We start from the raw sequence: 229553 nt of genomic DNA on the forward strand, positions 1-229553 counted from the left end.
TTTCGCCAACCCGTCGATCTACTCCAAGTTCGGCTCCCGGGTCTACCACGACGTCACGGACAACCCGACGGGTTCCGGGCTCGCGGTCGCGCGCGTCGACTTCGCCAACAGCTTCGACGCGTCGGGGGGCCTGCTGACCTCGGTCCGCAGCCTCGGCAAGGACAGCTCGCTGTCCGCGGTGAAGGGGTACGACGACGTCACCGGCGTGGGAACGCCCGCAAGCGGTTACGTGGAGTCGTACCGCAAGCGCTGAAACAAGGCGTGAAGCGCTGACCCCGGGCGTGAAGCGCCGAAACAGAGCGTGAAGCGCTGAAGCGGGGCGTACCGGTGGGTGGCGTGAGGTGGACGACATCTCACGCCACCCCATCGCGTCGCTCTGACGATTACACTGGCCCCGTGCCTCAACTTCGTCTCGCCCTGAACCAGATCGACTCGCGCGTCGGCGACCTCGTCGGCAACACCGAAACGATCCTCCGCTGGACCCGGCACTCGGCCGAGCAGGGAGCGCATCTCGTGGCGTTCCCGGAGATGGCGCTGACCGGGTATCCCGTCGAGGACCTCGCCCTGCGCTCCTCCTTCGTCGAGGCCTCCCGCACGGCCCTGCGCACGCTCGCCGCGCGCCTCGCCGACGAGGGCTTCGGCGAGCTGCCGGTGGTCGTCGGCTATCTCGACCGGTCCGAGAGCGGTCGGTCGAGGTTCGGCCGGCCGGCCGGCTCCCCGCGCAACGCGGGCGCGGTGCTGCACCGCGGCGAGGTGGTCCTGTCCTACGCCAAGCACCACCTGCCCAACTACGGCGTCTTCGACGAGTTCCGCTACTTCGTGCCGGGCGACACCATGCCGGTGCTGCGCGTCCACGGCGTCGACGTGGCCCTCGCCATCTGCGAGGACCTCTGGCAGGACGGCGGCCGGGTGCCGGCGGCGCGTTCGGCGGAGGCGGGCCTGCTGCTCTCCATCAACGCCTCACCCTACGAGCGCGACAAGGACGACACCCGTCTGGAGCTGGTCCGCAAGCGGGCCCAGGAGGCGGGCTGCACCACCGCCTACCTCGCGATGATGGGCGGGCAGGACGAGCTGGTCTTCGACGGCGACTCGATCGTCGTCGACAAGGACGGCGAGGTGATCGCGCGGGCGCCGCAGTTCTCGGAGGGCTGCGTGGTCCTGGACCTCGACCTGCCCGCGGCCTCGGCCGACGCGCCCACGGGCGTCGTGGACGACGGTCTGCGCATCGACCGGGTCGTGCTGTCGGAGGACCCGCTCGCCGCGTACGAGCCGGAGCTCTCCGGCGGGTATGCGGAGCGGCTGGACGACGCCGAGGAGGTCTACTCGGCGCTGGTCGTGGGCCTGCGGGCGTACGTCGCGAAGAACGGCTTCACCTCGGTGCTGATCGGGCTGTCGGGCGGTATCGACTCGGCGCTCGTCGCGGCGCTCGCGTGTGACGCGGTGGGCGCGCAGCACGTGTACGGGGTGTCGATGCCGTCGAAGTACTCCTCCGAGCACTCGAAGGGCGACGCGGCGGAGCTGGCGCGCCGCACGGGCCTGAACTTCCGCACGGTGCCGATCGAGCCGATGTTCGACGCGTACATGTCGTCGACGGAGCTGACCGGCCTGGCGGAGGAGAACCTCCAGTCCCGTCTGCGCGGCACGCTTCTGATGGCCATCTCCAACCAGGAGGGCCACATCGTGCTGGCCCCCGGCAACAAGTCGGAGCTGGCGGTCGGCTACTCGACGCTGTACGGCGACTCGGTCGGCGCGTACGGCCCGATCAAGGACGTCTACAAGACGTGGATCTTCCGCCTGGCGGAGTGGCGCAACCGTGCCGCGGCGGAACGGGGCCAGACCCCGCCGATCCCCGAGAACTCGATCACCAAGCCGCCGAGCGCGGAGCTGCGCCCCGGCCAGGTCGACACGGACTCCCTCCCGGACTACCCCGTCCTGGACGCGATCCTCGAGCTGTACGTCGACCGGGACCAGGGCGCGGACGCGATCGTCGCGGCGGGCTACGACCGTGAGCTGGTCGTGAAGACCCTGCGCATGGTCGACACGGCCGAGTACAAGCGACGCCAGTACCCGCCGGGCACGAAGATCTCGGCAAAGGGCTTCGGCAAGGACCGCCGCCTCCCGATCACAAACGGCTGGCGCGAGTCGGTCTGACACCGCCGTCCTGGCCCACCCGCCCACCCGCCCGCCCGACTCGGCGGGCCGGTGGGCCGGTGGGCCGGGGCGCCACCCCGCCACTGGTGCCTCGACCTCCGGAGGCGGGCCGGAGCAGAGCCTCGCGGTCCTGGTCAGGCGAGGTCCGTCAGGTCCTCCGCGAACACCTGTGAGAGAGGCTGCGGTCCCACGTACTGCTGGCAGTTGCACTGGCCGGCCTCGTACCGCAGCGGTTTCTTGTTCTCGTCCCAGGCCGTCGGCACCTCGACGCGCTCATGGCACCGGCCCTGCTTGTCGTGCTTGGCGAGATGGTGCGTGCATCCGCACACCGCCTCCGGCGGCCTGCCGGCTGCTTCGATGGCCAAACGTTCCTGTTTCGCCGCCTCCAGCAACTGCAACTTGCGCTCATGCCGGTTGCGCAGCGCGGTGCGGACGTTGTCAGCCGCCCACGCGAAGCCACCCGTCCAGAAGACGATAAGAACCCACCAGAACCAGTCCACGAGTTGCCCCTTCCCCCTGTGCCGCTGCGGGCCACGATAGACGGCTCACCCGAAGTGCCGTCACCTTGTCGACATCCGGGAAGTCGTCGCCGTGCGCCTGTCCGATCACAGCCCCCACGAGCTGGACCGGTCCGGTCCCTGGAGCCACATAGCAGGCCGCTTCGATGCCCTGCCCTTGGCCGTAGGGGTGCGCGACGTGCCCCGTCCTGAGCCAGCCGAGGCGTTCGTACAGGCGCATGGCGGCTGCGTCCTTGACCATCACGTCCAGAACCAGGCGGCGGTCATGGCTCAGTCCGTAGCCCATGGCCGTCCGGACCAGTCGCTCGCCCACGGCGCGCCCGCCTGCGTCTCGCACGACGAAGAGACGGGCCAGCACGCCGATGCGCTGCTCGTCGTCCCCGCTCTGTTCGACCCAGAGCGACACTGCGCCCTCACCACGCGGCCTCATCACCGCGACACGGCCGACGATCCTCCGCCCCGCCTGCGCGACCCAGGAGGCCAGTACGTCCTGCGACCGAAGCCATTCCTCAGGGCGGGCCACACCCTCCACCGGGTATCCGTCGGTCGCGTGCACGTCCGTCAGCGCCGCTGCGGTGCCGAGGAGATCCGTGTCCTCGAAGCGGCGAATGCCGATGCCTTCCGTGCTGGGCTCCTGGCGGGCTCGGTTCAGGTTGATCGAGACCGTCGTGCTGGACATCGGCAAGACGATCAACCGGGCTGATCATTACTGGGCCTACTGGCTGGGCAACTCCAGAACGTCTTCCGCCGCGTCGATTACCAAGTGCCAGGGATACTCCTTCGGCTTCCCCTGGCCGGGTTGGTTGGGTACGAAGCCTCCCTCGCCGTACAGGACCCTCACACCCATCTCGCGCAACTCACCGACGCTGCGCTCGAACTGCCGGTGCTGTACGTACGCGGCGTTCACGCACGGCATCGTCACCATGGGAATGCCCTTTCCGATGCCCTCGGCTACCACCCCCACCACGAACTCGCGAGTGAGGCCGAGCGCCCACGCGTTGATCGTGTTGAAGGTGGCCGGCGCGACCGCGATGACGTCCGCCTTCGGCCATACGTCCGGCTCGCCTGGCGTCTTGTACTCGCTGCGGACCGGGTGGCCCGTCAGCTGCTCCAGATCGACGCGCTGTGCGTCCAGCCAGCGCGCGGCGGTCGGCGTGAGACCGAGGCATACGTCCCAGCCTCGGACCTGCGCGTCTTCAATGACGTTCGCGATGTCGAAGACCGGGGGTGCTGCAGAGCCGAACAGGTAGAGCACACGGGAAGTTGTCACCATGCGTCCATCCGATCACACGCAACAGTCCCCGTACTCAGGAAGGAGTTGGGGACGAAAAGGGCAACTGGGCGATCGGGCGCGGGTACCGTTCGAGATGGCTGCTCAGAACGGAGACCAGCATGCCCTCACTGGACGACAATCACACGGGCGCCCGAATCCGGGAACAGCGCAGACTGGCCAGGCTCACTCAGCGCCGCTTCGCCGACCTCCTGCCGTACTCCTACAGCCTGCTCAACCAGGTGGAGTGCGGGGCACGACCGGCCACGGCCGACTTCGTCGCGGCCTGCGCGAAAGCGCTCAACGTCGACGTGACGGTTCTGACAGGGCAGCCGTACGTGACCGAACTGCAGCGCGACCGGCTCGCCGAGCTGGTGCGGCCCATCCGGGAATCCCTGGATCTGTACGACCTCGGAGCCAACCCCGACCTGACCGCCCGGCCGGCGCACCGCCTCGTCTCCGGGGCCGACCACATGTGTGCCCAGGTCCGTGCCACACACCTGCGGAGTGCGGCGCGCGAACTGCCCGGACTCATCGCAGAACTGACGCACACTGCCTGGGCAACGCCATCCACCGAACTGTGGCAGGCCCTCGCCTCCACCTACCGCACAGCGCACGACATCAGTGTGAAGCTCGGCTACTACGACCTGGCTGCGGTGGCCCTGGACCGGATGGACTGGGCTGCACAGCGGGCCTCCGACGCGTGTCTCGCCGCCGTACGCCAGTACATGCGGGCCCTGGTCTACTTCCGCGAGGGGGAGTACCGGATCGGACAGCGCCTCATTACCGCAGGGCACTCAGTGGTATTGCAGGTGGAAGAGACCCGAGAGACCCTTGCCGTCACCGGACAGCTTCATCTCGGTGGTTCCGTCATCGCCGCGCGTGCCGAAGACGTCACGCGCGTCGGCCACCACATCACCGAAGCGCGTCGCATCGCCAAGCGGATCGGGGACGCCTCGGACGTCCACTGGCTCAGCTTCGGACCCGCCAACGTGGCCCTGCACAAGATGTCCGCGGCGGTTGAGATGCGCCAGTTCGACGACGCGCTGAAGCAGGCCAGGAAGATGAAACTGCCGACCCAACTGGCGACATCCCGTCGCGCCCACTTCCTCGTCGACCAGGCACGCGCCGAGATGGAGACCGGGCACACCGAGTCGGCCCTGAAGTCGCTGGTCGAGGCCCGCCGACTGGCTCCCGAACAGACCCGGTACCACCCTGCCGCCCGTGACACGATCACCGGTCTCGTACACATGTCGCGGAGGACTCCCGAGACGCTCAACCACATGGCGGCCTGGGTCGGCCTTTAGTCGACGCTCACAACGCTCACGTATCTGTGAGCGTTGAGGCCGTTCCACAGCGTCACGCTGTACTCACACCTCGTCAACGACGATGCGGGGACAGCGTGATGAACACAGATCGCTTCCGAACAGGCACGACCTCAGCGGTCTCGCCGTCGCACCGCCAACGGCCAGTGGGCCTGGTTCCCCGACCACATCACCGCACCGATCACCGCCGCCCTTGCCGATCAGCTCCAACACTGTGGAGAACCCGTATGACCGCCGACCCCGCCGAACTCCGCCACGTCCTGGCCACCTCCCTTGGTGTGACCGACCCCGTGTGGCGGGCCGCTGTCGAAGCCGTTCCCCGCGAACTCTTCCTCGGCGACTGCCTGTTCCGGCCGTCCGGCTCCCGGTGGGAGCCCGTGCACCGCGACCGGGTCGGCGAAGACGCTTGGCTGCGCCTCGTCTACCAGGACACCACCTGGGTGACCCAGGTCGACGGGGTCGGCGCCGCCGACGCCCCTGGCCCTCTCAGCGGCCGTCCCACCTCGTCGAGCACACTGCCCTCCCTGATCGTGCGCATGCTCGATCTCGGAGGTGTCCGCGAGGGCGAGAAGGTGCTGGAGATCGGCACCGGAACCGGCTATTCCACCGCCGTCCTGTGTCACCGTCTCGGCGACGGGAACGTGTACTCCGTCGAGTACGACCCCCGGCTCGCCGCCCTCGCGGCCGACCACATCCATGCGGCGGGATACCTCCCGACCCTGGTCACCGGAGACGGCCTCGCCGGGTACAGGGAGGCGGCCGACTACGACGCGATCGTCGCCACGTGCGCCGTCCGGCACATTCCGCCCGCCTGGCTCCACCAGGTCCGTTCCGGCGGAACCATCACCACGACGATCAGCGGATGGATGCTCGCCTCCGGCCTCATCCGCCTCACCGTCCACGACGACGGCACCGCCACGGGCCGGTTCGCCGGAGACCGGATCGGATACATGCTCGCCCGGCCTCACGAACGGCCGCCCCGCCCCGTCTACTTCCCGCATCAGGGCCAGACCTCTGCCACCCGCCTGGACCCGGGACTCCTGAACGACTGGACGGCACAGTTCGTCGCCCAACTCGCCGCGCCCTCCGCCGAACTCATGGCGACGAGCGACGGAGTGATCCTCGTGGACGTCGCCACCGGCTCACAGGCGTGGACAGAGCGCGTCGGCGACGGCTGGCGCGTTCACCAGCACGGCCCACTTCGGCTGTGGAACGCCGTGGAGGACGCGATCGCCGTCTGGCAGGCCGCAGGATCACCTCCGCAGTCCGACTTCGGCATGACCGTGGACATCGACGGCACCCAGCGCGTCTGGGCCGGGAATCCCTGTGGGCCCTCTTGGCGACTGCCGGTCTGAGGCGCGCCGTTCGAAGTACCGCGTGCGTCGCGGAGCCCGACGTCAGTGACGGTCCCCCGCCCGCGCCGCCTCCGCCGCCCGCGGCACATGGGTCGCGATGACCCGTTCCCGGCCGGTGGGGCCGGCGAAAGCCCTGCGGCGGTCGACGACGTACGCGACGCCCGCCACCCCCAGTCCGAGTGCCGCCAGGGCCGCGCCCGCCGTCGCCGGGGACGTCGTGCCGAGGCCTGCTGCCAGGGCCAGGCCGCCGAGCCAGGCGCCGCCGGCGTTGGCGAGGTTGAAGGCCGCCTGGTTGGCGGAGGAGGCCAGGGACGGGGCCGAGTTCGCCTTCTCCATGACCATCAGGTTGAGCGGGGTGCCCGCGACGAAGGCCGCGACGCCGAGGAGGACGACCGCCAGGGCGCCGCTCCACTGTGCGCGCATCAACAGCGGGAAGAACGCCAGGACGACCGCGAGGGACGTCAGGCCTCCGAACAGGGTGCGCCGCATCGCGTGGTCGGCGAGGCGGCCGCCCAGCAGGTTGCCGATGGTCGCGCCGACGCCGAACAGCGCCAGCAGCAGCGTCACGCTGGAGTCGGCGTAGCCGGCGGCGTCGGTGAGCATCGGGGTGATGTAGCTGTACGCGGAGAAGAGGGCGCCGAAGCCCGCGACGGTCGTCCCCAGTGCCAGCCAGACCGGCAGCGACCGCAGTGCCGCGAGTTCGCCGCGCAGGCCGGTGGCGGGCGTCGCTCCGGGCGTGGTCCGCGGGATGAGGAGCGCGAGCGACGCGATCGCGGCGAGGCCGATCACGCTCACGCCGAGGAAGGTGGCGCGCCAGCCCAGCTGTTGGCCCATCAGCGTGGCCACCGGCACGCCCACGATGTTGGCGACCGTCAGGCCGAGGAACATCAGCGACACCGAGCGGGCCTTGCGCTCCGGCGCGACCATGCTCGTGGCGACGACCGCGCCGACGCCGAAGAAGGCGCCGTGCGGGAGTCCGCTGAGGAAGCGGGCGGCGAGGAGGGAGTCGTAGCCCGGGGCGAGGGCGGACAGCGCGTTGCCCGCGATGAACAGGGCCATCAGCGCCATCAGGACCGTCCGGCGGGGCATCCGGGCCGTCACGGCGGCGAGCAGCGGCGCGCCGATGACGACGCCGAGCGCGTACGCCGAGACGAGGTGTCCGGCCGTCGGGATCGAGACGTGCAGGTCGGCCGCGACGTCGGGCAGCAGGCCCATCATCACGAACTCGGTGGTGCCGATGCCGAAGGCACCCACGGCCAGGGCGAGCAGGGCCAGGGGCATGGAGGAGTCGCCTTTCAGGAAGGGGGGTTCCGTTCATCATACGTTTCGTATGTTCAGTTACGGAACAAAGCCTTCCCGGCCCGCTATTCCCCCGGCGTTCCAAGGGATGACCCGCTGGTTAAGACGTGGTGACCTTCACCCGCGCCGCCACCGGAAGGTGGTCGCTGCCCGTGCGGGGCAGGGTCCACGACGTGACCGGGTCCACGTCCTTCACCATGATCTGGTCGATCCGCGCCATCGGGAACGACGCCGGCCAGCTGAAGCCGAAGCCGCTGCCCGCCGCGCCCTGCGTGGAGCGCATCTGGGAGGTCACCGCGTTGAGGGAGCGGTCGTTCATGGTGCCGTTGAGGTCGCCGAGCAGGATCACCCGGGGCAGCGGCTCGTCGGCGATCGCCTCGCCCAGCGCGTCGGCGCTCTTGTCGCGCTGCCGGGCGGTGAACCCGGCCTGCAGCTTCACCCGCACCGAGGGAAGGTGGGCGACATAGACGGCGACCTGTCCCTGCGGCGTCGCGACCGTCGCCCGCATCGCGCGCGTCCAGCCCAGCTTGATGTCGACGGGCTTCACGGCGCTCAGCGGGTACTTGCTCCACAGGCCGACCGTGCCCTGCACCGAGTGGTACTTGTACGTCGCCGCCAGCGCCTTCTCGTACACCGGCGCCGCCGAGTCGGTCAGCTCCTCCAGGGCCAGCACGTCCGCCTCGGACTCGGCCACGTCACGGGCGGTGCCGGAGGGGTCGGGGTTGTCGGCGTTGACGTTGTGGGTGGCGACGGTGAGGTCGCCGCCGCCGCCGGTCTTGTCGCCGAGCAGCCCGCCGAAGAGGTTCAGCCAGACCACGGCCGGCAGGACGACGGCGATCAACGCGGTCGCCGACCTGCGCACCAGCGCGAGCACCAGCAGCACCGGGACGAAGACGCCGATCCAGGGCAGGAACGTCTCGGTGAGGCTGCCGAGGTTGCCGTAGCGGTTGGGGATGCGCGAGTGCACCAGCATCACCAGGGAGAACGCCAGCGCGAACCCGGTGAGCACCAGGCCGCGCCGCCAGATGCGCGGGTCGCCGCGCCAGCCGCCGAAGGCCCGGCCGAGCAGAGTGCCGATCAGGCGCCGGATGCGGGCTCCCCGAGGCTCGGGTCCCGAGCCGCCGTTGTCGTCCGTCTCCGTCATGTACGCCTGCTGCGCCATACCGTCGCCTCACTGCCTGCCGTGCACACCGTCCGTCCCCCGGGTACGACCCTAGGGGATGATCGGGTTCGTTCTCGCCGTCCCGTGACGGCCGTACGGGCACGAGGACGAACGGGCCGCTCTCACGGGTTCCGGTCCCGCGCGGCCCGGGCCGGTCTGTGACGAAACGTGCACATGGGGCCGGACGGGCCCAGGCCCCGCCTTCAGCCCTACGCCGCCGGGGAACTGACGGGGCGTAGCCCCGCCAGCAGTGTGTCGACGATGCGTTCCGGGAGGTCGTCGGGGAGTTCGGCGTCCGGGCGCAGCACCGCGCGGACCAGCATGGGGCCGACGACGAGGTCGTTCACCAGCTCCGGGTCCAGGTCGGCGCGGAGTTCGCCGTTCTCCTGGCCCCGGCGCAGGACCTCGATGCCCATCCTGCGCCGGGGTGCTATGACGGAATTGTGGTACTCCGCCCAGATCTTGGGGCTGCTCTTCATCTGGGCGTGGACGTTGTACAGGATCGCCGAGGAGCGGTTGGCGAGGCCGCGCCGGCGCAGCCCTTCCAGCAGCACGATCAGGTCGTCGCGCATGGAGGTGCCCGGAAGTATCTCGGGGTCCGCGGGTTCGACGGCGCGCAGGACGTCGACGAAGAGCTCCTCCTTGCCGCTCCAGCGGCGGTAGATGGTGGCCTTGCCGACGCCGGCGGTTCGGGCGATGCGCTCGATGGAGATCTCCGCGAGCGGGACGCCCTCCTCCAGCAGCTTCATCGTCCCCTCGATGATGGCCCGTTCCACGGCCTCGCTCCGGGGCCGCCCCCGAACCGGCTGCTCCGCGGTTCCGCTGTCGGTTCCGCTCTCGGCGAGGCTCACGTCCACTGATCCCTTCCTCAGGTCCTTTCGTCGTACCGGGGCATTGTCGCCCGGTCTACGACTTCGTCCGGACCAACTCCCCCTCCTCCGTGTCCTCCTGCGCGGGCTTCGCCCGGCCCGGCAGGAACAGGCCCACCACGACCGCGCCGAGGAAGGCCACCGCCGCCCCGCACAGCGCGGTGATGTGCATGGCGTGCAGGAACGCGTCGTTGGCGGGGCCGATCAGGTCCTGGCCGCGCCCGCCGAGCTTGGCGGCGACCCCCAGCGTCGCCTCGATGGACTCGCCCGCCGTCTCGCGCAGGCCCGCCGGCAGCGAACCGAGGCTGTCCTCGATGCCGCCCCGGTACGACGTCGAGAGGACCGATCCGAGGACGGCGATGCCGAGCGCGCCGCCGATCTGGCGGAAGGTGTTGCTGAGCGCGGAGGCGGAGCCTGCCTTCTCCCGGGGCAGGGACTGCATGATGACGACACTGGTGGGGGTCATCACATGGGCCATTCCGGCGCCCATGCAGAAGAAGACGACCTCCAGCAGCCAGATCGGCGTGTCCGCGTCCAGCGTGGCGAACGCGCCCAGGGTCGCCGTGAGGACCAGCATGGCCCCCGTGGTCGTGGCCCTGATCCCTATGCGGTCCACGACCAGCCGGGCGCGCGGCGCGAAGATCAGTTGGGCGGCGGCCAGCGGGAGCAGCAGCAGACCCGACTGCAGCGGCGAGTAGCCGCGCACGCTCTGGGTGTAGAAGACCGAGAAGAAGGTCACTCCCATCAGCGCGAAGAAGACCAGCATGATGACGGTCATCGCGGCCGAGAACACCTTGTTCTTGAAGTAGCTGACGTCGATCGACGGATGGTCGCTGCGCTTCTCGAACACGATGAACGCGGCGAGGACGGCGAGGCCCGCGCCTATGGTCGACAGCACGGTCGCATCGGTGAAGTCGGCGAGCTCGCCGCCCTTGATGATGCCGTACACGAGCAGGACGAGGCCCACGACGGACAGGACCACGCCCACGGGGTCGATCCGGCCGGGGTTCGGGTCGCGCGAGTCGGGCACCAGCCACAGCATGAGGCCGAACGCGAGCAGCACGATCGGCACGTTGATGAGGAAGACCGAGCCCCACCAGAAGTGGTCCAGCAGGAGACCTCCGGTGATCGGCCCTATGGCGATGGCCAGACCGACCCCGCCGGCCCAGATGCCGATGGCCTTGGGCTGCTCCTCGCGCTCGAAGATGTTCATCAGGACGGCGAGGGTGGCGGGCATCACGAAGGCGGCGCCGAGGGCCATCAGCGCGCGGAAGGCGATGAGCTGGGCGGGCGAGCCGGACTCGGCGGCGAGCGCGGAGCCGATGCCGAAGACGGCGAGCCCGCCGAGCAGGACCCTCTTGCGGCCGATCCGGTCGCCGAGCAGACCGGCGGAGAACAGCAGTCCCGCGAAGACGAGCGTGTAGGCGTTGATCGCCCACTCCAGCTCGCTCTGGGTGGCGCCGAGCCCGGTCGGGGCGGGCGTCGAGATCGTCTTGATCGCCACGTTCAGGATCGAGTTGTCCAGGACCACGATCAACAGGCTCAGCATCAGCACGCCGAGGATCGCCCAGCGACGCCGGTGCACCGCTTCCGGTATCCGCGGCGCGGTGGGGACGGCAGGAGTAGTCATGCCGTCGAGCCTAGGACCTTTCCGATACGAGACCGTCTCGTATCGATTTTCTTACCGTGTTTCTTACTGAGGCCTTACCCACAGGGGGCGCTCTGGCCCTCCCTGGCACGAGGTGCCACCATGGGAGGCGGTCCGGGGACGCCGTGAGGGCGCCTCGAGATGACGTTAGGAGCCGTTGCAATGACGCAGCTTTCGGCTGCCCAGACTGCACAGCAGAAGACCTCCGACGGCAGCAAGGCGCTGTACGGGGGCAAGGGCACACGCCGTATCACCGTCCGCGACATCGGCCTCGCCAAGGAGCGCGGCGAGAAGTGGCCCATGCTCACCGCCTACGACGCGATGACCGCGTCCGTCTTCGACGAGGCCGGCATCCCGGTGATGCTGGTGGGCGACTCGGCGGGCAACTGCCACCTCGGGTACGAGACGACCGTGCCCGTCACCCTCGACGAGATGACCATGCTGTCGGCGGCGGTCGTGCGCGGCACGCAGCGCGCGCTGATCGTCGGCGACCTGCCCTTCGGCTCCTACCAGGAGGGTCCGGTGCAGGCGCTGCGCTCGGCGACCCGCTTGGTGAAGGAGGCCGGGGTCGGCGCCGTGAAGCTGGAGGGCGGCGAGCGCTCGCACCGCCAGATCGAGCTCCTCGTCGAGTCCGGCATCCCGGTCATGGCGCACATCGGCCTGACCCCGCAGTCCGTGAACGCGATGGGCTACCGGGTGCAGGGGCGCGGCGAGGAGGCCGCCCAGCAGCTGCTGCGGGACGCGAAGGCCGTGCAGGACGCGGGCGCGTTCGCGGTGGTCCTGGAGCTGGTTCCGGCGGAGCTGGCGGCCGAGGTCACGCGGGTGCTGCACATCCCGACGGTCGGCATCGGCGCCGGTCCCGAGACGGACGCGCAGGTGCTGGTGTGGACCGACATGCTGGGGCTGACCGGCGGCCGGGTCCCGAAGTTCGTGAAGCAGTACGCCAACCTGCGTGAGGTCATGGGCGACGCGGCGAAGGCGTTCGCACAGGACGTCGTCGGCGGAACGTTCCCGCAGGAGGAGCACTCCGTCCACTAGCACTCCGTCCGCCAGGGCCGACTCCGCACCAGGCAGCCCGCCGACCGTCCCCCGTCGGCGGGCTGCTGCGTGCCCGGGCTCACGGTTGTAGGCGGGCTGTCGGCGGCCTGTCGGCGGTTTGTCGGTGGGGGCTGGCACTGTTCCCTGCATGACGCGAATCGACAAGAACCCCAGTGGCGCGGGAAGCGCTGTGACCGTTCGGGGGTTGGTCAAGCACTACGGCGAGACCAAGGCACTGGACGGCGTCGACCTCGAGGTACGGGAGGGGACCGTCATGGGGGTGCTCGGGCCGAACGGCGCCGGGAAGACCACCCTCGTACGGATCCTGTCCACCCTGCTCGCTCCCGACAGCGGGCACGCCACCGTCGTCGGCTACGACGTGGTGCGCCAGCCCCGGCAGCTGCGCCGGGTGATCGGGCTCACCGGGCAGTACGCCTCCGTGGACGAGAAGCTCCCCGGCTGGGAGAACCTCTACATGATCGGGCGGCTGCTCGACCTGTCCCGCAAGGACGCCCGGGCCCGTGCCGACGAACTGCTGGAGCGGTTCTCGCTGACGGAGGCCGCCAGGCGGCCGGCGAGCACGTACTCCGGCGGCATGCGGCGCCGGCTCGACCTCGCCGCGTCGATGATCGGGCGGCCGCAGGTGCTGTTCCTCGACGAGCCGACCACCGGTCTCGACCCGCGCACCCGCAACGAGGTGTGGGACGAGGTCAAGGCGATGGTCGGGGAGGGCGTCACCGTGCTGCTGACCACCCAGTACATGGAGGAGGCCGAGCAGCTCGCCTCCGAGCTGACCGTCGTCGACCGGGGCAAGGTCATCGCGGGCGGCGGCATCGAGGAGCTGAAGGCCCGGGTCGGCGGCCGGACGCTGCGGATACGGCCCGCCGACCCGCTCCAGCTGCGGCCGTTGGCCGGCTGGCTCGACGGCCTCGGCATCACCGGGCTCGCCACCACCGTCGTGGACGCCGACCGCGGGTCACTGCTGGTTCCGGTGCTGAGCGACGAGCAGCTGACCGCGGTGGTCGGCGCGGTCACCGCGCGCGGCATCACCCTGTCCTCCCTCACCACCGAACTGCCCAGCCTGGACGAGGTGTTCCTGTCCCTCACCGGCCACCGCGCCAGTGCCCCGCAGGACGCCCAGCCCACCGACGCCCGCGAGGAGGTCGCCGTATGAGCTCCCACCCGTCGCCCACCGCCACCCTGGACGAGACGCTTCGCGCCGCCCCTACGAATACCGTCGACATCAGCACGGCCACCGACGCGCGGATCCCGTTGCGCAGCCATGCCCGGCACACCGGGGCGCTGATCCGGCGCAACCTGCTGTGGATCCGGCAGGACCCGGAGTCGATGTTCGACGCCATCCTGTTCCCGGTGATCTTCACCCTGCTGTTCGTGTACGTCTTCGGCGGCTCCATCGGCCAGTCGCTGGGCGGCGGACAGGAGGCGTATGTGCAGTACGTCGTGCCCGGGCTGCTGGCCATGATGGGGATGAACATGTCCCAGGGCGTCGGCACCGGCTTCAACACCGACTTCAACTCCGGGGTCATGGACCGCTTCCGGTCCCTGCCGATCGGGCGCGGCTCGGTGCTCATCGCCAAGATCGTGGTGGAGCTGATGCGGATGCTCCTCGCGTGCGCGATCCTCCTGATCGTGGGCGTGCTGGTGGGCTTCGACATCACCAGCTGGCCGGGGCTGTTCGGCGCCGTGGGTCTGGCGACGGTGTTCGGCTCGGCGCTGATGTGGGTGTTCCTCACCCTCGGCGTGATGATGAAGAGCGCCCAGTCGGTGCAGGCGATGGGCTTCCTGGTGCTGATGCCGCTGCAGTTCGGCTCGTCGATCTTCGCGCCGACCCAGTCCATGCCGGGCTGGCTGCAGAACTTCACCGACTACAACCCGCTGTCCTCGCTCGCCGACGCCGCGCGCGGAATGATGGTGGGCGGCCCCGTCGCGCACGGCCTGTGGGTGACGCTGGCCTGGTCGGTGGGCCTGACGGCGCTGATGGCGCCGATCGCCATCCACAAGTTCCGCACCAAGAACTAGGACAGACCTGTCCCGGTCGGCTGTGGTTCGTCACACCAGGTCGGCTGTGGTTCGTCACACCAGGGCGGTGGCCTCCTCGTAGGAGAGGCCGCCGCCCTCGGCGTATGCGGCCTCGAAAGCCGTGCCGTCGAGGGCGGCGCGGGTGCGGGTCATGGCGAGGTCGCGTGCCTCGCGCTCCCAGCGGGGGGGCACGTGGCGCGACGGCACCAGGGCGTCGGCGGCGCCCAGACAGCGGGCGGCGGCTGCGGCTCGGCTGCCGCCGTCGACGCTGCTGAGCGCGATCGCCGCGATGCAGAGGTAGACGGAGCGCATCTGCGGGGCGATGGCCGCGGACAGCGGTTCCGTGGCCCGCCGCAGGGCGGTGCGGATGTCGGTCAGGGCCTGCTCGGGCCGGCCGTCGACGGCGTTCAGCCAGGCCTCCGCGCCCAGCAGGAAGGCGTCGAAGACGGCGAAGTGCCCGAAGTCGAACCCCGCGCGCAGCCGCTGGAGTTGTTCGCGGGCCTCGGGGCGGCGGCCGGCGGCGGCGAGCCAGCCGGCGAAGAAGAGCCGGGCGGCGGGGATGGCCTCACTGCCGACCTGCTCGGGGCCTTCGATCACCTCGCGCAGCAGGCGCTCGCCTTGCTCCTCGTCCCCCGCCTCCAGCAGCACACTGCCCAGTCGGGCGCGCAGGACCGCCAACTGGGCGCGGGCGCCGAGCCGTTCGGCGTGCTCCATGGCGTCCTCGTAGTCGGCGGCGGCCCGGTGGTAGGTGCCCAGCCGCTCATGGGCCTCGGCGCGGGCGGAGAGCGCCTCGGCGGTGCCCCAGGCGTCGCGCAGGCGCCGGAAGATCTCCAGCGCCTCGTCGGCGTCCCGGAAGGCGTCGTCGGCCGACTCGGAGCGGTTGGCGAGGATGTTGGCGCGCATCTGCAGACAGGAGGCGAGCTCCCACTCGTAGCCGGGCGTGCGGCGGCAGGTGTCGACGTTGGCGTCGACGGTGGTTTGGATGCGGTCCAGGTCGCCGGTCATCAGCACGGCGAAGAACCAGAGCAGGCCGGGCACCCGGCAGGTCTGCGGGAGGCCGGGCTCGTAGGCGTCGGCGATCAGCCGCAGCTTGGCCTGCGCGGCCGGGGCCTGCCAGGCCTCCATCTCGGTGTCCATGCAGGCCAGATGGGCCAGGTGGACACCGCGCCGGGCCTCCATGAGGATCTCGCCGGTCAGCGGGGGCGGGGTGTCGGTGCAGGGCTTCCACACCGGGGCGGCCCGGCGCAGGGGTTCGGCGAACGGGTCGGGGCCGAGGGCCATGACCTCGGCGCACCAGGTGCGGGCCTCGATGCGCAGGTCGCGCATCTGCCAGTACCAGGCGAGGGACAGGACCAGGCTGAGCGCCTCCTGCTCGTCCCGTGCGTCGACGGCGCGGCGCAGCGCGATGCGCAGGTTCTCGTACTCCAGCTGGAAGCGGTCGACGGCGGCGCGCTGGCCCGGACCGCGCAGCAACGGCTCGGTGGTGCGGGCGAGTTCGCGGTAGTACGTCAGGTGCGCGCGTTCGGCGAGGGCCCGCGCGCCCGACTCGTCCAGCCGCTCGGCCGCGTACTCGGCGACGGTCTCCAGCAGCCGGTAGCGCATGTCACCGCCGGGGGCGGGGGCGGCGACGACGAGCGACTTGTCGACGAGGGAGGCGAGGGAGTCGAGCGGGTCGCGCGCGGCGGGGCCGCACACCGCCTCGACGGCGGCGAGGTCGCAGCCGCGGGCGAAGACCGACAGCCGGGCCAGGACGTCGCGTTCACCGTCGTCGAGCAGGTCCCAGGACCAGTCGACGACGGCCCGCAGGGTCTGCTGGCGGGGCAGGACGGTACGGCTGCCGGAGGTGAGCAGCCGGAAGCGGTCGTCGAGCCGGTCGGCGATCTGACGGGGCGTCAACATCCGGAGCCGGGCGGCGGCGAGCTCGACGGCGAGGGGCAGCCCGTCGAGGCGCCGGCAGATCTCGGCGCACGCTTCGGGGTCGTCCTCGGTGCGGAAACCGGGGCGGGCCGCCGCGCCCCGGTCGGCGAGCAGCCGCAGCGCGACCGGCTCCGGCAGCGGATCCAGCGGGCGCAGCACCTCCCCGGGCACGCCGAGGGGCTCACGGCTGGTGGCCAGCACCGTCACCTGCGGGCAGCGCGCCAGCAGCTCCTCGACGAGCCGGGCGGCGGCCTCGACCACGTGCTCGCAGTTGTCCAGGACGATCAGCATCCGCCGCCGGGCGCAGTGCTCGACCAGGCGCTCCACGGGGTCGTCGTGGCGCTCCGCGGCGGCCCGCATCTCCTCGGCGCCGGCGCCGTACAGCACGGTCTCGCGGGCGCCCACGGCGGTGAGGACGGCCTGCGGCACGGCGTCCGGGTCGGCGACGGGCGCGAGCTCCGCCAGCCAGACGCCGTCGTGCGCGCCGGGCCGTTCCGCGTCCCGTACGGCCTCGGCGGCCTCCTGCGACAGCCGCGTCTTGCCGGCCCCGCCAGGCCCGAGCAGCGTGACGAGCCGCGCGCTCGCGAGGTCCCCCCGGATGGCCGCGATGTCGTCCTCCCGGCCGACGAAGGAGGTGAGGCGGGCCCGGAGGTTGCCGGGGGCCGTCGCCGCGGACGCCTCCCCCAGACCTCCCGGACCTCCCAGGCCTCCCCGACCTCCCGGACCTCCCGGACCTCCCAGGCCTCCCGAACCTCCCGGACCTCCCAGGCCTCCCAGGCCTCCCGGACCTCCCGGACCTCCCAGATCTCCCGGACCTCCCGCACCTGCCGCACGTCCCGCACATCCCGGGCCTCCCGCACCTCCCGGGCCTCCCAGGCCTCCCAGGCCTCCCGGACCTCCCAGATCTCCCGGACCTCCCGCACCTGCCGCACGTCCCGCACATCCCGGGCCTCCCGCACCTCCCGGGCCTCCCAGGCCTCCCGGGCCTCCCCAACTTCCCGGAACTCCCGGCTCGTCCGGGTTGAGCAACTCCGCGTGCAGGGTGCGCAGTTCGGGGCCGGGGTCGGCGCCGAGGCGGTCGGCCAGCAGTCGGCGGACGTCGTCGTAGGCGGCCAGCGCCTGGGCGGTGCGGCCGGCCTCGCGCAGGGCGCGCAGCCGCAGGGCCTGGAGCGGCTCGTCCAGGGGGTGGGCGTCGCACAGGGCGGTCAGTTCGGGCAGCGACTGCTCGGCGTGGCCGAGGGCGATCGCGGCGGTGTGCCGGGCCCGTACCGCGTCGAGGCGGCGGGCCTCCCAGCGGGCCGCCTCGGCGGCCCGGTCGGGCAGGTCGGCGAGGGCCGGGCCCTGCCACAGGGCGAGGGCGTCGTCGAGGAGGGCGGCCGCCTTGGCGGGGTCGCCGTCGGTGAGGGAGCGGGCGCCGTCGACGATCAGCCGCTCGAACCGGTGCAGGTCGACGTCGTCGGGGGCGGCGGCCAGCCGGTAGCCGCCCTCGGCGGACTCGATCGCGCCCGCCCCGAGGGTCCGGCGCAGCCGCCCGACCAGCGCCTGGAGCGCGCCCGGCGCGTCGGCGGGCGGATCCTGCGCCCACACCTCCTCCGTCAGCAGCCCCGCGGGAACGCTGCGCCCGGCCCGCAACGCCAGCACGGTGAGCAGAGCACGCAGCCGCGCCCCGCCGACGGCGACGGGGGTGCCGTCCGGACGAAGTGCCTGGGTGGTGCCGAGGATGCGATAGCGCACGGGGCTCATTCTCTCCGCTGGGTTCGGGGACGGTCACGGGGTTCGGCCGGGGTGGCGTGGCGACTCGGTCCACCCTCCTAGGAACCGGTCGCCGCCCGCGAGACGTTTTCTCTGTGCGCCCCGGCCGGGTACGGTCGGGCAGTTCCACACGTGCGTACGAGCTCAGGGGGCCCCATGACCACCGCCACCAGCCGCAGCAGCAGCGAGCGGCGGATCAGTCCCGTCTTCCTCGGGATCCTCGCTGTGACGGCGGTCACTGGGTGGGCGACCTGGACGGGGTTCGCCGAGCAGCCGGGCGTGGCGGTGTTCCTGTTCGTCACGGCGGCCTGGATCGTGTCGCTGTGTCTGCACGAGTACGCACACGCCCGTACCGCACTGCACTCAGGAGACATCACCGTGGGAGCCAAGGGCTACTTGAGCCTGAACCCTCTCGCCTACACGCACGCCCTGCTCAGCATCGTGCTGCCGGTGATCTTCGTGATCATGGGCGGGATCGGTCTGCCGGGCGGCGCGGTCTTCATCGAGCGGGGGCGGATCCGGGGGCGCTGGCGGCACAGTCTGATCTCGGCGGCCGGTCCGCTGACGAACGTGCTGTTCGCGGTGGTGTGCACGGCGCCGTTCTGGCTGGACGCGCTGGACGGCGTGCCGAGCGACTTCCGGTTCGCGCTCGGGTTCCTCGCGATGCTCCAGGTGACGGCCGCGCTCCTGAACTTCCTGCCGGTGCCGGGTCTGGACGGCTACGGGATCATCGAGCCCTGGCTGTCGTACAACGTCAAGCGGCAGGTGGAGCCGTTCGCGCCGTTCGGTCTGCTGTTCGTGTTCGTGCTGCTGTGGGTGCCGGCGGTGAACCGGGAGTTCTTCGACATGATCGACGCGATGCTGCGCGGCCTGGGGATCAGCGACCTGGACACGTACTGCGGTCAGTCGCTGTACCGCTTCTGGGAGGGCACGGACGGGTTCTGCTCGGTCAGCCGGTGACGTCGGCCCCGGCGGCCTTGCGCGCCTTGTCCCGCTTCACGTAGTACCAGGTCATGTTGGACGACAGGCCCGCGAGCAGCACCCACACGATGCCCAGGAAGCTGGCCTGGACGAAGGAGACGACCGCCGCGGCCACGGCGAGGACGCAGACGACGAGGGTGTAGAGGGCGAGGCGGGGCATGTCGGTCGGCTCCTGTCGGGGGACACTGCGGGCTGCTGCGACCAGTGTCCCCCATGCGCTCACACGTCGGTGACGCGCAGCCCCGCGTGGGCCTTGTAGCGGCGGTTGACGGAGATCAGGTTGGCGACCAGGGACTCCACCTGGTGGGCGTTGCGCAGCCGCCCCGCGAAGACGCCGCGCATGCCGGGGATCCGGCCGGCCAGCGCCTGCACGATCTCGACGTCGGCCCGCTCCTCGCCCAGCACCATCACGTCGGTGTCGATCTCGTCGATCGCCGGGTCCTGGAGGAGGACCGCCGAGAGGTGGTGGAAGGCGGCGGCGACGCGGGAGTCCGGCAGCAGGGCGGCGGCCTGCTCGGCGGCGCTGCCCTCCTCCGGCTTCAGCGCGAAGGCGCCCTTCTTGTCGAAGCCGAGCGGGTTGACGCAGTCCACGACGAGCTTTCCGGCCAGCTCCTCGCGCAGGGACTCCAGGGTCTTGCCGTGGCCGTCCCACGGCACGGCGACGATCACGATGTCGCTGCGGCGCGCGGTCTCGGCGTTGTCGGCGCCCTCGACGCCGTGTCCGAGCTCGTCGGCGGCGGCCTGGGCGCGGTCGGCGGCACGGGAGCCGATGATCACCTTCTGGCCGGCCTTGGCGAGCCGGTAGGCGAGGCCCTTGCCCTGCGGGCCGGTCCCGCCGAGCACGCCGACGACCAGTCCGGAGACGTCGGGGAGGTCCCACGGGTCCTTGGCGGGGGCCTTCGCCGGGGCGTCCGCGGGGGCGTTGTGTGCACTGTCGGTAGAGGTCATGGGCCGACTTTACGTGGGCGGGTCGGGCGCCCTTTCGCCGCGCCGGGTGAAGGAAGGGCGAACCGTGCGCCGCCGGTGGCCGATTGGGGCAGGATGCGGCCGCATGGACGCCGTACGGGTCGCGCTGCTGCGTGAGGTGCTCGCCGGGACCGAGTGGCTGGGGGCCACCCGGAGGTTCGGGGCGGTGCTGCGGGGGTCGGTGGTGTCGCACGGGGGCGGGCTGCTGCTGGTGGGGACGGCGGCGTACGAGCCCTGGCATCTCGCGGCGCACCTGGTGGACGAGGCGGCCTGGTCCGGTACGCCGGAGCTCGCGCCGACGCTCGTACGGCATGACGCACGCCCCTCGGACCCGGCGCACCTCGCGGTGGGCCTGGGCCGGATCGAGGCGGCCCGGCGGGGCGAGACGCTGCTGGTGGCGTCGCCTTCGGGTGACGCACCGCTGCTCGAACGCGTGGCGGACGCCCGCCGGGCCGGCGTCACGATCCTCGCCCTCGGCCCCGGCGAGGGGGACCTGACGACCCTGGCCCACGAGACGCTGCCCGTGCCGGACGGCTCCGAGCTGGACCTCGACACCGTGCAACACCTGGTGAGCGCGGCCGCCGGCGAAACGTTGCCGCCGACGAGAAGGCGCCGTCGCCTCGCCGACCGCCTCTCCCACCTCGCCGAGCGTCTGACGGCGCCACCGCCGCCCCCTTGGTGACCTTCGTCCCCGCCTGGGGCCGTGACGCCGGGTGGCTGGTTCCCTCGGTGGGGTCGAAAAGGAGTTGCCGCTCTCTTCGGCGGCCGCCGACCATGGCCCCTCGTGACCGCCGACGACTCCCCCGCCGCTGCTGCTCCGCCTCCCTCCGGGTTTCGCGCGCTGCTTCCCGATCTCGCGCCCTGGCGGGCCTCGCGGGATTTCCGGCGGCTGTGGGTGTCGGGGACGGTGTCCAACTTCGGGAGCTTCCTCACCTTCGTCGCACTGCCGGTGCAGTTGAAGGAGCTGACCGGGTCGGCCGCGGCCGTCGGGGCGATCGGGGCCGTGGAGCTGCTGCCGCTCCTGGTGTTCGGGCTGTACGGCGGGGCGCTCGCGGACGCCTGGGACAAGCGGAAGCTGATCGTGTGGACGGAGGCCGGGCAGGGCCTGCTCAGCGCGGTGCTGCTGGTGAACGCGCTGCTGCCGGGGCCCGCCGTCTGGCCGCTGTATCTCGTCGCCGCGCTGTCCTCCGCCCTGGCCTGCGTCCAGCGGCCCGCGCTGGACTCGCTGTGGCCGCGGATCGTCGCCCACGAGGACCTGCCGGCGGCGGCCTCGCTGAACTCCCTGCGGTGGACCGTGGGCGGGGTCGCGGGACCGGCCCTCGCCGGCATCGTCGTGGCGTACGCGGGCCTCGGCTGGGCCTACGCCGCCGACCTGCTCACCTTCGTCGTCTCCGTGGCCCTCGTCGTCCGCATCGCCGCCTCACCGGCAGCGCACGAGGCCGCCAAGCCCTCTCTGCGGGCCATCGCCGAGGGCGCCCGGTACGCCTGGGGCCGCAAGGAGCTCCTCGGCACGTACGCCGTCGACCTCGCCGCGATGTTCCTCGCCATGCCGCTGGCCGTCCTGCCGTTCCTCGCGGACGAGCTGGACGCCGAGTGGTCGCTCGGCCATGGGGGTCCCCCCAGGCCCTTAAGGCACTGGGGGAGTACGCGTCCGTTCCGGCCGGGGCGCTGCTGGTGAGCCTCACCAGCGGCTGGACCTCGCGGGTGCACCGGCACGGGCGGATGGTCGTGCTGTCGGCCGCGCTGTGGGGCCTGGCGATCGCGGGCGCGGGGCTCGTGGGCGACGTGTGGCTCGTGCTGCTGTTCCTGACCCTGGCCGGCGGCTTCGACATGGTCAGCGGGATCTTCCGCGGGGTGATGTGGAACCAGACGATCCCGGACGAGCTGCGCGGGCGGCTCGCCGGGATCGAGTTGCTGTCCTACTCGGTGGGCCCGACGGTCGGCCAGGTGCGCAGCGGCGGCTTCGCGGCCTGGCTGGGGGTGCGGACGTCCGTCTGGTCGGGCGGGGTGCTGTGCGCCGGCGCGGTGGGCCTGCTCGCGCTCTGCCTGCCGGGGCTGATGACGTACGACGTCCGCACCAACGAGCACGCGGCGCGGCTGCGCGAGAAACGGACGGCGGCCGCGCCGGTCGTGGACGGGTAGATCGTCGACGGGTGAGTGGTGGACAGACGGGTGAGTGGTGGACAGGTGAAGTCGCGGACGCGTGAGTCGCGGACGGGTGATCAGTCGTCGTCCGTGGCGCCGCCGCCCGTCGGGGCGTCGTGCCACTTGGGGTCGTTCTCCCACTGGAGGTTGCGCTCGCGGGCGGTCTCCATGGCGTGCTCGGCCTCCGCGCGGGTGGCGTACGGGCCGAAACGGTCCTTGCCCGGGCAGTCCGGCCCCTCCTCGACCTTCTTGTGCTCCAGGCAGTAGTACCACTCACCCGGCTTGCCGACGGTCCGCTTCTTGAACAGGGGCATGACGGCTCCTCTCGCCACCGACATGTTCCCCCATGGCCGCTCGTTAGACTCACTGCCATGTCTGGCCAGTCGCTGCTCGTTCCAGGGGTGCTGTCCCCCACCCGTTCCGTGCCGGGAAACATCCGTCGCCCCGAGTACGTCGGCAAGCCCGCGCCGACGCCGTACACCGGGCCGGAGGTGCAGACGCCCGAGACGATCGAGGCGATGCGCCGGGCCGGCCGGATCGCCGCGCAGGCGATGGCGGAGGCCGCGAAGCTGATCTCGCCGGGGGTCAGCACCGACGAGCTCGACAAGGTCGCGCACGAGTACATGTGCGACCACGGCGCCTACCCGTCGACCCTGGGCTACCGCGGTTTCCCCAAGTCCCTGTGCACCAGCGTCAACGAGGTCATCTGCCACGGCATCCCGGACTCGACGGTGCTGCGCGACGGCGACATCGTCAACCTGGACGTGACCGCGTACATCGGCGGCGTGCACGGCGACAACAACGCCACGTACCTGGTGGGGGACGTGGACGAGGAGTCGCGGCTGCTGGTGGAGCGGACCCGGGAGTCCCTGGAGCGGGCGATCAAGGCGGTCCGGCCGGGCCGGCAGATCAACATCATCGGCCGGGTCATCGAGTCGTACGCCAAGCGCTTCGGCTACGGCGTGGTCCGTGACTTCACGGGGCACGGCATCAACTCGTCCTTCCACTCCGGGCTGATCATCCCGCACTACGACAGCCCGCACGCGACGACCGTCATCCAGCCCGGGATGACCTTCACGATCGAGCCGATGCTGACGCTCGGCACCCACGACTACGACATGTGGGACGACGGCTGGACCGTGGTGACCAAGGACCGCAGGCGAACGGCCCAGTTCGAGCACACGCTGGCGGTGACGGAGACGGGCGCGGAGATTCTGACCCTGCCCTGATCGTCGTACCGGAGAAAGCCCGCCCTGCCGGGGCGGGCTTTCTCCGGTAGACTTTTACCGACAGAGTGTCGGCAAGTCGCCGGCCGGGAGGCGCCATGGACTCCTTCTCCACCGTCATCCGCACCGCGTCCCACGAGCAGCACGTGGCGGCGGAGACCTCGACGTTCATGAGCGATCTCCTCGGCGGCAGGCTCGGCGTCGACGCCTACACGCGCTACACCGAACAGCTCTGGTTCGTGTACGAGGCGCTGGAGGCGGGGGCCGAGCGGCTGGCGTCGGATCCGCTGGCCGGGCCCTTCATCCGGCCGGAGCTGTTCCGGCTCGCCTCACTGGAGCGGGACCTGGCGCACCTGCGGGGCGCCGGGTGGCGGACGGGTCTGTCGGCCCTGCCGGCGACCGAGGCGTACGCGGCTCGGGTGCGGGAGTGCGCCGAGCGGTGGCCGGGCGGGTACGTCGCCCACCACTACACGCGCTACCTGGGCGACCTCTCCGGCGGGCAGATCATCCGCGACAAGGCGGAGCGCACCTGGGGCTTCGAGCGCAAGGGCGACGGCGTCCGCTTCTACGTCTTCGAGGGGATCGGCAACCCGGCGGCGTTCAAACGGGGTTACCGCAGGCTGCTGGACGGGGTGCACGCGGACGACCTGGAGAAGCAGCGGATCGTGAGCGAGTGCAAGCGTGCCTTCGGGCTGAACACGGCGGTCTTCCGGGCCCTGGGCGAGGAGTTCCCGCTCTCGGCGTGAGCCGGCTGCGCGGGCGGACGGGCCGGGCCCCTTCGCTCCGCGGCGAGGGGGCCCGGTGCCGGGGTCAGAAGATGTGGCAGTGCTTGCCCGCCCAGAAGATGTCGGACGAGGACGTGTCGATCGCGCCGATGTACGGGCTGCAGACGCCCTTGTCCTCGTCGAAGTAGTGCTGGTGACGGGAACCCTCGTCGGACTGGTGGTAACCGCGCCCCTCGTCGGACTGGTGGTAACCGCGCCCCTCGTCGGACTGGTGGTAACCGCGGCCCTCGTCGGACTGGTGGTAACCGGCGTCCTCGTCGGCGGCGGCGGTCGTCGCACCGGCGGCGGCGAGGGCGATGCCCAGGACGGTTGCGGCCAGAACTGAACGGATACGCATGGCGTTCCTCTCGCGGGACTGAGTGGTCACGCCCCAAGGTCCCCGATCACCCCCGCCGATCCCCGCCGATCCCCGCCCGCACACGCCCAGACCACCCGTACGGCCGCCCAGAAGACCGCAAACGCCCGCAATCGGTCGTAGGGTTCAGCGCTCCAGGAAGACCCGGCCGCCGATCTCCACCCATCCGTAGGGCTGTGGGGCCGTCAGAATCTGCGAGCCCGCGCCCTGGGTGATGTTCAGGGCGCGGCCGAGGCGCTCGGTGAGCAGGAGCGCCGCCGCGCCCGTCGCCTCGTCCTCGTCGATGCCGTCGTCGCGGCCGGGGAAGCCGCGGGCGCGGATGCGTCCGGCGGGCTCGTCCTCCCAGGCCCAGGCGTATGTCCACTCCCCCGGCGGCGGTACGGGCAGGTCGTCGACCTCGGCGGCGGTGGCGTACTGACGGAGCGTGCGCGGCGGGGCCCACTCCGCGCGCGCCTCGATCCAGGTGAACTCCCCGTCCAGGCGGGTGCCGACGACGCCGGCCGGGGTGACGAGCTCGGGCACGTCGAGCAGCCAGGCGACGCCCACGCACGGGTAGCCGGCGAAGGGCAGGCGCACGGTGGGCGTGTAGATGTCGATGACCCCGCGCTCGGGGTCGTCGACGAACACCGTCTCGCTGAAGCCGAGTTTGGCGGCGAGGTCCTGGCGGTCCTCGCGGTCCGGCAGCACCGAGCCTTCGCGGACCACGCCCAGTTCGTTGCCGTAGCCGCCGTTCGGCGCACAGAAGACGCGGAGCACGTCGTAATCAGTCACCGGGGAATTGAAGCACTCGTCACGCCAAGCGGAATCTTTGAATCTCCTTTGACCTTCCCTTGGGATCCAGTTTGAGCCACCGTGATCGAGTCGTTCCCTTACAGCGTCTATGAGAGGTGAATCACGGCACGGGCGGGTATTACGCAGGTAAGCCTTGGATAAGTTAGGCGAGGCTCACCAATCCTGTGAGTCGCGTCACGTGAATATTCAGCCATCGCTGGGAGCCCGAATGCGAGCCGCCAGACTGTCCGTCGTCACCGCCGTCACCGCCGTGACCGCACTGACCGCCGTCACCGGGTGCACCTCGAAGAGCGACGCGAAAGACGGCGACCGTGTCATCAACGTGACCGCCACCGACTCCAAGTGCGAGACCTCCAAGAAGGAGATCTCCGCCGGCCACGTCGAACTCGCCATCGAGAACAAGGGCTCCAAGGTCACCGAGGTCTACATCCTCTTCCCGGACGACCGGGTCGTCAGCGAGCGCGAGAACATCGGCCCCGGCACCAAGCAGCGGGTCACCGCCGAGGTGAAGGCCGGCGCCTACCGGATCGCCTGCAAGCCCGGCATGAAGGGCGACGGCATCCGCCAGGACCTCAAGGTCACCGGCGGCGGCGCCGCGGGCGCCCAGCGCGACCCCCGCCTGGACAAGGCCGTCGCCGCCTACCGCTCCTACGCGCAGACCCAGGCCGACGAGACGCTGCCCAAGGTCGCGACCTTCGTCGCGGCCGTCAAGGCCGGGAACATCGAGGCCGCGAAGAAGGCCTACGCCCCCTCCCGCATCGGCTGGGAGCGCACCGAGCCGGTCGCCGAGTCCTTCGGCGACATCGACCCGCTGGTCGACACCCGCGCGGACGGCCTGGAGGCCGGCCAGAAGTGGACCGGCTGGCACCGCCTGGAGAAGTCCCTCTGGCAGGACAAGAAGCTCACCGCCGAGGACAAGACCCTCGCCGACCAGCTCGTCACCGACCTGACGGACTGGAAGCAGCGGGTCGGCAAGGCCGTGATCACCCCGACCTCCATGGCCAACGGCGCGAAGGAGCTCCTCGACGAGGTCGCCACCGGCAAGGTCACCGGCGAGGAGGAGACCTACTCGCACACCGACCTGGTCGACTTCAAGGCCAACGTCGAGGGCGCGCAGCAGGCGTACGAGCTGCTGAAGCCGGTCGCCCAGGAGAACGACGCCGCCCTGGTCACCGAGCTGGACAAGCAGTTCGCCGCGCTGAACGCGCTGCTGGACAAGTACCGCCCGAACACGACCTCGTACGACTTCACCTCGTACGACAAGGTCGGCGCCGCCGACCGCAAGGCGCTCTCGGACGCGGTGAACGCGCTCGCCGAGCCGCTGTCCAAGCTCGCCGCCGCCGTGGCGAAGTGACCGGGGGGACCACGGACATGTCGGAGAACCACAGCAGCAGTCCGTCCCGACGGTCGCTGATCGGCTGGGGCGGGGCCGGGCTCGCGCTCGGCGCCGCCACGGCCGGCGGCGCGGTCGCGATGACCCGCACCGGCAACGACGTCGACCCCGCGGCCGCCGACACCGGCGCCGCCGTCGACTTCCACGGCACCTACCAGGCGGGCATCGCCACGCCCGTCCAGGACCGGCTGCACTTCGCCGCGTTCGACGTGACGACCACGGACCGCGCCGAGTTCGTCCAGCTGCTGAAGGACTGGACGGAGGCGGCCCGCCGGATGACGGCCGGGCAGGCCGTCGGGGAGGGCGCGTTCGGCGGTCTCCCCGAGGCGCCCCCGGACGACACCGGCGAGGCCCTGGGCCTCAAGCCGTCCCGGCTGACCCTGACGGTGGGTTTCGGGCCGTCGCTGTTCAAGAAGTTCGACCTCGCGGACGCCCGCCCCGCCGCCCTCGTCGACCTGCCCCAGTTCGCCGGGGACGCGCTCGACGCGGCTCGCAGCAACGGCGACCTGTGCGTGCAGGCCTGCGCGGACGACCCGCAGGTCGCCGTGCACGCGATCCGCAACCTGGCCCGCATCGGCATGGGCAAGGTCGTCATCCGCTGGTCGCAGCTCGGCTTCGGCAAGACGTCGTCCACGACGCCCGACGCGCAGACCCCGCGCAACCTGATGGGCTTCAAGGACGGCACCCGCAACATCGCGGGCACCGAGACGGACCGGCTGAAGAAGTTCGTGTGGGTCGGTGAGAAGGACGGCCCGCAGTGGATGGTCGGCGGCTCGTACCTCGTCGCCCGGCGCATCCGCATGCACATCGAGACCTGGGACCGCACCCCCCTGCAGGAGCAGGAGGACATCTTCGGCCGCGACAAGGGCGAGGGCGCTCCCGTCGGCAAGGCGAAGGAGCGCGACGAGCCGTTCCTGAAGGCGATGAAGCCGGACGCGCACGTGCGGCTCGCGCACCCCGACTCCAACCACGGGACGACGATCCTGCGCCGCGGCTACTCCTTCACCGACGGCACCGACGGGCTGGGACGGCTGGAGGCGGGCCTGTTCTTCCTCGCCTACCAGCGTGACGTGCGCGAGGGGTTCATCCGCGTCCAGCGCAACCTCGCCACCGATGCGCTCAACGAGTACATCCAGCACGTGGGTTCGGCCGTCTTCGCCGTCCCGCCGGGCGTCCGCGACAAGGACGACTGGTGGGGCCGGACGCTGTTCTCCAAGGAGGCGTAGCCCGTGTTCTCCAACTACCTGATCGGACTGCGCGAGGGCCTGGAGGCCAGCCTCGTCGTCTGCATCCTCATCGCCTACCTGGTGAAGACGGACCGCCGGGACGCGCTGAAGCCCGTGTGGACCGGCATCGCCATCGCGGTCGCCATCGCGCTGGCCTTCGGCTGCGTCCTCGAATTCGGCTCCCAGGAGCTGACGTTCAAGGCGCAGGAGGCGCTCGGCGGCTCCCTGTCGATCGTCGCGGTGGCGCTGGTGACGTGGATGGTGTTCTGGATGCGGCGCACCGCCCGGCACCTGAAGTCCGAACTGCACGGCAAGCTGGACGCGGCCCTCGCGATGGGCACCGGCGCGCTGGTCGCCACCGCGTTCCTCGCGGTCGGCCGGGAGGGCCTGGAGACGGCCCTGTTCGTGTGGACGTCCGTCCACGCGGCCGGCGACGGCACCCCGCGCCCCCTCATCGGCGCGGCCCTGGGCCTGGCGACGGCCGTCCTGCTGGGCTGGCTGTTCTACCGCGGGGCGCTCAGGATCAACCTCGCGAAGTTCTTCACCTGGACGGGCGGCATGCTCGTCGTCGTGGCCGCGGGCGTGCTGGCGTACGGCTTCCACGACCTCCAGGAGGCCGACTGGGTCCCGGGGTTGACGGACAAGGCGTTCGACATCAGCGACACGATCCCGCCGGACAGCTGGTACGGCACGCTGCTGAAGGGCGTGTTCAACTTCCAGCCCGATCCGACGGTCCTCCAGGTCACGGTGTGGCTGCTGTACCTGATCCCGACGCTCGCGCTGTTCCTCGCCCCGGTAGGGTTCGCCTCCGGGAAGGGGAAGGTGAAGTCACCTGATGACCAGGGAACGCAGCCTGACGAGCGGGGCTCGAGGGACTCGAAGGCTCCGCAGGCGTGACCGGTACGCACTCATAGCGGCCTCGCTCACGGCCGTCTCGCTCACGGCGAGCGGCTGTGTGGTGGTCCACGGGGAGCGCGAGGTGCTCCCCGCGGCCACGAAGGCGGAGGCCGTCAAGGCGGTCGAGCAGTTCACGACCGCGTACAACAAGGCGGACAAGGCGTACGACAGTTCCCTGGACGCCGAGTACACCGCCGGCGCCCTCGGGATCATCGACGCGGCGCGACTGAAGGCGGGGCACGTCAACAGCCCGGACGGCAACCCGCAGCACACGCCGCTGGTGTTGTCGGACGTGAAGTACACGATCGTCGAGAAGGCGGGCTGGCCGCGCTGGTTCATCGCCGACGCGAAGGGCAGCAAGGGCGGCAACGCGCGCTGGCTGATGGTGTTCACCCGGGGCGAGATGTCGGAGCCCTGGCAGGCGACGTATCTGACGCTGGTGGAGCCGGGCTCGGTACCGAAGTTCGAGACGGACGGGGACGGGGTCGCCGAGGCCGTGCCGGCGGACACCGCACGACTGGCGCTCCCGCCCGAGGACCTGAGCCGGGACTACGCGGCCTATTTGCAGAGCGGCAAGGGCTCCTTCGCGAACGGCGCGTACACGAACGCGATGCGCGACACGCGCGCGAAGAACGCCATCAAGCCGGGGCTCGTCACGCAGTACATCGACCAGCAGCTGACCGAGGGCGACTACGCGCCGCTGGCGGTGCGCACGGCGGACGGCGGGGCGCTGGTGTTCTTCACCACGCACCACTACATGAAGCAGACGGCCGCGGCGGGGGCGGCGGTGCCCGTCGCGAACAGGAACGTGCAGGCGTTGACGACCGGGGAGGTGAAGCAGTCGCTGACCATGGAGTTCGTCGCCAGCGGGGTTGCTTTGGACCCGGCGAAGGGGAAGGTGTCGGTGCTCAGCCGGTTGGAGGGGCTGACCGGAGCGAAGGGTGAGTGAGCCGCCCTAAAGACGAGTCGGCCAAGCCGCCGTCGGATCGTCCTGGCCTGCGTGCCTTGCGCAGGCGTCCGTCAGGGCTTCCAGGAGGGTCAGGGGGTCGGGGAGAGGGTGCTCGGGGCCGCGCAGCCAGTGGACCGAGCGGGCGTCGTCGCCGGTGAGACGGGCGGGGGGCACGAGGACGTAGGAGCCCCGGCAGTGCCAGCGCAGGCCGGGGTGTTCGTCCATGGTCTCGGGGCGGCAGTCCAGCTCGCAGGGCCACCACTCGTCCTCGTCCTCGGGGGTGCCGCGGGTGAGGGTGAAGAAGAGCATGCGGCCGTCGTCGCTCTCGGCGACCGGGCCGACCTCCGTGCCGGAGGCGAGCAGCCGCTGAAGGGCCTGCGCGCCCGCCTCCAGGGGCACGTCGAGGACGTCGTGCGTCATGCCGGTGGCGGTGATGAAGTTGGCCTGCGGCTGGTGGCGGGCCCAACGCTCGATCTGGGCGCGGTCGGTGGTGGACTGCGTCTGCCAGGCGAAGGACACCGGATGCCGGGCGGGGGTCGGGCAGCCGACCCGGTCACAGGAGCATCCGTAGCCGGGGGCCGGGTGGGCGGCGGGCGCGAGGGGAAGTCCCGCTTCGGCGGCGGCGAGCAGCAGGGCCTCACGGCCGCCTTCGTCGGCGGCCTCGGTCGGGCCGCTTCCGCGCAGCCGACGAGAGAGTTTGCCCCACAAACCGGTCCGGCCGTCGAACTCCGCGCTCATCTGTCCCCTCGCCTCGCTGGTGCGGACAGCATGCCTCATGCCCCCGCCATCCTGCGCATCGGGGGTGCGGAGTCGTGTATCGGGGCAGGTGGGACGCACCGGGTCATCGCGGCGCGAGGCCGTGCAGGGCGTAGTCGACGAGGGTGTCGGTGTACTCGTAGGTGATCGGGCCGGTGTGCTGCAGCCAGCGTTGGGCGAGCGGGGAGACGAAGAACTCCAGGGCGATGCGCGGGTCGAGGTCGGCGCGGACCTGCCCGGCCTCCTGCGCGGAGCGCAGCCGGTCGACGTACAGCTGGAGGGACGGCTCCAGGAGCTTGGCCGTGAACTCGCGGCCGACCGCCGCGTTGACCACGCCCTCGGCGGCCAGCGCCCGGGAGGGCGCCTCGAACCTGGGGTCCGTCAACTGGTCGACGGTGGCCCGCAGGACGCCCTTGAGGTCCGCGGCGAGATCGCCGGTGTCGGGGATGACGTACGGCTCGTGCTCCGCTGCGCCCGCGTCCCGCGCCGCCTGTTCGCTGAGGTCGAGGAACGCCTCCAGCAGGACGTCGGCCTTCGACCCCCACCACCGGTAGATGGTCTGCTTGCCGACGCCCGCGCGGGCGGCGATGCCCTCGATCGTGGTCTTCGGGTAGCCGACCTCCACGACGAGGGCGAGGGCCGCGTCGTAGATGGCACGCCGGGACCGCTCGCTGCGGCGGGTGGTGTCGGGGACCGGCTTTCCGGACTGGGTGACCATGAACCGACGGTACCGCCGACCCCACCGAGCGGGAGCGGGGCCTCGGCGGGCGCCGGGTCCTGAGGGACGGCCCTTAGGCGTTCTCTCCCGGGTAGCGCACGCCGATCCGTTCCCGGACGGCGTCCAGGGTGCGCATGACGGCGAGGCTGCCGTCGAGGGGGACGAGGGGGGACTCCGTCTCTCCGGCCCGCAGGGCGCGCATGACCTCGCGGGCCTCGTGGCGGAACGTCGTGCGGGGGCCGTCGGCCGGGTCGGCGACGAACTCCTCGGGGTCGCGGCCGGCGCGGTGCAGGACGAGGCGGTCGGGGTGGAAGAAGCCGGCCGGGATGTCGATGCGGCCGCGGGAGCCGGTCACGGAGGCGGTGGTGCCGGTGCCGCCGGTGACGGAGCAGTGCAGGGCGGCGAGCGCGCCGGAGTCCCAGGACAGCGCGAGCACGGTCTGCAGGTCGACGCCCTCGGCGGACAGGACGGACTGGGCGGCGATGCCCGACGGTTCGCCGAGCAGGAGCTGGGCGAAGGAGACCGGGTAGACGCCGAGGTCGAGGAGGGCGCCGCCGCCCTGGGCGGGGTCGCGCAGCCGGTGCGAGGGCGGGAAGGGGCCTTCGAGTCCGAAGTCGGCCTGCACGGTGCGGACTTCGCCGATCGCGCCGTCGTCGACGAGGGCCTTGAGCCGGCGGATGACCGGGTTGCAGTACATCCACATGGCTTCCATCAGGAAACGCCCGTTGTCGCGGGCCAGCGCGACGAGTTCCTCGGCCTCGCGGACGTTCAGCGTGAACGCCTTCTCGCACAGGACGTTGCGTCCGGCCTCCAGACAGAGGCCCGCGGCGGCGCGGTGCGCGGCGTGCGGGGTGGCGACGTAGACGACGTCGATGTCCTCGTCGACGGCGAGCAGGGACCAGTCGCCGTAGGCGCGGGGTATGCCGAACCGTTCGGCGAACGCCTTCGCGGAGGCCTCGGTGCGCGAGGCGACCGCGACGACCTCCGCGTCGGGCAGGTCGATCAGGTCCGCCGTGAAGGCGCCCGCTATCCCGCCGGTCGCCAGGATTCCCCACCGCACCGTGTCCGTCGTCATACCCCGCCCGCCCTTGTGCCGTCCCAGCAGTCCGTTCGAGCTGAGAGCATAGGTGGCGGAGATGTCGGAGAGGGAGGGGCGGCCGTATGCCGGAGGGTGGGGCGATACCGGAGGCGTCGCGGGCGGCCGTCGCGAGCAGGAGCACCGAGAAGGGCAGCGGCACGGACACGGCGCCGCTGCGCGCGCGCCGTCGGGCCGGGCTGCTCGTCACGCTCGTCCTGGGCGGTCTGACCGCCACTCCCCCGCTGTCGATGGACATGTACCTTCCGGCCCTGCCGGAGGTCACCCGTTCCCTGCACGCGCCCGCGGCGACCGTGCAGCTCACGCTGACCGCGTGCCTGGCCGGGATGGCGCTGGGGCAGCTCGTGGTCGGCCCGATGAGCGACCGGTGGGGGCGCAGACGCCCGCTGCTCGCCGGACTCGCCGTCTACGTGGTGGCCACCGCCCTGTGCGCCGTGGCCCCGACCGTCGAGATGCTGGTCGCGTTCCGGCTGCTCCAGGGACTCGCGGGCGCGGCGGGGATCGTGATCGCGCGGGCCGTCGTACGCGACCTGTACGACGGCGTGGCGATGGCCCGGTTCTTCTCCACCCTGATGCTGATCTCCGGGGTCGCCCCGGTGGTGGCGCCGCTGATCGGCGCGCAGATCCTGCGGGCGACGGACTGGCGGGGCGTGTTCGTGCTCCTGACGGCGGTGGGGCTGCTGCTGGCGGGGGTGGTGTGGACGAGGCTCCCGGAGACCCTGGACACCGCCGACCGGCATGCGGGCGGCGTCGGCGAGGCCCTGCGCTCGATGCGCCGGCTCCTGTCCGACCTGCAGTTCACCGGCTACATGCTCACGGGCGGCTTCGCCTTCGCCGCGCTGTTCGCGTACATCTCGGCGTCCCCGTTCGTGGTCCAGGAGATCTACGGCGCCTCGACGCAGACGTTCGGTCTGCTGTTCGCCGTGAACTCGGTCGGACTGGTGGTCGTCGGGCAGATCAACGGCAAGGTGCTGGTGGGCCGGGTCCGGCTGGACCGGGTGCTGGCCGCCGGGCTGACGGTGGTCGCGCTGGCCGCCGCCGTGCTGCTGCTGCTGACGACGGGCGTGTTCGGGCAGGTCGGGCTGGCTCCGGTGGCCGCCGCGCTGTTCGTGCTGATGTCCGCGATGGGCGTGACCCTGCCCAACGCCCAGACGCTCGCCCTGCTGCGCGTGCGGCACTCCGCCGGTTCCGCCTCCGCGCTCCTCGGCACGTCGTCCTTCCTCATCGGCGCGGTCGCCTCGCCGCTCGTCGGGATCGCCGGCGAGCACACGGCCGTCCCGATGGCCGTCGTCCAGTTGGCCGCCGCGGTGGTGGCCCTGGCCTGCTTCGTGGTTATGTGCCGTCCCTGGACTGACACAGGGGCGGAAGGAGCGGGGAGCTGAGCGCACCGAAACTGCGCGTCGACACACCGGAACGGGCCGGGCTCGACCCCGAGGAGACGCGGCTCCTCGTCCGCGACGTCGTGGACCTCACCACCGGCGACCGGCCCTGGGCCGCGGGCGCCGTCGTGGTCGCCGGGCGGGGACCGGTGATCGCCGTCGAGGAGGCGGCGGGCTGGGCGGTGCGGTACTCGGCGTACGACCCGGCGGCGGACGCGGGCGTGGAGCTCCCGCCGCGGGCTCAGGTCCCGATGACCGTGGACACCCCGTTCGACCTGGCCTCCCTCACCAAGCTGTGCACGGCGGTCGCCGCGGTGCAGCAGATCGAGCGCGGCACCCTCGGCATCGACGCCCGGATCGGCGCCTACCTGCCCGACTTCCACGCGGCCGCCGCCCACGACATCACCGTCCGCCAACTCCTCACCCACACCTCCGGCCTGCGCCCCGAGCTGCCGCTGTACGACTGCGCGGACGACACGGAGCGGCTGGCACGGCTGCGGGCGGAGGCGCCGATCGGCGAACCGGGCGCGTACCTGTACTCCGACCTGAACATGCTGCTGCTCCAGCAGCTCCTGGAACGCCTGACCGGCCGCCCGCTCGACGTCCTCGTGCACGAGGGGATCACCCGCCCCCTGGGGATGACGTCGACCGGTTTCGGCCCCTGCCCCGGTGCGGCGGCGACCGAGGACCAGCGGCGGCCGTGGGCCAGGGTGGACCGGGGGATGCTGCGGGGCGTGGTGCACGACGAGAACGCGTGGGCGCTGGGCGGGGTGGCCGGTCACGCGGGCCTGTTCTCGACCGGCCGGGACCTGGCCGTGTTCTGCCGGACCCTGCTGGCGGGCGGCTCCTACGGCCCCGCCCGCATCCTCGGCCCCGACTTCGTGGAACTCCTGCTGACCCCGCCGGGGCTGGGCTTCGCGGTGGACCAGCCGTGGTTCATGGGGGAACTCGCCGGCGAGGGCGCGGCGGGCCACACGGGCTTCACAGGCACATCGCTGGTCCTGGACCCGGCGACTGACACGTTCGTGGTCCTGCTGGCGAACACGGTCCACCCGGTACGCAGGACCCCGGACAGCGGCCCGCGGGCATTGCTGGGAACGCGCATGGCGATGGCGGTGCGCTAAGCCCGCCCGTCCGGCAAGTCAGCCCGTCCGCAATCCAGCCCGTCCGCAAGTCAGCCAGTCCGCAAGTCAGCCCGTTGGGGGTCCCCCCTCTGGGGGAGTTTGAGGACGAGGCCCTTTCGGGGCCGAAGCGGGGGCCTGGGGGCGGCAGCCCCCAGCGAGGGCGACACCCACGCCGGGTGCCTCATAATCGCCAGGTGAACGTCTCCGTATCCGCCGCCGAAACTCTCCGTACCGCCCTCGGAGACCTCCTCGACGGGCTGCCGCCCAAGCAGGCCGCGCAGGCCGTCGAACGGCTCATCGCCAACTACCGGGGCGCCACCCCTACGGACGCGCCCATCCTGCGCGACCGCGCGGACGTGGCCGCCTACGCCGCGTACCGGATGCCGGCGACCTTCGAGGCGGTGTGCTCGGCACTGGAGGCGTTCGCGGAGGCGGCGCCGGAGTGGACGCCGGGCAGTCATGTGGACGTGGGCGGCGGGACGGGCGCGGCGACCTGGGCGGTGAACGCGACCTGGGAGGGCGAGCGCCCGGTGACCGTCCTGGACTGGGCCGAGCCCGCCCTGGCCCTCGGCCGCGAGGTGGCCGCCGCGAACCCGGCGCTGCGCGACGTCCGCTGGCAGCGCGCCCGCATCGGCTCGACGCTCACCCTGGACCCCACGGACCTCGTCACCGTCTCCTACGTCCTCAACGAGCTGGCCGCGCCCGACCGTGCCGCCCTCGTGGACGCCGCCGCGTCGGCCGCGCAGGCCGTGGTGGTCGTCGAGCCGGGCACGCCGGACGGCTACGCCCGGATGATCGAGGCCCGTGACCGGCTGATCGGCGCCGGTTTCCACGTCGCCGCGCCCTGCCCGCACAGCGCGGCCTGCCCGATCGTTCCCGGCACGGACTGGTGCCACTTCTCGGCGCGGGTCAGCCGCTCCTCCCTGCACCGGCAGGTCAAGGGCGGCTCGCTGCCCTACGAGGACGAGAAGTTCAGCTACGTCGCGGCCGCCCGCTTCCCCGTGTCGCCCGCCCCCGCCCGGGTGGTCCGGCGACCGCAGATCCGCAAGGGCCAGGTGCTCCTCGACCTGTGCGAGGCCGAGGAGCAGCTGAGCCGTACGACGGTGACGAAGAAACACGGCGAGCTGTACCGGGCGGCCCGTGACGCGGACTGGGGCGACGCCTGGCCGCCGGTCCGGTAGGGCTGTTTCAGCGGCTCACGCCGGCTTGAGGCCCTGGTCGCCGACCTCGGTGACGAAGGACGCGGCCGTGGTCAGCGGGGCGCCCTGCCGGGTGACGTACGGGACGGTCTTGAAGTCGGCGCGGGCGAGGTCGCGGCCGAGGGAGACGGTCGCGTAGCCGCGCAGGCCGTTGTAGAACTTCAGGTGCGGGTTGGCGGCCATGAGGGCAGCCCAGTTGGCGGGCTTCGCCGAGCCGTTGCCGCCGCTGGAGATCGACGAGGTGACGATCTCGGTGCCGAGCGTCTTGGACGTCTGGTCGGCGAAGTCCCGCTTGATGTCGAAGCCGTAGTGCACGTGGACGTCGCCGGTGAGGACCATCAGGTTCTCGACGCCGGCGGTCTGCGCGCCGGCCAGGATCCGGGTCCGGGAGGCCGGGTAGCCGTCCCAGGAGTCCATGGAGACCTGGGAGGGCGAGGCGGTGGAGTTGTGCCGCTGGGCGAAGGTGACCTGCTGCGGGACCACGTTCCACAGGGCGTGCGAGCGTCGCCAGCCGTCGAGCAGCCACCGCTCCTGGGCGTCGCCGGTGAGGGTGCGGGCCGGGTTCTCGGACTCGGGTCCGGGGACCTGCCAGCCGTCGCCGTAGGCCTGGTCGGAGCGGTACTGGCGGGTGTCGAGGACGTCGAACTGCGCGAGCCGGCCCCAGTGCAGGCGGCGGTAGAGCCTGAGGTCGGGGCCGTCGGGGAGCTGGGGGCGGCGCAGCGGCTGGTTCTCCCAGTAGGCGCGGTAGGCGGCGGCCCGGCGGATGAGGAACTCCTCGGGCGGGTCGTCGTTCTCCGAGACCGAGCCCGCGTAGTTGTTCTCGGTCTCGTGGTCGTCCCAGGTGACGACGAACGGGTGGGCGGCGTGTGCGGCCAGCAGGTCGGGGTCGGACTTGTACAGCGCGTACTTGAGGCGGTAGTCGTCCAGCGTCACCATCTCGTGGCCGTAGACGGCGGGCACGGTCCCGGCCGGGTAGGCGCGGGCGCCGCCGACCCCGCTGACGGCGTACTCGTAGAGGTAGTCGCCGAGGTGCAGGACGACGTCCACGTCGTCCTCGGCAAGGTGCTTGTACGCGGTGTAGTAACCCTGGTCGTACCGCTGGCAGGAGACCACGCCGAGGGTGAGGGCGGCGGCCTCGGCGCCGGGGGCGGGGGCGGTGCGGGTGCGGCCGGTGCGGCTGATCCAGGCGCCCGCCTTGAAGCGGTAGTAGTACTGGCGGTCGGGGTCGAGGCCGTCGACCTGGACGTGCACGCTGTGGCCGAACTCCGGGTGGGCGAGCGTGGCGCCGCGCCGCACGGTCCGGCGGAAGGCCGCGTCACGGGACAGCTCCCAGCGGACGGTGACGCGCCGGGCGGGCAGTCCGCCGTCCGCCTGGTACGGGGCGGGTGCGAGGCGGGTCCACAGCAGGACCGAGCCGGGCAGCGGGTCGCCGGAGGCGACGCCGAGGGTGAAGGGGTCGGCGGTGAGCCGCGCGGGGTCGAGTTCGGCGGCCGCCGCGGCGCCGGCGGCGGGCAGGTTCACCGTGAAAGCGAGCGCGGCGGCGGCCGCGGCGCCGGTGAGGAAGCGACGGCGGCCCAAGTGACGTGCGGTGGCGCGGAGTTCGGGGGTGTGCGGGGACTGGCGTGCTGCGGGTGTCATTCCGGTCCTCCCCTGGAAAATGGCTGCACCAGGCATTGGAGTGGCCGGGGACGACCCACGGGAGTCATCGGATTGGCACGTACACAACAGTCGGATGGCGGACGCATGAGTTCCGCATGCCGGATCCGAGGGCGCGGACACAGGCGGCGGTGCGGGGCGGGCGGGGGCGCGGGCTGTCGTACGCTGCGGCCCCATGAACGCCAAGGAAAGTGCTGAACGAGCAGCCTTCGAGGGGAAGATCGCGGTCGTCACGGGCGCCGGTTCCGGCATCGGGCGCGCGGTGGCCGTGGAACTGCTGCGCGCGGGCTGGTCGGTGACGCTGGCGGGCCGGCGCACCGAGACCCTGGAGGCGACGGCCGCGCTGGCGCCCGAGGGCGCCAGTCTCGTCGTACGGACGGACGTCTCACGCCCTGACGACGTGACGGCCCTCTTCGCCGCCGTGCGCAAGCGGTTCGGGCGGCTGGACCTGCTGTTCAACAACGCGGGCACGTTCGGGCCGGGCGGCGTGCCCTTCGAGGACCTTCCGTACGACGCCTGGCGGCACGTCGTCGACACCAACCTCAACGGGGCGTTCCTGTGCGCGCAGGGCGCGTACCGGCAGATGAAGGAGCAGCACCCGCGAGGCGGACGCATCATCAACAACGGCTCCGTCTCCGCGCACACGCCCCGCCCGCACTCGGCGCCCTACACGGCGACCAAGCACGCCCTCACCGGCCTGACGAAGTCCCTCTCCCTGGACGGGCGGGCGTACGACATCGCGGTCGGCCAGATCGACATCGGCAACGCCGCGACCGACATGACGGCGCGGATGCAGACGGGTGCGTTGCAGGCCAACGGCGAGGTCGCGCCGGAACCGGTGATGGACGTCCTGGACGTGGCACGCACGGTGCGGCACATGGCGGAGCTGCCGCTGGAGGCGAACGTGCAGTTCGCGACGGTACTGGCGACGGCGATGCCGTATGTGGGCCGGGGCTGACTGCTCACAAACGGAATTTGGATGTCCGCCCCATTGCGGCCGGTCGCGGAGATATGCTCAACTCTCCTGCACAAGAAATTCACACTTGGGGCACGAAAGTTCCGCAAGGAGCGACCGTAAGCCATACCGAGGGGGGAAGGGCAGCCGTCCCACGTCCCCGCGTGGGGGTGGGCCTCGCTGGGACCGCGAGGTACGCACCGGGGCCGTGGGACGGCTGCCGCACCATCACTTCTCGGAAGCCTGCGCACAAGTCTCCGCAGACGGCGCCTCACGGGCGCGACGGGCGCGGCGCCTGCGCAGCGCGTACGCCCCGCCCGCCGCCAGCGCCACCACTCCCGCGGCGCCGCCGAGCACGCCCCAGCCGCCCGGGCCGCCCGCTCCGCCGTCCGCCGAGGAGCCCCGTGCCCCCGCATGCGGGACCTCGCCGGAGGACGACACCCGCGTCCCGCCCTCGCTCAACGCCTCCGCCAGCGTCCCCACCGCTCGTGCCGAACTCCCTTGCGCGAAGCCCCAGTCGAGCAGCGCGGCCGTCTCCTCGTAGACGGCGTTGTGACCGCTGCGGGGATGCAGCACGGTGACGACGAGGGTGCGCCCGGCGCGGGTCGCGGCGCCTGCGAACGTGTTGCCGGCGCTGCTTGTGTAACCGTTCTTGACGCCGATCAGCCCCGGGTACGGCGTCACCCCGTACGTGCCCGACAGCAGCCGGTCGGTGTTCTCGATGAGAGACGTCCTGCCGCCGCCGGCCGGGAAACGGGCGCTCCGCGTGCCGCAGTAGGCGCGGAAGTCGGCGTTCTTCAGCCCGTGCCGGGCGAACAGCGCGAGGTCGTGGGCGGAGGACAGCTGGCCCTCGTGGTCGTAGCCGTCGGGACTGACGACATGGGTGTCCAGCGCCTGGAGGTCGGCCGCCCTCGCCTGCATCTCGGCGACCGTCTTCGCGACTCCGCCGTTCATCCGGGCCAGCACCTGCACGGCATCGTTCCCCGAGCGCAGGAAGACGCCCTGCCACAACTGCTCGACGGTGTACGTGACCCCGGCCTCGACGCCGACGAGGCTGGACCCGGACGGGATGCCGGCCAGATCCGCGTCGGTCACGGTGTACCGCTCGGTGCGCTCGAACCTGCCGAGCAGGGTGTCCGCGAACAGCATCTTCAGGGTGGAGGCGGGCGCGAGCCGCAGATGCGCGCGGTAGGAGGCGAGCACCTCGCCGCTGTCGTGGTCCGCGAGCAGCCAGGCCCGAGCGGTCAGCTTCTCCGGCAGGGCGCTGCCCCCGTCGACCCGGACGCCGTCGGCGAGCGGCGGACCGCTCGTCGGCGAGGTCAGCGGTGCGCCCAGCGGCGCGGCGGCGGCGAACGCCAACAGAGAACGCCGGGACAGACTCGAAAACGGTGCCGGGGACGGACGCGGAGACAGCCGCGGAGACAGACGCCGGGACGGGGACGGGCGCGAGAATGCGTGCACTGCGGGACCGTACAAGGGAATTGCGTACCACCGGAAATCGCCACTCAACCCCTGCTACCTGGGAAAACCCCCTCCACAGCCTAGGAGTCAGCTGTCTCAAGGAATTCTGATCCGGCACCCCGCATTCTCAGTCCTTACACACCCTTTACTCAGTTCCGCTCAAAGGTTCCTCCCTACTTTGAGGCCGCGCCCACAGCGGGCGCCAAGTACCTCTGAGGAACGGGATGTTTGGCATCTATCTCAAGCGCGAACTGGGTCGGCGCAAGAAGGCGGCCCTGGTCATCGCACTGGGTCTGGCGCTCGGAATCGCGCTGGTCATCACCGTCAACTCGGTGTCGGCCGGCATGACACAGGCTCAGGACAAGGTCCTGCAGTCGCTGTACGGCCTCGGCACCGACATGACCGTCACCAAGGCCCGCACAGCGCCCACAGGCACCAGTTCCGGCGGCCCGAGATTCGAGTTCGACGCCAAGGGCGAGGACGACGACGACACGCAGCAGAGCTCGGACCGGGTGATGACCCAGGGAGGTCAGGCCCTGAAGTCCTCCCTCGTCGCGCAGGTCGCCCAGCAGAAGGGGGTGGCGACGGCGGTCGGCGCCCTCACCCTGAACGTCACCAAGGTCGACGGTTCCTTCACCCAGGGCAAGGCACAGAGCTCGACCGGCGGAAACAGCGGAAACAGCGGCCAGGGCGGCGGTCCCGGCGGGAGCGGCGGCGGATCGACCGCGGCGCCCCAGGTGCAGGGCGGCGGGGCCTCGTTCGACGTCAACTCGTACTCCGTGGCCGGCGTCGACGTCACCGACCAGGACCTCGGCCCGCTCGCGAGCTCGAAGATCACCTCGGGCGTGACGTTCACCTCGGCGCAGAGCAACGCCAAGGTCGCGGTCGTCAGCAAGTCGTACGCCAAGGAGAACGCGTACAAGGTCGGCTCGACCCTGACCGTCTCCGGCACGAAGTACAAGGTCATCGGCATCGCGACGCCCGACAGCAGCGACTCCGCCACGGACGTCTACCTGCCGCTGAAGCAGGCGCAGACCCTCGCCGACGCGGCGGACCAGGTCACCACGATCTACGTCAAGGCGACCGACTCGAAGCAGATCGACGCCGTCAAGGCGACGATCCAGAAGAACATCTCCGGTACGACGGTGACGACCTCCGCCGACCTGGCCGAGACGGTCTCCGGCTCCCTGTCCACCGCCTCCGACCTGGCGACCAGTGTCGGCAAGTGGCTGTCGATCGCGGTGCTCGTCGCCGCGTTCCTTGTGGCCGCGCTGCTCACCTCCTCGGCCGTGTCCCGCCGGGTGCGGGAGTTCGGCACGCTGAAGGCGCTCGGCTGGCCGAGCCGCCGGGTGACCCGGCAGGTCGTCGGCGAGTCCATGGTCAACGGCCTGCTCGGCGGCGCCCTCGGCATCGGCCTGGGCCTGGCGGCCGCGTACGCGGTGACCGCGATCAGCCCGAAGCTGACAGCGGAACTCGGCAACACCGGCGGCGGCGGTGGTGGCGGCATGGGCGGCGGGCCCGGCGGCGGTGGCCCGGGCGGCCAGTCGGCGTCGAACACGATGGAGATCGCCCTGTCCGCTCCCGTCTCCGTCACCACGATCGCGCTCGCGGTGGGCCTGGCGGTCGCCGGCGGTCTGATCGCCGGCGCGATGGGCGGCTGGCGCGCCTCCCGGATGCGCCCGGCGGACGCCCTGCGCAGCGTCTCCTGACCCGCCCTCACCCACGTCACGCCCGAACCGGAGGAACCGGAGCACCCATGTACAACCTCACCGGCGTCACCAAGCGCTACACACGCGGCAAGGAGACGGTCGAGGCGCTGCGCGGCGTCGACCTGACGATCGCCGACGGCGACCAGCTCGTCATCCAGGGCCCCACAGGCGGCGGCAAGTCGACGCTGCTGCAGATGATCGGCGGCCTGGACCGCCCCACCGAGGGCAGCGTCGAACTGGACGGCGTCGACCTCGCCCGCATCAGTGAGGCGAAGCTGACCCGGCTGCGCGCCGAGAAGATCGGCATCATCTTCCAGTCGTTCAACCTCATCCCGACGCTGACCGCGCAGGAGAACGTCGAGACGGCGCTCGTGCCGCTCGGCGTGAAGCCCGCGCAGCGGCGCGAGCAGGCGGCGGAGGCCCTGCGCTCGGTGGGCCTCGGCGAACGCCTCGGCCACGCCCCCGCGGAGCTGTCCGGCGGCCAGCAGCAGCGCGTGGCGATCGCCCGTGCGCTGGTCAAGAAGCCGAAGGTGCTCCTCGCCGACGAGCCCACCGGCAACCTCGACGAGGGCACCCGCGACGACATCATGGGCCTGCTGGAGGGCCTGTGGCACGAGTACGGGCTGACGTTCATCATGGTCACCCACGACTCGTCGATCGCCCGCCGCGCCCCACGCCTGGCGACCATCGACGCAGGCCGGATCACGCTGACGGAACAGGCGGCGGCCCGCTCCTCCTGATGAAGCTAGGCCTGACCGGTCTCGAACCGGGAGATCCGCCCGTCGTCCTCGACCGTGAAGCTCCACCTGGTGCGCATCTCGCCCCAGGTGTCGTTGCGGTAGTCGGCGATCAGCGCCCGACCGCCGGCCATCTCCTTCGTGACGTCCATGTGGCCGTGCGAGGAGAAGATCTCCCGGTCGATCCACTGGACGAGGTCACGGTCGGAGCCGTCGTCCGACATGGTCGCGTCGGGAGTGAGAAGGCCCCGGAAGGCCTCCTCGTCATGGGCGTTGACGGCGCTGACGAAGGCGCGGACGGCCGGGTCGCTGAGTTTGGCGGTCTGAATCGTCATGCCGGCCACACTCACACCGCCGTCCGCCCGCCGCCACCCGACCGCCGCCACTCGGCCGCCACCCGACCGCCGCCACCCGAACGGCGCCACTCGAACGGCGTCCAGGACGGGCCGGACGGGTGTGAAGGGTGCGACGGTGGAAACGCGGAGGGGGCTGTTTCTCTCGTCGCCCACTGTCGACCGCTGCTCTTGCCTCTGCCCCAGGGAGTCACCGTGACCTGTTACGACCGCCGTGATCTGGGACTGCTGCTGCTCCGGCTGGGCACCGGCGGAGTGCTGGCGGCCCACGGCACGCAGAAACTGTTCGGCTGGTTCGGCGGCCACGGCCTGGAAGGCACCGGCCAGTTCATGGAGTCCGTCGGCTACGAGCCGGGCAAGGCGAGTGCGACGGCGGCGGGCCTGGCGGAGGCGGGCGGCGGCACGCTCCTCGCCCTGGGCCTGGCCACCCCGGCGGCGGGCGCGGCGGCGGCCGGCGCGATGGCGGGCGCGTCCGCCGTGCACGCCCCCAACGGCTTCTTCGCGGCGAGCGGCGGCTACGAGCACGCGGCCTCGCTGGGCCTGGCCGCCGCAGGCCTCGCCGTCGCAGGCCCCGGCCGTCTCTCCCTCGACCACGCCCTCGGCCACCTGGTCGACCGCGGCTGGATGGTCCCCGCGGCCCTCGGCGCGACCGCGGCGGCCACCGCGGTGATCATCGGCCTGCGCAGCCAACGGCTACGGCGACGCGAGCAGGGCGAGCAGGAAGCCCTGTTCGAGGAGTAGTCACCGGCTGCCGGGGTGAAGCGAGGAGCAGTCACCGGCTGCCGGGGTGATGCGAGGAGGGTCGCCGGTTGCCGGGGTGATGCGAGGAGGGTCGCCGGTTGCCGAGGTGAGCTGACAGGCTGCGCCCCATGAGCATCGAGAACCAGCAGCCCACATCCACCGCCCCCACCTCCCCCACCTCCCCCGCCTCCCCCACCTCCCCCGCCTCCCCCGCCTCCCCCACCTCCCCCACCTCCTCTGCCACCCCCGCCGACCTCTGGCCCACCGTCGACGCCTTGTGGACCTGGCTGGAAGCCAACCGGGCGCACGACGGCCGCGAGGGTCTGCTGCTTCGCATGCTGAAGCTGTCGGAGGAGGTCGGCGAGGTCGCCCAGGCGGTCATCGGCGCAACCGGCCAGAACCCCCGCAAGGGCGTCAGCCACACCTGGGAGGACGTCCAGGGTGAGCTGTGCGACGTCGTCATCACGGCGTTGGTGGCGCTGCGGACGCTCACGCCGGAGCCGGAGGCGGTGTTCGCGCGGCATCTGGGACGGGTGGCGGAGCGGTCGTCGGGGAGCACCGGGGAGGGACCCGCATGACGCGAGGCGAACCCTGTCCGGCGGCCGTGTTCACTCCGCGTCGGCGACGACCGACCCGACGCGTTCGGCCAGGCCCGGGTCGCGGCGGACCAGGAGGGTCGCGTAGCAGACGGCGGCGAGGAGGGTGGCCAGAGCCGCGTACGGGAACCAGTTGTACGGGGCGGGCTGTCCGGGCTTGGCGAGGTAGTAGAGGGGGATCAGGACGGCGAGGGCGCCGACCGCGGGCAGCACCAGGTGCCGTACGGTCTTGAACTCCTGCGGACGGTATCTGCGGTAGTACAGCGGCAGCGCGATGTTGGACGCGAGGTAGACCAGCAGGATCAGGATGGCGCCCAGACTCGAGGACTCGGCGAAGAAGACCACCGGGTTCATCTGGCCGCCGCTCCCGAGCACATGCCCCAGCCCCCAGCCCGCGATGATCAGCAGGGCGGTGGCCGCGAAGGTGACGATCGCGTTGTTCGGCGTACGGCGGGTGGGGTGGACGTACCCGAAGAAGGACGGGAGCAGGCCCTCGCGTCCGGCGTTGAACACCAGCCTCGCCTGGGAGTTGATGCCCGCGATCAGGACGCCGAGGGTGGAGGTGAGGCCGCCGACGTAGGCGAGGATCGCCAGCGCCCCGAGGGTGTGCTGGGCGACGTCGATGAAGGGGATCCGGGAGTCGCCGAGCCGCTGGACGTCGTAGCCGAAGCCGGTCACGGTGGCGTAGGAGAAGAGGATGTAGCTCACCGTCATGATCGCGACGGAGGAGAAGACGGCGCGGCCGACGTTGCGCCGCGGGTTCTCGGTCTCCTCGGCCAGTGCCGCCGAGTTCTCCCAGCCGATGAACAGGTACACCGCCAGCGGGAAGCCCGCCGCGAGGCCCTTGACGCCGTGGGTGAGGTGGGAGGGCAGGAACGGGGCCGCGGAGAGGTCGCCCCGGTGCTCGACGATCGCCGCGACCGAGACCACGACCAGTACGAGCATCTCCACGCCGAAGAAGTAGCCGGCCCACTTGGTGGACACCACGATCCCGCGCAGCATCAGCACCACCGACAGCCCGGTCAGCAGCAGCGTCCAGATGATCCACGGCAGGTCGACGCCGGTGTAGTGGTGCAGGGTGATCTGCATGAACCCGCCGGAGATCGCGATGACGGAGGCCATCGCGATGATGTAGCCCAGTCCGGCGAGCAGAGCCGTCGTCACCGCGCTGACCGGCCCGAAGGTCTTGCCCACGAAGGTGGTGAAGCTGCCCGCCGAGGGGTGCGCCCGGGAGAACTCGGCCAGCGTGTTGCCGAACAGCGCGACCGCCACCCCCGCCGCCACGATGGTCAGCGGGGACGCGACGCCCGCGGTGGTGGCCAGGAAGGCGAAGCCGAAGAAGAAGCTCATGGCCGGGCCGACGTTGGCCATCGTGGCGGCGGCGATGTCCGCCATGCCGAGGACGCCGCCACGCAGCCGTTGGGGCGTGCCGCCGGCGGGGCCCGACGTCGACGACGGTCCGACAGGTCGGGGGTCAGGCATGGCGACAACTCCTTCTGGACGCGGGTCAGCTCGGGCCGGCGTGCCGGTGGGCCTTCACCGCTCGTACCGCCCGGTCCATGGCGCCACGGGTGAGTTCGTCGAGCAGGTCGGCGTGGCAGCGGTTGCGGGCGTGGACGACCGCGGGGTCCGGCGCGGGCCGCAGCAGGCACTGCCGGCCGAGCAGGTCGGCGGCGAACTCGCGGATCCCGGCGCCGCCGAGCGCCTCCGCGAGGTCGAGGTGGAAGCGGGTCTCCAGTTCGAGCAGTCGTGCGGGGTCGTCGGCCAGGTCCATCTCCTCGATCAGCGCCCGCAGCCCGTCCAGCCGGCCGTCGGGGACCTCGCCCGCGGTGTGCGCCACGAGCCCGCACTCGAGCAGCAGATGGAAGGCGTCCAGTGCGGCCGCCTCGTCGTCGTCGTGCATCACGGCGACGACCGTGTCCCAGTCCGCCGCGACGAAGGTCCCGCCGGCCCGGCCCCGGCGGCGGTCGAGCAGGCCGTCCTGGCACATGGCCTCCAGCGCGCGGCGCACGGTGATCTCACTGATGCCGAGCTCCTCGGCGAGGACGCCCGCGTCCGGCAGCCGGTCTCCCGGCGACACGGACCTCAGACGCACCCGCAGGGCGATCCGGGACCGGACGAGCTCCGCTCCCGTGGGGCCCCGACCGGCCAGGACGCGTGTGTCCCAGCCGCTGTAGGGGCCGAACTTGCCCGCTGCATTCACCACGGCGCCACCTTAACCGGGTGCTGACGGGTGCCTGAAAAATAGAGCAAGGTGAACAGTTAAACAAGTCTTGTTCTTTTCGATCGTACTGAACTAATTTCCAGGCACCCCTGGTCCGCCCTCCCTCCATGGATGTCGAGATGACCACAACCCTCCCCAAATCCGCTCCCACCGAGTCCGGCGGCCTGCAGGCCGGACTCAAGAACCGCCACCTGTCGATGATCGCGATCGGCGGTGTCATCGGCGCCGGCCTGTTCGTCGGCTCCGGCTCCGGCATCGCCGCCGCCGGCCCCGGCATCCTCGTCTCGTACGCGCTCGTCGGCGTCCTCGTCGTCCTCGTGATGCGCATGCTCGGCGAGATGGCCGCGGCCAACCCCACCTCCGGCTCCTTCTCCGCCTACGCGGACCGCGCGCTCGGCCGCTGGGCCGGCTTCACCATCGGCTGGCTGTACTGGTTCTTCTGGGTCGTGGTGCTCGCCGTCGAGGCGACCGCCGGCGCCAAGATCCTCGCGGGCTGGATCCCGGCCGTCCCCCAGTGGGGCTGGGCCCTGATCGTCATGATCGTGCTCACCGCCACCAACCTCGCCTCGGTCAGCTCCTACGGCGAGTTCGAGTTCTGGTTCGCCGGCATCAAGGTCGTCGCCATCGCCGCGTTCATCGTGATCGGCGGCCTCGCCCTCTTCGGGCTGCTGCCCGGCTCCGACCACCCGGCGAGCGGCTTCTCCAACCTCACCGCGCACGGCGGCTTCCTGCCGAACGGGCCCGGCGCGATCCTCACCGGCGTCCTGATGGTCGTCTTCTCCTTCATGGGCAGCGAGATCGTCACCCTGGCGGCGGGCGAGACCGCCGACCCGCGGGCCGCCGTCACCAAGGCGACCAACAGCGTGATCTGGCGGATCGCGGTGTTCTACCTGGGCTCGATCCTGGTCGTGGTCTCCCTGCTGCGCTGGGACGACCCCGCGATCCTCAAGGACGGCTCGTACGTCGCCGCCCTGAGCTCCATCGGCATCCCGCACGCCGCGCAGATCATGAACACCATCGTGCTGACGTCGGTGCTGTCCTGCCTCAACTCCGGCCTCTACACCGCCTCGCGGATGGCCTTCTCGCTCGGCCGCCGCAACGACGCCCCCGCCGCCTTCGGCCAGACCACGAACCGCGGCGTCCCCCGCGCGGCCATCCTCGCCTCGGTCGTCTTCGGCTTCGTCGCGGTCGCCTTCAACTACCTCTGGCCCGACACGGTCTTCCAGTTCCTGCTCAACGCCTCCGGCGCGATCGCCCTGTTCGTGTGGCTGGTGATCTGCTTCTCCCAGCTGCGGATGCGCAAGATCATCCAGCGGGAGTCGCCGGAGAAGCTGGTCGTCCGGATGTGGCTCTACCCCTACCTGACCTGGGCGACCATCGCCCTCATCACGTTCGTCCTGGGCTACATGCTGACCGACACGGCCGACGGCGGCGGCCGCGACCAGGTGGTCCTGTCCACCCTGGCGGCCGCCGGCGTGGTGGCCTTCGCGCTGGTCCGCGAACGCCTGACGGGCAGGAACAAGACGACACAGGACAGCACCACCACGTCCTGACCACTCCGGCCGGGAGGGTCCGGACCGACGACGACGGTCCGGACCGTCCCACGGGGAGACTGCGGGCAGGCGCGCAGGCGCGCGCAGGAAACCCGCTGTGAACCACACGGCGCTGTCAACCACACGGCGTGCACGGGCAACTCTTGCGCAGACGGAGCTCCGCCCCTCCCCTCCCCGGACTGCCATGCTGCGACGCCGACCACCCGTGCTCACCGGCCCCGAGCTCGACGACCGCCGACTACGCCGAACCCTCACCGAGTTGCGCCCCTCGCAGCAGCTGCACGGCCTCGGGGCCGGGGCGACGCGCCCGCAGTGGACGCCCGCGGCCGAACTGCTGCGGGCCACCGGCCGCGACTGGGACCGCCGGGTGCACCGGATCTCCGTACTGGCACACGCCCTGCCACCGGTCGTCACGGACCGCTGGGTCAAGGACCGCCCACGGGACCCCGACGCCCTGGTCGTACGGGCGTGCACACGGGTCGCCCAGGTGAAGGAGGGGACGGGCTGGTCGGACGACGCGTGGGATGCGTGGGACGACTGCGGGCGGGCGGCGGAGGCCGCCACGGAGGACCCCACTCCCTGGCTGGCCATGCTGCGGCTGATGTACTCGTGCGGATCCCCGGCCCACGCGGCCGTCCCGGTGTGGACCGAGGCGGTCACCCGAGACCCGTGGAACCGGGCCGCCTACCACCAACTGCTGCGCCACCTGTCCCCACGCGGCCATGGAACGCTCATGCAGATGATCGACTTCGCGGGCCGCTGCACGAGCGAGGCGCCTCACGGATCCCCGGTGGCCCTACTCCCCCTCGCGGCCCGGGTCGAGCTCGTCGCCCACCGGACGTCGACCGACTCCCCCGGCTCCTTCACAGCCGACGGCCACTGGCACGAGCCGCAAGCGGCCGTAGAGGCGAACGCCGCGCTGACCAGGTGGTTCCACACGGACACCCAGCCGCACGCCGAGGCGCTCGTGGATCTCAACCTACTCGCGTACGCCCTGACCCGGATGAAACGGACGGAGGACGCGACCCCGGTGTTCCGGCGCATCGGGCGGCACATGACCAGCCACCCTTGGGACCTCGTCCCGGATGCGGCCAGGACCTTCCACTACTGGCAGGCCCGGGCGATGGCGGGCGACCGTCAGGGTGACCGAGGCTGAGCAGACAACGTCTGTTCAGCCGCCCAACCGCCCGCCTCTGATCGCCGAGACGAAGGAGGCCCAGCCAGGAGCCGGGAACACGAGCGCCTGGACGACCTCCGGGCTGCCCAGCGTCTCGCCCTTCTCCATCCATCCGGACAACGACCAGTCCCAGCCCCGCCGTTCACCGAGCGCCCGCAGACTCGTCCCGCTTCCGGCCCGCAGGGTCCGCAGCTCCTCGGCGAACCACTGACGGGGTTCCTGACTGCGGCCGGTGATGACGCGTCGATGAGGGCATGCCGCTCCCTCCGGGATGCGGCGGCGCGCCGGGGCGCGAACGCGCGCGGGAACGACGACACCCCGCCGAAATCCGTACTAGAATCTGTACAGAATCAAGACTCTATATGGGTACGGTGAGCATGGAGATCCCCGAGGTCGTGACCGTCAGCGACGCCCGCGCGAGACTGTCGCGGATTCTGACCGACCTGTCGGAGTCCGGCGCGGATGCCGACCCGGTCCTGATCGGCGCCCATCGCAAGCCCCAGGGCGTCCTGCTGTCCGTCGAGGCATTCGAAGCGCTGAGCGGCCGAGCGGCACGACGTGCGGCCGTCGCCTCGGCCACCGGCTCCATCGAGGCCGAGGGGCTCCACGCCTCCGAGGCCTCCGACCGCGACACCGAGGCGTACGTGAAGGGCGACCTCGACGCGGACACGCTGGTCGCCCGCGCGATCGCACGCCACCGACAGACTTCGGAGCGGCGGGCAGGGTGAACGATCCGTACGCCATGCCCAACGGCGTGCTCCGCAACAAGCTCGGCATCACCGACCACCAGCTGCTCACGGCAGCGGAAGCCGACATCACCCGGGCGCGCCTCGTCATGCTCGCCGAACGCCCGCTACCCGGCACGTACGACCTCGGCCACCTCCAGGCGTTCCACGCCACGATCTTCGGCGACATCTATCCCTGGGCAGGCGAGTTACGCACCGTGAACATCGCCAAGCGCACACCGTTCTGCCCGGCGAGAAACCTGGTGCCCTACGCCGGAGAGGTCTTCGGCCGCCTCGCCTCCTCCGGCAATCTGCGGGGTCTCCCCCGACAGGAATTCGTCATCCGACTGGCCGAGCTGTACGGCGACATGAACGTCCTCCACCCGTTCCGCGAGGGCAACGGCCGTGCCCAGCGGGCGTTCCTGGCCCAGCTCGGCGGCGACGCGGGACACGACCTGAACTGGTCGGGCATGGACCCTCAGCGCAACGAGGACGCGTCGGTGAAGAGCTTCCTCGACGACAACAGCCTGTTGGAGCAGGTACTCGACGAGCTCATCACCACCACGGGGTGACGCCGCCGTCTCCCGGCCGGCAGGCGCGGCGCCTGCTGCCTGGCGCGTGTCAGACATGCCGAAATGGAGTGCGCCTGTTCCCTGACCCCACCGGTTCCGGTCTCCACCCCGTAGGAGCTCCGCGGCATCGCCGACTGGCGGCCGGATTGCAGTCGCCGAGCACGCGGCCATGCCGACAATGTCGCGCCTGCTGTTCCTCCACCAGCAGGGCGGAAACCAGCGGTGGGAAGCAGAGTCTTAATCCAGTTTCGCAACGGCACGAGAGCCTCGTGCCGTTGAGCACCACCAGCGTCACCCGATCAGTGACCCCCGTGCTGAAAACGCTCACAGAGTCCCAGTGATCTTGAAAGCAGCCCAGAACAGCGGGTTCTCGGCGGCCTGTTGATCCAGGTGGCTTCGCCAGTCCGGAACCACCGAGTCGATGGCCGACTCGGCGGAGAGCAATGGCCCTCCCTCGAAGAACCATTGCCACTGCCCCGCCCGGAGGTATCGAGTGGTGTCGGTGAAAGCGGTGTGAGGGTCCACACCGGCTCCGAGATAGGCATGGAGCACGGCAGAGAAGACGACGCCTTGCAGATCCGTGATCTCCCACAGTGTGGAGACGACCGCCTTCGCTCCGCGGGCCAGGAACGCGGACTCGAGACTGCGCAGGGTCTGCACGGTACGACCGGTTCCTTCGTGCGTGCCCGTTCTGCAAGCGTTCAGAATGACCAGGTCGACGCTGCTGAAGGTGCCTTCGGCGAGGATTCTGCTCGTGGTCAAGGTGGCCGCTCCCAGCGAACTGCCTTGCAGCACGAGTCCAGCAGCCCAGCGGTTGAGATGTGTCAGGCCATGCGACGCCACATGGACGATCCGCGCCCTGGACATCGCCTCCAGAGCACGGTCGGGGGTCGCCTCCTCTTGCGCGAGGACCTCCACATGGTCGTGGATGTCAGCGATCAGGTCAGCCTCGCAGAGCGGTCCGACGATCGACTCGAAGCCGGGCACGCCATCACCGCTGTGTGCCACCACAAGGACCTCGACCGCGGCTGGCTGCCGCTGGGACCTGTTGATGGCCGTCGCAAGGCGAGCTGTGGGAGCGTAAGCCACATGATCGAAAAGGTCGCTCAGTGTCACGGTTCGCGGGGCGTGAAGCGTCGCGGCATGGAGCGGCAGTAGTTCCAGCGGGGCCGCGGGGCTGAGCATCAATCGACGAAAATCATGACGCGCCATCATGTCGGCAATCGCTTCGGCTATTTCACTGCATTCAGCGATGGCTTGCTCCAGGAAGTGATACCACATACGTCCGGGAGCATCCTGAGGCTGCTTTGCCCATTCGATTACGGCCTCAGGGAAATGCCCGAGGGAGATCTCCTCGCATGAAACAAGTTCGAAGTGAGCGCGGCCCGCACGAGTCCTGCATGCGGCGAGCTGAAGCGTCCCGTACCGGTTGATCAGATGCACGAAAACCGTCTGCTCGCCCAGCAGAAGCATGTCGGCTTCGCTACTGGAACCGACTCTCGCCTTCCCCTGGTCCGCAGCCGCCCGGAGGATTTCCCGAGTGCGCTGCCGCTCTTCGACAGCGGTTTTCAGCTCTACGCTCGCCTCATACCCGTCTTTCCCGTCGAGCAGGTAGGACGCCTGCCGCGCACGTGTACCGGCGAGGCGACGGGCAGCAGCGATGAAATTCCGGTACTCAGCCGTGTCGGAGGCCAGGGCAAGTTCGTCCTGGATATCCTCACCTTTTGCGTTTTCACAGCTCCAGAACGCCGCCGTGGCGGCCTGGTCGACACCTTCGCCGGCCATCTTCTGCTTGATGCTCTGCGTCTCGTCACCAACCAGTCGACGGAGCGCCGCGATCGCGGCTTCCTTGCACCGGACGAGCAACTCTTCAGGCAGGGCGAGCCAGATGCTGCCCACGGCCCTGAGTTCACCGTCGCCCACGAGCCGGACGACGCTGAGGCGGGCGTATCCGACTGTTGCAAGGTTCAGAAGTTCCCAGGCATGTTCCACCCAGGCCAGGGAGTAGGTGTACGGAGCCCGCATCGGAGGGCCCGGGTCACCGGGAGGCGTGGGAAATACCAACCAGATCCTTAGGCCATCACCGTAGTCCTCGGTTCCGAAGCCGTACCTCGCGCCCGGCTCCATCAACTCTTGCATGGCAGCTAGGTGAGCGTCCGTCTCGGCTGTGGCCAGCCAGACTGGGTGAGGACCTGCCTGCGTATGAAAGAAACGGTTCCGCAAGTGACGATCTCTTCTACCATCCAGTCGGGCACCGAAACACTCAGATCGCTCGCTTTCGATTCCCACAACAGAGCATCGTCCGCCAGCAGTGGGGCTTTATAAAAATGCCTACCTGCCACGAGACACTCTTCCGCATACCGATCGTCCCCTGTCTCGGATCCCATCAATGCGAGCTCGTATGCCGTCAGGTGAGACATGACCCTGCCCATCTGGGCGTCCCATGCGTCGAGATCCTCACGCAGCCCATCCAAGGTTTCCGGCGAAGGGTTCCTGATGCGATCCAGCGCATTCTCCAGATCAATGCGGCGATGCAGGCGCTTTGCGACCTCCGCGAGATCAGGTCTGTCAGTCAGCCCCGGTCTGGCTCGCAGGACGTCCTCCGTCCAAGTGATCTTGATCCAGCCGCCGGAGACAAGGGCTTGCAAGCTCGCACTCGCCCTGTCAGTGGCTGATTCGTGAAGGAGGTCCGGCGGCAACGAGGCGTAGGGATCTGCGGCATTGCTGAGGACGGTTTCCAGGTCCTGGTCCCGGAGGCACCAGACGCTCGTCAGTTCCTCGCGTACCGTCTCCGTGGATTGGGTCGAGAGTCGGCGTCCAGCCCACAACTCGATGAGCAGCACATGGAATCCGGCAACGTCCCACCACCGTTGCCACGGGACGCCTCTTTTGCGAACCGTGCGCAGAACAGGCATGACGAGGTCTTCAGCAACCACCGGACCGGGCACCCCGGCATCGACGAGGGCGGTCGATCGCAGATGGTCGCTGATGGCCTGCGGAGAACTGCCCCTGATGTCCTCAACAGCGATGCGTGCCAGCAGGGCGGCAAGCGCCAGCGGCTCGTCTGCGACCCATGAGGGGAACATGTCGTAACGGCCTGGGGCGGGTCCGAGTTCGTGACAGACCCGAGTCGTAAGGCTGTCGACCCAGGTCGTACGCATCCGGAACAGGCTGTCTCGCATCAGGCGCCCCCCAGCTTCACAACGATGCACAAGTGCCGCGGCAGTATGTCCGTGGCACCCGTGAGTTGCCGCGACACTGGAGGACTTCAGGCCAACAGGTCCGCTGTGAAGGTTCCTGTACGAGTCATCCGGAAGGACATACGGCGATGCCGCACGCGCCCTCGACAGTCACCCAGGTAGCGATCGTTCTTTTCCTGGTACTTCCCGGCGTGACCTACCAGTTCGTCCGCGAACGAGCGCGCGGCCTGGCCCCGGTCCACAGAGACCTGGGCGAACGCGTACTCCGAGCGGTGACGGCAGGCATCGCTCTCGACACCGTCTACGTCTTGCTCGCCGGCCCTTGGTTGGTGCACCGGGTCTACGACCGTCGCAACGGCTGGTTGACCGGCGCGGCGGAGAATCCTCGTGTCGCGGCGCTGACGGCGGCAACCCTGTTGATAGCCGTTCCGGCTGCCGCCGCGTGGCTCACCTCCTGGCTGGGATCGCGAGGCAGCAGGTCGACCTATGACCCGACTCCCACGGCATGGGACTGGATCTTCCAACGTCGGAGCCACTGCCTGGTGCGGGCGCGGCTGAAGAGCGGCCATTGGATCGGGGGTTACTACGGCGAAGACTCCTACACGTCGAGCTACCCGGAAGCCCCGGACCTGTATCTGCAGACCGCTTGGGCCGTGACCGCCACCGGAATGTTTGAACGCCCGCTGGAAGATTCCGGCGGGCTCTATATTCGGATGGATGATGTGGAGTATCTCGACTTCATCGAAGTAGCTCCCGTAACTGCAGACGGAGACACGACCAGTGACCGAAATTCGACCGCGGTTGGACCCCAACGGGAAGAGGGGCTACAGGCCCGTCGGCAGACGGCCGGAGCCGACCCAGGCTCCGCCCACGCCCCCTCCGACCACTGAGCCGGACACGGTTGCGTCCGACGAGGAGTGACTCGGCAGGCACCCGCTGCACAAAAGTCGCCCACCCTTGGCCGCACGGACTGGACTAACGTGCCGATGAACCCCTGCCCCGCCCGCCTGTCCCGATTGTGAGGACCCACGTGCACATCGCGCCCCTCAGCCCCGACGACCCCTCCGAGCTGGGCGGATACGAGCTGCTCGGGCGGATCGGGCAGGGCGGCATGGGGCAGGTGTACCTGGGCGAGTCGCCGGGCGGGGAACCGGCCGCGGTGAAGGTGATCAAGCCGGGCGTCGTGGACTCCGGGACCCGGCTCAGGTTCGCTCAGGAGGTGGAGATCCTCAAGACCGTCTGGGGAGCTCGCGTCGCCGCCCTTCTGGACGCCGACCCGGAGGCGGATCCGCCATGGCTGGCGACCGAGTACGTCGAGGGGCTGGACCTGAGCAGGCATGTGGGCAGGCACGGGCCGCTGGACTCCCTGCTCACCGCCTCGCTGGGCGCGACGCTGGCGGAGGCGCTGGCGTCGGTGCACAAGCAGGGACTGCTCCACCGCGATCTGAAACCCGCCAATGTGCTCCTCGGCCCCAACGGGCCCAAGGTGATCGACTTCGGGCTCGCGGTGTTCGCGGAGTCGAGCGTGTCACTGACCGCGGCAGACACCGTCGTCGGCACTCCCTCCTGCATGCCGCCCGAGCAGGCGAACGGCGAGAAGCCGCTGACACCCGCGGTCGACGTGTACGCGCTGGGTGCCGTGCTGCTGTTCGCCGCCTCGGGGCACGCTCCTTACCGGGCCGACAACATCCATCTCCTGTTCCACCAGGTCGTCGATCCCACGATCGCGCCCGACCTCTCGGGGGCGCCGGAGGAGCTTGTGCCGCTGCTGGCGGCCATGCTCGCCCACCGTGCCGAGGACCGGCCGACGCTCAACGACGTCGTACGGCGGTGCCGGGCACTGATCGAGGCGCAGGGGCTCAAGGTCGCCCAGGCGCGGCGCAGGCTCACGAACCACACGGCCGCCCCTGCCCACGTACTCGACGACCTGCTCGCCGTGGCTCCCCCGGTTGCGGCGGGGCCGTCGGCTCGGGAGCAGGGGCGGACGGCCCGTGTCCCGACCGACGCAGCGCCGGGTCGGCCGGAGGCGAAGACGCCGGCAGGCGAGTCGGCCCGGCAGAAGCCGGGGGTGGCCGTCCCGCCGATGCCTCCCGTCCAAGTGCCGCCGACCGATCCGCGCCTCCTCCTCGCCCGCGTCGACGCCCCCACGCCCTCGTCCGCCGACAGCACACCCGCCTCCACGACGGCGGGGCGCGAGCCGACGGAGGGAGCGACGGCGCCGGACGACGTACGGTCCTCGGTACCTCCGGCGGGTCGAGGCCGGGTGAGCGGCGACGACAGCAGTGTCCGGCGGCGCTCACGGCGCCATTCCGCCCAGGCCCGGATCACCGCGCAGCGGCTGCGTGAGGCATACGCGGCCAGTACACCCTTCTGACCCGTACGCCCCTCCGACCCGCGATAATGGGCGGGCCCTGAACGGGGGCCGACCATGTACGACCGAACCGCCTCAGGAGGCCACGGGTGACCGCCGTCCAGACCAGTGCGGAACAGAGCGGCGTCAAGACCGGCCAGGACCAGTACCCGGCCGGTGCCCAAGTGGTCGTGCGGGACGAGGAGTGGCTGGTCAGGAGCTCCGTGCCGACGGCCGAGGACGGCACCCGGATCGAGGTCGTCGGGGTGTCCGAGTTCGTCCGCGACCAGGAGGCCGTGTTCTTCTCCGGCCTGGACCGCATCGAGCTGCTCGACCCGCGCGAGACCACGCTCGTCATGGACGACTCCCCGAACTACCGCCGGTCCCGGCTGTTCCTGGAGGCGGTGCTGCGCCGCACCGCGCTCCCCCAGTCGGAGCGCCGGCTCGCCCTCGCGGACTCGTTCCTGATGGACCCGCTGCCGTACCAGCGGCGCCCCGCCGAGCTGGCGCTGTCCGGCGGCAACCTGCGCCCGCGTCTGCTGATCGCGGACGTGGTGGGCCTCGGCAAGACCCTGGAGATCGGTCTGACGCTGGCCGAGCTGATCCGTCGCGGCCGGGGCGAGCGCATCCTGGTGGTCACCCCGCAGCATGTGCTGGAGCAGTTCCAGCACGAGCTGTGGACACGCTTCGCCATCCCGCTGGTGCGGCTGGACTCGGTCGGCATCGAGCGGATCCAGCGGGAGATCCCGGCCGGCCGCAACCCCTTCACCTCGTTCAAGCGGGTCATCGTCTCCATCGACACCCTGAAGAACACCGACCAGTACCAGCACCATCTGGAGCAGATCCGCTGGGACGCGGTCGTCATCGACGAGTCGCACAACCTGATCAACCGCGGCTCCCTGCGCAACCAGCTCGCCCGCACCCTCGCCCCCCGCACCGACGCCCTGATCCTCGCCTCCGCGACCCCGCACAACGGCGACGCGAAGTCCTTCGCCGAGCTGATCGGCCTCCTCGACCCGGTGGCGATCCGGGACCCGGAGAACTACCGCGCGGCCGACATCGAGCACCTCTTCATCCGCCGCACCAAGATCAGCCGCGAGGTGCGGGAACAGATGAAGGGCCAGTGGGCGGACCGCGGCCCCTCCCACTCCGTGCACTGCCCGGCCACCCCCGCCGAGGAGAAGATCTTCGAGGAGCTGGCCGCCGTCTGGCTGCCCGGGGACGGTGGTACCTCGGTGAGTGCGGTGCCCCTCTTCCCGTACACGCTGCTGAAGTCGTTCCTGTCCTCCCACGCGGCGTTGAGGGCGACGGTCTCCGCTCGGATCAAGACCCTGGAGAAGAAGGACGATCGTCGGGGCACCGAGGCCGAGCTGGCCGCCCTGGGCCGGCTGTCGGAGCTGGCCGCCGATCTGACCGAGACGGACTCCGCGAAGTTCGCCGCCCTCGTGCGGCAGCTCCGCGAGGAGATCGGTGTCGGACCCGGGTCGGACGAACGCGTCGTGGTCTTCTCCGAGCGCGTGCACACGCTGGAGTGGCTGGCCGAGGTGCTGCCCGCGGCACTGGGATTCAAGGGAAGGGCCGCCCGTGACTGCGTCCGGATCATGCACGGCGGCCTCTCCGACGAACAGCAGATGGCCTGCGTCGAGGAATTCGGCCTGGCCGACACGCCCGTACGGGTCCTGCTGACCGGCGACGTGGCCTCCGAGGGCGTCAACCTGCACCGCCAGTGCCACCAGCTGGTGCACTACGACGTGCCGTGGTCGCTGATCCGTATCGAGCAGCGCAACGGCCGTATCGACCGGTACGGGCAGGCCCGTCCCCCGGAGTTCCGCGCACTGATCCTGACCAGCGAGGTCGAGGGCGCCAAGGACGACACGGTGGTCGCCGAACGGCTGCTGGAACGCGAGGACCAGGCCCACCGGTCGCTGGGCACCGCGGAGGCGGTGACCGGCCTGTACCGGGCGGAGGCGGAGGAGAAGTCCCTCATCCAGGACCTGCTGCGCGGCCGGACCGTGGACGAGTCCCTGGACGCCCGCCGCTCCGACGCGGACGGCGAGGACGCGCGCCTGGACGACTTCCTCGCGGACTTCTTCGGCCCGGTCGGCGAGGAAGCACCACCGGCGGAACCCGCGGAGCCGGGCGACTCGGCTCCGACCGGTACTCCCGGTACTCCCGGTACTCCCGGTACTCCCGGTACGGAGTCGTCGGCCGGCCGGGCCGCCACGAGCTCCGTGCTGCCCCGTCTCTTCGACTCGACCGCCCACTTCCTGGACGAGGCGCTGCGTGAGGTGTACCCGGACGCCCGTGACCGGCTGGACCTGGACCGCGACCAGCAGTCGGGGCTGCTCTCGTTCCGCCCTCCGTCGGAGCTGGTCCACCGCCTCAAGGCGCTCCCCATGGACTACCTGCGCGAGCAGCGGCTGCGCGAGCGTCTGCTCGTGACCTTCAACCGCCGCCTCGCCGAGCACTCCCTCCAGCGGGCCCGGGAGTCGTCCACGTCGAGCTGGCCGGAGATCTCCCTGCTGACGGACCTGCACCCGGTCGTCGAGTGGCTCACCGACAAGGTCCTCGTCGGGATGGGCCGCCAGGAGGCCCCGATGATCACGGCGAACGTGGCCGAGCCCGTCTATCTGGTCCAGGGCGTCTACTCGAACAAGCTGGGCAGGCCCACCGTCGTGAAGTGGATGGGGGTCACCTGGCTGGAGACCGCCAAGAAGGGGCTGGTCGACGACGACATGGTGTCGCTGCTGCGCCGCTGCGGTGTCGGCCCCACGATGGCGAACAAGCTCCGCTACCGCGACCCGGTTCCCCTGCACAAGGTCCTCCCCGACGTGCTGGACACGGCCGAGGCGTTCCTCAACACTCACCGCGACGCCTGGGACGAACCGTTGCGCGAACCCATCGAGCAGTACAAGCGACGGCTCGGCACCTGGCGGCAGCCCACCCTCGCCGGGGAGCGCACGAAGGAACGCCTGGCCGATCTCGCCGACTCCCTGCTGACGACGGGCAGGCCGCTGCTACGGGTTCTCGCGGTCCTGGTGCCGGACCTGGACCGCAAGAAGGACGACGGCGGGCCGCCGCCCGTCTCCCTCACCGCCCCGGCCGCGTCCCCGTCCCGGTTCTGAGAGAAGCCCTGTCATGACGTACGACTCCCTCGTCAACCGCGGCGACTACTTCTCGGCCCACTATCTGGCCGAGGTACTGCCGAAGGACCTCAAGTCGGGCCTGCTGCAGGCGTGGAAGGAACGCGAGGAGGCTGCGAAGCCGCCCGCAGGAGACGAGCGGGGCACAGAGGCCGAACTCCTCACCGTGGCGGCACCCGGCGGCGGCGAACTGCCGGTGACACCCCGCTCCGGGCTCCGAGCACTGCGCCGCGACTACTTCCGGGCCCGGTCCTTCTTCGCCCTCCCCGAGGACGAGGACGGCATCATCGCCGTACGCGACACCGACGACGAGACGCTGACGTACCTCGCGCCGGAGTGGCGGGAGCGCGTCCGGTCCCTCAACGCCGAGGTGCTGCGCGCCCTCGGTTACGACGCCAAGCCCCGCACGCTCACGGTCGAGCGCGCGGGCCAGACGTACGAGGTTCCGGTCGCGCACGCCGAGAAGGGCCTCGTCGCGCTGGACTGCGGCTGGGCCGCCGAACCAGACGCCGCGCTCGACCCGAAGGGCCGCGGCCGGCTGCTGCAACCGGTACCGCTCGACGGCCCGGCCGCCGTGGAGACCGGCTCCAAGCTGGCCTCGTTCCTGTTCGCCTGCGAGGAGCCGCCCCGGTACGTGCTCCTGCTCGGCGGCGGTGTGATCGTCCTCGCCGACCGCGCGGTGTGGGGCGAGGGCCGCTACCTCGGCGTCTCCCTGGACACGGCGCTCCAGCGCAACGACACCAGGACGGGCGGCGAACTCGACACGGTGGCCGCGCTGTTCGGCGCGGACTCGCTGCGCACCCCGGAGGAGGGCGGCGAGAACCCGCTCGCCGAACTCGTCGGCAAGTCGTCCAAGCACGCGGTGGGCGTCTCCAGCGAGCTGCGCGACGGCCTGCGCAAGAGCGTCGAGCTGATCGCGGGCGAGGTACTGGACCGGCTGCGCGAGCACGGCGTACACCCGGAGGACATCGGTGAACTCCCGGAGCTGGGACGCCAGTTGACCCGAGAGTCACTGCGCTATCTGTACCGGATCCTGTTCCTCCTCTACGCCGAGGCCCGCCCCGAGCTGGGCATCCTGCCGGCCGACTACCCCGAGTACCAGCAGGGCTACGGGCTCGGTCGGCTCGGTGAGCTGATCGCCGACCGGGAACCGATCAGCGACACGGCCCGCAACGGCTTCTACCTCTACGAGTCCCTCGACCTGCTCTTCGGCAAGGTGCAGGACGGCTACCGCCCGCGCCGCACCCACGGGGTCGACGCGAAGACCAGCGAGGACATCGGCCTGCGCTTCGAGCCATTGCACAGCAAGCTGTTCGAGCGGGACGCCATCCGGCTGATCGGCGACGACAGCCTCCTCGATCCCCGCCACGACTCCGACGAGGCCATGGCCCGGGGCGAGTCCGTCCGCTACCTCGACACCCGGCTCCGCAACGCCACGCTCCACCAGGTGCTCCACAGCCTGATGATCACCCAGGGCAAGAGGGGCGAGCGCGGCGGCTTCATCTCCTACGCCCAGCTCGGCATCAACCAGCTCGGCGCGGTGTACGAGGGCCTGATGTCGTACAGCGGCTTCATCGCGGACGAGGAACTGTACGAGGTCGCGAAGGGCGGCGACTCCAAGGACGGCTCCTGGCTGGTCCCCAAGTCGAAGATCGAGGAGTACCCGGACTCGGTGTTCGTACGCCGCCGGGACAGGCACACGGGCGAGGACGTGCGGGTGAGCTACGCCCCGGGTTCGTTCGTGTACCGCCTCTCCGGCCGCGACCGGCAGACCTCCGCCTCCTACTACACGCCGGAGTCACTGACGAAGGTGACCGTGCAGCTCGCCCTGCAACAGCTCCTCACGGAGGAGACCGAGGCGAAGGAGCTGCTGAACTGGCGGATCTGCGAGCCGGCCCTCGGCTCGGGCGCGTTCCTCAACGAGGCGATCAACCAAGTCGCGGCCGAGTATCTGCGGCGCAGGCAGAGCGAGTTGGCGCGTTCGATCGACACCGAGCAGTACGCCGTCGAGCTCCAGAAGGCGAAGGCGTACATCGCGCTGCACAACTCGTACGGCGTGGACCTCAACGAGACGGCCGTGGAGCTGGCGGAGGTCTCGCTGTGGCTCAACACCATGCACCCCGGCATGGAAGCCCCCTGGTTCGGTCTGCACCTGCGGCGCGGCAACTCGCTGATCGGCGGGCGGCGGGAGGTCTACGCGGCTGACCGTCTGAAGAAGGGCGGCTGGCTGGGGGCCACTCCGGAGCGGTTCGCGCTGGCGGACGCGGTGGGGGGTGAGCGGTTGCCGGAGGGCGCGGTGCACCACTTCCTGCTTCCGGCAAAGGAGTGGGGCACGGTCGCGGCCGAGAAGGAGGCGAGGGCGCTCGCACCGGAGGCGGCGAGGGCGCTGGGCGCCTGGCGGAAGGCGATCACGAAGTCACCGACGGCCAGGCAGACGGCCAAGCTCCAGGGGCTGGCCCGGCGGGCCGAGTACCTGTGGGGGCTGGTGGTACGGCGGCTGGAGCTGTCGGAGCGGGACATCTCGCGGCGGATCCAGGTGTGGGGGGCGGAGGGCGACTGGTTGCGGCGTCCGGAGGTCGCAGTGCAGCGGGACGAGGTGCTGGCCGACCTCCAGGCCGAGGACACCCCGTACTGGCGGCTGAAGACGCTCATGGACACGTGGTGCGCGCTGTGGTTCTGGCCTGTGCAGAGCGCTTCGCTGCTGGACGGTACGGACGAGAAGTACGTGCGGGCCGAGGCGCTGGCGGAACGGGCGGCGGAGTTCGAGGCGGCGGGGGTTTCTGCGGCTGGTGAGGAGGACTCCGGTGTCCTGATGGCCTGGGAGGCGGACGCGCTTCCGGGTTTCGCTGCTGAGCCTCAGCAGATGACGCTGACTCGGGATTCGGTGTCGCGTCGCCGTACGGGGCGCCGCGCGGAGCAGGTCAAGGGGCAGCGGCGGGAGGTGATTCCGCTGGCCTCGCTGGACGACTGGCTGGACTTCGCGGAGGCGCTGCTGGGTACGCAGGATGTGCCGGGTGAGTCGCTGGTGGCGACGTTCGAGACGCTGGATGACTTGTCGGTGTACGAGGACGAGCTGCCCGAGTGGATGGGTATGGAGCGGTTCCAGTGGTTGGAGGGGCGGTTCTTGTGGGCGGGTGCGGCGAAGGATGTGGCGAGGGCTCAGGGGTTCTTCCACTGGGAGTTGGAGTTCGCGCAGGTGTTTGCGCGGGGTGGGTTTGATTTGCAGGTGGGGAATCCGCCTTGGGTGAGGCCGCAGTGGCAGGAGGATCTGGTTCTGGCTGAACTGGATCCGTGGTTCGTGCTGGAGAATCAGCCAACCCCAGCGGAATGGCGTCTACGCAAGGAAGGCCTGTTGGATGTGGGCGGGGAGGGCAGGGAGTTCGTCCTGCACGAGCTGACCGTCGTCGCTGGAGCCGTCGCCATGCTGAGCAGCCCGACGACGTACCCACTTCTTGTCGGCACACGTGGCGACCTCTACCGGGCCTTCATGGCTCAGGTGTGGCAGCACATCGGGCCTCACGGAGGGGCTGGCTTGATCCACCCGGACACGCACTTCGGCGGTGTACGCGAAGGAGTCATCCGTGCAGCCGCGTACCGGCATCTTCGTGTGCACGCACATTTCGTGAACTCGGCCAACTGGGCATTTGAAGATCTTTCCCGTTCCCAGGAGTTCGGGATGCACATCTATGGCACAACACAGGAGCCCAATTTCCTGCATGTCAGCCAACTACGCGACGCAGAAGCGCTGCCCGACTCACTAACTCATGACGGCCAAGGGACGACGCCCGGCATCAAACACAACGGCTCGTGGGACATCAGGCCACACCGCGAGCGCGTGGTGCATGTGGATACGGCCTTGCTCGCTAGCTGGCATACCCTGACGGGCTCTGAGGGGGGAGCTAGGCAGACCCCTCTGCTCTATCCAGTGCTGGTGAGCGAACAAGGCGCGATCGATGCGCTGGCTGAATATCACAGTAGCCTGGCAAACTTCCGCCCGATGATCTCAGGTGGATACAACGAGACCAATGCCAAGAAGGATGGGCTGATCCGCTGGGGCAACCAAGCCGTCCCGGAGATCTCGGACGTCATCCTGCAAGGGCCGCACTTCTCGTGTGCACTCCCCTTTGCCAATGAGCCGATGATTCCTTGCCGGAACCAGAGACACTGGAACGCACTCCCGCCGACTGAGCTGCCTGAGGCACACGTCCCTGTGACTAACTACGTGCGAGCCGCCGACAAGGCGACGTACCTGGCGGCCCAAGACTCCTGGTTCGAAAGGTCCTCTACCTCGCACTTTCGGCTGGCTTGGCGGAGGATGATCCCCTTCAACACCAGCCGCAGCCTACAGGCGGCCCTCATTCCGCCCGGCCCTGCCCACATCCACGCAGTGCAGACCATGGCGCTGGCCGACAACCGTCTTACAGCTCTTAATGCGGGGTTCTGGGCAGCCCTCCCCCTGGACTACCTACTCCGCATCACCGGCCGCGCCGACCTACAGACCGGCGAGGCCCGCAAAATGCCCGCCCCCGATCCAAAGCACCCTCTAGCCCCCGCACTCCTCCTCCGCACCCTCAGGCTGAACGCCCTCACCACCCACTACAGTCCTCTCTGGACGGAGCTGTTCGACCCCCGCTGGGCAGGCTATGAGGACTGGGCTAACCCCCACTGGCCCTACCTGAAACCCCTCGCGGTCGGCCTCAAGACGACCTGGAAGTACAACACTCCACTCCGCACCGAACACGAACGCCGCGCCGCGCTCGTCGAACTCGACGCACTAGTCGCCGTCTGGCTCGGCATTACCGCCGATCAACTTGCCGCGATCTTCAACTCGCGGTATCCGCAGCTGCACGCCTACGAGTCGGAGACCTACTTTGACGTCAACGGCCGCAAGATCGCAGGTGACTTCAACACCTTCGGCCACGGCCAGACCAAGCAGGACTACCTCGATCTCCTAGCCCACCTGGAAGACCCGGAGCACACCCCTCCCCCGGAGGGCTATCAGGCCCCCTTCTACAAGGCCGACCGAGAGGCCGAGATGAGGGCCGCACACGCGCACTTCCAGGCCCGGCTGGACGCGGAGATCGCCGCCGGCCGTTGGGCTCCGCCCGCCCGCGAAGCCGTACAGGTGTAGCTGGCGGACACAAGTCTGCCCCTGGCACCTGGCCAGGGGCAGCAAGCCCTACCTGACGGCGAAGCGGACAAACGCGGTCCAAGCCTCAGCATCGACGGCAAGGCCATGGCGGGCTGTGTCCTTGGAGTCGCGTACGTGGATCGTTTGAGGGCAGACGGCAACTTCGACGCACTCGCCTCCGGCCCCACCGCTGTAGCTGCTCTTGAACCAGTGCAGTTCTGCGGCCAGGCCCTCAGTTCGTTTCACCTTCACACCTCTCCAAGCAGCTTTGCGACGAAGGCCAGCGACTCGCGTGGGGTGAGCGCCTGCGCACGGACGATCCCGTAGCGCGACACGATTCCCTGGACCTCGCGCCGGTCGCTCACCATTGTGCTGCGTCCCTGCGCCTCCAGGTAGGCCACTTGATCGCCTTCTGCACGCTGCAACACGGTGAACGGTCCGTCAACCCCGGCGTTGTCCTCCCGGTCCAGTGGCATCACCTGGATCTCCACATTTCGGAGTTCGGCGACGAGCATCAGATGCTCCAATTGGCCGCGCATGACCCCCCAGCCGCCGAGCGGCCTGCGCAGCACCGCCTCGTCGAGAACGAAGCTGAGCAGCGGCGATGGCTTCCGCTCGAAGATCTGCTGGCGAGCAAGACGGGCCGCCACTCGTTGTTCCACGGTTTCTTCGTCCAGCAATGGTCGCCACATCCCGAATACAGCCCGCATGTACTCCTCGGTCTGCAGCAGTCCAGGCACGGCTTGGGTCGCGTACACCCAGACCTCAACCGCCTCCGCCTCCAACCGCGCCGCATCCCGAAAGAACGCCGGATACTGCGCCCGCGCAACCTCCTCCTTCATCTCCTGGAGAACGCCACCCGCATCCGTCACCTCGTCCGCCCGGTCGATGAACGTCGGCGGCGGCACCCGGCGTCCCTGCTCGTACGCGGCGATGGTCGACACGGAGTAGCCCATCATCGAACCGAACTCGGCCCGCTCCAGCCCCGCCCGTACCCGGAACCGCTTCAACTGGCGCCCGAAGACGCGCACGATCCCCGACCCGGCGCCCGCCTCCCGTTCCTCCTCCGCACCGGACTCCTGCCCGGTCGGTCCCGCCGATTCGCTCATGTCCCTCACCGCCTCCCCGGCCAACGCGACCCCCGCGCCAGCCGTCACGCTCCGCCCCGCCTACACGCACAGACCAGCCACTTACAGCAACCGTCCGTGTGCGCGCCGTATCTCGTCACGGTAAAACCACCACGTCAGCGTGGACCACATGAACAACGAAACTTCCCCCGTACGCGAGTTCGCGATGCGGTTCACGTCCTCCACGCGTGGAGCCCGCCTCGCCCGTCGCCTGGTCTCGCACCGGCTGGACTCATGGGGGCACCCGTACACCGGTCACGCCAACGAGACGCTGACGCTGATCACTTCCGAGCTGGCCGCCAACGCCGTACGGCACGGGCATGTCGCCGGACGGGACTTCCACCTACGGCTGACCGAGACCGGCAGCAGCCCGCGCACCCTGCGCATCGAGGTCACCGACACCCGCACCGAACGCGTACCACCGCTTCTCGCGCCCCAGGAGCCACCCGGCGACGACGAATCGGGGCGTGGTCTGTTCATCGTGGCGCGGCTGGCGTCGCGTTGGGCGGTCGCGCTGCGCGTCGACGGGCCCGGCAAGACGGTGTGGGCGGAGCTGTGGCTGCCTGCCGAGACACCCGCACCATCACAGCCGGTCAGCCGTTTTCCCGCCAAGGCCTGACGGGTTTTCGGATACTCGGGCGCCTGCTGTCAGTCCCGCCCACTATCGTCGTCCGCCCATGCCTCCGCCAGGAGCAAGCACGGCAGACCACAGGGGGACGCGCTGTGACCACCACGCCCGAGGAACCGACCGGGTACCGGATCTCCATCGTCGACGAGGACCCGTTACGTGCCCGCAAGGAGGCGCGTGAACTGCTCGCCGGGATCGCCGGCGTCGACCCCGGGGCCGCACTGGACGTTCCCCGGCCGGCATCGGCGACCGGCGCGACGGACAAGGGCGGGCTCGTCTCGACCGACACCATCGGCGTGCTGATCAGCGCCGGTTCGCTGGTCGCCGCCGGGGTGCAGATCTGGCTGGCGCGTGTGCCCCAGCGGACGATCATCGTGAAGCGGCCGGACGGGGCGACCCTGCACATCACCGGGAAGGAGGCCCGCGAGGACGACGACCGGATCGAGCGCTTCCTCGCGGGCGACGGCCACGAAGAGGTCCTCGGCGGCGACACCCCCACGGCCGGCTGAACGCGCATGACCGACAACGACCGGTTCGCCATGCTCGTCGGCGTGTCCACGTACGACAGCGACGCGTACCACGACCTGCCGCCGGTGCGCGCCGACCTGCACTACATGCGGGCGGTGCTGCAGAACACCGAGATCGGCATGTACAACGACTGCGAGATGGTCCCCGAGCCGACCCGCGCGGAGATGCTGCACGCCGTCGAAGAGTTCCTGGAGGCGCGGCAGCCCAGCGAGACGGCCCTGCTGTACTTCAGCGGGCACGGGGAGTTCTGCGAGGCCGACAACCAGCTGTACTTCCTGACCCGGGACACCGATCCGGACGACCTGCCGGGCACGGCGGTACCGGCGGAGTTCCTCGAGCGGATGCTCCAGTCGTGCCGGGCCGCTTCGAAGCTCGTGCTGCTGGACTGCTGCTCCAGCGGTTCCGTCGTACAGGGATGGACCTCGAAGGGGTCCGGGGAGGGACCCGCGCGGCCCACGCCGAGCACCCTGCTGCGGCCGACCGGCGTGTACTTCATCACCGCCTCCGACGCCCTCCAGTCCGCGTCCGCGATGGCGCCGCCCGGGTCGAGCCTCGGTACGTCCCGGTTCACCGGGGAGATCGTGGAGGGGCTGCGCAACGGGCGGATCAAGGGCGGCGGCTGGATCACGCCGGACGACCTCTTCGACTATCTCACCGCGCAGATGACGCGCGACGGCGTACCGGAGGAGCAGCGCCCCACCAAGTCCACGATCAGGGCCACGCGCAGCCTGCCCTTCGCCCGGTCGGTCGCGCGCCCGGTGCACATCCCGGCGCTGCCCCGCGACGCGGCGGAGGCCGGCCGACGCTCCCCCGCCCTGCTGAAGGCACGGGAGCTGGCCGCGCTGGACGCCCGGGACGGCGTCGACCGGCAGCGGCTGCTGCGGTACTACGCGCACTGCCTCACCGCGCAGGCGGCGGCATCCATGCGGCCCGACCGGGACAGCGGGCGCGAATCGAAGTACTTCCTGCTGGGCCAGGGCGAGGAGACCATACAGTCCGGGCGGGGCTCCACCTTTCCCGCTCCGGGGAAGCTTCCCAGGCCGCAGCAGACCAGGTCTGCCGGTGCGGACGACCGGAACGCGGGGGCGCAGCAGGAGTACTGGTACGGCTATCCGGCGATCACGCTGCCCGTTCGGGACGGCGGGGGCCGGGGGCGCCGTACGGCGGTGGAGTTGGCGCCGCTGCTCATCCAGCAGATGGAACTGGCTCCGGACGAGGAGGGCCGGGACGTGCTCCGGCCCAGCGGTGTGCCGTCCCTGCACACCGGTGTCGTATCGGAACTGCTGGACGCAGGTGACGCGGCCGACCTCGTCGCGCGCTGGCAGCCGTCCTGGCAGGAGGGCAACGACGCTCAGATGCTGCTCGCCGTAAGGGAGTTGCTGGAGGAGCTGGGGCTGCCCGAGTTGGAGCCACTCGATCCGTCGGCGCTCAGCGAGCGGACGGTGATGCAGGCGCTGCGCCCCGGCGCGCACAACGCGGCCGTCCTGCTGGTGCCTTCGGGTGTGGAGGCGATCGCCACCCAGGCCCTGGTGGACAACCTGCTGCAGATGTCGACGCGGACCGGTCAGATCCCCGGCACCGCCCTGGACGCGCTGCTGAGCGGTGGCGAGGGCGGTGCGCGCGATGCTTCCGCCGACGTGGTGGCTCCCGGGCCGTGCAACGAGAGCCAGGAGTCGGTGATCTCCTCGGCCATGACGCGGCCCCTGACAGTGGCGACCGGACCGCCCGGGACGGGCAAGAGCGAAGTCGTCACGGCCGTCGTCACCACGTGTGTCGCCGCCGGGCAGTCAGTGCTCGTCGCCTCGACGAACAACGAGGCCGTGAACGTCGTGGCCGAACGCTGCGACGACATCGCGCCGGGCCTGCTGATGCGGACGGGCAACGCTGAGGCGCTGGAGCGGGAGGCAACCAAGCTGGAGCGGCTGCTCGGCGAGCCCGCCCAGGCCCCGCGGCGCGGATCGGCCACCGTGGGCGGGCAGTTGCGCAGCGCCCGTAAGGCGGCCGACGGGCTGCGGGCGGAGGCCGCACACCGCGTCGGCGAAGAGGTGCGGCTGCTGGAGCTGCTCCGGGACCGGGAGGAGCGGGCGGCCGCGCTGGAGTTGCCGCTGCCGCTCCTGGAAGGCGTCTGGGCGGCGGACGAGGACGGCTTGGCCGCGCTGGGGCGCTGGGAGGTCAGGGCGCGGAAGGTGGCCGGGGCCGGTTGGTGGCTGCTCGGTCCGTGGCGTCGGGGGCGGGCGCTCGCCGCGCTGGTCTCGGCGGTGGCCGATGCCCCGGAGGAGAACCGGCCGGACCGGCCGGACCGGCCCTCGTGGCCGGGATGGGCGACCGGGCGGCCGGTGCCGGCCGAGCTGCTGGAGTCGCTGGCGGACGCGGTGGCCGTGGAACGGGAGGTGCGGGAGCTCGTACCCCGGCACGCGGGATGGGACGAGGACGGGCTGAGGCGGGCGCGGCTGGAGGCTGCGGGCACGCTGTCCGAACTGTCGGCGGAGCTGTCGCGGGCGGTGTCCGCCGAGGCGCTGACGAGGGCGCGCGGGCTCATGGGGCAGCGGCTCCAGGCGCTCCGGGGCCGCTCGGGCTACCAGCGGAGCCAGAAGAACCTGATGACGCACATCAAGGGGTGGGCCGTCAGCACCCACTCGGTGCGGCAGCTCGAACTCACCCCGAAACTGTTCGACCTCGTCGTCATCGACGAGGCGAGCCAGTGCTCCATCCCCTCGGTGCTGCCGCTGCTGTTCCGGGCGCGCCGGGCCCTGATCATCGGCGACCCGATGCAGCTGGGGCACATCCCCGGCGTGTCACCGCAGCAGGAGCAGCAGGCGAGGATCAGGGCCGGGCTGAGCGCGGCACAGCTGGAGGACCACCGGCTCACGTACCACGTGTACTCCTCGTACCACGCGGCCGAGCAGCACGGCGACTCCGCGCTGCTCCTCGACGAGCACTACCGGTGCCACCCGCGGATCGCCGATGTCGTCAACGGCTACTGCTACGCGGGCCAGTTGCAGGTGCTCACCGACGTACGGCGGCAGGTCCCGGCCGTCGACCCGGTAGGGGCGGCCGAGCCGGCGCCGGTGCTGGGCTGGGTCGACGTACCGCGCGGTGAGTCGGCGCGCGGCGGCGACGGGCGGTCCTGGCGCAACGCGGCCGAGGCGGAGGCCGTACGGCGAGTGGTGGACGAGCTGCTGGCGCGGCTGCCGGAGGACGCGACGGTGGGTGTGGTCACGCCGTTCCGGGCGCAGAAGGAAGCGCTGGCGCGGGTGTGGCGCGACGACGACCGCGTCCGGGTCGGCACGGTGCACGCCTTCCAGGGCGGGCAGCGTGACGTGATGGTGCTGAGCCCGGTGGCCACGCACAACACGCCGCCGAGGACGACACACTGGGTCGCGAGCCAGGTCAACCTGTGGAACGTGGCGGTCACCCGGGCCAAGTCGCAGTTGATCACCGTGGGCGGTCACACGTTCTGGCAGGAGCAGAGCGGCCTGCCGACCCTGCTCGCGGGACGTTCGGTGCCGCTGGGAGCGGACGCGGGCGAGGACGGCGGGCTGGTGGTGTCCACGGCCGCCCCGGTGACCGGGGTCCGTGAGGAACTCGCCGACCGGCTCCAGCAGTGCCTCACCGAACGCGGGATCGCCGACCTGGAGCGTGCGGCGGTGGTCGGCGGGCACTCGGTGGATCTGCTGTTCACCGAGGCCGGGGAGAACACGGCGGTGCTGATCGACCCCGGCCCGCGGTTCGGTGGCGACCCGGCACGGCACCTGCGGCTAACCCACGCGCGGGGTGACCTGCTGACCGGGCTGCCGTCCGGGGGGTACGGAGCGAAGGCGTGCCCGGTGGGCCGGACGGTACGGGTTCCTGCGTGGCGGATCCTGGCGGGTGAGGAGGCGCTGGTGCCGCTGTTCGACTGAGAACGGACGTGCCGCCGTCGCCGGTTCAGCTGTCGGGCAGGGTCCGGACGACGTAGGTCATGTGCTGGACGTTGCCTGCCCAGAGCCACTCCGTGGGCCCGCCCGTACCGCCGCCCAATGTGGCGGGCCCGGTCGCGCAACCGCGCAGCCATGACTCACCGGCTCCAGCGGTCGCGCCCCGGAATTCGGGGAGGGCGAGGATCTGCCGGGCCGCCCTCCGGTTGACCGCTATCCGGTCGTCTCCGCGGGCCAGTACCTTGCAGACGACGAACGAGGCCTCCGTGGTGTAGCGGAGAACGCCCCAGGGCGGGCCACCCTTGCTGTTCCGCTTCGGCACCTGGGTGAGCGCCGCGACGGGCTGCACGCCGTAGTCGCCGTAGCCGAGCAGCGGAAGGTAGGCACGACCGCTGGCCCGTACCTCGTGCCACAGGTGCCAGTCGGTGCGGGGCTCCTCCCGCAGGCCCTGCTCCAGCATGTCGCCAGTGACGCGCGGGAATCCCCCGGCGAGGACGGCGGCGGTCCGCCACGGCGCCAGGGGAATCAGGGCGTCGAGAGCGCGCAGGGTCTCCTTGCCCGCGTCGGGCCGGTCGCCGAGGACGCCGCCCATGTCCAGCAGCAGATCGACCGGCACGGCCGGATCGGCCCGCGCCAGGAGGCCACGGACGGCTTCGGCGGTGTCGCCGTCCCACTCGCCCGTGACGCGGACCCGGACGCCGACACCGCAGTCGCAGCGGCAGGCCGTCTCCAGAGCCGCGGTCTGCTGCGCCTCGGTCCGTTCCGGCCCCGTGACCGGGCGCAGCCGGCCCAGCTCGCTGTAGACGAAAAGGGCGTCGGCGAGGGAGAAGACCTGGGCGTCTTCAGCGAAGGGGGCGTCGATCCACCCGCCATGATGGCGATGCACCCCGCTCACCGGGTCGACGAACCTCCGAACGGCGGCGTCCAACTCCGTCGACTCCATGGCAGGGAGTGGCGGAAGGTTCCACAGGGGCACGAGTGCGGCCCGGACATCCGGACGCAGACGCCGGTAGGCCTCCGCTGCATGCGGCCGAGTCGGCAGAACGGGAACGTAGAGCGGTTCGGACATCGCGGCTCCCCTCGGCACTGCCCGCGCGCTTTCCCTTCCCGCAAGGGTCCGCGTAGGTCAAGGCAGGTGAAAAGAGAGCCCTTTCGGTCTGAATGGCTGAAGTGCGCAAGTACCTGGTGACGGTGTGACGCAAGTTGTACGCTTCGTGATGCTCGGTGGTCGGACGCACCAAGTGGACGGCACACATGGGGAACTGAGCGGCACTCAGCGGGCTGCCTCGGGACCGTCCGCCGTGCGCCGACCAGTTCGATGACCGGGCCGTTGCCGCCCGGCTGTTACACGATGGGCGCGAGGCTTGAACCACCGCATACTCGGTCTGACCGTGCGCAACTTCCGCACGCTGACCGACACGAAGCTGCCGCTCGGCCCATTGACTGTCATGGTCGGCCCGAACGCGGCGGGCAAGTCGAATGTTCTCCATGCCCTGGAGTTCCTGGGGAACGTGGCCCGGGAGGGGATCGAGCCGGCGCTGAACGAGTGCGGCAAATTCGACTCCGTGGCGTTCAGGGGCGGCCGGAAGCCGGTGTCACGGATCACCGTCGGCGTCGAGGGCGTCTGGTCGGACTTCGCGTCGGACGAAACCCCTGACAGCTACGAGTTGAGCGTCTCGCAGCGTCGGCTGCCCGAGCCGCGGCACCGTGAGCACGTGCTCTACCGACAGGAGCGGTTCGTCCAGCACCCTCATCCGGACGCACAGTCGTCAGTCGAACTGACCAGCGATGCCGGAGTCATCAGCAGCCCGTGGGAAATCGACGGCGAAAGCATTCAGGTCAGTGTCGGGCGAATGGTGTCGGCCCTTCACCAGGACCAGGTTCTGCCCTGGCCGGCGGGCACTACGTCCGGTAAGGCCATCACGGATGTGCAGCACCATCTGTCCCGGATCCGAGTCTTCGACCCTGATGTGCGGGCCGCGCGAAAACCGTCCCCGATCAGCGAGACGGGGCGCCATCTCAAAGGCGACGCCTCCAACCTGGCGGACTTCCTGCTGGGGCTGCAGGAGCACGGGGACGCCTGGGAACTCCTCCAAGAGGACATCAGGACCGTGGTCCCGCAGATCCGGAACATCCACATGTCTCTCATCCCGGGCTCCAGCCGCGTAGAGGTGGAACTGGAAGAAGAACGCCTGCGAGGCCGCACCCGCCTGGCGGACGCGTCCTGGGGCACCGTCCGCGCCCTGTGCATGCTCGCGGTCATTCATGATCCGGAGCCGCCGCTGCTGACGTGTATCGAGGAGATCGATCACGGACTCCACCCGCACGTGCTGAGCCTTCTGGCGCTGAGGCTCCGCGAGGCCAGCGCGCGCGGCCAGTTCCTGGTGACCACGCACTCGCCGGTTCTCGTCAACGAGGTCGAGCCCGAGGAACTGATCGTGTGCGAACGGCTCGCCAGCGGCGCATCGCGCATCCCGGCTCGCACTCTGGAGGACATCCAGCGGGTCGTCGAGAAATCCGAGTACGAGCCGCTGGGCGACCTCTGGTACTCGGGCGCCCTCGGGGGCGCCCTGTGAGTCCGAAGCCTGTTCGCGGCCGTCAGCGCTCGGTCATCGTGGTCGCCGGCGAGGACCCGAACGACTGCAAGGTGCTCCAGCACCTGATTCCCGCGCTGTATCCGGGGTCCTGTCCGGAAGTGAAGTTCATGAGGAAGCCCGTCCGGTTGGCGCGTGCCCAGGCGACGCTCTCTCCACGCCTTCAGGAGATCAGGCGCTTCGCGCAGGGTCACGCGGACACGGCGAAACTGGCCGGAGTCGTCATACACGTCGACTTCGACGCGGTCGCCGATGAGCACTACGACAAGGTGCGCAGGCGCATCACGGAGGAGATGCGCGCCACCTTCAAGGAATGCTGCCCTTTCGCTCTGGCCCTGGCCGCCTACGAGATGGAGGCCTGGCTGATGCTCTTCCCCGAAGCGTTCCCCAAGGTCAAACCAGGCTGGAAGCTCAAGGACGCCGAACGCCGCCGCGACCTGGGCCAGATCATGAAGGCCAAGGAGCACCTCGTGAAATGCCTCGGGAAACCTCCGTACAGCGAGTCCCACGCTCCCAAGATCATGGAGGAAGCGGTCAAGGGCGGCCACGTCATCGCCCGGCCCGCCGGCAACAACCGGTCGTACCGTGACTTCGCCGACGAGGTGGCGGGCTGGAAGACCTCCTAGGTCAGAGCCCGTTTCAGCACCGTTTCGGGCCTGTCGGCCACCCCCTATACGGTGGTACCGATCACCAGGGCACCGGCATCGCAAGGGGGACCGTCGTGAAGCCCACCATGGCCGCCGCGCAGCTCCGCGGCAGTCTGACGCAGTACCTCACGACGACGTACGCCCTCGCCGACGAGGACACCCGCAGCGCGCTCGAACGTTTTCTCGGGCACCCCGAGACCGGCATCTTCCGCGGGCCCTATCTGCGGATCAGGACGCCGTTCCACGTCGCCGACCACGGGTGGGAACGGGAGCTGGAGTGGTCCGCCGGGTTCCCGGGGTTCGCTCCCTGGCGGCACCAGGCGAAGGCGTGGGCGCGGTTGTCCACCCTGCACGGGCCCGCCAGGCCCACGCTGGTGACCACGGGCACCGGATCCGGCAAGACCGAGTCCTTCCTGATCCCCGTACTGGACCACTGCCGGAGGCAGAAGGCCGAGGGGCGGGCCGGGATCAAGGCCGTGCTGCTGTACCCGATGAACGCGCTCGCCACCGACCAGGCCGGGCGCATCGGGGAGTACCTGGCGCGGCCGGAGCTGGCCCAGGTCACGGCAGGCCTGTACATCGGCGACCGGCCCGACACCGACTTCCGGCGGGTGATGACGCGACGCGAGGAGATGCGCCTCTCGCCGCCCGACGTGCTGATCACCAACTACAAGATGCTCGACCTGCTGCTGCAGCGCGGCGAGGACCGCAGCCTGTGGGAGGGGGCCGAGCCCGCCTACGTCGTGCTGGACGAGTTCCACACGTACGACGGGGCACAGGGCACCGACGTGGCGATGCTCCTGCGCCGGCTGGCCGCCGCCACCGGCGCGTCCCGGCCCGGCAGACCCCTGGGGTCGATCTGCCCGGTGGCGACCTCGGCAACGCTCGGCGAGGGAGCGCCGGGCAACGAGGCCGGGGGCATCCTCGATGTCGCGGCGCGGGTGTTCGGGATGCCGTTCCCGGCGGACGCGGTCATCGGCGAGGAGCGGATGACCGCCGACGAGTTCACCGGCACCGTCGACTACGAGCTGCCGGAACCCCCGACTCCGCAGGAAGTCGTGACGGTGTCCGGCGGGCCGGACGCGGAGGCCCGGCCCGACCTGCTGGACCTGGACGCGCTCGCCACCCGGATGCTGGGGCGTTCCGGGCTGACCGCCTTCCGTGTCGGGCGGCTGCTGAAACGGCACGACTTCACCCACGGTGTGCTGTCCCTGCTCGGCGGGGAGCCTCTGGACGAGTGGGCGCTGCGGGACCGGCTCGCCCGGTTCGGCTACTCCTGGGGCCGCACCGCCCGGGAGAACCCGCGGCTGGTGCTCCAGGCGCTGTCCCGGTTCGTGGCACTGCTGTCGGCCGCCCGTGACCCGGATTCCGACGAGCGCAGGCCCCGGCCACTGCTGCACATCGAGGCGCACCTGTGGGTGCGGCCCGTGACGCGGGTGCTGCGCGGGGTCGGCCGCACCCCCGAGTTCCGCTGGTATGAGGACGACCGCACCGCCGCCCGCCGGGCCGCGCTCAACGCCGCGCCTCCGGGTGACGAGGATCCGGACGCCTCGTCCGGCGACTGGCCGTCGTCCTCCGCGAGCAGGCAGCCGCAGTCACTGCCGGGCTCCGACAGCGCGCCCCGCCCGGCCCAGGTGCACCTGCCCGCCGTGTACTGCCGCAACTGCGGGCGGTCCGGCTGGGCAGCCCTGTCCCCCGAGGCCGACCCACAACAGTTGGTGATGGCCCAGGACCGGATCTGGCGGGCCGGTGTGGGCCGGGACAAGCGGCGCGTCCGCTACTTCATCTCCGCCACCGGCCGCGAGCGACAGCAGGCTCTCGACGCGCTGACCGGGGCACGGCCCTCGGACGGCGGCGTCGACCCGCTGTCGGTGGTCGTGCTGGACGGTGGGCAGGGCACCTACCGGCTGCCCGCCGCCGGGGATGACGGCGAGCTCGTCGACGCCTGGTTCGCGCTGGCCGTGCTCGACAAGAAGACCGCCGACCGGGCCGCCAAGGACGACCGGTGCCCGGCCTGCCACACCGACAACAGCATCCGCTTCCTGGGCACGGCCCAGGCGGCCCTCGCCTCGGCGACGGTCACCCAGCTCTTCACCGGCGGCGACATCGCGCTCGTACCGGAGGAACGCAAGACGCTGCTGTTCAACGACTCCACGCAGGACGCGGCACACCGGGCGGGGTACGTCGCCAACGCCTCGTACAAGTTCTCGCTGCGCTCGCTGCTCGCCCACAACCTGGACGACTCGGGGGCACCGACGACGCTGAACGACCTGATCGGCCACGTCCTCGACTCGGTCGACGACCCGGATGCGCTGGCCGCCGTGGTGCCCCCCGATCTGCACGACGAGCCGGGCGTCGACCGGCTGCTGTCCGGCCGCGGCACCGGCGACGCGCGGACCTGGCGGCTGATCGGCGAACGGCTGGCCTTCGCGACGGTGATGGAGTTCGGGCTGCGCAGCCGCATGGGGCGCACGCTGGAACTGACGCGGACCGCCGCCGCCGAGGTCGCCGTGGCGGAACCGGACCAGGTCACGGACCTGGCGCGGGACCTGCACCTGTCGCTGCCCGGTCAGCTGCTGGCGGTCGGCGGGCTGCCGACTCCCGAACGCTATCTCGCGTACGTCCGGGGCCTGCTGGAGCGGCTGCGGCTGCGCGGCGCGGTACGGCACCACTGGCTCGACACCTGGATCAAGGAAGCCGGCAGCAACCGCTACCTCATCTCCGGGCGGCGGCCCGACGGCATGCCCGCGTTCCCCGAGGGGGTCGCCCCGCCCCGGTTCCTGCTGGACGGACAGAAGGACAGGTCCGAGTTCGACTCGATCACCGGACGCCTGGGCTGGTACCAGGACTGGACCCGCAGATCCCTGGACCTGGACGCCGCGGGGGCCACCGAGTACCTGCGCAGACTGCTGCCCGCCCTCGCCGACGCGGGCGTCCTCGCGACGCGGACCACCCGCGACCGCCAGACCCGCGTGTACGGGCTGCAGCCCGGCCACATCGAGGTGCGGCTCCTCGACGACGCCGTCGTCAACAAGGCCTTCGTCGCTTGCGAGGACTGCCGCTGGCAGCAGGTCGTGTCGCCCGAGCGGCGCACTCGGTGGCACGGACATCCCTGCCCCCGGTACCGGTGCAAGGGCCGGCTGACCGCGCCACAGCCCGGCCTGTCCGGTGCCGAGGCCGAGGTGTCCCGCTTCGGCTCGTTCACGCCGGAACGGGACTACACCGGCGACTACTACCGCCGTCTCTACCTGACGGGCGGCACGTTCCGCGTGGTGACCGCCGAGCACACGGGCATGCTCAGCCGCCCCGAACGAGAGCGCGTCGAGCGCACTTTCAAGGCGGGTACGCACTACACCGACCCCAATGTGCTGTCGTGCACCCCGACGCTGGAACTCGGCATCGACATCGGCGAGTTGTCCGCCGTCCTGCTCGGCTCCCTGCCGGCCGGTCCCGCCAACTACGTGCAGCGGGCCGGACGCGCCGGACGCCGCACGGGCAACGCGCTGGTGGTCGCGTTCGGCGGACGCAAGGCGCGCGACCTGTACTACCTGGACGAGCCTCGCGAGATGATCGCCGGAACCATCCTGCCGCCGGGCTGTTACCTCTCGGCGGTGGAGATCCTGCGCCGCCAGTACACGGCACGGCTGCTGGACCTGGCAGCCCGCGGCGAGCTGCGGACCTCCGACGGCGAGGTGCTCGCGCCCCTGCCACGGCTGTCCTCCGCGCTGTTCGGCACCAGCGGGTGGTGCCAGGACCTCGCGGACGCCGCCCAGACGCACGGCGCGGCCCTCGTGGAGGAGTTCCTGGCCCTGTTCCCCGACGGCAGCGGCGGACGAGACCCCGACAGCTCCGACGGCGCGGGCGTTTCCGAGTACGCGGCCGAGGAACTCCGCGCGTATGCGACGGGCGGGATCGTACGGGCGCTGCAGGAGGCCGAGGAAGACTGGACGGGACGGCGCGAGGAACTGCGCCGCAGGATCTCCGCGATCGACGAGGCCGCGGGACACCTGGCCCGGTCCGACGACACGCAGGACCGGGAGCGGCGCGAACTGCTGGCCGAGCGGCGAGGCGCCGGGGACCTGCTGCGGGAGCTGAGCCAGTCCAGCGCCCACGCCACCCTGGTGGACCTCGGGCTACTGCCGAACTACAGCCTGACGGACACCACCACGCAGTTGGAAGCGACGCTGTACTGGACGGAGACGCCGGGCGACGAGGACGGCACCCCTGGCGCGGACACCGATCAGGGCGCCGTCCGCAAGGTGTACCGCAGTGAGACCCGGGACTACGAGCGGTCCCGCAAACTGGCCCTCACCGAACTCGCCCCCGGCAACAGTTTCTACGTCAACGGCTACCGGCACGTGGTGCGGGCTCTCGACGTCGGCAGCCCCGAGCGCCGCGCCTGGTCAGTGTGGCGGCTCTGTCCCGCCTGCGGATACGTCCGCACCGAGGCGCAGAACGCCGAGCACAACACCGACCCGTGCCCGCGCTGCCGCGGACGGGAGATCGCCGATGCGGGCTGTGTCCAGCGCGTCCTGCGACCCCGGCGGGTCCTGTCCCGCGACAAGCGCGACGACGCCCGGGTCCGCGACGACCGCGACGAACGGGACCGCAAGCGCTACGCGGTGCTCACCACCGTGGACATCGACCCCGACCGACTGGCACCCGGCTCATGGCGGCACGACACCGCCGTGTTCGGCGTGGACTTCACCCGCCATGCCACCATCCGGACGCTGAACCTGGGGCTGGACCGCGAGGACGGCAGCAGCACGGTGCCGCTCGCCGGGCAGGACGTACGGCTCAACCCGTTCCATGTCTGCACCGAGTGCGGCGGCGCGACGGCCGACGGCCGCCCAGTGGTGGAGGTGTCGCAGCACGCGCTCACCGAGTCGGGGGCGACGAGCACCCCGGCTGCCGCGCACCATCAGCTGTGGTGCCCGCGCCGCCGGGTCCGGGGGCCGGGAACCGGCGCGAGCGAACAAAAGGGCAGAGGGCAGGACGTGCCACTGCTCCTCGCCCACGAACTGACCACCGAGGCCGTGCGGATCCTGCTGCCCGCGTCGGTGGCACGCGTCAAGGAACGGCTCGCGTCGTTCACCGCCGCCCTGTTCGCGGGGATCGCAGCCCGCTACGGCGGCGATCCCGACCACATCGACATCGCCGAGGCGACCATGCCCGATCAGGCGGGTGACCTCGAGGCGGACTGGCCGAGGCGCTTCCTCGTCGTCTACGACCGGTTGCCGGGCGGCACCGGCTACCTGCATCGACTGGCGTCGGCCGACGGATTCCGTGAGGTCCTGCTCAGGGCCCGCGATGTCATCGAGGGGTGCGCGTGCCGTGAGAAGGGGCTCGACGGCTGCCACCAGTGCCTGCTGCGGCGCGTACCGGCCGCCGATTACGACAAGGTCAGCCGCAACGAGGTCCGCCAGATGCTGGACGAGTTGCTGGGCCCCGACGGTGCGGAATGGCGCACCTCGCCGGTGGCCACGACGCGTCACATCCCGCTGCAGCGGCAGGCCGAGAGCGATCTGGAGATCCTCTTCGTCGACACCCTCCAGGACTGGGCGAAGCTGGCGGAGTCGAGGGCAGCGGCTGACGCGTACACCACATCCGCCGGTACATACGCCCTCGACCTGCGGCTCACGGCAGACGACGGGACCACTGTGAGCTGGCGTGTCTCCCAACAGCGTGCCCTGGACAGCGGCACCCGGCCCGACATACTCCTCGAACGACTGGACGCCCCGGGCCCGCGCGTGGCCCTGTACCTCGACGGTTACGCCTACCACGCCACCCCTGAGCACAACCGGCTGAAGGACGACGCCGAGAAACGCGCCCGGCTCCGGGCGGACGGCCTTCGCGTCTTCCAGCTGACCTACCACGATGTCAAGGAGTGGCGTCAGCGGATCCAGGACACCGGGTACGCGGGGGCCGGTCAGGCCGACCCCGTGTGGGTGCCGTACGGCACGGCCGGGCAGCAGCGCGCCCGCGACTACTACGACCGCGTGGGCCGGGGCCTGCCCGGTGAACTCGCCGAGACGGTGTGGGTCAACCCGGCCCGATTGCTGCTGGCCTATCTGCGTTCTCCCGACGCGGAGCGCTGGCGGCGACGGGCGGAAGCGACTGCCGCCGGACTCAGCGGGGCGGACGGCGTGCGAGCCGCCGCGTTCACCGGCGAGGACATCGGGGTCGGTATCCGTGAAGCGCTGCGCGGCGGCAGGCCCGCGGGGGCCGCCGGTCCGGTGCGACTGCTGTCCGGCCGCGACGCGTCCGGCTGCCGTCTGGTGCTGGCCGCGGACGGCAGACGCACCCCGCCCGTATGGACGGGACTTACTGTCCTGGACGACGGAGAAGCGGCGCTCGCCGACGAGCCGACCCACAAACGGCGCTGGCGTGCATGGCTCTACTGGAGCAACGTGCTCCAGTTCCTGGAGCACGGCGGTGGTGACAGCGCCCAACTGACGTCGAGCATGCTCGACGGCTTCGCCCCCGAAGTGCTCACCGTGACCGGCGGGGAGGGCTGGCTGTCCTCGACACGTATCCCCGTGCCCTCCCAGGCCGAGGAACTCGCCTCCGTCGGGGTCGTCGCGGCACCCTCGGTGCCTGCCGTGGGAGGCGGTGAGGCAGCCCAGCCGATGCACACGGCAGGCAGGTCCACCGACGCCGGGCCAGGGCGGGATCCCGGCTGGGATCGGGTCATCGAGTACCTCGACCCGGAGGAACCGGGGCTCGCCGAACTCGCCGACGCGCTGGCCACCGCGGCGGTGCCGGCCCCTCAGGACGGCTACGAACTGGACAGCCGCGGCTGGCAGGCCGAACTGGCATGGCCCGACACCCGGATCGGAGTGGTCCTCGCACCTCGCACGGACGGAGACGAGCCCGACTACGAGGCACAGGACCGGGACAAGGCGTTCGCGGCAGCGGGCTGGACAGTCCACACCGCTGCCGCATGGGAACCGGCGGCCATGATCGCCCGGCTCACGGAACGGCAGAACAACAGCGACACCATCAGCGACGGGGAGCCGAAACAATGAACACCTCCGGCGTCACGCTGCGCCTGCTCGACAAGGCCGACAAGGAGATCCTCAAGCTTCCCCGCACGGTCAAGGGCGCGTTCTTCGACTTCCAGCACAAGTTCCGGAGCAACCCGCACACCACCGGGCTGAAACTCCAGCAGCTCAAGGGCGACAGCAGGCTCTGGTCGGCGCGCGTCAACGACGAGTACCGGGCGCTGCTGCTGCGGCTCGCCGACAACGACTGGCTGATCGTCTCCGTCAAGCACCGCAAGGACGTCTACAACCGGCTGTCGTACGGCGTCAACCAGGTCACGGGCGGCATCGAGTACGTCGACCTGGAGGTGGTCGAGGACAGCGTCCTGCGCCGGCTCCCCGCTCCGGCCTCACAGGCCCCGGCACCCGCCGAACCGGCCGCGTCCTCGCAGCCGGAACCGCGGGTCCGGTCACTGTTCGCCGACTGGTCGGACCAGCAGTTGTCGGACCTCGGTGTCGCCGAACCGCTGCTGCCCGTCATCCGCACCCTCACCACCGAGGAGCAACTGCTCGGACTCGTCGAGTACGCGCCGCAGCTCACCGGTGAAGTGCTGCTCGCGCTGTTCGACGGGGCGTCGTACGACGCCGTGCTCGATCAGGTGACCAAGCCGGTGGCCGCCACCGAGCCGGTCGACCCGAACGACTTCGAGACCGCCGCACAGCGACCGGCGACGGTCGTCACCACGACGGACGACGCCCTGCGGGAGGCATTGGAGAGCGGCGACTTCGGCCGCTGGAAGGTCTTCCTCCACCCCACCCAGGCCCGGCTGGTCGAACGGCGCTACAACGGTCCCGCCCGGGTGGGCGGAGGTCCCGGGACCGGCAAGACCATCGTCGCCCTGCACCGGGTGCGGTATCTCGTGCGGCAGCTGCCCCCGGGCCGGGACAAACCCGTCCTCCTGACCACGTACAACAAGAACCTCGCCGCCGACCTGCGCTCCCGGCTGCTGGAACTGGGGGGCGAGGAACTGCTGAGCCGGGTCGAGGTGAGCCACGTCGACCAGCTGGCACTGCGGATCGTCCGCGAGGCCGAACCGGGCAACGGGAAGCAGGCCATCGACGACAGCCAAGCCGTGCGCGAATGGCGCGGGTTGCTGGACGAACTGGGAGAGGAGGGATGGGACCCGGAGTTCCTGCACGACGAGTGGACGCAGGTCATCCTGGGCCAGGCCGTCGGCACCCGCACCGACTACTTCCGGGCCCGGCGTGCCGGCCGTGGCAGGAACATCGGTCGTGCTGAGCGCGCCGAGATCTGGCAGCTCGCGGAGCGGTTCTCGCAGCGGCTCGACCGGCTCGGGCGGCAGACCTGGGACCAGGTGGCCGAGCGTGCCGCACGGCTCGAAATGGGACGCGAGCAGAGAATCCTCACCGTCGCCCGGCAGCGTGAGGAGGCGGGCGGCCTCGACAACGTCCACCTCCAGGACGGCTCAGGAGGGTGGCTGCGCTACCGGTACCGGCACATCGTGGTGGACGAGGCTCAGGATCTTCGGCCCGCCCACTGGAAGTTGCTGCGTGCGATGGCCGCCCGAGGTGCCGACGACCTGTTCCTGGTCGGGGACACCCACCAGCGCATCTACAAGAACCAGGTGACGCTGGGCAGCCTGGGCATCAACATCCGTGGCCGGTCCTCGAAGCTGAGCCTCAGCTACCGCACGACACGGCAGATCCTCCGCTCCGCCCTCGGCGTGCTGGGCGAGACGAGGTACGACGACCTCGACGGCAACGAGGAAAACCTGGCCGGCTACCGGTCGGTGCTCAGCGGGGGGCTCCCTGCCGGGCACGCGTTCCCGGACTGGGCCGCCGAGCGGGAAGGCGTGGCCGCGCTCATCAAGGAGTGGGATGCCGACTCCGACACGGGCATTCAGCACGAGCAGATCGCGATCTGCGTACCGACCAACCAAATGGCGGCCGAGGTGGCCTACACGCTCAAACTGAACGGCATCCACTCGGTGGAGATCCGTTCCGACGGCCCGCACGGTTCCTCGGGCGTGCACATCGGCACGATGTTCCGGTTCAAGGGGCTGGAGTACCAGCGAATGATCATCGCTGGCGTGTCGGACGGGCTCGTGCCGCGCGAGGCTGTCAGCAGGCTGCGCGATACGGACCGGGTCCGCTACCGGCACGAAATCCAGCGGGCTCGTTCCCTGCTGTTCGTGGCGGCCACCCGGGCACGCGACAGTGTGGACGTGTTCTGGCACGGCAAGCCAAGCCCGTTCCTCGATGGCTCTTGGGTCGACACACCGGAGTCGGCATCGTGACGTCACAGAGCCTTCCCTCGACCAGGTGTGACGTGACGTTCCGCGGCCTTCCAGTCGAGTTCGGCGCCCGGGGCCGCTGCCGTCGACTCACTATGGGATAGATCGCTCATCAGGTAGCCGAACGACAGCCTCCGCAAGCGGAATTGACGCATCGACCCGGCAAAAGGCTCTGTCATGGCCAGGGTTCAAAACACCCAGAGAGCAAGCCTTTGCAGCGGTAAAGGCCAGCCGGACACGTGTGGCTGTAGCCGCGCGAGCCCGTTTCGACCGGTACGGAACGGAGTCTGCCTGAGCCGTCCAACACGCGAAAAAAGTCCCTGACCAGCATATTCGCTGACCAGAGACTCTAGGCGGCAGACGAGTCGGGCTGTACGCCGGGTTCTGTTCCGGGGGTTCTCGCGAAGCCCCCGGCGACGGCCATCCATCTAGGGCCGGCGTTGCCGCCGGCCTCGTGCGGTCTACCCGCGGACTTGGGCGGGCAGCCCTCGAACGTCCGCGCAGAGCACGTGTTACCGCGCTCCTTTTGACCTTGCTCCGGGTGGGGTTTACCTAGCTGCCCAGGTCGCCCTGGGCACTGGTGGTCTCTTACACCACCGTTTCACCCTTACCGGGGGCCGAAGCCCTCGGCGGTCTGTTTTCTGTGGCACTGTCCCGCGGGTCACCCCGGGTGGCCGTTAGCCATCACCCTGCCCTGTGGAGCCCGGACGTTCCTCGGGAAGCCCCTAAGGGGACTCCACGCGGCCGTCCGCCCGGCTCGTCTGCCGTGTCGACCATGTTACCGGGCGCGGGTCCTCCTTCCGTCCCGCCGGTCCAGTCGACGGTCCCGCCGCCGTTGCCAGGACGGAGCCCGCCAGGATCAGGGTGAAGGCGGCGACGATCGCCGGGGTCAGGGGCTCGTCGAGGAACAGGGCGCCTACCGCCACCGCGACGGCCGGGTTGACGTAGGTGAAGACCATCGCGCGGGAGGGGCCCACCTCCTTGATCAGTTCCAGGAAGGCGACGAAGGCGAGCGCCGTGCAGATCACGCCCAGGCCGATGAGGGCGGTCAGAACCGACGCGGACGGCATCTCCGCAGGCCAGGTCGCTGCCGCCGCGGGTGTGTAGACCAGGGCCGCCAGCGCCAGGCAGGGCGCGGTGAGCTGGAGGGTCGGTACGTCCTTCAGCCAGCGTGCCGCGATCAGGGGCGCCGTCGCGTATCCCAGCACCGTCAGGAACACCTCCGCCAGGGAGCGGGCGTCGCCGCCGGTGAGATGCGGCACGGTGAGGACGGCGACGCCCGCCAGGCCCAGCGCCAGTCCCGTCATCCGCCGTAGGCCGAGGCGTTCCGCGTCGCCGAAGAAGCGGGCCAGGACGACGCCGACGATCGGCACGCCCGCGATCAGCAGGCCCGCCGTCGAGCTGGACAGGTGGCGCTCGGCGTCCGTGAGCGTGAACCACGGGCCGAGGATCTCGATGCACGCGAAGGCCAGCATGGGCAGCCAGTGGGTGCGGACGGTGCGGAGCAGGCCGCCGCCGCGCAGCGCGAAGGGGAGCAGGAGGGCGGCGCCCAGGGCGCAGCGCGTGAACACCACCATGGACGGTGACAGCGAGGCGTCCACCGCCACCTTGATCATCAGGTAGGGGATGCCCCACACCACTCCCATCAGGGAGAACAGGAACCAGCCGCGTGCAGTCATGCGGGGAGTGTCGGCCGGGTCCCGGTCAGGTGTCTTGAACGCTGTTGCGGTACGCCGCCGGCGTCACGCCCATGACGCGGCGGAACCAGCGGGTGAGGTGGGCCTGGTCCGCGAAGCCGACCAGGGAGGCTGCCTCGGCCGGGCGCAGGCCGGCCTCCAGCAGGGCTCTCGCCCTGGTCACCCGGTACTGGGACAGCCAGGCGTAGGGCGGTATGCCGGTCGTCGCACGGAAGGCGCGCAGGAGTTGGTAGCGGGACAGGCCCAGGTCTGCGGCGAGGTCGGCGAGGGAGGGCGGGGTGAGGAGTTCGTCGGCGAGACGGTCGCGGACGGCGAGGGTGATGCGCTCGGCGCCGGGGATCGTGTCGCACACCGGGCGGGCCGTGGAGTGGCGGCGGGCTAGGGCCGTCAACAGCCACGGGAGGCGGGACTCGACCTCCAGCGGGTCGGGGCAGGCGGCCAGGTCCGTGTGGGCGCGGGCCAGGGCGACGGCCAGTTCGGGGTCGTCGATGACGGGGTCGTGGAAGTGCGGGAGGCCGCCGACGGCGCCGTCCGTCAGCAGCGACACCGGCGCGTAGAGGGCGCGGTAGGCGTAGCCGCCGTCGGGGGTTCCCGGGCCGCCGGTGTGCATCTCGCCGGGGGCGAGGACGACGATGGAGCCGGGACCGAGGCGGAGGCGGCCGCCGCGGTAGTCGATGACCTCGGAGCCGCCCACGCACACGCCGACGTTGAGCTCCTCGTGGGCGTGCGGGGCGTAGACGTGCCGTTCGAAGCGGGCGGTGAGCAGGTCCAGGGGCGGGCCGCAGCGGCCCAGCCGGGCCCTCGTCCACCACGCCTGTTCACGGCTCACGCGCCACCCCCTGGAATCCTGAGTTCCTCGTGCTTCCCCAGGGGTTCCTCGTGCTTCCCCTTGAGTTTTTCGTGCTTCTAGGGGTGCAACGCCTTCAGGCCGCGGTTCCATGCCGACGGGAGGTCGGCGTCGTCCGGAAACCGGCCGTGGATCTCCAGGATCACCATGCCGTGGGCGAAGGCCCAGGTCGCGCGGGCCAGGTCGAGGTCGCCGCCGCAGGCCCGCAGCAGCGGCATCGCGGCCCGGTCCTCCAGGCCGGGCGGGAGCTCGGCGCGGGGCAGGGGGCGTTCCGTGGCCAGGCAGTACAGGTGGGGGTGGGCCAGCGCGTACGTCCGGTACGCCTGCGCCAGCGCGGTGAGCGAGCCGGGTTCGTGTTCCTCCGCCGCCTCCAGGGCCGCCGCCGACTCCTGAAGCATCTGGGCCGTCAACTCGACCTCGACGGCGTGCTTGTCGGGGAAGTGCTTGTAGAGGGAGGGCGCCTTGATGCCGAGGTGGTCGGCCAGGGCGCGCATGGTGAGCGCGGTGGGCCCGGCCTCCTCCAGAAGGGTCCGGGCAGCCGTCGCGATCTCCCGGGCGCGCGGGGTCAGTCGTTCGGACAGCAGCTGGTCAGCCACGCTGGAAGCCCTCCTTCGTGCGCAGTCCGTAGCCGAAAGCGCGATCGTACGAGATGTGCGCGGCCCAGCCGCACAGGGCGGCGAAGAGCGGGGCCCAGGTGAACGGGCCGAAGGCGTAGAGGGCCATGAGCGCGAGCGGGACGAGGGCGCGGTGCATCGCGTTGTAGCACGGCACCGCGCGGGGCGGGAGCTGGCCCTTCGCCATGCGGGGCGCGTCGTCGAGGGCGACGAGGAAGGTCAGGTCCGGGGCGATGAAGAAGGCGAACGCGAGCGTTCCGGCGAGCCAGCCGTGGTTGACGCCCTCCAGGACCGCGAACGCCGACCAGCACAGCGCGCCCGCGAGCCAGGCGGTGCGGCGGACGAGGGTGAGGGGGGAGCGGGTGGCCGTGGCGGTCGTGGTGACCGTGGCCGTCTTGCCGGTCGTGGCCGTCTTGGATGTGTTGGCCGTCATGGCTGTCTTGGCGGTCGTGGTAGTTGCGCTCATGACTGCTGCCTCCTTGGACGACGGGATGATGTTTCACATTCCAGCCTTGGCTAACACTGTTAGCCCCGACAGTCAGAAACTGTAGGGCTAACAGTGTTAGCCGTCAAGGAGTCGGCCAGAGCCACCCGGGTCAGTCGGTCAGCCGGTCAGTCGGTCAGCCGGCTCCGAACACCCCCTCCAGCGCGTCGAAGGCCGCCGTCATCCGCGCCCGGTGCTCGTCCATGACGGCCGCCGCCCGCTCCCCCGCGAGCAGGCGGCGCGCGGTGGTGACGTAGGCCGAGCGGTAGGCCGCGACCGCCAGGGCGGCCACGAGGTGCGGGTCCGGGAGGTCGGGAGCGGTCTCCGCGAAGGTCCGCGCCAGCGCCTCCTCCACCTCCTCGACGCCCTCGCGGGCGCGAGCGCGCAGTGCGGGCGAGTCGACGACGACCCTCCAGAAGTACGGGAAGTCGTCGTCTACCCCGCCCAACGGGTGCCGCTGGTCGAGGAGTTGGAGTGCGAGAGCGCGGAGGGCGGCGAGCGGGCCCTGGGCGGGATCGCGTTGCCTGACCGCTTCCGTGAACATGTCCACGGCCTGGGGGATGCGGTCGAGGAAGAGGTCCTCCTTGCGCGGGAAGTAGTTGAAGACGGTCATCGCGGACACGTCCGCCGCCCTGGCGACCTCCGCGACGGTCACCTCGTCGAAGCCTCGCTCGACGAACAGGCCGGTCGCCACGTCCGAGATCCGCTGCCGCGTGGCCTGCTTCTTGCGTTCCCGAAGGTTCGGTTCCGTTTTCCCTTGCTCCATCTTGACCTCCATCCTGAGGAAAACTATAGCGGCCACAAACTTTTAGTCACTACAGTGAATGTATGACAAAGCTCAGGACAGACACTGAATACGACGTCGTCGTGGTCGGCGCCGGGCCGGTCGGGCTGATGTTGGGGTGCGAGTTGGCGCTCGGCGGGGCGCGCACGCTGATCGTCGAGCGGCTGGCCGAGGTGGACGAGACGATCAAGGCGGGCGCGATCAACTCCCCGACCGCCGTGGCCCTCTACCGACGCGGGCTGCTGCCCGCGCTCGCGGAGATCCAGGACGCGGCGATGAGTCGGTTCCGGGAGTTCATGAAGGCGCGGGGCGGGGAGGCGGGCGCGGGGGCCGTGCCGCCGCCGAAGTTCGCCGGACACTTCGCCGGCATCATGCTGACCGCCGACCTGCTGGACGACGCGGACCCGGCCTTCGCGGACCTCGGACCGGTCGACGGCATCGGCCTGGTCCCGCAGGCGACGCTGGAGCGGCTGCTCGGCGAGCGCGCCCGGAAGCTGGGCGTGGAGGTGCGCCGTCAGGTCGAGGTGACCGGGTTCGACACCGACGCAGACGACGATGACCAGGACGGCGTCACCGTACGCCTCACGCGTGGGCGGGACGTGCGCGCGGGCTGGCTCGTCGGATGCGACGGCGGCCGTAGCACCGTCCGCAAGCTCGCCGGGTTCGACTTCCCGGGCACGCCCCCGGAGATCACCGGGTACCAGGCGATCGCCGACATGACCGGGACGGAGGGGCTGCGGCGTGGCTGGAACACGACGGACGTCGGGACGTACGTCCACGGTCCGATGCCCGGCCGGGTCCTGACCGTGGAGTTCGACGGGCCGCCCGCCGACCGTGAAACACCCGTCACCGCCGAGGAGTTGCAGGCCAGTGTGCGCCGCGTGACCGGGGTCGACGTGACGGTGGACAAGGTGCACTCGCTGACCCGGTTCACCGACAACTGCCGTCAGGCGAGCAGCTATCGCGCGGGCCGGGTGCTGCTCGCGGGCGACGCGGCGCACGTCCACTCGCCGTTCGGCGGGCAGGGGCTCAACCTCGGCATCGGGGACGCGATGAACCTCGGCTGGAAGCTCGCGGCGGTGGTGCGCGGGCACGCTCCCGAGGGGCTGCTCGACTCCTACACGCGGGAACGGCATCCGATCGGCGCCTGGGTGCTGGAGTGGACGCGGGCCCAGATCGCGCTGATGCGCCCCGAGTCGCACGCGCGCGCCCTGCGCGAGGTGGTGACCGGCATGACGGAGACGGTCGACGGCACCACCTACCTGGTCAAGAAGATCTCCGGCGTCTGGCAGCACTACGACCTGCCCGGTGACCATCCGCTGGTCGGCCGCAGCGCCCCCGACCTGGCACTCGCGGACGGCGCCCGGCTCGCCGACGGCCTGCACGGCGGACGCGGCCTGCTGCTCGACCTGGCCGACGACCCGAAGCTGCGCGCCCGCGCGGAGGGGCACGCCGACCGGGTGGACGTCCGCACGGTCGCCGCCCCCGACCGTCCGGAGCTCACGGCGCTGCTCGTGCGGCCGGACGGGTACGTGGCCTGGGCGGCGGCGGACCCGGAGCATGCCCCCGAGGACACGGTGGACGACATCGCGGACGACACCCTGGAGGCGGCGCTGGAACGCTGGTTCGGCGCGCCCGCCTCCTGACGACGACCGCGCCGCACAGGGGTGTCATGCGGGGGCGAAACGGATCGTCGGCGCTGTCGGGTCGGCCTCCTTGAGGCGAACGCGCAGCCGCTCGCCCAGCGGAAGAGGAGTGCCGCCCTCACCGCCCTCACCGCTCTCGCCGCCGTCGCCGCTGTCGACGCGGCCGATGACCGCCGGGGACTCCAGCTGGACGGTGCCGACGGTCGGCCGGTGCTCGTCCACGTCCACGACGTAGCCGTCGAACACCTCGCCGACCCGGTCCTTCAGCAGCGCGGCCTCGACGATGTCGACGCAGCCGCGCTCGACGGCGTTCGCGCGGCGGCCGCCCTCCGCCATCTCCTTCGGCAGGGCGTCGAGCACGGCGAGCACCCAGTCGGGCGGGGCGTGGCCGGCGACGGCCGCGAGGCAGAGCTCGGTGGCGTGACGGTCGGCGAGGCGGCGGAGCGGGGCCGTGCAGTGGGCGTACGGGGCGGCGACGGCCGCGTGGGTGGTGATGGCGGGGAGGCTCCCGTCGCGGAAAACGGTGTAGCCGGCGCCCCGCAGCAGGGACGTGCACTCCTGGAGGAAGGCCGCGTGACGGTGGTCGTGCGGGTCGAGGGAGCGGATGAGCTGCGCGTACGAGACGTGGTGCGGCCAGTCGATGTGCAGGGCGTGCGCGGTGCGGCGCAGGCGGCCCACGGCGCCGCCGGGCGCCGCGGGGAGCGTGCGCAGGACGCCCGTGCCCGAGGCGAGCATGAGGTCCGCCGCCGCCATCCCGGTGAGCAGGGAGAGCTGCGCGTTCCAGCCCTCGGCGGGCAGCGGGGCACGGTAGGTCAGCTCGTAGGAGTCGTCGTGCTCGACGACCTCCTGCTCGGGCACGTCGAGGGAGATCCCGCCCCGCTCGGCCTCCAGCCCCTCCCTCAACTTCCCTACTACGGAGATGAGTTGGATCGGTTCCTCGGCAGTGCCCGCGTCGATCTGCTGCTGCACGCCCGCGTAGTCGAGCTTGGCGCGGCTGCGGACGAGGGCGCGGCGGACGTCGACGGCGACGGTACGGCCGTCCGCGTCGAGGTCGACGGTCCACAGGGCGGCCGGGCGGTCGTGGCCGGGCAGCAGACTGGCGGCGCCCTCGCTCAGCACGGCCGGGTGCAGCGGGACCTTGCCGTCGGGGAAGTACAGGGTGTTCACCCGGCTGTGCGCCTCGACGTCCAGCCGTCCGCCGGGGACGACGAACGCGGCGACGTCGGCGATGGCGTACCGGACGCGGTAGCCGGCGCCCTGCCGGGAGAGGTGCAGCGCCTGGTCGAGGTCGGTGGAATAAAGAGGCGGTCGCGCAGCGACTCTTTGGAAGGGTGGTGGCGGGCGACGGGCGGGCGGGTCGAGGGTGAGGAAGGGGATGTCGGTGGCGTCGTACGAGGGCAGGGACGGGGTCTTGGCGACCCGCTCCGCCTCGGCGAGGACCGCGAGCGGGAAGGCGGCCGGTGCGCCGAGTCTCTTGCGCAGTGCGGTGAGGGCGGCCCGGAGGGGGGCTTCGGGCGCGCCGGTCACGCGGATGTGGCGGCGGGGCATGCAACGAATGTAGGACCGGGTGCGCCGGGCGGCACGTCGTACGCTGGCGCGGCAGAGCTCTACCGAAGGAGATCCACCGTGCTGGTCCTGTTGCCGCCCTCCGAAGGCAAGGCGTCCTCCGGGCGCGGCGCCCCGCTCAAGCCGGAGGGCCTCTCCCTGCCGGGGCTCGGCGCCGCCCGCGAGGCCGTCCTCGACGAGCTGGTGGAGCTGTGCGCGGCCGACGAGGACAAGGCGCGCGAGGTGCTCGGGCTGAGCGAGGGGCTGCGCGGCGAGGTCGCGAAGAACACGGAGCTGCGTACGGCGGGCGCGCGGCCGGCCGGGGAGATCTACACGGGTGTCCTGTACGACGCCCTCGGCCTGGCCTCCCTCGACGCGGCGGCGAAGAGGCGCGCGGGCCGGTCGCTCCTCGTGTTCTCCGGGTTGTGGGGGGCCGTCCGGGTGACGGACCGCATCCCGTCGTACCGCTGCTCGATGGGGGTGAAGCTGCCGGGGCTGGGGGCGCTGGGCGCGCACTGGCGCACGCCGATGGCGGCCGTGCTGCCCGAGGCGGCCGGTGACGGGCTGGTGCTGGACCTGCGGTCGGCGGCGTATGCGGGGGCGTGGAAGCCGAAGGGCGAGGTCGCGGGGCGGACGGCGAGCGTGCGGGTGCTGCATGCGCCGACCCGGAAGGTCGTCAGCCACTTCAACAAGGCGACAAAGGGACGGATCGTCCGGAGTCTGCTGACGGCGGGCATCGCCCCCAAGGGCCCGGTCGAGCTGGTGGAGGCGTTGCGGGACCTCGGGTACGTGGTGGAGGAACAGGCGCCCGCGCGGGCGAAGGCCGGGACGACGGCCTGGAGGCTGGACGTGCTGGTGGACGAGGTGCACTGACTCCTGCCGGAGAGCAGGGAGAGCACGGAGAGCAACCCACCGGCCCACCCACCGGCCCACCCGACGACCCACCCGACGGACCTCGCGCACCAGCTATGTTGCAGCATGCGCAATGACCTTTGCGCATGCTGCGCGGCGCGGGCAGGATGAGGCGCATGACCTCACCGCTGCCCTCGTCTCCGGCTGCCTCGGTACTGGATCTGGCGTCGGCTCCTGTCGTGCCCGTGGTGGTCGTCGAGGATGCCGCCGACGCCGTACCGCTGGCGCGAGCGCTCGTGGCGGGCGGGCTGGCCGCGATCGAGGTGACGCTGCGGACGCCCGCCGCGCTCGACGCGATCCGGGAGATCTCCGGAGCGGTCCCGGAGGCGGTCGTCGGGGCCGGCACGGTGATCACCCCGGAGCAGGTGACGGCGTGCGGGGCGGCCGGGGCTCGGTTCCTGGTGAGTCCCGGCTGGACGGACGCCCTGCTGACGGCGATGCGGGCGTCCGGGCTGCCCTTCCTGCCCGGGGTGTCGACCACCTCGGAGGTCGTGGCGCTGCTTGAGCGGGGGGTGCGGGAGATGAAGTTCTTCCCGGCGCAGGCGGCGGGCGGTACGGCCTATCTGCGGTCGCTCGCCGGACCGCTCCCCCAGGCCCGTTTCTGCCCCACGGGCGGGATCGGCCCCGACAACGCGCTGGACTACCTGACCCTGCCCAACGTCGGCTGTGTGGGCGGGAGTTGGATGGTCCCGGCGGACGCGGTCGCGGCCCGGGACTGGGCCCGGATCGAGGGCCTCGCCCGGACCGCCTCGTACCTCAGGGCCGAAGGTGGGACGTGTCGTTGAGGAGGCGGACGCTGGCGTTGCCGTCCGCGTAGTAGGCCACCGCCGACAGCGAGGCCGCCGACAGTTCCATGCGGAACAGTGACTCGGGCGGCGCGCCCAGGGCGAGCCGTACGAACGTCTTGATCGGGGTCACGTGAGTGACCAGCAGGACCGTGCGGCCCGCGTACGCCGCGACCAGTTTGTCGCGGGTGGCCGCGATCCGGGTGGCCGTCGCCGCGAAGCTCTCGCCGCCGCCGGTCGGCTCGGCCTCCGGGTCGGCCAGCCAGGCGTTCAGATCGTCGGGGTAGCGCTCGCGGACCTCGCCGAAGGTCAGCCCCTCCCAGGCCCCGAAGTCCGTCTCGATCAGCCCGTCCTCGACGGTGACCTCCAGACCGAGGCGGGCGGCGACGGCCCCCGCGGTCTCGCGGGTGCGGGCGAGCGGGGAGGCGAGGATGTGCTGGACGGTCCCGCGCCGGGCGAGCGCGGCGGCGGCCCGCTCGGCCTGCTCCCGGCCGACGTCCGAGAGGGAGGGATTGGTGCCGCCGCTTCCGGAGAACCGCTTCTGCGGAGTGAGCGGCGTCTCCCCGTGCCGCAGCAACACAAAGGTGGCGGGCGCCCCAAGATCAGCCCCTCCACCCCACCCGACGGAGGGCACGGCAGAGGTGACGGCGGGGGCGGCGGAGGTGGGGGCGGCGGAGGTGGGGGCGGGGGCGGCGGAGGTGGGGGCGGGGGCGGCGGAGGTGGGGGCGGGGGGCGCGGCAGAAGTGGCGGGGGGCCCGGCAGAGGCCGCGGACGGCCCAGCAGAGGCCGCGGACGGCCCAGCAGAAGCTGCGGCGGGGGTGACGGGGGAAGCAGCCGGGGCGGCGACGGTGCGGGCGGCTCGACGGTCGGCGTCGGTCTTCGCGCCGGTTTCCTGGGCGGCTTCCCGAGCGCTTCCGGTAGCGGCTCCTACGCCGGTTTCCGCGCCCGTTCCCGGAACGGCTCCCACGCCGGTTTCCGCGCCCGTTCCCGGAACGGCTCCCACGCCGGTTTCCGCGCCCGTCCCCGGAACGGCTCCCACGCCGGTTTCCGCGCCCGTCCCCGGAGCGGTTTCGCCGCCGGTTTCCGCGCCCGTTCCCCGAGCGGTTTCGCCGCCAGTCTCCTGGGGCGGGCGGCCGCCAGGACCCTGCGTCGCGGTGCGGGAGCGGGACAGGGCTGCGCGGGCCTTCGCCGCGCCTGCGGTGGCGTTGCCCGGGGGGCCGGCGGGGGTGGCCGGGGGCGCGGTGGTGCGGGCGTCAAGCACGGCGCGGGACGCGCCGGCGTCCCACTGTTCACCGCGCTTGCCCGCGTCCATCGCCTCGTTCGCCAGGCGGTCGGCGTGCTTGTTCTGCTCGCGTGGGATCCACTCGTAGGTGACCTGCCCGGGCGGCAGGACCCGGGCCGCCTCTGCGGCGAGCGGCTTCATGTCGGGGTGCTTGATCTTCCAGCGGCCCGACATCTGCTCGACGACCAGCTTGGAGTCCATGCGCACGCGCACCGAGGCCGACGGGTCGAGGTCCCGGGCGGCCCGCAGGCCGGCCACCAGGCCCCGGTACTCGGCCACGTTGTTGGTGGCGACGCCGATGTACTCGGCCCGCTCGACGAGGGTCTCCCCCGTCGCCGCGTCGATCACCACGCTGCCGTAGCCCGCGGGCCCCGGGTTGCCCCGCGACCCGCCGTCGGCCTCGACGATGAACTCCCGCACGACGTAAGCCCCTTACCGCTTGAAACGACCGGTCACAGACCGGACTCGGACGTGCGCACCAGGATGCGACGGCAGTTCTCGCAGCGGACGACCGTGTCGGGCGCGGCCGCGCGGACCTCGTTGAAGTCGGTGATCGACAGCTCCTGGCGGCAGCCCTGGCAGGTGCGCTGGGAGAGCTTGGCCGCGCCGATGCCGCCCTGCTGCTCGCGCAGCTTGTCGTAGAGCTTGAGCAGGTCGGCGGGGATGGACCCGGCGATGACCTCGCGCTCCTTGGTCACCGTGGCGGCCTCGCCGTCGAGCTCCTCGAAGGCGGCGTCCCGGCGCGCGGTGGCGTCGTCGATCTTCCCCTGGACGGAGCCGACCCGCTCGGTCAGCTCGGCGACCCGCTCCTGCGCGGACTCGCGGCGCTCCATGACCTCCAGGACGACGTCCTCGAGGTCGCCCTGGCGCTTGGCGAGGGAGACGATCTCCTTCTGGAGGTTCTCCAGGTCCTTCGGGGAGGTGACGGCCCCGGAGTCGAGGCGCTGCTGGTCGCGGGCGGCGCGCTGGCGCACCTGGTCCACGTCCTGCTCGGCCTTGGTCTGCTCGCGGGCGGTGTCGCTCTCCTCGGTCTGCGCGGCGACGAGGAGGTCGCGCAGCTGGGTGAGGTCCTTGGTCAGCGACTCGATCTCGGCGTGCTCGGGCAGAGACCTCCGCTTGTGCGCCAGCTGCTGCAGCCGGACGTCGAGGGCCTGGACGTCGAGGAGACGGATCTGGTCGGCGGGCGCGGCGTTCAGTTGGGGGCTCCCAGTGGGTCAGTGGTGGCGGTGGCGGACGCCGCGTGGGCGGTCCAGGGGTCGGTGACCGTACGGGAGACATGGACCCTGAGGTCCCATCCCCGCCGGTCGGAGATCTCGTCGAGCTGGGCGGCCGCCAGCTCGCACCAGGGCCACTCGGTGGCCCAGTGCGCCGCGTCGAGCAGCGCGAGAGGACTGTGCGCGCGGGCCTCGGACGCCGGGTGGTGGCGCAGGTCCGCGGTGAGGAAGGCGTCGACGCCGGCCGCGCGGACGTGGTCGAAGAGGCTGTCGCCGGACCCGCCGCTGACGGCGACGGTCCGCACGACCGCCTCGGGGTCACCGGCCACCCGGATGCCCTGCACGGTGGCCGGCAGTCGTTCGGCGGCCCGGGCGGCGAACTCGCGGACGGTGAGCGGGTGGTCCAGCTCGCAGACCCGGCCGAGCCCGCGCCGCCCGTCGGGATCGCTCGGATCCGGCACGAGGGGCCGTACGACCCGCAGGTCGAGGGCGCCGGCGAGGGCGTCGCTCACCCCCGGGTCGGCGGTGTCGGCGTTGGTGTGAGCGACGTGCAGGGCGATGTCGTTCTTGATGAGGGTGTGCACCACGCGGCCCTTGAAGGTGGAGGCCGCGACGGTCGTCGTCCCGCGCAGATACAGGGGATGGTGGGTGACGAGCAGACCGGCGCCGAGCTGCACGGCCTCCTCGACGATCTCCTGGACGGGATCGACGGCGAACAGAACCCGGGAGACCTCCTGCTCGGGGTCGCCCACGACGGTGCCGACCGCGTCCCAGGACTCGGCCCGTTGGGCGGGCCACAGGTTCTCCAGCGCGGCGATGACTTCAGACAGACGGGGCACGGGCCAAGGCTACCTGGCCGTTCTACGAGCCCGTACTACGAGCCCGTACCGCTGCCGTCGATGCCGGACCGGGCCGATGCACACCCCTTCGACACCCCTCAGGTGAATCGCTTCTGCACCACTCTTATGAGGGAAGCGGACCGCCCGTCGGTCCCACGTCCGTGCGTGCGAAAACTAGCTTCGTGTGCCGGAGGTGGCGGAACGATGACGATGCCGGCCTGTGCGATCGAGCCCACCGCGGCGGACGGGGAGGCCCCTGAGGCACCTGGGGCCCTTCAGACACCTGAGGTGCTTCAGACACCTGAGGTTTTTGCAATCCGCGAGGTTGCGGCCCTTGAGACCCCTGAGGCCCTCAATGCCCCTGAGGTCTCTGGGGTCTCTGGGGTCTCTGGGGTCTCTGGGGTCTCTGAGGCTCCCGGGTGCAGTGGCGCCGAGCCCGGTACGCCGCCGCATGCGGACTGCGTGATCACGGCGGACGGCGCCTACGCGGCACGCCTGGCCCGCGCCGGCGACTGCTGGTTCCCGGAGCGCTGGACCCTGGACGGCCCCGAGCCGTACGCCGTGCCGCTGCCCGGCAACCAGCCCGAGGAGCCGGGCACGGAGGTGCAGCCGATGGCCGACGGCCGGGTCCTGATCCGGCGGCCGATCGACGGACGGCATGCCTTCTCCCTGCTGTACCCGACCGGCCCCGGCACGGGCGAGCTGCCGCTGGGCGCCGTCGAGTGCCCGGACGAGGGCACCCGGTTGCGCCTGCTCCCGCCGGCCCCCTGCGGCGGACGCGCGTACGCCCTCGCCGTCGGCCGCAGCACCACGGCCCTGTGGCTGGTCGCGGGCGGCGCCTTCGGCCCCGAGCACCTCGCCGAGATCCCCGGCCGCTGCTCGGGCGGCGTCTGGCTGGACCGTACGGGCCGGATGCTGGCGCTGGACCGTGAGGTCGGCGGCCGGACCAAGGCGATCGTGGTGGACCTGGAGCGCGGCGGCGAGATGTCTGAGCTGCTGCAGATCTCCGCCGACAGCGACGACCGTCTGCTGCTCGCCGACCCCGACAGCGGGCTGCTGCTCATCGGCTCGGACGCTCCCTCGCCGGGCGACACCCGGCTGGGCTGGGGCGTCCTCGGCAGCACGCTGCCGGTCCGCTTCCCGGAGTCCCTGCACCTGCCCGGTCACACCCTCACCCCGTTCGCGATCCAGCCGGGCCAGATGCTCCTGCCGGAGGGGTGCGCGGTGGGGCTGCGCATCGACGGCCCCTTCGGCACCTGGGTCGGCGTCTGGCGCCCGGCGGATCGACGGCTGTACCAACTCGCCGCCCCCGAGGGCTGGTTGGCGGGCAGTGGGCTGTGGACGGCGGCCGGGGTCCTGCGTCTGCCGTATGCCACGGCGGCGGAGCCCTGCGGGGTGGCGCCCGTGCCGGCGCCGATCGCGGCCCCGCCCTCGCCCGCGCCGTCCGAAGGGATGTCGCCCCCCGAAGGACTCTCGGCCGTCGAGGGATCGGCGCCCACCCGGCCGCCTCTCGCCCTCCGCCCGATCCCCCTCCAGCAAGCCCCTCTCGGCAGCCTTGTAACGAAGTAGCTGCGGTTGGCGTGGCCGCCTGGATTCGCCCCGCGGTGTGCTGGATAAAATCGCCCGGCTGTAAAGAAAGATCATGTTGACGGGGTGAACTTTTCCGATGAGCGACGCAAGCACGATGCAGCCGCTGTCCGCCGACTCCCAGGAGACGGCCGGTCACGGCCGGCACCGGGGCCAGGTCTCGTCCCACGACGGCGACTCGGCCCCGCACGGCCGGCACCGCAAGCCGGCCGAGAGCAGGTCCGAGAACCGGTCCGAGGGCAAGGCCGAAGCGGCTGCCTGAGCAGTACGGAATTCCGAAGGGGCTCCGGGCGTCCATGAACGCCCGGAGCCCCTTCGCTTGCCCCTTCGCTTGCCCCTTCGCTTGCCCCTTCGCTTGCCCCTTCGCTTGCCCTATCGCTCCCCCCGCCGCAGCCCCAGCACCTCCGCCGCCGCGAACGTCTCCCCGGGCGTCCGGTCCGCGTAGTGCGGGGTGAGGACGGCGTCGAGCTCGTCGTAGGTGAAGGCGTCCTGCTTGCTGTCGAACTTCGCCTGGACCCGGGGCCGTTCGACGACGGCGACCATGCCGCCGTGCACCACGAGCAGCTGCCCGTTGATCCGGGCGGCGGCCGGTGCGGCCAAGTACCCGACCAGCGGGGCGACATGCTCGGGGGCGAGAGGGTCGAGGCCGCCCTCGTCCGGCTGCTCGAACCCGGCGAAGACGTCCTCGGTCATCCGGGTGCGGGCGCGCGGGCAGATGGCGTTGGCCGTCACCCCGTACTTGGCGAGCGCGAGCGCCGTGGACGTCGTCAGTCCGACGATTCCGCCCTTCGCCGCCGCGTAGTTGGGCTGTCCGGCCGAGCCTGCCAGGAACGCCTCCGACGAGGTGTTCACGATCCGCCCGTACACCGGCCCGCCGGCCGCCTTGGACCGTTCACGCCAGTGGGCGGCGGCGAAACGGGTCGTGTTGAAGTGGCCCTTGAGATGGACCCGGACGACCGCGTCCCACTCACCCTCGGCCATCGAGAAGACCATACGGTCGCGCAGGATGCCCGCGTTGTTGACCAGGACGTCCAGCTTGCCGAACTCCGCGATCGCCAACTCGACGAGTTGACGGGCCTGTTGGAAGTCGGCGACGTCCCCGGTGTGCGCGAGCGCGGTCCCGCCGGCCGACCGGATGGCCTGCGCCACCGCCTCGGCGGGGCCGGCCGACGCCTCGCCCGACCCGTCCCGGCCGGGCTGCCCGTAGTCGTTGACGACGACGGCCGCGCCCAGCCGGGCCAGCTCCAGCGCCTCGGCCCGGCCGAGTCCGCGCCCGGCGCCGGTGACGATCGCCGCGAGTCCCTCAAGTGGCAGCGACATACCGGGCCTCAGATCTCTATGCAGGTGCGCAGGGCCGCTCCCGTACGCATCTGGTCCAGCGCCTCGTTGATCTCGACGAGCGGCACACGGTGGGTGATCAGGCCCGACAGGTCGATCCGGCCGGCCCGCCACAGGGCGATCGTGCGCTCGTAGGAGCTCAGGACGTCCCCGCCGCCGTACATCGAGGGCAGGATCCGCTTCTCGTCGAAGAACAGCTCGAACATGTTGAGCTGGAGGTGGTCGTCGAGGGCGCCCGCGCCGACGACGACGAGGGTGCCGCCGCGCCGGGTGTTCTCGTAGGCGGTGCGGGCGGTCGCGGAGCGGCCGACGACCTCGAAGACGTAGTCGAACCCCTCGCCGCCGGTGACCAGTTGCTTCGCGCCGGGCAGCTCTTCGGGCGAAACCGCCTTCGTGGCGCCGAAGTCGAGTGCGGCCTCCCGGCGCGAGGCGACCGGGTCCACGGCGACGATCTCGGCGGCGCCCCTGAGGCGCGCGCCCTGGATCGCGGAGATGCCGACGCCTCCGCAGCCGATGACGGCGACGGACGAACCGGCCGCCACGTCCGCGGTGTTGAGGGCGGCGCCCAGCCCCGTCGTCACCCCGCAGCCGATGAGCGCGGCGATGTCGAAGGGGACGTCGTCGGGGATCGGGACCGCGCAGCCGGCGTCGACCACGACCTCCTCGGCGAAGGTGCCGGTGCCGGCCATGCCGAACAGGTCCCCGCCCGCCCGGCGGAAGTTGGGCGTGCCGGCGTTCATGAACCCGGCCAGGCACAGCTCGGTCTGGCCGCGCTTGCAGGCGGGACACGCCCCGCAGGCCGGCAGCCAGCAGACGACGACCCGGTCGCCGGGCTTGACCCGGGTGACGCCCTCCCCCACCTCCAGGACCTCGCCCGCGCCCTCGTGGCCGGGCACGAACGGCGCGGGCTGCGGCAGCACCCCGCTCATCGCGGACAGGTCCGAGTGGCACAGCCCGGTGGCCCGCACCCGGATCCTGACCCGTCCGGGGCCGAAGCCCACCGCCTCGACGTCGTCGAGGACCTCCAGCTTGTCCTGGCCGATCTCGTGCAGTACGGCTGCGCGCATGGTGCGGCTCCCCTCAGGTCATCGCGAGTTCAGCAGTGTTCGACGATCGTGTCGGCGAGGACGGGCGCGTCGTCCCGCTCGACGGCGTTCACGGCCACCCGGAGCGTGGTGTCGTCCTGCCGCCACATCCGGATGCGCAGGGTCTCGCCGGGGTACACGACCCCGGCGAAGCGGGTGGCGTACGACCGCACCCGGGTCACATCGCCGTCGAGCAGGGTGTCGACGACCGCCTTGAGGGTGATCCCGTAGGTGCACAGGCCGTGCAGGATGGGCCGCTCGAACCCGGCGCGCTCGGCGAACTCGGGGTCGGCGTGCAGGGGGTTGTAGTCGCCGGAGAGACGGTAGAGCAGGGCCTGGTCCTCGCGGACGGCCCGCTCCACCACCTTGTCGGGATCGCCTGCGGGCGGGTCGAGTCGGGTGGACGGGCCCCGGTCGCCGCCCCAGCCGCCCTCCCCGCGCACGAAGATCTGGGCGTCGTTGGTCCACAACGGGCCGTCCGCGTCGGCGACTTCGGTGCGCATGACGAGGACGGCGGCCTTGCCCTTGTCGTAGACGGCGGCGATGCGCCCGGTGGCGGTCGCCCTGCCCTCCGCCGGGAGGGGGCGGTGGATCTCCAGACGCTGACCGCCGTGCAGGACGTGGGCGAGGTCGACGTCGACGCCGGGCATGGACAGTCCGCTGATCACGCCGGGCGAGCCGGCTCCCGCGACGGTGGCGAAGCTCGGCAGGACGTGCAGCCGGGACTCCAGGGTGTAGCGCAGCTCGTCGGGATCGGTCGCGGGGACGCCGGCGCCGATGCCGAGGTGGTAGAGCTGGACGTCCTTGGGGATCCAGGAGATCTCGCCGGAGCGGGGTTCGGCGGCGAGCGCCTTGGCTGCGTCGATGGGCATGAAGCTCCTGATGTTCGGAACGATCGGGTCGCTCGGGTCGCTCGGGTCGCTCGGGTCGCTCGGGTGGCTCGGGTGGCTCGGACTGCTCTTGTCGCTCGGGTCGCTCGGACTGCTGGAAGACCTCGGCACGGCCGTCCGCACCGATCGGCCGCACCGAGGTCGTGACGGGGCCGCAGAACCCGCCCGCTCTAGAACGCGTTCCAGTGCGGCGACCCTCTGTATAGCCCAGGCCCCGGGACTTGTGAAGACACCTGACGGTATGTCAGAAACGGTCGCCGGTGACATTTGTACCGACCGAGTCCGTACATCCGGCACTGCCGCGAACGGGCTCGAAACCGTAGCGTCGGAGACGACCACACAGCCGTGGAGCGGTGGGTGCGTGAGAACAGAACGGGGGACGCGACCATGACGAGGTCGTTCGAGGAATGGCGGCGCGCACAGGCGTGCCGCTTGGACGCCTGGCGTTCGGCATTCCGGGAGGGGCGTAAGCAGCAGCGGTACTGGAAGGACGACAAGCAGCGCCTCAAGGCCGAGTACAAGGCAGCCCGCAAGGCCGGGCAGGTCCCGGAGGACCCGGGCCCGCCGGCCAACGGCTTCTCGCTGTTGCCGTGGCTGCTGATGGGGATGGGCGCGTTCTCCAATCTGTTCCAGGGCAAGGCCGCGAACCCCTGGATCGGCGGCCTGGGCCTGCTGACCTTCAACTCGCTGTACATCTACGTCGTCTTCCACGCGTTCGCCAAGGACCGCCGCGACGCCCTCCAGACGCGGCTGGCCCTCGCCGGCCTCGGCACGGTCGCCTGCGCCCTCGCCCTCGGCTACGGCGACAGCTGGCTGCTCTTCCTGCCGCTGTTCGGCCTCGCGACGGGCGCCGTCCTGCGCGGCCGCGACCTGCGCACCCTGGGGACGGCCGTGGCGGTCCTCGCCGGCGTGATCGCCTGCGTCCGCGACGGCTGGGACGGCCTGACCATCGCCTACGCCACCTGGATCTCGACGATGGTGACGGCCGCGATCCTCTCCCTCTCCGACGCCGTACGGGAACTGCGCGCCGCCCGCGAGGAGCTGGCCCGCCGGGCGGTGGAGGAGGAACGGCTGCGCTTCTCCCGCGATCTGCACGACCTGCTCGGTCACACCCTCTCGGTGATCGTGGTGAAGTCGGAGGCGGCCCGGCGGCTGGCGGCGCGCGACATGGACGCGGCCCTCTCCCACGTCACCGACATCGAGGCGGTGGGCCGCCAGGCGCTGACCGAGATCCGGGAGGCGGTCACCGGCTACCGCGAGGGCAGTCTGGTCACCGAGTTGGACCGGGCCCGCTCGGCCCTGACGGCGGCGGGCGTCGAGCCGTCGGTGAGCCGGTCCGGGCCGCCGCCCGAGCCGCAGACCGCGGCCCTGCTGGGCTGGGTGGTGCGGGAGGCGGTCACCAACGTCGTCCGGCACAGCGGGGCGACCCAGTGCCAGATCACCGTGACGGGATCCCCGGAACGGGTCCGGCTGACGGTGGCGGACAACGGCGCCGGCGGCAGCGGCGGTGGCAGTGGCAGTGGCACGGGTGGCGACGACTGCCGGCCGCCTCGCGTCGGCACCGGTCTGACCGGCCTGCGCGAACGCCTCGCGACGGCGGGCGGCTCGCTCACGGCGGGCCCGGGACCGCGCGGCGGATTCAGGGTCACGGCGGAACTGCCCACCGCACTATCCCCAGAACAGCCCACAGAACTGTCCACGCAAGCCCCGATGCACCAGACGTCCGCACCGCAGGAGCCCACGGACAGCGCTCCGTCCGTGGCCGTCGGCCCTAACCTTGGGCCGTGACCGAAATGCCGGGTGGGCCCGTGAACGAGATGCCCCGCGACCACCGCCCCGCCAAGTCCATCAGGGTGCTGCTCGCGGAGGACCAGGACATGATGCGCGGCGCGCTGGCCCTGCTGCTGGGGATGGAGGCCGACATCGAGGTGGTCGCCCAGGTCGGCGCCGGGGACGCGATCGTGGACGCGGCGCTCCTGCACCGCCCGGACGTCGCGCTCCTCGACATCGAGCTTCCCGGCATCAGCGGCCTGGACGCGGCCGCCGAGCTGCGCGAGCAGGCGCCCGACTGCCGGGTGCTGATCCTGACCACGTTCGGCCGGCCCGGCTATCTGCGCCGGGCCATGGAGGCCGGCGCCTCGGGCTTCCTGGTCAAGGACGGCCCGGTGGAGGAGCTGGCGGCGGCCGTCCGCCGGGTGCTGACCGGCGAGACGGTCGTGGACCCGGCGCTGGCCGCGGCCGCCCTCGGCGCCGGCCCGAACCCCCTCACCGGCCGCGAGTGCGACGTCCTGAAGGCCTCCGTCGACGGGGCGACGGTCGCCGACATCGCCGCCAAGCTGCGCCTCTCGGAGTCCACGGTCCGCAACTACCTCTCCTCCGCGATCGGCAAGACGGGCACCCGCAACCGGATGGAGGCGATGCGGGAGGCCCGGCAGCAGGGGTGGCTGTAGCCGCGGGGTGGCTGTAGCCGACCGGCACGGTGGTGGCATAGTGCCGGGATGCCTTTACCGATACCGATACCGATCCTTGGGCGTCTGTTCACGCGTGGGGCCGCCCTGACGGCGGCTCTCGTGGCCGTGTTCGCGTCGGCGTCAGCGTCGGTGTCGGCGGCGTCGGCGCCTGCCGCGGCCGACGGCTCCGACCGGGTCGTGATGCGGTTCGAGACCGTGAAGACCTTCGTCATGTACAACGCCGACGAGGGAGCCGCGGGATCGAACGACGACTTCCATCTCCCCGTCTTCGTCGAAGCGAGCAAGGGCGGCGAACCGGCCCGCAACGTCAGGGTCGTCGTGGACGCGTCGGGGCTGAAGGGCGTCGCCCGGCTCGGGGACCGGGAGACGTGCAAGGGCGCGGGCCCGATCTACACCTGCCACTACGGCGACCTGCAGAACGGCGACGGGGAGAGCTACGACCCTCTCCCCCTCCTCGGCGTAGACGGAGCCGAGCCGGGCGACAGCGGGACGGTGACGTACACCGCGACCGCCGACAACGCTCCCACCATCACCGGCTCCACCCGGATGATCGTCGGCGGTCCGACGCTGTCCGCGCCCGGGCGGGAGGACGGCGTGAGCGGGCTGGCCCCGGGGAAGTCCGCGAACCTGACGCCGCGGTTGGCCAACGCGACCCGTTTCCCCGCGAAGCAGGGCGTCGCCCTCCAGGTCAACGTGACGGAGGGGCTGACGCTGGCCGCCCGGCACAGCAACTGTTTCTACGCCGGTTCCGCGCCCACCTCGGCGTGGTGCACGTTCCCCGCCGAGGCCGCGGCGGGCGCCGCCTACCGCACGAGCGCCCCGCTGGTCTACACGGTCGCCGCGCCCGGCACGCTGGGCGGCGAGGTGACCTACAGCTGGTCGTCGGCCCCGTCCCGCCCCGCCGGCCACACCGTGCGCGGCACCGGGTCCCCGCTCACCCTCGTGCGCACCGCCGACCAGTCCTTCGGCGACGGCGAGGCCAGGGTCGGGATCACCACCACCGTGCAGGCCGACTACCGTCCGGTCACCGCGGCCGTGCGGGGCCGGGTCGGCGACACGGTGAAGGTGCGGCTCGGGCTGCGCGACCTCGGCCCCGGCCGCCCGAAGGGGGACGAGGAACTGGGCCGCTTCGAGGTGGTCCCGCCGGAGGGCACCACGGTCACCTCCATCCCGTACAACATCGAGGGCGACGACATGAAGTGGGCCTGCGGCCGGCCCGAGAAGCCGGGCAAGGCGTTCGTCTGCGAGGTCGGCTCCGCCGCGTTCTACGAGGCGCGGTACGGCGACGGTTCGACCGCCATCGACTTCCACATCCGCATCGACCGGCAGGTCCCGGGCGCGAAGGGGACCATCCGCACGTACAACCCGTTCGACCGCACGCCCGGCAACGACGTCGCCGCCATCCCGCTGGAGGCGTCCCCGGCCCCGCTGTACCGGGCCGTCCTGCGGCCCGCCGTGTTGATGCCGGCCGCCCTGGTCACCGCGGCGGCGGTGGCTGCGGCTGTCGTCGTGCGCCGCCGTCGCCGCGGCTCGGAACCGGCCTGAGCTTTTCCTGGACGACGGTCCCTGGATCGTCCCTGGATCGTCCTAGATCCCCGTGCCCGTGCGCCGCAGCACCCGTAGCGAGCCGGTGGCGGAGACCTCCGTGAAGGCCCCGGAGGCCAGGGCGCGCAGGTAGACGCGGTAGGGGGCCTGGCCGGTGAACTCGTCGACCGGGTCGGGGAACACGTCGTGGATGACGAGGAGCCCGCCCTCGGCGACGTGCGGCGCCCAGCCCTCGTAGTCGGAGGCGGCGTGCTCGTCGGTGTGGCCGCCGTCGACGAAGACGAGACCGAGGGGCGCGTTCCAGAACGCGGCGATCTGCGGCGACCGCCCGACCAGTGCGACCACGTGCTCCTCCAGACCGGCCCGGTGCAGGGTCCGGCGGAAGGTGGGCAGCGTGTCCATCAGGCCGATCTCGGGGTCCACGGTCTCCGGGTCGTGGTACTCCCAGCCCGGCTGCTGCTCCTCGCTGCCCCGGTGGTGGTCGAGCGTGAGCGCGCTGACCCCGGACTGGCGGGCCGCGTCCGCGAGCAGGATCGTGGAACGCCCGCAGTAGGTGCCGACCTCCAGCAACGGCAGCCCGAGCGCGCCCGCCTCGACGGCGGCGGCGTACAGCGCCAGGCCCTCGTCCACCGGCATGAACCCCTTCGCCGCCTCGAACGCGGCCAGGATCTCGGGCTTGGGTGCCGCGGTCATGGGGGTCCCTTCGGTGGTACGTGCAGGTCTGCGGGTGCGGGTGGCGGGCTGCCCCATGCTGCACCACGCCCCCCGTCATACGCACGACGGGGGGCGGGTCAGGGGCGGCGGAGGAGGTCAGGCGGTGGTGGCGACGGTCTCGCTCGGCAGGGCCAGGTCGAGGTCCACCGGGCGCTCCTCGCCCCCGTGGGTCGCGGAGCTCGCGAGCGGTCCGTGGCCGGCGGCCTTGGCGGCGAGGACGTAGGCGCCCTGGGCCGGGACGGCGAGGGCGTAGCTGCCGTCCTCCTGCGACAGGGTGGCCCCGGCCTGCCGGCCGCGGCGGTCGATGAGGGTGACCTTGGCGCGGCCGACCGGGGCGCCGTCGGCGTCCAGGACCCGTCCGCGGAAGCCCCGCAGGACCTCCTCGGCGTGCTCCAGGCCCGCGTCCTCCTCGCTGCTGGCGCGCAGCTGCGGAGCCGTGGCGGGGCGCTGCTGCTTCGGCAGGCAGAGGGCGAGGACCAGGCCGACCGCGACGGCGGCCGTGGCGATCAGGAAGGAGACGCGGAAGCCGTGCATCGTCGGGATCGCGACGCCGTTCACGTTGTTCGCGGTGTTGGCCAGCACCATGCCGATGACGGCGCTCGACACGGACGTGCCGATGGACCGCATCAGGGTGTTGAGGCCGTTGGCCGCGCCGGTCTCCGAGGCCGGGACCGCGCCGACGATCAGCGCGGGCAGGGAGGAGTAGGCGAGACCGATGCCCGCGCCCAACATCACGGCGATGACCAGGCTCTGCCAGGCGGCGCTCATCAGGCCGAGGCCGGCGCCGTAGCCGATCGCGATGATCAGCAGGCCGAGGATCAGGGTGACCTTGGGGCCGTACTTCGCGGACAGCCGGGCGTAGACGGGGGCGGTGACCATCATCGTCAGGCCGAGCGGCGCGACGAGCAGACCGGCGACGACCATCGACTGGCCGAGGCCGTAGCCGGTGGCCTTCGGCAGCTGGAGGAGCTGCGGCAGGACGAGGGAGACGACGTAGAAGGAGACGCCGACCATGATCGAGGCGAGGTTGGTGAAGAGGACGGCGGGGCGGGCCGTCGTGCGCAGGTCCACCAGCGGGGCCTTCACGCGCAGCTCCATCACGCCCCACAGGAGGAGGACGACGGCCGCGGCGCCGAACAGGCCGAGGGTGGTGCCGGAGGTCCAGCCCCAGTCGCTGCCCTTGGTGATCGGCAGGAGGAAGAGGACGAGGCCGGTGGAGAGGCCGATCGCGCCCAGCACGTCGAAGGTGCCCTCGGCGCGGGCCGGGGACTCGGGGACGACGAGGAGGGTGAGGGCGATCGCGAGCGCGCCGATGCCGGCGGCGCCGTAGAACAGGGCGTGCCAGTCGGCGTGCTGGGCGACGAGGGCCGCGGCGGGCAGGGCGAGGCCGCCGCCGACGCCGATGGAGGAGCTCATCAGGGCCATCGCCGAGCCGAGCTTCTCGCGCGGCAGCATGTCCCGCATCAGGCCGATGCCGAGCGGGATCGCGCCCATGGCGAAGCCCTGGAGCGTACGGCCCACGATCATCGTGAGCAGGTCGCTGGTGAGCGCGCTGACCAGGGCGCCGACGACCATCACGGACAGGCTGAGGATCAGCATCCGCCGCTTGCCGTACAGGTCGCCGAGGCGGCCCATGATCGGGGTGGCGACGGCGCCGGACAGCAGGGTGGAGGTCAGGACCCAGGTGGCGTTGCTGGGCGCGGTGTCCAGCAGCTGCGGCAGGTCCTTGATGACCGGGACGAGCAGGGTCTGCATCACCGCGACCACGATGCCCGCGAAGGCGAGCACCGGGACGACGGCTCCGCTCGCTTGGCGGGTGGGCCGGTCGGTCGTCGTGTGCGTCATGGGGTGGGGCCTCCGGGGGCGGTGCTTCGGGGGTTACGGGGGTGGCGCTTCGCCGGTTACATGGGAGCTGAACCTGTATGCATGGGCAACTATTCCGATACTTTGGCGTACTAACAATTTCTTTAGCTTCTCTTGACACACCGACGTGCCGGTCGTGGACGTGGCGCTGCCTGGCGCTACTGATGCCGGTGTGGCTGCCGCGGAAAATCTCCGCTCCCCGAGGCAACGATCCGGGCCGCTCATGGCCTCCTTTGAACATCTAGGAGGTGCAGTGCCCATGGGGGATCGGAAGCAGGACAGGGACACGGAGTTCCAAGCCTTCGTCGTCGGCCGCTGGCCGCGGCTGATGCGCACGGCATTTCTCCTCACGGGGGAACAGCACGCCGCGGAGGACCTGGTCCAGTCGACGCTGGAACAGGTCTACGTGGCCTGGCGCAGAGTCGGCGCGGCCGACGAACCGGAGGCGTACGTACGGCGCGTGATGATCAACGCGCATGCCCGCAAGTACCGCAGGAAGCTCCGCGAGTTCCTCGCTCCGAGGGGCGACGACTCGGGCCTCGCGCACGAGGTCGCCGACACCGGCGACGTGATCGCGCGAGCCGACGACCGGCACACCCTGCTGAAGGCGCTGGCTGAACTGCCGCCGCGGCAGCGGGAGGCTGTGGTGCTGCGTTACTGGGAGGACCTGACCGAGACGCAGACGGCCGAGGCGATGGGCTGTTCGGTCGGCGCGGTGAAGAGCAACGCGGCCAAGGGGATCGCGAAACTCCGCGCCATACCGGAACTGGCGGACACAGCGACGCACGGAGGGCGGAAGTGATGAGCGCGGACCAGGAGACGAACCACGACATGACGCAGCACGACATCGCGGGCCTGCTGGCCGACGCCGCGGACGAGGTCGAGATCGGCATAGCCCCCACCCAGGCAGTCATCCGCGGCGGCCGCCGCCGCAGAGCCCGCCGCTCGGCTGTCGTGGCGGCCATGGCCCTGGTGGTCGCCGGCTCGACAGGGGCGCTGGCGGCCGGCGGACTGCCGGGGGGAGGCGGGGAGCGGGTGACGCCGGCGGCAACGGGAACGCCGGGCGCGGTCCAGTCCCCCAGCCGCACGATCCTGGGGACCGGAACCGACCAGGGCAAGCCGTGGAAGGTCGCGATCGATGTGTGGCCGGCACCACGCGACGTGGCGGGGGCCCAGGCCGAGCTGAAGGCGATGGCGAAGTACCGCGAGACCCTCCCGACCGTGCGGAAGCCTTCCGATCTGGTCGGCAGGATCGCCTTCTTCCTGCGCAGCAGCACCGGCGACGAGAACGGCCCCGGCACCCTGATCCATGGCGGCCTGATCGACTGGTCCGACGTCCCCCCGGACCCGACGAAGCAGTACGGCACCGTCCCGGCGGCCCCCGGCCCGGGCAGCCCCGACCGCGTGGTGTTGGGCCCTCTCACCGAGACGACCAAGCGGGTGACCTGCAACTGGAAGGACGGCACGAGGACCGAGCTGGTCAACGCACCGGCGAACGAAGAGCCGAGCACCGACAAGTCCGCCATCCGCTCGGTCGAGGGGACCTCGTACGACTGGTTCGTGTGCTTGGTGCCACAGGGCACGACGCCCAACGGGGTGGACTTCGCGCAATAGCGGAAGACCGGCAGACCGGCAGACCGGAACAGCGAAACAGCGAAACAGCGAAACAGGGGGATGGCGGACAAGGGTCGGGCGGGTGCAGGGGAGGCCGGCCGTCCGTCATCCGTCCGGCCGCCGTCCGCCTGAGCCGTCCCCGGGATGCCCGTTAGGGTGGCAGGCGTGTCGTACACAGGCTCGAACCCCGGCTCCTCCGACCCCTTCGGCCCTTCCGATCGCTTCGGCTCCGCGTCGCCGCGCCGCTCCCCGCTGCGCCGCCCCCTGACCGTGGCGCTCGTCGCGCTCGTGCCCGGGGCGCTGCTGGGCTGGCTGGCGTACGAGACGCTGGGCGGGACCGGGACGGGAACGGGGACCGGTGGGGACGGCGGACCGGACCGGGGGGCGGGAGCGGCGGCCTCGTCGTCCACGCTCCGCTCCCCCGCCGACGGTTCCCCCACCGACGGCTCCCCCACCGACGGCTCGCCGGCCGACGGCGCGAGCGGCGACGGCAAGCAGGGCGCCGGCGGTACGGCGTCGACCGCGGGGTCCACGTCGCTCAAGGGCAAGGTCGTCGTCATCGACCCGGGGCACAACCCCGACAACGTCGAGCACACCGCCGCGATCAACCGCAAGGTGGACATCGGCACCAATTGGAAGGAATGCGACACTACGGGCACGTCCACGAACTCCGGTTACAGCGAGGCGGAGTTCACGCTGGACGTGGCCCACCGGCTGCGCACGCTGCTGCAACAGCAGGGCGCCACGGTGAAGCTGACGCAGGACGGCGACCGGGAGTACGGCCCCTGCGTCGACGAGCGCGCCCGGATCGGGAACGCGGCGCACGCCGACGCGGTCGTCTCGATCCACGCGGACGGCGCCGGGGCCGGCGACCGCGGCTTCCATGTGATCCTGCCGGCCACGGTGCACGAGGGCGCCGCCGACACCCGTGCCGTCGTGGGCCCGTCGAAGGACCTCGGGAAGCTGATCGCGGGCGACTTCGCGCGCACGACGGGCAGTTCGCCCGCCAACTACGTCGGCGACGGAACCGGTCTCGTCACGCGGAAGGACCTGGGCGGTCTCAATCTGTCAACGGTTCCCAAGGTGTTCATCGAGTGCGGCAACATGCGCGATACCAAGGACGCGGCGTTGCTGACCAGTGGCGCCTGGCGGCAGAAGGCGGCGCAGGGGATCTCTGAGGGAATCGTGAGTTTCCTGCGCGGGTAGTGATCAGCGCGCTGATCACGGCGGACAGCACAATCGTGTGGACGATAGTGTCGTCCCTACGATGAGGGGCCACCCCCACGCTTCACACCGGGGCCTGACGGCGACATGGTGACAGCGACGCCTCTACCGATGCGTGTATGCGTGTACCGACGACGAGACGACTGACGAAGGACCTGAAGTGAATATCCGCTCCCTCACTCGAGGCGACGGCGTGGTGATCGGAGCAGCGGTATTGCTGTTCATCGCGTCGTTCCTCGACAACTACTCGTACGACAACGCGCCCAGCAGCCTCGACATCCCGAGCCTCTGGTCGAGCGGACCGGTCCTGCTCAGCGTTGTCCTGGCCGGCCTCATCGCCGCCGCGCTCATTGTCGTCGCCCGCGGCCTGCCGAACCCTCGCAAGATCGCCGGCCTGGAACTCGGCGCGTTCGGTGTCGCGTTCGCCGTGTTCGCCGCTTGGAGCGCCCTCGGCAACGTCGTCGACCCGGTCGGCGGCCTGGACAACTTCGGCGGTGACAACTCGAACGCCCCCTCCGCCGGGACGGGGCTGATCCTGGCCCTCATCGCCACCCTGGTGCTCGCCGGGGCCGCTGTCGCCACCCCCCTCGTCCCGGCCCTGCAGGCCGGCCTCGTCCCGGCGCCCAAGCCGCCGACCCCCCAGCCCTACGGTGCGCAGCCGCCCGCCGGTTACGGCTACCCGGGCGGGCCGCAGCCGTCGGCGTTCGGCGGTCAGCCGCAGCCGGGGCAGCCCGGTCAGCCGGGCGGGCAGCCGGGTGGGCAGCCGGGACAGTCGCCGTTCGGCGCCCAGCCGGGTCCGGCGCAGCCGCCGGCCGCGGACTTCTCGCCGTTCTGGTTCGCCGTGCCGGTGCCGCGTCCGCTGTACGCGGAGGACGGTGCGCCGATGCCCATCGCCGAACTGGCGCCGGGCACCTGGTACCTCGCGGTCGAGCAGGGCGCGCAGGGCCTGGTGGCCCAGACCCAGGACGGCCGACGCGGCGTCCTGCGGGACGCTTCGGGCATTCAGCGCGGCTGAGCCGACGCTCCCGTACGACGGGTACGGCCCCTCGCCCTTCCGGGCGGGGGGCCGTTGTCGTACAGTCGCAGCCCCCCCGTATCTGACGTACCGTCAGGAGGCTGGTATGCGGCTCGGTCTGGCGCTCGGCTACTGGGGCCGCGGCCCCGACCCCGGCCATGTGGAGCTGGCGCGCGAGGCGGAGCGGCTGGGTTACGACTCCGTGTGGACGGCTGAGTCCTGGGGCTCGGACGCCTTCACCCCGCTCACCTGGATCGCCGCGCGCACGTCGACGATCGCGCTGGGCACGGCCGTTGCCCAGATGGCGGCCCGCTCCCCCACCACGACCGCGATGCACGCCCTGACCCTGGACCATCTCTCCGGCGGCCGGATGATGCTCGGGCTCGGCCTGTCGGGCCCGCAGGTGGTGGAGGGCTGGTACGGCCGCCCGTTCCCGAAGTCGCCGCTGACCGCGACCCGGGAGTACGTGGACGTCGTCCGGCAGGTCCTGCGCCGGGAGGCGCCGGTGGAACTGGACGGCCGGTTCCACTCCCACCCGTACCGTGCCCCGGACGCCACCGGCCTCGGCAAGCCGCTCAAGTCGATCACCCACCCCCTGCGCCCCGATCTGCCGCTGCTGTTGGGTGCGGAGGGGCCGCGGAACGTGGCCCAGACGATCCGCATCGCCGACGGCTGGCTGCCGCTGTACTGGTCGCCGAGCCGGCCGGACGCGTACGGCCCGGCGGTGGCGGAGCTGCCCGAGGGCTTCCGGGTCGCCCCTCTCGTACGGGCGCTGGTCTGCGACGACGTCGCCGGGGGGCTGCTGCCGGTGAAGGCGATGCTCGGGTTCTACATCGGCGGCATGGGCCACGCCACCCGCAACTTCCACGCCGACCTGATGGCGCGCATGGGCTACGAGGGGGAGGCCCGGCGCATCCAGGAGCTGTTCCTGGCCGGCCGACGCGAGGAGGCGGTGCTCGCCGTCCCGGACGCCTTCGCCGACGAGATCTCCCTCGTCGGCCCCCGCGAACGCATCGCGGAACGGCTTCAGGCCTGGCACAAGGGCCCGGTGACCGACCTCCTGGTCGTGGCGCCGGACCTGCACACCCTGCGGGTGCTGGCCGAGCTCAACGCCTGACCATCGACAGGCGTCAACTCCACCCCGACACGGGGCACATGGCCGCGATCCGAACCAGCCGGGTTTCGTTCGGCGTCGAACGGCAACCCGAAAGGGCATGTCCCCTCGATATCGCAACGGCGCCAACCAGGCCGGGACGGTCATCGCGGTCGTCGCCGACATCATGGCCCTCATCCTGGGCCTGTGGATCCTGATGTACCTGCTCGACGCGAACCCCGCCAACTCCTTCGTGCAGTTCATCCACGACACGGCCCGCTGGCTCGCCGGCTGGTCCCACGACCTGTTCACCTTCGACGAGGCCTGGGCAAGGGTGGTGGCGGGCTACGGCCTGGCGGCGGTGGTGTACCTCTTCGTGGGCCACGCCATCGCCAACAGGGTCCACCGCCACTGAACAACGGTCACTGAACAACGGTCACTGAGCGATCGCCGCTGAGCCGCCGCGCCTTCAGGCGCAGCAGTCGACCTCCAGCCCGGAAGGAAGCAGTTCCCCACCGAACACGGCGCACGTCGCCTCATGCCCGCCGAGGGCGGCGACGGCCAGCAGCAGCGACCCGGCGGTCCACGCGGTCAGTTCCCGGGGCCAGATCGCCTCGTCCTCGAAGACGAACCCGGTCCAGTACAGCCCCGACTCCGCGTCCCGCAGATGCTGGATCGACTGGAGGATCTCCAGCGCCCGATCGGACTCGCCCATCGCCCACAGCGCGAGGGCGAGTTCGGCGGACTCGCCGCCCGTCACCCACGGGTTGGGGACCACGCACCGCACCCCCAGCCCCGGCACCACGAACCGCTCCCAGTCCGCCTCGATACGGGACTTGGCCTCCGTACCGGTCAACGCGCCGCCCAGCACCGGGTAGTACCAGTCCATCGAGTAGCGGTCCTTGTCGAGGAACCGCTCCGGATGCCGTCGTATGGCGTGCCGCAGCGCGCCCGCCGCCAACTCCCAGTCCGGCTGCGCCTCTTCGCGCTGCTCGGCGATCGCCAGCGCGCAGCGCAGCGCCTGGTGGATCGAGGAGGAGCCGGTGAGCAGGGCGTCGGCGGTCGGGGCGCCGTCGTCCTCGCGCCGCCAGCCGATCTGCCCGCCGGGCTGCTGGAGCCGCAGCACGTACTCGACGGCCGCGTAGACGGCCGGCCACATGCGGTCGAGGAAGGTGTCGTCGCCGGTGGAGAGGTAGTGGTGCCAGACGCCGACGGCTATGTAGGCGACGAAGTTCGTCTCGCGGCCGCGGTCGGTGACGTCGTCGAAGGCGCCGTCCGCGTACGCCGCGAACCACGAGCCGTCGTCGTTCTGGTGCCGGGCCAGCCAGGTGTACGCCCGCTCGGCGGCCTCGTGCTCGCCCGCCGCGTCCAGCGCCATCGCGGCCTCGGTGTGGTCCCAGGGGTCGAGGTGGTGGCCCCGGAACCACGGGATCGCGCCGTCCTCCCGCTGCACGGCGAGGATTCCGGCGACGGTCGCGGCGGCCTGCTCGGCGGTGAGGACCCCGGGCAGGACGAGGTGTTCTGTCCGGGGGGTGGTCACTTGGCCGCCGCCTCGGACAGCGCCGGGAGGTGCGGCTTGGTCGCGTACGCCACGAAGCTCTTGCCGATCAGCGGGTTGAGCGCCTGCTCGGCGACGCGGGTCGCCAGCGGCCTCTTCATGATGTCCCAGACCAGCAGCTTGTGGTACGCCCGCACCGGCAGCGCCTTGTCGTTGTCCACGCCGAACGCGCACTTCAGCCACCAGTACGGGGAGTGCAGCGCGTGGGCGTGATGGGTGCCGTACGGCTTGAGTCCCGCCTCGCGGATCTTCGCGAGCAGTTCGTCGGCCTTGTAGATGCGGATGTGGCCGCCCTCGACCTCGTGGTAGGCGTCGGAGAGCGTCCAGCAGACCTTCTCGGGGCCGTAGCGCGGCACGGTGATGGCGATGCGGCCGCCGGGCTTGAGCACGCGCACCATCTCCGCCAGCACTCCCTTGTCGTCCGGGATGTGCTCCATGACCTCGGAGATGATGACGACGTCGAAGGACTCGTCGGGGAAGGGCAGCGCCAGCGCGTCGCCCTCCATGGCGGTGGCGGTGGCGCCCTCGGGGGCCTCGCCGGCCTCCTTCATCGCCGCGAACCACTTGGCGACCTCGCGGATCTCCTCGCCGTTCTGGTCGAGCGCCACGACCTGAGCGCCACGCCGGTAGCACTCGAAGGCGTGCCGCCCCGCCCCGCAGCCGAGGTCCAGGACTCGGTCGCCCGGGGCGAGCGGGAACCGGGAGAAGTCGACGGTCAGCACGTGGCCCTGCTTTCGCGATCGGATGCTTCGGATACGACGCCGTCGGCGTCAACGGCGTCGACGCCACGACCGGCGTCGACGGCCTCGGCGGCTTCGGGGGCCTCGGTGGCCTCGGCGGCTTCCGGGGCGGCGGGAGCCACGGAAGCAGCGGAAGCGACAGAAACGGCGGAAGCAGCTGAAACGGCGGACGCGGCCGACGCGGCGGCGGGGGCCTCGGACTCGCAAGCACCTGGGCGGCGGCCGTCGGCTATCGCCTCGCGGTAGCGGGCCACGGTCCCCTCGGCGGCCCGCGCCCAGGTGAACCGTTCCAGCACCCGTTCCCGCCCGGCCGCGCCCAGCCGCGCCCGCAGCTCGCGGTCGCCCAGGAGCCGGCTCAGGCCCGCGGCCAGCGCACCCGCGTCGCCCGGCGGCACGGCCAGGCAGGTCTCCCCGTCGCGCCCGGCGACCTCGGGGATCGCCCCGCCGGTCGTGGCGAGCAGCGGGGTGCCCGTGGCCATGGCCTCGGCAGCCGGCAGGGAGAAGCCCTCGTACAGCGACGGCACACAGGCGACCTCCGCCGAGCGCACCAGGTCGACCAGTTCGGCGTCGGAGATGCCCTTGACGAACTCGACTGCGCCTTCGAGGCCGTACCGCTCGATCGCCTGGGCGACCGGCCCCTCCTGCGGGCGCTTGCCGACGACGACGAGGTGGGCGCGCGGGTGCTCGGTGCGCACCTTCGCCAGCGCCTCGACGAGGAAGACCAGGCCCTTGAGGGGGACGTCCGCGCTGGACGTCGTCACGATCCGGCCGGGTATCTGCGGCACGGCCGGGTTCGGCGAGAACAGGTCGGTGTCGGCGCCGATGTGGACGACGTGGATGCGGTCGTCGCGGACGCCGAGGTGGTCGACGATCTCTTGGCGGGAGGTGCCGGAGACGGTGAGCACGGACGGCAGCCGGCGCGCGACGCGCTTCTGCATCCGGGTGAACGCGTACCAGCGGCGCACGGAGTAGCGCCGGCGCCATCCTTCGGCGGCGTCCAGCTCCAACTGCCGGTCGACGGTGATGGGGTGGTGGATGGTGGTGACCAGGGGCGCGCCGATGTCCCCCAACAGCCCGTAGCCGAGGGTCTGGTTGTCGTGCACGACGTCGAACTCCCCGCGCCGGGCGCGCAGATGACGACGGGCGCGCAGGGCGAACGTCCGCGGTTCGGGGAACCCGCCGGTCCACATCGTCGCGACCTCGAGGGCGTCGATCCAGTCGCGGTACTCGCCGCGCTTCGGGGTGCGGAACGGGTCCGGCTGGCGGTAGAGGTCGAGGCTGGGCAGCTCGGTGAGGGAGAGGCGGTCGCCGTGGGCCGGGTCCACCGGGTCCAGCACCGGATAGGGCTGGGAGCCGATCACCTCGACGCGGTGGCCGAGGCGGACGAGCTCACGCGAGAGATGCCGTACGTAGACGCCCTGGCCCCCGCAGAACGGGTTCCCCTTATAGGTGAGGAGCGCGATGTTGAGCGGTCGCTTGCCGTCGGCCGCGAGGTCATGCCGGGACCCCGCCTGACTGGCCTCCGCGGTCACTCCGTGCCCCCTTCTGCCTGCATGGTCCCGCGAGACTACGACGGGACGCTAATCTAGAACAAGTTTCAGACTTGATCGTCCGGGAGGCTCTGAATCTACCGGCAGGTAAGAGTGCTGGGAGCAGTGGATCAGGTGATTCACGCCACGACCGGCCGCTCTGCCGAACCGCATGATCACCGCCCCTCACCGACTGTCACCAGGACTGTCACGGAACGGACCGGAACGGGACCCATGCCACCCACGCCAGCCACGCCCGCGGAAGCCAAGGGGAACGCGGAAGCCAAGGGGAGCAAGGCGCAGTCCTCGCCCCTCACCGAGCGGCAGGAGGCGCGCCGCCGCCGCATCCTGCACGCGAGCGCGCAGTTGGCCAGCCGGGGCGGGTTCGACGCGGTGCAGATGCGGGAGGTCGCGGAGTCCTCGCAGGTCGCCCTCGGCACCCTCTACCGGTACTTCCCGTCCAAGGTGCATCTGCTGGTCGCCACGATGCAGGACCAGTTGGAGCACATGCACGGCACGCTGCGGAAGAAGCCGCCGACGGGCGAGCGGGCGGCGGAGCGGGTCGCGGAGACGCTGATGCGGGCCTTTCGCGCCCTGCAGCGCGAGCCGCACCTGGCGGACGCGATGGTGCGCGCGCTGACCTTCGCCGACCGCAGCGTCTCTCCGGAGGTCGACCAGGTCTCGCGTCAGACGACGGCGATCATCCTGGACGCGATGGGCCTCACCGACCCGACGCCCGAGCAGCTCTCCGCGGTCCGCGTCATCGAGCACACCTGGCACTCGGCGCTGATCACCTGGCTGTCGGGCCGCGCCTCCATCGCCCAGGTCCGGATCGACATCGAGACGGTGTGCCGCCTGATCGACGTGACGGACCCGCGCACGTAGACGCCATGGACGCGCACCCACTCGCACCGACGGGCACAGACGGGCACAGAAAAGACCTACGAGACGATCAGGGGTCCCTTCAGGTCCTGTCCTGCAACCTTCCGGTCCCTCAGCCCGTCCGTCGACGTCGGCCTCAGCGGATGCCCGTACCTCTCGGCGTCACGCCCAAGTCGGCTACTCCGGTCGAACTCCCTCACTCGCCTCGTAGGCCACTACCAGAATAGAACACCTGAAGCGGGATGGAACACCACAAAAGGGATTATTTTTACTCCTCCGGCGGGAAAACCGCCTCCCCGCTCCCCGTCAGCGTGATCGTGATCGCCTCCACCGGGCAGTTCTCCGCCGCCGCCAGCACCTGCTCGTTCGCGTCCGTGTCGGGGTCGACCGGATGCGACTGGCGCGCGTCGTCCAGCCGGAAGCCCTCGGGCGCTCGGTGGAGGCACTGCGCGGAACCGATGCACAGGGAACGGTCCACGTCGACGTGCCACCGGTCGCCCGCCCCCACGCTTGAATCCGCTGAATCCGCTGAATCCGCTGAATCCGCTGAATCCGCTCGCGCGAGAGGCACTTCCATCCCTCAGCCCTCCCAGCCGGCCGGCAGGTGGATCATCTTGTGCTCCAGGTACTCGCCGAAGCCCTCGGGCCCGAACTCCCGCCCCAGCCCGGAGTTCTTGTAGCCGCCGAACGGGCCGAGCATGTCCAGGCTGAAGGTGTTAACGGAGTAAGTCCCCGTACGAACCTGGCGCGCGACCTCGATGCCATGCCCGACGTCGGCCGTCCAGACGCTGCCGCTCAGCCCGTAGTCGGAGTCGTTCGCGATCTTCACGGCCTCGGACTCGTCGCCGTAGGGCAGGAGGCAGATCACCGGGCCGAAGATCTCCTCGCGGGCGATCCGCATGGAGTTGTCGACGTCGCCGAAGAGGGTCGGCTCCACGTACCAACCGCGCTCCAGACCCGCCGGACGCCCGCCACCGGTGAGGATCTTCGCGCCCTCCTCCTGCCCGATCCGGATGTAGTCGAGGTTCCGACGCTGCTGCCGCTCGGCGACCAGCGGCCCGACCTGGGTCGCCGGGTCCATCGGGTCGCCGACGACCAGCGCGGCCGCCGCCGCGGCAAAGGCGTCCGCGAACTCGTCGTAGCGCGAGCGCGGCAGGAGGATGCGGGTCTGGGCCACACAGGCCTGCCCGTTGTTCATGAAGGCGGCCGAGACGATCCCGGGGACCGCCGTGGCGATGTCCGCGTCGGGCAGCACGACCGCCGCCGACTTGCCGCCGAGTTCGAGGGTCACGCGCGTGAGATTGCGGGCGGCCACCTCCATGACCCGCTTCCCGGCCGCGACCGAGCCCGTGAACGCGACCTTGTCGACGCCCGGATGCCCGACCAGGTACTCGCTGACCTCGCGGTCCGCGGGCAGAATCGACAGCACGCCCTCCGGCAGCCCGGCCTCCCGCGTGATCTCGGCCAGCAGATACGCGTCCAGCGGCGACTCCGGGGACGGCTTCAGCACCACCGAGCAACCGGTGAGCAGCCCGGGCGCGAGCTTGGCGGCGGCCACGAACTGCGGGACGTTCCAGGGCACGACGGCCGCGACCACGCCCACCGGCTCGCGCCGCACGAGGATCTTCCCGAGCACACCGTCGCGGCGCTCCTCGTAGGTGAAGTCCCGGGCGACCTTGATCGCCGCGTCCCACACCATCATCGCGCCCAGGGCCTGCGCGAGGACGCTCCAGGAGTACGGGGAGCCGTTCTCGGAGGAGATCACGCGGGCGATCTCCTCATGGCGCAGGGCGATGCCGTCCTTGATGCGGGTGACGACGGCGATCCGCTCGTCGAGCGACAGCCGGGGCCAGGGCCCCTCGTCGAAGGCCCGCCGCGCCACGGCGACGGCCCGGTCCACATCGGCCGTCGACGCATGCGGCACCCGCCCGATGACCTCCTCGGTGTGCGGCGAGACCACCTCGATGACGTCCTCGCCCTGGGGATCGGTCAATTCCCCGCCGATGAACAACTGTCCGTGTTCCACGAGCTCGGCCATGGCCACTGCCTTCGTTTCTGACGGTGTTTCAGAAACTGATACCAGTTCTAGTTATAGTGGGCAATGGCCGTGAGACGGAGGGCAGATGACGAAGGCGTTCGATCATGGCGGGGGTGTGCGGTCCCTTCGGGTGCCCATCCCGGACAACCCGCTCGGGCACACGCTCGTCTACGTCGTCGACACCGACCGCGGGCCGGTGCTGGTCGACGCCGGATGGGATGATCCCGCCTCCTGGGACGCCCTCACCGCGGGTCTCACGGCCTGCGGCACTGACGTCGCCGAACTGCACGGGGTCGTCATCACCCACCACCACCCCGACCACCACGGTCTGTCGGCCAAGGTGCGGGAGGCGTCCGGGGCCTGGGTGGCGATGCACGCGGCGGACGCGTCGATCGTGCGGCGGACCCGGGAGACCCGCCCCGAGCGCTGGTACACGTACATGGCCGACAAGCTGGCCGCCGCCGGCGCCCCCGACGAACATCTCGCCCCGCTGCGCACGGCCCGCCGCCGTACGCCGCCCGGGTTCTCCCCCGCGCTCCCCGACCGCGAGATCGTCCCCGGCGAACTCCTGGACCTGCCCGGCCGCCGGCTGCGCGCGATCTGGACCCCGGGGCACACCCCGGGCCATGTCTGCCTCCACCTGGAGGAGAGCCACCCGGCCGGACTCCCGGGCCACGGCCGCCTGTTCTCCGGCGACCACCTGCTCCCGGGGATCAGCCCGCACATCGGACTCTACGAGGACCCCGACGACGCGACGGTCACCGATCCCCTCGGCGACTACCTCGACTCCCTCGAACGCGTCGGCCGTCTCACCCCCGCCGAGATCCTCCCCGCCCACCAGCACGCCTTCACCGACGCCCCCTCCCGGGTACGGGAGTTGCTCACCCACCACGAGGACCGTCTCACGGACCTGTCGTCGCTCCTGGCCGAGCCCCTCACCCCCTGGCAGCTCGCCGAACGGATGGAGTGGAACCGCCCCTGGCAGGAGATCCCCTACGGTTCGAGGACCATCGCGGTCTCCGAGGCCGAGGCCCACCTCCGCCGACTCGTGAAACAGGGCCGCGCGGAGGCGGTGGCGGGCAGCGAGCCGGTGACGTACGTGGCGGTGTAATGCGCTCGCGGTGCGGGAGGGCCTGCTGATACCAACGGTTGCATGGACCCCTTGGAACGCCTTCTCGCCGAGCGCGCCTGCGAACGTCTCGTCGTCGACTTCGTCCACCGGCTCGACCTGGGTGAACCCTCCGCCGTGGCCGGTCTGTTCACCGAGGACGGCAGGTGGGAATGGCCGGCGGGCGAGCGTCTGATCGAGGGGCGGGCGGCGCTGCGCGCGTACTTCGGCTCACGCCCCGCCGACCGGCTCTCCCGCCGCCTCATGTCGAACATCCTGGTCACGGTCACCGCGCCGGACAACGCCCTGGCCACCTCGTACTTCTCGACGCACCGGGTCGACGGCTACGAGGGCGGCATCGTCCCGGCCGGGCCCCCCGTCCAGGTCGGCCACTACGAGGACACGTTCCGGCATGTCGACGGTACGTGGCTGCTGGCACGCCGGGTACTCCACCTTCCCTTCGGCGGACCGACGCCCCGCGCCGACGGACCCGCCCAGCACCGGGCTACCCCCAGCCCGCCAGCGACCTGATCAACTCACCGGCCGGGGCGAGGAGTTCCGTTTCCTCGGTGCTCATCGTCGGGTTGGCCGCGCGTCGGCGCAAAGCCTCGGTCAGGCCCTGATCGGTGAGGTCGGCGGGGTCGGCGAGGAGGGCGGTCAGCATCGCGAGGGCCGGGGCGGCGATCGGCTGGGCGGAGACGGCGACCTGGGCGAGGATCACCGCGGACATCCCCCAGTCGAGCCCCGGGTCGCCCTCCTCCGTGTTGGCCCAGTCGATGACCCGCGGGCCGTCCGGCGTGAGAATCACGTTGTCGGGGTGGAGGTCGAGGTGCAGGATGCGGGCGTCTGCCGAGACTCGGCCCGGAACGGTGTGCAGCGCGCGCAGCAGCCTGGCGAGAACGGCCCCCGCCTCCTCGGCGTCCAACGTGCCCGCCACGAACGCCTGGAGCATCGTCGGCCCCGCCAGCCGCTCCATCACCAGGTCGGTGCGCGAGCCGTCGGACGAGGGTCGTACGGCGGGCGCGGGGTAGCCGTACTCCCGTACGTGCGCCATCACCGCCCCCTCGGCGGCGGCGTCGCCCCACCCGTCCCGGTCCCGGCGCAGCACCCACGCCTCGTCGATCTCGTACACGTCGGCCGTACGACCCGAGCCGAGCAGTCTCCCCGTTACTGGCATGAACATGAACCTACCGCCGCCCAGCCCCCTCCATCTCCCTCCACCTCCCTCCACCTCCATCCATCCCCGCCCATCCCCGTCCGCCCCCGTTCGCCCCGCCCACAGCCACCCCTCAGGCCGTTCCCTACCTGCCGGTAGATTGAATCCTCCCCTCCCTGAAGGGGGAGGGGATTCCTGGCTCAGGCAGCCTCCTGGAGCAGCGCTCCAGGAGGCCTTGTGCCATCAGTACCAGCCGGGTTGAGACCAGCCCGGACGAGCATGACGCGTGCGGAGTTCTTGTCCCGTGGGGACACATTTCCGCACGCGGTGCAGGTGTAGGTGCGCTCACCCAGCGGCAGGCGATGCTTGGCTCTCGCATCGCAGTGCGCGCAGTCCGTCGTGGTGTACGCGGGGTGGACCAGGTGCACGGCCCTGCCGTGTTTGCGGCCCATCTCGATCAGTGCGGTCTTGGTGGCGCCGATGGCGGCGTCGGCGGCCTTGCGGGCCATGGTGGTCCTGGCCAGGAACTTGGGGCGGAAGTCCTCGACAGCAATCGCGTCGTGGTCACGGACCACCTTCTTGGCCCACTTACGGCCGGTGTCGGTGCGCTGCCTGGCAACCTTCTTGTGGGCCTTCGCCCGCAGTCGCTTCGCCTCGCGGTAGCCCTTCGATGCCGGCTGTCCCTTCTTCGGCCTGCGGCGGGCCGTCATCCGGTCGTACCGGGCCACCTTCTTGCGGGCCTTCCCGCCGTGCCCGGCGTGGGGCAGGTCATAGGCGTCGGTCGTGGTCGTCGCCGTCTCCTTCACACCCCAGTCGACACCCAGTACGCGGCCGGTCTCCGGCAGGGGCTGGACCTGGGCGGGCACGACGAAGGAGCAGTACCAGTGCCCGAGACTGTCCTGGTAGACGCGCACCGAGGACGGTTCGGCCGGCAGTTCCCGCGACCACACCACCGTCACCACGATGCCCCCAGCCAGGTGCAACCGCCCGTCCTTCAGGCGGAATCCGCGCCGCGTGTAGTTCAGGGACGGCAACGTCTCGCGTCTGGTCTTCCACTGCGGCATCCCGGCCCGGCGCGCCATGGGCAGGCGCTCGCGGATGTCCTTGTGCGCCTTGGCACGGGAGCGGCCGAAGTCACGGACGACCTGCTGCTGAACAACCGACGAGCCTTCACGCAGCAGGGGCCTGCTCCAGGTGGGCCTGCCGGTCCTGGAGGGCGCGCTGGAACGCTCCGTCGCCCTCGCCGCCGCGATGGACGCCCGCGGGTACGGCCGTACCGCCGACGTCCCCGCCCCCGTCCGTCGGACGACCGCCGCCCTCACGCTCGGCGGGCTGATCGGCGTCTGCGCGGGAACGTACGGTCTGCTCACCGCCGCGGGCGGGACGTACGGCGTGCCGGTGCTGCTCGCCGGAGTCGCCGCGGCCGTAGCCGGACTGCGCCTGGGCGGCCGTCGCTCGCCACGCACCCGGTACCGTCCGGACCGCTGGACGCCGCGCGCCTGTCTCATCGCCGTCTCCGGCGGCGCGGTCGCGGCGCTCCTCACCGTCGCCGCGTCGGCCGCCCCTGCGGACCTGCACCCGGGCGTCGTACCCCTGACGGCCCCGCCCTCCCCCTCTGGCCGGCGGCGGCCGTACTCCTCGGCCTGCTGCCCGCGTTCCTCGCCCCTGAAAGCCCCGCAAGTCCCGCAAGTCCCGCAAGCCTCGCAAGCCTCGCAAGTCCCGCACGTCCCAAGGAGCAGTCGTGATCCGCTTCGAGAACGTCTCCGTGACGTACGACGGCACCCCTCAACCCACCCTCCAAGGCGTTGACTTCACGATCCCCGAGGGCGAACTCGTGTTTCTCGCAGGCCCGTCCGGGGTTGGGAAGTCGATGCTGCTGGGCACGGTCTCCGGGCTCGTCCCGCACTTCACGGGCGGCGCCCTGCGCGGCCGGGTCACGGTCGCCGGCCGTGACACCCGCACCCACAAGCCGCGCGAACTCGCCGACGTCGTGGGGACGGTGGGGCAGGACCCGCTGTCGCACTTCGTGACGGACACGGTCGAGGAGGAACTCGCCTACGGAATGGAGTCGTTGGGCCTGCCCCCGGAGGTGATGCGTCGGCGCGTCGAGGAGACCCTCGACCTGCTCGGCCTGGCCGGTCTGCGCGACCGCCCCATCGCCACCCTGTCCGGCGGCCAGCAGCAGCGGGTCGCGATCGGCTCGGTCCTCACCCCGCACCCCCGGGTGCTCGTCCTGGACGAGCCGACCTCCGCGCTCGACCCGGCGGCCGCGGAGGAGGTCCTCGCCGTCCTGCTGCGCCTCGTCCACGACCTCGGTACGACGGTGCTGCTGGCGGAACACCGCCTGGAACGCGTCCTGCAGTACGCCGACCAGGTCGCCCTGCTCCCCGCCCCCGGCGCGGCTCCGATCCTCGGCGCTCCGGCGGACGTCATGGCCGTCTCCCCGGTGTTCCCGCCGGTGGTCGACCCGGGCCGGCTGGCAGGCTGGACCCCGCTGCCACTGACCGTCCGGGACGCCCGACGAAGGGCCGGTGACCTGCGCGAACGCCTGGAGAGCTCGGGGGGAGGGGCTGGACGGGCTGGGCAGGCGGTGGCCCACGAGGTTCCGCGACCCCTTCCGCGCCCCCTTCCGCCATCCCTGCGGGACCTGGCCGGACGGCCCGCCCGCCGCCTCTTCCACCGCCCTCCCCCCGTCCCGTCCGCCTCCGTCCCCGCGCCGCCGAGGCCCGCTCCCTCGCCGTCCGCCGGGCGGGCGTCCAGGCCCTGTGCCACGTCGACCTCACGGTCGCGCCCGGCGAGACGATCGCCCTCATGGGCCGCACCGGCGCCGGGAAGTCGACGCTGCTGGGCGCCTTCGTAGGCCTCGTCGAGCCGTCGGCGGGAACGGTCCGGGTCGGCGGCCTGGTCCCGCATCGCACCCCGCCCCGGGACCTGGTCCGCCGCGTCGGCCTGGTCCCGCAGGAGCCGCGCGACCTGCTGTACGCCGACACGGTCGCCGCCGAGTGCACGGCCGCCGACCGGGACGCGCAGGCCGCCCCCGGCGCCTGCCGCGCCCTGGTCTCGGAGCTCCTCCCCGGCATCCCGGACGACACCCACCCCCGCGATCTCTCCGAGGGCCAGCGCCTCACTCTCGCCCTGGCGGTCGTCCTCACGGCCCGTCCGCCGCTGCTCCTCCTCGACGAGCCGACCCGTGGCCTGGACTACGCGGCGAAGGCCCGCCTGGTCGCCGTCCTGCGCGGGCTGGCCGCGGCCGGGCACGCGATCGTGCTGGCCACGCACGATGTGGAACTGGCCGCCGAGCTGGCCCACCGGGTCGTGCTGCTGGCGGAGGGCGAGGCGATCGCCGACGGTCCGACGGCGGAGGTCGTCGTCTCCTCCCCGTCCTTCGCCCCGCAGGTGACGAAGATCCTGGCCCCGCAGGAGTGGCTCACCGTCACCCAGGTGCGGGAAGCACTGCGATGACGACGACGCCCCGGCACCGTCCGGTGCACCTCGGCCCCCGCTCCGTCGCCGCGTTGGCGCTGGTCAGCGCGGTGGGGGTGGTGGCGTTCACCTGGCCTTTCCTGGCCCCGCCCGCCTCCGCGCTGAACGCCCACGCCCAGGACGCCCCCTGGCTCTTCGCGGGTCTGCTGGTGCTGCTGGTCGCGGTCGTGGCGGCGACGATCTCGGAGTCCGGGCTCGGCGCGAAGGCGGTGGCGATGCTGGGCGTGCTGGCGGCGACGGGCGCGGCGCTGCGTCCGCTCGGCGCGGGGACGGCCGGCATCGAGCCGATGTTCTTCCTGATGGTGCTGAGCGGCCGGGTCCTCGGCCCGGGCTTCGGCTTCGTCCTGGGCGCGGTGACGATGTTCGCGTCCGCCCTGCTCACGGGCGAGGTGGGCCCGTGGATGCCGTTCCAGATGCTGGCGATGGGCTGGTTCACGATGGGCGCGGGCCCGCTACCGGACGCGAGCCTGCTACCGGGCGCGGATCGCGTACGCGGCCCTCGCGGCCTACGCGGCCTACGCGGCCTACGCGGCCTACGCGGCCTACGCGGCCTACGGGGCCGTATGGAGCTGGCCCTGCTGTCCGTCTACGGCTTCCTGGCCGCTTTCGCCTACGGCACGGTGATGAACCTGGCCGGGTGGCCCTTCATGGGCGCGCTGGCCTCGGGCGTCGCCTTCGACCCGGACGGGACGGTCCCGTCGAACCTGGCGCGCTTCGTCGCCTACTGCGTGGCGACCTCGCTGGGCTGGGACCTGGGCAGGGCGCTGGTCACGGTCGTCCTGACCCTCACTCTCGGCCCCGCGGTGCTCAAGGCGCTCCGCAGAGCGACCCGCCGGGCGGCCTTCGAGACCGCGGTCACATTCGAGGCCTCGCGGGAGACCGAAAAAGGGCCCCAGAAGACCGTTGACCGGTGAACCACCCCACATGACCCACATCACCTACTACTCAACCTAGTCGGGCAATTCGGACGCCATGTCCACGCCATCATGGCCTCTGACCTGCACATTGAGAGCCAGCTCACACGACACACGACCCTCCCGAATACGACGACAACTAGCAAAAGGGGTCTTTGCGGACGCCTCCCGATCCTGCTTCTCTGGATGACGTCGCACGGCGCCGACGAGCCCCACGGGCCTCGGCGCCGACGCATGCAGCCACCCACCGCACACCACGCGGTGCGGCCACGCACCGCGTGACTCCGGCATGCAGGCGACGCCACTGTCCCCGAAGAAAAAGGTTCTCCGTGTCCGTCTCCGTCATCCGTCGCATCGCTTCCCCGAAGAAGGCCCTCACCGTCGCCGCCGTGGCCGCCGCCACCGCCGGCATGGCGATCTCCGCAGCGCCCGCCCAGGCCGCGACGTCGTCCGTGAGCTCCGCCTCCCAGGCTCAGGCGATCGCGCACAAGATGATCCCGAACACGGCTCAGTACAACGCCTTCGCCAACATCGTGAAGCACGAGAGCGGCTGGGACGTCAACGCCACCAACGCCTCCTCCGGCGCCTACGGCCTCGTCCAGGCCCTCCCCGGCTCCAAGATGGCCTCGGCCGGCTCCGACTGGAAGACCAACGCCAAGACCCAGATCAAGTGGGGCCTGGACTACATGAACTCCCGCTACGGCAGCCCCCTCGCCGCCTGGTCCTTCTGGCAGGCGAACGGCTGGTACTGAGCCACACAGTCGGCCCCACAGTCAGCCCCACACTGAGCCACACCCCCCATGAACGCGCGCTCTGCGCGCCGAAAGCGGCGGCCCCCGATCCCCGGGGCCGCCGCTTTCGGCGTTTCGACCGCGTCAGCGGTCGAGGTCGAGGGCCGGCACACCACGCCCCTCTCAGGTTGCGCTGACCCGCAACTCCTTCACCCCGTTGATCCAGGCCGACCGCAGCCGGCGCGGATCGCCCACCAGCCGCAGGTCGGGCATGGCGTCGGCGATGGCGTTGAAGATGAGGTTGATCTCGAGGACGGCGAGGGACTTGCCGAGGCAGAAGTGGGGCCCGCCCCCGCCGAACCCGAGGTGGGGGTTCGGATCCCGGGTGACGTCGAAGGAGTCGGGATTCTCGAACACCTCGGGGTCGCGGTTCGCGGAGGCGTAGAAGATCCCGACCCGATCCCCCTTCCTGATCCGCTTCCCGCCGAGCTCCGTGTCCTGAGTGGCGGTCCGCTGGAAGGCGACGACGGGCGTGGCCCACCGCACGATCTCCTCGGCGGCGGTGCCCGGCCTCTGCGCCTTGTAGAGCTCCCACTGCTCGGGGTGGGTGAGGAAGGCGTGCATGCCATGGGTGGTGGCGTTCCGGGTCGTCTCGTTCCCGGCGACGGCGAGCATGAGCACGAAGAACCCGAACTCGTCGGAGCTGAGATTGCCCTCGTTCTCGGCGGCGACCAGCGTCGACACGATGTCGTGAGCAGGGCACTGCTTCCGCTCGGCGGCCACACCCATGGCGTACGCCAGGATCTCGGCGGCGGACTGCTGCCCGACCTCGGCGGTGACGGCGAACTCGGGATCGTCGTACGCGATCATCTTGTTGGACCAGTCGAAGATCTTGGCGCGATCGTCCTGCGGTATGCCGATCAGCTCGGCGATGGCCTGGAGGGGCAGCTCCGAGGCGACGGACGTGACGAAGTCGAACGAACCGCCCTGCGCAAGGGCACTCTCGACGATGGCGGTGGCGCGGTTGCGCAGCCGCTCCTCCAGCCCACGGATGGCCCGCGGCGTGAACCCGCGCTGCACGATCTGCCGCACCCGGGTGTGCTCGGGCGGATCCATGTTCAGCATGATCAGCCGCTGGGCGTCGATCGAGTCGCGCTCGATGTGCTCGTTGAACCGGATGATCGCGGTGTTGAGGTAGGAGGAGAAGATCTCGGGGTGGGTGGAGACGTACCGCACATCGGCGTGCCGGGTCACCGCCCAGTACCCCTCGTCCTGGAACCCGGCGACGTTGCCCGTCTGAGGGATCCAGCGGACGGGTTCGGCGAGCCGCAGCTCGGCGAACTCCGGGAGCGGCACATGGTGTTGCAGCAGGTCGGGATCGGTGAAGTCGAACCCGTCGGGAATCGCTGGACAGGGCATCGGCGGCTCCAGCCATCTGGCGATGCAATCTGACGGTTCATCAGAAATAGATTGCCGAGAAGGTAGTTCAGGAGCCTTGAGCCTGCAAGACCCTTGCGGTGACGCACATCACGTCAGCAGACTGCACACAGCAGAGAACTAGAACACGTACTAGTTCCGAAGGGATCCGCACCCATGGCCGCCGAACCCGTGATCGTGGAAGCAGTCCGCACCCCCATCGGCAAGCGCGGCGGCGCGCTGGCCAACCTGCACCCCGCCTATCTCCTGGGCGAGACCTACCGCGAGCTCCTCGGCCGCACCGGCATCCCCGCCGACGCGGTCGAGCAAATCGTCGGCGGCACGGTGACACACGCCGGCGAACAGTCCATGAACCCCGCCCGCACCGCCTGGCTGACGATGGGCCTCCCGTACGAGACGGCGGCGACCACGGTCGACTGCCAGTGCGGCTCGTCGCAACAGGCCAGCCACATGACGGCGAACATGATCGCGGCGGGCGTCATAGACGTCGGCATCAGCTGCGGCGTCGAGGCGATGAGCCGTGTCCCGCTCGGCTCGGGCTCGAAGCACGGCCCCGGAAAACCGTTCCCGGAGGAGTGGAACGTCGACCTCCCGAACCAGTTCGAGGCGGCGGAACGCATCGCGCGCCACCGGGGCCTGACGAGAGCTGAAGTGGACGGGCTCGGCCTGCTCTCCCAGGAACGGGCGGCGGTCGCCTGGTCGGAGGAACGCTTCAAACGCGAGACCTTCGCCGTCCAGGTCCCGACGACGGAGGAAGAACAGACGGCAGGACAGGGCATGTGGCGCCTGGTGGACCGGGACGAGGGCCTCCGCGACACCTCCCTGGAAGCCCTGTCGCGCCTGAAGCCGGTCATGCCGACGGCGATGCACACGGCCGGCAACTCGTCCCAGATCAGCGACGGCGCGGCGGCGATCATGTGGTCGTCGAAGCGGATGGCCAGAGCCCTGAAGCTGAAGCCGAGGGCGAGGATCGTCGCCCAGGCCCTGGTGGGCGCGAACCCGCACTTCCACCTTGACGGCCCGATCGACGCGACGCGCGCGGTCCTCGGCAAGGCGGGGATGACGCTGAAGGACATCGACGTCGTCGAGATCAACGAGGCGTTCGCGTCAGTGGTGTTGAGCTGGTCGAAGGTCTTCGACCAGACCTTGGACAAGGTCAACGTGAACGGCGGCGCAATCGCCCTGGGCCACCCGGTCGGAGCGACGGGGGCCCGCCTGATCACGACGGCCCTTCACGAACTGGAGCGCACGGACAAGGAGTTCGCGCTCGTGACCATGTGCGCGGGCGGCGCACTGGCGACGGGGACGATCATTCAGCGCCTGTAGCCGCCGCCGTCCAGGACAGGAACGTCGAGAACGCGGCGGGCTTGATCGTGAGGATCGGGCCCGCCGGGTTCTTGGAGTCGCGGACGGCGATGGTGGCGGGGGTTTCGGCGATCTCGACACAGTTGCCGCCCTGGTCGCTGCTGTAGCTGGACTTACGCCACTTGTTCTCCATAGCGTTCCTCCATCACGCGCCGGATCAGCTCCGCAGAGTCTTTGAGTGAGAGCGCGGCAGCTTGAAGATGATCGTAACGGAGCGAGCAGTTCTTGACGCTGTCCGGGTTGGCGGTGGGGTGCGCGCTGCCGTAGCCCTCCGTATAAACGATGGCCGGGTCGCTCGCGAAGCGATAGACGTCGAACGAGCCGGTCATTCCCGCGTGGGCCCCGGCCGAGAACGGCAACACCTGGATGTTGATAAGAGGATTGTCCAGGCAGGACAACAGGTGGGTCAGTTGCTCGCGCATGATCTCGGGGCTACCAATCTGCTGGTGCAGAGCAGCCTCACTGAGGACGACCCAGAAGAGCGGCGGCTCGTCCTTCTCGAAGATCCGCTGACGGGCCAGTCGGACGGCGGTGCGGTCGTCGAGGCCTGCCCGGTCGATGACTCCGAGCACGGCTCGCGCGTACGCCCTGGTCTGGAGCAGTCCAGGCACCATGCCCATCTCGAAGCAGTAGATTTCGGTGGCCCGCGCCTGCAGCTCAGCCACCTGCCGGAACCAGGCCGGAAGTTGACTGCGCAGCACAAGCTCGACGAGCCGCGAGAACAACCCACCGGTCCCGAGGGCGGCATCCACCCGCTCACTGAACTCAGGGGTGGGAACCTTCCGGGCGGTCTCAACTTGCCCAACCAGCGACCCGGTGTAGTTGAGGATGTCCCCGAGCTGCCGCTGCGTAAGTCCAGCCGCCTCCCGCAACCGTCGCAGCTCGAACCCGTAGTAGTCGAGCGGCGAAGCACCGGGGTCGAGGACGTTGATGTGGGTCACGAGGAGTCCCCTCTCACGCAAGCACGCGTTGCATTCAGGCTGTAGCCCACAGTAGTTGGACCAGGTCACCCTCGTACCGTGAACGGAAACTTCCCCTCCACGTACGCCTCCCCCACCCCCACCCAGTACCGCATGCCCCTCACAGCCGGCGCCCACTCAGCCCGCCACATCCGCCGAATCGCCCGCAGATTCCTGACGGACTGGAACCTGGAGCCCCTGACGGACACGGTCGAACTGGCGGTAACGGAACTGATCGCCAACGTGGTTCGCCACGTCCCGGACCGCCGCTGCACGCTGCTCCTACTGAGGCAGCCGACGGGAGTCAGGGCCGAGGTAACGGACGCCTACGGCCAACTCCTCCCCACTCCAACAGAGTTGCAGCCGGACTCGGAAGGCGGGCGCGGCCTGTTCCTCCTGGACGCGCTGGTCGACAAGTGGGGCGTGTCACCGGCGCCCGGTGGCGGAAAGACGGTGTGGTTCGAGTGCAGCCCCTACCTGGCCGCAATCCAGCCTCCGAACCAGCTGCACCATAGATCCGGACCTTTTCAGCCTGCCCCTTGTCTCACCGGGATCGGTAGGCGAATTGGTCCGCTGCCACTCATGAACACGCCGTTGAAGCCCCTCAGGAGTACAGGTCGATGCCACCGGAGTATGGAAGATGATCCTCAAACGAGCATGCGGCCACCGCGCAAAAGCCCGCCCCCCACAGCGCATTCATGCATGCGCCGATCGCCCTCACATATGACGTCACTTCAGCGCCGGGCAATGGTTCGCACTCAAGAACGGAGGGCCATCCTATGAAGTCTGAAGAGTCCACCACCCCGCCTTCATAGTCGTTGTGAGCGGCACGCACTGTTAGCACCGAGGACACCAGGACGCCGTAATCTCCGACCCTCCCGACGACACTTGGCGCAACACACTCGAGAAGAGCCTCTCGATTCTCCGAGGCGACATATATAGAGCAATCCATATCAGCTTGCGAAAACGAATCATCGGATTCCAATGAAGGGTCCATTATCGAATGCGCCTCCCATCTTAATAATCGACACGTCGACGTGATCAATTCCATCTCCAAGTATTCCCTGGATCTCATCGCGTAGCCCGCTGAGCTTCGGCCTCGCATCACCCGCCGTGATCTTACCGGTTTCGATTGCCCAGTCTCGGGTGCGCGCCTGCGCAGACCCAGGCTTCACCTTAGCCCAACGCTGCGCCACCAAAGTATCGAAGGTCTGCGGGGTCACCCTGACTGCGATATCCAGATCTGACCGCCCGGTGACATTTCCCGTGACTCGACTACCCTGCACAACTACGTTGGCGTCGATCTTCAGACCCTTCTGGAACACGCGCCCGATTTCGGAAAACTGCGTCCTCGTCACCCCCTCCGGAAGACGAACGAGTTGATTCCAACGCGTCCCCGGCCGAAGCCCAAAGAACCCTATCGATCCACCCGTCATACCCGTCAACATGCCAAACTTGTAAAGCTGATTCCGGGCACCGCAGATCCACTTTGACTCCCCAGAGGGACAAGGCAGATCGGGAATCTCTGATGCGGTCGGCGAGGAACTCGCCGGCGGCGAGCAACTACTGGCCACCGCAAAAATGCACACGCCGTTGGGTGCCTGGTACTGGTACTTCTGCGGCAGCTCATCGAGATCGGGAACTTCGGCGAGGACAATGAAGTTTCCACTGTCACCACCCTCCCCATTGTCGGAGCCGCCGCCACCGTCCGACCCGGAGCCGCTAAGGCTGCTGCCCCCCGTCCCGCACTTCTTCCAGCCGCCGCTGCACTGCGTCCCGTCGGAGTTCCACTTGATGGTGCCGGTCGGGTCGCTGTAAGAGACCGGGTTGTTGCCGGAGTAGCTGTAACCGTTGACGGTTTGGGGGTCGTTCAGGTCGAGGATGGGGTCGACGCTGATGAAGCGGCCGATCGCGGGGTCGTATTCGCGGGCGCCGAGGTGGGTCAGGCCCGTGTCGGCGTCCTTCGTGCCGCCGATGAAGCCCTTGTCGCCGGCCCACGGGCCGACCTGGGCGCCGCGCGGGGTGCCGAAGATGCCTGTCTTGCGGCGGGTGACGGCCTGGGTTGCGTCCGCGGTGACCTGGGTCGTGGTCGTGCCGTGGTGGTCGGCGAGCAGGAAGGTCAGCTTGCCGCCGGTGCGCATGGCGACCGTCTGCGTGCCGGTGCTGTAGTAGCGGGTGCCGGTGGCCTTGCCGGCCTTGTCGACCTGGAGCTCGTTGCCTCCGGGGAGGTAGAGCGTCGTGCCCGTCGAGTCGGTGCGGGTCAGACGCTGGCCGTCGACGTCGTAGGTGTAGCTGGTGGTCTGGCCGTTGCCGGTGACGGACTTGAGGTGGCCCTCGTCGTCCCAGTCCAGGTCCTGGCCGACAGTCGTCGTGCTGCCCTGCTTGAAGGTGCGGGTCTCGGTGTTGCCCGCCGTGTAGGTGTACGTCTCCGTGTGCGGGTCGGTGCCGGTCTGGGTGACGCCCGGCAGGTTGTGCGTGCCCGCGTCCGGCTCGGCGTACGTGCGGACCGTGTCCGCGACAGGCCCGCCCGCCGTCTTGTGCTGGGTTTCCGTCTTGCGGTTGCCGAGCGCGTCGTAGGCGTACGTCGTCCAGTACGGGTCCTGGCCGCTGACCACCGCGTCGGACGGCGCGGCGGCACACGTGCTGCCCGTGTTCGTCCACGCCTCGGTGATGCGGGCGAGCCCGTCCAGGGCGAAGCACTGGGTGTCCGTGGTACGGGCCGCGTCCTGGCCGTAGTTGGTCGCGATCTGGGTGATGTTCCCGGCCGGGTCGTACGTGTAGTGGTTGTCCTCGATGCGTTGGGGGGCCTTGTCCCGGTCGGTGTAGGCGTCGGTCAGCTTGCCGGTGTGATCGTCGTAGACACTCGTGGTCCTCATGTGCTGGCCGAACTCGCCGTACTCGAAGACCGTGTTGCGGCCGTAGTGGTCGTACCTGGTATCCGAGATCAGCGAGTCGCTCTCGGCGTACATGGTCCACAGCAGGCCGCCGCCGTCGTAACTGTAAGTGACGAGCTCGGCAGGCAAACCGCCGAGCGCCGGCTGATCTGTGTCGAGGAGCAGACCGGTGTGCTCCTCGTAGGTGTTGGACCACTCGTAGCTGCCGGCTGGCACGCCGAGGCCGGACGGGATCGTCACCTTGGTTCCGGTCGGCTGGTTGTAGGCGTTGTAGCCTGTGGTCTCGGTGACGTAGGCCTTGCCGTCGATGTAGCGGGTGGCCGAGGCGGGCTGTCCCTTGAAGACGGTGTCGTAGGTCCAGGCCGAAAGCGTGGCCGTGCCCTTCTTGACCGCGGTCCGGCGGCCCAGCGCGTCGTAGTCGGTGTGCAGGGTGATGCCGCGGGCGTCGGTGACGTCGGTGACCCGGTCGCCCTGGTCGTACGCGGTGTGTGACGTGCCTGTGTCCGGGTCGGTGACGTCGGTCTTACGGCCGCGGACGTCGTATGCGTAGGTCCACTTGGCGCCGGAGGCGTCTGCGATCTGGTCGAGGCGCCCGAGTTTGTCGTATCGGTAGCGCATGGACTGCGAAGCCGTGCGGTCGGCGTTCGTGTACTGCTTGACCTCCGCCGTGCGGCCCAGCGCGTCCACCACCGTGGTCGTCGCGACGCCGCCCCTGGGCGGGATCACCGTCGTGGTGTCGCCCGTGTAGCTGGTGACCGTGCGCTTGGTCTCGTCCCCGAACTTCTTGGCGATCACAGTCGTGGGCCGGCCCGCGCCGTCGAAGACGGTCTCGGTGGACGACGGGTACTTGGTGTCCTGTCCGGTCACCAGGACGGCTTCGGGCGCGCCTGTGGCGAAGAAGCTGCCCGAGGTGCGCCAGGCCTCACCGCGCGTGTTGTAGAACGTCTCCGTCACCAGGCGTCCGGCCAGGTCCGGGGAGACCGCCTGCGTCTGGCGGTCTCGCAGAAGGCCGTCGTAGAAGGCGTAGCCGGTCTGGTACCTCGAGTTGTGGTCGAGGTGTTTGGTGGTGACGACGGCCGGGCCGTCGGTGCGGACCTGGTAGGCGTAGGAGTAGTTGGGCGCGTTGGGGAACTGGACTGCCGAGCGGGTCGGCAGCCATACCTTCGTCGTTCGGCCGAGGCCGTCGTAGGCGGTGGACGTGACCAGGCCGTTGATGTCGGTGGCATCGGTCGGCTGGCCGCGCAGCGGATCCAGCTTGGTCGTGGCGGTGTGGCCTCGCGGGTTCGTCACCGTCGTGGCGGTCGGGTTCTCGCCTGTGGCGGGGGTGTACACCGTGGACGTGACCTGGCCGTACGCGTCCGCCGCTGCCAATCCCCGGCCGTACTGGTCGTAGCAGAGCTGGTTCTTGGCCGTGCCGCAGGTGCTGGGGACGGAGCTGGTGGACTCATAGCCCGTGCCGGCGCCGTTGATTCGCTCGGTCCTGGTGACCAGGCCCTTGGTGGGGGCGACCCCGAAGGCAGCGCCGTCGTAGGAGGTGCGGACGTCGTCGATGACGTCCTCAGGGCGGTTGACCGTGGAGTTGCACAGGGCGGCGACGGTCTCGGCGCGGGAAACCGTGTTGAGGATCCAGGCGGTGGTGTTGCGCAGGTATGTCGTGGTGGTGCACTTCTCGTCGCCGACCGTGGTGGCGCTTCCGGTCTTGGCGGTGTCGCCGTGTTCGGAGACCTGGGTGACCATGCCGTAGGCGTCGAAGCCGCGGGTGGTCTTCGTGGTGCGGGTGCCACCGGTGACAGTGGTGCGGGTCTCTTCCGCCGCGGTGCCTGTGTGGTAGGCCTCCAAGGCCGGCAGGTCCGCCTCGCTTCGGCTCCGGGTGGCGACCACGGCCGAGCGCCACGGCGTGTAGGAGGTGGCCGAGACGAGCGCGCCTCCGTCGCCGTTGTACGTCGCGTTCTCGCGGACCGCCCCGGCGAACTGTTCCCTGTCGGTGACGGCGACGCCCGCCGAGTCCTTCACCTCGGCGCCGTCGATGCCCCGGAAGTAGCGGCTCTCGGTCAGGGTTCTGGCGTCCGCGCCGGTGCCCTTGCGGGTCTGCACTCGCTCGTAGCCGCGGGAGACGGAGTAGGTGCGGTCCTTGGACTTGGTGAACTCGTCGGTGCTCTTGGCCCACTTGGCGCCGCCGAGGTAGGTGTACTCGGTGACGGTGTCGGGAGACTCGACGAGGTTGTCGTCCTCGATGACGCGCTTGACCGGGTAGGTGATGAACCAGTCCTTCTTGGCGTCCTCGCCCTCGAAAGGCCACTTGACCTGGTAGCAACGGGTGGTGTTGGTGGCGTCGGCCGCAGGCAGGGTGGTGGCGGTGCAGTCGGGGTCGAGGTAGTCGACGCCGATCGCGCCGCCGGTCTCGGTGCGGATCTTCGACATGCGCAGCCGGACGAACGGGGCCAGGCTGTCGTAGAGCTTGTCGACCCGGTTCGGCTTCTGCACGCCCTCGAAGGTGATGGCAGGCAGGGCGACGGCAGCTCCGGCCTTACCCGTGTGCTGGATCGACTTCAGCCACATCGGGGTGGAGATGCCGTCACCGGAAGGCGGGAAGTTCTGGTCGAGAGTCCAGGTGTCGACGTCCTTGTAGGCACCGCCGGTAAGGATCTTGGTGGTGATGGAGGTCAGGCGCTTCTGGGACCAGAACGTCGGGGAGTACTTGTCCTTGCACTCGGTGGAGCCGTCCTTGCAGTACTGGTCGTAGGGGACGTCCGGCCAGTTGGCGGCGTTGGCGTCGTCGAAGGTGCAGTTCGTCAGGCAACGGGAGGTCACGCCGAACTGGACCTGGCCCGCCGCCTTGCCCGAGTAGACCTTGTCGTCGCGCAGGCCGTAGTCGATGCGCTCCAGCCAGCCGCCGCGCACATACGGGGTGACGGTGGCCTTGCCGGTGGTCTCGGAGACGTTGCGGCCGTAGTTGTTGGACTCCTTGGACCAGTAGTACGCCATCGCGTTGCCGCGCGGGTCGACGACGTAGTCCAGCTGCCAGCGCCAGGCCTGCTGGCACCAGGCGGAGGCGAAGGAGGCGTTGTAGCAGGGCTCGCCGGAGTGGTTGCCGAAGACCGGCGCCGTCCAGGTCGAGTTGGTCACCGGGTCGTCGGCGGCGGTGCCGTTGTCGCTCCAGCCCGGGAGCTTGTTGCGGCCGAAGAAGTACTGGGTGCCGTCGGCCGTGGTGACCTTCCAGTACTCGCCCTTGCCGTCGACGCCGTCCGTGCCGTCATCGCCGTTCGCGGCGCCGGTGAGCTTCTCGATCTTCTCACCGTCGTCCGAGACCGCGTGCCAGCCTTCGTTCTTGTCGTTGACGAGGTCGATGGTCTTGCCGCCCAGGGACATGACGGCGTTGTCGTTGTACCAGCACTGGTCGCCGACCTTCGTGGTGTTGGTGGCGCCGGCCTTGTCCTTGTCGTCCTCACAGGACTTGTAGCGGCGCTCGACGTAGCCGGGCTGCCAGTCCCAGCCGTCGCCGATCCAGGAGGGCTGGTTGTTGGAGGCCGAGGTGCGGCCGTCGACGGCCTTGGAGTCGTAGCCCAGCGACACGTTGGGCTTCAGGCCGCCCGGTACGGCCGGGGTGTCGATCGGGTACGACCAGGAGAACCCGCCGGTCGAACCGCCCGCCGTCCAGGAGCCGGAGGCCTGTAGGGAGGTTGCCTTGTAGTCGCCGCTGGCGCCTGACGCCCCGGCGGTGGCGGCCAGCACCGTCGCCGCGGACAGAGTCGCCGACTTGGTGACCGTAGACGTACTCGTGGACGCACTCGAAGCTGCGGGCAGGGTGGCGTTCGCGGTCAGGGTGCCGGTCTTGGTGTTGTTCGTCGTGGGCAGCGGCTTGCCGATGCGGCAGACAGGCTTGTCCGGGGTGGTCAGCGCGCAGGCGGGCAGTTGCACCATGCGCAGGCGGGACGCCCAGTCGCCGCCGTAGGCACCCCTGAAGGAGTTGTAGTCCACCTGCACAGAGGCGGTGCCCGCGGCAGTGCTGCCGTCCGCGCGAGCCAAGGAGAACAGCATGCCGTCGACGCCGGCCCTGCGGGCGGTCTTCTGATCGGCGAGCGTGACGGTCGCCTTGGCCGGTGGTGTGGCGGTGGACCGTCGGTTGGCGGGAGGCGCCGTCAAGGCAACCGGCAGCGAATCCGCGCTCTTCGCAACGGACTTGGTGGTCGCAGAGCTCAACTGCACGGTGGCGGTGCCGGGTTCCGGCCAGGCGACCTTCGGCGCCTTCCATGGGCGCACGTCGTCGGGCCGATGGTCCGTGCTGCCGACAGCCATCGGCTTCACCGCCACGGTCGGCGGCTGCTTCGGCTCGGGAACGCTGGCTCCCTTACCGGACGATGTCATTGCCACGCTGTTCGCAGGAAGCATTCCCAGTATGAGGGCAGCAGAAATAAGGCCGCCCCATCTACGCGCGCCGTACCGGCTCACGCCCCACCCCTCGTGAAGGTAAACAAAGCCCCCAGAAGGTAACAGGAAGATCGGCCGCGCGAAATAGATTTCCCGCCTTGATGTGCACCGAAACAACTAGAAATCACGACCACCTGACGTCACATTTGAGCTAGATGTGAGTTTTCCATGGATCGGTAAAGTTGCAGTTCAAGCCACTGTGGCAAGTTTTGGCCAGGGCGGCGATTTGCTCACCTCCACATCAAATACACACGTTCTCCATGTTTTCCTGTTGCTGCCGGACCGTGAATCCGTGTGACATACCTGGACGCGCCACCGATAGAGTTGCGCGAAATCAGGGCGCAGGGATTGGGGATTTGAGTCGTGTCCAGAGAACACGAGGGTGGGGCAATTTTCCGAAGGCGTAGATTCCGCTTGCTGACCGGAATCCTGACCGCCGGTCTTCTGGTGCCGATATTGCCTGCCAATGCGTCCGCAGCTGCACCGGAGCAGCCCTCCAAGGCGCTCACCGCAGCGTCCGACCCGGTCGCCGACGGCTCGATGACCGAGGAGGACAAAGCCCTCGCCGATGCGCAGGCCTCCGGCCGGCCGGTCGAAGTGGTCTCCGCCCGCACCGAGTCGAGTGACACGTGGGCCAAGCCGGACGGTTCGGTGTCGGTTCAGCAGTACGGCAGTGCCGTGCGGGTATTGCGGAACGGGGCATGGGTCGGGACCGACGCCACACTGGTCTTCGCCTCCGACGGTTCCGTGGTGCCCAAGGCTGCCGCGGTCTCCGTCCGGTTCTCGGGCGGTGGCACCGGCCCCATGCTCACCGGGAACCGTGACGGCCGCACTCTGTCGCTGACCTGGCCCAAGGCGTTGCCCAAGCCCACGCTGGCAGGGAACGTCGCCACCTATGCGGAGGTCCTGCACGGCGTCGATCTGCAGCTGAAGGCGGAGGTCGAGGGGTTCTCCCAGCTGCTGGTGGTCAAGAACGCCGAGGCCGCCAAGAACCCGGAGCTGGCCCAACTCCAGTTCACCATCGGCACGGTGGGCCTCGGAGTATCCAAGGACAGCGAGACCGGGGCACTTGAGGCGACCGACCCGGCGGGGCAGACCGTGTTCACCAGCCCCACCCCCATGATGTGGGACTCCAGCCGGCCCACCACCTCCCAGGCCAAGCAGCTGCTCTCCTCCGTCACCGTGACTGCGTCCACCACACAGGCCGCCTTCGACCCCGGCGCCGGGGCCAAGGACGCGGCCATGGCCACCGCCGTGAGTGGCGACACGCTGACGATCACCCCGGAGCAGGGGCTACTGACCGGCGCCAGCACCACCTACCCGGTCTACATCGACCCCACCTGGTCCAGCAACGTCCGTACCCACTGGACGAGGGTCTACCAGGCCTACCCCGACACGTCGTTCTGGGATGCCAAGGAGGTGGTACGCGTCGGCTACGAGGCCGAGACCGGTGGCCAGGACCGGGTATCGCGCTCCTTCTTCCAGATGGACACCAGCGCTGCTCAAGGGGCGCAGGTCAAGTCCGCGACCTTCCGGATCCGCAACACCTGGTCCTGGTCCTGCCAGGCCCGCGAGGTCCGGTTGTTCGAGGTCGGCGGCATCTCCGACAAGACCACGTGGAAGAACCAGCCCGGCAAGACCAACTCGGTGCCGCTGGACACCGTCAACGCCGCGAAGGGCTGGAGCAGTGACTGCCCGGCCGGCAACCTGGAGTTCAACGCCACCGGCGTGGTCCGCAAGGCGGCTGCCAACGACGCCGCTAACGTCACCCTGGGCATGTACGCCGCCGACGAGACCGACACCTTCGGCTGGAAGAAGTTCGACCCCAAGACCGCGGTCCTGGAGATCGTCTACAACAACCCGCCCAAGACCCCGACCGAACTGGGCACCTATCCGAGTACCAGTTGCACCGCGGGCGGCACCATCGGCAACACCTCGGTCAGCCTGCACGCGAAGGTCGACGACCCCGACCCCGGAAACCTGACCGCCGAGTTCCAGCTCTTCGCGGCCGGTTCAACCACCCCTGTCTACCAAAGCAGCGTCCCGGCGGTGCGCGGACGCGTCCCCACCGTCGTACTGCCTGCGGACAAGACCCCGAGCGGGACGTACACCTGGAAGGTCCGGGCCAAGGACTCGGACGGCGCGTTGTCGCCGTACAGCAAGACCTGCACGTTCACTCTCGACCGCGTCCGTCCCAGCAAGCCGCCCGTCATCACCTCCCAGGACAACAAGTACCCCTCAGGAGACAAGGGCTGGCCGGAGCTGACCGGTCCGGCCCGTGCCACCGCACGCTTCCAGCTCGCCCCCAACGGCGTGAGGGACGTGAAGGCCTACTTCTGGTGGACGGACACCAAGCCCGATCTCGAGGACGTACCGCCGGACGCCGCCTGGGCGCAGTTCACGGTTCCTTCCTACGGCCCGCACCTGGTGTACGCATACAGCGTGGACTCGGCCGGCAACCGCTCCGACACCGCCGTCTACCTGTACTACGCCACGCGCGCCACGGACCGCGACGAGCCCGGTGACCTGAACGGAGACAAGTTCAAGGACATCTGGAGCACCGACGCGAACGGCACTCTCCTCACCCACGCCGGCCAGGAGGGCGGCCACTTCTACGCCGCCACCAACGCAGGCGGCACCTTCCCCGGCCGACAGGTCGGTCTCTCCGGCGACTGGGGCCACGACGGCTACAACGACCTCGTCTCCCTGGAACACGAGGACAGCAACCAGAGGAACAAGCTGCGCGTCTATTCCAACAACGGCCAGGGAAGCATTGACCGGGACGAACCGCAGACGCTGCGAGTGAGCTCAGGCAGCGACGATCACTGGTACAACGCCGAGCAGGTCATCGCAGGCGGCGATGTCAACGGCGACGACCGCCCAGACATCCTGGTCAGGCAGGGCGGAAACCTCTGGGTCTACTTCGGCAACCGCACGGATCGTCTCGACCGGGTGGAACTCCACCCGCCCCTCGCCGGCGGAGCCGACTGGACCAAGTTCACCGTGGTCGCCCCCGGTGACCTGAACGCCGACACCGTCCCCGACCTGATCCTCCGCGAGGACGCCACCGGCAAGGTCTTCCGCTCCTACGGAACGAAAAATCCGGACACCGGCAAGCTCAACCTCGCCACCTGGGGAGCCAACCCCACCCAGATCGCCACCGGCTTCAAAAAGGCCGACTACCCCACCCTCGGCACCTCCGGTGACCTCACCGGCGACGGCGTTCTCGATCTCTGGACCCGTAAGGCCGACAACACGATGACCGGCTGGCCCGGCAAGGCCGCCAACGGTCAGCTCACGGGCCTCGGCACCGCCTTCAGCATCGACGGCATCACCGGCGGCGTCCGTCTCGTGCCCGGCACCGCGCTCGCCTCCGGCCAGTCCATCACGTCCAACTCCGCCACCCTGACCATGAAGGGCGACGGCAATCTCACGGTCACGTCCAAGGCGGGGACCGTCGTCTGGTCGTCCAAGACCTCGGGCAACCCGGACGCCACCACCCGCGTGGAAGCCAACGGCAACCTCACCGTCTACAGCAAAGACGGCACAACCAAGCTGTGGACCACCGGACTGACCGCGGACACCACCCCCAACCTGACCGGCGAGGGCTACGTCCTGCTCCAGGACAAGGGCAACCTGGTCGTCTACAACGCGAAGAGCCAGGCCCTGTGGTCCAACGGCTCCGGGGTGCGTCACGACTACGACGGCGACGGCCGCAGCGACCTGGCCTGGTGGAACGACTTCGACGCCGGCACCGACGCCGCCTACAGCCTGCTGACCAATTCCGACGGCACCTTCAAGGAGCCGCTCAAGTCATACGCGGCAGCGGCCGGCGTGTACGACGCCAGGTACATGAAGTTCGTGACCGGCGACTTCAACGGCGACGGACGCGGCGACCTCGCGGCCCTGCACCCGCAGAGCGACACCAGCATCAGGATGCTGACCTTCCTCGGGCAGGCGGGCGGCGGCTTCGCCGCGCCGTTCTCCTCGTGGAAGGTCGGGCCCAACGTCATGCACGGCACCTACATGACCCCGGAGGCCGGCGACTTCAACGGCGACGGCCGGGACGACGTCGCGATCTGGTACGCCTATCCCGACGGCACCACCAAGCTGTTCACCCTCACCGCCGACGTCCGCGGCGGCTTCAACAACCACTTCGAGTCCTGGTCGGCGCCCTCGGGCACCTGGCTGCGCAGCCGCTGCAAGTTCACCACCGGCGACTTCAACGCGGACGGCCGCGACGACATCGCCGTCTTCTACGGCCAGGGCGACGACACGATCCGCACGCACACGTTCCTCGCCAACGTCACGGGAGGCTTCGAGAAGCCGACGTCCTGGTGGTACACGTCTTCCCTCGACTGGGACCAGGCCACCCCGCACGCCGGTGACTTCCGCGGCGACGGCCGCGACGACATCATGATCTGGTACGACTACGCCGACGGCAGCGACAAGGTCTCCACCATGTTCGCCGAGTCCATCAAGGGCGCAGACCAGTTCGGCTCGGCGAAGGTCACCCTTGACGGAAAGAAGAGCTGGGACATCAATGCGACCCAGCTCGCCACCGGTGACTTCAACGGCGACGGATACGACGATCTGGCCGCCCTGCGCAAGCAGGACTCCAGCGTCCAGACCTGGACGTGGAACTGGTCCGCCGCGGACTCGACCTTCAAGGGCGGCCTCGCCGGCTGGACCGCTCCCACCGGCACCTATCCCTACGAGCCCATGAAGCTCGTCACCCCCTACAACTGACGTCAACGCGGCAAAGCGGGGCGGGGCATGCGGTCCGTCCGTGTGCCCCGTACGCTCTTCCCTCGATGACCTCCATACCCGCCCCCGGCCGCGACCGGCTGCCCTCGCTGACCGGGCTGCGTTTCTGGGCGGCGCTGCTTGTCGTGCTGTATCACCTGTCGCGACAGGTGGGGACCGTGCCGGGGGTCAGTGACGCTGTCTGGTACGGGCGTAGTGGGGTCACGTTCTTCTTCGTGCTGTCGGGCGTCGTTCTCGCCTGGACCTACGACGGCGCCGGCGTCCCCGCCCGGGTGTTCCTGTGGCGGCGGTTCGCCCGGATCTGGCCGATGCTTGCCGTCAGCGTCGCGGGGTCCGTCGCCGTCTGGGCGGTGATGGATCGCGCCGTGTCCCTGAAGGCCGTCGTCGCGACGTTGCTGCTGGTGCATGCGTGGTTTCCGGAGCCGGTCATCTTCACCGGCGGCAATCCGGCCGCCTGGTCGCTCAGTGATGAGGCCTTCTTCTATCTGGCCTTCCCGGTGCTGCTGGCGCTGCTCGCCGGGCGGCGGGCCAGGGTCTGGGGCTGGACGGCCGTCGCCGTCAGCTGTGCCGCTCTCGTGCTGTGGCCTGCCCTGTCCGGCCTGTCGGCCACTCACCGGACCTGGGCCCTCGACTACCTGCCACTGCCCCGGTTCCTGCAGTTCGTGCTCGGGGTGGTCGCCGGGCTCGCGCTCAAGCGCGGGTGGCGGCCTCCGGTGTCGCTGCCCATCGCCATCGGGCTTCTCGTCGGCTGGCACCTCGTCCTGATTCCCTGGTCGAACCGGGTGCCGGACGCCCTCTGGTACAGCCCTTACTCCGCCTCGCAGTTGCTCTCCGCGCCCCTCTTCGCGGCTCTGATCTGCGCCGCCGCCCGCGCCGACCTGGACGGCAGGCGGACCGGGCTGGGCGGGGCCTGGATGATCAGGCTGGGACACTGGTCGTTCGCCTGGTATCTCATCCATGAGGTGGTGATCCGCGCGGCCGTCTTCCAGTGGGGCAAGCCCGGCCCCGGCAGTGGCAGCGGCGAGACGCTCGTGTTCTGGGCGGGCGTGGTGGTCGTCAGTCTCACCCTCGCGGCGCTGGCGTATCAGTGGGTGGAGCGGCCTGCGGAGCGGTGGCTGCGAGGCCGGGTGGGCCGGCCGTCGGCCGTTCACGCGGCCAGTGGCGCGCAACCGTCAGCGCGACGGCCGCGATCAGGCTCCCCACGGTGATGAGCGCCAGACAGACCAGCGTGGGATTGATCCAGAACGGCACGAGGTCGTACGACGCGTTGCACTTGTTGTGCAGGGGGAACGCACGCGACGGCTCACGCCAGTGCTCGGTGCGGTAGGCGTCGTCGTAGACCTGGCCTTTCATGAGTTCGCAGGTCTCCTCCGGGTCCAGGCCGCCGGAGAACGCTCCCCAGAGCCAGACCAAGGGGATCCCGGCGCAGGACAGCACGGAGAGCAGAAGCCAGAAAAAGGGCTTGTGCCTCTTGTGACCCATGACAACGTCCCCCGCCCGTACTCCGATCTCGCTCTCGTCCCAACTCCCGAGAGTTAGCCCTGGTTCCGGGAGAAGGGTGTCCCGTACGCCTGATGCATCGGTGCGGCTCGCCAGCGCTCAAGAGGCCAGTACGCCCCCGAAGAGGGGGAGATTGCGGATCACGGCCCACAGGACGACCACGACAGGCACTGCACGGGCCGCCCACACGGGGAGAACCCATGCTGCGGGCGCGCCGGTGACGGCGCGCAGCCAGACCACGACGCCGAACGGCAGGAAAACGACCAGGAGTGCGTTGTGGTCCACCGCCGCCAGCGCATGGCCGTGGGTGAGTTCGTGCAGCGCACGAAGGCTCCCGCAGCCCGGGCAGTCCAGCCCTGTGAGGGCCCGAAACGGGCAGGTGGGGAAACGGCCAGGGCGCGTGGGATCGAACAACGCCGCGGCGAGGGCGACCACGGCCAGAAGGCCGCCGCCGAGCCATGCTTCGCGGGCGCGGTGACGGCGCGGTGAGGTCATGGCACAGGCACGTATGCGTTGGATGTGTCCGACGCACTTGCGGCGATGATCACGATCAACCAGAACACGACACCGATCCCCACGCTCACGAGGATGAGGATGCGTGCCTTCCGTGATGCTTCGACGGCTCCCGGGTAGTCGCCCGCGGCGGACTTGGCCGAGACCTGTGAGGCGAAGACGATGGCTGCGATCCCGGTCGGCAGGAAGCAGAGGAGGGTGACGAGGATAGCCGGCGTCATATACGAGTTGGGCGGCGGCCTTTGTGGCGAGTGTTGCGGCCCCCAGTGGTCCTGGCTGACGTTCTGGGACCACTTCGGCTGCTGAGGGGGAGTTTGGAAGGACGGCTGCCCCAGCGGATCCGGCCCCCAGGAGTCACCGCCCGACGTCCCTTGATGCTTGTCTGCCATGGCTGACTGCTCCTCTCCGGATCCGCGATCTCAGCTGGGGACCCACATGGTGTGCCGCGAGTCCCAGGTCCAGTTCCCCTCGCGGGCGTCCAGACCTACGGCCTGTTCGTACGCCCCCTCCGGAATGTCTCTGGTGAACGTGACCCGACCGCCTGTCGACATCTCGAAGACCACGCTCTGCGGTGCTGATGTCCCGTCTGCAGGCGGATTCAGCAGTCGGTCCGTGAACGCCTTCAGTCCCCTGTGGGCGTCTTCGGCGAGCTTCTGGAAGATGGTTCGCAGGAAAGGCTCCGCGACGGCCGTCGTGACGAGCACCAGCACCATGTCGGCTGCTCCCCTTCTGGGGGGTAGCAGCATGCACGTGGTCTCGATTCCGGCGACGCGCAGAAGGTCCTGCCCCTCCTCGGCCGGGCTTGAGGGCAGAGACGAGGGCCAGAGGATCTCGACCTCGGGGTGTGTCATGGAGCGACTCCCTATTCGACCATCCAGTCGGGCAGTTCCCAGCGCTCGACCTTGCCCATACGGGTGGCGGTCACGAGTCCCTCGTCGTCTTCGAGGAACGCAAGCCCCACAGGCCGGTTTGCGAGCTTCACAACGGGTGAGGCCGTTCCGGTGTGCACGTTCCGGACGGTCACTTTGCCTCGCTGATGAGCCATCGCGACCGCGGGACCTTCGGCGGCGAACGCCAGTTGGTATGCGGGGCGCCCGGGTCGCGTGCGCCAGAGAAGGTCGCCTTCCCAGGTCCACAGACGCACCCGGCCGTCCAGGCAGCCCGTGGCCAGAAGACCGTCCGTGACGGCGAGAGAGACAACGGGCTGGGGATGCGGCCATTGCATGACGGGCTGCCCCCGTACGTTCAGCTGTCGTATCCGGCCGTCTCCGCAGGCCACCACTATGTGTCGATCACCTGGGGCGAAGCTGACGGGCCCGAGCGGGGCGTTCTGGCCTGCAGCCCAAAGTGCCGCCTCTTTCCGCGAACAGACGGCGAGGTCGCGTACACGGCCGCCGTACGCGTCGTAGACATGGAGGTGATGTCCCGCGGTGAGCGCGAGCCAGTGGCCGTCCGAGCTGAAGGCGAGGCTGTCGCCCTGTCCTTCGGCGGTCATGACGCGAACGGGCGTCTCGGTCTTCAGATCCCAGATGACGACAGTGCCGTCCTGGTGCCGGCTTGCGATGTGCCGTCGCCACGGACTCCAGGCAAGTCGCACGGGCTTCTCGCGCTGCACCGGGGAGCAGTGGGCGACCAGTTCCCCCTTCGCTCCTTCGATGACCCTGATCACTCCGTCCTCGCAGGCCGCGGCCACCAGGTTGCCAGGCCCCAGCGCCACGTGCCCGCAGCGGCCGACGTCGGCAAGTACGGCGGTCCCCTCGGGCGGCTGCCGCAGTGGTCCGGGCGTGGACGACGGCCCGGTCTGCTGCTTCCCTCTTACCAGCGACACTTTGGGTGCGAAGATCTGGGCCGTATCAGATGCGAGGAACAGCACCGGGGTGGCCCATTCCAAGGTGCCCAGCCGCACCTTCACATCGTCACGGGCTGAAGTCACCGCGCGGTCCACCGGAACTCCTTCGGCGATCCGCTCGTAGAAGGAGGAGGCAAAGGTGAAAGCTGCGCGGTCGGTGATCTCGTACTGCATCGCGACCACGGCAGGCACCCCCGCTGTCACAAGAGCTGCAGCAGTGCTCGTGAAGGCGTTCTCCGGTCCGCTCACCGCCGACTCGCAGGCGTTCAGCATGACGAGACGCAGTTGCGAGGTGCTATGCACGAGCCTCCGGAAATCTCTCGCGTGGAGTCGCATCGCCGACCCGTCGTCACCGGAGAGCTGGATGTATCCTTCGGCACCCACCTCGTCGAATCCGCCATGGCAGACGCAGTGGAGGACGTGCCATGTGCCGGTTTCCAGCGCTCTCCTGAGGTCCTGCCAGCGGTCTCCCGACAGCCAGTGAAAATCCACCTTCTCCGAGCTGTCCTGCCGCAGAATCTGCGCGATCTGCTCTCTCTCCTGTTGCGCTTCCAACGGGGGGAGGTCCGTCGGAAGCGCCGAAATACCAAGCACCCGGAGCGGGAGATCAAGCGGCGCCGGGGTGATCGGGTTCATGAGTCGAAGGTCTCGCACGACCGGCACGTGAAGGGCAAGATAGTCGTCGTACGCCGGATCGATCATATACTCCCAGGGAATACGAACCACCTGAGGGCCGTCCGTCCGCAACAATACTCTTAGCGATTTACCCTGCTCTTCGGCGCGGGTTCTGCACCGATCGAACTGGGTGAATATCTTGTCCCGCAGGATTGTTCTGGCGAGGAGATTCCCGAATTCCCTTACAGACTTCTCCGGCGCTGACGCACCGCGCACGATGTTCATGCTGTAAGACTTGGCCAGGGATTTTTCCACCCGATACAAGGCAGATTGCAGTTCACTTTTCGAACAAGGTGGAGGTACCCTCATGCTCGCTTCACCGAACTCGGACGAGCACTGAACGATCCACTCGGTATCGGTTTCAATAATTTCGACCCGAAACGGCAGACCTTCCATTCCCGCCACCTCCGACCCCCACAACTCCAGTGGACACCCAATACCTCAGGGCGTCCACTCGGCACAGGAGAAACGGAATCAACTCGGTGCCGGTTCCTTCTTCGCCGGTACCGATTCGGTGCTCGCCTTCGCAGCCGTCGCCGTCGCGAACCGTGCCCTCGGGCCCATCAGCAGGTACGACAAGCCGAAGCCGCCGCCCACCACCGCCGCGCCGCCGACCGCGTCGAGGACCCAGTGGTTGCCGGTGGCCACGATCGCCGAGACCGTGAACAAGGGATGGAGCAGGCCCAGGGCCTTCATCCACCACTTCGGGGCGACGATCGCGATGACCAGGCCGCACCACAGGGACCAGCCGAAGTGCAGCGACGGCATCGCCGCGTACTGGTTCGTCAACGCGGTGAGTGTGCCGTAGTCCGGCTTGGAGAAGTCCTGGACGCCGTGGACGGTGTCGATGACGCCCAGGTTCGGCATCAGGCGGGGCGGGGCCAGCGGGTAGAGCCAGAAGCCGACGAGGGCCAGCAGGGTCGCGAAGCCGAGCGACGAGCGGGCCCAGCGGTAGTCGACCGGGCGGCGCCAGTACAGGACGGCGAGGACCGACAGCGGCACCACGAAGTGGAAGGACTCGTAGTAGAAGTCGAAGAAGTCGCGCAGCCAGTCGACCTTGACGACCGCGTGGTTGGCCCAGTGCTCGATGTCGATGTGCAGGAAGCGCTCGATGTCGAGGACCTGCTGTCCGTGAGCCTCCGCCCGGGCCCGTCCGCCGGAGTTCGTGCCGCCCGTCGCCGCCAGCCGGACCTGCTGGTACGCCGCGTACGTCACCCGCATGAGCAGCAGTTCCAGGAGCAGGTTCGGGCGGGTCAGGACACGCTTCATGAACGGGAGCAGCGGGACGTGCTTCCAGCGCGTCGGGACCGGGGCCGCGTACGCCGTGGGGATCGGGGTCCGGTAGTGCGGGGACGTGCGCGGGATGAAGGGGATGACCGTCGCGGCGGCGAGCGCGGCCAGCAGGACAGCGTTGTCGCGCAGGGGGTACAGGGTCGCCATGTTCGGCAGCAGCATCTTCGCCGGGAGGGTCATCACGAGGATGACCGCCACCGGCCAGACGTAGCGGTCGGAGGCGCGCTTGCCGACCCTGCCGACCACCGCCAGCAGCACCCACAGGAGCTGGTGCTGCCAGGATGCCGGGGAGACGACGATCGCCGCGCAGCCGGTCAGGGCCACCGCCAGCAGCAGCTGGCCGTCGCGGGCGTAGCGGACGGCGCGGCGGATGCCGAGGACGGCCACGGCCGCGCCCAGCGACAGGAACAGGCCGATCTCCAGCGGGCCGGCGACGCCGAGGCGGAGCAGCGCGCCGTGCAGGGACTGGTTGGCCAGCGCGTCCGCCTCGCCGCCGAGGCCGACGCCCGCCATGTGGTGCACCCAGTAGGTGTACGAGTCGTGCGGCATCGCCGCCCAGGCGAGCGCCGTGCCTGCGGCGAAGGCGGCGCCGGTGGCGGCCGCGGCGCGACGGCGGCCGGTGAACCAGAGGAGGGCGGCGAAGAGCAGGACCGTGGGCTGGAGGGCCGCGGCCACGCCGATCAGGGCGCCGGCGGCCCGCCAGTCCCGGGCGACGAAGCAGCCTAGGAGGACGAGGAGGACGGGGATGATGCTGGTCTGGCCGAGCCAGAGGGCGTTGCGCACCGGCAGCGACAGCATCAGCAGGCTGCTGGCGACGGGCGCGGCCAGCAGGGCCGTCCGTCTGTTGACCGGCTGGGGCAGGGCGCGGGCGACGACCAGGCCGAGGGCGGCGACCAGCAGCAGGGTGCCGAAGGTCCAGCCCCAGCCGAGGGCCTGTTCGGCCGCCCGGGTGAGGGGCTTGAGGACGAGTCCGCCGAAGGGGGTGCCCGTGAAGCGGGTGGAGTCGTAGAGCGAACCTTTGACGTGGAGCACGCCGTCGGGGCCGACCCAGGTCTCCAGGTCCGTGAGTCTCTCTCCGCGCGGGGTGCCGAGGACGACGGCCACCTGGCGTATGGCCAGGACCGCCGCCACCAGCCAGAGGCCGAGGCGGGCCGCGCGCAGCCGCGCTCTCGTCGTGTCGACCGCCGTCGCCCCGAAGGCTTCCGTCGGCCGCCCGCTGTGCTCCGCATTCGCCACGCCTGGTCGGCCTCCGCCCCGTTCATCCCACGCGTTCCGTGCGCGGGGGTCCTAAGCGCACCTTATGAGGAGCCGTGGCTCCCCCGGACAGAGACGCAGGCCACCCCTACTTCACCTGACGTCCGCTCTCCTTTTGTCCGGAAGACGATAGTGCTCCCGCGGAGGGGCCGCCTCCGCGGGGTCGGCTCGATGGCTGGATCAGGACGGCAGGTGTGCGGCAGGCGTGCGGCCGGTGACAGCCCGTCGCGCCCCGTTGCGCAGCGGCTCTCGCCCCCGTGCGCCGAACGGCTGAATTCCGGGGGCGGGGGGCCGGGGCGCGCGGCGGGAGGGAAAACCGTGCGCGGCGAGTGGCGTTGACCTGTTCTAGTTAGCATTCCTAACGAGACACGCCGACCATATGTCAGGCACACGATCAGGCACACGATCAGGCACACGAGAGGCAGAGCGCATGAGCGAGTCGCAGGTCTGGGACGCCGTCGACGCCTACTTCACCGACCAGCTCGCCCCGGACGACGAGGTGACGGCCGCCGCGCTGCGCGAGAGCGACGCCGCCGAGCTGCCGCCCATCAGCGTCACGGCGAACCAGGGCAAGCTGCTCCAGCTGTTCGCCCAGATCCAGGGTGCGCGGGCGATCCTGGAGATCGGCACGCTCGCCGGCTACAGCACGATCTGGCTGGCCCGGGCGCTCCCCGCCGACGGCCGTCTGATCTCGCTGGAGTACGACCCCCGGCACGCGGAGGTCGCCACCCGCAACATCGCCCGCGCGGGCCTCGACAAGGTGGTCGAGGTGCGGGTCGGGCCGGCCCTGGAGTCGCTGCCGCTGCTGGCCGACGAGAACCCGCCCCCCTTCGACCTCGTCTTCATCGACGCCGACAAGGCCAACAACGCCCACTACCTGGAGTGGGCGCTGAAACTCACGAGCGCGGGCAGTCTGATCGTCCTCGACAACGTCGTACGGGGCGGCCGGGTCATCGACGCGAGCAGCGAGGCGGGCGACGTGCTCGGCACCCGCGCCGCGATCGAGTTGATCGCCTCGCACCCGAGGCTCAGCGGCACGGCGATCCAGACGGTGGGCGCGAAGGGCTACGACGGTTTCGCGCTGGCGCGCGTCCTGGCGTAGCCCGGCGTTGACAAGAGGCCTGAAACCGTCACGCCTCGCGGTGGATCACGCCTGGCGGTGGATCACGCCTCGTGGCAGATCACGCCTCGTGGTAGAAGCCCACGTTGACGCTGCGCGGCCCGGTGCGGTCGAAGACGATGATCTCGCCGGAGCCCGCCAGCGGCACGGTCCCGCCGTACGCGAGCTGCTGCGCGTACTCCCCGATCACCAGTCGCACCTCGGAGGACGGCTCGTCCTGTGAGCCGCGCAGCCAGGTCACCTGCCAGGTGCCCTCGGGGCCGCACAGGAACTCCAGGTGCACGCGGGAGACGAACAGCCAGTCGTCGGGGGTCGCGAGACGGCACACGGACTTGTCCCGGCCCACCCGCAGCACGGCGCCGGGGTCGCTGGGCGAGTCGGCCATCAGCATGCCGGCCGTGGCGCCCTCTTCCGTGCCGGAGACGGTGGCCATGGTCAGTTCGAGCACGTGCGCTCCCCTTGAGGTGTCTTTGACATGCCTGTCGGCGTCCTGGGTCCTAAGTGTGCTTGTGCAGCCGCCGCATGATAAATCGCCCGGGCCCACCACGTCCGGCACAATGGACGCATGACCGAGCGAAAGCCACCGGGTGTCCCGTTCGAGTCCTGGGTCGACAAGCAGATCCGTGACGCCGAGCGGCGCGGCGAGTTCGACCAACTCCCGGGCGCGGGCAAGCCGTTGCCGCCGGGCACGGACACCACGTACGACGAACTCTGGTGGATCAAACGCAAGTTGGCCCGCGAGGGCCTCTCCGTGCTGCCGCCGACGCTCGCCCTGCGCAAGGAGGCGGAGGACGCGCTCGCGGCGGCGTACGCGGCGCCCTCGGAACGTATCGTCCGGAAGATCATCACGGACGTCAACGTCAAGCTCCGCGACATGATGTTCAAGCCGCCGCCCGGCCCCCCGCTGGGCATGAAGCCGTACGACGTCGAAGCGGTCGTACGGGAGTGGCGGGAGCGCCGGGCGGCGGTCGGGGACTCGGCTGAGGGGTCTGTCGGGGACTCGGTCGGGAAGTCCGGGAAGTCAGAGGTGTAGCAGCCGCTCCGTCAGGGCGCGGTAGTCCCGCAGGGCCAGGCGGAGTTGCTCGGTGTCGACGGTCGGCGCGGACGCGGTCGCCGTCGCCCGGTCCTTGCCGCCGTCGCCCTTGCCCTTCGCCGTCTCCTGCCACGACCCGCGCAGGGTACGGCGGCACCGGTCCACGGCGTCGGTGAGGCGGGCGGCGAGTTCCTCCAGCACCTGGTCGGCCTCCTCCACGGCGTCCCGGGGTCCGTCGACGAACCCGACGACCGCGTGCCGCATCCGGGAGGCGATCCGGTCGCACTCGTCGTCCGGGAGGAGATGCGCCCCTTGACCGTCGGCGGGAGCCGCGGTCGCGGGGGCGGCAGGCGTGGCAGCGGCAGCGGCGGCCCCGGAGGCGACAGGGGCCCTGGAACCGGCCGTCGTGCGCCCGCGGGGCTCGTCCGCGGCCGGTTCGTCCGGCAGGACGACCTCGCCGGGCGGTACGGCCCCACCCGGCGCCACGGTCCCGGCCGGGGGCGGGGCGGCGGCCCGCGTCCGGTCGCCCGGCCGACGGCGATCCTCCGGGCCCGGGCCCGTGCCCGGTTCGGGTGTCACGTTCGGTGTCGTGTCCGGCATGGTTCAGCCCTCCTTCGCCTGGTGGCGGTGGAAGCCCCACGGCAGGTGGTGGCCGGAGCGGGAGCGGTCCTGTCGTGCGGGCTGCTGCGCGCGGTGCCGGCCGGAGTCTCGACGGGCCGTGCCGACCAGGTCGTCGAAGAGCGCGCGGGCCTCGACCATGGCGGCCCGCATGTCCTCCGTGCCGGGCGCACGACCGTCGTCCACACCCTCTGCACCAGCGACACCAGTTGCAGCGCCTGCACCACTAGCACCAGCCACACCAGTTGCACCACCCCTACCGCCCGCGCCGGTCATGTGGACACGTGCGACGCGGTGGACGCGTCGGTAGCCGTGGACGTGGCGGGCATGGTGGACGGAGAGGGCGGCGAGCTGCTCCTCGTACTGGTCGCCGTCCGGGAAGCCCCGGGCGCCGGCCACCTCCGCGAGCAGGTGGTCCGCCTCGGTGACCGCCTCCCGGGGCGAGTCGACGAAGCGCTCCTGCGCGGCCGTCCAGCGGGCCGTGAAGCGATCGCGTTCGGCGGGCTCCAACGGCCGCTCGTGCAGGCCGCCGTGCCGCTGCACGAGGGCGTCGAGTTCGCGCTCGGCGGCCTTGACGTCCCCGTCGTGCCGGGCCACTGCCCGGTCGTACTCGGGTCCGAAGCGGTGCTTGAGGCCGCGTCCGCCGTGCGAGCCGCGGGCCCGCACGGCCAGGACGGCCGCGACGGCGACGACGGCGACGACGGCCGCCACGATCACGATCAGAGCGATGATCACTCCTGTGGACATGCCTTGCCTTCCGGTGTGTCGGCCCCACGGGCCGGTTCCCGTTTCGGGTTGCCCGGACGGCCCCTCCCAAACGGCGCGCGGCGCGCAGCGCCCCCGCCTCAGGCGGCGAAGCGGCGTTCGCCCGTCACCGACCACACCGTGCCGATGCGCCCGTGCACGACCTCGAACAGATCGATGCCGCTCTTCTGGCTCCCGTCCGGGCGGGTCACGTACCAGCAGGAGGCGACCCGGCCCAGCGCCGGATCGACGAGCGGGACGCCCTCGACGGCGTACCGGCGGCCGGGGCTCTCGGCGTGGTGCTGGGCGATGAGGTCGACGATGCCCGCGGGGCCGCGGAGCGCGTCGGTGACCGGCGCGTCCTCGGGGCTGCCGCCGAAGCGGATGCGGAAGTCGGGGGCGAGGAAGCTCTCGGCGTCGGCGAAGTCGCCGTTCCACAGAGCGGTCCAGCGTTCGAGGAGGGCGAGACCGGTCGCCGGGGCGAGGGCGCGGGCAGTGGTACCGGTCGCGGCATCGGTGGTGGTCTGGGACATGGCTGTCGCCTTTCGTGGGTGCGCGTCCGTCGAGGCTGGGCGCGTCGGACACCAGATTCGGCGGCGCATGCGACAACCCCCTGTCGGTGATTGCCGTCACATTCCGAACTCGGCCAGGGGCACCAGGTCGGAGCCGAGCGTGTCGAGTTCCGCGAGGTTCACGTGGCGCTCCGGGATCCGTTCGTCGAGGGCCTCGACCGCCCGTATCCGGTCGAGGCGGAAGCCGCGCGGCGCCTCGCGCATCCGGCACCAGGCGGCCAGGTACCAGTGCTCGTCGCCGCCGAGGAAGCCGACCGGTTCGACGTCGCGGCCGGAGACGGCGCCGCCCGCGTCCACGTACTGCAGACGCAGCACCCGCCCCGCGGTGAGGGCCTCGCGCAGCGGCGCCGGTACGACGGGCCCGGCGGACCGCGCCTCCCCCGCCGCCGGTACGAGCAGCCGCACGCGTCCGGTCATCTCGGCGGCGGCCGCCCGCTGCCGTTCCGGCAGCACCGCGAGCACCTTGTGCAGCGCGCTGCGCGCGTCGGCCGCGAACGGGGTGCCCCCGAGGGCGTGCAGCCCGACCGCGAGGGCCGTCGCCTCCGCCGGGGTGATGGTCAGCGGCGGCAGGGTGCTCTGCCGGTCCAGGACGTAGCCGCCGCTGCGGCCCGGCTCGGCGTACACCGGCACCCCGGACTGTTGCAGCGCCGCCAGGTCCCGCTCGACGGTGCGGACGCTGACCTCGAAGCGGCGGGCGAGGGTGCGGGCGCTGCGGGGGCTCGGTGCGGCGGCGCGCAGTTCCTCCACCAGGGCGTAGAGCCGGTCGGTGCGGTTCATGACGACCAGTCTCCGGAATCGATGGACTCAATGGAATCAATGGATCGATGCGAGCAGCGTGTCGATTCGGCTGCGGACCGATCGACGCAGGGGTGGAAGCAGGAAGTCGGCGATCACGGAAGCAAGAAGTCAGTGATCGAGGAAACAGTTGCCTGGGAGGTTGTCATGGGTGAGGTCATCGCACGGCTGGCCATGTCGCTCGACGGATACGTGGCGGGCCCGGAGTCGGGGCGCGAGCACCCCCTCGGCATCGGCGGGGAGCGGCTGCACTCGTGGGTGTACGGGCTGCGCACGTTCCGGCAGATGCAGGGGATGACGGGCGGGGAGACCGGGCCGGACGACGCGCTGATCGCCGAGCATGTCGCCCGGCCCGGCGCGGTGGTGATGGGCCACGGCATGTTCATCACCGGGGAGATCCCCTGGGGTGACGAGCCGCCCTTCCACGCGCCGGTGTTCGTCGTCACCCACCACCCGCGCGAGCCGCTGGTGAGGGAGGGCGGCACCACCTTCCACTTCGTCACCGAGGGCCCGGAGCGGGCGTTGGAGCTGGCCCGGGCGGCGGCCGGTGACAAGGACGTGTCGCTGGCGGGCGGGGCGGACCTGGTGCAGCAGTTCATCCGCAACGGCTGGCTGGACGAGCTCCTCCTGCACGTCGTGCCGGTGCTGGCCTGTGGCGGCCGACGCCTGTTCGACAACCTCGGCGGCCTCGGCGACCCCGACAGCCCCCGTGACTCCGGCCACCGGCACATCGAGTGGGAGAAGACCCTGGTGCTGGACTCTCCCGGGGTCACGCATATCCGGTTGCGCGCCCCGCACACCGTCTCCGCAGAATGACCGGATGACGCTGACGTCCTGGACCATCGCCCCCGAACCCCATGACTCCCCCGTCGCCGCCGCCCTCTGGCGGGAGTACTACACGGAGGTCAGCGACCGCTGGTACCTGCTGCACGAGGGCCGGCGGACCGATCCGGACGAGCTGGAGCGGGAGATCGCCGCCCAGAGCTGGGCCGAACTCACCCCGCCCGGCGGGCAGTTGGTGGTCGGGCGGTACGACGGTGAGCCGGGCGGCTGTGCGGGCGTGCGGCTGTGGGACGCGACGACGGCCGAGCTGAAGCGGGTGTTCGTGCGGGAGGGGCTGCGCGGGAAGGGCGGCGCGGCGCTCCTCGTCCGGGCCGCCGAGGACGCCGCCCTCGCTCTCGGCGCGACGCGGATGATCCTGGACACCCGTGGCGACCTCGTCGAGGCCCGCGCCCTGTACGCCCGGCTGGGCTACGCGGAGACCGAGCCGTACAACGACGATCTGTACGCCGAGCACTGGTTCGCCAAGTCGCTCGGCCAGGGCCCGGGATGAGCGAGTCCCTCAGGGGAGACGGTGGTCGGGCACCACCCGTCCGCCGTACGGCTGTTCCCGGTCCGAGCCGCACAGCTCGTCGTTCAGTTCCTTGACCAGCTGGACGAGGTCGGTGGGCCGGTCCGGCCCCCACCAGTCGCCGAGCAGCTCGGCCAGCGACTCCTCGCGGGCCTGCGCGAGCCGTTCGGCGACCTCGCGGCCCTCGTCGGTGAGCACCATGTCGAGCCCCTCGCGCACGGCGAGCCGGCGCTCCTCGACCTGCCGGGCCCCCTCGATGATCACCGGGAGCGGGACGGTGCTGCGCTCGGCGAGCGCGCTCGGCTCGACACTGCCGTACCGCTTGATCCGCAGCAGCAGCCAGCTCGCGGCGGGGAGGAGGTCGTAGCCGGCCCGTGCGGTGATCTTCCCGTAGATCTCGCGGCGGCCCTCGCGGGTGCCGAGGACGGACAGCGCGCGGCACACCTCGTCGTACGACGACCGCTCGACCGGGTTGCTGGCGAGGGTCTCCGTGACGTCGGGGGCGGTGACCGAGCCGCGCAGCGGGTCCTCCTTGAGGAACCACGCCAGGACGAAGCCGAGGAGCGCGACGGGGGCCGCGTACAGGAAGACGTCGGTGATGGAGGAGGCGTAGGCGTGCAGGACGCGCGGACGCAGCGCGGACGGCAGGTCGGCGATGCCACGCGGGTCGGACTCCAGCGCGCCCGCCGAGACCCCGGACGGGAGCGGGACGCCCCGGAGGGCGTCGGCGAGCTTGTCGCCGAGGCGGCTCGCGAAGACGGTGCCGAAGATGGCGACGCCGAAGGAGGCGCCGATGGAGCGGAAGAAGGTCGCGCCGGAGGTGGCGACGCCGAGGTCCTCGTAGGCGACCGCGTTCTGCACGATCAGCACCAGCACCTGCATGACCAGGCCGAGTCCGAGGCCGAAGACGAAGAAGTAGGCGCTCATCTCGCCGGTGGAGCTGTGCTCGTCGAGCTGGTGGAGCAGGAGCAGGCCGAGGGCGGTGACGGCGGTGCCCGTGACCGGGAACACCTTCCAGCGGCCGGTGCGGCTGACGAGCTGCCCGGAGCCCGTGGACGACAGGAGCATGCCCGCCACCATCGGCAGCATGTGGACGCCGGACATGGTCGGGGAGACGCCCTGCACCACCTGGAGGAAGGTCGGCAGGTAGGTCATCGCGCCGAACATCGCGAAGCCGACGATGAAGCTGATCACGGCGGAGAGGGTGAAGGTGCGGATGCGGAACAGTTTGAGGGGGAGGACGGGTTCGGGCGCCCGCCGCTCCACCGACACGAACGCGACGGCCAGCAGCACGCCCAGCACCGCCAGTGCAACGATCTGCGGCGAGCCCCAGTCCCAGGTGGTGCCGCCGAGCGAGGCCACCAGGACCAGGCAGGTGGCGACGGAGGCGATGAGGAGGGTGCCGAGGTAGTCGATGACGTGCTTGGTCGCCTTGCGCGGGATGTGCAGGACGGTCGCGATGACGGCGAGGGCGACGACGCCGACCGGCAGGTTGACGTAGAACACCCAGCGCCAGCTGAGGTGTTCGGTGAACAGACCGCCGAGCAGCGGGCCGAGGACGCTCGTGGCGCCGAACACCGCGCCGAACAGGCCCTGGTAGCGGCCCCGGTCGCGCGGCGGGACGAGGTCGCCGACCAGCGCCATCGACAGCACCATCAACCCGCCGCCGCCCAGGCCCTGGACGGCCCGGAAGGCGATCAACTGCGGCATGTTTTGCGCCATTCCGCACAGCGCCGAACCGATCAGAAAGAGGACGATCGCGATCTGGAACAGCCTCTTGCGCCCGTACTGGTCGCCCAGTTTGCCCCACAGCGGGGTCGCGGCCGTCGACGCCAGCATGTAGGCCGTGACCACCCACGACAGGTGCTCCATACCACCCAGGTCACTGACGATGGTGGGCAGGGCGGTCGACACGATCGTCTGGTCGAGGGCGGCGAGGAGCATGCCGAGCAGCAGGGCGCCGATCGAGACGAGGACGTTTCCGGACACGTGTTCCTGACGTGGATCCGCGGTCCTGCTGTGCGCGTCCAAGGCCATGGATGCCTCCTGAGGCTGGTGACCCTTTCCATCGTGATCGGTGTGACCCGTTATGGCCTCTTGAGTCCTCGTTAGCCCCCTTGATTCCTGGCGGAATATGACATTCCGGGGGGCTCGAGCGGGCGACCATGTGGAGGATCTGCATAATCCTTGGAGTTTGGATGGGGAGGGACGAACACGTGATCGATCCGACGGGGCAGCAGGGGCGACCGGGGCAGCGGGGGCTGCCGTGCCCGGAGTGCGGAGCGCTCCGCGCGCCCGACAACACCCCGTCCTGCTCCTGCGCCCAGCGCGCCGCCGACTCCCTGCGCGACACGCGCACGGCAGAGGCGGCCGCGGCGGAGGACTTCGATCCACTGCGGATACGGCCATACGTGGAGCTGGAGGGCGAGCAGCCGTCCGCGCCGGGTGCCATGGGCACGGCCGGAGGGACGGCCGGGGGGACGGCCAGGGGCATGGCCGGAGGGACGGCCGGAGGGACGGTCAGAGGCACGGCCGGGGGTATGGCCGGAGGCACGACCGGGGGGACGGCCGGAGGGACGGTCAGAGGCACGGCCGGGGGTATGGCCGGAGGCACGACCGGAGGCGCGGTGTCGCCGGACGGTGAGCTGACCATGCCGCTGCCGGCGGTTCCGGCCGATGCGACGATGCCGTTACGCGCGGCGGAACCCACCGGCCCGGCGCCGTTCACCCTGTCGGCTCCGTCCGCCGTCGAGCCCAGGGCCGGCGACCTGAGCCTGTTCGAGGCGGGGGACGCCGGCGCCGCGGTCCCCGACGACGAGGAGCCGCCAAGCCCCCGCCGTCGCCGGACGCTGCTGGTCGCGACGGCGGCTGCCGTCGTGGCCGTCGTGGCGGCGGCCGGGTTCGCGAGCGGGCTGTTCTCCTACGACAAGCCGACGCGCGACGGGGCCGCCCCGAAGGACGTACGGGCGGCCGTGCCGGCCCCCTCGACCAGCGCGGCCTCCGGGACGCCGTCGGCGAGCGCGTCCGCGTCCCCGTCGCATTCCGATGCGCCGGCGTCTCCGTCCGAGAGGGAGAGTCCGACGCCCTCCGCACCGGAAGAGAGCGCCTCGCCCTCGGCGTCCCCGTCGGCGGCGGCGAGCCAGGCGACGCCGACCGCCCGCGTCAGCGCTTCCGCGGGACCCGACAAGGGGGCCGACCACAGCGAGCCGATCTCCGAGGGCGCGGTCCTGCGGCGCGGCGACACCGGTGCCGAGGTGACTGAACTCCAGTTGCGGCTACGGCAGTTGTTCCTCTACAGCGGCGAGGCCGACGGCGCCTTCGGCAGCGAGGTGGAGGAGGCGCTGCGCAACTACCAGTGGTCCAGGGCGACGACGTCGGACGGGATGGGCGTGTACGGGGCGGCGACGCGGGCGAAGCTGGAGTCCGAGACGAAGGAACCCTGACTCGGGAGGTGGGGCGTCTCGCGCTGGGCGCCCCCTACGAGCCGAAGGACAACCGCACCCCGTCCGCCACGACCTCCACCCGCACCTGCCGCAGATCCCGCACCACCACGTCCGGGCCGTGCGCGGCCGCCCGCGGCCCCACGCCCACGACGCGCATCCCCGCGGAGCGCCCCGCCGCGATGCCCGCGCCGGAGTCCTCGAAGACCACGCAGTCCGCCGGGGCGACGCCCAGCTCGGCCGCGCCCTTCAGGAAGCCCTCGGGGTCCGGCTTGCTCGCGCCGACCGACTCCGCGGTGACGCGCACGTCCGGGAGTTCCAGTCCGGCCGCGGCCATCCGGGCGGTCGACAGGGGGACGTCCGCCGAGGTGACCAGGGCGTGCGGGACGCCCCGCAGGGAGGCGAGGAACTCCGGTGCGCCGGGCACCGGCACGACGCCCTCCAGGTCGGCGGTCTCCTCCGCGAGCATCCGCGCGTTGTCCGCCATGTTCAGATGCATCGGACGGCTGGGCAGCAGCACGGCCATCGAGGCGTATCCCTGACGGCCGTGGACCACCTTCATGACCTCGTCCCCGTCGAGCCCGTGCGCGTCGGCCCAGCGCCGCCAGATGCGCTCGACGACGGCGTCGGAGTTCACGAGGGTGCCGTCCATGTCGAGCAGGAGGGCGCGGGCGGTCAGGACCGGCATCATCAGCTCCAGGTACGTAGAGACAAGGCGGCCCCGCCCGCCGGTCAGGGAAAACGGGCGGGAGCCACTTTGTTTCCTCACGGTACAAAACAATCGCCGCCCACCGCCACCCCAGACGACAACCAGCAGCAACCGTTCACCAACCGTTAAGCCCGCCAAACCCACCCCCGGCCCAGCGGACCCGGGCTCCCCACCCCCGCGCCCGGTCGGGACGCGCCGAACCGACCTGCCCCACTCCCCCCGCCCAGCCGGCCCGGCCGGACGGCCTCCCCCGCCCAGCCGGCCCAGCCGGACGGCCTCCCCCGCCTTCGGGTCAGCCGGTGATCGCCTCCCACAGGCTCCAGACCCCCAGTGTCAGCATCAGCAGTGCCGCGATCCTGGTGATCAGCTGCAGTGGCACCCTCTTCATCAGCGCCTTTCCGCCGACGATGCCGAGGCCGGCCACCGCCCACAGCGCCAGCACCGCGCCGAGGCCGACGGAGAGGGGGTCGTCGTAGCGGGCGGCGAGGTTGGCCGTCATGATCTGGGTGAGGTCGCCGAACTCGGCGACGAGGATCAGCATGAAGCCCGCGCCCGCGACCTTCCAGAACGACTGGTTCTCCGGCCGCCGGATCTCCTCGTCGTCCTCGTCCTTCTTCAGCAGCAGCACGGCCGCGCCGCCCAGGAACAGCACGCCCGTCAGAGCCTGCACGAGCTGCTGCGGGAGCAGGGTCAGCACGCTGCCCGCCGCGACGGCCAGCGCGACATGCAGCGCGAACGCGGCGGCGACGCCGGCGAAGACGTACGAGGCGCGGTAGCGGGTGCCGAGGACGAGGCCGGCGAGGGCGGTCTTGTCGGGCAGCTCGGCCAGGAAGACGACGCCGAAGACGAGTGCCGTCACGGTGATGCTGATCAAGGTTCCTCAATCGGTCGGGGGCCGCCCCGCCGAGAGTCCTGACTCCTCAGGAAGGAGACACCTCGGCACGGCAGCACACGTCTCACCCGTGCCGTACGGCACGGATGTGCACTGCTTGCCGAAGGTCTCGCTGGCCGACCCGCCACAACGGGTCCGCCTCCGGGCGCCGGCTCAGACGAGCTGAGCAGTATGTCGACGGTCCGGCGAAGAGCTACTCCCCTTCTGCGCATCCCATGGTACGAGATCGTTCTGCCATAAACCTTGTCGTGTCATGAGCACGTCACTAACTTCTAACCGGACGCACACCTCCCCGCAATGCGACACGGCGAGCATTCCAACGCTCGCGCTCCAACACCCCCGCCTCCCCAAGGGAGTTCGCATGTCGAAGTTCTACGCGCGTGGACGGCTGAGCATACTCGCCGCCCTCACGGGTCTCATAGCCTCGGTCGGGCTGTTCACCTCCCCGACCGCCTCCGCCGCTCTCCCCACCCCGGTCAGCGCCGCCACCGCACGCAGCTACCTCGCCTCCCTCACCGTGGCGAGCGAGGTCAGGACCGGCTACGACCGGGACCTGTTCCCGACCTGGATCACCATCAGCGGCACCTGCAACACCCGTGAGTACATCCTCAAGCGGGACGGTACGAACGTCGTCACCAACTCCGCCTGCACCGCCACCAGCGGCAGCTGGTACTCCCCCTACGACGGCGCCACCTGGACCGCCGCCTCGGACCTCGACATCGACCACCTCGTCCCGCTCGCCGAGGCCTGGGACTCCGGCGCCCGGAACTGGACCACCGCCCAGCGCCAGGCCTTCGCCAACGACGTCACGCGCCCGCAGCTGATCGCCGTCACGGACAACGTGAACCAGCAGAAGAGCGACCAGGACCCCGCCGAGTGGATGCCGTCGGTCACCTCGTACCGCTGCACGTACGTCCGCGCCTGGGTGCAGGTGAAGTACTACTACGACCTCTCGGTCGACTCCGCCGAGAAGAGCGCGCTGACGAGCTACCTCGCCAACTGCTGAACCCGCTCGCTGATCGATTCGTGACCGAACCCGTGACCGCCGGAACCTCCCCGCGGACCTCTGTCGTTCCGTACCGTACGGGGCGACGAAGGAGGGCGAGCCGGAGGTGAGCCCGACCAGACAGATGGGCGGGTGATCACGTGGCCGGACTGCGGCTGGGACCACTGCTGAGATACGCCGACGCCTCGTCCGCGACCGTCTGGGTCGAGGCGAGCCGCCCGTGCACCGCCGAGGTGCGCTGCACGGACGGCGCCGGCGGCACGGCCCGCACCTTCCAGGTGGCGGGCCATCACTACGCCCTGGTCCCGGTGACCGGTCTGACGGCGGGGACGGCGACGGCGTACGAGATCCTCCTCGACGGCGCCCGCGTGTGGCCGCCGCCCGACTCCCGTTTCCCGCCCTCCGAGATCCGCACCCCTGACGCCGAGGCCCACGGCGTCCGCGTGACGTTCGGCTCCTGCCGCTGGGCGGCGCCCCCGGCCGGCGGGCACGACCCCGTCGGCCCCGACGCCCTGGACAGCCTGGCCGCGCGCCTCGCCGCCGATCCGACGGCCGAACGGCCCGACGTACTGCTGCTGTTGGGCGACCAGGTGTACGCCGACGAGGTCTCCGACGCGACCCGCGAGCGGATCGCCGCCCGCCGCGGCCTGACCGATCCGCCGGGCGCCGAGGTCGCGGACTTCGAGGAGTACACCTGGCTGTACTACGAGTCCTGGCTCGACCCCGAGGTGCGCTGGCTGCTGTCGACCGTGCCGAGTTGCATGGTCTTCGACGATCACGACGTCGTCGATGACTGGAACACCTCCGCCGCCTGGCTGGCCGACATGCGGGCCACGCCCTGGTGGCGCGAGCGGCTGCTGAGCGGCCTGACCTCGTACTGGGTGCACCAGCACCTCGGCAACCTCACCCCGGCCGAGCTGGCCGCCGACCCGCTCTACGCCGCCGTGCGCGCGACCCCCGACGGCACCGACGTGCTGCGCGACTTCGCCTGCCGCGCCGACGCCGACCCGGCGTCCGTGCGGTGGAGCTACCGGCGCGACTTCGGGCGGGTGCGGCTGCTGATGGTCGACACCCGGGCCGCCCGGGTCCTCGGCGAGGACGGGCGGGCGATGCTCGACTCGGGCGAGGCGCGGTGGCTGCGGGATCAGATCCTCGACGGTCCCGGTTCCTACGACCATCTCCTGATCGGCACCTCCCTGCCCTGGCTGCTGCCGCACCTGGTGCACGACGCCGAGGCCTGGGACGCGGCCCTGTGCCGGGGCGAACGCGGGGCGCGCTGGGCCCGGTTCGGGGAGAAGCTGCGGCGTGCGGCGGACCTGGAGCACTGGGCGGCCTTCCCGACGTCCTTCGCCGCGCTGACGGAGCTGATCGCCGAGGCGGGGACGGGGGCGCAGGCGCCGGCGAGCGTGCTCGTGCTCTCCGGGGACGTGCACCACGCGTATGTGGCCGAGCCGCGCTGGCCCGACGGGGCCGGGCCCGACGCTCGGGTGCTGCAGCTCACCTGCTCGCCCGTGCACAACTCCATCCCCGTGTCGATACGGGTGGGCTTCCGCTTCGGCTGGAGTGCCGTGGCCCGTGCGCTCGGGCGCCGCTTCCGCCGCCACGGGCGCTGTCCGCGACCGCCCGTCGACTGGCGCAAGACCGGCGGGCCGTGGTTCGGCAACCAGCTCATGTCCCTGACGCTGAACGGCCGTTCGGCGCGGCTGCGGCTGGAGCAGGCGCGGGGGAACAGCGTGCTGACCGCTGTGGAGGAGTCCGAGCTCACCTCCTGATGCGGGACAACCGGGGCCTGTGTGGCCCGGGTTGGCGTCCGTGACGGTGGGGGTCCCCCCGTTCTCGAAGAGTTCGGGGGGCATGATGAGGCGGACCGTCCGCTTCCGTCAGGGCCTCGCGGGCGGCCTGCTCCATCGCGCCCCACACGCCCGGGAGTCACCCCCTTGCCCTCAGTGAACGCCGATCTCGCCGTCGCCCTCGTCGGCGCCGGGCCGCGCGGCACCAGCGTCCTGGAACGTCTCTGCGCCTCCGCGCCCGAGCTGCTGCCGCCCGGGGTGCGGCTGACCGTCCATGTCGTCGATCCCGCCCCACCGGGACCGGGGCGCGTGTGGCGGACCGCCCAGTCGCCGGAGCTGCTGATGAACACCGTGTCGTCGCAGGTGACCCTGTTCACCGACGACAGCGTCGACTGCGCGGGCCCGATCCGCCCGGGCCCGAGTCTGCACGCGTGGGCGGGCGGCGAGCTGGGACCGGACGAGTACCCGACCCGCGCGCACTACGGCCGCTACCTGGAGTGGGTGTTCGCGCGGACCGTGCGCCAGGCCCCGCCCCCGGTGCGCGTCGAGACGCACGCGGCGCGCGCGGTCCGGCTCGACGACGCCGCCGACGGCCGTCAGGTCCTCACCCTGGACGACGGCCGTGTCCTGCTCGGCCTGTCCGCCGTGGTCCTCGCCCAGGGGCATCTGCCGGCAGTCGCCGACGCCGCCCTGCGGCGCCACGCCGCCTACGCCGAGCGGCACGGCCTGCGCCATGTCCCGCCCGCCAATCCGGCCGACGTCGACCTCGGCGCGCTCGCCCCCGGTGAACCGGTCCTGCTGCGCGGCCTGGGCCTGAACTTCTTCGACCACATGGCCCTGCTGACCACCGGCCGGGGCGGCCGCTTCGTCCCGGTCCCGCACGGCCTGCGCTACCTGCCCTCCGGCCAGGAGCCGCGCCTGTACGCCGGCTCCCGGCGCGGCATCCCGTACCAGGCGCGCGGCGACAACGCCAAGGGCCCGTACGGGCGTCACACCCCGCTCGTGCTGACCCCGGAGGTGATCGCGGGCTTCCGCAAGCGCGCGGACTCCGGGGAGGCGCCCGACTTCCTGGCCGAGATATGGCCGTTGGTGGCGAAGGAGGTGGAGGCGGTCTACTACGCGGCCCTCGTACGGCAGGCGGCGTTCCTGGACCGGTTCCTCGCCGTCCCGCACCGCGCTCCCCAAGAGGCCGTGACACTCGACGAGTTCGGGGTGCCCGAGGCCGCCCGCTGGAGCTGGGACCGGGTCCTGCGGCCGTATGCGGAACGCCGGTTCGCGCATCCGGGGCAGTGGCGGGACTGGCTGCTGGAGTATCTGCGCAGGGACGCGGAGGAGGCCGCCCGGGGCAATGTCGACGGTCCCTCGAAGGCGGCTCTGGACGTGCTGCGCGACCTGCGCAACGAACTGCGGCTGATCGTCGACCACGCCGGGCTGGCCGGCGCCTCCCGCCGGGACCACCTGGACCGCTGGTACACCCCGCTCAACGCGTTCCTGTCGATCGGACCGCCCCGCCGTCGCGTCGAGGAGCTGACCGCCCTGGTGGAGGCGGGAGTGGTGGAGGTGCTCGGGCCCCGGCTGGAGGTACGGGAGGAGGGCGGGGCCTGGCGGGCGCACTCGCCGGAGGTGCCGGGCTCGGGCGTCCGCGTGACGACGCTCATAGAGGCCCGGCTCCCGGAAACGGACGTGCGCCGCACCGCCGACCCTCTGCTGGCCCGGCTGCTCAGGACCGGACAGTGCCGTCCCCACACGGTGGACGGTTACGTGACCGGAGGGCTGGACGTGACTCAGCGCCCCTACTGCCTGATCGACCGTCAGGGACGGCCGCACGCAAGGAGGTTGGCCTTCGGGGTGCCCACGGAGGGCGTGCACTGGGTCACTGCGGCGGGCGCCCGCCCAGGGGTGGATTCGGTCACACTTTCGGACGCGGATGCGGTGGCGAGAGCCGTTCTACGTGCCGCGAAGGCGGAAACGGAGCCCCAAACGGAGCCCAAGTCATGGCCAAAAGTTGAACTTGCAAGCATCGATTAGGTCCACCTAACGTGAGTCGCTCATTCGGTACCGCCGCCCCCATCGGCCGGTCCACTCCCCTTTCCGGGACCGGCCCCGACCGACACCGAAGGAGCACCCCCCACCATGTCCGCTCGCCTGAACACCGCACAGCCCTACGCGGTCGGCCTCTTCCGCATCGTCGTAGGCCTGCTCTTCGCCTGCCACGGCGCGGCGTCCCTCTTCGGCGTCCTCGGCGGCGCCGCGGGCACCGAGGGCGGCACCATCGACGCCGGCACCTGGCCCGGCTGGTACGCGGCCGTGATCCAGCTCGTCTGCGGCAGCCTGGTGATGCTCGGCCTCGGCACCCGGGCCGCCGCGTTCCTGGCCTCGGGCTCCATGGCGTACGCGTACTTCGACGTGCACCAGTCGGCCGCCCTGTGGCCCATCGAGAACGGCGGCGAGGCCTCGGCGATGTTCTGCTGGGCCTTCCTGCTGCTGGTCTTCACCGGTTCCGGCGCCCTCGGCCTGGACCGCCTGCTCGCGGGCCGCACGGCCACCGAGCGGGAGCCCTCGGAGGAGAAGGCCACGGTCGCCGTCTGACCGTCCCAGCCGAACGGCACAGTGCTCCGCGGCCTGGACCATGCCGCGGAGCACCACGTCGGTTCCGGCGCAGGTGAACGTGGTGTGCCGAACACACGAGCCCCCCGTGAATCCGCTGTCACACCCCACGCGTACGCTGTATGGCTGTCATTGGCCGCACCTGCCGCTCCCCCGCGACACAGCGGCACGGTCGGCCGTCACGGGGGAGACACGGGGAGTCTGCGGTGTTCGAGAGTGTGGGGGCGTTGCTCGGCAGCCCCTGGATCTACGCGGTGGTGGGCCTGTCGGTCCTCCTCGACGTGTTCCTGCCGGTGCTGCCCAGCGGAGTCCTCGTCATCACCGCGGCGACGGCCGCGGCGGCGGGCTCGGGCGCGGCGACCGGCCAAGTGCCGAACGACGTCCCGGACATCATGGTCCTGATCCTCTCCGCGACGACCGCCTCCGTACTCGGCGACCTGGTCGCCTACCGGCTGGCCTGGCGCGGCGGTGAGCGCCTGGACCGGGCGATCTCCCGCTCCCGCCGGCTGACCACCGCGCAGGAACGTCTCGGCGAGGCGCTCGCCCGGGGCGGCGGCGCCCTGGTCGTGCTGGCCCGCTTCGCCCCGGCCGGCCGTTCCGTCGTCTCCCTCATCGCGGGCGCGGCCCATCGCCGCCCGCGCGAGTTCCTCCCCTGGTCCGCGCTGGCCGGTCTGGCCTGGGCGGGCTACAGCGCCGCCCTCGGCTACTTCGGCGCACACTGGCTGGGCACGACCTGGCTGGCGACGGGGGTGTCGGTGCTCGCGCTGTTCGGCGCGGGCGCGGGCGCTGCGTACGTGATGCGACGGCAGCCGGCGTAGCCGGTCCGTTCCCGGCCGGTGGGCAGCCGCCCGCGCCCGTACGTCGGCGTCAGGCCGCCGTCGGCCGGTGCGACCCGCGTACCTCCAGGCCGTCCAGCAGCTCCGCCGTGGCCGCGGCGATGACGTCGACGGCTCTCTCGAACACCTCCCGGTTGTGCTCCGCCGGCGCCCGGAAGCCGGACACCTTGCGTACGTACTGCAGGGCTGCGGCGCGAATCTCGTCCTCCGTGGCCTCCTCGGGCAGGGCGGGGGGACGCAGCGTCTTGATACTCCGGCACATGCGCCCAGTCTGCCCCGGGACCCCGTCCGCGTGCCATGATCACGTCCGAGGCGGCCACCGCACCCGCGGGGCCGACCGACGAGAGGACGACATCACCATGACGAACGACGCTCTCCGCGTTGCCGTGCTCGGCCCCGGCGGGGTCGGCGGCCTGCTCGCGGCCCTGCTGTCCCGGGCCGGCCACCGGGTGACCTGCCTGGCCGGCGAGGACACGGCCGCCGCCCTGCGCGCCGACGGCATCCGCGTCCACAGCGCGCGGTTCGGCGACTTCACGGCCCGCGTCGACGCGGACACCGAGCTGCGCGTCCCGGTCGACGCGGTCCTGATCGCCGTCAAGCACACCGCGCTGGAAGCGGGCCTGAGCCGTCTCCCCGCCCCGGCGCTCGGCGACGACACCCTCCTCGTACCGTTCCTGAACGGCGTCGAGCACCCGGCCGTCCTGCGTGCCCGCCACCGTCCGGACCGGGTCGCCCCGGCCGTGATCCGCGTCGAGTCGACCCGGGTCGCGCGGGGCGTGATCGAGCACGCGAGCCCCTTCGCGGAGGTCGACCTGGCCGGCGACGCCGTGCCGCGGCCCCGCCTCGACGCGCTCGCGCGGACGCTGACGGCGGCCGGCCCGACCGTCCGCGTGCTGCCGGACGAGACGGCCGCGCTGTGGGCGAAGATGGCGTTCCTCGCGCCCTTCGCCCTGCTCACCACCCGGTACGGCCTGCCCCTCGGCGAGGTCCGCACCCGGCGCCGCGAGGAGCTGACCGCCCTCGTCGAGGAGACCGCCGCCGTCAGCAGCGCCTGCGGCGCCCCCGCCGACCCGGCCCAGGCACTCGCCCGGTACGACGCCTTCGCGCCCACCACCAAGTCCTCCATGCAGCGTGACGCAGAGGCGGGCCGGCCCCTCGAACTCGACGCGATCGGCGGGGCGTTGCTGCGTGCGGCCGAGCGGCACGGCATACCGGCGCCGGTGGCGACGCGCCTGGTACGGGAGTTGGCGGCGGCTACGCGCTAGGCAGCGCCGTGCCGATGCTCCGCAGGTCGACGTACCAGTCGTTGGACCGGATCGGGTTCCCCTTCGGGTACTCGAGGTCGATCTGTCCGAGCAGGGTGAAACCGGCCTTGCGGCATACTCCGTTGGACGCCGGGTGGTCGACCTTGGGGAAGGCGTGCAGGGACGGGTGGCCGCCGTGACCGACCGCCTGTCCCGCGACCTCTATGAGCGCCCGGGCGGCCCGCGCGGCGAGGCCTCTGCCCTGGAACCCGGGCAGGGTCGCCCACCCGGTCTCCCACACCGTGCCGCCCCGCACCTGGGTCTCCCAGTAGCCGATCGACCCGACGGTCTCCCCGCCGTCCGCCATTACGACCCGGTACATGCCGCCCGGGGCCAACTCGAGGTACCGCCGGTGCCGGTCGGCGAGTTTCTCCTCGCTCTCCGGGCCGCCGAGATGCGCAGTCATCTCGGGGCTGTTGGACCGCTGCAACAGCCAGAAGTCGCCCTGCGACCATGGCACCAGCCGCACCTGCTCCACACCACTGTGATCCATGCGGCAACCGTAGAACGAGGGTCTGACAACGGGCCGTCCGTCAGCGGGCACCCCGGTTCGGACCCGTCGTCCGGAACGGTTGTCCTGACCGAAGGGAACCCCATGCCCGGGTCCGCTCCCCCCGTCCTCGCCTACGACGGGGACTGCGGCTTCTGCCAGACCTCCGTCGACCGCCTCCGGGCGCTCGCGGCGCCGACGCTGGAAGCGGTTCCCTGGCAGTTCCTGCCCGCCGAGGAGACCGGGCCGCACCTCGAACGGCTGGACCAGGAGGTGCTGTTGCTGCGCGGCGGCACGGTGCTCGCGGGCGGGTCGGACGCGCTGGCCCGCTGGGTGGGCACGTCGCCGTCCGGCGGGTACCGGGTGCTCGCGGCCGTCGTGCGGCTGCCCGGCGTCCGGGCCGGCGCCCGCGTGGTCTACCGGTGGGTGTCCCGCAACCGGCACCGGCTGCCCGACGGCACTCCCGCCTGCGCGGCGCCGCGCTGACCGGTCGAGCGGCGGCTTCCCGATCCGGCTACCCGATCCGGCTTCCTGAGCCACCACGACATCACCCGAACACACGTTCACACGAACACCCCAAAGGAGCTCGCCACTCAAATTCGAACAGGCGTACCATTGCCGGGTGGCTAAGACCTATGACTTTCCCAGCGACCTGCGCGCCGGTCAGGAGGAGCTGCATCAGGTCCGGGCCGAGCTGTCGGCCCTGCTGAAGCGGCTGCCCTGGTCCGTCGAGCCGCTGGACGGCTTCAGTGACGACGGGGGCTGGCGCAAGGTCGAGCGCCCCGCCTCCCCCGGCTGGACGGCCGACGAACAGGCCGAGGTGGAGAAGCTCCGGCGCCGGGAGCACGAGCTGGCGGTGTTCGTGAGCTGCCACCGCTTCTGGGCGGAGGTCGCCGAGGCGGACCGGGTCGAGGCCCGCATGAGCCTCAAGCACGCGCATCCGGACACGTGAAAGGGCCCCCGGATCTCTCCGGGGGCCCTCTCGCTCACCTGGTGGGCGCGGACGGTTTCGAACCGCCGACATCCTGCTTGTAAGGCAGGCGCTCTACCCCTGAGCTACGCACCCAGGACGAGTCGACAGCCTACATTGCCGGTGCCTGTGTCCTGCAAACCCGTATCCGCCCGAGGTTTTCCCGGGGGCTACCCCCACCCCGGATCCGGGAGCCCACCGGATCGTTCGCCGGCCCGCGGCTGCCTACGGTCATCAGTGCGCATCAGTGCACCGTCAGGCAGCAGCCCAGGGGGAGACCGACATGACCCGCACGACCCGTACGACCCGGACGACCCGGACGACCCGGACGACCCGAACGCGCCGTTCGACCCGTGGGGCGCTCGCCGCCGTCGTCGTGGTCCTCGCCGCGGGAGCGACCGCCTGCGCCTCCGCCGACGACGACGAGCATCCCGACCACCGGTCCTTCGGCCTGCAGGGCCGCACGCTCACGATCGACTCCGACGACTCGGCGCTCGAGATCGTCGCCTCGGACACGGCCAAGGCGGGCACGGTCGACGTCACCCGGTGGTTCCGGGGGTCGGTCACCATCGGCAGCAGCCCGAAGGTGACCTGGTCGATGAAGGACGACCGGCTGACGCTGCGGATGCACTGCTCAGGGCTGGTCGCCGACTGCTCCGCCAAGCACCGCGTCGAGGTGCCCCGGGGTGTCGCCGTGAAGATCGAGAGCGACGACGGCAGCGTGCGGGCGCAGGGCTTCCGGGACGCGCTGAGCGTGCGCACCAAGGACGGCTCCGTACGCGTCACCGACTCCAGCGGGCCGCTGGAGCTGCGCAGCGACGACGGTTCCGTACGCGCCGAGGTCGCCTCGCGCACGGTGGACGCGCACACCAAGGACGGCTCGGTGCACCTCACCCTGAGCGCCGTACCGGACCGGGTGGAGTCGGTCAGCGACGACGGCTCGGTGACGATCGCGCTGCCCGCGGCGACGTACCGGGTGACCACGAAGACCGACGACGGCGGGGTGCATGTGTCCGTGCCGCGCGACGAGTCCAGCGCGCATGTCGTGGACGCGCGCAGCGCCGACGGCGAAGTCACCGTCGAGAACGCGAACTAACGGGCCCGTGTGTTCGTCCTTAACCGGTGGGAGAATGAGACCGGGCAGGGCGGATCACAGCACGGGAGAGGGATGTGACGGCGACACCAGCGCAGCCGTACTCGCCGTTGGTGCCGCGCGCACGGCGTCCCGCGCGAAAGGGGCTGCGCACAGCGCTCCAGGACACCGTCACGCTCGTCGCCCTCCCTCTCGTGGTCGCCCTCGCGCTGCCCGCCGCTTTCGCCGGCGGCGGCACCCGGCGCTGGTTCGGCGGACGGGCCGAGAGTCAGCGGGCCGAGGCGCAGGCCGCGAAGGACGCGGCGGCGGCCGCGTTCTACGAACTCGACACCGCCCAGCGCGACCTGCGGATCTCGATCGAGACGATCATGGCGGTGGACGACTCGCCGGCCGCCCGGCGCGCGGTCTCCGACTTCGAGGCCGTCGGCCGGCGCATCGACGAGGCCAGCAGCCAGTACATCAACGCCGTCGACGCCCACGATCTCGACCGGGACGACCTGGAGGCCTCGGCGGCCGCCCGGGCGCGCACCGAGCTGACCCGCGCGAAGGACGAGTTGGGGCGCGTCAAGCAGGAGCTGGACCGGTTCGCGGACGGGCTGGGCCCGCTGCTCGGCAAGGCCGAGACGCAGCTGGCCCGGCTCGCGCCCGCCGTGGAGCGGGCCCGGCAGGCGCTGCTGGCGGCGTCCCACGCGCTGGACGCCGTACGGGAGAGCGGTCTGCGGGCGGACGATCTGGCGGCGCGGCTGGCGGCGCTCGCGCCCGAGCTGACGATGCTGAACCAGGGCGCGGGGCAGCACGGGGTGCCGCAGACCCTGCAGCGGGCGGAGCAGGTGTCGCGGGAGGCCGAGGCGGTCCGCGTGGCGGCGGAGCGGCTGCCGGAGCGGGCCGCCGAGATCGACCACCGGCTGGTGTCGCTGCGTACGCGCGCGCAGGCGCTCCAGACCCGCTCGGGGCAGGTGGAGCCGATCCTGAGCGAGCTGCGACGGCGGTTCTCGGCGGCCTGCTGGCAGGACCTCCAGCACGTCCCCGAGCAGGCCGGGGAGAACGTCCGGCAGGCCGAGGCGAAGCTGAAGGAGGCGCAGGCCGCGCGGGACGCGCAGCGCTGGCCGGACGCCACCGCGCTGCTGTCGACGGTGCGGGCGCTGCTGAACGGCACGGACGAGGCGGTGTCGGCCGCCGGTGACCGGCTGGCCAGGCTGAACGCGGTGCAGAAGGATCCGCAGGCGGAGATCGACCGGACCCGGTTCGCGATCCGGGACGCGCAGCGGCTGGCCATGTCGGGCCGTAACACGCCCGATCCGCGGCATGCGCGCCCGCTGGACGACTCGGTGGCCCGGCTGGAGCGGGCGATCGCCACGCTGGAGGGCCGGCATCCCGACTACTGGCACTTCCTGACCGAGACGGAGGCGGTCCGGCGGGCGGTGGCGGACACGGTGGCCCGGATCCGCGAGGAGCGCGGCGCCGGGCAGTGACGCCGTCGGCGCTCCGAACGCCCCGACATTGCCCTCGGCGGTCGGCGGGCGGATATTGAGAGGTACGTACGGCCCCCGTCGGCACGTCCACCCCCAGGGAGGCGGAGATGGCCACACACGCACTGCACGGCCGGTCCGGGCGGCGGATCAGACTCGACGACCACCTGCCCGTCGACCATCGTCTGAACCTGGTCTACCGGATCGGCGCCGGGCTGATGGGCCTGGGTCTCGTCGTCTTCGGGATCTTCGGGATCATCGACGAGATCGGCTTCTTCGACACCGGCGGGGACGAGGTGTGGAGCCTGAACACCAACGGCGCGCTGAGCTGGCTGTCGGTCGGCGTCGGGCTGCTGCTCTTCGTCGGCATGGTGATCGGCGGGAACTTCGCGTCCACCCTGAACATGACGTTCGGCCTTCTGTTCATCCTCAGCGGCTTCCTGAACATGGCGCTGCTGGAGACGGACTACAACTTCCTGGCCTTCAAGATCCAGAACTGCATGCTCAGCTTCGTGATCGGGATCCTGCTGATGGTCTTCGGGATGTACGGCAGGGTGGGATCCGCCCTGCCGCACGACAACCCGTACTGGCGGGCCCGTCATCCCGAGGAGTGACGGAGTGACGGGCCGGCCGGATCAGGTGCGGTAGGCGTAGTAGTACGCGTTCGGGTTCTGCGTGATGATGCTCGACAGCGACTTACGCAGGGTGTTGTTCGAGTGGTACGTCAGGTACGGAATGCCGTTGGCCTTGTACGTGACGATCATCGTGTGGTCCTTGGACCCGTCCCGGTCGAAGTCCATCTGGAGGACGTCGCCGACCTCGAGCTGGTACACGTTGGCGAGCGCGGTGGTCCGCTTGGAGTTCTGGGCGAACCAGGACCACTCGTTGACGCCGACGAACGAGTCCGACTGGATGTCGGCGTTGCCGAACCACTTGGTGTAGTCGTACACGTAGCCGGGGACGTGCTTCCAGCCGCCCGCCTTCAGGGACTGGCTGACGAAGTTGGTGCAGTCGCCGCCGGCGGTGTGGTTGTTGAAGTCCGGGTAGTCCTTGTTGTAGACGTTCCAGTACTTCTCGGCGTAGGTCGCCATCGCCTTGTAGTCGTAGGCGGTGCCGGTCTTCGGGACGGCGGCCGGGTTGCGGGTGATCTCCGCGCGCTTGGCGTTCGGCATGGTGTCGTCGGCGGCGGTGGCCACCTTGACGGACGTCGGCTTGGACAGCGTGTTCACCGCGAGGCCACCCTGGTCGGTGTCCGTGATGCCGGTGAGCTGCCAGGTGCCCTGTCGGTCGGCCTTGAACGTCAGCTCGTGCCTGGCCTGGAACCCGGTGGTCTTCGGCGCGTTTCCGCGGGCCTGCGCGTAGGTCAGGGTCGTGGTCTCGGTGACCTCGGCCTTGGCCGTACGGCCCGTCACGCGCGTGGCGTTCAGGGTGACGGTGGTGGCGGCCTTGCTGTACTTCTCCCCGGCCTTCGCGAGCTTGTCCTTGCGCTGCCCCAGCGTGGACAGGGTGGCGTCCTCGCTGCGGGCGGTGCCCGAGGACAGCTTGACGTCACCCGAGAAGCCGTTGGTCAGCGGCTTCTCGCGGTCGCCCTGAGCGCCCGTGACGAGGGCGTCCGTACGGTCGGTGAAGACCGCGTCCGCCAGCCGCTGGAAGGTGGCCTTGGTCTTCGCGTCGACGGTGGGGTCGTCGACGACCGCGGCGCCGGCGGACCAGTTGGGCAGCAGCGCGACTCCGGCGACGACCGAGGTCGCCGCTGCCCCGAGTATCGTGACGCGGCGGCGCGTCCCGCTCAATTTCCTTGACTTCACTGATGTTTCCCCTCTTGACCCGGCGGGGGGATGCCGGGCAGGGGCATCTTTGCATGACATGTGCAGCTCGTGTGAAGGGGGTTGCGGTTGAGGTTTGGTTACGCCGTACCCGGGATCCGGCCGTCACTTCACGACGGTCGACCAGTCCGGATTCTGCGCCGGGTCCAGGGTGCGCATCCGCTCCAGCGTCGCGGGCGACTGCACGTCCATCCAGTCGGCCAACTCCTTGAAGGACACGCACTTGACGTCCTTCTTGGTGCATACGTTCTCGATGACCTGGTCGACGGCCTTCATGTAGATGCCGCCGTTCCACTGCTCGAAGTGGTTGCCGATGAACAGCGGGGCCCGGCTGCCGTAGTACACCCGGTTGAAGCCGGCCATGTAGGAGTCGAGGGTCTCCTGCTCCCACTGCGTGTACTTGGCGGGGTCGCCGTCGGGCTGGCCGTCGGACTGGTTGGCCAGGAAGTTGAAGTCCATGGACAGGGACTGGACGTCGCCGTTCGGGAGCGCCTGGAGCGGGAAGTCCCAGAGGCCGTTCTTCTTCGTCGGCCAGATCTGGAAGCCGCCCGGGTTGGACGCGTCGTAGCGCCAGCCGTAGCCCTTGGCGGCCTTCAGGAGGTTCGGCTGGCCCTCCAGGCAGGGCGCCCGGCCGCCGGTGACCTCCTTCTTGAAGTCGAAGGGCAGCGGGGCGATGTCCTTGTAGCCGGTGTTGGTCTTCCAGTTCTCCACGAACTTGTAGAACTGGTCGATCTCGCTCTTCCACTCCTGGACGCTCCAGTCCTTGCCGCCCTTGGCGCCGCAGAAGTGGCCGTTGAAGTGGGTGCCGATCTCGTTGCCCTCCTTCCACGCGTCGGCGAGCTGCTCCAGGGTGGTGCGGATGTGCTCGTCGGTGGGGTAGCTGATCGCGGCCGAGCCCTTGGGGTGCTGCGGCGGCGAGTACAGGTCCTTCTTGCTCTTGGGCAGCAGGTAGATGCCGGTGAGGAAGAAGGTCATGTTGGCGTTGTACTTCTCGCCCAGCTTCCGGTAGTGCTCGAAGAGGCCGTCGTCGCCCATCAGCGCGCCGTCCCAGGAGAAGACGACGAACTGCGGAGGCTTCTCACCGGGCTTGAGCGGGACGGGCTTCAACTGGCCCGTCTGCGGCCCGGTGTACGAGGTGGAGCCGTCCCCCAGGACGTGGGTCTTGCCGTCCCACTCCGGCTCCTTGGCAGCCTCCGACGACGCCTTCTTGCTGTCCCCCGAGGACGCCGTCGGCTGGGTGTCGTCCGTGCGGTTGAGCACCAGGTAGCCGGCCATCAGGGACGCGACGACGAGGAGCGCCGCCAGCGTCAGGAACCCCGGGTGCGTGGCGGCGGGGCGGCGCGTGGGTGCCGGGGCCTTGCGGCGGCGGCCCGACGGTGACTTCATGTGCGGATCATTTCTCCGGATTCGGGGACGCGGGCGCCCGGGGTCGGTGGTCAGCCGAGCGGGCTCATGGCACCTGACCAGATGCCGTAGGGAACGCTGTCGTCGGTCGTGCCGGCGATGCCCTTCAGTGGAAGCGGTTCGAGGCTCTTGGCGAGGTCGATGCGGTAGACGACGACCGCCGTGGACACGGCCTTGGCCGAGCCGACGTACCAGGCGGCGGTGTCGTCCTGGGTGGTGCCCGCCTTTGCGGCCACCCGGCCGAGCGAGCCGGACCGGGCGGCCTGCTGCTGCGAGGAGGGCACGTCGTCCGGGTGGGCGAGGCTGAAGGAGTCCGCGAGCGCGGAGTTGACCTCCTCGGCCACGTCGGCGCCGAACGCGCGGTCGGTGGCGGGGGTCTCCAGGACGACCTTGGTGCCGTTCTTGGTGATCATGCGCACCGAGTACGGCTCGGTGTGCTTGCCGCCCGCGGCGAAGGTGGAGTAGCCGCTCGCCATGCGGATCGCGCTGGGCGTGGCGCTGCCCGTGGACAGCGCGGGCACCTGCGCCCCGAAGCTGGAGGCCAGCAGCCCGGACTTCTCGGCGGTGGAGCGCACCACGTCCAGGCCGGCGTCCATGCCGAGCTGCATGAACGGCGTGTTCACCGACCGGGCCAGGGCGCGGTGCAGGGAGATCTGCCCGTAGGACTTGCCGCCGTCGTTCTCGGACGCGACCCGCTTGCCGTTGCGGTCCCAGTAAAAGCCCTCGGGGGTGGTCAGCAGCGCCTTGTCGTCGCCGTCGTAGAGCGACTCGCCGGTGATCTCGGTGGTGTCCCCGTCGCGGGTCTTGTGGATGCCGTGCTCCAGACCGGCCGCGTACACGAACGGCTGGAAGGCCGAACCGGCGGGGACGGTGGTGGCGTTGGACTCGTTGTAGCCCTGCGTACGGTGGTCGGGGCCGCCGTAGACGGCGAGGATCCGGCCGTCGGCGGCCACCGAGGAGGCGCCGTAGTGCGCGGCCGCGGCGTTCTTCGGGTCGTCCTTCTGGGCCTGCTTGCGGGCCTTGGCGACGGCGTCGGTGAGCTGGGTCTCGCGCTTCTTGTCGAAGGTCGTGTAGATCTGGTAGCCGCCCAGGTCGAAGTCCTTGTCGGAGATGTTCCCGGCCTTCTTGGCGTACTGGGAGGCGAGTTCGACCAGGTAGTCGCTCTGCTCACCGGTGTCGTACAGCGGGTTGGCCTTGAGCGGCTCGGGGAACTTCGTGTACTTGGCGCGCTCGGCCTTCGACAGCTTGCCGATCTCGACCATCCGGTCCAGGGTCCACGACCAGCGCTCGACGGCGCGGGCGCGGTTGGCGGGGTTCAGCGTCGGGTCGTACAGGCCCGCGCCCTTGAGCAGGGAGGCGAGGAACGCGGCCTCGCTGGCGTTGAGTTCGCCGACGTCCTTGCCGTAGTAGGCCTGGGCGGCGCGCTGGATGCCGTAGGTGCCGCGGCCGAACCAGCTGGTGTTGAGGTAGCCCTCGAGGATGTCGTCCTTGCTCATCTGGTTGTCGAGCTTGAGGGCGATCATCGCCTCGGTGAACTTGCGGCTGACCGTCTGGTTCTGGTTCAGGTAGACGTTCTTGACGTACTGCTGGGTGATCGTGGAGCCGCCCTGGGTGTCGCCCTGGCCGATCGTGCGGAACAGGGCGCGGCTGATGCCCTTGAAGGAGATGCCGGGGTCGCTGTAGAAGCTCGCGTTCTCCGCGGCGAGCACCGCCCAGCGGACGTCCTCGGGGATGTCCTTCAGCGGCATCGCCTGCCGCTGCACCCAGCCGGTGCGGGCCATCGGCGTCCCGTCGGCCCAGAAGTACACGTTGTCCTGCTGGGTGGCGTACGAGTTGATGTTGTCCGGTATGTCGGTGGCCGCGTAGGCGACGACCAGCAGCAGGCTGCTCAGACCCATGGACGCGAGGAAGCCGCCGAGCCACTGCCGCCAGGAGGGCATCCAGCGCCGCCAGCCGGTACGGCCCGGGCGCGGGTACTGCGGGCGCAACTTGCGGGCGTACGGCGTGACACGAGCCACATACGGGGCCAGTACCGCGAGAAGCGGCGTCAGCCGGGGACCCAGAGCCGAGGATATTCGGGCAAACACGGAAGGACGGGGGGCTTTCCGCCGGTTTTTCGACGAACGCGCTTTCTTGTCGTCGCCGCCTTCACCGCTGCCCTCGGATATGTCCGGCACGGCCGGTATATCCGATACCCGCAGTTGCATGGTCTCGTCCGCCCGGAAAGAGGCAGGGACCTTCAACTGCATGGTGGCATCTGGCTCCTGGGGCTCCTCCCCCTGCCCCGCCTGGGTCACGACGCGTCTCCCTCCCGCACTCCGTATTGCTCGCAGGCAGACGTACAGACTTCCGAGGGCCTGACATGGTTGCCGTTGACGCGGCCGCAAACGGTGAACCCTTCCGACCTCGGGGTTCGTGCGGCGCTCTCAAATTACCAGCGCCCTTCGCAAATTCTCCACATAAGAAAACGACAGAAGTGAACAACGGTCAAACTGCTGACGCCGTGTCCGAGCATAAGGCCCTAATCTGGGGCCATGCCTCGCTACGAGTACCGCTGCCGGACCTGCGGCGACACGTTCGAACTGACCCGGCCGATGGCCCAGTCCGCCGACCCCGCGCCCTGCCCCGCAGGTCATGACGACACAGTGAAGCTTCTCTCAACGGTCGCCGTGGGCGGCACCGCCTCCGCCCCCGCGCCCGGAGCGGGCGGCGGGGGCGGAGGCGGAGGCGGTTGTTGCGGCGGCGGCTGCAGCGGCTGACAGCCGGCACGGGGCGGATTCTCAGGAGTTCTTCAGGAACTCCCGCAGGATGCGCTCGCCGGCCAGCACGCCCCGCTCGGGCAGAGCGGTGATCGCCGGGGCCGTCCAGACCGCGTCGGCCAGTTCGCCGTGCCCCGGGCGCCAGCCCCGGTCGGCGGCCAGCAGCAGGTCGGCGTCGAGCAGCGAGTCGCCCGCGGCCAGCGTCAGTTCGGCGCCGGTGCGGCGGGCCACCTCGCGCACGGCCGCGCTCTTGGTCAGCGGCTTCGGCACGGCGTAGATCTTGCGGCCCTGGAGCGACACGGTCCAACCGCGGTTCTCCGCCCAGGCCGCGAGCTCCTTCACCCACTCCTCGGGCAGCAGCTCGCGCTCGACGACGAGGTAGGCGAACAGGTCCTCGGCGATGCGCTGCTTGCGCAGCCAGAGCGGGTCCGCCGTCTTCGTCAGGTACTCCTGCACCTCGGCGAGCGGCGCGCACTCGTCGGCCAGCCGGGCGAGCACGGAGCCGTGCCAGTCCTGGTCGGTCGCTCCGTCGACCAGCAGATGACCGCCGTTCGCACAGATCGCGTACGTCGGCTGCGGGCCGGGCAGGTTGATGCGCTGGTACTGCTTGCGCGTCCGGGTGGTCGTCGGCACGAACACCGCCGTGTCACCGAGGTCGGTGAGCAGTCGCGCCGCCGTCTCGGTCATGAACGACAGCGGCCTCGCCTCGTGGACCTCCACGCACAGCAGGCGCGGCGCGCGGGCGTCCGGCATGGTCAGCGCCAGGGCGGCCGCCGAGTAGATGAGCGTACGGTCGAGGTCGCTCGCCACCAGAACCGGCATCAGACCGTCACCGCCCTGCCGTCGGCGCCGGTCGCCCCGCGCGTGAACTGCGGGTGGATCAGCCCCACGCAGGTGTACGGCAGATCGTCGACCTCCTCGACGGGCACCCCGCGCTGCCCGGCGAGCAGCCGTACGTGGTCCAGGTCGGCGCCCGCCCCGGCCCGCGCGAGGATCTTCCAGGGCACCCGGCGCAGCAGCACCCTGGTGGTCTCGCCGACGCCGGGCTTGACCAGGTTCACGTCGTGGATGCCGTACTCCTCGCTGATCCGCTCGACGGCGGCCCAGCCCTCCCAGCTCGGCGTGCGGTCACTGGCGAGGAGCTCCTTCGCCGCGCCGTCGACGGCGTCCGCGACCTCCGGGAAGCGGGCGGCGACGGCGTCCAGGAAGGCGACCGAGACGTCCGCGCCGGCGAGTTCGCGGTAGAACTTCGCGCCGTGGAAGTCGTCCGGGCCGACGAGGTCGGCGCGCAGGACGGTCCGTGAGATGAGCCCCGAGACGGTCGAGTTGAGACAGGCGGACGGGATCAGGAAGTCCTCCCGGGTGCCGTACGTCCGCACGCACGAGCCGGGGTCGGCCAGCACCGCGATCTCCGCGTCGAAGCCGGCCGCACCGCCGCCCGCCTCGAACTCCTCGATCGCCGCGGCCAGTTCCCGGGTGATCGCGCCCTTGCCGGTCCAGCCGTCGACGAACACGACGTCCCGCGGGTCGTGATGGGCGGCCAGCCAGCGCAGCGCGTTGGCGTCGATGCCCCGTCCGCGCACGATCGACACGGCGTAGTGCGGCACGTCGAGCCCGTGCCGGAACCGCGCCCAGCGCCGCATCAGCACACCGATCGGGGTGCCGGCGCGGGCGAGCGAGACCAGGACGGGCCGCGGCGACCGCTCGGCGATCACGGTCTCCGTGACGACGCCGACGGCCTGCGCGAGCCGCGCCGCGGAGGTCGCGAGGGCCGCGTGGAACAGCTCCTGGTACTGCTCGCTGGGCTGGTACTCCACGGGCAGCGACTCGGCGTAGTGCGCGCCGCCGCTCTGGATGGCCTCCTCCCGCTCCTCGGTCGGCGCCTCCAACGTCACGTCCGAGAGGTCCTGGAGCAGCCAGCCGACCTCCTCGGGCGCGTACGAGGAGAAGGCGGGGCCGCGAAGGGGCTCGGGCAGCATGGCGGGTCTCTCTTCCGACAGGGCGGCTGCGGACAGCGGCTCGGGGACGTACGACGGTACGACCGCGAGGACGACGTGCGGGGTATGCGCGGCCAGCCGGGCGAGCAGCCCGTCGGGCGCGTGCAGGGCGGCGGTGTCGGCCACGGAGTCCACGACGGCGACGACTGCGTCGAAGCCGCCGCCCGCGACGTTGTAGGCGTAGCGCTCGCCGGGGCCGTCGGCCGGGTCGTCGTGCGCAGGGAAAACGATTCGGCTGCGTATCGCGTAGCCGGGGTCGTCGACCGCGAGGACGGGCGAGCGGGTGGTGGTCGAGTAGCGCACCTCCGCGGCCACGACCTGCTCCAGCTCACGGGCGAGGCGCAGGGGCGTGTACATCAGCTCCTCGAAGCCGAGCACGAGGACGCTCCGCGGGTTGGCGGGGAGTGCCTCGGCGAGGCGGGCTGTCATGGCGGGGAGGGCGGCTTCGAGGCGTATTCGGTGCGCGGGCGTGAAGCCGTGGCGGCCGCCGTCGGGGAGACGGCGGGGCCAGGACAGGTCCACGCGGGTGATGTGGCCCACGGGCCGCGTCTGCCAGGTGCGGTTTTCGCCCGGGCGCGGGTGCGTTGTGGCTGGTCGCGCCCACGCGGCGGAGCCGCACATGTCACCGCCCCGCGCCCCTGGGGGGTTGGCCCGCACGCCCGCGTCGAGGCTCTGGGCGGGAAGGGGCGGTGACTCTTCCGATGCGGGCTCGACAACGCCCTTCAGGGGCGCGGGGCTGTGTCGATGTGCGGCTCCGCCGCGGGGCGCGACCAGCCCCCACCGGCCCGCAGCCGACCGACCACCGCCGGCGGCACTCTCGGACTCGTACCGTGCCACCAGCTCCTGCCCCTTCTCCAGCACCCCCGGAGGGAGCCGGACCGTGCCGGAAGCTGCCGCTACCAGGTCCACGCGGGCGCCGATCTCCCGTGCGAACGCCGCGAGGCGCCCCGCGTCGGCGGCCGACCGCATGTCGACCAGCGCCACCACGACGTACCGTCCCCGCGGATACCGCTCGTGCAGGGCTCGGATGGTGTTCAGGACGGTGTTGCCGGTGGAGAACTCGTCGTCGACCAGGACCAGCGGCCCGTCCCCGGCCAGCAGCGCCGGGTCCTCCGGCAGGAGGAGGTGGGACGTGGCGTGGGAGTGGGACTCCTCGAAGCCGCCCGCCGCCGGGACGCCCGCGACCGGGCGGCGGGTGGAGTGCAGGTAGGGGGCGGCGCCGAGGCCGTCGGCGACGGAGTGGCCGAGACCGGTGGCGGTCTCCGCGTAGCCCAGGACGACCGCCCCGGCCGCCTCCTCGGCGCCGAGCAGCTCGCGCACCCGGCGGCCGAGGGCGAAGCCGTGGCCGTGCACGACCGACGGGGACTGCGGGACGTGCTTGCCCAGCACGTTGGACACCAGCAGATGCGCCCGCTTGGGGTTGCGGCGCAGGGCCAGCCCCAGCATGTCCGTCAGCGTGTCGTCGCCCACGAGCTCGACCCCGAGCCGCTCGGCGACCCACGTCCCGGACCAGATCCGGCCGTCCCCGCTGTCGCGGCCGTCCTGGCTGTCGCGGCTGTCTCGGTCGTCCCCGTTGTTCACTGCGTTGTTCATGCGTCCCTTGTGAGTGAGGTGGAGGTTCAACCAGGTATGCCGGCGGCGAGCAGGTCGACGAAGCTCACGTCCTCGTGTGCGACGCCGAAGACCTCCGCGCGGAGCATCGTGCGCTCGGCCCAGGCGCGGTGCGGTTTCACCTCGTTCATCTTGTTCGTGTACTGCGACCGCAGCACACCCCCGCCGCCGCGTTCCGGCCGCAGGATGTCCGCCGCGTCGCTGTACTCCTCGTGACTGACGACGGACAGCGCGTGCACGGCCGGCACGTGCGAGGGGTGGATGCAGGTCTTGCCCAGCAGGCCGTTGGCGTGGTCGAGGGAGATCTCGCGCAGCAGCCCGTCCATCGCGTGCTCGATCAGTCTCTCGCGCAGTTCCACGGCCTGCCCCTCCAGGAAGGGGCTGTGTCGCAGCATCGGCTTGAACATGCGCTCGGGGACCCGGAAGTACTCCCACACCGGCCCGGTCACCGTGAACCCGGTGCCGTCGGCCCGCCCCAGCATGTTCACCACGTCGGCGATCACGGAGGCGACGATCTGGACGTCGTAGGCGGTCATGTCGGGGGCGCGGCGCAGGCCGTAGGACGAGCAGAAGTCGGTCACGCCGAGGCGCAGCGCGAGGACCCGGCTGCGGTACTTCTCGACGGCGCGGGCGATGCCCTCCAACGCGTCCACCCGGGACTCGCGGTACATCAGTTCGGGCGTCTCCAGCACGGGCATGCCGAACAGCCGGCGTCCGCTCGCCGCCTCGGCGCCCGCCAGCGCCTCCAGGAACGGAATGCCCCGCTCCTCGGTGAACTTCGGGAACACGAAGCCGCTCAGCAGCTCCGCGCCGGCTCCGAGCCGCCGGACCAGGTCGGGGATCTGCTCGGGCGTCCGCACCCGGATGAAGAGCAGCGGCGGCTCCACGTCCGTGCGCGCCGCCAGGTCGGCGAACTGCCGGACGAGGTTCTCCTCGCCGGCCGCGACGTCCTCGTCGCCGATGGAGTCCTCCAGGCACAGCACCATCGACACCACGCCGCGCCCGGTCTGCTTGACGATGTCGTCCGCCAGTCGGGGCCGGGTGGCCGGGCTGTAGAGCGTGGCGCCCAGGGCCGCGGAGAGCAGCTTGGCCGGGGAGTCCCTGTCGAAGACGCACGGCTCCCGGTAGAAGAGGCGCTGCCGCACCTCAGGGGCGAGGTGCCCGAAATGACGCATAAATCTCCCCCGTGATGCAAGGTAAGGCGGTGGATTCGGCAAGAGGTGGCCGGTAATAGTACGTAGGGACCCATGTCAGGGGTTCCCGTCGGGCATGAACTTCAGGTAACTCGCCCGTGAGACTTGTCCGGACTCGCCGTGCACCCCGCGTTGTCGTGAGCAGGACCGAGAAGGCAGGATGACCGCATGACGCACGCGATGCTGAAGGGGTCGAACGTCCCGCTGAAAACCACCACGGTACGCGCCGTGCTGCGCTGGACCCCCGGGCAGGGAGTCCCGGACGTCGACGCCTCGGCGCTGCTCCTCGGCCTCGACGGTCGTGTGCGTTCCGACGAGGACTTCGTTTTCTACAACCAGCCCCGGCACCCTTCCGGGAAGGTGTGGCGGCTCGGCAAGAAGCGGGTCGCCGAAGGCCTTACCGACACCATCCAGACAGATCTCTCCGGTGTCGAGTCCGGCGTCGGCCAGATTCTGCTGGTCGCTTCGGCGGACGGCGTCACCTTCGACCGCGTACGTTCCCTCAGCATTCTGCTGTACGACGCGACGAGCGAGGGCGAGCCGCTGGCCACCTTCGACATCCGTCCCGAGACGGGCGAGGAGACGGCCCTGATCTGCGGCGAGCTGTACCGGCGCGGCGACGGCTGGAAGTTCCGCGCCCTGGGCGAGGGCTATTCCAACGGCCTCAAGGGCCTGGCCACGGACTTCGGCATCTCGGTGGACGAGTCCGAGGAGGCCTCCGACCCGACGCCCGCCCAGTCGACCCCGAGCCTCTCCCAACCCCTGCCGCCGGAACAGCCGACCTCAGCCGTCCCGCAACAGCAGCAGCCGGCCTACGGCTACCCGTCCAGCCTGCCGACCCACGGCTACGGCTACCCGGACGGCTCCTTCCGCCTGCCGCCACAGGGGCCGCAGTTCGTCGGACGGTGAGGACACGGGAACGCGGGGCCGCGGGGCCGCGGGGGGCTCTGAGCGCTACTTCTCCACCTTCGTCTTGTAGCCCCGCCCCCACTGCAGCCCCCACCCGTACAGCCGGTCCAGCTCCGCCTGGAAGCCGTACACGAACCGCACCTCGCGCCGCACCATCAGCTCCCCCTTCACGTTCTCGATCATCACCACGGCGCAGGACCGGGCCTGCGGATGCCGCTCGTCGAGCCCTATCTCGATCCGCGGGCCGTTGCTCGGGTACAGCGTGACGATCGCGTGGGTCCGGTCGAACGCCGGCGTCTGGTCGTAGATGTAGACGAAGACCAGCAGCCGCTTGATCTGGTCCCGGTGGTCGAGGTTGACGTACATCGTCTCGCCGGACGCCGACCCGAACCGGTCGTCGCCGCTCAGCTTCACGTACGGCGCCGCGTTCACGTCCCCCAGCAGCCCGCCCAGCGGCTGGACGACCCCCTTGGCGCCGTCGGCCAGCTCGTACAGGCAGCCGAGGTCGAGGTCGACGTTCACCATGCTCTGGCTGTGTCCGATGACCTCCGGGGGCCGCAGCGCCTTGAAGGGGTGGCGCAGCAGACTCTCGCGCTGCGGCCCGCCGATGTCGGACGTCCGCATCCGCCAGGTCAGGTTGACCCGCAGGTTCCCCGTCGCCGCGCCCTGCTTGGTGAGGGAGACCTGATGATGCCGTTTGGTCAGCTCGATCGCGTTGCTGGCCGCGCTGCCCGAGTCGAACTCGGCCGTTCGGCTGCCCAGAATTCCGTCGAAGAAGCCCATTCCCGCCCCCCTGCGTCCCCTTCGTTCACCACACAGTCCGGCGGGGCGGCCGTGGAGGACAGTTTCCTCACCGGCCGCCCCGCACAGAGCGTTCCTCACTCAGAAGGTGATCACACCCCGGACGAGACCTCAGTCTTCTCGTCCGAGCCCTCCGCTTTTCCCTCGGCGGCCGCGAGTGCCTTGTTGCGGCGCACGGAGGACCAGAAGGACGCGGCGATCAGGACCACGCCGACGAGGCCGGTGATGACCTCGTTGATCTGGTGCTGGATGGTGACCAGGAGGAGCACGGCGAGGGCGCCGATGGCGTAGTGGGCTCCGTGCTCCAGGTAGACGTAGTCGTCAAGGGTGCCCTGGCGGACGAGGTACACGGTCAGCGAACGGACGTACATGGCGCCGATGCCGAGGCCCAGGGCCATGAGGACGATGTCGTTGGTGATGGCGAAGGCGCCGATCACGCCGTCGAAGGAGAAGGAGGCGTCGAGGACCTCGAGGTAGAGGAACATGAAGAACGCGGCCTGGCCGGCCAGCACCACGGGCGAGCGCTGCTTGCCGCTGCGCACCGCCTCTTCCTCCTCCTCGTGCTCGCGTTCCTCCTCTTCTTCGAGTTTGTCCTCGAAGTAGCCGGAGAGACCGCCGACGATCATGTAGGTGATCAGACCGGCGATGCCGGAGATCAGCACCGTCTGCGCCTTGTCGACGTGGGCGCCGCCGTGCTGGTGGGCGTGGGTGGCGAAGGTGAAGGAGGTGATCAGCAGGACGATCAGGGCGATGCAGACCGACAGCATGTCGACCTTGCCGAGCTTGGACAGCGGGCGTTCGATCCAGCGCAGCCACTGGATGTCGCGGTCCTCGAAGATGAAGTCGAGGAAGATCATGAGCAGGAACATGCCACCGAAGGCGGCGATCGCCGGGTGCGCGTCGGTGACGAGCTGCTGGTACTGGTCCTTGTCGTTCAGCGCGAGATCGACGGCGTCGATCGGGCCGATCTTGGCGCTGATCGCCACGATGACGACGGGGAAGACCAGCCGCATGCCGAAGACGGCGATGAGGACACCGACGGTGAGGAAGATCTTCTGCCAGAAGGCGTTCATCTTCTTCAGGATTCCGGCGTTGACCACCGCGTTGTCGAACGACAGCGAGATCTCGAGGATGGAGAGGATCGCCACGATGCCGAAGGCCTCCCACCCCCCGTAGAAGACCGCTGCGACCAGGCCGAGCGCGGTGACCGCGAACGACCAGCCGAAGGTTTTCAGAAGCACTGGCTACCCAATCGTGTGTTGGGGGTCCCCCCAGACGGAGTCTGGGGGAGGGTCTCCCCCGCGCCGTACTCGGCTTTACAAAAAGTTGACCTAGCGGAGCAAGTCTAGAGGCGGCTGCCCCGACCGGCACCGGCACCCCCATACCAGCCGGTAGCGGCGCTCGCGCGGGGAGGTCCTGAGCCGACCGACCGACTAGGAGACGTGCACGCCGAAGTCCAGGGCGATGCCTCGCAGACCCGACGCGTACCCCTGGCCCACCGCCCTGAACTTCCACTCGCCGCCGTAGCGGTAGAGCTCGCCGAAGATCATCGCGGTCTCGGTCGAGGCGTCCTCGCTGAGGTCGTAGCGGGCGAGCTCCTGGCCGTCGGCCTGGTTGACGACGCGGATGAAGGCGTTGGAGACCTGGCCGAAGGTCTGGCCGCGCTCGTCCGCCATATGGATGGAGACCGGGAAGACGATCTTGTCGCACCGGTCGGGCACCAGGGAGAGGTCGACCAGGAGCGACTCGTCGTCGCCTTCGCCCTCGCCGGTGAGGTTGTCGCCGGTGTGCTCCACTGAGCCGTCCGGACTCTTGAGCTGGTTGTAGAAGACGAACCACTCGTCCCCCATCACCCGCCCGCTCGAGCACAGCAGCGCGCTGGCGTCGAGGTCGAAGTCGGCTCCGGTGGTGGAGCGCGCGTCCCAGCCGAGTCCGACCATCACCTGAGTGAGGTTCGGCGCGGCCTTGGACAGGGAGACGTTGCCTCCCTTGGCGAGCGTGACGCCCATTGCTGGTCCTCCCCTAGGTACTGCTTCTTCGGTTGTCCTGCACGTCCGGCGCCGCCCGTAAACGGTGCGGCGCCGGACGGTCGGGCCTTTCGGTGACTTCAGGTCCTTCGGGTCGGTCAGACGTTGACGCCGAAGTCCTGCGCGATGCCGCGCAGACCCGACGCGTAGCCCTGGCCGATGGCGCGGAACTTCCACTCCGCGCCGTGCCGGTAGAGCTCGCCGAAGACCATCGCGGTCTCGGTCGACGCGTCCTCACTCAGGTCGTAGCGGGCGATCTCGGTGCCGCCGGCCTGGTTCACGACGCGGATGAACGCGTTGCGGACCTGGCCGAAGGACTGCTGACGGTTCTCGGCGTCGTAGATCGACACCGGGAAGACGATCTTCTCGACGTCGGCCGGGACGGTGGCGAGGTTGACCTTGATCGCCTCGTCGTCGCCCTCGCCCTCACCGGTGGTGTTGTCACCGGTGTGCTCCACCGAGCCGTCGGGGCTCTTGAGGTTGTTGAAGAAGACGAAGTTGGCGTCGCTGCCGACCTTGCCTGCGTTGTTCAGCAGCAGCGCGCTGGCGTCCAGGTCGAAGTCGGTGCCGGTCGTGGTGCGGACGTCCCACCCCAGACCGACGATGACCGCGGTCAGGCCCGGGGCCTCCTTGGTCAGCGATACGTTGCCGCCCTTGCTGAGGCTGACTCCCACGAGTCCTCCATTGGTGTCCTGGGGCGGGGAGCCCCGTGGTGCGTTGGATATCGGATCAACGAGTCGATCCTAGTGACGGGTTCCCGCCCCACGCAGGCCTTGGAGCCGAAGAATCACAGGGTGTCGGCGCCGGGCCGGGCCCAGGTCGGGACCGGCGGGGATCAGAGGGTGTCGAGTGCCGCGACGTACTCGCCGAGGTCGCGCGCGTCCGGCAGCGCGTTGACGACCGTCCAGCGCACGACGCCCTCCTTGTCGATGACGAAGGTGCCGCGCACCGCGCAGCCCTTGTCCTCGGCGAAGACGCCGTAGGCGCGGGAGACCTCGCCGTGCGGCCAGAAGTCGCTCAGCAGCGGGTACTCCAGGCCCTCCTGCTCGGCGAAGACGCGCAGGGTGTGGATGGAGTCGTTGGAGACGGCGAGCACCTGGGTGTCGCGGTCCGCGAACTTCGGCAGGTTGTCGCGCACCTCGCACAGCTCACCGGTGCAGACGCCGGTGAAGGCGAAGGGGTAGAAGAGCAGGACGACGTTCTTGCTGCCCCGGAAGTCGGAGAGCTGCACGGTCGCCCCGTGGTTGTCCTTGAGCTCGAAGTCGGGGGCCTTGTCGCCGACCTGGATCGCCATCGCGTGGATGTCCCTTCGGGTGGGTCTGTCTGGGTGAGAACACCCTACGCAGCAGGCCCCACGGGACGGCGGACGGGACGGCCGACGGGCCGACCGGAGTCGGTCGGCCCGTCCGTCCGTTTCCAGACCGGTTTACCTCGACGAGGTCACTTCTTGGACTTGGCGGCCTTGGGCGTCACCAGCCGGCTGCCGCTCCAGTCCTTGCCCACGCTGACGCTCTTGCTGGCCGACAGACCCGCAGTCGTCGCGGCTTCGGAGATGTCGCTGGGCTCCACGTATCCCGTACGGCCGGTCTTCGGCGTCAGGAGGAGGATCGACCCGCCTTCTTCGATGTACGTGGTGGCGTCCACCAGCGCATCCGTCAGGTCTCCGTCATCGTCGCGGAACCAGAGCACTACGGCGTCGGCGACGTCGTCGTAGTCCTCGTCCACCAGATCGCTGCCGATGACTTCCTCGATGGACTCGCGGAGCTCCTGGTCGACGTCGTCGTCGAAGCCGATCTCCTGGACCACCTGCTCGGGCTGGAATCCCAGCCTGACGGCAGGGCTCGTCCGCTCCTCCGCGTGGTCCGCGGTCGCGCTCACGGGTTGCCTCCTGATCATGATTCGGATGGGGGTGCCCCCGTCGCCCGTCCAGGGCTTGGGGGAAACTCAGCCACGCGCGTGCGCGAAGCATTGGCCGTAGTCCACACGGGCGGGACGGATCGCGCAAGTACCCGGCGGTTCGGACCGCCGAAACGGTGACGATCCTGGCCGTGTCGACGCAACTCCAGGCATGAGATCCAGACGGAAGGTGACATACGCCACACCCATCTGCCCCGTTTGCGTATTTGAGAACCATCCAAGGGTACGAGATTCGAACGAGTGCCGGTTACCTAGGGGTAGAGATGACGTTTGCGGCCCCTAGGTACACGATGGGGGCTGTGCAGGTCCCCCTCGCCCAGTCCCCCACACAGCCCCACACAGCCCTCTGACAGGTAAGGAACAGCGTGGCTTCCGGATCCGATCGCAACCCGATCATCATTGGCGGCCTTCCGAGTCAGGTTCCTGACTTCGACCCCGAGGAAACGCAGGAGTGGCTCGACTCCCTCGACGCCGCGATCGACGAGCGCGGCCGGGAGCGGGCCCGCTACCTCATGCTGCGCCTGATCGAGCGGGCCCGCGAGAAGCGCGTGGCCGTGCCCGAGATGCGCAGCACGGACTACGTCAACACCATTCCCACCAGGGCCGAGCCGTTCTTCCCGGGCAACGAGGAGATCGAGCGCCGGATCCTGAACGCGACCCGCTGGAACGCGGCCGTGATGGTGTCCAGGGCCCAGCGTCCGGGCATCGGCGTGGGCGGCCACATCGCCACCTTCGCCTCCTCCGCGTCCCTCTACGACGTCGGCTTCAACCACTTCTTCCGCGGCAAGGACGAGGGCGACGGCGGCGACCAGGTCTTCTTCCAGGGCCATGCCTCCCCGGGCATCTACGCGCGCGCGTTCCTGCTCGACAGGCTCAGCGAGGACAACCTGGACGCGTTCCGCCAGGAGAAGTCCAAGGCGCCGCACGGCCTGTCCTCGTATCCGCACCCGCGGCTGATGCCGGACTTCTGGGAGTTCCCGACGGTGTCGATGGGCCTCGGCCCGATCGGCGCGATCTACCAGGCGCGGATGAACCGCTACATGCACGCGCGCGAGATCGCCGACACGTCGAAGTCGCACGTGTGGGCGTTCCTCGGCGACGGCGAGATGGACGAGCCGGAGTCGCTCGGCCAGCTGACCATCGCCGCCCGTGAGGGCCTGGACAACCTGACCTTCGTCGTCAACTGCAATTTGCAGCGGCTCGACGGGCCGGTGCGCGGCAACGGCAAGGTCATCCAGGAGCTGGAGTCGGTGTTCCGGGGCGCCGGCTGGAACGTGATCAAGCTGATCTGGGACCGTTCCTGGGACCCGCTGCTCGCCCAGGACCGGGACGGCATCCTGGTCAACAGGATGAACACGACGCCGGACGGCCAGTTCCAGACCTACGCCACCGAGTCCGGCTCGTACATCCGCGAGCACTTCTTCGGCGACGACCAGCGGCTGCGCGCGATGGTCGACGGCATGAGCGACGACCAGATCCTGCACCTGGGCCGCGGCGGTCACGACCACAAGAAGATCTACGCGGCGTTCAAGGCGGCCGTGGAGCACACCGGCCAGCCGACGGTCATCCTGGCCAAGACGGTCAAGGGCTGGACGCTGGGCCCGAACTTCGAGGGCCGCAACGCCACGCACCAGATGAAGAAGCTGACGGTCGCCGACCTCAAGGGCTTCCGCGACCGCCTGCACCTGCCGATCTCCGACAAGGAGCTGGAGTCCGGCGCGCCGCCGTACTTCCACCCGGGCCGGGACTCGGAGGAGATCCAGTACATGCACGACCGCCGCAAGGGTCTCGGCGGTTACGTCCCGACCCGCGTCGTCCGCTCGAAGCCGCTCGCGCTGCCCGAGGACAAGACGTACGCGAGTGTGAAGAAGGGTTCGGGCCAGCAGTCGATCGCCACGACCATGGCGTTTGTGCGACTGCTCAAGGACCTCATGCGGGACAAGGAGCTCGGCAAGCGGTTCGTGCTGATCGCGCCGGACGAGTACCGCACGTTCGGCATGGACAGCTTCTTCCCGAGCGCGAAGATCTACAACCCGCTCGGCCAGCAGTACGAGGCCGTGGACCGGGACCTGCTGCTCGCCTACAAGGAGTCGCCGACCGGCCAGATGCTGCACGACGGCATCTCGGAGGCGGGCTGCACGGCCTCGCTGATCGCGGCGGGCTCGGCGTACGCCACGCACGGCGAGCCGCTCATCCCGGTCTACGTCTTCTACTCGATGTTCGGTTTCCAGCGCACCGGCGACCAGTTCTGGCAGATGTCGGACCAGCTGGCGCGCGGTTTCGTCCTGGGCGCGACCGCCGGCCGTACGACCCTGACCGGTGAGGGTCTCCAGCACGCGGACGGCCACTCGCAGCTGCTGGCCTCGACGAACCCGGGCTGTGTCGCCTACGACCCGGCGTACGGCTTCGAGATCGCGCACATCGTGCAGGACGGGCTGCGGCGCATGTACGGCAGCTCGGCCGAGCACCCGCACGGCGAGGACGTCTTCTACTACCTCACGGTCTACAACGAGCCGATCCAGCACCCGGCCGAGCCCGAGAACGTCGACGTCGAGGGCATCCTCAAGGGCGTCCACCGCTTCAGCGCGGGCACGGCCGGCCAGATCCCGGCGCAGATCATCGCGTCCGGCGTGGCCGTCCCGTGGGCGGTCGAGGCGCAGAAGATCCTCGCCGAGGACTGGAACGTCAAGGCGGACGTCTGGTCGGCGACCTCCTGGAACGAGCTGCGGCGCGAGGCCGTCGAGGTCGAACGGCACAACCTGCTGCACCCGGAGGAGGAGCAGCGGGTGCCGTACGTGACGCGGAAGCTGACGGGGGCCGAGGGGCCGTTCGTGGCCGTCTCGGACTGGATGCGGGCGGTGCCGGACCAGATCGCGCGGTGGGTGCCGGGCACGTACCAGTCGCTGGGCGCGGACGGCTTCGGCTTCGCCGACACCCGGGGCGCGGCCCGCCGCTTCTTCCACATCGACGCCCAGTCGGTGGTGGTGGGCGTGCTGACCGAGCTGGCCCGGGAGGGCAAGGTCGACCGGTCCCTGCTGAAGCAGGCCATCGACCGCTACCAGCTGCTGGACGTCGCGGCGGCCGACCCGGGGGCGGCGGGCGGCGACGCGTAGCGCGCACCTGTACCACGGAGTAAGGGCGGTGGAGCTCGTGGCTCCACCGCCCTTACTGGTTCTTTACGATGCGAGCATGCAAGAACAATCGGCGCAGGACCGGTGGGAGTTGTGGACCCAGCGGCCGTTGCTCGCCCTCGCCGTGGTGTTCGCCGTCGCCTACGCCGTCCCGATCGTGGACACCTCGGCGGACCGCACGCTGACGAGCCTGTGCACCACGGTCGAGTGGGTGGTGTGGGCGGCGTTCGCCGCGGACTACGTGGTCCGGCTGGCGCTGACGCCCGACCGGCGGCAGTTCGTCCGCACGCACTGGATGGACCTGTGCGCGGTGGTGCTGCCGCTGGTGCAGCAGCTCAAGCTGTTGCGGCTGGTCTCGACGCTGCTGCTGGTGGGGCGGCGGGCGCGGATGGCCTCGCAGATCCGGATGACGACGTATGTCGTGGGGGCGGTCGTCGGGCTGCTGATGTTCGGCTCGCTCGCCGTGCTGTCGGTGGAGCGGGGCTCGCCGGACGGGAACATCCGCACACTGGGTGACGCGCTGTGGTGGTCGTTCACGACGATGACGACGGTGGGGTACGGGGACCACTCCCCGACCACCGGGCTGGGCCGGATCATCGCCGTGGGTCTGATGCTGTCCGGGATCGCGTTGCTCGGTGTCGTCACCGCGAACATCGCGGCGTGGTTCATCGAGCGCTTCGAGAAGGACAACGTCGAGGAACGCGCCCAGACGGAGGCGATCCTGGCCCTGACGGAGGAGGTACGCGCCCTGCGCGCGCAGGTCGCGGCTCTGCAGCCCGGTCCGCTACAGCAGCCCGTTGCCCGTGCCCGCCGCGCCCGCCAGCCAGATGACCGCCAGCAGCGTGTCGATCGCGCCGAGGACGACGGCGACCAGGGCCGGTACCGGGCGGGAGCCCGCCCAGGTGCGGCCCATGGCCAGCCAGCCGCAGACGATCGCCGCGGGTCCGAGGACGATCCCCAGCGCGAAGAACCCGGCGACCGCACAGACGAGGCCGACAAGGCCGAGCGTCGCGCGATCCGGCCCGGTCCGTGACCCCATTCGGCCACGTGAGCGGGGGTACCTGCGCGTGCCGTGTCCGAAGCCGGCCATCATCAACTCCCTGGTTTCCGGGGATGCTTCGATGGCCGGGTACCCACGGCGCGCGGTTCATGCCCGCCCAACAGGCCAGGGCCGCGGCGCGCTGTCCCCCTCCGGCAGCGCGCCGCGGCCCTGGCCGCCCTCCCATCCGGAGGGCTTGACTAACTGTGACCTGCGACGCGTGCCGGATGCGAGGAACCTTTAGCGTTGTCACCCTGATAGGGGAAAGTTCTTGAAGTCCCGTCAGATATGACCGACGCCCGCGCCCGCCTCCGCGTTCTCCCCGCGCTTGGTGAGCAGCGCGACGAACACGGCGACGACCGCCACCCCGGCCGCGACCAGCGACGCGAGGCTCATGCCGGAGATGAACGTGTCGTGGGCGACGTCCGTGATCTTCGCGGCGACCGCCTCGGGCGTCCCCTTCGCCACCGGCGCGACGCCGACCTGGACGGCCTCGGAGGCCTGGTCCAGCTGGGCCGGGGTGAGCTCGGGCAGACCCGCGCCCTTCCAGTTGGCGGGCAGGTCGCCGTCCACCTTGGAGGCCATCACGGCGCCCAGCACGGCCGTGCCGAGGCTGCCGCCGATCTGCATGGCCGCCTGCTGGAGTCCGCCCGCGACGCCGGACAGCTCCATCGGGGCGTTGCCGACGATGACCTCCGTCGCGCCGACCATGACCGGTGCGAGGCCGAAGCCCAGCAGGGCGAACCAGATCGACATGACGGCGCTGCCGGTGTCCGTCTCCAGCGTGGACATGCCGTACATGGCGATCGCGGTGGCGGCCATGCCGCCGGCCAGCGGGATGCGCGGGCCGAGCTTGGTGATCGCCGCGCCCGCGAGCGGGGAGCCGACGATCATCATGCCGGTGAGCGGGAGCAGGTGCAGGCCCGCGTCGATCGGGCTCATGCCGTGCACGTTCTGCAGGTAGAACGTCACGAAGAACAGGCCGCCCATGAAGGCGATCGCCATCAGGACCATGAGGACCACGCCCGCCGACAGCGGGATGGAGCGGAACAGCCCCAGCGGGATCAGCGGCTCCTTGACCTTCGTCTCCCAGAGCGCGAAGGCCGCGAAGAGAACCACCGAGCCGACGATGAACGCCCATGTCAGGCCGTCGCCCCAGCCCCAGGTCGGGGCCTTGATGAGGGCCCAGACCAGGCAGAACATCGCGCCCGAGAGGAAGGCGATGCCGAGCAGGTCGAAGGAGCGCGGGGCGTTCTCGGCGCGGTGGTCGAGCAGGATCAGCCCGCCCAGGACGAGCGCGAGGGCGCCCACCGGCACGTTGATGAAGAACACCGACTGCCAGTTGACGTGCTCGACGAGGACGCCGCCGAGGATCGGGCCGCCGGCCGTCGAGGCGCCGATGACCATGCCCCACAGGCCGATCGCCATGTTGAGCTTCTCGGCCGGGAAGGTCGCGCGCAGCAGCCCGAGCGCCGCCGGCATCAGCAGCGCGCCGAACAGGCCCTGGAGCGCCCGGAAGGCGACGACCGCGCCGATGCTGCTGGACAGGCCGATCGCGCCGGACGCGGCGGCGAAGCCCACGACGCCTATCAGGAACGTCTGACGGTGGCCGAAGCGGTCGCCGAGCTTGCCCGCGGTGATCAGGGAGACCGCGAGAGCGAGGAAGTACGCGTTGGTGATCCACTGCACCTCGGCGAAGGTGGCGCCGAGGTCGCTGGCGATGGCCGGGTTGGCGATGGCCACGATGGTGCCGTCGAGGGCCACCATCATGACGCCGACGGCGACGGTGATGAGGGTGAACCACGGGTGGCCGCGCAGCCCCTTGGCGGGCGGGCCGTCCGACGGGTCCGCCGGCGCCTTGCCCCCCGGGCCGGTCGAGTCGATGGTGGTCTGACTAGTCATGCGTTCGAGGCTAGTGACAGCCACTGACAATTGACAATCGAGTTCACAAGTCGGTAACTGACACCTATGGAAACACTGCGCGAACGCAAGAAGCAGCGCACCCGGGACGCGCTGCTGCGGGCCGCGGTGGAACTGTTCACCTCGCAGGGATACGAGGGGACGACCGTCGACGAGATCGCCGAGGCCGTCGACGTCTCACAGCGCACCTTCTTCCGCTACTTCGCCGGCAAGGAGGAGGCCGCGCTGGCCCTGGTGGAGATGACGGTGGCGCGGTTCGTGGCGGCGGTGCGCGAACGACCGCCGCACGAGGCGCCGCTGGAGGCGCTGCGCCAGGCCGTCGTGGAGGGCTGGTACGCGATCAACGACGTCGTCGAGTCCGTCGTGCCGGTCGAGACGTATCTGCGGCTGTACCGGGTGATCGAGTCGACGCCGGTGCTGCTCGCCGCGCATCTGCGGCGCTCGGAGGAGGTCGACGAGACCCTGGCGCGGGTGATCGCCGAACGCGAGGGCCTCGACGTGGACGCCGATCCGCGGCCGCGGCTGGTGGTGGCCGTGTTCAGCGGGGTGATGCGGGTGACGGAACGGCAGTGGACCCTCGGGGACGACTTCAGCCTGGAGGGGGTGCGCGCGCTGACGGCCCTGTACCTGGACGGAGTGGGCCCGGCCCTGGTGGGCGACTGGCGCGGGGCCTGAGAGGCGCAGGCGCGAAGACGCGCAGGCCTGAAGGGCTTTATGACCATTCCCACGCCGAATGAAACGTGATCCCCGTCACTTGGGTCACCCGAGACCCTCTCGTTCTCCTAGTGTGTCCTTTCAGTGACTTCCTTCGACACCTCCCCTCAACTCAGCGTCTGGCGCGCCCTGGCCGCCCTGGCCGTGGTGTTCGTGATGCTGGCGACCACCGGCTGGACCGCCAACCGCCAGCAGCGGGAGAGCACCGCCGTGCAGGCCGCGCGCAGCGCGTGGGAGCACGGCCGGCTCGCGGGCCACCAGCTGCCGGATCTCGACGCGGCCCCCGCCCGGATCGCCCGCTTCTTCGCCTCGCTGACCGCCCCGCAGCGCACCACGCTCGCGCAGGAATACCCGCTCGCGGTCGGCAACATGAACGGCGCCCCCGTCGAACTGCGCTACCGCGCCAACCACGTCGCGCTGCTCCAGCAGATCCTGCTGGAGCGCACCCGTATGCACGACAGCCGGCTCACGCCCTCCGGGCAGCAGCTGGCCGGTCGCCGCATGCACCGCTACGAGGCGCTGAGCACCGCAGGCCGGCAGATCCTCGCCTTCGACCCCGACGGCTCCGGCCGGGTCGCCGAGGTGTTCGGCAGCCTCGACAAGGCCGACCGGATCTCCGTCGTCGTCCCCGGCGTCGACACCGACCTGCTGACCTTCCAGCGCACCAACCGCAGATACTCGGCGCCCGTCGGCATGGCCCAGGCCCTCTACGCGGCCGAGCGCGAGGCGAGCCCCTCGACGCGTACGGCCGTGATCGCCTGGGCCGACTACACCTCCCCCGACGGCCTGGGCATCGACTCGGCCACCGCGATGCGCGCCCAGAGCGGCGCCGTCCGGCTGAACGCCCTGCTGGGCGCCCTGCCGGGGAGTGCGCCCGTCTCGCTGTTCTGCCACAGCTACGGCTCCGTGGTGTGCGGGGTCGCCGCGCACACCATGCCGGACCGGGTGGCCGACATAGCGGTGGCCGGCAGCCCCGGGATGCGGGTGGAGAAGGCGGCCCAGCTGGACACCGACGCCCGGGTGTGGGCGATGCGGGACGCCGACGACTGGATCCAGGACATTCCGCACCTGGAGGTCGGCGGCCTCGGGCACGGGGAGGACCCGATGGCGGAGGCCTTCGGCGCACGCGTGCTCTCGGCACGGGAGGCCAAGGGCCACGGCGGCTACTTCGAACCGGGCACGGACAGCCTGCGCAACTTCGCCGAGATCGGCACTGGCTCGTACCGCTCGGTGGAGTGCGCCCACGACAACAATGCCTGTACGGCGGGTTTGTCCGACACGACACAGGCCGGACGCGCGTAGAGACGCAGGAATTGCGGCGCGCGCGGGGAGGGGACGAAGAATGGGTGTCCCGCATACGATGAGCCGCATGGGTGACGTACTGGCCGGATTTCATGCCGCCTGGGAGTTCGAGTCCGACTCCGTCCTCATCCGCTTCGAACGGGGGCTACGCACGCCCAAGCTGCTGTCGGCGCTGGGAGAGCGCCGGATTCCGCTGGCGGCCATCGGCCGGGTGACGCTGGCCCCCGGCAAGCGGGGGACGGTCGTCCTGCACGCGGAGCCGCGGCCGGGAGCCGACCCGTTGATGGAGGCGGCGGCGGGGCAGCTCAAGGAAGGGTGCGACCCGTACCGGCTGGTGCTGCCCGCCGAACGGGAGACGCTCGCCGAGTACTACGCCGACGAGCTGACGTCACGGCTGACCGACTCCGGTCCGGCGGATCGTTTCCTGGTGGACGCTCCCGAGGCGCCGCTGTCCTTCAAGGCGTACGACGGGAAGGCCTCGTTCGACGGACGTACCGTGCGCTTCCGGTGGTTCTGGACGGGGGCGTCGTCGGCGAAGTGGAAGGCCGGCGACCAGAGTTTCGCCGTCTCCGAGCTGAGCGGGGTGGAGTGGCGGTCGCCGGAGGTGTTCGAGGGGCATCTGCGGCTGCTCAACGGGGAGCCGGCGCCGGTGCAGGCCGACCAGGATCCGGCGACGGTCGTCTTCGGGCTGGGGTACGGGCCGGTGCACGAGTCGCTGCCGTTCGCGGCGGCGGTCCTGGCTGCCGTACGCACCCGTGGGCCCGCGGCCTCCGTCCCGGCCTCGAGCCCACGTCGCGATCCCGCCGACATCGCCGAACGCATCCGTCACCTCGGGGAACTGCACCGGGCCGGACTGGTCACCGATGAGGAGTTCTCCGTGAAGAAGGCGGAGCTGCTGTCGGAGCTGTGATCACTCGCGTCCGGCGGAGGTGGACCTCATGTCGGCGTAGCGGTCGCCTGCCACCTTGCCCGCTATCGGCTCCAGCAGGGCCAGTTCCTCCTGCGTCAGCTCGATGGCGGTCGCCGCCGCGTTCTCCTCCACCCGGCCCGGCTTGCGGGTGCCCGGTATCGGGATCACCGGCAGGCCGTGGACCTGGGACTGCTGCTGGACCCAGGCGAGGGCGATCTGGCCGACCGTCGCGTCGTGGGCCTGCGCCACCGTGCGGATCGGGTCCAGGAGCGTCGCGTTCGCGGCGGCGTTCTCGCCGGTGAAGCGGGGCTGCTGGCGGCGGAAGTCGTCGGCGGTGAGGTCCTGGTCGGCGTTGGTGAAGGAGCCGGTGAGGAAGCCCCGGCCGAGCGGGGAGTACGGGACCAGCGTCACGCCCAGTTCGCGGGCCGCGGGCACCACGTGGGCCTCGATGTCCCGGCTGAACAGCGACCACTCCGACTGCACGGCCGCGATGGGGTGGACGCCCTGCGCGGCGTGCAGCTCGGCGGCCGTCACCTCGCTCAGCCCCAGCTGCTTGACCTTGCCCTCGCGCACCAGCTCGGCCATCACGCCGACGGTGTCCTCGATCGGGATGCTCACGTCGCGCCGGTGCATGTAGTAGAGGTCGATGACGTCGACGTCCAGCCGCTTCAGGCTCGCCTCGACGCAACTGCGCAGGTAGGGCGCGTCGTTGCGGATGATTCGCCGGGTCGGGTCGTCCGGGTGGACCGCCAGGGCGAACTTGGTGGCGATCACGACCTCGTCGCGGTGCGCCTTGAAGAACGGGGAGAGGAACTTCTCGTTCTCGCCCGCGCCGTACGCGTCGGCCGTGTCGTAGAGGGTGACGCCGAGTTCCAGGGCGCGTTCCAGGGTGGCCCGGGACTCCTTGGCGTCCGCGGGGCCGTAGGCGAAGCTCATGCCCATGCAGCCGAGGCCCTGGACACCGACCTCGGGGCCGTTCTCGCCGAGTCGTGCCGTCGGGATCGTGCTGTCGGTCATCCGACTTTCTCCTTCTCGTAGACGCGCCCGGCGCCCGCATAGAAACTGATTTTCCGGTCCAGTACGGCGAGGGTGTCCTGCAGTTCGGAGATCCGGGCCAGGACGTCCCGGCGGGTCGACTCGAGCAGTTCGAAGCGCTCGGAGAACGTCTGGTCGCCCTCGCGCACCAGCTCGGCGTACCGCACCATGTCGGCGACCGGCATGCCGGTGAGCCGGAGCTTGCCGACGAAGTCGAGCCAGTCCAGGTCGCGGTTGCTGTAGCGGCGCTGGCCGGTGTGCGAGCGGTCGACGTGCGGCATCAGGCCGATCCGCTCGTACCAGCGCAGGGTGTGGGCCGTCAGGCCCGTGAAGGCGACGACCTCACTGATCGTGTAGCTGTCCTGCCCTGCCGGTCGCCGATGCGGGTGCGGCGGGGCGGCGCAGCTGTCGGTCCTGGTACCCGTGGTCTCCATCACCGTCATGACCCCAACGCTATGGCCTTGGAGTGCGCTCCAAGCAAGCGGAAACGGTAAGAAAACCGGGGGACGCGGCCTGAGCGCACTGGTTAGCGTGCGAGGCATGAGTCTCGTACGCCGTGCCCTGCCCGAGGACGCCGCCGAAGTGCTGCGGCTGCGTCAAGTGATGCTCGACTCGATGCGCCCCGTGGACGGGTCCACCGACTGGCATGTCGAGTCGCTGCCCACGCTGCGGGCGCGGCTGGCCGAGTCCGACGGGGACTTCGCGGCGTTCGTCGTGGAGCACCCGGAGCGGGCCGGGGCGCTCGCCGCGCTGGTCGTCGGGACGATCGAGTACCGGATCGGGCGGGCCGACGACCCGCGCGGGGTCACCGGGTACGTCTTCAGCGTCGCCACCGATCCGGACGCGCGCCGCCGAGGGTACGCGCGCGCGTGCATGGCCGCGCTGCTGGAGTGGTTCCGCGCGCGGGGCGCCGCGAAGATCCACCTCACGGCGTCCGCCGACGCGGCGCCGCTCTACGCGTCCCTCGGCTTCAAGCCCAAGCCGGACCCCCTGATGGAGCTGCTGCTGTGAGCGTCCGGGACAGCCCTTAGGCTCGTCGGCATGTCGTTGAAGAGCCTCGCGTTGATCGAGAACTGGCCGGTTCCCTCCGCCGCGGCGGGTGTCGTACGGGCCGACGGTACGGTCCTGGGGACCCATGGTCCCGTCGGCCGGCGCTTCCCGCTGGCCTCGGTCACCAAGCCGCTCGCCGCGTACGCCGCGCTCGTCGCGTACGAGGAGGGGGCGATCGAGCTGGACGAGCCGGCCGGGCCGCCCGGGTCCACGGTCCGTCACCTCCTCGCGCACACGTCCGGGCTGGCCTTCGACGAGCACCGGGTGACCGCGCCCCCCGGGGAGCGGCGGCTGTACTCCAACGCCGGGTTCGAGCAGCTCGGCGACCATCTCGCGAAGGCGACGGACATCCCGTTCGCCGAGTACCTGCGGCAGGCCGTGCTGGAGCCGCTGGGGATGACCGACACCTCCCTGGAGGGCGAGGGCTCTCCGGCCAAGGACGGGGTGTCGACCGTGACGGACCTGCTGCGCTTCGCGGCCGAGGTGCAGGCGCCCCGGCTGCTGGATCCGCGCACGGTGGCCGCCGCGATGACCGTGCAGTACCCGGGCGCCAAGGGCGTCCTGCCGGGCTACGGCCACCAGAACCCCAACGACTGGGGTCTCGGCTTCGAGATCCGCGACTCCAAGTCCCCGCACTGGACGGGCAGTTCGTCCTCCCCCCGCACCTTCGGCCACTTCGGCCAGTCCGGGACGTTCCTGTGGATCGATCCGGACGCGGGGGTCGCCGGGGTCGCCCTGACGGACCGCGCCTTCGGCCCCTGGGCGGTCGAGGCGTGGCCGCCGTTCACGGACGCGGTACTCGCGGAACTCCGGTAACTAACCGGACATCTCCCACACCAACAGCTCCGCTCCCGTCACCCCCACCGCCTCCAGGTCCTTCGCGTCCGCGATGCGCGCCGCGTCGCCGGGACCCAACTGCGTGCCGTCCAGCCGGACTTCGCCGCGTACGACGTGTGCGTACACGTAGGGCGCGTCCGGTACGGCGGTGCGCTCGCCCGCTGCCAGGCGCCGTACGTGGAGCATCGCGCCGGCCTCCGGGACGGCGTACGGCGTCGAGTCCGCGATGCCGTGGACGATCTCGTAGGACGGGTCGCCGCCGGGGTCCAGGGGGGCGAGCCACATCTGGACGAAGGCGAGGGGGGTCGGGCCGTCGTTGCGTTCCACGTGCCGGACGCCGCCGGCCGAGCTGAGGCGCTGGACGTCCCCGGGGCGGACCAGCGTCTCGTGGCCGGCCGAGTCGCGGTGGGTGAGCTCGCCCTCGACCACCCAGGTGACGATCTCGGTGTGGCTGTGGGGGTGCTCGTCGAAGCCGGCGCCGGGCGCGAGGCGCTCCTCGTTGCAGGCGATCAGCGGGCCGAAGCGGAGGTTGTCGGGGTCGTAGTGGGGGCCGAAGGAGAAGGCGTGCCACGACTCGATGCCGGCGGCCTGGTCCCCGCCCGGGTAGCGCTCGTCGGCGCGCCGTACGTCCATCACGGGACCACCGTAGACCCGGGGAGCGAAAAACCGGCCTGTCCTGCGATCGAGGGCTCGTGCGCGTTGAGGGCCGAAGAGGGAGCTGGGGGCGGCAGCGCCCCGGCAGCGGCACCGGGGACGACACGACCCACCGGCGCAGGCGAGCGCAGCGATAAGGCAGTCTTGTCCATGTGCCCGAACCCGAAACGAGTCGCCCCGACCCTGCGGCGCGCGCCGTCCACTCCCATCCCGCGACGCTGAAACGGCTGGAGAAGTCCTCCGGAAGTCTCGCCGCCCAGGCCATCGCGCGGATGGACGAGACACTGCCGTGGTACCGGGCGATGCCCCCGGAGAACCGTTCCTGGATCGGGCTGGTCGCCCAGGCGGGTATCGCCGCCTTCACCGAGTGGTTCCGGCGTCCGGACGCCCCGCAGGCGATCTCCACCGATGTGTTCGGCACGGCGCCGCGTGAGCTGACGCGGGCCATCACGCTGCGGCAGACCGTCGAGATGGTGCGGACCACCATCGAGGTCATGGAGTCCGCGATCGACGAGGTCGCGGCCCCCGGCGACGAGAACGTGCTGCGCGAGGCGCTCCTGGTGTACGCCCGGGAGATCGCCTTCGCCACCGCCCAGGTCTACGCCCAGGCGGCCGAGGCGCGCGGCGCCTGGGACGCCCGGCTGGAGTCGCTCGTCGTGAACGCCGTGCTGAGCGGCGAGGCCGACGAGGGGGCCGTGAGCCGGGCCGCGGCCCTCGGGTGGAACGCGCCGGAGCATGTGTGCGTGCTCCTGGGGACCGCGCCCGACGGGGACTCCGAGCTGACGGTGGAGGCCATCCGGCGGGCGGCGCGGCACGCCAAGCTCCAGGTGCTGACCGGGGTGCTCGGTTCCCGGCTCGTGGTGATCGCGGGCGGCAGCGACAATCCGCTCGGCGTCGCCAAGTCGCTGATCGGGCCGTATGCCGCCGGTCCCGTCGTCGCCGGGCCGGTGGTGCCCGACCTGCTGGCCGCGACCCGGTCCGCGCAGGCCGCCGCCGCGGGGCTCAAGGCCTGTTCCGCCTGGCAGGACGCGCCCCGGCCGGTACTGGCGGACGATCTGCTTCCGGAGCGCGCGATCGCCGGCGATCCCGGTGCGCGTGAGCAGTTGGTGGAGGAGATCTACAGACCGCTGGAGGAGGCCGGGTCCGCGCTCCTGGAGACGCTCTCCGTCTACCTCGAACAGGCGTCCAGTCTCGAAGGGGCCGCACGGATGCTCTTCGTTCATCCGAACACCGTGCGCTACCGGCTTCGACGTGTGACTGACGTCACCGGTTGGTCGCCTTCGGATGTACGCTCCGCGTTCACGCTCCGGATCGCACTGATCCTGGGGCGTCTGGTCGATGGCGATCCCCAGACCTAGGCTTTTGTTCGGACTCCACAAAACCCCCTGCCGTTCTTCGTCCCTGTCCCCACGGGCGGCTTTGGCCGTCCCCAAGAGAGAGTGTGAGAGTGCTCGTACTCGTCGCTCCCGGCCAGGGCGCCCAGACGCCCGGCTTCCTGACCCCCTGGCTCGACCTCCCCGGTGTCGCCGACCGCCTCGCGGCGCTGTCCGCGGCCGCCGACCTCGACCTGGTGCACTACGGCACGAACGCCGATGCGGACGAGATCCGCGACACCGCGATCGCGCAGCCGCTGCTCGTGGCCGCCGGAATCGTTTCCGCAGCGGCACTGGGCGACGAGGTGACGCCGGGCGCCGTCGCGGGCCACAGCGTCGGCGAGTTCACCGCCGCCGTCTTCGCCGGCGTCCTCGACGACACCGCCGCGCTGACCCTCGTCCGCAAGCGGGGCCTGGCCATGGCCGAGGCCGCCGCGATCACCGAGACCGGCATGTCGGCGCTGCTCGGCGGCGACCCCGAGGTGTCCGTCGCGCATCTTCGGACGCTGGGGCTGACCCCGGCGAACATCAACGGCGCCGGCCAGATCGTCGCCGCGGGCACGCTGGAGCAGCTCGCCGCGCTGAACGAGAACAAGCCCGAGGGCGTCCGCAAGGTCGTCCCGCTGAAGGTCGCCGGCGCCTTCCACACGCACCACATGGCCCCGGCCGTGGAGACCCTCGCCAAAGCCGCCGCGGATCTCACCCCCGCCGACCCGAAGCTCCGTTACGTCTCCAACAAGGACGGGCAGGCCGTCGCCACCGGCGCCGAGGTGCTGGACCGGCTGGTCGGCCAGGTCGCCAACCCGGTCCGCTGGGACCTGTGCATGGAGACCTTCAAGGAGCTCGGCGCGACCGCGATCATCGAGGTCTCCCCCGGCGGCACGCTGGTCGGCCTCGCCAAGCGCGCCCTGCCCGGCGTGCGGACGCTGGCGCTGAAGACCCCAGACGACCTGGACGCCGCTCGTGCGCTCATCGCCGAGCTCGGCGTCGCCTAAGGAGCCCTGATGGCGAAGATCAAGCCCAGTAAGGGCGCCCCGTACGCGCGCATTCTCGGCGTCGGCGGTTACCGGCCCATCCGGGTCGTGCCCAACGAGGTCATCCTGGAGACGATCGACTCCTCCGACGAGTGGATCCGCTCGCGCTCCGGCATCGAGACCCGGCACTGGGCGAACGACGAGGAGACCGTCGCCGCCATGTCGGTCGAGGCGTCCGGCAAGGCGATCGCCGACGCCGGGATCACCGCCGAGCAGATCGGCGCCGTGGTCGTCTCGACCGTCTCGCACTTCAAGCAGACCCCGGCCGTGGCCACCGAGATCGCGGACAAGCTCGGCACGCACAAGGCCGCCGCGTTCGACATCTCGGCCGGCTGCGCGGGCTTCGGCTACGGCCTGACCCTCGCCAAGGGCATGGTGGTGGAGGGGTCCGCCGAGTACGTGCTCGTCATCGGCGTCGAGCGGCTCTCCGACCTGACCGACCTGGAGGACCGCGCGACGGCCTTCCTGTTCGGCGACGGCGCGGGCGCGGTCGTGGTCGGCCCGTCCAAGGAGCCGGCGATCGGCCCGACGGTCTGGGGCTCCGAGGGCGACAAGTCGGACACCATCAAGCAGACCGTGCCGTGGACGGACTACCGCGACGGCGAGGTCGCCAAGTTCCCCGCGATCACGCAGGAGGGCCAGGCGGTCTTCCGCTGGGCCGTGTTCGAGATGGCGAAGGTCGCCAAGGAGGCGCTGGACGCCGCCGGCATCACCGCCGACGAACTGGACGTCTTCATCCCGCACCAGGCCAACGAGCGGATCATCGACTCGATGGTGAAGACTCTCAAGCTGCCGGAGTCCGTCACGGTCGCCCGTGACGTGCGCACCACCGGCAACACCTCGGCCGCCTCGATCCCGCTCGCGATGGAGCGGCTTCTGGCGACCGGCGAGGCGAAGAGCGGCGACACCGCGCTCGTCATCGGATTCGGGGCGGGTCTCGTCTACGCCGCCACTGTCGTTACCCTCCCCTAGGCACTCCGTGCCGGATCACCCGGTCCGGTGCGGGAAGCACCACTGCCACACCCTCTGGATATCTACGAAGGAGCGCCCACATGGCCGCCACTCAGGAAGAGATCGTCGCCGGTCTCGCCGACATCGTGAACGAGATCGCCGGCATCCCGGTTGAGGACGTCCAGCTGGACAAGTCCTTCACCGACGACCTGGACGTCGACTCGCTGTCCATGGTCGAGGTCGTCGTCGCCGCCGAAGAGCGCTTCGACGTCAAGATCCCGGACGAGGACGTCAAGAACCTCAAGACCGTCGGTGACGCGACGAGCTACATCCTCAAGCACCAGGCCTGATCAGCCGATCCCCTGGGCTGAACTGCCCCGCCACCCGGCGGTGGCGCCGTTGAATCCTCGCAATGTTGGAGAAAGAATCCGTGAGCCCGACCAATCGCACCGTGGTCGTCACCGGTATCGGCGCAACCACACCGCTGGGTGGCGACGCAGCCTCGACCTGGGAGGGTCTGGTCGCCGGCAAGTCCGGTGTCAAGGCCCTGGAGCAGGAGTGGGCGGCCGAGCAGGCCGTCCGTATCGCGGCCCCGGTCGCGGTGGAGCCTCTTGAGGTCATTCCGCGGCCGCAGGCCCGCAAGCTGGACCGTTCGGCGCAGTTCGCGCTGATCGCGGCCCAGGAAGCCTGGAAGGACGCCGGTTTCGTCGGCAAGGCCGGCGAGGCGGGCAGCGAGGGCGACGTCGACGCCGACCGGCTCGGCGCGGTCATCGCCTCCGGCATCGGCGGCGTGACCACCCTCCTCGACCAGTACGACGTGCTGAAGGAGAAGGGCGTCCGCCGCGTCTCCCCGCACACCGTGCCCATGCTGATGCCGAACAGCCCCTCCGCCAACGTGGGTCTGCTCGTGGGCGCCCGCGCGGGCGTGCACACGCCGGTCTCGGCGTGCGCGTCGGGCGCGGAGGCCATCGGCTACGCCATCGAGATGATCCGCACCGGCCGCGCCGACATCGTCGTCGCCGGCGGCACGGAGGCGGCGATCCACCCGCTGCCCATCGCCGCGTTCGGCAACATGATGGCGATGTCCAAGAACAACGACGACCCGCAGGGCGCCTCGCGTCCTTACGACGTCGCCCGTGACGGCTTCGTCCTCGGCGAGGGCGCCGGCGTGATCGTCCTGGAGTCCGCCGAGCACGCCGCCAAGCGCGGTGCGCGGGTGTACGCCGAGGCGGTCGGCCAGGGCATCTCCGCCGACGCCCACGACATCGTGCAGCCGGAGCCCGAGGGCCGCGGCATCTCGCACGCCCTGCAGAACCTGCTGGACAACACCGACCTGAACCCGGCGGAGATCGTGCACGTCAACGCGCACGCGACGTCGACGCCGGCCGGTGACGTGGCGGAACTGAAGGCGCTGCGCAAGGTGTTCGGCGACGACGCCGACCACATGGCGGTCTCCGCCACCAAGTCGATGACGGGTCACCTGCTGGGCGGCGCGGGCGGTGTCGAGTCCGTCGCGACGGTCCTCGCGCTGTACCACCGGGTCGCCCCGCCGACCATCAACGTCGAGAACCTCGACCCCGAGGCCGAGGCCAACGCGGACATCGTGCGCGGCGAGGCCCGCAAGCTGCCCGTCGAGGGCCGTATCGCCGCCCTGAACGACTCGTTCGGGTTCGGCGGCCACAACGTCGTCCTGGCGTTCCGCACGGTCTGAAAAGCGCCTGTACGCAACTGAAGGGCCCCCACCGATCGGTGGGGGCCCTTCACGTGTCCGAACGTGCCCGCGTGCTTAGACCACCTGGTGCAGCCAGCGCACCGGTGCTCCCTCGCCCGCGTACCTGAACGGCTCCAGTTCGTCGTCCCACGGCTTGCCCAGGAGTTTGGAGAGTTCGCTCTCCAGGTCCGTCTCGCCGCGTCTGCTGCGCAGCAGGGCCGCGCGCAGACGGTCCTCCGGGATCAGGATGTCGCCGTGGATGCCGGTGACGGCGTGGAAGATGCCGAGGTCGGGGGTGCAGCTGTAGCGCTCGCCCTCGGCGGTGGCGCAGGGCTCGGCGGTGACCTCGAAGCGCAGCAGGTGCCAGCCTCTCAGCGCCGACGCCAGCTTGGACGCCGTGCCGGCCTCGCCCTTGAAGGAGAACTCCGAGCGCCAGGTGCCGGGGGCGGCGGGCTGCCGGATCCAGTCGAGGCTGACGCGCGTGCCGAGCACCCCGGCCACGGCCCACTCGACGTGCGGGCACAGCGCGCGCGGCGCGGAGTGCACGTACAGAACTCCACGTGTCGTCACCGGGACCTCCGGGCAGAGCGGGACAGTCTTGCAGGCTGGCGTGGCGGCGGTGGCGGGCAGCCGCGTTGATGGCGAGGCTACCCTGCGGCGGCGCAAGGAGTGTGACGTACCGTCGGTCCCAGTGCCGTGAAACCACCGCCATTCACTCGGCAGGACGCCTGTACGGGCGGGAAGCGTTCCATCTTGTGGGTGGTGATTCGGCGGGAACTCCCGCGCGTTGTCATAGGGGGGCGTTGTTCGAGGAGCGAGGGGAACAGCAGCGGATGCGAAAGCGATACCGGCACACGCGGGCCGTGCTCGCGGGCACGACGGCGGCCGTACTGGGCCTGGCCGGATGTGACGCTCTGGGGGGCGGCGACGGCCCTGCGGCCTCGGGCACGCAGGCGCGGCAGGCGAAGCCGTCGCCGTCGACGGACTCGGTGTGGGACTCCAGCCCCGACTCGATCGCGGCGGTGGGCGACTCGGTCACCCGCGGCTTCGACGCGTGTACGGTCCTCGCGGACTGCCCCGAGGTGTCCTGGGCGACCGGCAGCAGCACCGAGGTGAACAGTCTCGCCGTACGGCTGCTGGGCGCGGCGAAGGCGACCACGCACAGCTGGAACCACGCGTCCAGCGGGTCGCGGATGGCGGACCTGCCGGCTCAGATGACGCGGGCGGCGGCCGACAAGCCGCAGTTGGTGACGGTGATGGCGGGCGCGAACGACGCTTGTCGGGACTCCACTCGGGCGATGACGTCGGTGGCCGACTTCCGGGCCCAGTTCGAGGACGCGATGAGCACGCTGCGCCGCGCACTGCCGAAGACGCAGGTGTACGTGGCGAGCGTGCCGAACCTGAAGCGGCTGTGGTCGCAGGGGCGGACGAACGCGCTGGGCAAGCAGGTGTGGAAGCTGGGCATCTGCCCGTCGATGCTGGGCGACGCGGACGCGCTGGACTCGGCGGCGACGCTGCGGCGGGACACCGTGCAGAAGCGGGTGGAGGACTACAACACGGTGCTGAAGGAGGTCTGCGCGAAGGACGTGCGGTGCCGGTTCGACGGTGGCGCGGTGTACGACTACCGGTTCGGCACCGATCAGTTGAGCCACTGGGACTGGTTCCACCCGAGCAAGAACGGGCAGGCGCGGCTCGCGGAGATCGCCTACCGCGCGGTGACGGCGAAGGCTTCGTAACGAGGTTCCGGAGGTCTGGTGACTTAAAGTTTCGCTCATGAGCGAACACTTCGGAACACTTTCCGACGGCACTCCGGTGCACCGCTGGACCCTGGAGCGGGCGGGCACGCGGGTGCGGGTCCTGTCGTACGGCGGAATCGTGCAGTCCGTGGAGGTTCCGGACCGGGACGGCCGGACGGCGAACGTGGTGTTGGGCTTCGCGGACCTGGACGGCTATCTCACCCACCCGGAGCCCTATCTCGGCGCGCTGATCGGACGGTACGCCAACCGGATCGCGCACGCCCGCTTCCCGCTGGACGACGTGACGTACGCGCTGGAGCCCAACAACGCGCCGGGGTCCCTGCACGGCGGCGCACGGGGCTTCGACAAGCGGGTGTGGGACGTGGAGCCGATGGAGCACGGGCTGCGGCTGAGCCGGGTCAGCCCGCACGGCGAGGAGGGCTTCCCGGGCCGTCTGGAGGTCTCGGCGACGTACACCCTCGACGCGTCGGGGGCGCTGCGGTGCGCGTACGAGGCGGTCACGGACGCGCCGACGGTGGTGAACCTGACCAACCACGGTTACTTCAACCTCGGCGGGCCGGGCAGCGGGGACGCCACCGGCCATGAACTGCGGCTGGCGGCCTCCCGGTACACCCCGGTCGACGCCGACCTCATCCCGACCGGAGAGCTCGCGGCGGTCGGGGGCAGCCCCTACGACTTCCGCACGGCCCGCAAGACCGGCTCCGGCCTCGACCACAACTTCGTGCTCGACAAGGGCGTCACCGACGCGCCGGAGGAGGCGGCCGAGCTGCACGATCCGGCGACCGGGCGGGCGCTGACGGTGTCGACGACCGAGCCGGGGCTGCAGGTGTACACCGCGGACCACCTCGGCGAGCCGTTCGTGCCCTGCGAGGGCGTGGCGCTGGAGACCCAGCACTTCCCCGACTCCCCGAACCGGCCGGAGTTCCCGAGCACGGTGCTGCGGCCGGGGGACGTGTACCGCTCGGAGACGGTGTACGGCTTCTCGGTCCGATAGAGAAGGCTCGTAGAAAAAGACGTAGAAAAAAGACGTAGAAAGCAGAGGCAGAAAAAGATGTTGCCCCGGTCCAGGGGTCAGGTCCCGGACCGGGGCTGTTCGTGGGGCGACGAGCGCCTGATCACACGTTAATCGTCGCGGTGATCCGGCGGTCCGCGATCGAGCGGCCCACCTGGATTTCGTACGAACCTTTCACAAAGGACCACCGGTGGTCCGCCTCGTCCCACACCTCGAAGGCACGGTCGCGGAGGTCCACGGTGACCTCGGCGCTCTCCCCCGGGCCCGCCTCCACGGCGGCGAAGCCGGCCAGCCAGCGGGCCGGGCGGTCGGGTGCGGGGGCCGTGCCGGTGGGCGCGAGGTACACCTGCACGACCTCCCGGCCCGGCCGCTCGCCGGTGTTGCGCAGGCGCACCGTGACCGTGGAGCCCGCGAGGCCGACCGACTCGTAGGTCCAGTCGGTGTAGCCGAGACCGTGGCCGAAGGGGTAGGCCGGGGTGCGGTTCTCCTTCTCCCAGGCGCGGTAGCCGATGAAGACGCCCTCGGTGTACGGGAGTTCGCCGTCCGCCGGGGTGACCTGGGTGACGGGGGCGTCGGCGAGGGAGCCCCAGGTGCTGGGGAGCCGGCCGCCGGGTTCGTGGGCGCCGGTCAGGACGTCCGCCAGGGCCGCGCCGCCCTCCTGGCCGGGGAACCAGGTGAGCAGGACGGCCGCGACGTCCTCCCGCCACGGCAGCTCCACCGGGGAGCCGGCGTTGACGACCACGACGGTGTTCGGGTTGGCGGCGGCGACGGCGCGGACGAGGTCGTCCTGCCGGCCGGGGAGGCGCAGGTCCTTGCGGTCGAAGCCCTCGGACTCGACGCGGTCGGTGGTGGCGACCACGACGACGGCCGTGTCCGCGGCCCGCGCCGCCTCGACGGCCTCGGCGATCAGCTCGTCGGCGTCGCGCTGCGGCTCCAGATGGGCGAGCGCGAAGGCGACGACCTTGAACGGGAACTCCTCGGGGACCGCGTGGACATAGGCGAGGGAGACCTCGACCGGTTCGCCGGCGGTCAGCTCGGCCTGTGCGTGGGGCGCCGGGGAGCCGAAGAACGCCTCGAAGGGGTCGGTGTCGTCGGCGGGGAGCTGGACGTCGTCGAAGTACGTCGTCCCCGCGACGGTGAGCCGGAAGGCGCCGGTTCCCTTGACGCCGAAGGTGTGCGGGCCGGTGTCGCGCGGGGTGAACGTGCCGGTCAGCTCGACGGTGTGGAGGCGTTCGTGGGTGACGCCCTCGGGGAGGTCCGCGCCCATCCACTGGATCTGGCCGTTGGGCGCGGAACCGGTTCCGAGGATGTTTCCGTCCGCGTCCCGGCAGACGGCCCGCAGCGCGAAGCCCTTGTCGGCGACCGCGAGTTCCGTGATCGGGTCGGCGCCGACGGCGTAGGTGAGGGCGCCCTCGGGGAGGGCGGCGGTGAGGCCGTCGAGCGGGGAGACCGTGCGGGCGGGGAAGACGGTGGCGGAGCCGCCGCCGAGGACCCGGGCGTCGCGGGCGGCCGCGCCGATGAGGGCGACGGTGCCGGTCGGACTCAGCGGGAGCGTCTCGTGCTCGTTGCGGACCAGGACGAAGGAGCGGCGGGCCAGTTCACGGGCCAGGGCCTCGCCGTCGACCGGGGCGGGCGGCTCGGCGACGGCCGGGGCGACGTCCGCGAGGGCGCCGACGCGGGCGGCCAGCAGCAGGACGCGGCGTACGGCCTCGTCGACCTCGGACTCCTCGACGCGGCCGTCGCGGACGGCCTGGGCGAGGGCCTCGCCGTAGACGGTCTGCGGGCCCGGCATGGCGACGTCGAGGCCGCCCCTCAGGGCGCCGACCGTGTCACGGGCGGCCATCCAGTCGGAGACGTTGAAGCCGTCGAAGCCCCACTCGCCGCGCAGGACCTCGTTCACGAGGCGGTGGTGCTCGGTCATCGTCGTGCCGTTGACCGTGTTGTAGGCGGTCATGACGCCCCACGGGCGGGCGTTCTCGACGACGGCTTCGAAGGGGGCGAGGTACAGCTCGCGCAGGGCGCGCTCGCCGACCAGGTTGTTCACGGTGAAGCGGTCGGTCTCGGCGTCGTTGGCGACGAAGTGCTTGACGGTGGTGCCGACGCCGCCTTCCTGCACGCCCGTCACGTAACCGGTCGCGATACGGCCGGTCAGGTACGGGTCCTCGCTGTACGCCTCGAAGTGCCGGCCGCCGAGCGGGGAGCGGTGCAGGTTGACGGTGGGGGCGAGCAGGACGTCGACGCCCTTGCGGCGGGCCTCCTGGGCGAGGAGGGTCCCGGCGCGGCGGGCGAGCTCCGGGTCCCAGGCGGCGGCCAGCGCGCTCGGGGAGGGCAGGGCGACGGACGGGTCGTCGGCGGTCCAGCGCACGCCCCGGACGCCGATCGGTCCGTCGGACATGACGAGGGACCTCAGGCCGATCTCCGGCAGGGCGGGCAGCGACCACATGTCCTGGCCGGCCAGCAGCCGGGCCTTGGCGTCCAGGTCGAGCTTGCCGAGGGCCGCCTCGACGGCTGCTCCGGTTTCCGCCATGGCGGGGCCTCCTCGTTGAGCGCAGCTTTCCTTGCGTGCCCCATCGTGCACGAGTCACCTGTAGAACGGTAGGTTTCGTTATCTTGTCGTTATTCGCGCTGGGCCGGATGCCGTACCGTGACGGCATGAGCGCCAGGACGACCAGGAGCGAGGAACGGCGGGCCGAGATCGTTCGGGCGGCCCTGGAGGTGATCGCCGAGCGCGGTTACCGGGGAGCGAGCCTGGCGGCGGTGGCCGAGCGGGTCGGACTGACCCAGCAGGGGCTGCTGCACCACTTCCCCACGAAGGACGCGCTGCTGGTGGCGGTGCTCCAGGAACGCGACCAGTGGGACGCGACGCCGGCCGCGCAGTGGCGGGTGGATCTGCTGGCCTCGCTGGTCGAGTACAACGCGATGCGGCCCGGCATCATCCAGACCTTCTCGGCGCTGCTCGGCGAGAGCGTCACGGAGGGGCATCCGGCGCGGGAGTACTTCACGGAGCGCTACCGGCAGGCGCGGGCGAACATGACGGCGGTACTGCGCGCCGAGTACGGCGAGCGGCTGCCGAACGGACTGACGCCGGAGCGGACGGCCCCCCTCCTCATCGCGGTGATGGACGGCCTGCAGTACCAGTGGCTGCTGGACCGGGAGTCGGTGGACATGCCGGCCGCGTTCCGCGACTTCCTGCGCCTGCTGGGCGAGGAACTCGACTGACGGCCGGACCGGACCGGACCGCCGGACGGGTCCTAGTCGGCGGCGGGTACCGCCGCCACCACCTCGACCTCGATCTGCGCCTCGGGGCGAAACAGCCCTCGACGAGAGCGCCCCGGCGCGGGCGGTGTACGCGGCGACGGAACGGGGCCGCTCGTCGACTCCGGTGGTGGAGGCGTTCGTCGCCGCCCTGCGGGAGGCGGCCGCCCGGATTCCGGGGTAGGTACGCCTACTCAGGCGTGCGGCCGGGACCCGGGGCCAGGATGAGCCGTATGCGCACGAGGGGGAGAAACATCGTCACGGCTGTCGCTCTGCTGCCCGTCAACGCCCTGGTCGTCGGGTACGGGTGGCTGGCGGTCGGCATGACCGGATGGGCGGCGGCCTACGACGACAAGCCGGCCGAGCCGCCGTGGGCCGAACTGGGCACGGCCTGCGGGCTGGTGGCGGCCATCGGCGTCGTGCTGTGGCTGGCCCGGCTGCGTGGAGCAGCGGTGTTCCAGGCGGTTCCGGCGCTGCTGCTCGCCCTGCTGATGCTGCCCGCCTGAACCACCCGCAGACCCCACACCGGTCACACGCCATGGCGTGGACCACTTCCGTCACGCGATACTGCCGCCGTTCGGCACGACGCTCCACGCTCCCCCCACAGCGACGGAAGGACTGAACTCCCTTGAGTTCTCCCATGAGTTCTCTTCGTGTTCGGATCGGCATCCTCGGACTGACCCTGCTGGCGGGGCTCGCGGCCCCCACGGTCCCGGCGGCGGCCGGAACCGCCCCTTCGCCCACGGTGGAGGAACAGCGGCTCGACCGGGCCGTGCCCCGGGAGATACTCCAACGCTCCGGATTCGACGCCGTGGCAGCCGAGTTCACCCGTGCGCTCGGCGCCGCGCGCTCCTACGCCGAGGCCCGCCGGGTCGTCGCACGGCAGGGATCGGCCCTGTGGCGGCGGGCCGTCGACCGGGCGCAGGGGCGAGGGCCGGCCGGCGGCGACCTCAGCCGGGACGACGACCGGCCGCTGTACTGGGCGCGGCTGGGCATGACGAGGGAAGTGCGCGCCTGGGAACCGAAGTTCGAGCTGACGGCGGCCCAACGCACCGCGCTGCTGGACCGGTTGGAGCAGACCTCGCGCGGACAGACCGACATCCGCTACCCGCAGCAGCACGCCAAGGGGCTGAAGCGGGTGCTGGTCACCGGCTTCGACCCCTTCACCCTGGACCGGGACATCCGCATCTCCAACCCGTCCGGGGCGACGGCTCTCGCCCTCGACGGCACGGTGATCCAGACCGCGGACGGGCCCGCGCGGGTCGAGACCGCCGTCTTCCCCGTGCGCTGGCAGGACTTCGCCGAGGGCACGGTGGAGCGCGCCCTGCGGCCGTATCTGCCGCACGTCGACCTGTTCACGACCGTCAGCCAGGGCCGTGTCGGCCGCTTCGACGTGGAGCGCACCAACGGGGCCTGGCGCGGCGGCTTCCCCGACAACGACGACATCGGCCGGACGGAGACGATCCCGGTCGCCGACCCCGCCTCGCAGCCGCAGTGGACGACCACGACCCTGCCGTACGCGGCGATCGTGGCCGCGGACACCGGCCGGTTCCCGATCTACGACAACACGAGCGTCACCGAGATCCCGGCGGGCGGCGCCGACCCCGTCGTCCGGCCGGACGGACCCACGGCGGGGTCGACCGCGCGGGCCGGGGGCGGCGGGGACTACCTCTCCAACGAGATCGCCTACCGGGCCACCCTGCTGCGCGACCGGCTGGGCCTGCACGACCGCCTGCCGGGCGGCCATGTGCACACGCCGGTGCTGCAGTTCGCGGCCGACAACACCGACCCGGCGACCGGCACGGTCACCGATCCGGAGTTCGTGCGCAACCGACTGGACATCATCGCCCAGGTACGAGCGATCCTGACGACGGCGGCCACCGCGACGACGCGTGCCGCCGCCGTGCGAGGTCATGGGCGGCTGTAGCGCACGCACTTCAGGTAGGTGATCGCCCCGGTCGCCGGGACGTACTGGTCGAGGCACACCCGCGCGAGGGAGACGCCGGGGACGTCCACCGGCACGGTGAACTGGAACGCGTACTCGTACGCGCAGGCGGCCGACCCGCTGTCGGCGTGGGCCAGTTCGTGGCCGGCGGGGTCGATCGCGAAGACCGTGGTCATCCGGCAGCCGTTGACGTCGACCGACTTGTGGATGCCCGAGACGCCGATGGAGCGGTTGTACCAGGTCAGCGTGCCCCGGGTGTACGTGTTGCCGTAGGTGACGTCGAAGTGGGAGGTCGGGTAGGCGGCGGTCTGCGCGTCGGCGGCGGGGGCGCCGAACAACGTGCCCGCGAGGAGGACGACCGTGCCGAGGGCAGTGGCGAGTGGCTTGCGCATGACGTCTCCGGGGTCGGGTCCTGGGGCGGGGGATGGCACGTCAGTGTCCCGCCGGGGACCCCGTCGCCCCGTCGCCTACACAGTTTCCACACAGAGGCGTGTCCCCCGGGCCTCGTTCTCAGGCTCGCCGAGAGGGGGGACCCGTCAACGGGCTGGTGGTGGGCGGGGCGTCTGCCTCGTCGGGCCCGTCCGGGTCGGGGGTTTCCTCGTTCAGGAGGTCGCGGGCCAGGAGGGTGGCGCCGGCGACCGCGCCCGGCATCAGGAACACCGCGACGAACGGGACCAGGAAGGCCAGACCCAGAGGGGTGCCGAAGCCCCAGACCAGGGTTTTGCGGGAGCGGAGCAGGGTGAGGCGGGCGCGCAGGTCGACGTCGCGGCGCTGCAGGGCGACGGCGGTGAGTTCCTCGGTGAGGAAGAAGCCGGTGACGAAGAAGCCGAGCACCGGGACGACCGTCTGCCCGGCGACCGGGATGAACCCGAGGGCGAACAGCAGCACGCCCCACAGCAGCGCGCGGACCAGGATGCGGAGGCTGTCGCGGGCGGAGATCCACAGTTCGCGCCAGAGCGGCAGCCCGGACTCGGGGGCCGTGCCGTCGGGCGAGACGTCGCGGTCGACCGTCTCGGAGAGGTTCTCGTAGAAGGGCTGGCCGACGATGAGGGTGACGGCGGTGAAGGTGAGGACGGCCAGGAGCAGGGCGAGGGCGAACAGCACGACGGTGAGGAAGCCGCGGAAGAGGCCCTGCCAGGGGCTGGACCAGTCGTCGGCGAAGGGCGTCGCCCAGCCCACGAAGTCCTCGCCCCACACCGCGAGCGCCACCAGGGCCGCCGCGTAGAGGACGAGGGTGATCAGGCCGGGGACGAGTCCCCACCCGTACTGCCTGCCGTGCCGGGCCACCCATCGCTGGCCCTCCAGGAGGTACTTGAAACCCACCCCGAGATCGCGCATGGCCGAAACTTTACCTCGGGGGCCGCCGCGCCCGACCTCCGCCGTCACTCCTCGACGGGCCGCAGCCCTCAAACACCGGACAGGCGGGGCGACTTGCGGGCCCTCGTAGGCCATCCGGGGTATCGGTGACACCAACGCCCTCTTGTTGCAGTTGAGTCGAACAGGTACACCTCGCCGTACCGATCTCCGGAAGCAACGATCTCGGCAAGTCCAGAGGAGGTACACGTGCGCACCACGAGCACCTACCCTGCCCGACCTGTTCTGATCACCGCCCTCGCGCTCACCGCGACGGGCTCACTCCTGCTCACCCCCCACTCGGCAGGCGCCGATCCGAAGCCCGTCACCCGCGAGGGTTCCGGCCTCGACCGCACGGCCGCCGCGGCAGCGCCGAAGAGCGCGGCCCTGCGCGCCCTGGCCGCCCCGGACACCCCGGCCGCTTCCGCGGCGGAGCGGACCGGCGCCGCCCTCGGTTACCCCCGCCGGCAGGTTCTCGTCCCCGATCCTGAGAACCCCGCCGACAAGTCCCTCAAGCTCGGCCTCACCCCCTACCACGCCATCGCCCCGAAGCTCAACGCCCTCCAGGCCCTCGGCGACCGGGTGAGCGTCGAGGTGACGGGCCGTTCGGCGGGCGGGCACCGGTTATACCTGGTGACCGTGACCGCTCCCGAGACCGCCCGTCAGGCGCGGGCCCAGGAGCGGATGCGCGAGCTGATCGAGAACGCGCCCGGCACGGCGGCCAGGAGTCCGGAGATCAAGGCCGGCTACAAGACGCCGGTGTTCTTCAACAACAACATCCACGGCAACGAGTGGGAGGGCACGGACGCCTCCCTCGCCCTCGTCGAGCGGCTCGCCACCGCCGACGACGCGCGGACGAAGGACCTCCTCGCCCACAGCCGCCTCTACTTCAACGTCACCGCCAACCCGGACGGCCGGATCGCCGGAACCCGCGCGAACGCGGACGGCTTCGACCTGAACCGGGACTTCGTCACCGCCTCGCAGCCCGAGACGCGCGTGATGCGGCAGATCGAGATCGACAAGCAGCCCGCCGTCATGCTGGACCTGCACGGCTACGTCAACGGCACCCTCATCGAGCCGACCACGCCGCCGCACGGCGAGAACTACGAGTACGACCTCTTCCTGAAGAACGCCTACGCCAACGCGCTCGGCATGGAGTCCGCCGTCAACGGCCTCGGCTACACGCCCGACAAGGACGGCGTGCAGCCCGCCCAGATCCCGTTCCGGGACCAGGCGGAGGGCTGGGACGACTGGCCCCCGATCTTCACCCCGCAGTACGCGGCCTTCCACGGCACGGTCGCCGCGCACACGGTGGAGATCCCGCTGACGGTCAACAACGCCGCCTACGACTCGCTGCCGGTCACGGAGCTGCGCCGCCGGTCCGCCGTCAACGTCGACGTCGCCGGGGCCGCCCTGCGCGCCACCCTCGACTTCGTGCGGACCCGGCGCACCTCGCTGATCGCCGACCAGATCGAGGTCTTCCGGCGCGGGGCCGCGGGCGCGGCGCAGGTGCCGGTGTCGGCGCAGACCGTCCCCGGGGTGCCGGGCATCGGACCGGAGGACGTCTACACGACCACGTTCCCGCGCGCCTACGTCCTGCCGGCGAAGACGGGGACCACGGCGGGAGCGACGGCCACGGCCCGGCTCGTCGACCATCTGCTCGCCAACGACGTCCGCGTCACCCGCGCCGCGCGGGCCTTCCGGCTCGGCGGGCGGACGTATCCGAAGGGCTCGTACGTCGTCGACATGCACCAGCCCAAGCGGGGGCTGGCGAACGTGCTGCTCGCCGACGGGCGGGACATCAGCGACAAGGTGTCGGTGATGTACGACATCTCCGGCTGGAGTCTGGGACGGCTGTGGGGGGCGCAGGCAGTGCCGGTGACGGGTGGCGGGCTGTCCGGGCTCGGCCTGCGGCCGGTCACCGCCGCGACCCCGGTCGGCACGGTCGCCCCGCGCGGTGACCTGCGGCTGCGGCTCGACGACCCGAATGCGGTCGCCGCCCTCAACTCCCTTCTCAAGCAAGGTGTTTCAGTACGACGGGCCGCGGACGCAAGCGTCGTCGTGCCCGCGTCGGCGCGCCGGCGGGCGCTCGCGGCGGCACGGTCGTACGACGTCTCCTTCACCGCCGTGACGTCCACCGGCCCGACGACCGCCCTGCACTCCGTGCGGGTCGCCGCCGCGGTCACCGCGGGTGAGCTGTTCGCGCTGCGGGAGATGGGCTTCGAGGTCACGCCGGTGTCCGCGGCCGTCCTGAACGCGGGCTTCGACTGGTCGTCGGTGGACGTGCTGTTCGTGTCGGCCGGGCTCGACCGGGCCGCCCTCGGCGCGTCCGCGCGCACCGCCCTCGACGCCTTCCTCGCCGGTCACGGGCTGGTCGGGCGGGGCGTCGGCGGGGCCGCGGTCGGTACCGGGGCCGGGCTGCTGGACGTGACGGCCGTCGCGGGCAACGGGGACGCCAACGGCGTGGTGCGGGTGGTCAACTCGGGCGGCCGGGTCACGGCCGGCGCCCCGGACCACTCCTTCGTCTACGCGCCGGTCTGGTTCACCGGTCTCGGCCCCGGGGTACGCGTCGAGCAGTCGTACGCCGCCCGGAACCCGCTCGTCTCCGGGCACTGGCGGCCGCTGGCCGACGGCTCGGGCGGGCCCGCCGCCGCGGCCGGGCAGGCGTCGGTCGTGAGCGGGCCGCACGCTGTCCTGTTCGGCACGGAACCCCTCTTCCGGGACCATCCCAAGGGAGAGTTTCCGCAGGTCGCACAGGCATTGATCACCATGGCACAGGCACACGCGAGCAGCGGGCCGGTTGAGGAGAGCGGATGACTCGGTTGCATCGGACGGCGAAGGAGATCCACGGCACCGTCGCCGACGGTTACGAAGCGGTCCGGGAGGAGTTCGCCGCGTTCGTAGCGGAGGAACAGCCCGACTACGAAGGCCAGTTGTGCGCGTACGTGCACGGCAGGCAGGTCGTCGACCTGTGGGCGGCCGGGGACGGCGCCGGCCCCGAGTCGCTCTACGGCGTCTACTCGTCGACCAAGGGCGCCGCCCATCTGGTGGTCGCGCTGCTGGTGCAGGAGGGCACCCTGGAGCTGGACCGCAAGGTCACTTACTACTGGCCGGAGTTCGCCGCCGAGGGCAAGGGCGCGCTGACCCTGCGCGAGCTGCTCGCGCACCGGGCCGGGGTGATCGGCACCGACGGCGGTTTCTCGCCGCAGGAGCTGGCCGACGACCGGCAGATCGCCGAACGCCTCGCCGACCAGCGCCCGTTCTGGCGTCCGGGCACCGCCTTCGGCTACCACGCGCTGGTCATCGGTGCGCTCACCGGCGAGGTCGTCCGGCGGGCCACGGGGCGCACGCTCCAGGAGGTGTACGAGGAGCGGGTGCGCGTCCCGTACGGGCTGGACTTCTTCCTGGGGCTGCCGGCGGTGCACGAGCCGCGTTTCCGCACCGCGCAGCCGATGGCGCCGACGGCCGAGCAGCGGGCGCTGCTGGACTCCCAGACCACCGGGCCGCACACCCTCGCCGCGATCGCCTCCAACCGTCACACCGCCGAGCCGACCGACCTGGAACTCCTGCCGAACGACCCCCTGATCCGAGCCAAGGGGCCGGCCTCGGTGGGCGGGGTCGCCTCGGCGCGCGGGCTGGCCGGGATGTACGCGGCGGCGATCAGCGAGGTCGACGGGAAGGCGCCGCTGCTGAAGGAGGACACGGCGGCGGAGTTCGGGCAGCTGCACTCCGTGGGATACGACGTGGTGTCGCGCAGGCACAAATCGTTCGGTCTCGGCTTCCAGGCCACCGCGGACGCCTGGCACCCGTTCCTGGGCGCCGGTGCGTTCGGGCACGCGGGGGCGGGCGGCTGCCAGGCGTTCGCGGACCCGCGCAGCGGGCTCGCCTACGGCTACACGCGGCGCCGGTTCGCGTTCCCGGGCGGGGCGGCCCCGGAGAACGACCGGCTTGCGGCGGCCGTCCACCGGGCGGCGCTGGCGGAGTGACCGCCGGGCGCTGAGATACGGGCGAAGGCCGCACCCCACGTCCAGGGGTGCGGCCTTCGGCGTGCGCGGGCGGGCGCGGGTGGGCGCGGGACGACGGTCAGAGCTTGACGATCATCTTCCCGGTGTTGTCGCCGCGCAGGACCCCGAGGAAGGCCTCCAGGTTGTTCTCGATGCCCTCGACGACCGTCTCGCGGTACTTCAGCTCGCCGGAGCGGACCCAGGCGCCGACCTCCTGGACGAACTGCGGCTGGAGGTCGTAGTGGTCGCCGACCAGGAGGCCCTCGATGCGGCCGCGGGTCTGGATGATGCGGGCGAGGTTCTTCGGGCCGGGGGCGGGCTCGGTGTTGTTGTAGACGGAGATCATGCCGCAGACGGCGATCCGGCCGTGCAGGTTGAGGGAGCCGATGGCGGCCTCCAGGTGGTCGCCGCCGACGTTGTCGAAGTAGACGTCGACGCCGTCGGGGGCGGCGGCGCGCAGCTGCTCGGCGACGGGGCCGTTCTTGTAGTTGAAGGCCGCGTCGAAGCCGTACTCCTCGACGAGGAGCTTGACCTTGTCGTCGGAGCCGGCCGAGCCGATGACCCGGGAGGCGCCCTTGAGCTTGGCGATCTGGCCGACCTGGCTGCCGACGGCGCCGGCCGCGCCCGACACGAAGACGGAGTCGCCCTCCTTGAAGGAGGCGGTGCGCAGCAGACCGGCGTAGGCGGTGAGGCCCGTCATGCCGAGGACGCCGAGGTAGGTGGAGAGGGGCGCGGCCTCGGGGTCGACCTTGACGGCCTGCTTGGCGTCGAAGACGGCGTACTCGCGCCAGCCGCCGAAGTGCAGGACGTGGTCGCCGGCGGCGATGCCCTCGGCGTTCGAGGCGACGACCTCGCCGACCGCCCCGCCCTGCATGGCCTTGCCCAGCTCGTAGGGGGCGGTGTACGACTTGGCGCTGCTCATGCGGCCGCGCATGTAGGGGTCGACGGAGACGTACGCGTTGCGCACCAGCACCTCGCCCGGGCCGGGCTGCCGGATGTCCGCCTCGGCCAGCTCGAAGTCCTCGGGCTTCGGCCAGCCGACGGGACGGCTGAGCAGGCGCCACTCGCGGCTGGTGGTGGGGAGGGCGGAGTCGGTCATGGGGGCTGCCTTTCACATGTCGCACGCTTGCAGGGGCTTCACAAATTGCTTCAGTACCTGAAACAACCATGCTCCTGAATATTTCATGTTGTCAAGTAAACGGGGTACCCTGGCACCATGGCCACCTCACATCCGACTTCCCCGAGTCCCCGCCCCGACGCACTGACCATGGAGGTCGTCGAGCTGATCGGCGAGGTCGTGGCCCGCTTCTACGAGGACTACGAGGAAGCCGCCGCCGGCCACGCCCTCACCGGCGCGCAGGCGCGGCTGCTGAGTCTGCTCTCGCTGGAGCCGCTTCCCATGCGCAAGCTGGCGCAGAAGCTGAAGTGCGAGCCGTCCAACGTGACCGGCATCGTCGACCGGCTGGAGTCCCGCGGCCTGGTCGAGCGGCGTCCCGACCCGGCCGACCGGCGCGTGAAGCTGGCGGCGTCGACGGACGAGGGCCGGCGGATCGCCAAGGGGCTGCGCGAGTCGCTGCGGTTCGCCCGGGAGCCGCTGGCGGGGCTGGGCGAGGAGGAGCGGGTGCTGCTGCGGGGGATGCTCCAGCGGATGCTGGCGGCGTAAGCGTGTGAGAGGCGTAAGCGCGTGAGAGGCGTGAGTCGCGGGACCCGGCCCGTGGGCCGCGCCTCAGTTGTCCGAGCCCGAGTCCCCGCCCGAGTCCGAGACCGTGTCCCCGCTCGACGACTTCCGGTTCTTGCTGGTCAACGCACCGGCCACGGTGCCCATCGCGAGAGTCGCCGCCGACACGACGCGGGCCCAGCGCGGAGCGTCGCCCCGGGCCGTCCACCAGACGCAGGCGCAGCCGCCCAGGACGAGCACGAGCACCCCCACAAGAACGAGCACGATCACGCCTCTCCCCCTCTTTCACCGGTGAACTCGTACTGCAGCTCGTAGAGATGACCCGCCTTCACCATCACGGTGACCTCGACGGGACGGTCGTCGTCGCTGTGGACGACACGCAGTGTACGCAGCACCGGCATGCTGCTGGTGAGGTGGAGGGCCTGGTACTGCCGCTGGGTGGGGACACGGGCGGAGACCCGGTCCGTGCTGCGGCGGGGCGGGTGACCGAGTTCGGTCAGCAGACCCGGGGTGCCGCCCTTGATGCGACGGCGCTCGGCGAGGGGCGTGCCCCGGGCGATGTCCAACGGGTAGTAGGACTCGACGAGTTCGGCGGGTTCGTCGTCGACGAGGAGGATCTGGCCGCGCAGCACGGCGAGGCCGTCGGCCGGGAGACCGAGGGCGGCACGGACGTCGGCGGGCGGGCAGGTCTCCGTGACGTCGAGGAGCTCGGTGCGGGCGTGCGTGCCGTGCTTGGCGGCCTCGGCGAGCCAGCGGTAGGGCGTTCCGGGGCCGCCCGGGGTCATCAGGGCGGCCGGCCGGACGGTGCGCTGGCGATGCTCGCGCACGGTGACGGCGGCGCCCGCCCTGCCGACCACCAGGCGTTCGTCCTTGAGGAGTTGCAGGGCCTTCTGGACCGTCGCGCCGGACGCCTCGAAGCGTTCCTTGAGCTGGGCGGTGGTGGGCAGGTTCGCGCCGGGGGCGAGCTCTCCGCTCATGATGTCGTCGCGCAGATCGGCCGCGATCCGCTCGTGCAGGGATCGGCGGTCGACGGCTTCCGGTTCTGCCTTGGGCACGGTCATCCGATCCTGATCTGGTAGCGCAGCCTCTGCCGTAGGGCAGGCATCACCATACGGTCGACCTGGATCGGCCGGTCGTCGCGGTCCAGCGTGAGCCGGACGAGCCGCAGGACGGGCTCCTCGCGGGCGGTGCGCAGGGCCTGGCGCTCCTGTTCGTCGGGCATCCCGGCCGTCACGTCCTCCCGGACGAGGACGCCGACGTGGCCGAGTTCGGCGAGCAGGGCGAGGGCGCCGCCGGGGATCTTGGCGGTGCCGGCGAGACGGGTGCCGGCGGCTATGGCCACCGGGTAGTAGGTGTCGGTCAGTTCGCTGGGCTCGTCGTCGAGCAGGATCAGGCGCCGGCGCACGACGACCGGCTCGCCCTCCGGGACGCCGAACAGCGCCGCCACGTCCGCGGGGGCGGGCACCTCGCCGGCGTGCACGATGCGCTGGGTGCCGCGTCGGCCCCGGGCCGCGGCCTCCGCCGCCCACGGGTCGCCCTGTCCCGTCCCCCGCGGCGTCAGATACGGCAACGACGTGCTGACCCAACCGCTCGCACCCACGACGTCCTCCTGTTTACGGCCGACCGTTCTTCCGACCCTGCCGCCCTACACGGTAGGCGACCCGCCCCATCCGTAGACCGCCACCCCGAGCCACCCTCAGCTACCTTGCACCACCTTGTCGCCTTTCGCGAATAACAGTAAGGTATCGCCGCAGGACGCCCCAGAACCACCGGAGGTGGCCCCCGTGCCCTTGTCACGGCAACGTCGTTTCCCCCGCTCGCGCGCCTCGGTACGGGCCGCCCGCACCTTCGTCCACCAGGTCCTCACCGACTGGGGCTGCGTCGACCGGCTGGACGACATAACGCTGTGCGCGTCGGAACTCGCCACGAACGCCCTGCTGCACGGCGTCCCTCCGGGCCGGCAGTACTGCGTGAACCTCACCCTCGACGGCCCGCTGATCCGCCTGTCGGTGCGCGACACCGGAGACCATCCCGCGCCCTCGCCCCCACCGACGCCGGACTCCTGTTCGGGCCGGGGCCTCCACCTGGTCCGTGAACTGGCGGACGACCTGGGCGTCACCGAGCACGCCATCGGCAAGACCGTGTGGGTGGCCTTCAAGTCGGACAGCCGACCCGGAGCGTCCGGAGCCGAAACGTCCGGAGCCGAAACGTCCGGACCCGGAACATCCGGAGCCGGAACATCCGGAGCCGAAACGTCCGGAGCCGGAACATCCGGAGCCGGAACGTCCGGAGCCGGAACGTCCATCATCGGAGGGTCCATCACCGGAGGGTCCTGAGGCGGCACGTCCTGACGCGGCGCGTCCCGGGAGCACGACGGCGCCCGGCCCGCGGCCCGCCGGGCCGCCCACGCAGCGCGTCGACGGTGGCAGGGGCCGCGGGCCGGGCACGCCGGTTCCGGCTCAGCTCTTCTTTCGGGTCGTCATGAAGCGCTGGACCAGGATGAACGCGCACAGCAGCACACCGGTGGCGATCTTCGTCCACCAGGAGCTGAGCGTGCCCTCGAACTGGATGATGCTCTTGATCAGGCCCAGGACGAGAACGCCGAACAGGGTGCCCAGGACGTAGCCGGAGCCGCCCGTCAGCAGCGTGCCGCCGATGACGACCGCGGCGATCGCGTCGAGCTCCATGCCGGTCGCGTGCAGCGGGTCACCGGACTGGATGTACAGGGTGAAGAGCAGTCCGGCCAGCGCCGAGCAGAACCCGCTCACCGTGTACACGGCGATCTTCGTGCCGCCCTGCGGGAGACCCATCAGCATGGCCGACTGCTCGTTGCCGCCGATGGCGTACACCCGGCGCCCGAAGCGGGTGTAGTGCAGGACGTAGAACGCCACGGCGAGGACCACCAGCGAGACGATCGCGCCGATCGACAGGAATCCCATCCCCAGCGACACCTGCGCCGTCGCCATGCTGCTCACCGTGGAGTCGCTGATGGAGATCGACTCCTTGCTGATGACCAGGCACAGACCGCGGAAGAGAAACAGGCCGGCGAGGGTCACGATGAAGGGCTGGATCTCGAAGTTGTGGATCACATAGCCCATCAGGAAGCCGCCGAAGGCTCCCACGGCCAGCGCCATCGGGATCACGAGCAGGAGCGGCAGTCCCTGACGCTCCACCAGCCAGGCCGTGAACATCGTCGTGAAGCCGATCATCGAGCCGACGGACAGGTCGATGCCGCCGGACAGGATGACGAAGGTGACGCCGACCGCGGCGACCAGCAGATAGCCGTTGTCGATGAACAGGTTCAGGAAGACCTGCGGTTCGCCGAAACCGTAGTACTGGTACCGGGCCAGGCCCCCGACGTACATCAGCAGGAAGAGCAGGGCCGTCACCGCGACGGGCAGCCGCCGGTCGCCGAGCAGGCGCGCGGCCTTGGACGGGGTACGGGTGTCCGGGGCGGCCGGGGGGCTCTGGGTGGTCGTGGTCATCACGACACCTCCATCTTGGGGGCGGCCTCGGTCGCCGCGGCGGTGTCCGCCTTGGCCTCGGCCGGCTTGGCGCCCGCCTTCGCGCCGAACCCGCCGGCGAACTTGGCGCCGAAGACCTTGGCGCGGAACTTCGGGGACTGCAGCAGGCAGACCACGATGACGACGGCGGCCTTGAAGACCAGGTTGGTCTGGGTCGGCACGCCGATGGTGTAGATCGTGGTGGTCAGCGTCTGGATGACGAGGGCGCCCACCACCGTGCCGCCGACGGAGAACCGGCCGCCCAGAAGCGAGGTGCCGCCGATCACCACGGCGAGGATCGCGTCGAGTTCGATCCACAGGCCGGCGTTGTTCCCGTCGGCGGCCGAGGTGTTGGAGCTGATCATCAGACCCGCGATGCCCGCGCACAGGGCGCAGAACATATAGACCATGATCTTGATACGCCGGGACCTGATGCCGACCAGACGGCTGGCCTCGGCGTTGCCGCCGACCGCCTCGACCAGCAGGCCGAGCGCCGTGCGGCGGGTCAGCGCCACGGTGACGGCCACGACCGCGGCCACCACGAAGATCGAGAACGGCAGCGTCAGCCAGTAGCCGCCGCCGATCAGCTTGTACGGCTCGCTGTTGATGGTGATGATCTGGCCGTCGGTGATCAGCTGGGCGACACCGCGGCCGGCGACCATGATGATCAGTGTGGCGATGATCGGCTGGATGCCCATCCGGGCGACCAGGAAGCCGTTCCACAGGCCGCACACGACCGCGGCCAGCAGCCCGAGGCCCATCGCGAGCAGCACTCCGGACAGGGCGCCCTGGTCGGACTGGTCGCTGATGTACGAGCAGGCCAGTGCTCCGGTGATGGCGACCACGGCGCCCACGGAGAGGTCGATGCCGCCGGTGGCGATCACCAGGGTCATGCCGACCGCCACCAGGATGAGGGGCGATCCGAACAGCACGATCGAGACGAGGCTGCCGTAGAGGTGGCCGTCCGCCATCTTGATCGAGAAGAAGTCGGGCGTGAAGGGGACGTTGACGAGCAGCAGGAGGACGAGGACCGCTACCGGCCAGAACAGGTGGTGGCGGGTCAGCGCCCGCCATCGGGAAGAGGGGGTCGACGACGTGGTCACTGGTGCTCTCCGCTCGCGATGGTCTCCAGGATCCGGCTGGTGGTGATCTCCGGCCCGTTGGCGATCTGCGCCACCAGCCGGCGGTCGCGCAGCACTCCGATGGTGTGACTGAGCCGGAGTACCTCCTCCAGCTCGGCCGCGATGTACAGGACGGACATGCCGTCCTCGGAGAGGGAGACGACGAGCTTCTGGATCTCCGCCTTCGCGCCGATGTCGATGCCGCGCGTCGGCTCGTCCAGGATCAGCAGCTTGGGGCTCGTGATCAGCCAGCGGGCCAGCAGCACCTTCTGCTGGTTGCCGCCGCTGAGCTGGCCGACCCTGGCCTCGGGGTTGGCGGGGCGGATGTCCAGCGCCTTGATGTACTTGGCGACGAGTTCGTCGCGCTGGGAGGCCGGGATGGGCCGGGTCCAGCCGCGCGCCGCCTGCAGGGCCAGGATGATGTTCTCCCGCACCGTCAGGTCGGGGACCAGGCCCTCGCTCTTGCGGTTCTCGGAGCAGAACGCGACCCCGGCGCCGATCGCGTCGTTGGGGGCGCTCATCGAGACCTGCTTGCCGCCGATGGTCACCTTGCCGCTGTCCGGCTGGTCGGCGCCGAAGAGCAGCCGGGCGAGTTCGGTGCGGCCCGAGCCGAGGAGGCCGGCGAGCCCGATCACCTCGCCCTTCTTGATCTCCAGGTCGAACGGGGCGATGCCGCCGGTCCTGCCGAGGCCGTCCGCCTGGACCAGGGTGTCGCCCGCGTCGGAGCGCAGCTGGTGCTCGTGGAGCTCGTCCAGCTGGCCCATGGCCTTGCCGAGCATGAGCTGGACGAGTCCGACCTGGTCGAGGTCGGACACCATGTGCTCGCCGACGAGGGTGCCGTTGCGCAGGACGGTCATCCGGTCGCAGACCTCGTAGATCTGGTCGAGGAAGTGCGAGACGAACAGGATCGCGACGCCCTCGTCCTTCAACCGCCGCATCAGGGCGAACAGTTGGAGGACCTCGTCCCGGTCGAGGCTGGAGGTCGGCTCGTCGAGGATCAGCACCTTGGCAGCCGGGCCCTCGCCGTCGCCGTCTGCGCCGCCGGTGCCCAACGACCTGACGATCGCGACCAGTTGCTGCACGGCCAGCGGGTAGGAGGACAGCGGGAGGCTGACGTCGATGTCCAGTCCGAGCCGGTCCACCAGCTCCGCCGCCTGCCGGCGCAGCTGCTTCCACTGGATGCGGCCCATGCGGGTCGGTTCACGCCCGATGAAGATGTTCTCCGCCACCGACAGGTTCGGGCAGAGGTTGACCTCCTGGTAGACCGTGCTGATACCGGACTGCTGGGCCTGCAGCGGGCTGGCGATCCGCACGGACCGGCCGTCCAGCGTGATCGTGCCGCCGTCCAGGGAGTAGACGCCGGTGAGCACCTTGATGAGCGTGGACTTGCCCGCCCCGTTCTCGCCCATCAGGGCGTGGATCTCGCCGGGGAAGAGCCGGAAGTCGACGTCCGACAGAGCCCGTACCCCCGGAAACTCTTTGACTATGCCCGCCATTTCCAGGACGGGCCTCGGCTCTGCCATGGCAGTGCTCCTTGAGATTGGTTCAGGCCCGCAGGGAGCCCCGGGACCGAGGGCGCTCGGTCGGCCGGAGGCTCCCTGCCGGTGGGTGCGTCGGTCAGTACTTGCGGCTCGGGAGCGCGGCCTTGGCCTGGTCCTGCATGAAGTCGCCCTCCTTGGTCTTGATCCAGCGCTCGACCGTCTGGCCGTCCTTGACCTTCTTCACGACGTCCATCAGCTGGGGGCCGAGGAGCGGGTTGCACTCGACGATGGCGTTGATCTTGCCCTCGGACATGGCCACGAAGCCGTCCTTCACGCCGTCGATCGAGACGATCAGGATGTCCTTGCCGGGCTTCTTGCCGGCCGCCTCGATGGACTGGATGGCGCCGATGGCCATGTCGTCGTTGTGCGCGAAGAGCACGTTGATGTCCGGGTTGGACTGCAGGAAGGCCGCCATGACCTGCTTGCCGCCGGCGCGGGTGAAGTCACCGGTCTGGCTGACGACGATCTTCCAGTCCGCCTTGTGCTCCGCGTCCATGATCTCCTTGAAGCCCTTGGCGCGCTCGATCGCCGGGGCGGCGCCGGTGGTGCCCTCCAACTGGGCGATCTTCACCGGGGCCTTGAGCCCGGCCTTCGCGATGACCTTCTCCAGGATCTTGGCCGCGCGACGGCCCTCGTCGGTGAAGTCGGAGCCGACCAGCGTGACGTACAGGGAGTCGTCGGATGTCTCCACGGAGCGGTCGGTGAGGACCACCGGGATCTTCGCGGCCTTGGCCTCCTTGAGCACCGCGTCCCAGCCGGTGACGACCACCGGCGAGAAGGCGATGACGTCCACCTTCTGCGCGATGTAGTTGCGGATCGCGGAGATCTGGTTCTCCTGCTTCTGCTGGGCGTCGGAGAACTGGAGGGAGTAGCCCGCCGCCTTGGCGGCGTCCTTCACCGAGGTGGTGTTGGCGCTGCGCCAGCCGCTCTCGGAGCCGACCTGGGAGAAGCCGAGCTTGATCGTCTTGCTGCCGCCCGCGGAGGAGGAGCCGGTGTCGCTGTCGTCCTTCTTGGCGCAGGCCGTCAGACCGCCCGCGGCCGCCACGCCGACCGCCGCGGTGAGGAAGTTTCTTCTGCTGAGCATGTTCTTCTCCTTTGAAGAGCCGGCCCGGGGACGGACCTGCTGGTACTCGATGGGACCGGCCATACTGCGTCCAGCCTGTCGATCATCGTTCGATATGTCGGCCACACCGCTGGGCATGTGCGTCCGACTGATGGGTCAGAGGGGTGCGCGCTCCGATTGGGCGGCGGACGGGAACGTACTGGCGCGCACGACGAGTTGGGGTTCGATCGCGATCCGGGAGGCGGCGGCGGGCGGCCGGCCCTCGATCAGCTCCAGGAGCAGCGCGATGCCTTGCTTGCCCACCGCCGCGAAGTCCTGCCGGACGGTGGTGAGCGGAGGAGCGAAGAACTCCGACTCCGGGATGTCGTCGAAGCCGACCACCGCGACGTCCTGGGGGGTTCGGACCCCCGCCTCCCGCAGGGCCCTCAACACCCCCAGTGCCATCTGGTCGTTGGCGACGAAGACGGCGGTCAGCCCCCGGCCCACCCAGCCGGCCAGTTCCTGGCCCGCCCGGTAGCCCGACAGCGGACTCCAGTCCCCCCGCAGCAGCATGGGCGGCTCGACGCCCTCCGCTTCGAGGGTCGCCCGCCAGCCGGCGGCCCGGTCGGCCGCCTCCTGCCAGTCCTCGGGGCCGGCGAGGTGCCAGACCGTGCGGTGGCCCGCGGCCAGCAGGTGGCCGGTGGCCAGCCGCCCGCCGAGGTGCTGGTCCACACTGACGCCGGGGATGTCCACTCCCGGCCCGCTGCCCACGATCACCACCGGGAACGGATGGCGGAGTTCGGCCAGCGCGTCCACCGCCGAGCGCTGCGGGGCGATGGCGACCACGCCTTCCACCCCGCCCTCGCTGAGGTGGTCGAGCGCCT

193 protein-coding genes, 1 tRNA gene, 1 other RNA gene and 7 pseudogenes (2 of these 202 running past the window's edge) are annotated in these 229553 nt (G+C 70.8%); 103 read left to right on the forward strand and 99 right to left on the reverse strand.

What is annotated here, in order from left to right; all coding sequences use genetic code 11:
- Together ACIBAF_RS01520 and ACIBAF_RS01525 are read left to right on the forward strand one after the other, a co-directional pair.
- Window positions 1–253, forward strand: the end of a protein-coding gene (locus ACIBAF_RS01520; RefSeq protein WP_399461051.1) for a protease pro-enzyme activation domain-containing protein. Its footprint begins 1691 nt before the window's first position; only the last 253 of its 1944 coding nucleotides appear in the window; its start codon lies beyond the left edge, outside the window; it ends in the stop codon at window positions 251–253.
- A 143-nt stretch (window positions 254–396) separates the two neighbouring features.
- Complete coding sequence (locus tag ACIBAF_RS01525) at window positions 397–2151, forward strand: NAD+ synthase (protein ID WP_399461052.1); 1755 nt, start codon at window positions 397–399, stop codon at window positions 2149–2151.
- A 134-nt stretch (window positions 2152–2285) separates the two neighbouring features.
- Here the strand turns inward: ACIBAF_RS01525 and ACIBAF_RS01530 are convergent, their stop codons facing one another.
- Genes ACIBAF_RS01530 through ACIBAF_RS01540 form a run of 3 tightly spaced genes read right to left on the reverse strand, consistent with a single transcriptional unit; the run spans window position 2286 to window position 3942 of the window.
- Complete coding sequence (locus ACIBAF_RS01530) at window positions 2286–2651, reverse strand: hypothetical protein (protein WP_399461053.1); 366 nt, start codon at window positions 2649–2651, stop codon at window positions 2286–2288.
- The gene (locus tag ACIBAF_RS01535) at window positions 2590–3348 is read right to left on the reverse strand and encodes a GNAT family N-acetyltransferase (RefSeq protein WP_399461054.1); all 759 of its coding nucleotides are present in this window, start codon (window positions 3346–3348) and stop codon (window positions 2590–2592) included. The genes ACIBAF_RS01530 and ACIBAF_RS01535 overlap by 62 nt, the downstream gene beginning before the upstream one ends.
- A 36-nt stretch (window positions 3349–3384) precedes the next feature.
- The gene (locus ACIBAF_RS01540) at window positions 3385–3942 is read right to left on the reverse strand and encodes a flavoprotein (protein WP_399461055.1); all 558 of its coding nucleotides are present in this window, start codon (window positions 3940–3942) and stop codon (window positions 3385–3387) included.
- A 119-nt stretch (window positions 3943–4061) separates the two neighbouring features.
- Between ACIBAF_RS01540 and ACIBAF_RS01545 the strand changes: the two genes are divergently transcribed.
- Both ACIBAF_RS01545 and tgmC read left to right on the forward strand, forming a co-directional pair.
- Window positions 4062–5246, forward strand: a complete 1185-nt coding sequence (locus tag ACIBAF_RS01545) for a helix-turn-helix domain-containing protein (protein WP_399461056.1) — start codon at window positions 4062–4064, stop codon at window positions 5244–5246.
- 245 nt (window positions 5247–5491) lie between these two features.
- Window positions 5492–6619, forward strand: coding sequence for an ATP-grasp peptide maturase system methyltransferase (gene tgmC / locus ACIBAF_RS01550; protein ID WP_399461057.1), 1128 nt, complete (start codon window positions 5492–5494; stop codon window positions 6617–6619).
- 42 nt (window positions 6620–6661) lie between these two features.
- Here the strand turns inward: tgmC and ACIBAF_RS01555 are convergent, their stop codons facing one another.
- From ACIBAF_RS01555 to ACIBAF_RS01570, 4 genes are all read right to left on the reverse strand, one after another.
- Window positions 6662–7900, reverse strand: coding sequence for an MFS transporter (locus ACIBAF_RS01555; protein ID WP_399461058.1), 1239 nt, complete (start codon window positions 7898–7900; stop codon window positions 6662–6664).
- 118 nt (window positions 7901–8018) lie between these two features.
- Window positions 8019–9080 (reverse strand): endonuclease/exonuclease/phosphatase family protein, encoded by a 1062-nt coding sequence (locus ACIBAF_RS01560; protein WP_399461059.1) that lies wholly within the window; start codon window positions 9078–9080, stop codon window positions 8019–8021.
- Between the two features lie 209 nt (window positions 9081–9289).
- Window positions 9290–9931: a TetR/AcrR family transcriptional regulator gene (locus ACIBAF_RS01565; RefSeq protein ID WP_399461060.1), complete on the reverse strand. Its 642-nt coding sequence runs from the start codon at window positions 9929–9931 to the stop codon at window positions 9290–9292.
- A gap of 55 nt (window positions 9932–9986) precedes the next feature.
- Complete coding sequence (locus ACIBAF_RS01570; RefSeq protein WP_399461061.1) at window positions 9987–11579, reverse strand: MFS transporter; 1593 nt, start codon at window positions 11577–11579, stop codon at window positions 9987–9989.
- 180 nt (window positions 11580–11759) lie between these two features.
- Here ACIBAF_RS01570 and panB point away from each other — a divergent pair, with 180 nt between their 5' ends.
- The 3 genes from panB (at window position 11760) to ACIBAF_RS01585 (ending at window position 14675) form a co-directional block, all read left to right on the forward strand.
- Window positions 11760–12635, forward strand: coding sequence for a 3-methyl-2-oxobutanoate hydroxymethyltransferase (panB, locus tag ACIBAF_RS01575; RefSeq protein WP_399461062.1), 876 nt, complete (start codon window positions 11760–11762; stop codon window positions 12633–12635).
- A 148-nt stretch (window positions 12636–12783) separates the two neighbouring features.
- A complete protein-coding gene (locus ACIBAF_RS01580; RefSeq protein WP_399461063.1) occupies window positions 12784–13809 on the forward strand; it encodes an ATP-binding cassette domain-containing protein in 1026 nt (341 codons plus the stop codon).
- Window positions 13806–14675 carry an ABC transporter permease gene (locus ACIBAF_RS01585; protein WP_399461064.1) on the forward strand — a complete coding sequence of 290 codons (870 nt, stop codon included), beginning with the start codon at window positions 13806–13808 and terminating at the stop codon, window positions 14673–14675. Before ACIBAF_RS01580 ends, ACIBAF_RS01585 begins: the two co-directional genes overlap by 4 nt.
- 54 nt (window positions 14676–14729) lie before the next feature.
- Here ACIBAF_RS01585 and ACIBAF_RS01590 read toward each other — a convergent pair whose 3' ends face one another.
- Window positions 14730–18335 (reverse strand): AfsR/SARP family transcriptional regulator, encoded by a 3606-nt coding sequence (locus ACIBAF_RS01590; RefSeq protein ID WP_399461065.1) that lies wholly within the window; start codon window positions 18333–18335, stop codon window positions 14730–14732.
- Window positions 18336–18500: 165 nt separating this feature from the next.
- On the opposite strand from ACIBAF_RS01590, the gene ACIBAF_RS01595 reads away from it, so the two are divergent.
- Window positions 18501–19304, forward strand: coding sequence for a site-2 protease family protein (locus ACIBAF_RS01595; protein WP_399461066.1), 804 nt, complete (start codon window positions 18501–18503; stop codon window positions 19302–19304).
- Here ACIBAF_RS01595 and ACIBAF_RS01600 read toward each other — a convergent pair.
- Together ACIBAF_RS01600 and npdG are read right to left on the reverse strand one after the other, a co-directional pair.
- Window positions 19294–19485, reverse strand: a complete 192-nt coding sequence (locus ACIBAF_RS01600; RefSeq protein WP_399461067.1) for a hypothetical protein — start codon at window positions 19483–19485, stop codon at window positions 19294–19296. The two genes, ACIBAF_RS01595 and ACIBAF_RS01600, sit on opposite strands and share 11 nt — an antisense overlap.
- Before the next feature lie 59 nt (window positions 19486–19544).
- On the reverse strand, window positions 19545–20273 hold the full coding sequence (gene npdG, locus ACIBAF_RS01605; RefSeq protein ID WP_399461068.1) for an NADPH-dependent F420 reductase: 729 nt from the start codon (window positions 20271–20273) through the stop codon (window positions 19545–19547).
- A 103-nt stretch (window positions 20274–20376) separates the two neighbouring features.
- Between npdG and ACIBAF_RS01610 the strand changes: the two genes are divergently transcribed.
- Together ACIBAF_RS01610 and ACIBAF_RS01615 are read left to right on the forward strand one after the other, a co-directional pair.
- Window positions 20377–20973: a hypothetical protein gene (locus tag ACIBAF_RS01610; protein WP_399461069.1), complete on the forward strand. Its 597-nt coding sequence runs from the start codon at window positions 20377–20379 to the stop codon at window positions 20971–20973.
- Between the two features lie 159 nt (window positions 20974–21132).
- Window positions 21133–22433: pseudogene (locus ACIBAF_RS01615) on the forward strand (MFS transporter).
- A gap of 80 nt (window positions 22434–22513) precedes the next feature.
- Here ACIBAF_RS01615 and ACIBAF_RS01620 read toward each other — a convergent pair.
- Window positions 22514–22750 (reverse strand): hypothetical protein, encoded by a 237-nt coding sequence (locus ACIBAF_RS01620; protein ID WP_399461070.1) that lies wholly within the window; start codon window positions 22748–22750, stop codon window positions 22514–22516.
- A 57-nt stretch (window positions 22751–22807) separates the two neighbouring features.
- On the opposite strand from ACIBAF_RS01620, the gene map reads away from it, so the two are divergent.
- Both map and ACIBAF_RS01630 read left to right on the forward strand, forming a co-directional pair.
- Window positions 22808–23665, forward strand: a complete 858-nt coding sequence (gene map, locus ACIBAF_RS01625; RefSeq protein WP_399461071.1) for a type I methionyl aminopeptidase — start codon at window positions 22808–22810, stop codon at window positions 23663–23665.
- Window positions 23666–23760: 95 nt separating this feature from the next.
- Window positions 23761–24408 carry a heme oxygenase (biliverdin-producing) gene (locus ACIBAF_RS01630; protein WP_399461072.1) on the forward strand — a complete coding sequence of 216 codons (648 nt, stop codon included), beginning with the start codon at window positions 23761–23763 and terminating at the stop codon, window positions 24406–24408.
- Window positions 24409–24472: 64 nt separating this feature from the next.
- Here ACIBAF_RS01630 and ACIBAF_RS01635 read toward each other — a convergent pair whose 3' ends face one another.
- Complete coding sequence (locus ACIBAF_RS01635; protein WP_399461073.1) at window positions 24473–24784, reverse strand: hypothetical protein; 312 nt, start codon at window positions 24782–24784, stop codon at window positions 24473–24475.
- A 144-nt stretch (window positions 24785–24928) separates the two neighbouring features.
- On the reverse strand, window positions 24929–25573 hold the full coding sequence (locus ACIBAF_RS01640; RefSeq protein WP_399461074.1) for a PhzF family phenazine biosynthesis protein: 645 nt from the start codon (window positions 25571–25573) through the stop codon (window positions 24929–24931).
- A 229-nt stretch (window positions 25574–25802) separates the two neighbouring features.
- On the opposite strand from ACIBAF_RS01640, the gene efeO reads away from it, so the two are divergent.
- Genes efeO through ACIBAF_RS01660 form a run of 4 tightly spaced genes read left to right on the forward strand, consistent with a single transcriptional unit; the run spans window position 25803 to window position 30059 of the window.
- Window positions 25803–26948, forward strand: a complete 1146-nt coding sequence (efeO, locus tag ACIBAF_RS01645; RefSeq protein ID WP_399461075.1) for an iron uptake system protein EfeO — start codon at window positions 25803–25805, stop codon at window positions 26946–26948.
- A gap of 17 nt (window positions 26949–26965) precedes the next feature.
- The gene (gene efeB / locus ACIBAF_RS01650) at window positions 26966–28213 is read left to right on the forward strand and encodes an iron uptake transporter deferrochelatase/peroxidase subunit (RefSeq protein WP_399461076.1); all 1248 of its coding nucleotides are present in this window, start codon (window positions 26966–26968) and stop codon (window positions 28211–28213) included.
- Between the two features lie 3 nt (window positions 28214–28216).
- Window positions 28217–29110, forward strand: a complete 894-nt coding sequence (gene efeU / locus ACIBAF_RS01655) for an iron uptake transporter permease EfeU (RefSeq protein WP_399461077.1) — start codon at window positions 28217–28219, stop codon at window positions 29108–29110.
- Entirely contained in the window at window positions 29049–30059 is a 1011-nt protein-coding gene (locus ACIBAF_RS01660; protein WP_399461078.1) for a hypothetical protein, read from the forward strand. Before efeU ends, ACIBAF_RS01660 begins: the two co-directional genes overlap by 62 nt.
- A 6-nt stretch (window positions 30060–30065) precedes the next feature.
- Here ACIBAF_RS01660 and ACIBAF_RS01665 read toward each other — a convergent pair whose 3' ends face one another.
- The 3 genes from ACIBAF_RS01665 to ACIBAF_RS01675 all read right to left on the reverse strand — a co-directional run bounded on the left by ACIBAF_RS01665 (window position 30066) and on the right by ACIBAF_RS01675 (window position 32608).
- Entirely contained in the window at window positions 30066–30797 is a 732-nt protein-coding gene (locus ACIBAF_RS01665; RefSeq protein ID WP_399461330.1) for a bifunctional DNA primase/polymerase, read from the reverse strand.
- Between the two features lie 103 nt (window positions 30798–30900).
- Entirely contained in the window at window positions 30901–31533 is a 633-nt protein-coding gene (locus ACIBAF_RS01670; protein ID WP_399461079.1) for a TetR/AcrR family transcriptional regulator, read from the reverse strand.
- A gap of 73 nt (window positions 31534–31606) precedes the next feature.
- Window positions 31607–32608, reverse strand: coding sequence for a Gfo/Idh/MocA family protein (locus ACIBAF_RS01675; RefSeq protein WP_399461080.1), 1002 nt, complete (start codon window positions 32606–32608; stop codon window positions 31607–31609).
- Between the two features lie 86 nt (window positions 32609–32694).
- Between ACIBAF_RS01675 and ACIBAF_RS01680 the strand changes: the two genes are divergently transcribed.
- The 3 genes from ACIBAF_RS01680 (at window position 32695) to ACIBAF_RS01690 (ending at window position 36313) form a co-directional block, all read left to right on the forward strand.
- Entirely contained in the window at window positions 32695–34011 is a 1317-nt protein-coding gene (locus ACIBAF_RS01680; protein ID WP_399461081.1) for a multidrug effflux MFS transporter, read from the forward strand.
- Window positions 34012–34022: 11 nt separating this feature from the next.
- Window positions 34023–35132, forward strand: coding sequence for a serine hydrolase domain-containing protein (locus ACIBAF_RS01685; RefSeq protein WP_399461331.1), 1110 nt, complete (start codon window positions 34023–34025; stop codon window positions 35130–35132).
- Window positions 35133–35326: 194 nt separating this feature from the next.
- Complete coding sequence (locus tag ACIBAF_RS01690; RefSeq protein ID WP_399461082.1) at window positions 35327–36313, forward strand: small ribosomal subunit Rsm22 family protein; 987 nt, start codon at window positions 35327–35329, stop codon at window positions 36311–36313.
- Between the two features lie 15 nt (window positions 36314–36328).
- Here the strand turns inward: ACIBAF_RS01690 and ACIBAF_RS01695 are convergent, their stop codons facing one another.
- Window positions 36329–37969 carry an alkaline phosphatase D family protein gene (locus ACIBAF_RS01695; RefSeq protein WP_399461083.1) on the reverse strand — a complete coding sequence of 547 codons (1641 nt, stop codon included), beginning with the start codon at window positions 37967–37969 and terminating at the stop codon, window positions 36329–36331.
- 193 nt (window positions 37970–38162) lie between these two features.
- On the opposite strand from ACIBAF_RS01695, the gene ACIBAF_RS01700 reads away from it, so the two are divergent.
- Window positions 38163–38945: an SDR family oxidoreductase gene (locus ACIBAF_RS01700; protein WP_399461084.1), complete on the forward strand. Its 783-nt coding sequence runs from the start codon at window positions 38163–38165 to the stop codon at window positions 38943–38945.
- A 225-nt stretch (window positions 38946–39170) separates the two neighbouring features.
- On the opposite strand, the gene ACIBAF_RS01705 is transcribed toward ACIBAF_RS01700, so the two are convergent.
- On the reverse strand, window positions 39171–40301 hold the full coding sequence (locus ACIBAF_RS01705) for a D-alanyl-D-alanine carboxypeptidase family protein (protein WP_399461085.1): 1131 nt from the start codon (window positions 40299–40301) through the stop codon (window positions 39171–39173).
- A 326-nt stretch (window positions 40302–40627) separates the two neighbouring features.
- Here ACIBAF_RS01705 and ACIBAF_RS01710 point away from each other — a divergent pair, with 326 nt between their 5' ends.
- Together ACIBAF_RS01710 and ACIBAF_RS01715 are read left to right on the forward strand one after the other, a co-directional pair.
- The gene (locus ACIBAF_RS01710; protein ID WP_399461086.1) at window positions 40628–42112 is read left to right on the forward strand and encodes an ABC transporter permease; all 1485 of its coding nucleotides are present in this window, start codon (window positions 40628–40630) and stop codon (window positions 42110–42112) included.
- Window positions 42113–42159: 47 nt separating this feature from the next.
- A complete protein-coding gene (locus ACIBAF_RS01715) occupies window positions 42160–42852 on the forward strand; it encodes an ABC transporter ATP-binding protein (RefSeq protein ID WP_399461087.1) in 693 nt (230 codons plus the stop codon).
- 5 nt (window positions 42853–42857) lie between these two features.
- Here ACIBAF_RS01715 and ACIBAF_RS01720 read toward each other — a convergent pair whose 3' ends face one another.
- Window positions 42858–43184, reverse strand: a complete 327-nt coding sequence (locus ACIBAF_RS01720) for a nuclear transport factor 2 family protein (RefSeq protein WP_399461088.1) — start codon at window positions 43182–43184, stop codon at window positions 42858–42860.
- A 213-nt stretch (window positions 43185–43397) separates the two neighbouring features.
- Between ACIBAF_RS01720 and ACIBAF_RS01725 the strand changes: the two genes are divergently transcribed.
- Window positions 43398–43943, forward strand: a complete 546-nt coding sequence (locus ACIBAF_RS01725) for a DoxX family membrane protein (RefSeq protein ID WP_319677331.1) — start codon at window positions 43398–43400, stop codon at window positions 43941–43943.
- Window positions 43944–44071: 128 nt separating this feature from the next.
- Window positions 44072–44521, forward strand: coding sequence for a hypothetical protein (locus ACIBAF_RS01730; RefSeq protein WP_399461089.1), 450 nt, complete (start codon window positions 44072–44074; stop codon window positions 44519–44521).
- A gap of 30 nt (window positions 44522–44551) precedes the next feature.
- Here the strand turns inward: ACIBAF_RS01730 and ACIBAF_RS01735 are convergent, their stop codons facing one another.
- Together ACIBAF_RS01735 and ACIBAF_RS01740 are read right to left on the reverse strand one after the other, a co-directional pair.
- Entirely contained in the window at window positions 44552–46021 is a 1470-nt protein-coding gene (locus tag ACIBAF_RS01735; RefSeq protein WP_399461090.1) for an APC family permease, read from the reverse strand.
- A gap of 25 nt (window positions 46022–46046) precedes the next feature.
- Window positions 46047–46745, reverse strand: coding sequence for a FadR/GntR family transcriptional regulator (locus tag ACIBAF_RS01740; RefSeq protein WP_399461091.1), 699 nt, complete (start codon window positions 46743–46745; stop codon window positions 46047–46049).
- Window positions 46746–46882: 137 nt separating this feature from the next.
- On the opposite strand from ACIBAF_RS01740, the gene ACIBAF_RS01745 reads away from it, so the two are divergent.
- On the forward strand, window positions 46883–48316 hold the full coding sequence (locus ACIBAF_RS01745) for an amino acid permease (RefSeq protein WP_399461092.1): 1434 nt from the start codon (window positions 46883–46885) through the stop codon (window positions 48314–48316).
- A gap of 184 nt (window positions 48317–48500) precedes the next feature.
- Window positions 48501–49472 (forward strand): hypothetical protein, encoded by a 972-nt coding sequence (locus tag ACIBAF_RS01750; RefSeq protein ID WP_399461093.1) that lies wholly within the window; start codon window positions 48501–48503, stop codon window positions 49470–49472.
- Window positions 49473–49553: 81 nt separating this feature from the next.
- Here ACIBAF_RS01750 and ACIBAF_RS01755 read toward each other — a convergent pair.
- Window positions 49554–49766 (reverse strand): annotated as a pseudogene (locus ACIBAF_RS01755) (helix-turn-helix domain-containing protein); the annotation flags it as partial.
- A gap of 104 nt (window positions 49767–49870) precedes the next feature.
- On the opposite strand from ACIBAF_RS01755, the gene ACIBAF_RS01760 reads away from it, so the two are divergent.
- Together ACIBAF_RS01760 and ACIBAF_RS01765 are read left to right on the forward strand one after the other, a co-directional pair.
- Window positions 49871–50221 (forward strand): type II toxin-antitoxin system Phd/YefM family antitoxin, encoded by a 351-nt coding sequence (locus ACIBAF_RS01760; protein ID WP_334580671.1) that lies wholly within the window; start codon window positions 49871–49873, stop codon window positions 50219–50221.
- A complete protein-coding gene (locus ACIBAF_RS01765; protein WP_399461094.1) occupies window positions 50218–50790 on the forward strand; it encodes a Fic/DOC family protein in 573 nt (190 codons plus the stop codon). Before ACIBAF_RS01760 ends, ACIBAF_RS01765 begins: the two co-directional genes overlap by 4 nt.
- A 324-nt stretch (window positions 50791–51114) precedes the next feature.
- On the opposite strand, the gene ACIBAF_RS01770 is transcribed toward ACIBAF_RS01765, so the two are convergent.
- The gene (locus tag ACIBAF_RS01770) at window positions 51115–52929 is read right to left on the reverse strand and encodes a CHAT domain-containing protein (protein WP_399461095.1); all 1815 of its coding nucleotides are present in this window, start codon (window positions 52927–52929) and stop codon (window positions 51115–51117) included.
- 5 nt (window positions 52930–52934) lie between these two features.
- Window positions 52935–53951, reverse strand: coding sequence for a hypothetical protein (locus tag ACIBAF_RS01775; RefSeq protein ID WP_399461096.1), 1017 nt, complete (start codon window positions 53949–53951; stop codon window positions 52935–52937).
- A gap of 167 nt (window positions 53952–54118) precedes the next feature.
- Between ACIBAF_RS01775 and ACIBAF_RS01780 the strand changes: the two genes are divergently transcribed.
- The 4 genes from ACIBAF_RS01780 to ACIBAF_RS01795 all read left to right on the forward strand — a co-directional run bounded on the left by ACIBAF_RS01780 (window position 54119) and on the right by ACIBAF_RS01795 (window position 64614).
- Window positions 54119–54880 carry a DUF6338 family protein gene (locus ACIBAF_RS01780; protein WP_399461097.1) on the forward strand — a complete coding sequence of 254 codons (762 nt, stop codon included), beginning with the start codon at window positions 54119–54121 and terminating at the stop codon, window positions 54878–54880.
- Window positions 54881–55020: 140 nt separating this feature from the next.
- A complete protein-coding gene (locus tag ACIBAF_RS01785; protein WP_399461098.1) occupies window positions 55021–56364 on the forward strand; it encodes a protein kinase in 1344 nt (447 codons plus the stop codon).
- 86 nt (window positions 56365–56450) lie between these two features.
- Window positions 56451–59465 (forward strand): DEAD/DEAH box helicase, encoded by a 3015-nt coding sequence (locus tag ACIBAF_RS01790; RefSeq protein WP_399461099.1) that lies wholly within the window; start codon window positions 56451–56453, stop codon window positions 59463–59465.
- 13 nt (window positions 59466–59478) lie between these two features.
- Window positions 59479–64614: an Eco57I restriction-modification methylase domain-containing protein gene (locus ACIBAF_RS01795; RefSeq protein ID WP_399461100.1), complete on the forward strand. Its 5136-nt coding sequence runs from the start codon at window positions 59479–59481 to the stop codon at window positions 64612–64614.
- Between the two features lie 48 nt (window positions 64615–64662).
- On the opposite strand, the gene ACIBAF_RS01800 is transcribed toward ACIBAF_RS01795, so the two are convergent.
- Window positions 64663–64842, reverse strand: coding sequence for a DUF397 domain-containing protein (locus ACIBAF_RS01800; protein WP_399461332.1), 180 nt, complete (start codon window positions 64840–64842; stop codon window positions 64663–64665).
- A gap of 20 nt (window positions 64843–64862) precedes the next feature.
- Window positions 64863–65723, reverse strand: a complete 861-nt coding sequence (locus ACIBAF_RS01805) for a helix-turn-helix domain-containing protein (RefSeq protein WP_399461101.1) — start codon at window positions 65721–65723, stop codon at window positions 64863–64865.
- A 148-nt stretch (window positions 65724–65871) separates the two neighbouring features.
- Between ACIBAF_RS01805 and ACIBAF_RS01810 the strand changes: the two genes are divergently transcribed.
- From ACIBAF_RS01810 to ACIBAF_RS01820, 3 genes are all read left to right on the forward strand, one after another.
- Window positions 65872–66360, forward strand: a complete 489-nt coding sequence (locus tag ACIBAF_RS01810; RefSeq protein WP_399461102.1) for an ATP-binding protein — start codon at window positions 65872–65874, stop codon at window positions 66358–66360.
- A gap of 104 nt (window positions 66361–66464) precedes the next feature.
- Complete coding sequence (locus ACIBAF_RS01815; protein ID WP_399461103.1) at window positions 66465–66878, forward strand: hypothetical protein; 414 nt, start codon at window positions 66465–66467, stop codon at window positions 66876–66878.
- 6 nt (window positions 66879–66884) lie between these two features.
- The gene (locus ACIBAF_RS01820; RefSeq protein WP_399461104.1) at window positions 66885–70799 is read left to right on the forward strand and encodes an AAA domain-containing protein; all 3915 of its coding nucleotides are present in this window, start codon (window positions 66885–66887) and stop codon (window positions 70797–70799) included.
- 25 nt (window positions 70800–70824) lie between these two features.
- Here the strand turns inward: ACIBAF_RS01820 and ACIBAF_RS01825 are convergent, their stop codons facing one another.
- Window positions 70825–71883 carry a beta family protein gene (locus ACIBAF_RS01825; RefSeq protein ID WP_399461105.1) on the reverse strand — a complete coding sequence of 353 codons (1059 nt, stop codon included), beginning with the start codon at window positions 71881–71883 and terminating at the stop codon, window positions 70825–70827.
- A 295-nt stretch (window positions 71884–72178) separates the two neighbouring features.
- On the opposite strand from ACIBAF_RS01825, the gene ACIBAF_RS01830 reads away from it, so the two are divergent.
- The 4 genes from ACIBAF_RS01830 to ACIBAF_RS01845 all read left to right on the forward strand — a co-directional run bounded on the left by ACIBAF_RS01830 (window position 72179) and on the right by ACIBAF_RS01845 (window position 83356).
- Window positions 72179–73390, forward strand: a complete 1212-nt coding sequence (locus ACIBAF_RS01830; protein WP_399461106.1) for an AAA family ATPase — start codon at window positions 72179–72181, stop codon at window positions 73388–73390.
- Entirely contained in the window at window positions 73387–74034 is a 648-nt protein-coding gene (locus tag ACIBAF_RS01835) for a hypothetical protein (RefSeq protein ID WP_399461107.1), read from the forward strand. The genes ACIBAF_RS01830 and ACIBAF_RS01835 overlap by 4 nt, the downstream gene beginning before the upstream one ends.
- Window positions 74035–74129: 95 nt before the next feature.
- Window positions 74130–81083 carry a DEAD/DEAH box helicase gene (locus tag ACIBAF_RS01840; RefSeq protein ID WP_399461108.1) on the forward strand — a complete coding sequence of 2318 codons (6954 nt, stop codon included), beginning with the start codon at window positions 74130–74132 and terminating at the stop codon, window positions 81081–81083.
- Window positions 81080–83356: a UvrD-helicase domain-containing protein gene (locus ACIBAF_RS01845; protein WP_399461109.1), complete on the forward strand. Its 2277-nt coding sequence runs from the start codon at window positions 81080–81082 to the stop codon at window positions 83354–83356. Before ACIBAF_RS01840 ends, ACIBAF_RS01845 begins: the two co-directional genes overlap by 4 nt.
- 354 nt (window positions 83357–83710) lie before the next feature.
- Here the strand turns inward: ACIBAF_RS01845 and rnpB are convergent.
- The 6 genes and pseudogenes from rnpB to ACIBAF_RS01875 form a co-directional block, all read right to left on the reverse strand.
- Window positions 83711–84113, reverse strand: an RNA gene (gene rnpB, locus ACIBAF_RS01850) — RNase P RNA component class A.
- 88 nt (window positions 84114–84201) lie between these two features.
- Window positions 84202–85032, reverse strand: a pseudogene (locus ACIBAF_RS01855) (DMT family transporter); the annotation flags it as partial.
- A gap of 25 nt (window positions 85033–85057) precedes the next feature.
- Complete coding sequence (locus ACIBAF_RS01860) at window positions 85058–85879, reverse strand: helix-turn-helix domain-containing protein (RefSeq protein WP_399461110.1); 822 nt, start codon at window positions 85877–85879, stop codon at window positions 85058–85060.
- 77 nt (window positions 85880–85956) lie between these two features.
- On the reverse strand, window positions 85957–86466 hold the full coding sequence (locus ACIBAF_RS01865) for a TetR/AcrR family transcriptional regulator (protein ID WP_399461333.1): 510 nt from the start codon (window positions 86464–86466) through the stop codon (window positions 85957–85959).
- 19 nt (window positions 86467–86485) lie between these two features.
- The gene (locus ACIBAF_RS01870; RefSeq protein WP_399461111.1) at window positions 86486–86977 is read right to left on the reverse strand and encodes a DUF4260 family protein; all 492 of its coding nucleotides are present in this window, start codon (window positions 86975–86977) and stop codon (window positions 86486–86488) included.
- A 154-nt stretch (window positions 86978–87131) separates the two neighbouring features.
- Window positions 87132–87761: a TetR/AcrR family transcriptional regulator gene (locus tag ACIBAF_RS01875; RefSeq protein ID WP_399461112.1), complete on the reverse strand. Its 630-nt coding sequence runs from the start codon at window positions 87759–87761 to the stop codon at window positions 87132–87134.
- Window positions 87762–87823: 62 nt separating this feature from the next.
- Between ACIBAF_RS01875 and ACIBAF_RS01880 the strand changes: the two genes are divergently transcribed.
- Window positions 87824–89425, forward strand: coding sequence for an FAD-dependent monooxygenase (locus tag ACIBAF_RS01880; RefSeq protein WP_399461113.1), 1602 nt, complete (start codon window positions 87824–87826; stop codon window positions 89423–89425).
- Between the two features lie 24 nt (window positions 89426–89449).
- Here ACIBAF_RS01880 and ACIBAF_RS01885 read toward each other — a convergent pair whose 3' ends face one another.
- Entirely contained in the window at window positions 89450–90973 is a 1524-nt protein-coding gene (locus tag ACIBAF_RS01885) for an RNB domain-containing ribonuclease (protein WP_399461114.1), read from the reverse strand.
- 78 nt (window positions 90974–91051) lie between these two features.
- Between ACIBAF_RS01885 and yaaA the strand changes: the two genes are divergently transcribed.
- Window positions 91052–91843 (forward strand): peroxide stress protein YaaA, encoded by a 792-nt coding sequence (yaaA, locus tag ACIBAF_RS01890; RefSeq protein ID WP_399461115.1) that lies wholly within the window; start codon window positions 91052–91054, stop codon window positions 91841–91843.
- 155 nt (window positions 91844–91998) lie between these two features.
- Window positions 91999–92667: a bifunctional 4-hydroxy-2-oxoglutarate aldolase/2-dehydro-3-deoxy-phosphogluconate aldolase gene (gene eda, locus ACIBAF_RS01895; protein ID WP_399461116.1), complete on the forward strand. Its 669-nt coding sequence runs from the start codon at window positions 91999–92001 to the stop codon at window positions 92665–92667.
- Here eda and ACIBAF_RS01900 read toward each other — a convergent pair.
- From ACIBAF_RS01900 to ACIBAF_RS01910, 3 genes are read right to left on the reverse strand one after another with little or no spacing between them, the layout of a single operon-like run.
- A complete protein-coding gene (locus ACIBAF_RS01900) occupies window positions 92639–94369 on the reverse strand; it encodes a bifunctional RNase H/acid phosphatase (RefSeq protein ID WP_399461117.1) in 1731 nt (576 codons plus the stop codon). The genes eda and ACIBAF_RS01900 overlap by 29 nt on opposite strands.
- Before the next feature lie 32 nt (window positions 94370–94401).
- Window positions 94402–95145 carry a zinc ribbon domain-containing protein gene (locus ACIBAF_RS01905; protein ID WP_399461334.1) on the reverse strand — a complete coding sequence of 248 codons (744 nt, stop codon included), beginning with the start codon at window positions 95143–95145 and terminating at the stop codon, window positions 94402–94404.
- Window positions 95142–96002 carry a Nif3-like dinuclear metal center hexameric protein gene (locus ACIBAF_RS01910; protein WP_399461118.1) on the reverse strand — a complete coding sequence of 287 codons (861 nt, stop codon included), beginning with the start codon at window positions 96000–96002 and terminating at the stop codon, window positions 95142–95144. Before ACIBAF_RS01910 ends, ACIBAF_RS01905 begins: the two co-directional genes overlap by 4 nt.
- 210 nt (window positions 96003–96212) lie before the next feature.
- Here ACIBAF_RS01910 and ACIBAF_RS01915 point away from each other — a divergent pair, with 210 nt between their 5' ends.
- Entirely contained in the window at window positions 96213–97571 is a 1359-nt protein-coding gene (locus ACIBAF_RS01915) for a hypothetical protein (RefSeq protein ID WP_399461335.1), read from the forward strand.
- Between the two features lie 97 nt (window positions 97572–97668).
- Window positions 97669–97851: a hypothetical protein gene (locus ACIBAF_RS01920; RefSeq protein ID WP_399461119.1), complete on the forward strand. Its 183-nt coding sequence runs from the start codon at window positions 97669–97671 to the stop codon at window positions 97849–97851.
- Window positions 97852–97961: 110 nt separating this feature from the next.
- Here the strand turns inward: ACIBAF_RS01920 and ACIBAF_RS01925 are convergent, their stop codons facing one another.
- The 3 genes from ACIBAF_RS01925 to ACIBAF_RS01935 are packed head-to-tail and all read right to left on the reverse strand — an operon-like array spanning window position 97962 to window position 100884.
- Window positions 97962–98909, reverse strand: coding sequence for a 3-oxoacyl-ACP reductase (locus ACIBAF_RS01925; protein WP_399461120.1), 948 nt, complete (start codon window positions 98907–98909; stop codon window positions 97962–97964).
- An 8-nt stretch (window positions 98910–98917) separates the two neighbouring features.
- On the reverse strand, window positions 98918–99994 hold the full coding sequence (locus ACIBAF_RS01930; protein ID WP_399461121.1) for a Zn-dependent alcohol dehydrogenase: 1077 nt from the start codon (window positions 99992–99994) through the stop codon (window positions 98918–98920).
- A gap of 29 nt (window positions 99995–100023) precedes the next feature.
- The gene (locus ACIBAF_RS01935; protein ID WP_399461122.1) at window positions 100024–100884 is read right to left on the reverse strand and encodes a MaoC/PaaZ C-terminal domain-containing protein; all 861 of its coding nucleotides are present in this window, start codon (window positions 100882–100884) and stop codon (window positions 100024–100026) included.
- Window positions 100885–101289: 405 nt separating this feature from the next.
- Here ACIBAF_RS01935 and ACIBAF_RS01940 point away from each other — a divergent pair, with 405 nt between their 5' ends.
- The 3 genes from ACIBAF_RS01940 to ACIBAF_RS01950 are packed head-to-tail and all read left to right on the forward strand — an operon-like array spanning window position 101290 to window position 104918.
- The gene (locus ACIBAF_RS01940) at window positions 101290–102690 is read left to right on the forward strand and encodes a histidine kinase (protein ID WP_399461336.1); all 1401 of its coding nucleotides are present in this window, start codon (window positions 101290–101292) and stop codon (window positions 102688–102690) included.
- 29 nt (window positions 102691–102719) lie between these two features.
- Entirely contained in the window at window positions 102720–103352 is a 633-nt protein-coding gene (locus ACIBAF_RS01945) for a response regulator (protein ID WP_399461337.1), read from the forward strand.
- Window positions 103353–103400: 48 nt separating this feature from the next.
- On the forward strand, window positions 103401–104918 hold the full coding sequence (locus ACIBAF_RS01950; RefSeq protein WP_399461123.1) for a hypothetical protein: 1518 nt from the start codon (window positions 103401–103403) through the stop codon (window positions 104916–104918).
- 42 nt (window positions 104919–104960) lie between these two features.
- Here the strand turns inward: ACIBAF_RS01950 and ACIBAF_RS01955 are convergent, their stop codons facing one another.
- Both ACIBAF_RS01955 and ACIBAF_RS01960 read right to left on the reverse strand, forming a co-directional pair.
- Window positions 104961–105611, reverse strand: a complete 651-nt coding sequence (locus ACIBAF_RS01955; RefSeq protein WP_399461124.1) for a class I SAM-dependent methyltransferase — start codon at window positions 105609–105611, stop codon at window positions 104961–104963.
- Between the two features lie 117 nt (window positions 105612–105728).
- Window positions 105729–107477: an MFS transporter gene (locus ACIBAF_RS01960; RefSeq protein ID WP_399461125.1), complete on the reverse strand. Its 1749-nt coding sequence runs from the start codon at window positions 107475–107477 to the stop codon at window positions 105729–105731.
- A gap of 277 nt (window positions 107478–107754) precedes the next feature.
- On the opposite strand from ACIBAF_RS01960, the gene ACIBAF_RS01965 reads away from it, so the two are divergent.
- The 6 genes from ACIBAF_RS01965 to ACIBAF_RS01990 all read left to right on the forward strand — a co-directional run bounded on the left by ACIBAF_RS01965 (window position 107755) and on the right by ACIBAF_RS01990 (window position 112856).
- Window positions 107755–108297, forward strand: a complete 543-nt coding sequence (locus ACIBAF_RS01965; RefSeq protein WP_399461126.1) for a SigE family RNA polymerase sigma factor — start codon at window positions 107755–107757, stop codon at window positions 108295–108297.
- Complete coding sequence (locus ACIBAF_RS01970) at window positions 108297–109109, forward strand: hypothetical protein (protein WP_399461127.1); 813 nt, start codon at window positions 108297–108299, stop codon at window positions 109107–109109. Before ACIBAF_RS01965 ends, ACIBAF_RS01970 begins: the two co-directional genes overlap by 1 nt.
- A 165-nt stretch (window positions 109110–109274) precedes the next feature.
- The gene (locus tag ACIBAF_RS01975) at window positions 109275–110315 is read left to right on the forward strand and encodes an N-acetylmuramoyl-L-alanine amidase (RefSeq protein WP_399461128.1); all 1041 of its coding nucleotides are present in this window, start codon (window positions 109275–109277) and stop codon (window positions 110313–110315) included.
- 178 nt (window positions 110316–110493) lie between these two features.
- Window positions 110494–111348 (forward strand): hypothetical protein, encoded by an 855-nt coding sequence (locus ACIBAF_RS01980; protein ID WP_399461129.1) that lies wholly within the window; start codon window positions 110494–110496, stop codon window positions 111346–111348.
- A gap of 106 nt (window positions 111349–111454) precedes the next feature.
- Window positions 111455–112465, forward strand: a complete 1011-nt coding sequence (locus ACIBAF_RS01985) for an LLM class F420-dependent oxidoreductase (RefSeq protein WP_399461130.1) — start codon at window positions 111455–111457, stop codon at window positions 112463–112465.
- A gap of 97 nt (window positions 112466–112562) precedes the next feature.
- The gene (locus tag ACIBAF_RS01990) at window positions 112563–112856 is read left to right on the forward strand and encodes a hypothetical protein (RefSeq protein WP_399461131.1); all 294 of its coding nucleotides are present in this window, start codon (window positions 112563–112565) and stop codon (window positions 112854–112856) included.
- Window positions 112857–112910: 54 nt separating this feature from the next.
- Here ACIBAF_RS01990 and ACIBAF_RS01995 read toward each other — a convergent pair whose 3' ends face one another.
- From ACIBAF_RS01995 to ACIBAF_RS02005, 3 genes are read right to left on the reverse strand one after another with little or no spacing between them, the layout of a single operon-like run.
- A complete protein-coding gene (locus ACIBAF_RS01995) occupies window positions 112911–113981 on the reverse strand; it encodes a prenyltransferase (protein ID WP_399461132.1) in 1071 nt (356 codons plus the stop codon).
- Complete coding sequence (locus ACIBAF_RS02000; RefSeq protein WP_399461133.1) at window positions 113978–114721, reverse strand: class I SAM-dependent methyltransferase; 744 nt, start codon at window positions 114719–114721, stop codon at window positions 113978–113980. Before ACIBAF_RS02000 ends, ACIBAF_RS01995 begins: the two co-directional genes overlap by 4 nt.
- Complete coding sequence (locus ACIBAF_RS02005; protein WP_399461134.1) at window positions 114715–116271, reverse strand: glycosyltransferase family 4 protein; 1557 nt, start codon at window positions 116269–116271, stop codon at window positions 114715–114717. Before ACIBAF_RS02005 ends, ACIBAF_RS02000 begins: the two co-directional genes overlap by 7 nt.
- Before the next feature lie 231 nt (window positions 116272–116502).
- Between ACIBAF_RS02005 and ACIBAF_RS02010 the strand changes: the two genes are divergently transcribed.
- A complete protein-coding gene (locus ACIBAF_RS02010; protein ID WP_399461135.1) occupies window positions 116503–117153 on the forward strand; it encodes a TetR family transcriptional regulator in 651 nt (216 codons plus the stop codon).
- A gap of 265 nt (window positions 117154–117418) precedes the next feature.
- Here the strand turns inward: ACIBAF_RS02010 and ACIBAF_RS02015 are convergent, their stop codons facing one another.
- Complete coding sequence (locus ACIBAF_RS02015) at window positions 117419–117658, reverse strand: ferredoxin (RefSeq protein WP_399461136.1); 240 nt, start codon at window positions 117656–117658, stop codon at window positions 117419–117421.
- A 72-nt stretch (window positions 117659–117730) separates the two neighbouring features.
- Entirely contained in the window at window positions 117731–119188 is a 1458-nt protein-coding gene (locus ACIBAF_RS02020; protein ID WP_399461137.1) for an aldehyde dehydrogenase, read from the reverse strand.
- A gap of 85 nt (window positions 119189–119273) precedes the next feature.
- Between ACIBAF_RS02020 and ACIBAF_RS02025 the strand changes: the two genes are divergently transcribed.
- Complete coding sequence (locus ACIBAF_RS02025) at window positions 119274–120299, forward strand: MBL fold metallo-hydrolase (RefSeq protein ID WP_399461138.1); 1026 nt, start codon at window positions 119274–119276, stop codon at window positions 120297–120299.
- A gap of 42 nt (window positions 120300–120341) precedes the next feature.
- Window positions 120342–120827: a nuclear transport factor 2 family protein gene (locus ACIBAF_RS02030; protein ID WP_399461139.1), complete on the forward strand. Its 486-nt coding sequence runs from the start codon at window positions 120342–120344 to the stop codon at window positions 120825–120827.
- On the opposite strand, the gene ACIBAF_RS02035 is transcribed toward ACIBAF_RS02030, so the two are convergent.
- A complete protein-coding gene (locus ACIBAF_RS02035) occupies window positions 120802–121473 on the reverse strand; it encodes a phosphotransferase (RefSeq protein ID WP_399461140.1) in 672 nt (223 codons plus the stop codon). The genes ACIBAF_RS02030 and ACIBAF_RS02035 overlap by 26 nt on opposite strands.
- A 179-nt stretch (window positions 121474–121652) precedes the next feature.
- Window positions 121653–122633 carry an RNA-guided endonuclease InsQ/TnpB family protein gene (locus ACIBAF_RS02040; protein ID WP_399461338.1) on the reverse strand — a complete coding sequence of 327 codons (981 nt, stop codon included), beginning with the start codon at window positions 122631–122633 and terminating at the stop codon, window positions 121653–121655.
- Between ACIBAF_RS02040 and ACIBAF_RS02045 the strand changes: the two are divergent.
- The 4 genes and pseudogenes from ACIBAF_RS02045 to ACIBAF_RS02060 form a co-directional block, all read left to right on the forward strand.
- A pseudogene (locus tag ACIBAF_RS02045) lies at window positions 122632–123197 on the forward strand (energy-coupling factor transporter transmembrane protein EcfT); the annotation flags it as partial. The gene ACIBAF_RS02040 and the pseudogene ACIBAF_RS02045 overlap by 2 nt on opposite strands.
- Window positions 123194–124914: pseudogene (locus ACIBAF_RS02050) on the forward strand (ABC transporter ATP-binding protein). The pseudogenes ACIBAF_RS02045 and ACIBAF_RS02050, both read left to right, overlap by 4 nt.
- Complete coding sequence (locus ACIBAF_RS02055) at window positions 124911–125849, forward strand: ECF transporter S component (protein WP_399461141.1); 939 nt, start codon at window positions 124911–124913, stop codon at window positions 125847–125849. The pseudogene ACIBAF_RS02050 and the gene ACIBAF_RS02055 overlap by 4 nt, the downstream one beginning before the upstream one ends.
- Before the next feature lie 329 nt (window positions 125850–126178).
- On the forward strand, window positions 126179–126601 hold the full coding sequence (locus tag ACIBAF_RS02060) for a transglycosylase SLT domain-containing protein (protein WP_399461142.1): 423 nt from the start codon (window positions 126179–126181) through the stop codon (window positions 126599–126601).
- A 162-nt stretch (window positions 126602–126763) separates the two neighbouring features.
- Here ACIBAF_RS02060 and ACIBAF_RS02065 read toward each other — a convergent pair whose 3' ends face one another.
- Window positions 126764–127999, reverse strand: a complete 1236-nt coding sequence (locus ACIBAF_RS02065; RefSeq protein ID WP_399461143.1) for a cytochrome P450 — start codon at window positions 127997–127999, stop codon at window positions 126764–126766.
- A 174-nt stretch (window positions 128000–128173) separates the two neighbouring features.
- Here ACIBAF_RS02065 and ACIBAF_RS02070 point away from each other — a divergent pair, with 174 nt between their 5' ends.
- Window positions 128174–129343, forward strand: a complete 1170-nt coding sequence (locus tag ACIBAF_RS02070; protein WP_399461144.1) for a steroid 3-ketoacyl-CoA thiolase — start codon at window positions 128174–128176, stop codon at window positions 129341–129343.
- Here ACIBAF_RS02070 and ACIBAF_RS02075 read toward each other — a convergent pair.
- On the reverse strand, window positions 129327–129515 hold the full coding sequence (locus tag ACIBAF_RS02075) for a DUF397 domain-containing protein (protein ID WP_399461145.1): 189 nt from the start codon (window positions 129513–129515) through the stop codon (window positions 129327–129329). The two genes, ACIBAF_RS02070 and ACIBAF_RS02075, sit on opposite strands and share 17 nt — an antisense overlap.
- Window positions 129496–130323: a helix-turn-helix domain-containing protein gene (locus ACIBAF_RS02080; protein ID WP_399461146.1), complete on the reverse strand. Its 828-nt coding sequence runs from the start codon at window positions 130321–130323 to the stop codon at window positions 129496–129498. The genes ACIBAF_RS02075 and ACIBAF_RS02080 overlap by 20 nt, the downstream gene beginning before the upstream one ends.
- A gap of 132 nt (window positions 130324–130455) precedes the next feature.
- Between ACIBAF_RS02080 and ACIBAF_RS02085 the strand changes: the two genes are divergently transcribed.
- Window positions 130456–131124 carry an ATP-binding protein gene (locus ACIBAF_RS02085; RefSeq protein ID WP_399461147.1) on the forward strand — a complete coding sequence of 223 codons (669 nt, stop codon included), beginning with the start codon at window positions 130456–130458 and terminating at the stop codon, window positions 131122–131124.
- A gap of 188 nt (window positions 131125–131312) precedes the next feature.
- Here ACIBAF_RS02085 and ACIBAF_RS02090 read toward each other — a convergent pair whose 3' ends face one another.
- Window positions 131313–137600, reverse strand: a complete 6288-nt coding sequence (locus tag ACIBAF_RS02090; RefSeq protein ID WP_399461148.1) for an RHS repeat-associated core domain-containing protein — start codon at window positions 137598–137600, stop codon at window positions 131313–131315.
- Window positions 137601–138119: 519 nt separating this feature from the next.
- Between ACIBAF_RS02090 and ACIBAF_RS02095 the strand changes: the two genes are divergently transcribed.
- Entirely contained in the window at window positions 138120–142412 is a 4293-nt protein-coding gene (locus ACIBAF_RS02095; protein WP_399461149.1) for an FG-GAP-like repeat-containing protein, read from the forward strand.
- Window positions 142413–142477: 65 nt separating this feature from the next.
- Window positions 142478–143638, forward strand: coding sequence for an acyltransferase family protein (locus ACIBAF_RS02100; protein WP_399461150.1), 1161 nt, complete (start codon window positions 142478–142480; stop codon window positions 143636–143638).
- 391 nt (window positions 143639–144029) lie between these two features.
- On the opposite strand, the gene ACIBAF_RS02105 is transcribed toward ACIBAF_RS02100, so the two are convergent.
- The 5 genes from ACIBAF_RS02105 to ACIBAF_RS02125 form a co-directional block, all read right to left on the reverse strand.
- On the reverse strand, window positions 144030–144425 hold the full coding sequence (locus tag ACIBAF_RS02105; protein ID WP_399461151.1) for a DUF2752 domain-containing protein: 396 nt from the start codon (window positions 144423–144425) through the stop codon (window positions 144030–144032).
- The gene (locus tag ACIBAF_RS02110) at window positions 144422–144832 is read right to left on the reverse strand and encodes a CD225/dispanin family protein (RefSeq protein WP_399461152.1); all 411 of its coding nucleotides are present in this window, start codon (window positions 144830–144832) and stop codon (window positions 144422–144424) included. The genes ACIBAF_RS02105 and ACIBAF_RS02110 overlap by 4 nt, the downstream gene beginning before the upstream one ends.
- A 30-nt stretch (window positions 144833–144862) precedes the next feature.
- The gene (locus tag ACIBAF_RS02115) at window positions 144863–145294 is read right to left on the reverse strand and encodes a hypothetical protein (protein ID WP_399461153.1); all 432 of its coding nucleotides are present in this window, start codon (window positions 145292–145294) and stop codon (window positions 144863–144865) included.
- 11 nt (window positions 145295–145305) lie between these two features.
- Window positions 145306–147363: a CHAT domain-containing protein gene (locus ACIBAF_RS02120; RefSeq protein WP_399461154.1), complete on the reverse strand. Its 2058-nt coding sequence runs from the start codon at window positions 147361–147363 to the stop codon at window positions 145306–145308.
- Between the two features lie 78 nt (window positions 147364–147441).
- Window positions 147442–149496, reverse strand: coding sequence for a phosphatase PAP2 family protein (locus ACIBAF_RS02125; protein ID WP_399461155.1), 2055 nt, complete (start codon window positions 149494–149496; stop codon window positions 147442–147444).
- Between the two features lie 448 nt (window positions 149497–149944).
- Between ACIBAF_RS02125 and ACIBAF_RS02130 the strand changes: the two genes are divergently transcribed.
- On the forward strand, window positions 149945–150616 hold the full coding sequence (locus tag ACIBAF_RS02130; RefSeq protein WP_399461156.1) for an O-methyltransferase: 672 nt from the start codon (window positions 149945–149947) through the stop codon (window positions 150614–150616).
- A 79-nt stretch (window positions 150617–150695) separates the two neighbouring features.
- On the opposite strand, the gene ACIBAF_RS02135 is transcribed toward ACIBAF_RS02130, so the two are convergent.
- Entirely contained in the window at window positions 150696–151082 is a 387-nt protein-coding gene (locus ACIBAF_RS02135; protein ID WP_079662651.1) for a hypothetical protein, read from the reverse strand.
- 117 nt (window positions 151083–151199) lie between these two features.
- Here ACIBAF_RS02135 and ACIBAF_RS02140 point away from each other — a divergent pair, with 117 nt between their 5' ends.
- Window positions 151200–151667 carry a DUF1992 domain-containing protein gene (locus tag ACIBAF_RS02140; RefSeq protein WP_399461157.1) on the forward strand — a complete coding sequence of 156 codons (468 nt, stop codon included), beginning with the start codon at window positions 151200–151202 and terminating at the stop codon, window positions 151665–151667.
- On the opposite strand, the gene ACIBAF_RS02145 is transcribed toward ACIBAF_RS02140, so the two are convergent.
- The 4 genes from ACIBAF_RS02145 to ACIBAF_RS02160 all read right to left on the reverse strand — a co-directional run bounded on the left by ACIBAF_RS02145 (window position 151656) and on the right by ACIBAF_RS02160 (window position 154378).
- Window positions 151656–152267: a hypothetical protein gene (locus tag ACIBAF_RS02145; RefSeq protein WP_399461158.1), complete on the reverse strand. Its 612-nt coding sequence runs from the start codon at window positions 152265–152267 to the stop codon at window positions 151656–151658. The genes ACIBAF_RS02140 and ACIBAF_RS02145 overlap by 12 nt on opposite strands.
- 3 nt (window positions 152268–152270) lie before the next feature.
- Window positions 152271–153032, reverse strand: coding sequence for a hypothetical protein (locus ACIBAF_RS02150; RefSeq protein WP_399461159.1), 762 nt, complete (start codon window positions 153030–153032; stop codon window positions 152271–152273).
- A 98-nt stretch (window positions 153033–153130) separates the two neighbouring features.
- On the reverse strand, window positions 153131–153562 hold the full coding sequence (locus ACIBAF_RS02155) for a nuclear transport factor 2 family protein (RefSeq protein ID WP_399461160.1): 432 nt from the start codon (window positions 153560–153562) through the stop codon (window positions 153131–153133).
- 96 nt (window positions 153563–153658) lie between these two features.
- Window positions 153659–154378, reverse strand: coding sequence for a helix-turn-helix transcriptional regulator (locus tag ACIBAF_RS02160; protein WP_399461161.1), 720 nt, complete (start codon window positions 154376–154378; stop codon window positions 153659–153661).
- 165 nt (window positions 154379–154543) lie between these two features.
- On the opposite strand from ACIBAF_RS02160, the gene ACIBAF_RS02165 reads away from it, so the two are divergent.
- Window positions 154544–155212, forward strand: coding sequence for a dihydrofolate reductase family protein (locus tag ACIBAF_RS02165; RefSeq protein ID WP_399461162.1), 669 nt, complete (start codon window positions 154544–154546; stop codon window positions 155210–155212).
- Between the two features lie 4 nt (window positions 155213–155216).
- Entirely contained in the window at window positions 155217–155729 is a 513-nt protein-coding gene (locus ACIBAF_RS02170; protein WP_399461163.1) for a GNAT family N-acetyltransferase, read from the forward strand.
- Between the two features lie 9 nt (window positions 155730–155738).
- On the opposite strand, the gene ACIBAF_RS02175 is transcribed toward ACIBAF_RS02170, so the two are convergent.
- Entirely contained in the window at window positions 155739–157784 is a 2046-nt protein-coding gene (locus tag ACIBAF_RS02175; RefSeq protein WP_399461164.1) for a DHA2 family efflux MFS transporter permease subunit, read from the reverse strand.
- 179 nt (window positions 157785–157963) lie between these two features.
- Here ACIBAF_RS02175 and ACIBAF_RS02180 point away from each other — a divergent pair, with 179 nt between their 5' ends.
- Entirely contained in the window at window positions 157964–159190 is a 1227-nt protein-coding gene (locus ACIBAF_RS02180) for a peptidoglycan-binding protein (protein WP_399461165.1), read from the forward strand.
- 34 nt (window positions 159191–159224) lie between these two features.
- Here the strand turns inward: ACIBAF_RS02180 and ACIBAF_RS02185 are convergent, their stop codons facing one another.
- Both ACIBAF_RS02185 and ACIBAF_RS02190 read right to left on the reverse strand, forming a co-directional pair.
- Window positions 159225–159875 (reverse strand): HAD family hydrolase, encoded by a 651-nt coding sequence (locus ACIBAF_RS02185; RefSeq protein WP_399461339.1) that lies wholly within the window; start codon window positions 159873–159875, stop codon window positions 159225–159227.
- A gap of 313 nt (window positions 159876–160188) precedes the next feature.
- Entirely contained in the window at window positions 160189–160770 is a 582-nt protein-coding gene (locus ACIBAF_RS02190) for a TMEM165/GDT1 family protein (RefSeq protein ID WP_399461166.1), read from the reverse strand.
- Between the two features lie 379 nt (window positions 160771–161149).
- Here ACIBAF_RS02190 and ACIBAF_RS02195 point away from each other — a divergent pair, with 379 nt between their 5' ends.
- The 5 genes from ACIBAF_RS02195 (at window position 161150) to ACIBAF_RS02215 (ending at window position 167009) form a co-directional block, all read left to right on the forward strand.
- Window positions 161150–161794, forward strand: a complete 645-nt coding sequence (locus ACIBAF_RS02195; protein ID WP_399461167.1) for an HNH endonuclease family protein — start codon at window positions 161150–161152, stop codon at window positions 161792–161794.
- A 140-nt stretch (window positions 161795–161934) separates the two neighbouring features.
- A complete protein-coding gene (locus ACIBAF_RS02200; RefSeq protein WP_399461168.1) occupies window positions 161935–163566 on the forward strand; it encodes an alkaline phosphatase D family protein in 1632 nt (543 codons plus the stop codon).
- Between the two features lie 165 nt (window positions 163567–163731).
- Window positions 163732–165612: an FAD/NAD(P)-binding protein gene (locus tag ACIBAF_RS02205; protein WP_399461169.1), complete on the forward strand. Its 1881-nt coding sequence runs from the start codon at window positions 163732–163734 to the stop codon at window positions 165610–165612.
- 105 nt (window positions 165613–165717) lie between these two features.
- Window positions 165718–166173, forward strand: coding sequence for a DoxX family protein (locus ACIBAF_RS02210; protein ID WP_399461170.1), 456 nt, complete (start codon window positions 165718–165720; stop codon window positions 166171–166173).
- Between the two features lie 224 nt (window positions 166174–166397).
- The gene (locus tag ACIBAF_RS02215) at window positions 166398–167009 is read left to right on the forward strand and encodes a DedA family protein (protein ID WP_399461171.1); all 612 of its coding nucleotides are present in this window, start codon (window positions 166398–166400) and stop codon (window positions 167007–167009) included.
- Window positions 167010–167058: 49 nt separating this feature from the next.
- Here ACIBAF_RS02215 and ACIBAF_RS02220 read toward each other — a convergent pair whose 3' ends face one another.
- Window positions 167059–167289: a DUF2277 domain-containing protein gene (locus tag ACIBAF_RS02220; protein WP_399461172.1), complete on the reverse strand. Its 231-nt coding sequence runs from the start codon at window positions 167287–167289 to the stop codon at window positions 167059–167061.
- Window positions 167290–167386: 97 nt separating this feature from the next.
- On the opposite strand from ACIBAF_RS02220, the gene ACIBAF_RS02225 reads away from it, so the two are divergent.
- The gene (locus ACIBAF_RS02225) at window positions 167387–168292 is read left to right on the forward strand and encodes a ketopantoate reductase family protein (protein WP_399461173.1); all 906 of its coding nucleotides are present in this window, start codon (window positions 167387–167389) and stop codon (window positions 168290–168292) included.
- On the opposite strand, the gene ACIBAF_RS02230 is transcribed toward ACIBAF_RS02225, so the two are convergent.
- Window positions 168282–168824, reverse strand: a complete 543-nt coding sequence (locus ACIBAF_RS02230; protein WP_399461174.1) for a GNAT family N-acetyltransferase — start codon at window positions 168822–168824, stop codon at window positions 168282–168284. The two genes, ACIBAF_RS02225 and ACIBAF_RS02230, sit on opposite strands and share 11 nt — an antisense overlap.
- A 102-nt stretch (window positions 168825–168926) precedes the next feature.
- Between ACIBAF_RS02230 and ACIBAF_RS02235 the strand changes: the two genes are divergently transcribed.
- On the forward strand, window positions 168927–169307 hold the full coding sequence (locus ACIBAF_RS02235; RefSeq protein WP_399461175.1) for a thiol-disulfide oxidoreductase DCC family protein: 381 nt from the start codon (window positions 168927–168929) through the stop codon (window positions 169305–169307).
- Between the two features lie 136 nt (window positions 169308–169443).
- On the forward strand, window positions 169444–169773 hold the full coding sequence (locus tag ACIBAF_RS02240; RefSeq protein ID WP_399461176.1) for a hypothetical protein: 330 nt from the start codon (window positions 169444–169446) through the stop codon (window positions 169771–169773).
- 39 nt (window positions 169774–169812) lie between these two features.
- Here the strand turns inward: ACIBAF_RS02240 and ACIBAF_RS02245 are convergent.
- Window positions 169813–169887, reverse strand: a tRNA-Val gene (locus ACIBAF_RS02245).
- Window positions 169888–170074: 187 nt separating this feature from the next.
- Here ACIBAF_RS02245 and ACIBAF_RS02250 point away from each other — a divergent pair.
- The 3 genes and pseudogenes from ACIBAF_RS02250 to ACIBAF_RS02260 form a co-directional block, all read left to right on the forward strand.
- On the forward strand, window positions 170075–170887 hold the full coding sequence (locus ACIBAF_RS02250; protein WP_399461177.1) for a DUF4097 family beta strand repeat-containing protein: 813 nt from the start codon (window positions 170075–170077) through the stop codon (window positions 170885–170887).
- A gap of 74 nt (window positions 170888–170961) precedes the next feature.
- Window positions 170962–172356, forward strand: a complete 1395-nt coding sequence (locus ACIBAF_RS02255) for a hypothetical protein (RefSeq protein WP_399461178.1) — start codon at window positions 170962–170964, stop codon at window positions 172354–172356.
- 107 nt (window positions 172357–172463) lie between these two features.
- A pseudogene (locus tag ACIBAF_RS02260) lies at window positions 172464–172964 on the forward strand (DUF4383 domain-containing protein); the annotation flags it as partial.
- Between the two features lie 24 nt (window positions 172965–172988).
- Here ACIBAF_RS02260 and ACIBAF_RS02265 read toward each other — a convergent pair.
- The 3 genes from ACIBAF_RS02265 to ACIBAF_RS02275 all read right to left on the reverse strand — a co-directional run bounded on the left by ACIBAF_RS02265 (window position 172989) and on the right by ACIBAF_RS02275 (window position 177832).
- The gene (locus ACIBAF_RS02265; RefSeq protein WP_399461179.1) at window positions 172989–174161 is read right to left on the reverse strand and encodes an amidase domain-containing protein; all 1173 of its coding nucleotides are present in this window, start codon (window positions 174159–174161) and stop codon (window positions 172989–172991) included.
- Window positions 174162–174284: 123 nt separating this feature from the next.
- Window positions 174285–175565, reverse strand: coding sequence for a hypothetical protein (locus ACIBAF_RS02270; protein ID WP_399461180.1), 1281 nt, complete (start codon window positions 175563–175565; stop codon window positions 174285–174287).
- A gap of 50 nt (window positions 175566–175615) precedes the next feature.
- Window positions 175616–177832, reverse strand: a complete 2217-nt coding sequence (locus ACIBAF_RS02275; protein WP_399461340.1) for a transglycosylase domain-containing protein — start codon at window positions 177830–177832, stop codon at window positions 175616–175618.
- A 285-nt stretch (window positions 177833–178117) separates the two neighbouring features.
- Between ACIBAF_RS02275 and ACIBAF_RS02280 the strand changes: the two genes are divergently transcribed.
- Window positions 178118–178342 carry a zinc ribbon domain-containing protein gene (locus ACIBAF_RS02280; RefSeq protein ID WP_399461181.1) on the forward strand — a complete coding sequence of 75 codons (225 nt, stop codon included), beginning with the start codon at window positions 178118–178120 and terminating at the stop codon, window positions 178340–178342.
- A 21-nt stretch (window positions 178343–178363) separates the two neighbouring features.
- On the opposite strand, the gene ACIBAF_RS02285 is transcribed toward ACIBAF_RS02280, so the two are convergent.
- The 3 genes from ACIBAF_RS02285 to ACIBAF_RS02295 are packed head-to-tail and all read right to left on the reverse strand — an operon-like array spanning window position 178364 to window position 183125.
- Window positions 178364–179164, reverse strand: a complete 801-nt coding sequence (locus tag ACIBAF_RS02285; protein WP_399461182.1) for an HAD family hydrolase — start codon at window positions 179162–179164, stop codon at window positions 178364–178366.
- Complete coding sequence (locus ACIBAF_RS02290; RefSeq protein WP_399461183.1) at window positions 179164–181932, reverse strand: phosphoribosyltransferase; 2769 nt, start codon at window positions 181930–181932, stop codon at window positions 179164–179166. Before ACIBAF_RS02290 ends, ACIBAF_RS02285 begins: the two co-directional genes overlap by 1 nt.
- Window positions 181933–181958: 26 nt before the next feature.
- Entirely contained in the window at window positions 181959–183125 is a 1167-nt protein-coding gene (locus tag ACIBAF_RS02295) for an HpcH/HpaI aldolase/citrate lyase family protein (RefSeq protein ID WP_399461184.1), read from the reverse strand.
- Between the two features lie 186 nt (window positions 183126–183311).
- Here ACIBAF_RS02295 and ACIBAF_RS02300 point away from each other — a divergent pair, with 186 nt between their 5' ends.
- Window positions 183312–184052 carry a TerD family protein gene (locus ACIBAF_RS02300; RefSeq protein ID WP_399461185.1) on the forward strand — a complete coding sequence of 247 codons (741 nt, stop codon included), beginning with the start codon at window positions 183312–183314 and terminating at the stop codon, window positions 184050–184052.
- A gap of 45 nt (window positions 184053–184097) precedes the next feature.
- Here the strand turns inward: ACIBAF_RS02300 and ACIBAF_RS02305 are convergent, their stop codons facing one another.
- The 6 genes from ACIBAF_RS02305 to ACIBAF_RS02330 form a co-directional block, all read right to left on the reverse strand.
- Window positions 184098–184835, reverse strand: coding sequence for a Tellurium resistance (locus ACIBAF_RS02305; RefSeq protein WP_399461186.1), 738 nt, complete (start codon window positions 184833–184835; stop codon window positions 184098–184100).
- Between the two features lie 110 nt (window positions 184836–184945).
- The gene (locus ACIBAF_RS02310; protein WP_399461187.1) at window positions 184946–186094 is read right to left on the reverse strand and encodes a DUF475 domain-containing protein; all 1149 of its coding nucleotides are present in this window, start codon (window positions 186092–186094) and stop codon (window positions 184946–184948) included.
- 192 nt (window positions 186095–186286) lie between these two features.
- The gene (locus ACIBAF_RS02315) at window positions 186287–186862 is read right to left on the reverse strand and encodes a TerD family protein (RefSeq protein WP_399461188.1); all 576 of its coding nucleotides are present in this window, start codon (window positions 186860–186862) and stop codon (window positions 186287–186289) included.
- A 116-nt stretch (window positions 186863–186978) separates the two neighbouring features.
- Window positions 186979–187554 carry a TerD family protein gene (locus ACIBAF_RS02320; protein ID WP_079662623.1) on the reverse strand — a complete coding sequence of 192 codons (576 nt, stop codon included), beginning with the start codon at window positions 187552–187554 and terminating at the stop codon, window positions 186979–186981.
- A gap of 161 nt (window positions 187555–187715) precedes the next feature.
- Window positions 187716–188174 (reverse strand): peroxiredoxin, encoded by a 459-nt coding sequence (locus tag ACIBAF_RS02325; RefSeq protein WP_399461189.1) that lies wholly within the window; start codon window positions 188172–188174, stop codon window positions 187716–187718.
- 146 nt (window positions 188175–188320) lie between these two features.
- Window positions 188321–188758, reverse strand: coding sequence for a DUF3052 domain-containing protein (locus ACIBAF_RS02330; protein WP_399461190.1), 438 nt, complete (start codon window positions 188756–188758; stop codon window positions 188321–188323).
- Window positions 188759–189162: 404 nt separating this feature from the next.
- Here ACIBAF_RS02330 and aceE point away from each other — a divergent pair, with 404 nt between their 5' ends.
- Together aceE and ACIBAF_RS02340 are read left to right on the forward strand one after the other, a co-directional pair.
- A complete protein-coding gene (gene aceE / locus ACIBAF_RS02335; RefSeq protein ID WP_399461191.1) occupies window positions 189163–191910 on the forward strand; it encodes a pyruvate dehydrogenase (acetyl-transferring), homodimeric type in 2748 nt (915 codons plus the stop codon).
- A 76-nt stretch (window positions 191911–191986) separates the two neighbouring features.
- A pseudogene (locus tag ACIBAF_RS02340) lies at window positions 191987–192703 on the forward strand (potassium channel family protein); the annotation flags it as partial.
- Between the two features lie 9 nt (window positions 192704–192712).
- Here ACIBAF_RS02340 and ACIBAF_RS02345 read toward each other — a convergent pair.
- Together ACIBAF_RS02345 and ACIBAF_RS02350 are read right to left on the reverse strand one after the other, a co-directional pair.
- On the reverse strand, window positions 192713–193021 hold the full coding sequence (locus ACIBAF_RS02345) for a small hydrophobic protein (RefSeq protein ID WP_399461192.1): 309 nt from the start codon (window positions 193019–193021) through the stop codon (window positions 192713–192715).
- A 228-nt stretch (window positions 193022–193249) separates the two neighbouring features.
- On the reverse strand, window positions 193250–194869 hold the full coding sequence (locus tag ACIBAF_RS02350; protein WP_399461193.1) for an MFS transporter: 1620 nt from the start codon (window positions 194867–194869) through the stop codon (window positions 193250–193252).
- Window positions 194870–194935: 66 nt separating this feature from the next.
- On the opposite strand from ACIBAF_RS02350, the gene ACIBAF_RS02355 reads away from it, so the two are divergent.
- The 3 genes from ACIBAF_RS02355 to ACIBAF_RS02365 all read left to right on the forward strand — a co-directional run bounded on the left by ACIBAF_RS02355 (window position 194936) and on the right by ACIBAF_RS02365 (window position 197813).
- Window positions 194936–195562 carry a TetR family transcriptional regulator gene (locus ACIBAF_RS02355; protein ID WP_399461194.1) on the forward strand — a complete coding sequence of 209 codons (627 nt, stop codon included), beginning with the start codon at window positions 194936–194938 and terminating at the stop codon, window positions 195560–195562.
- Between the two features lie 123 nt (window positions 195563–195685).
- Complete coding sequence (locus ACIBAF_RS02360) at window positions 195686–196903, forward strand: alpha/beta hydrolase (protein ID WP_399461195.1); 1218 nt, start codon at window positions 195686–195688, stop codon at window positions 196901–196903.
- Window positions 196904–196961: 58 nt separating this feature from the next.
- Entirely contained in the window at window positions 196962–197813 is an 852-nt protein-coding gene (locus tag ACIBAF_RS02365) for a DUF4429 domain-containing protein (protein ID WP_399461342.1), read from the forward strand.
- On the opposite strand, the gene ACIBAF_RS02370 is transcribed toward ACIBAF_RS02365, so the two are convergent.
- Complete coding sequence (locus ACIBAF_RS02370) at window positions 197814–198830, reverse strand: aldo/keto reductase (protein ID WP_399461196.1); 1017 nt, start codon at window positions 198828–198830, stop codon at window positions 197814–197816.
- Complete coding sequence (locus ACIBAF_RS02375) at window positions 198827–199291, reverse strand: MerR family transcriptional regulator (protein ID WP_399461197.1); 465 nt, start codon at window positions 199289–199291, stop codon at window positions 198827–198829. Before ACIBAF_RS02375 ends, ACIBAF_RS02370 begins: the two co-directional genes overlap by 4 nt.
- Window positions 199292–199388: 97 nt before the next feature.
- On the opposite strand from ACIBAF_RS02375, the gene ACIBAF_RS02380 reads away from it, so the two are divergent.
- Both ACIBAF_RS02380 and ACIBAF_RS02385 read left to right on the forward strand, forming a co-directional pair.
- On the forward strand, window positions 199389–199859 hold the full coding sequence (locus tag ACIBAF_RS02380) for a GNAT family N-acetyltransferase (RefSeq protein WP_399461198.1): 471 nt from the start codon (window positions 199389–199391) through the stop codon (window positions 199857–199859).
- 30 nt (window positions 199860–199889) lie between these two features.
- Complete coding sequence (locus tag ACIBAF_RS02385; RefSeq protein ID WP_399461199.1) at window positions 199890–200714, forward strand: serine hydrolase domain-containing protein; 825 nt, start codon at window positions 199890–199892, stop codon at window positions 200712–200714.
- On the opposite strand, the gene ACIBAF_RS02390 is transcribed toward ACIBAF_RS02385, so the two are convergent.
- A complete protein-coding gene (locus ACIBAF_RS02390; protein ID WP_399461343.1) occupies window positions 200715–201368 on the reverse strand; it encodes a pirin family protein in 654 nt (217 codons plus the stop codon).
- Window positions 201369–201541: 173 nt separating this feature from the next.
- On the opposite strand from ACIBAF_RS02390, the gene ACIBAF_RS02395 reads away from it, so the two are divergent.
- From ACIBAF_RS02395 to ACIBAF_RS02415, 5 genes are all read left to right on the forward strand, one after another.
- A complete protein-coding gene (locus tag ACIBAF_RS02395; protein ID WP_399461200.1) occupies window positions 201542–202747 on the forward strand; it encodes a PucR family transcriptional regulator in 1206 nt (401 codons plus the stop codon).
- A gap of 89 nt (window positions 202748–202836) precedes the next feature.
- Window positions 202837–203757 (forward strand): ACP S-malonyltransferase, encoded by a 921-nt coding sequence (locus ACIBAF_RS02400; protein ID WP_399461201.1) that lies wholly within the window; start codon window positions 202837–202839, stop codon window positions 203755–203757.
- Window positions 203758–203766: 9 nt separating this feature from the next.
- Complete coding sequence (locus tag ACIBAF_RS02405; RefSeq protein ID WP_399461202.1) at window positions 203767–204768, forward strand: ketoacyl-ACP synthase III; 1002 nt, start codon at window positions 203767–203769, stop codon at window positions 204766–204768.
- Window positions 204769–204848: 80 nt separating this feature from the next.
- Entirely contained in the window at window positions 204849–205097 is a 249-nt protein-coding gene (locus ACIBAF_RS02410) for an acyl carrier protein (RefSeq protein WP_057583001.1), read from the forward strand.
- Between the two features lie 80 nt (window positions 205098–205177).
- Entirely contained in the window at window positions 205178–206458 is a 1281-nt protein-coding gene (locus ACIBAF_RS02415; protein WP_399461203.1) for a beta-ketoacyl-[acyl-carrier-protein] synthase family protein, read from the forward strand.
- A gap of 75 nt (window positions 206459–206533) precedes the next feature.
- Here the strand turns inward: ACIBAF_RS02415 and ACIBAF_RS02420 are convergent, their stop codons facing one another.
- On the reverse strand, window positions 206534–207028 hold the full coding sequence (locus ACIBAF_RS02420; protein WP_079662606.1) for a DUF3145 domain-containing protein: 495 nt from the start codon (window positions 207026–207028) through the stop codon (window positions 206534–206536).
- Between the two features lie 263 nt (window positions 207029–207291).
- Here ACIBAF_RS02420 and ACIBAF_RS02425 point away from each other — a divergent pair, with 263 nt between their 5' ends.
- A complete protein-coding gene (locus tag ACIBAF_RS02425) occupies window positions 207292–208194 on the forward strand; it encodes an SGNH/GDSL hydrolase family protein (protein WP_399461204.1) in 903 nt (300 codons plus the stop codon).
- 37 nt (window positions 208195–208231) lie between these two features.
- A complete protein-coding gene (locus ACIBAF_RS02430) occupies window positions 208232–209209 on the forward strand; it encodes an aldose epimerase family protein (RefSeq protein WP_399461205.1) in 978 nt (325 codons plus the stop codon).
- A 121-nt stretch (window positions 209210–209330) separates the two neighbouring features.
- Here the strand turns inward: ACIBAF_RS02430 and ACIBAF_RS02435 are convergent, their stop codons facing one another.
- A complete protein-coding gene (locus tag ACIBAF_RS02435) occupies window positions 209331–211754 on the reverse strand; it encodes a glycoside hydrolase family 3 protein (RefSeq protein ID WP_399461206.1) in 2424 nt (807 codons plus the stop codon).
- A gap of 107 nt (window positions 211755–211861) precedes the next feature.
- Between ACIBAF_RS02435 and ACIBAF_RS02440 the strand changes: the two genes are divergently transcribed.
- The 3 genes from ACIBAF_RS02440 to ACIBAF_RS02450 all read left to right on the forward strand — a co-directional run bounded on the left by ACIBAF_RS02440 (window position 211862) and on the right by ACIBAF_RS02450 (window position 214409).
- The gene (locus ACIBAF_RS02440) at window positions 211862–212446 is read left to right on the forward strand and encodes a TetR/AcrR family transcriptional regulator (RefSeq protein WP_399461344.1); all 585 of its coding nucleotides are present in this window, start codon (window positions 211862–211864) and stop codon (window positions 212444–212446) included.
- Between the two features lie 269 nt (window positions 212447–212715).
- Window positions 212716–212988: a DUF6234 family protein gene (locus ACIBAF_RS02445; protein WP_399461207.1), complete on the forward strand. Its 273-nt coding sequence runs from the start codon at window positions 212716–212718 to the stop codon at window positions 212986–212988.
- Window positions 212989–213122: 134 nt separating this feature from the next.
- Window positions 213123–214409, forward strand: a complete 1287-nt coding sequence (locus tag ACIBAF_RS02450; RefSeq protein WP_399461208.1) for a pyroglutamyl peptidase — start codon at window positions 213123–213125, stop codon at window positions 214407–214409.
- Here the strand turns inward: ACIBAF_RS02450 and ACIBAF_RS02455 are convergent.
- A complete protein-coding gene (locus tag ACIBAF_RS02455) occupies window positions 214394–214819 on the reverse strand; it encodes a hypothetical protein (RefSeq protein ID WP_399461209.1) in 426 nt (141 codons plus the stop codon). The two genes, ACIBAF_RS02450 and ACIBAF_RS02455, sit on opposite strands and share 16 nt — an antisense overlap.
- A gap of 118 nt (window positions 214820–214937) precedes the next feature.
- A complete protein-coding gene (locus ACIBAF_RS02460; protein ID WP_399461210.1) occupies window positions 214938–215765 on the reverse strand; it encodes an EI24 domain-containing protein in 828 nt (275 codons plus the stop codon).
- Between the two features lie 225 nt (window positions 215766–215990).
- Between ACIBAF_RS02460 and ACIBAF_RS02465 the strand changes: the two genes are divergently transcribed.
- Both ACIBAF_RS02465 and ACIBAF_RS02470 read left to right on the forward strand, forming a co-directional pair.
- Entirely contained in the window at window positions 215991–218597 is a 2607-nt protein-coding gene (locus tag ACIBAF_RS02465; RefSeq protein ID WP_399461211.1) for a M14 family zinc carboxypeptidase, read from the forward strand.
- Window positions 218594–219766, forward strand: a complete 1173-nt coding sequence (locus ACIBAF_RS02470) for a serine hydrolase domain-containing protein (RefSeq protein ID WP_399461212.1) — start codon at window positions 218594–218596, stop codon at window positions 219764–219766. Before ACIBAF_RS02465 ends, ACIBAF_RS02470 begins: the two co-directional genes overlap by 4 nt.
- A 97-nt stretch (window positions 219767–219863) precedes the next feature.
- Here ACIBAF_RS02470 and ACIBAF_RS02475 read toward each other — a convergent pair whose 3' ends face one another.
- Window positions 219864–220883 carry an NADP-dependent oxidoreductase gene (locus tag ACIBAF_RS02475; protein ID WP_399461213.1) on the reverse strand — a complete coding sequence of 340 codons (1020 nt, stop codon included), beginning with the start codon at window positions 220881–220883 and terminating at the stop codon, window positions 219864–219866.
- A gap of 117 nt (window positions 220884–221000) precedes the next feature.
- Here ACIBAF_RS02475 and ACIBAF_RS02480 point away from each other — a divergent pair, with 117 nt between their 5' ends.
- Entirely contained in the window at window positions 221001–221447 is a 447-nt protein-coding gene (locus ACIBAF_RS02480) for a MarR family winged helix-turn-helix transcriptional regulator (RefSeq protein WP_399461214.1), read from the forward strand.
- A gap of 63 nt (window positions 221448–221510) precedes the next feature.
- Here ACIBAF_RS02480 and ACIBAF_RS02485 read toward each other — a convergent pair whose 3' ends face one another.
- From ACIBAF_RS02485 to ACIBAF_RS02495, 3 genes are read right to left on the reverse strand one after another with little or no spacing between them, the layout of a single operon-like run.
- A complete protein-coding gene (locus tag ACIBAF_RS02485; protein WP_361703268.1) occupies window positions 221511–221726 on the reverse strand; it encodes a hypothetical protein in 216 nt (71 codons plus the stop codon).
- 2 nt (window positions 221727–221728) lie between these two features.
- Window positions 221729–222523 (reverse strand): GntR family transcriptional regulator, encoded by a 795-nt coding sequence (locus tag ACIBAF_RS02490; RefSeq protein WP_399461215.1) that lies wholly within the window; start codon window positions 222521–222523, stop codon window positions 221729–221731.
- Entirely contained in the window at window positions 222520–223062 is a 543-nt protein-coding gene (locus tag ACIBAF_RS02495) for a GntR family transcriptional regulator (RefSeq protein ID WP_399461216.1), read from the reverse strand. Before ACIBAF_RS02495 ends, ACIBAF_RS02490 begins: the two co-directional genes overlap by 4 nt.
- A 190-nt stretch (window positions 223063–223252) precedes the next feature.
- Here ACIBAF_RS02495 and ACIBAF_RS02500 point away from each other — a divergent pair, with 190 nt between their 5' ends.
- Complete coding sequence (locus tag ACIBAF_RS02500) at window positions 223253–223798, forward strand: ATP-binding protein (RefSeq protein WP_399461217.1); 546 nt, start codon at window positions 223253–223255, stop codon at window positions 223796–223798.
- Window positions 223799–223921: 123 nt separating this feature from the next.
- Here the strand turns inward: ACIBAF_RS02500 and yjfF are convergent, their stop codons facing one another.
- The 5 genes from yjfF to ACIBAF_RS02525 all read right to left on the reverse strand — a co-directional run.
- Complete coding sequence (gene yjfF, locus ACIBAF_RS02505; RefSeq protein WP_399461218.1) at window positions 223922–224947, reverse strand: galactofuranose ABC transporter, permease protein YjfF; 1026 nt, start codon at window positions 224945–224947, stop codon at window positions 223922–223924.
- Window positions 224947–226068: an ABC transporter permease gene (locus ACIBAF_RS02510; protein WP_399461219.1), complete on the reverse strand. Its 1122-nt coding sequence runs from the start codon at window positions 226066–226068 to the stop codon at window positions 224947–224949. The genes yjfF and ACIBAF_RS02510 overlap by 1 nt, the downstream gene beginning before the upstream one ends.
- Window positions 226065–227609: a sugar ABC transporter ATP-binding protein gene (locus ACIBAF_RS02515; protein WP_399461220.1), complete on the reverse strand. Its 1545-nt coding sequence runs from the start codon at window positions 227607–227609 to the stop codon at window positions 226065–226067. Before ACIBAF_RS02515 ends, ACIBAF_RS02510 begins: the two co-directional genes overlap by 4 nt.
- Window positions 227610–227703: 94 nt before the next feature.
- On the reverse strand, window positions 227704–228711 hold the full coding sequence (locus tag ACIBAF_RS02520; RefSeq protein ID WP_399461221.1) for an ABC transporter substrate-binding protein: 1008 nt from the start codon (window positions 228709–228711) through the stop codon (window positions 227704–227706).
- A 135-nt stretch (window positions 228712–228846) separates the two neighbouring features.
- A protein-coding gene (locus ACIBAF_RS02525) for a LacI family DNA-binding transcriptional regulator (RefSeq protein ID WP_399461222.1) crosses the window boundary here: on the reverse strand, window positions 228847–229553 show its 3' portion. Its footprint extends 340 nt past the window's final position; the window shows 707 of its 1047 coding nt (coding positions 341–1047); its start codon lies beyond the right edge, outside the window; the stop codon is at window positions 228847–228849.

It is taken from the genome of Streptomyces sp. NPDC051677, from assembly GCF_044453465.1.
Classification (GTDB): Bacteria; Actinomycetota; Actinomycetes; order Streptomycetales; family Streptomycetaceae; genus Streptomyces.

Excerpts from the sequence above, each read along its gene's own strand:
- ACIBAF_RS01700 (WP_399461084.1), top strand. The coding sequence starts at position 38,163 with ATGAACGCCAAGGAAAGTGCTGAACGAGCAGCCTTCGAGGGGAAGATC.
- ACIBAF_RS02410 (WP_057583001.1), top strand. The coding sequence starts at position 204,849 with ATGGCCGCCACTCAGGAAGAGATCGTCGCCGGTCTCGCCGACATCGTG.
- ACIBAF_RS02430 (WP_399461205.1), top strand. The coding sequence starts at position 208,232 with ATGAGCGAACACTTCGGAACACTTTCCGACGGCACTCCGGTGCACCGC.
- ACIBAF_RS01935 (WP_399461122.1), bottom strand. The coding sequence starts at position 100,884 with ATGCCCATCGACGCAGCCAAGGCGCTCGCCGCCGAACCCCGCTCCGGC.
- yjfF (WP_399461218.1), bottom strand. The coding sequence starts at position 224,947 with ATGACCACGACCACCCAGAGCCCCCCGGCCGCCCCGGACACCCGTACC.
- ACIBAF_RS02440 (WP_399461344.1), top strand. The coding sequence starts at position 211,862 with ATGCCGTACCGTGACGGCATGAGCGCCAGGACGACCAGGAGCGAGGAA.
- ACIBAF_RS01820 (WP_399461104.1), top strand. The coding sequence starts at position 66,885 with ATGACCGACAACGACCGGTTCGCCATGCTCGTCGGCGTGTCCACGTAC.
- ACIBAF_RS02300 (WP_399461185.1), top strand. The coding sequence starts at position 183,312 with ATGACGCACGCGATGCTGAAGGGGTCGAACGTCCCGCTGAAAACCACC.
- ACIBAF_RS02315 (WP_399461188.1), bottom strand. The coding sequence starts at position 186,862 with ATGGGCGTCACGCTCGCCAAGGGAGGCAACGTCTCCCTGTCCAAGGCC.
- ACIBAF_RS02085 (WP_399461147.1), top strand. The coding sequence starts at position 130,456 with ATGCCCCTCACAGCCGGCGCCCACTCAGCCCGCCACATCCGCCGAATC.
- ACIBAF_RS02025 (WP_399461138.1), top strand. The coding sequence starts at position 119,274 with ATGACGAAGGCGTTCGATCATGGCGGGGGTGTGCGGTCCCTTCGGGTG.
- ACIBAF_RS01915 (WP_399461335.1), top strand. The coding sequence starts at position 96,213 with ATGCCGGCCTGTGCGATCGAGCCCACCGCGGCGGACGGGGAGGCCCCT.
- ACIBAF_RS02380 (WP_399461198.1), top strand. The coding sequence starts at position 199,389 with ATGAGTCTCGTACGCCGTGCCCTGCCCGAGGACGCCGCCGAAGTGCTG.
- npdG (WP_399461068.1), bottom strand. The coding sequence starts at position 20,273 with ATGACCTCTACCGACAGTGCACACAACGCCCCCGCGGACGCCCCGGCG.
- ACIBAF_RS01710 (WP_399461086.1), top strand. The coding sequence starts at position 40,628 with ATGTTTGGCATCTATCTCAAGCGCGAACTGGGTCGGCGCAAGAAGGCG.
- ACIBAF_RS02090 (WP_399461148.1), bottom strand. The coding sequence starts at position 137,600 with ATGACATCGTCCGGTAAGGGAGCCAGCGTTCCCGAGCCGAAGCAGCCG.
- efeB (WP_399461076.1), top strand. The coding sequence starts at position 26,966 with ATGTCGGAGAACCACAGCAGCAGTCCGTCCCGACGGTCGCTGATCGGC.
- ACIBAF_RS02475 (WP_399461213.1), bottom strand. The coding sequence starts at position 220,883 with ATGACCGACTCCGCCCTCCCCACCACCAGCCGCGAGTGGCGCCTGCTC.
- ACIBAF_RS02470 (WP_399461212.1), top strand. The coding sequence starts at position 218,594 with ATGACTCGGTTGCATCGGACGGCGAAGGAGATCCACGGCACCGTCGCC.
- ACIBAF_RS01570 (WP_399461061.1), bottom strand. The coding sequence starts at position 11,579 with ATGACTACTCCTGCCGTCCCCACCGCGCCGCGGATACCGGAAGCGGTG.
- ACIBAF_RS02170 (WP_399461163.1), top strand. The coding sequence starts at position 155,217 with ATGACGCTGACGTCCTGGACCATCGCCCCCGAACCCCATGACTCCCCC.
- panB (WP_399461062.1), top strand. The coding sequence starts at position 11,760 with ATGACGCAGCTTTCGGCTGCCCAGACTGCACAGCAGAAGACCTCCGAC.
- ACIBAF_RS02370 (WP_399461196.1), bottom strand. The coding sequence starts at position 198,830 with ATGACCGACAGCACGATCCCGACGGCACGACTCGGCGAGAACGGCCCC.
- ACIBAF_RS01775 (WP_399461096.1), bottom strand. The coding sequence starts at position 53,951 with ATGCGTACGACCTGGGTCGACAGCCTTACGACTCGGGTCTGTCACGAA.
- ACIBAF_RS01600 (WP_399461067.1), bottom strand. The coding sequence starts at position 19,485 with ATGCCCCGCCTCGCCCTCTACACCCTCGTCGTCTGCGTCCTCGCCGTG.
- ACIBAF_RS02375 (WP_399461197.1), bottom strand. The coding sequence starts at position 199,291 with ATGACGGTGATGGAGACCACGGGTACCAGGACCGACAGCTGCGCCGCC.
- ACIBAF_RS01680 (WP_399461081.1), top strand. The coding sequence starts at position 32,695 with ATGCCGGAGGGTGGGGCGATACCGGAGGCGTCGCGGGCGGCCGTCGCG.
- ACIBAF_RS01875 (WP_399461112.1), bottom strand. The coding sequence starts at position 87,761 with ATGGAGCAAGGGAAAACGGAACCGAACCTTCGGGAACGCAAGAAGCAG.
- ACIBAF_RS02345 (WP_399461192.1), bottom strand. The coding sequence starts at position 193,021 with ATGATGGCCGGCTTCGGACACGGCACGCGCAGGTACCCCCGCTCACGT.
- ACIBAF_RS02130 (WP_399461156.1), top strand. The coding sequence starts at position 149,945 with ATGAGCGAGTCGCAGGTCTGGGACGCCGTCGACGCCTACTTCACCGAC.
- ACIBAF_RS02065 (WP_399461143.1), bottom strand. The coding sequence starts at position 127,999 with ATGCCCTGTCCAGCGATTCCCGACGGGTTCGACTTCACCGATCCCGAC.
- efeO (WP_399461075.1), top strand. The coding sequence starts at position 25,803 with ATGCGAGCCGCCAGACTGTCCGTCGTCACCGCCGTCACCGCCGTGACC.
- ACIBAF_RS02290 (WP_399461183.1), bottom strand. The coding sequence starts at position 181,932 with ATGAACAACGCAGTGAACAACGGGGACGACCGAGACAGCCGCGACAGC.
- ACIBAF_RS02365 (WP_399461342.1), top strand. The coding sequence starts at position 196,962 with ATGAGCCGCATGGGTGACGTACTGGCCGGATTTCATGCCGCCTGGGAG.
- ACIBAF_RS01780 (WP_399461097.1), top strand. The coding sequence starts at position 54,119 with ATGCCGCACGCGCCCTCGACAGTCACCCAGGTAGCGATCGTTCTTTTC.
- ACIBAF_RS01730 (WP_399461089.1), top strand. The coding sequence starts at position 44,072 with ATGAGCATCGAGAACCAGCAGCCCACATCCACCGCCCCCACCTCCCCC.
- ACIBAF_RS01965 (WP_399461126.1), top strand. The coding sequence starts at position 107,755 with ATGGGGGATCGGAAGCAGGACAGGGACACGGAGTTCCAAGCCTTCGTC.
- ACIBAF_RS02175 (WP_399461164.1), bottom strand. The coding sequence starts at position 157,784 with ATGGCCTTGGACGCGCACAGCAGGACCGCGGATCCACGTCAGGAACAC.
- ACIBAF_RS02150 (WP_399461159.1), bottom strand. The coding sequence starts at position 153,032 with ATGTCCACAGGAGTGATCATCGCTCTGATCGTGATCGTGGCGGCCGTC.
- ACIBAF_RS02250 (WP_399461177.1), top strand. The coding sequence starts at position 170,075 with ATGACCCGCACGACCCGTACGACCCGGACGACCCGGACGACCCGGACG.
- ACIBAF_RS02355 (WP_399461194.1), top strand. The coding sequence starts at position 194,936 with ATGGAAACACTGCGCGAACGCAAGAAGCAGCGCACCCGGGACGCGCTG.
- ACIBAF_RS02195 (WP_399461167.1), top strand. The coding sequence starts at position 161,150 with ATGTCGAAGTTCTACGCGCGTGGACGGCTGAGCATACTCGCCGCCCTC.
- ACIBAF_RS02120 (WP_399461154.1), bottom strand. The coding sequence starts at position 147,363 with ATGGAAGGTCTGCCGTTTCGGGTCGAAATTATTGAAACCGATACCGAG.
- ACIBAF_RS02185 (WP_399461339.1), bottom strand. The coding sequence starts at position 159,875 with ATGCCGGTCCTGACCGCCCGCGCCCTCCTGCTCGACATGGACGGCACC.
- ACIBAF_RS02105 (WP_399461151.1), bottom strand. The coding sequence starts at position 144,425 with ATGACCTCACCGCGCCGTCACCGCGCCCGCGAAGCATGGCTCGGCGGC.
- ACIBAF_RS01990 (WP_399461131.1), top strand. The coding sequence starts at position 112,563 with ATGTCCCCTCGATATCGCAACGGCGCCAACCAGGCCGGGACGGTCATC.
- ACIBAF_RS01880 (WP_399461113.1), top strand. The coding sequence starts at position 87,824 with ATGACAAAGCTCAGGACAGACACTGAATACGACGTCGTCGTGGTCGGC.
- ACIBAF_RS01560 (WP_399461059.1), bottom strand. The coding sequence starts at position 9,080 with ATGGCGCAGCAGGCGTACATGACGGAGACGGACGACAACGGCGGCTCG.
- ACIBAF_RS02445 (WP_399461207.1), top strand. The coding sequence starts at position 212,716 with ATGCGCACGAGGGGGAGAAACATCGTCACGGCTGTCGCTCTGCTGCCC.
- ACIBAF_RS01760 (WP_334580671.1), top strand. The coding sequence starts at position 49,871 with ATGGAGATCCCCGAGGTCGTGACCGTCAGCGACGCCCGCGCGAGACTG.
- ACIBAF_RS02460 (WP_399461210.1), bottom strand. The coding sequence starts at position 215,765 with ATGCGCGATCTCGGGGTGGGTTTCAAGTACCTCCTGGAGGGCCAGCGA.
- ACIBAF_RS01925 (WP_399461120.1), bottom strand. The coding sequence starts at position 98,909 with ATGTCGCTGCCACTTGAGGGACTCGCGGCGATCGTCACCGGCGCCGGG.
- ACIBAF_RS02160 (WP_399461161.1), bottom strand. The coding sequence starts at position 154,378 with ATGAACCGCACCGACCGGCTCTACGCCCTGGTGGAGGAACTGCGCGCC.
- ACIBAF_RS01660 (WP_399461078.1), top strand. The coding sequence starts at position 29,049 with ATGACCAGGGAACGCAGCCTGACGAGCGGGGCTCGAGGGACTCGAAGG.
- ACIBAF_RS01845 (WP_399461109.1), top strand. The coding sequence starts at position 81,080 with ATGAACACCTCCGGCGTCACGCTGCGCCTGCTCGACAAGGCCGACAAG.
- ACIBAF_RS01555 (WP_399461058.1), bottom strand. The coding sequence starts at position 7,900 with ATGCCCCTGGCCCTGCTCGCCCTGGCCGTGGGTGCCTTCGGCATCGGC.
- ACIBAF_RS02450 (WP_399461208.1), top strand. The coding sequence starts at position 213,123 with ATGAGTTCTCTTCGTGTTCGGATCGGCATCCTCGGACTGACCCTGCTG.
- ACIBAF_RS01985 (WP_399461130.1), top strand. The coding sequence starts at position 111,455 with ATGCGGCTCGGTCTGGCGCTCGGCTACTGGGGCCGCGGCCCCGACCCC.
- ACIBAF_RS02350 (WP_399461193.1), bottom strand. The coding sequence starts at position 194,869 with ATGACTAGTCAGACCACCATCGACTCGACCGGCCCGGGGGGCAAGGCG.
- ACIBAF_RS02515 (WP_399461220.1), bottom strand. The coding sequence starts at position 227,609 with ATGGCAGAGCCGAGGCCCGTCCTGGAAATGGCGGGCATAGTCAAAGAG.
- eda (WP_399461116.1), top strand. The coding sequence starts at position 91,999 with ATGACCTCACCGCTGCCCTCGTCTCCGGCTGCCTCGGTACTGGATCTG.
- ACIBAF_RS01930 (WP_399461121.1), bottom strand. The coding sequence starts at position 99,994 with ATGCGCGCAGCCGTACTGCACGAGATCGGCCAGGACAAGCTGGAGGTC.
- ACIBAF_RS02280 (WP_399461181.1), top strand. The coding sequence starts at position 178,118 with ATGCCTCGCTACGAGTACCGCTGCCGGACCTGCGGCGACACGTTCGAA.
- ACIBAF_RS01825 (WP_399461105.1), bottom strand. The coding sequence starts at position 71,883 with ATGTCCGAACCGCTCTACGTTCCCGTTCTGCCGACTCGGCCGCATGCA.
- ACIBAF_RS02020 (WP_399461137.1), bottom strand. The coding sequence starts at position 119,188 with ATGGCCGAGCTCGTGGAACACGGACAGTTGTTCATCGGCGGGGAATTG.
- ACIBAF_RS01945 (WP_399461337.1), top strand. The coding sequence starts at position 102,720 with ATGCCCCGCGACCACCGCCCCGCCAAGTCCATCAGGGTGCTGCTCGCG.
- ACIBAF_RS01545 (WP_399461056.1), top strand. The coding sequence starts at position 4,062 with ATGCCCTCACTGGACGACAATCACACGGGCGCCCGAATCCGGGAACAG.
- ACIBAF_RS02405 (WP_399461202.1), top strand. The coding sequence starts at position 203,767 with ATGGCGAAGATCAAGCCCAGTAAGGGCGCCCCGTACGCGCGCATTCTC.
- ACIBAF_RS02435 (WP_399461206.1), bottom strand. The coding sequence starts at position 211,754 with ATGGCGGAAACCGGAGCAGCCGTCGAGGCGGCCCTCGGCAAGCTCGAC.
- ACIBAF_RS01535 (WP_399461054.1), bottom strand. The coding sequence starts at position 3,348 with ATGTCCAGCACGACGGTCTCGATCAACCTGAACCGAGCCCGCCAGGAG.
- ACIBAF_RS02100 (WP_399461150.1), top strand. The coding sequence starts at position 142,478 with ATGACCTCCATACCCGCCCCCGGCCGCGACCGGCTGCCCTCGCTGACC.
- ACIBAF_RS02490 (WP_399461215.1), bottom strand. The coding sequence starts at position 222,523 with ATGACCGTGCCCAAGGCAGAACCGGAAGCCGTCGACCGCCGATCCCTG.
- ACIBAF_RS02275 (WP_399461340.1), bottom strand. The coding sequence starts at position 177,832 with ATGCAGTTGAAGGTCCCTGCCTCTTTCCGGGCGGACGAGACCATGCAA.
- ACIBAF_RS02220 (WP_399461172.1), bottom strand. The coding sequence starts at position 167,289 with ATGTGCCGGAGTATCAAGACGCTGCGTCCCCCCGCCCTGCCCGAGGAG.
- ACIBAF_RS01670 (WP_399461079.1), bottom strand. The coding sequence starts at position 31,533 with ATGGTCACCCAGTCCGGAAAGCCGGTCCCCGACACCACCCGCCGCAGC.
- ACIBAF_RS02520 (WP_399461221.1), bottom strand. The coding sequence starts at position 228,711 with ATGCTCAGCAGAAGAAACTTCCTCACCGCGGCGGTCGGCGTGGCGGCC.
- ACIBAF_RS02425 (WP_399461204.1), top strand. The coding sequence starts at position 207,292 with ATGCGAAAGCGATACCGGCACACGCGGGCCGTGCTCGCGGGCACGACG.
- ACIBAF_RS02305 (WP_399461186.1), bottom strand. The coding sequence starts at position 184,835 with ATGGGCTTCTTCGACGGAATTCTGGGCAGCCGAACGGCCGAGTTCGAC.
- ACIBAF_RS02035 (WP_399461140.1), bottom strand. The coding sequence starts at position 121,473 with ATGCCAGTAACGGGGAGACTGCTCGGCTCGGGTCGTACGGCCGACGTG.
- ACIBAF_RS01795 (WP_399461100.1), top strand. The coding sequence starts at position 59,479 with ATGACGTACGACTCCCTCGTCAACCGCGGCGACTACTTCTCGGCCCAC.
- ACIBAF_RS01715 (WP_399461087.1), top strand. The coding sequence starts at position 42,160 with ATGTACAACCTCACCGGCGTCACCAAGCGCTACACACGCGGCAAGGAG.
- ACIBAF_RS02010 (WP_399461135.1), top strand. The coding sequence starts at position 116,503 with ATGCCACCCACGCCAGCCACGCCCGCGGAAGCCAAGGGGAACGCGGAA.
- ACIBAF_RS01750 (WP_399461093.1), top strand. The coding sequence starts at position 48,501 with ATGCTGCGACGCCGACCACCCGTGCTCACCGGCCCCGAGCTCGACGAC.
- ACIBAF_RS01940 (WP_399461336.1), top strand. The coding sequence starts at position 101,290 with ATGACGAGGTCGTTCGAGGAATGGCGGCGCGCACAGGCGTGCCGCTTG.
- ACIBAF_RS01630 (WP_399461072.1), top strand. The coding sequence starts at position 23,761 with ATGGACTCCTTCTCCACCGTCATCCGCACCGCGTCCCACGAGCAGCAC.
- ACIBAF_RS02070 (WP_399461144.1), top strand. The coding sequence starts at position 128,174 with ATGGCCGCCGAACCCGTGATCGTGGAAGCAGTCCGCACCCCCATCGGC.
- ACIBAF_RS02325 (WP_399461189.1), bottom strand. The coding sequence starts at position 188,174 with ATGGCGATCCAGGTCGGCGACAAGGCCCCCGACTTCGAGCTCAAGGAC.
- ACIBAF_RS01635 (WP_399461073.1), bottom strand. The coding sequence starts at position 24,784 with ATGCGTATCCGTTCAGTTCTGGCCGCAACCGTCCTGGGCATCGCCCTC.
- ACIBAF_RS02145 (WP_399461158.1), bottom strand. The coding sequence starts at position 152,267 with ATGCCGGACACGACACCGAACGTGACACCCGAACCGGGCACGGGCCCG.
- ACIBAF_RS01920 (WP_399461119.1), top strand. The coding sequence starts at position 97,669 with ATGAGCGACGCAAGCACGATGCAGCCGCTGTCCGCCGACTCCCAGGAG.
- ACIBAF_RS02285 (WP_399461182.1), bottom strand. The coding sequence starts at position 179,164 with ATGCCGGTTCTGGTGGCGAGCGACCTCGACCGTACGCTCATCTACTCG.
- ACIBAF_RS02295 (WP_399461184.1), bottom strand. The coding sequence starts at position 183,125 with ATGCGTCATTTCGGGCACCTCGCCCCTGAGGTGCGGCAGCGCCTCTTC.
- ACIBAF_RS02270 (WP_399461180.1), bottom strand. The coding sequence starts at position 175,565 with ATGAAGTCACCGTCGGGCCGCCGCCGCAAGGCCCCGGCACCCACGCGC.
- ACIBAF_RS02385 (WP_399461199.1), top strand. The coding sequence starts at position 199,890 with ATGTCGTTGAAGAGCCTCGCGTTGATCGAGAACTGGCCGGTTCCCTCC.
- ACIBAF_RS01720 (WP_399461088.1), bottom strand. The coding sequence starts at position 43,184 with ATGACGATTCAGACCGCCAAACTCAGCGACCCGGCCGTCCGCGCCTTC.
- map (WP_399461071.1), top strand. The coding sequence starts at position 22,808 with ATGTCTGGCCAGTCGCTGCTCGTTCCAGGGGTGCTGTCCCCCACCCGT.
- ACIBAF_RS01590 (WP_399461065.1), bottom strand. The coding sequence starts at position 18,335 with ATGAGCCCCGTGCGCTATCGCATCCTCGGCACCACCCAGGCACTTCGT.
- ACIBAF_RS01950 (WP_399461123.1), top strand. The coding sequence starts at position 103,401 with ATGCCTTTACCGATACCGATACCGATCCTTGGGCGTCTGTTCACGCGT.
- ACIBAF_RS01870 (WP_399461111.1), bottom strand. The coding sequence starts at position 86,977 with ATGAGCGCAACTACCACGACCGCCAAGACAGCCATGACGGCCAACACA.
- ACIBAF_RS01695 (WP_399461083.1), bottom strand. The coding sequence starts at position 37,969 with ATGACACCCGCAGCACGCCAGTCCCCGCACACCCCCGAACTCCGCGCC.
- ACIBAF_RS01735 (WP_399461090.1), bottom strand. The coding sequence starts at position 46,021 with ATGCCTGACCCCCGACCTGTCGGACCGTCGTCGACGTCGGGCCCCGCC.
- ACIBAF_RS01620 (WP_399461070.1), bottom strand. The coding sequence starts at position 22,750 with ATGCCCCTGTTCAAGAAGCGGACCGTCGGCAAGCCGGGTGAGTGGTAC.
- ACIBAF_RS01580 (WP_399461063.1), top strand. The coding sequence starts at position 12,784 with ATGACGCGAATCGACAAGAACCCCAGTGGCGCGGGAAGCGCTGTGACC.
- ACIBAF_RS02455 (WP_399461209.1), bottom strand. The coding sequence starts at position 214,819 with ATGCGCAAGCCACTCGCCACTGCCCTCGGCACGGTCGTCCTCCTCGCG.
- ACIBAF_RS02055 (WP_399461141.1), top strand. The coding sequence starts at position 124,911 with ATGACGACGACGCCCCGGCACCGTCCGGTGCACCTCGGCCCCCGCTCC.
- ACIBAF_RS02210 (WP_399461170.1), top strand. The coding sequence starts at position 165,718 with ATGTCCGCTCGCCTGAACACCGCACAGCCCTACGCGGTCGGCCTCTTC.
- ACIBAF_RS01745 (WP_399461092.1), top strand. The coding sequence starts at position 46,883 with ATGACCACAACCCTCCCCAAATCCGCTCCCACCGAGTCCGGCGGCCTG.
- ACIBAF_RS01540 (WP_399461055.1), bottom strand. The coding sequence starts at position 3,942 with ATGGTGACAACTTCCCGTGTGCTCTACCTGTTCGGCTCTGCAGCACCC.
- ACIBAF_RS01885 (WP_399461114.1), bottom strand. The coding sequence starts at position 90,973 with ATGCCCCGCCGCCACATCCGCGTGACCGGCGCGCCCGAAGCCCCCCTC.
- ACIBAF_RS02140 (WP_399461157.1), top strand. The coding sequence starts at position 151,200 with ATGACCGAGCGAAAGCCACCGGGTGTCCCGTTCGAGTCCTGGGTCGAC.
- ACIBAF_RS01960 (WP_399461125.1), bottom strand. The coding sequence starts at position 107,477 with ATGACGCACACGACGACCGACCGGCCCACCCGCCAAGCGAGCGGAGCC.
- ACIBAF_RS02165 (WP_399461162.1), top strand. The coding sequence starts at position 154,544 with ATGGGTGAGGTCATCGCACGGCTGGCCATGTCGCTCGACGGATACGTG.
- ACIBAF_RS01970 (WP_399461127.1), top strand. The coding sequence starts at position 108,297 with ATGAGCGCGGACCAGGAGACGAACCACGACATGACGCAGCACGACATC.
- ACIBAF_RS01770 (WP_399461095.1), bottom strand. The coding sequence starts at position 52,929 with ATGCAAGAGTTGATGGAGCCGGGCGCGAGGTACGGCTTCGGAACCGAG.
- ACIBAF_RS02075 (WP_399461145.1), bottom strand. The coding sequence starts at position 129,515 with ATGGAGAACAAGTGGCGTAAGTCCAGCTACAGCAGCGACCAGGGCGGC.
- ACIBAF_RS02155 (WP_399461160.1), bottom strand. The coding sequence starts at position 153,562 with ATGTCCCAGACCACCACCGATGCCGCGACCGGTACCACTGCCCGCGCC.
- ACIBAF_RS01805 (WP_399461101.1), bottom strand. The coding sequence starts at position 65,723 with ATGAGCGAATCGGCGGGACCGACCGGGCAGGAGTCCGGTGCGGAGGAG.
- ACIBAF_RS01675 (WP_399461080.1), bottom strand. The coding sequence starts at position 32,608 with ATGACGACGGACACGGTGCGGTGGGGAATCCTGGCGACCGGCGGGATA.
- ACIBAF_RS01810 (WP_399461102.1), top strand. The coding sequence starts at position 65,872 with ATGAACAACGAAACTTCCCCCGTACGCGAGTTCGCGATGCGGTTCACG.
- ACIBAF_RS02235 (WP_399461175.1), top strand. The coding sequence starts at position 168,927 with ATGCCCGGGTCCGCTCCCCCCGTCCTCGCCTACGACGGGGACTGCGGC.
- ACIBAF_RS01955 (WP_399461124.1), bottom strand. The coding sequence starts at position 105,611 with ATGACCGCGGCACCCAAGCCCGAGATCCTGGCCGCGTTCGAGGCGGCG.
- ACIBAF_RS02225 (WP_399461173.1), top strand. The coding sequence starts at position 167,387 with ATGACGAACGACGCTCTCCGCGTTGCCGTGCTCGGCCCCGGCGGGGTC.
- ACIBAF_RS02110 (WP_399461152.1), bottom strand. The coding sequence starts at position 144,832 with ATGGCAGACAAGCATCAAGGGACGTCGGGCGGTGACTCCTGGGGGCCG.
- ACIBAF_RS01610 (WP_399461069.1), top strand. The coding sequence starts at position 20,377 with ATGGACGCCGTACGGGTCGCGCTGCTGCGTGAGGTGCTCGCCGGGACC.
- ACIBAF_RS01665 (WP_399461330.1), bottom strand. The coding sequence starts at position 30,797 with ATGAGCGCGGAGTTCGACGGCCGGACCGGTTTGTGGGGCAAACTCTCT.
- tgmC (WP_399461057.1), top strand. The coding sequence starts at position 5,492 with ATGACCGCCGACCCCGCCGAACTCCGCCACGTCCTGGCCACCTCCCTT.
- ACIBAF_RS02480 (WP_399461214.1), top strand. The coding sequence starts at position 221,001 with ATGGCCACCTCACATCCGACTTCCCCGAGTCCCCGCCCCGACGCACTG.
- ACIBAF_RS01595 (WP_399461066.1), top strand. The coding sequence starts at position 18,501 with ATGACCACCGCCACCAGCCGCAGCAGCAGCGAGCGGCGGATCAGTCCC.
- ACIBAF_RS02390 (WP_399461343.1), bottom strand. The coding sequence starts at position 201,368 with ATGGACGTACGGCGCGCCGACGAGCGCTACCCGGGCGGGGACCAGGCC.
- ACIBAF_RS02030 (WP_399461139.1), top strand. The coding sequence starts at position 120,342 with ATGGACCCCTTGGAACGCCTTCTCGCCGAGCGCGCCTGCGAACGTCTC.
- ACIBAF_RS01585 (WP_399461064.1), top strand. The coding sequence starts at position 13,806 with ATGAGCTCCCACCCGTCGCCCACCGCCACCCTGGACGAGACGCTTCGC.
- ACIBAF_RS02230 (WP_399461174.1), bottom strand. The coding sequence starts at position 168,824 with ATGGATCACAGTGGTGTGGAGCAGGTGCGGCTGGTGCCATGGTCGCAG.
- ACIBAF_RS02115 (WP_399461153.1), bottom strand. The coding sequence starts at position 145,294 with ATGACACACCCCGAGGTCGAGATCCTCTGGCCCTCGTCTCTGCCCTCA.